This window comes from Enterococcus sp. AZ140 (genome assembly GCF_051714405.1).
Lineage (GTDB): Bacteria > Bacillota > Bacilli > Lactobacillales > Enterococcaceae > Enterococcus_B > Enterococcus_B pernyi.
Map to the genome: position 1 here is coordinate 461,374 of NZ_JBIORU010000001.1, position 230,686 is coordinate 692,059.

208 protein-coding genes, 1 tRNA gene, 3 rRNA genes, 1 pseudogene and 1 other annotated feature (2 of these 214 running past the window's edge) are annotated in these 230,686 nt (G+C 38.8%); of the genes and pseudogenes, 170 read left to right on the plus strand and 43 right to left on the minus strand.

What is annotated here, in order from left to right; genetic code table 11:
• Positions 1-1,324: the 5' portion of an ABC transporter ATP-binding protein/permease gene (locus tag IGJ39_RS02220; protein WP_019723919.1), read on the minus strand. The gene continues 1,013 nt to the left of window position 1, outside the view; 1,324 of the gene's 2,337 nt are visible here — the first part of the coding sequence; its start codon is at positions 1,322-1,324; its stop codon lies beyond the left edge, outside the window.
• 145 nt (positions 1,325-1,469) lie between these two features.
• On the opposite strand from IGJ39_RS02220, the gene IGJ39_RS02225 reads away from it, so the two are divergent.
• From IGJ39_RS02225 to IGJ39_RS02280, 12 genes are all read left to right on the plus strand, one after another.
• On the plus strand, positions 1,470-2,138 hold the full coding sequence (locus tag IGJ39_RS02225; RefSeq protein ID WP_029594002.1) for a response regulator transcription factor: 669 nt from the start codon (positions 1,470-1,472) through the stop codon (positions 2,136-2,138).
• On the plus strand, positions 2,138-3,202 hold the full coding sequence (locus tag IGJ39_RS02230) for a HAMP domain-containing sensor histidine kinase (protein WP_019722998.1): 1,065 nt from the start codon (positions 2,138-2,140) through the stop codon (positions 3,200-3,202). Before IGJ39_RS02225 ends, IGJ39_RS02230 begins: the two co-directional genes overlap by 1 nt.
• Positions 3,203-3,402: 200 nt before the next feature.
• A complete protein-coding gene (locus IGJ39_RS02235) occupies positions 3,403-3,729 on the plus strand; it encodes a hypothetical protein (protein WP_019722997.1) in 327 nt (108 codons plus the stop codon).
• A gap of 360 nt (positions 3,730-4,089) precedes the next feature.
• Positions 4,090-4,407 carry a PadR family transcriptional regulator gene (locus IGJ39_RS02240; RefSeq protein ID WP_010736371.1) on the plus strand — a complete coding sequence of 106 codons (318 nt, stop codon included), beginning with the start codon at positions 4,090-4,092 and terminating at the stop codon, positions 4,405-4,407.
• A complete protein-coding gene (locus IGJ39_RS02245) occupies positions 4,400-5,014 on the plus strand; it encodes a DUF1700 domain-containing protein (RefSeq protein ID WP_019722995.1) in 615 nt (204 codons plus the stop codon). The genes IGJ39_RS02240 and IGJ39_RS02245 overlap by 8 nt, the downstream gene beginning before the upstream one ends.
• A 3-nt stretch (positions 5,015-5,017) precedes the next feature.
• Entirely contained in the window at positions 5,018-5,881 is an 864-nt protein-coding gene (locus IGJ39_RS02250) for a DUF4097 family beta strand repeat-containing protein (RefSeq protein ID WP_019722994.1), read from the plus strand.
• Positions 5,882-6,076: 195 nt separating this feature from the next.
• Complete coding sequence (locus IGJ39_RS02255) at positions 6,077-6,568, plus strand: DUF5348 domain-containing protein (RefSeq protein WP_010736368.1); 492 nt, start codon at positions 6,077-6,079, stop codon at positions 6,566-6,568.
• Between the two features lie 25 nt (positions 6,569-6,593).
• On the plus strand, positions 6,594-7,463 hold the full coding sequence (locus IGJ39_RS02260) for an SPFH domain-containing protein (RefSeq protein ID WP_019722993.1): 870 nt from the start codon (positions 6,594-6,596) through the stop codon (positions 7,461-7,463).
• A 212-nt stretch (positions 7,464-7,675) separates the two neighbouring features.
• Positions 7,676-8,053: a YxeA family protein gene (locus IGJ39_RS02265; protein ID WP_019722992.1), complete on the plus strand. Its 378-nt coding sequence runs from the start codon at positions 7,676-7,678 to the stop codon at positions 8,051-8,053.
• Entirely contained in the window at positions 8,046-8,798 is a 753-nt protein-coding gene (locus tag IGJ39_RS02270; protein WP_019722991.1) for an ABC transporter ATP-binding protein, read from the plus strand. Before IGJ39_RS02265 ends, IGJ39_RS02270 begins: the two co-directional genes overlap by 8 nt.
• 14 nt (positions 8,799-8,812) lie before the next feature.
• Entirely contained in the window at positions 8,813-10,627 is a 1,815-nt protein-coding gene (locus IGJ39_RS02275) for an FtsX-like permease family protein (RefSeq protein WP_019722990.1), read from the plus strand.
• Positions 10,628-10,769: 142 nt separating this feature from the next.
• On the plus strand, positions 10,770-11,039 hold the full coding sequence (locus IGJ39_RS02280; RefSeq protein WP_019722989.1) for a DUF2087 domain-containing protein: 270 nt from the start codon (positions 10,770-10,772) through the stop codon (positions 11,037-11,039).
• A gap of 48 nt (positions 11,040-11,087) precedes the next feature.
• Here the strand turns inward: IGJ39_RS02280 and IGJ39_RS02285 are convergent, their stop codons facing one another.
• The 3 genes and pseudogenes from IGJ39_RS02285 to IGJ39_RS02295 all read right to left on the minus strand — a co-directional run bounded on the left by IGJ39_RS02285 (position 11,088) and on the right by IGJ39_RS02295 (position 12,205).
• Positions 11,088-11,594, minus strand: coding sequence for a MurR/RpiR family transcriptional regulator (locus IGJ39_RS02285; RefSeq protein ID WP_023519074.1), 507 nt, complete (start codon positions 11,592-11,594; stop codon positions 11,088-11,090).
• Between the two features lie 48 nt (positions 11,595-11,642).
• Positions 11,643-11,855, minus strand: a pseudogene (locus IGJ39_RS02290) (MurR/RpiR family transcriptional regulator); the annotation flags it as partial.
• Positions 11,856-12,007: 152 nt separating this feature from the next.
• On the minus strand, positions 12,008-12,205 hold the full coding sequence (locus tag IGJ39_RS02295; RefSeq protein ID WP_141566831.1) for a hypothetical protein: 198 nt from the start codon (positions 12,203-12,205) through the stop codon (positions 12,008-12,010).
• Positions 12,206-12,511: 306 nt separating this feature from the next.
• Here IGJ39_RS02295 and IGJ39_RS02300 point away from each other — a divergent pair, with 306 nt between their 5' ends.
• The 5 genes from IGJ39_RS02300 (at position 12,512) to IGJ39_RS02320 (ending at position 17,401) form a co-directional block, all read left to right on the plus strand.
• Positions 12,512-14,101: an alpha-glucoside-specific PTS transporter subunit IIBC gene (locus IGJ39_RS02300; protein ID WP_019722987.1), complete on the plus strand. Its 1,590-nt coding sequence runs from the start codon at positions 12,512-12,514 to the stop codon at positions 14,099-14,101.
• 13 nt (positions 14,102-14,114) lie between these two features.
• On the plus strand, positions 14,115-15,446 hold the full coding sequence (locus IGJ39_RS02305) for a 6-phospho-alpha-glucosidase (protein ID WP_019722986.1): 1,332 nt from the start codon (positions 14,115-14,117) through the stop codon (positions 15,444-15,446).
• A gap of 68 nt (positions 15,447-15,514) precedes the next feature.
• On the plus strand, positions 15,515-16,681 hold the full coding sequence (locus IGJ39_RS02310) for an MFS transporter (RefSeq protein ID WP_029594001.1): 1,167 nt from the start codon (positions 15,515-15,517) through the stop codon (positions 16,679-16,681).
• A 100-nt stretch (positions 16,682-16,781) separates the two neighbouring features.
• On the plus strand, positions 16,782-17,057 hold the full coding sequence (locus IGJ39_RS02315) for an AbrB/MazE/SpoVT family DNA-binding domain-containing protein (protein WP_019722984.1): 276 nt from the start codon (positions 16,782-16,784) through the stop codon (positions 17,055-17,057).
• Positions 17,051-17,401, plus strand: a complete 351-nt coding sequence (locus IGJ39_RS02320) for a type II toxin-antitoxin system PemK/MazF family toxin (protein WP_019722983.1) — start codon at positions 17,051-17,053, stop codon at positions 17,399-17,401. The genes IGJ39_RS02315 and IGJ39_RS02320 overlap by 7 nt, the downstream gene beginning before the upstream one ends.
• A gap of 118 nt (positions 17,402-17,519) precedes the next feature.
• On the opposite strand, the gene IGJ39_RS02325 is transcribed toward IGJ39_RS02320, so the two are convergent.
• Positions 17,520-19,655 (minus strand): glucosaminidase domain-containing protein, encoded by a 2,136-nt coding sequence (locus tag IGJ39_RS02325; protein WP_195339573.1) that lies wholly within the window; start codon positions 19,653-19,655, stop codon positions 17,520-17,522.
• 401 nt (positions 19,656-20,056) lie between these two features.
• Positions 20,057-21,085, minus strand: coding sequence for a ribose utilization transcriptional repressor RbsR (gene rbsR, locus IGJ39_RS02330; protein WP_019724320.1), 1,029 nt, complete (start codon positions 21,083-21,085; stop codon positions 20,057-20,059).
• A 318-nt stretch (positions 21,086-21,403) separates the two neighbouring features.
• On the opposite strand from rbsR, the gene IGJ39_RS02335 reads away from it, so the two are divergent.
• From IGJ39_RS02335 to IGJ39_RS02345, 3 genes are read left to right on the plus strand one after another with little or no spacing between them, the layout of a single operon-like run.
• Positions 21,404-22,105, plus strand: a complete 702-nt coding sequence (locus IGJ39_RS02335; RefSeq protein ID WP_010736355.1) for an ABC transporter ATP-binding protein — start codon at positions 21,404-21,406, stop codon at positions 22,103-22,105.
• A gap of 11 nt (positions 22,106-22,116) precedes the next feature.
• Entirely contained in the window at positions 22,117-24,828 is a 2,712-nt protein-coding gene (locus tag IGJ39_RS02340; protein ID WP_066026458.1) for an ABC transporter permease, read from the plus strand.
• 17 nt (positions 24,829-24,845) lie between these two features.
• A complete protein-coding gene (locus IGJ39_RS02345) occupies positions 24,846-25,145 on the plus strand; it encodes an antibiotic biosynthesis monooxygenase family protein (protein ID WP_019723356.1) in 300 nt (99 codons plus the stop codon).
• A gap of 157 nt (positions 25,146-25,302) precedes the next feature.
• On the opposite strand, the gene IGJ39_RS02350 is transcribed toward IGJ39_RS02345, so the two are convergent.
• The gene (locus IGJ39_RS02350) at positions 25,303-26,397 is read right to left on the minus strand and encodes an AI-2E family transporter (protein ID WP_019723357.1); all 1,095 of its coding nucleotides are present in this window, start codon (positions 26,395-26,397) and stop codon (positions 25,303-25,305) included.
• A gap of 355 nt (positions 26,398-26,752) precedes the next feature.
• Between IGJ39_RS02350 and treC the strand changes: the two genes are divergently transcribed.
• Positions 26,753-28,384: an alpha,alpha-phosphotrehalase gene (gene treC, locus IGJ39_RS02355; protein WP_019723358.1), complete on the plus strand. Its 1,632-nt coding sequence runs from the start codon at positions 26,753-26,755 to the stop codon at positions 28,382-28,384.
• A 291-nt stretch (positions 28,385-28,675) separates the two neighbouring features.
• Here the strand turns inward: treC and IGJ39_RS02360 are convergent, their stop codons facing one another.
• Complete coding sequence (locus IGJ39_RS02360; RefSeq protein ID WP_019723359.1) at positions 28,676-29,857, minus strand: AI-2E family transporter; 1,182 nt, start codon at positions 29,855-29,857, stop codon at positions 28,676-28,678.
• Positions 29,858-30,374: 517 nt separating this feature from the next.
• Between IGJ39_RS02360 and IGJ39_RS02365 the strand changes: the two genes are divergently transcribed.
• Positions 30,375-31,979, plus strand: a complete 1,605-nt coding sequence (locus IGJ39_RS02365; protein ID WP_019723360.1) for a zinc ABC transporter substrate-binding protein AdcA — start codon at positions 30,375-30,377, stop codon at positions 31,977-31,979.
• A gap of 102 nt (positions 31,980-32,081) precedes the next feature.
• Here IGJ39_RS02365 and IGJ39_RS02370 read toward each other — a convergent pair whose 3' ends face one another.
• The 3 genes from IGJ39_RS02370 to IGJ39_RS02380 form a co-directional block, all read right to left on the minus strand.
• Positions 32,082-32,810, minus strand: coding sequence for a LytR/AlgR family response regulator transcription factor (locus tag IGJ39_RS02370; RefSeq protein WP_010736348.1), 729 nt, complete (start codon positions 32,808-32,810; stop codon positions 32,082-32,084).
• A 4-nt stretch (positions 32,811-32,814) separates the two neighbouring features.
• The gene (locus IGJ39_RS02375) at positions 32,815-34,098 is read right to left on the minus strand and encodes a sensor histidine kinase (RefSeq protein ID WP_195476163.1); all 1,284 of its coding nucleotides are present in this window, start codon (positions 34,096-34,098) and stop codon (positions 32,815-32,817) included.
• 140 nt (positions 34,099-34,238) lie between these two features.
• Entirely contained in the window at positions 34,239-34,841 is a 603-nt protein-coding gene (locus tag IGJ39_RS02380; protein ID WP_010736345.1) for an accessory gene regulator B family protein, read from the minus strand.
• Positions 34,842-35,415: 574 nt separating this feature from the next.
• Here IGJ39_RS02380 and IGJ39_RS02385 point away from each other — a divergent pair.
• The 8 genes from IGJ39_RS02385 to rrf all read left to right on the plus strand — a co-directional run bounded on the left by IGJ39_RS02385 (position 35,416) and on the right by rrf (position 45,089).
• Positions 35,416-35,631 (plus strand): hypothetical protein, encoded by a 216-nt coding sequence (locus tag IGJ39_RS02385; RefSeq protein ID WP_010736344.1) that lies wholly within the window; start codon positions 35,416-35,418, stop codon positions 35,629-35,631.
• Positions 35,632-35,934: 303 nt separating this feature from the next.
• Positions 35,935-38,139, plus strand: a complete 2,205-nt coding sequence (locus IGJ39_RS02390; protein ID WP_195476161.1) for an ATP-dependent helicase — start codon at positions 35,935-35,937, stop codon at positions 38,137-38,139.
• 248 nt (positions 38,140-38,387) lie between these two features.
• The gene (gene spx / locus IGJ39_RS02395; protein WP_019724106.1) at positions 38,388-38,795 is read left to right on the plus strand and encodes a transcriptional regulator Spx; all 408 of its coding nucleotides are present in this window, start codon (positions 38,388-38,390) and stop codon (positions 38,793-38,795) included.
• 17 nt (positions 38,796-38,812) lie between these two features.
• Positions 38,813-39,169, plus strand: coding sequence for an ArsC/Spx/MgsR family protein (locus IGJ39_RS02400; protein WP_019724105.1), 357 nt, complete (start codon positions 38,813-38,815; stop codon positions 39,167-39,169).
• Between the two features lie 793 nt (positions 39,170-39,962).
• Positions 39,963-41,523, plus strand: a 16S ribosomal RNA gene (locus IGJ39_RS02405).
• Between the two features lie 77 nt (positions 41,524-41,600).
• Positions 41,601-41,673: transfer RNA gene (locus IGJ39_RS02410), tRNA-Ala, on the plus strand.
• Between the two features lie 295 nt (positions 41,674-41,968).
• A 23S ribosomal RNA gene (locus IGJ39_RS02415) occupies positions 41,969-44,883 on the plus strand.
• A 90-nt stretch (positions 44,884-44,973) separates the two neighbouring features.
• Positions 44,974-45,089, plus strand: a 5S ribosomal RNA gene (gene rrf / locus IGJ39_RS02420).
• The 16S, 23S and 5S rRNA genes sit together here with 1 tRNA gene alongside, the layout of an rRNA operon.
• A 224-nt stretch (positions 45,090-45,313) precedes the next feature.
• Here the strand turns inward: rrf and IGJ39_RS02425 are convergent.
• From IGJ39_RS02425 to IGJ39_RS02440, 4 genes are all read right to left on the minus strand, one after another.
• Positions 45,314-45,784 (minus strand): glutathione peroxidase, encoded by a 471-nt coding sequence (locus tag IGJ39_RS02425; RefSeq protein WP_195475882.1) that lies wholly within the window; start codon positions 45,782-45,784, stop codon positions 45,314-45,316.
• Between the two features lie 297 nt (positions 45,785-46,081).
• Positions 46,082-46,540, minus strand: coding sequence for an S-ribosylhomocysteine lyase (locus IGJ39_RS02430; protein ID WP_010736339.1), 459 nt, complete (start codon positions 46,538-46,540; stop codon positions 46,082-46,084).
• A gap of 152 nt (positions 46,541-46,692) precedes the next feature.
• On the minus strand, positions 46,693-47,841 hold the full coding sequence (locus tag IGJ39_RS02435) for a cystathionine gamma-synthase (RefSeq protein WP_023519092.1): 1,149 nt from the start codon (positions 47,839-47,841) through the stop codon (positions 46,693-46,695).
• A 48-nt stretch (positions 47,842-47,889) separates the two neighbouring features.
• A complete protein-coding gene (locus IGJ39_RS02440; RefSeq protein WP_195475880.1) occupies positions 47,890-48,807 on the minus strand; it encodes a PLP-dependent cysteine synthase family protein in 918 nt (305 codons plus the stop codon).
• A 376-nt stretch (positions 48,808-49,183) separates the two neighbouring features.
• Here IGJ39_RS02440 and efp point away from each other — a divergent pair, with 376 nt between their 5' ends.
• The gene (efp, locus tag IGJ39_RS02445; protein ID WP_010736336.1) at positions 49,184-49,744 is read left to right on the plus strand and encodes an elongation factor P; all 561 of its coding nucleotides are present in this window, start codon (positions 49,184-49,186) and stop codon (positions 49,742-49,744) included.
• 56 nt (positions 49,745-49,800) lie between these two features.
• Here efp and IGJ39_RS02450 read toward each other — a convergent pair whose 3' ends face one another.
• Complete coding sequence (locus tag IGJ39_RS02450; protein WP_195475878.1) at positions 49,801-51,294, minus strand: helix-turn-helix domain-containing protein; 1,494 nt, start codon at positions 51,292-51,294, stop codon at positions 49,801-49,803.
• A 354-nt stretch (positions 51,295-51,648) separates the two neighbouring features.
• Here IGJ39_RS02450 and IGJ39_RS02455 point away from each other — a divergent pair, with 354 nt between their 5' ends.
• The 16 genes from IGJ39_RS02455 to IGJ39_RS02530 all read left to right on the plus strand — a co-directional run bounded on the left by IGJ39_RS02455 (position 51,649) and on the right by IGJ39_RS02530 (position 71,887).
• Positions 51,649-55,095, plus strand: a complete 3,447-nt coding sequence (locus IGJ39_RS02455) for a vWA domain-containing protein (protein WP_065096266.1) — start codon at positions 51,649-51,651, stop codon at positions 55,093-55,095.
• The gene (locus tag IGJ39_RS02460; protein ID WP_023519095.1) at positions 55,092-56,444 is read left to right on the plus strand and encodes an isopeptide-forming domain-containing fimbrial protein; all 1,353 of its coding nucleotides are present in this window, start codon (positions 55,092-55,094) and stop codon (positions 56,442-56,444) included. Before IGJ39_RS02455 ends, IGJ39_RS02460 begins: the two co-directional genes overlap by 4 nt.
• Positions 56,441-58,309: a SpaH/EbpB family LPXTG-anchored major pilin gene (locus IGJ39_RS02465; protein ID WP_108145929.1), complete on the plus strand. Its 1,869-nt coding sequence runs from the start codon at positions 56,441-56,443 to the stop codon at positions 58,307-58,309. The genes IGJ39_RS02460 and IGJ39_RS02465 overlap by 4 nt, the downstream gene beginning before the upstream one ends.
• 39 nt (positions 58,310-58,348) lie before the next feature.
• Positions 58,349-59,194, plus strand: coding sequence for a class C sortase (locus tag IGJ39_RS02470; RefSeq protein ID WP_065096265.1), 846 nt, complete (start codon positions 58,349-58,351; stop codon positions 59,192-59,194).
• Positions 59,195-59,285: 91 nt separating this feature from the next.
• Positions 59,286-59,927 (plus strand): PAQR family membrane homeostasis protein TrhA, encoded by a 642-nt coding sequence (gene trhA, locus IGJ39_RS02475; protein WP_010736330.1) that lies wholly within the window; start codon positions 59,286-59,288, stop codon positions 59,925-59,927.
• A 274-nt stretch (positions 59,928-60,201) separates the two neighbouring features.
• Positions 60,202-61,458 (plus strand): diaminopimelate decarboxylase, encoded by a 1,257-nt coding sequence (gene lysA / locus IGJ39_RS02480; RefSeq protein WP_019723557.1) that lies wholly within the window; start codon positions 60,202-60,204, stop codon positions 61,456-61,458.
• A complete protein-coding gene (gene dapF, locus IGJ39_RS02485; RefSeq protein WP_019723556.1) occupies positions 61,445-62,251 on the plus strand; it encodes a diaminopimelate epimerase in 807 nt (268 codons plus the stop codon). Before lysA ends, dapF begins: the two co-directional genes overlap by 14 nt.
• On the plus strand, positions 62,248-63,129 hold the full coding sequence (dapA, locus tag IGJ39_RS02490) for a 4-hydroxy-tetrahydrodipicolinate synthase (RefSeq protein WP_019723555.1): 882 nt from the start codon (positions 62,248-62,250) through the stop codon (positions 63,127-63,129). Before dapF ends, dapA begins: the two co-directional genes overlap by 4 nt.
• The gene (dapB, locus tag IGJ39_RS02495) at positions 63,126-63,845 is read left to right on the plus strand and encodes a 4-hydroxy-tetrahydrodipicolinate reductase (protein WP_019723554.1); all 720 of its coding nucleotides are present in this window, start codon (positions 63,126-63,128) and stop codon (positions 63,843-63,845) included. Before dapA ends, dapB begins: the two co-directional genes overlap by 4 nt.
• A 1-nt stretch (position 63,846) precedes the next feature.
• Positions 63,847-64,542 carry a 2,3,4,5-tetrahydropyridine-2,6-dicarboxylate N-acetyltransferase gene (dapD, locus tag IGJ39_RS02500; RefSeq protein WP_019723553.1) on the plus strand — a complete coding sequence of 232 codons (696 nt, stop codon included), beginning with the start codon at positions 63,847-63,849 and terminating at the stop codon, positions 64,540-64,542.
• 20 nt (positions 64,543-64,562) lie between these two features.
• Positions 64,563-65,558, plus strand: coding sequence for an aspartate-semialdehyde dehydrogenase (locus tag IGJ39_RS02505; RefSeq protein ID WP_023519099.1), 996 nt, complete (start codon positions 64,563-64,565; stop codon positions 65,556-65,558).
• Positions 65,555-66,904 carry an aspartate kinase gene (locus IGJ39_RS02510; protein WP_195339084.1) on the plus strand — a complete coding sequence of 450 codons (1,350 nt, stop codon included), beginning with the start codon at positions 65,555-65,557 and terminating at the stop codon, positions 66,902-66,904. The genes IGJ39_RS02505 and IGJ39_RS02510 overlap by 4 nt, the downstream gene beginning before the upstream one ends.
• Positions 66,864-67,958, plus strand: a complete 1,095-nt coding sequence (locus IGJ39_RS02515) for an amidohydrolase (RefSeq protein ID WP_195339083.1) — start codon at positions 66,864-66,866, stop codon at positions 67,956-67,958. The genes IGJ39_RS02510 and IGJ39_RS02515 overlap by 41 nt, the downstream gene beginning before the upstream one ends.
• A 35-nt stretch (positions 67,959-67,993) precedes the next feature.
• Positions 67,994-69,166 (plus strand): pyridoxal phosphate-dependent aminotransferase, encoded by a 1,173-nt coding sequence (locus tag IGJ39_RS02520; RefSeq protein ID WP_195339082.1) that lies wholly within the window; start codon positions 67,994-67,996, stop codon positions 69,164-69,166.
• Between the two features lie 120 nt (positions 69,167-69,286).
• A complete protein-coding gene (locus IGJ39_RS02525; protein WP_104775556.1) occupies positions 69,287-70,666 on the plus strand; it encodes an FAD-dependent oxidoreductase in 1,380 nt (459 codons plus the stop codon).
• A 954-nt stretch (positions 70,667-71,620) separates the two neighbouring features.
• A complete protein-coding gene (locus tag IGJ39_RS02530; protein WP_019723856.1) occupies positions 71,621-71,887 on the plus strand; it encodes a hypothetical protein in 267 nt (88 codons plus the stop codon).
• Between the two features lie 129 nt (positions 71,888-72,016).
• Here IGJ39_RS02530 and IGJ39_RS02535 read toward each other — a convergent pair whose 3' ends face one another.
• Positions 72,017-72,769, minus strand: coding sequence for a MurR/RpiR family transcriptional regulator (locus tag IGJ39_RS02535; RefSeq protein ID WP_104775557.1), 753 nt, complete (start codon positions 72,767-72,769; stop codon positions 72,017-72,019).
• A gap of 155 nt (positions 72,770-72,924) precedes the next feature.
• Between IGJ39_RS02535 and pfkB the strand changes: the two genes are divergently transcribed.
• The 17 genes from pfkB to IGJ39_RS02620 all read left to right on the plus strand — a co-directional run bounded on the left by pfkB (position 72,925) and on the right by IGJ39_RS02620 (position 88,038).
• The gene (gene pfkB, locus IGJ39_RS02540; protein WP_019723854.1) at positions 72,925-73,857 is read left to right on the plus strand and encodes a 1-phosphofructokinase; all 933 of its coding nucleotides are present in this window, start codon (positions 72,925-72,927) and stop codon (positions 73,855-73,857) included.
• A complete protein-coding gene (locus IGJ39_RS02545; protein ID WP_019723853.1) occupies positions 73,857-75,248 on the plus strand; it encodes a PTS fructose transporter subunit IIC in 1,392 nt (463 codons plus the stop codon). Before pfkB ends, IGJ39_RS02545 begins: the two co-directional genes overlap by 1 nt.
• Positions 75,249-75,267: 19 nt before the next feature.
• Positions 75,268-75,723, plus strand: coding sequence for a fructose PTS transporter subunit IIA (locus IGJ39_RS02550; RefSeq protein ID WP_019723852.1), 456 nt, complete (start codon positions 75,268-75,270; stop codon positions 75,721-75,723).
• A complete protein-coding gene (lacD, locus tag IGJ39_RS02555) occupies positions 75,720-76,703 on the plus strand; it encodes a tagatose-bisphosphate aldolase (RefSeq protein WP_438764154.1) in 984 nt (327 codons plus the stop codon). Before IGJ39_RS02550 ends, lacD (IGJ39_RS02555) begins: the two co-directional genes overlap by 4 nt.
• A 375-nt stretch (positions 76,704-77,078) precedes the next feature.
• On the plus strand, positions 77,079-77,822 hold the full coding sequence (locus IGJ39_RS02560) for a GntR family transcriptional regulator (protein WP_023519107.1): 744 nt from the start codon (positions 77,079-77,081) through the stop codon (positions 77,820-77,822).
• Between the two features lies 1 nt (position 77,823).
• The gene (locus tag IGJ39_RS02565) at positions 77,824-79,002 is read left to right on the plus strand and encodes an SIS domain-containing protein (RefSeq protein WP_066025205.1); all 1,179 of its coding nucleotides are present in this window, start codon (positions 77,824-77,826) and stop codon (positions 79,000-79,002) included.
• Between the two features lie 20 nt (positions 79,003-79,022).
• Positions 79,023-80,000, plus strand: a complete 978-nt coding sequence (gene lacD / locus IGJ39_RS02570; RefSeq protein WP_438765007.1) for a tagatose-bisphosphate aldolase — start codon at positions 79,023-79,025, stop codon at positions 79,998-80,000.
• 57 nt (positions 80,001-80,057) lie between these two features.
• Entirely contained in the window at positions 80,058-80,537 is a 480-nt protein-coding gene (locus tag IGJ39_RS02575; RefSeq protein ID WP_019724290.1) for a PTS system mannose/fructose/N-acetylgalactosamine-transporter subunit IIB, read from the plus strand.
• Between the two features lie 13 nt (positions 80,538-80,550).
• Complete coding sequence (locus IGJ39_RS02580; RefSeq protein WP_195339081.1) at positions 80,551-81,441, plus strand: PTS mannose/fructose/sorbose/N-acetylgalactosamine transporter subunit IIC; 891 nt, start codon at positions 80,551-80,553, stop codon at positions 81,439-81,441.
• Entirely contained in the window at positions 81,428-82,237 is an 810-nt protein-coding gene (locus IGJ39_RS02585) for a PTS system mannose/fructose/sorbose family transporter subunit IID (RefSeq protein WP_010736307.1), read from the plus strand. The genes IGJ39_RS02580 and IGJ39_RS02585 overlap by 14 nt, the downstream gene beginning before the upstream one ends.
• 13 nt (positions 82,238-82,250) lie before the next feature.
• Entirely contained in the window at positions 82,251-82,652 is a 402-nt protein-coding gene (locus IGJ39_RS02590; RefSeq protein WP_195339080.1) for a PTS sugar transporter subunit IIA, read from the plus strand.
• A gap of 175 nt (positions 82,653-82,827) precedes the next feature.
• Positions 82,828-84,258 (plus strand): glycoside hydrolase family 1 protein, encoded by a 1,431-nt coding sequence (locus IGJ39_RS02595; protein WP_195339079.1) that lies wholly within the window; start codon positions 82,828-82,830, stop codon positions 84,256-84,258.
• 281 nt (positions 84,259-84,539) lie between these two features.
• Positions 84,540-84,824 carry a hypothetical protein gene (locus tag IGJ39_RS02600; protein WP_019723651.1) on the plus strand — a complete coding sequence of 95 codons (285 nt, stop codon included), beginning with the start codon at positions 84,540-84,542 and terminating at the stop codon, positions 84,822-84,824.
• 32 nt (positions 84,825-84,856) lie between these two features.
• Positions 84,857-85,825, plus strand: coding sequence for a dimethylarginine dimethylaminohydrolase family protein (locus tag IGJ39_RS02605; protein WP_195339078.1), 969 nt, complete (start codon positions 84,857-84,859; stop codon positions 85,823-85,825).
• A gap of 45 nt (positions 85,826-85,870) precedes the next feature.
• Positions 85,871-86,632 (plus strand): tyrosine-protein phosphatase, encoded by a 762-nt coding sequence (locus tag IGJ39_RS02610; RefSeq protein WP_229048798.1) that lies wholly within the window; start codon positions 85,871-85,873, stop codon positions 86,630-86,632.
• A gap of 634 nt (positions 86,633-87,266) precedes the next feature.
• Positions 87,267-87,857, plus strand: coding sequence for a hypothetical protein (locus IGJ39_RS02615; protein WP_195339076.1), 591 nt, complete (start codon positions 87,267-87,269; stop codon positions 87,855-87,857).
• Between the two features lie 4 nt (positions 87,858-87,861).
• Complete coding sequence (locus tag IGJ39_RS02620) at positions 87,862-88,038, plus strand: BspA family leucine-rich repeat surface protein (RefSeq protein ID WP_438764155.1); 177 nt, start codon at positions 87,862-87,864, stop codon at positions 88,036-88,038.
• 145 nt (positions 88,039-88,183) lie between these two features.
• Here the strand turns inward: IGJ39_RS02620 and IGJ39_RS02625 are convergent, their stop codons facing one another.
• Both IGJ39_RS02625 and IGJ39_RS02630 read right to left on the minus strand, forming a co-directional pair.
• Entirely contained in the window at positions 88,184-89,386 is a 1,203-nt protein-coding gene (locus IGJ39_RS02625; RefSeq protein WP_066025197.1) for an NADH:flavin oxidoreductase/NADH oxidase family protein, read from the minus strand.
• 12 nt (positions 89,387-89,398) lie between these two features.
• A complete protein-coding gene (locus IGJ39_RS02630) occupies positions 89,399-90,769 on the minus strand; it encodes an aldehyde dehydrogenase (RefSeq protein ID WP_195339074.1) in 1,371 nt (456 codons plus the stop codon).
• A 215-nt stretch (positions 90,770-90,984) separates the two neighbouring features.
• Between IGJ39_RS02630 and IGJ39_RS02635 the strand changes: the two genes are divergently transcribed.
• The 16 genes from IGJ39_RS02635 to IGJ39_RS02710 all read left to right on the plus strand — a co-directional run bounded on the left by IGJ39_RS02635 (position 90,985) and on the right by IGJ39_RS02710 (position 111,416).
• Entirely contained in the window at positions 90,985-92,472 is a 1,488-nt protein-coding gene (locus tag IGJ39_RS02635) for a helix-turn-helix domain-containing protein (RefSeq protein ID WP_019723488.1), read from the plus strand.
• Positions 92,473-92,742: 270 nt separating this feature from the next.
• Positions 92,743-93,060 carry a hypothetical protein gene (locus IGJ39_RS02640; RefSeq protein ID WP_019723489.1) on the plus strand — a complete coding sequence of 106 codons (318 nt, stop codon included), beginning with the start codon at positions 92,743-92,745 and terminating at the stop codon, positions 93,058-93,060.
• Positions 93,061-93,091: 31 nt separating this feature from the next.
• Entirely contained in the window at positions 93,092-93,943 is an 852-nt protein-coding gene (locus IGJ39_RS02645; protein WP_108173565.1) for a WxL domain-containing protein, read from the plus strand.
• 86 nt (positions 93,944-94,029) lie between these two features.
• A complete protein-coding gene (locus tag IGJ39_RS02650) occupies positions 94,030-95,085 on the plus strand; it encodes a DUF916 and DUF3324 domain-containing protein (RefSeq protein WP_195339073.1) in 1,056 nt (351 codons plus the stop codon).
• Between the two features lie 23 nt (positions 95,086-95,108).
• Positions 95,109-97,439 (plus strand): WxL domain-containing protein, encoded by a 2,331-nt coding sequence (locus IGJ39_RS02655; protein ID WP_104775567.1) that lies wholly within the window; start codon positions 95,109-95,111, stop codon positions 97,437-97,439.
• Positions 97,440-98,001: 562 nt separating this feature from the next.
• Positions 98,002-99,480 carry a helix-turn-helix domain-containing protein gene (locus IGJ39_RS02660; protein ID WP_029594079.1) on the plus strand — a complete coding sequence of 493 codons (1,479 nt, stop codon included), beginning with the start codon at positions 98,002-98,004 and terminating at the stop codon, positions 99,478-99,480.
• A gap of 249 nt (positions 99,481-99,729) precedes the next feature.
• Entirely contained in the window at positions 99,730-100,083 is a 354-nt protein-coding gene (locus IGJ39_RS02665) for an LPXTG cell wall anchor domain-containing protein (RefSeq protein WP_019723494.1), read from the plus strand.
• A gap of 18 nt (positions 100,084-100,101) precedes the next feature.
• Positions 100,102-100,917 (plus strand): WxL domain-containing protein, encoded by an 816-nt coding sequence (locus IGJ39_RS02670; RefSeq protein WP_019723495.1) that lies wholly within the window; start codon positions 100,102-100,104, stop codon positions 100,915-100,917.
• Between the two features lie 129 nt (positions 100,918-101,046).
• The gene (locus IGJ39_RS02675; RefSeq protein ID WP_065096241.1) at positions 101,047-102,114 is read left to right on the plus strand and encodes a DUF916 and DUF3324 domain-containing protein; all 1,068 of its coding nucleotides are present in this window, start codon (positions 101,047-101,049) and stop codon (positions 102,112-102,114) included.
• Between the two features lie 5 nt (positions 102,115-102,119).
• Positions 102,120-105,566, plus strand: a complete 3,447-nt coding sequence (locus tag IGJ39_RS02680) for a WxL domain-containing protein (RefSeq protein WP_019723667.1) — start codon at positions 102,120-102,122, stop codon at positions 105,564-105,566.
• 337 nt (positions 105,567-105,903) lie between these two features.
• Complete coding sequence (gene cls, locus IGJ39_RS02685; protein WP_438764156.1) at positions 105,904-107,445, plus strand: cardiolipin synthase; 1,542 nt, start codon at positions 105,904-105,906, stop codon at positions 107,443-107,445.
• 258 nt (positions 107,446-107,703) lie between these two features.
• Positions 107,704-109,200 (plus strand): phytoene desaturase family protein, encoded by a 1,497-nt coding sequence (locus IGJ39_RS02690; RefSeq protein WP_065096238.1) that lies wholly within the window; start codon positions 107,704-107,706, stop codon positions 109,198-109,200.
• 15 nt (positions 109,201-109,215) lie between these two features.
• Positions 109,216-110,295: a glycosyltransferase gene (locus tag IGJ39_RS02695; protein WP_081277432.1), complete on the plus strand. Its 1,080-nt coding sequence runs from the start codon at positions 109,216-109,218 to the stop codon at positions 110,293-110,295.
• A gap of 9 nt (positions 110,296-110,304) precedes the next feature.
• The gene (locus IGJ39_RS02700; RefSeq protein WP_065096237.1) at positions 110,305-110,796 is read left to right on the plus strand and encodes a glycosyl-4,4'-diaponeurosporenoate acyltransferase; all 492 of its coding nucleotides are present in this window, start codon (positions 110,305-110,307) and stop codon (positions 110,794-110,796) included.
• 88 nt (positions 110,797-110,884) lie between these two features.
• Positions 110,885-111,151: a type II toxin-antitoxin system RelB/DinJ family antitoxin gene (locus tag IGJ39_RS02705; RefSeq protein WP_019722403.1), complete on the plus strand. Its 267-nt coding sequence runs from the start codon at positions 110,885-110,887 to the stop codon at positions 111,149-111,151.
• The gene (locus IGJ39_RS02710; RefSeq protein ID WP_019722402.1) at positions 111,144-111,416 is read left to right on the plus strand and encodes a type II toxin-antitoxin system YafQ family toxin; all 273 of its coding nucleotides are present in this window, start codon (positions 111,144-111,146) and stop codon (positions 111,414-111,416) included. Before IGJ39_RS02705 ends, IGJ39_RS02710 begins: the two co-directional genes overlap by 8 nt.
• Positions 111,417-111,599: 183 nt before the next feature.
• Here the strand turns inward: IGJ39_RS02710 and IGJ39_RS02715 are convergent, their stop codons facing one another.
• Genes IGJ39_RS02715 through IGJ39_RS02725 form a run of 3 tightly spaced genes read right to left on the minus strand, consistent with a single transcriptional unit; the run spans position 111,600 to position 113,723 of the window.
• The gene (locus tag IGJ39_RS02715; protein WP_019722401.1) at positions 111,600-111,839 is read right to left on the minus strand and encodes a hypothetical protein; all 240 of its coding nucleotides are present in this window, start codon (positions 111,837-111,839) and stop codon (positions 111,600-111,602) included.
• 29 nt (positions 111,840-111,868) lie between these two features.
• Complete coding sequence (locus IGJ39_RS02720) at positions 111,869-112,369, minus strand: hypothetical protein (protein ID WP_065096236.1); 501 nt, start codon at positions 112,367-112,369, stop codon at positions 111,869-111,871.
• Positions 112,332-113,723 carry a Y-family DNA polymerase gene (locus tag IGJ39_RS02725; protein WP_062805667.1) on the minus strand — a complete coding sequence of 464 codons (1,392 nt, stop codon included), beginning with the start codon at positions 113,721-113,723 and terminating at the stop codon, positions 112,332-112,334. Before IGJ39_RS02725 ends, IGJ39_RS02720 begins: the two co-directional genes overlap by 38 nt.
• A gap of 552 nt (positions 113,724-114,275) precedes the next feature.
• On the opposite strand from IGJ39_RS02725, the gene aroF reads away from it, so the two are divergent.
• The 12 genes from aroF to IGJ39_RS02785 all read left to right on the plus strand — a co-directional run bounded on the left by aroF (position 114,276) and on the right by IGJ39_RS02785 (position 123,574).
• A complete protein-coding gene (gene aroF / locus IGJ39_RS02730; protein WP_019722398.1) occupies positions 114,276-115,295 on the plus strand; it encodes a 3-deoxy-7-phosphoheptulonate synthase in 1,020 nt (339 codons plus the stop codon).
• Between the two features lie 14 nt (positions 115,296-115,309).
• The gene (aroB, locus tag IGJ39_RS02735; protein WP_065096235.1) at positions 115,310-116,374 is read left to right on the plus strand and encodes a 3-dehydroquinate synthase; all 1,065 of its coding nucleotides are present in this window, start codon (positions 115,310-115,312) and stop codon (positions 116,372-116,374) included.
• Positions 116,375-117,541, plus strand: a complete 1,167-nt coding sequence (aroC, locus tag IGJ39_RS02740; protein ID WP_195339070.1) for a chorismate synthase — start codon at positions 116,375-116,377, stop codon at positions 117,539-117,541.
• A 13-nt stretch (positions 117,542-117,554) separates the two neighbouring features.
• Positions 117,555-118,634 (plus strand): prephenate dehydrogenase, encoded by a 1,080-nt coding sequence (locus IGJ39_RS02745; RefSeq protein WP_104775574.1) that lies wholly within the window; start codon positions 117,555-117,557, stop codon positions 118,632-118,634.
• A gap of 4 nt (positions 118,635-118,638) precedes the next feature.
• Positions 118,639-119,922 carry a 3-phosphoshikimate 1-carboxyvinyltransferase gene (gene aroA, locus IGJ39_RS02750; protein ID WP_065096232.1) on the plus strand — a complete coding sequence of 428 codons (1,284 nt, stop codon included), beginning with the start codon at positions 118,639-118,641 and terminating at the stop codon, positions 119,920-119,922.
• Positions 119,922-120,428, plus strand: a complete 507-nt coding sequence (locus IGJ39_RS02755) for a shikimate kinase (RefSeq protein ID WP_195339069.1) — start codon at positions 119,922-119,924, stop codon at positions 120,426-120,428. The genes aroA and IGJ39_RS02755 overlap by 1 nt, the downstream gene beginning before the upstream one ends.
• Positions 120,425-121,291 carry a prephenate dehydratase gene (gene pheA / locus IGJ39_RS02760; protein WP_104775576.1) on the plus strand — a complete coding sequence of 289 codons (867 nt, stop codon included), beginning with the start codon at positions 120,425-120,427 and terminating at the stop codon, positions 121,289-121,291. The genes IGJ39_RS02755 and pheA overlap by 4 nt, the downstream gene beginning before the upstream one ends.
• A 146-nt stretch (positions 121,292-121,437) precedes the next feature.
• Entirely contained in the window at positions 121,438-121,620 is a 183-nt protein-coding gene (locus IGJ39_RS02765; RefSeq protein WP_104775577.1) for a type II toxin-antitoxin system HicA family toxin, read from the plus strand.
• 34 nt (positions 121,621-121,654) lie between these two features.
• Positions 121,655-122,110 (plus strand): type II toxin-antitoxin system HicB family antitoxin, encoded by a 456-nt coding sequence (locus IGJ39_RS02770; protein ID WP_195339068.1) that lies wholly within the window; start codon positions 121,655-121,657, stop codon positions 122,108-122,110.
• A gap of 124 nt (positions 122,111-122,234) precedes the next feature.
• Positions 122,235-122,744 carry a type 1 glutamine amidotransferase domain-containing protein gene (locus IGJ39_RS02775; RefSeq protein ID WP_010736264.1) on the plus strand — a complete coding sequence of 170 codons (510 nt, stop codon included), beginning with the start codon at positions 122,235-122,237 and terminating at the stop codon, positions 122,742-122,744.
• Between the two features lie 226 nt (positions 122,745-122,970).
• Complete coding sequence (locus IGJ39_RS02780; RefSeq protein WP_019722390.1) at positions 122,971-123,246, plus strand: type II toxin-antitoxin system RelB/DinJ family antitoxin; 276 nt, start codon at positions 122,971-122,973, stop codon at positions 123,244-123,246.
• On the plus strand, positions 123,239-123,574 hold the full coding sequence (locus IGJ39_RS02785) for a type II toxin-antitoxin system PemK/MazF family toxin (RefSeq protein ID WP_229078383.1): 336 nt from the start codon (positions 123,239-123,241) through the stop codon (positions 123,572-123,574). Before IGJ39_RS02780 ends, IGJ39_RS02785 begins: the two co-directional genes overlap by 8 nt.
• Before the next feature lie 175 nt (positions 123,575-123,749).
• On the opposite strand, the gene IGJ39_RS02790 is transcribed toward IGJ39_RS02785, so the two are convergent.
• Together IGJ39_RS02790 and IGJ39_RS02795 are read right to left on the minus strand one after the other, a co-directional pair.
• On the minus strand, positions 123,750-124,937 hold the full coding sequence (locus IGJ39_RS02790) for a galactokinase (protein ID WP_066025178.1): 1,188 nt from the start codon (positions 124,935-124,937) through the stop codon (positions 123,750-123,752).
• On the minus strand, positions 124,934-125,974 hold the full coding sequence (locus tag IGJ39_RS02795; RefSeq protein WP_195339067.1) for an aldose epimerase family protein: 1,041 nt from the start codon (positions 125,972-125,974) through the stop codon (positions 124,934-124,936). Before IGJ39_RS02795 ends, IGJ39_RS02790 begins: the two co-directional genes overlap by 4 nt.
• A gap of 227 nt (positions 125,975-126,201) precedes the next feature.
• Between IGJ39_RS02795 and IGJ39_RS02800 the strand changes: the two genes are divergently transcribed.
• The 7 genes from IGJ39_RS02800 (at position 126,202) to IGJ39_RS02830 (ending at position 131,187) form a co-directional block, all read left to right on the plus strand.
• Positions 126,202-127,107, plus strand: a complete 906-nt coding sequence (locus tag IGJ39_RS02800; protein WP_010736261.1) for an AraC family transcriptional regulator — start codon at positions 126,202-126,204, stop codon at positions 127,105-127,107.
• Between the two features lie 68 nt (positions 127,108-127,175).
• A complete protein-coding gene (locus IGJ39_RS02805) occupies positions 127,176-127,853 on the plus strand; it encodes an NAD(P)H-dependent oxidoreductase (RefSeq protein WP_195339066.1) in 678 nt (225 codons plus the stop codon).
• On the plus strand, positions 127,853-128,020 hold the full coding sequence (locus tag IGJ39_RS02810; protein ID WP_010736259.1) for a hypothetical protein: 168 nt from the start codon (positions 127,853-127,855) through the stop codon (positions 128,018-128,020). The genes IGJ39_RS02805 and IGJ39_RS02810 overlap by 1 nt, the downstream gene beginning before the upstream one ends.
• Before the next feature lie 118 nt (positions 128,021-128,138).
• Positions 128,139-129,038 carry a LysM peptidoglycan-binding domain-containing protein gene (locus IGJ39_RS02815; RefSeq protein ID WP_195339065.1) on the plus strand — a complete coding sequence of 300 codons (900 nt, stop codon included), beginning with the start codon at positions 128,139-128,141 and terminating at the stop codon, positions 129,036-129,038.
• A 189-nt stretch (positions 129,039-129,227) separates the two neighbouring features.
• Positions 129,228-129,935, plus strand: a complete 708-nt coding sequence (locus IGJ39_RS02820; RefSeq protein WP_195339064.1) for a GntR family transcriptional regulator — start codon at positions 129,228-129,230, stop codon at positions 129,933-129,935.
• Positions 129,936-130,628: 693 nt separating this feature from the next.
• Positions 130,629-130,871, plus strand: coding sequence for a type II toxin-antitoxin system PemI/MazE family antitoxin (gene mazE, locus IGJ39_RS02825; RefSeq protein WP_229048796.1), 243 nt, complete (start codon positions 130,629-130,631; stop codon positions 130,869-130,871).
• Between the two features lies 1 nt (position 130,872).
• Positions 130,873-131,187 (plus strand): type II toxin-antitoxin system PemK/MazF family toxin, encoded by a 315-nt coding sequence (locus IGJ39_RS02830; protein ID WP_108145375.1) that lies wholly within the window; start codon positions 130,873-130,875, stop codon positions 131,185-131,187.
• 125 nt (positions 131,188-131,312) lie between these two features.
• Here the strand turns inward: IGJ39_RS02830 and IGJ39_RS02835 are convergent, their stop codons facing one another.
• Complete coding sequence (locus tag IGJ39_RS02835; RefSeq protein ID WP_019722380.1) at positions 131,313-132,512, minus strand: enolase C-terminal domain-like protein; 1,200 nt, start codon at positions 132,510-132,512, stop codon at positions 131,313-131,315.
• A 273-nt stretch (positions 132,513-132,785) separates the two neighbouring features.
• On the opposite strand from IGJ39_RS02835, the gene IGJ39_RS02840 reads away from it, so the two are divergent.
• A complete protein-coding gene (locus IGJ39_RS02840) occupies positions 132,786-134,615 on the plus strand; it encodes a glucose PTS transporter subunit IIA (protein ID WP_104870676.1) in 1,830 nt (609 codons plus the stop codon).
• A gap of 415 nt (positions 134,616-135,030) precedes the next feature.
• On the plus strand, positions 135,031-135,312 hold the full coding sequence (locus IGJ39_RS02845) for a hypothetical protein (RefSeq protein ID WP_065096225.1): 282 nt from the start codon (positions 135,031-135,033) through the stop codon (positions 135,310-135,312).
• 148 nt (positions 135,313-135,460) lie between these two features.
• On the opposite strand, the gene IGJ39_RS02850 is transcribed toward IGJ39_RS02845, so the two are convergent.
• Positions 135,461-135,817 carry a winged helix-turn-helix transcriptional regulator gene (locus IGJ39_RS02850; RefSeq protein WP_019722377.1) on the minus strand — a complete coding sequence of 119 codons (357 nt, stop codon included), beginning with the start codon at positions 135,815-135,817 and terminating at the stop codon, positions 135,461-135,463.
• Positions 135,818-136,021: 204 nt separating this feature from the next.
• On the opposite strand from IGJ39_RS02850, the gene IGJ39_RS02855 reads away from it, so the two are divergent.
• From IGJ39_RS02855 to IGJ39_RS02900, 10 genes are all read left to right on the plus strand, one after another.
• Positions 136,022-137,161 carry an S-(hydroxymethyl)glutathione dehydrogenase/class III alcohol dehydrogenase gene (locus IGJ39_RS02855; RefSeq protein ID WP_066025172.1) on the plus strand — a complete coding sequence of 380 codons (1,140 nt, stop codon included), beginning with the start codon at positions 136,022-136,024 and terminating at the stop codon, positions 137,159-137,161.
• Complete coding sequence (gene fghA / locus IGJ39_RS02860) at positions 137,142-137,984, plus strand: S-formylglutathione hydrolase (protein WP_438764157.1); 843 nt, start codon at positions 137,142-137,144, stop codon at positions 137,982-137,984. The genes IGJ39_RS02855 and fghA overlap by 20 nt, the downstream gene beginning before the upstream one ends.
• Before the next feature lie 383 nt (positions 137,985-138,367).
• Entirely contained in the window at positions 138,368-138,970 is a 603-nt protein-coding gene (locus tag IGJ39_RS02865) for a YitT family protein (protein WP_019722374.1), read from the plus strand.
• A gap of 429 nt (positions 138,971-139,399) precedes the next feature.
• On the plus strand, positions 139,400-140,875 hold the full coding sequence (locus IGJ39_RS02870) for a helix-turn-helix domain-containing protein (protein ID WP_019722373.1): 1,476 nt from the start codon (positions 139,400-139,402) through the stop codon (positions 140,873-140,875).
• Positions 140,876-141,142: 267 nt separating this feature from the next.
• Positions 141,143-143,614, plus strand: a complete 2,472-nt coding sequence (locus IGJ39_RS02875) for a BspA family leucine-rich repeat surface protein (protein ID WP_019722372.1) — start codon at positions 141,143-141,145, stop codon at positions 143,612-143,614.
• Positions 143,615-143,645: 31 nt separating this feature from the next.
• Complete coding sequence (locus tag IGJ39_RS02880; RefSeq protein ID WP_019722371.1) at positions 143,646-144,164, plus strand: hypothetical protein; 519 nt, start codon at positions 143,646-143,648, stop codon at positions 144,162-144,164.
• A 25-nt stretch (positions 144,165-144,189) separates the two neighbouring features.
• Complete coding sequence (locus IGJ39_RS02885; protein ID WP_019722370.1) at positions 144,190-144,747, plus strand: hypothetical protein; 558 nt, start codon at positions 144,190-144,192, stop codon at positions 144,745-144,747.
• Between the two features lie 40 nt (positions 144,748-144,787).
• Positions 144,788-145,153, plus strand: coding sequence for a hypothetical protein (locus IGJ39_RS02890; protein ID WP_019722369.1), 366 nt, complete (start codon positions 144,788-144,790; stop codon positions 145,151-145,153).
• 210 nt (positions 145,154-145,363) lie between these two features.
• Positions 145,364-146,509: a pectate lyase-like adhesive domain-containing protein gene (locus IGJ39_RS02895; RefSeq protein WP_108145370.1), complete on the plus strand. Its 1,146-nt coding sequence runs from the start codon at positions 145,364-145,366 to the stop codon at positions 146,507-146,509.
• 144 nt (positions 146,510-146,653) lie between these two features.
• Positions 146,654-147,817, plus strand: coding sequence for a hypothetical protein (locus IGJ39_RS02900; protein ID WP_065096218.1), 1,164 nt, complete (start codon positions 146,654-146,656; stop codon positions 147,815-147,817).
• A gap of 216 nt (positions 147,818-148,033) precedes the next feature.
• Here IGJ39_RS02900 and IGJ39_RS02905 read toward each other — a convergent pair whose 3' ends face one another.
• On the minus strand, positions 148,034-149,551 hold the full coding sequence (locus IGJ39_RS02905) for a helix-turn-helix domain-containing protein (protein ID WP_066025156.1): 1,518 nt from the start codon (positions 149,549-149,551) through the stop codon (positions 148,034-148,036).
• A 265-nt stretch (positions 149,552-149,816) separates the two neighbouring features.
• On the opposite strand from IGJ39_RS02905, the gene IGJ39_RS02910 reads away from it, so the two are divergent.
• From IGJ39_RS02910 to IGJ39_RS02925, 4 genes are all read left to right on the plus strand, one after another.
• The gene (locus IGJ39_RS02910) at positions 149,817-150,164 is read left to right on the plus strand and encodes a hypothetical protein (RefSeq protein ID WP_019722366.1); all 348 of its coding nucleotides are present in this window, start codon (positions 149,817-149,819) and stop codon (positions 150,162-150,164) included.
• Positions 150,165-150,206: 42 nt separating this feature from the next.
• Complete coding sequence (locus IGJ39_RS02915; protein ID WP_019722365.1) at positions 150,207-151,010, plus strand: WxL domain-containing protein; 804 nt, start codon at positions 150,207-150,209, stop codon at positions 151,008-151,010.
• Positions 151,011-151,085: 75 nt separating this feature from the next.
• Positions 151,086-152,171 carry a DUF916 and DUF3324 domain-containing protein gene (locus tag IGJ39_RS02920; protein WP_019722364.1) on the plus strand — a complete coding sequence of 362 codons (1,086 nt, stop codon included), beginning with the start codon at positions 151,086-151,088 and terminating at the stop codon, positions 152,169-152,171.
• 13 nt (positions 152,172-152,184) lie between these two features.
• A complete protein-coding gene (locus IGJ39_RS02925; RefSeq protein WP_438764159.1) occupies positions 152,185-157,062 on the plus strand; it encodes a WxL domain-containing protein in 4,878 nt (1,625 codons plus the stop codon).
• Between the two features lie 241 nt (positions 157,063-157,303).
• Here IGJ39_RS02925 and IGJ39_RS02930 read toward each other — a convergent pair whose 3' ends face one another.
• Complete coding sequence (locus tag IGJ39_RS02930) at positions 157,304-158,791, minus strand: helix-turn-helix domain-containing protein (protein ID WP_104776562.1); 1,488 nt, start codon at positions 158,789-158,791, stop codon at positions 157,304-157,306.
• A gap of 1,035 nt (positions 158,792-159,826) precedes the next feature.
• Between IGJ39_RS02930 and IGJ39_RS02935 the strand changes: the two genes are divergently transcribed.
• Positions 159,827-160,210: a DUF7006 family protein gene (locus IGJ39_RS02935; protein ID WP_019724361.1), complete on the plus strand. Its 384-nt coding sequence runs from the start codon at positions 159,827-159,829 to the stop codon at positions 160,208-160,210.
• A 125-nt stretch (positions 160,211-160,335) separates the two neighbouring features.
• Here IGJ39_RS02935 and IGJ39_RS02940 read toward each other — a convergent pair whose 3' ends face one another.
• A complete protein-coding gene (locus IGJ39_RS02940) occupies positions 160,336-160,512 on the minus strand; it encodes a hypothetical protein (protein ID WP_019724362.1) in 177 nt (58 codons plus the stop codon).
• Between the two features lie 231 nt (positions 160,513-160,743).
• On the opposite strand from IGJ39_RS02940, the gene IGJ39_RS02945 reads away from it, so the two are divergent.
• The 8 genes from IGJ39_RS02945 (at position 160,744) to IGJ39_RS02980 (ending at position 167,561) form a co-directional block, all read left to right on the plus strand.
• The gene (locus IGJ39_RS02945; RefSeq protein WP_065096215.1) at positions 160,744-161,370 is read left to right on the plus strand and encodes a pentapeptide repeat-containing protein; all 627 of its coding nucleotides are present in this window, start codon (positions 160,744-160,746) and stop codon (positions 161,368-161,370) included.
• A gap of 130 nt (positions 161,371-161,500) precedes the next feature.
• Positions 161,501-161,863: an MmcQ/YjbR family DNA-binding protein gene (locus tag IGJ39_RS02950; protein WP_019723148.1), complete on the plus strand. Its 363-nt coding sequence runs from the start codon at positions 161,501-161,503 to the stop codon at positions 161,861-161,863.
• A 157-nt stretch (positions 161,864-162,020) separates the two neighbouring features.
• Positions 162,021-162,314 (plus strand): hypothetical protein, encoded by a 294-nt coding sequence (locus tag IGJ39_RS02955; RefSeq protein ID WP_438764160.1) that lies wholly within the window; start codon positions 162,021-162,023, stop codon positions 162,312-162,314.
• Positions 162,315-162,374: 60 nt separating this feature from the next.
• Entirely contained in the window at positions 162,375-163,628 is a 1,254-nt protein-coding gene (locus IGJ39_RS02960; protein ID WP_019723146.1) for an efflux RND transporter periplasmic adaptor subunit, read from the plus strand.
• Positions 163,615-164,298: an ABC transporter ATP-binding protein gene (locus IGJ39_RS02965; RefSeq protein ID WP_019723145.1), complete on the plus strand. Its 684-nt coding sequence runs from the start codon at positions 163,615-163,617 to the stop codon at positions 164,296-164,298. Before IGJ39_RS02960 ends, IGJ39_RS02965 begins: the two co-directional genes overlap by 14 nt.
• A 6-nt stretch (positions 164,299-164,304) precedes the next feature.
• The gene (locus IGJ39_RS02970) at positions 164,305-165,537 is read left to right on the plus strand and encodes an ABC transporter permease (RefSeq protein ID WP_019723144.1); all 1,233 of its coding nucleotides are present in this window, start codon (positions 164,305-164,307) and stop codon (positions 165,535-165,537) included.
• Between the two features lie 12 nt (positions 165,538-165,549).
• Positions 165,550-166,206 carry a response regulator transcription factor gene (locus IGJ39_RS02975; RefSeq protein WP_019723143.1) on the plus strand — a complete coding sequence of 219 codons (657 nt, stop codon included), beginning with the start codon at positions 165,550-165,552 and terminating at the stop codon, positions 166,204-166,206.
• Positions 166,203-167,561: a HAMP domain-containing sensor histidine kinase gene (locus IGJ39_RS02980; protein ID WP_077151558.1), complete on the plus strand. Its 1,359-nt coding sequence runs from the start codon at positions 166,203-166,205 to the stop codon at positions 167,559-167,561. Before IGJ39_RS02975 ends, IGJ39_RS02980 begins: the two co-directional genes overlap by 4 nt.
• Before the next feature lie 337 nt (positions 167,562-167,898).
• Here IGJ39_RS02980 and IGJ39_RS02985 read toward each other — a convergent pair whose 3' ends face one another.
• A complete protein-coding gene (locus IGJ39_RS02985) occupies positions 167,899-169,269 on the minus strand; it encodes an amino acid permease (protein ID WP_065095714.1) in 1,371 nt (456 codons plus the stop codon).
• Positions 169,270-169,510: 241 nt separating this feature from the next.
• Between IGJ39_RS02985 and IGJ39_RS02990 the strand changes: the two genes are divergently transcribed.
• The 6 genes from IGJ39_RS02990 to IGJ39_RS03015 all read left to right on the plus strand — a co-directional run bounded on the left by IGJ39_RS02990 (position 169,511) and on the right by IGJ39_RS03015 (position 175,266).
• The gene (locus IGJ39_RS02990; protein WP_019723141.1) at positions 169,511-170,257 is read left to right on the plus strand and encodes a metal ABC transporter ATP-binding protein; all 747 of its coding nucleotides are present in this window, start codon (positions 169,511-169,513) and stop codon (positions 170,255-170,257) included.
• Positions 170,254-171,111, plus strand: a complete 858-nt coding sequence (locus tag IGJ39_RS02995) for a metal ABC transporter permease (RefSeq protein WP_019723140.1) — start codon at positions 170,254-170,256, stop codon at positions 171,109-171,111. Before IGJ39_RS02990 ends, IGJ39_RS02995 begins: the two co-directional genes overlap by 4 nt.
• A 31-nt stretch (positions 171,112-171,142) precedes the next feature.
• Complete coding sequence (locus IGJ39_RS03000) at positions 171,143-172,078, plus strand: metal ABC transporter substrate-binding protein (protein ID WP_019723139.1); 936 nt, start codon at positions 171,143-171,145, stop codon at positions 172,076-172,078.
• 273 nt (positions 172,079-172,351) lie between these two features.
• Entirely contained in the window at positions 172,352-173,098 is a 747-nt protein-coding gene (locus tag IGJ39_RS03005; protein ID WP_019723138.1) for a hypothetical protein, read from the plus strand.
• Between the two features lie 15 nt (positions 173,099-173,113).
• On the plus strand, positions 173,114-174,280 hold the full coding sequence (gene queG, locus IGJ39_RS03010) for a tRNA epoxyqueuosine(34) reductase QueG (protein ID WP_019723137.1): 1,167 nt from the start codon (positions 173,114-173,116) through the stop codon (positions 174,278-174,280).
• A 377-nt stretch (positions 174,281-174,657) separates the two neighbouring features.
• Positions 174,658-175,266 (plus strand): LysM peptidoglycan-binding domain-containing protein, encoded by a 609-nt coding sequence (locus IGJ39_RS03015; RefSeq protein ID WP_023519180.1) that lies wholly within the window; start codon positions 174,658-174,660, stop codon positions 175,264-175,266.
• 65 nt (positions 175,267-175,331) lie between these two features.
• Here the strand turns inward: IGJ39_RS03015 and IGJ39_RS03020 are convergent, their stop codons facing one another.
• Both IGJ39_RS03020 and IGJ39_RS03025 read right to left on the minus strand, forming a co-directional pair.
• The gene (locus IGJ39_RS03020; RefSeq protein WP_019724396.1) at positions 175,332-176,438 is read right to left on the minus strand and encodes an NAD(P)/FAD-dependent oxidoreductase; all 1,107 of its coding nucleotides are present in this window, start codon (positions 176,436-176,438) and stop codon (positions 175,332-175,334) included.
• A 177-nt stretch (positions 176,439-176,615) separates the two neighbouring features.
• Complete coding sequence (locus IGJ39_RS03025; protein ID WP_438764162.1) at positions 176,616-177,998, minus strand: MFS transporter; 1,383 nt, start codon at positions 177,996-177,998, stop codon at positions 176,616-176,618.
• A 209-nt stretch (positions 177,999-178,207) separates the two neighbouring features.
• Between IGJ39_RS03025 and IGJ39_RS03030 the strand changes: the two genes are divergently transcribed.
• From IGJ39_RS03030 to IGJ39_RS03040, 3 genes are all read left to right on the plus strand, one after another.
• Positions 178,208-178,858, plus strand: coding sequence for a GyrI-like domain-containing protein (locus tag IGJ39_RS03030; RefSeq protein ID WP_019724161.1), 651 nt, complete (start codon positions 178,208-178,210; stop codon positions 178,856-178,858).
• A gap of 57 nt (positions 178,859-178,915) precedes the next feature.
• Complete coding sequence (locus tag IGJ39_RS03035) at positions 178,916-179,371, plus strand: arginine repressor (protein WP_010736209.1); 456 nt, start codon at positions 178,916-178,918, stop codon at positions 179,369-179,371.
• A 191-nt stretch (positions 179,372-179,562) separates the two neighbouring features.
• On the plus strand, positions 179,563-179,769 hold the full coding sequence (locus IGJ39_RS03040; protein WP_195339088.1) for a hypothetical protein: 207 nt from the start codon (positions 179,563-179,565) through the stop codon (positions 179,767-179,769).
• 50 nt (positions 179,770-179,819) lie between these two features.
• On the opposite strand, the gene IGJ39_RS03045 is transcribed toward IGJ39_RS03040, so the two are convergent.
• Positions 179,820-180,650: a manganese catalase family protein gene (locus IGJ39_RS03045; RefSeq protein WP_438764165.1), complete on the minus strand. Its 831-nt coding sequence runs from the start codon at positions 180,648-180,650 to the stop codon at positions 179,820-179,822.
• 751 nt (positions 180,651-181,401) lie between these two features.
• On the opposite strand from IGJ39_RS03045, the gene sapR reads away from it, so the two are divergent.
• From sapR to IGJ39_RS03065, 4 genes are all read left to right on the plus strand, one after another.
• The gene (gene sapR, locus IGJ39_RS03050; RefSeq protein ID WP_010736206.1) at positions 181,402-182,076 is read left to right on the plus strand and encodes a two-component system response regulator SapR; all 675 of its coding nucleotides are present in this window, start codon (positions 181,402-181,404) and stop codon (positions 182,074-182,076) included.
• A 17-nt stretch (positions 182,077-182,093) separates the two neighbouring features.
• Positions 182,094-183,119: a two-component system sensor histidine kinase SapS gene (sapS, locus tag IGJ39_RS03055; RefSeq protein ID WP_195339059.1), complete on the plus strand. Its 1,026-nt coding sequence runs from the start codon at positions 182,094-182,096 to the stop codon at positions 183,117-183,119.
• A 332-nt stretch (positions 183,120-183,451) separates the two neighbouring features.
• Positions 183,452-184,318 (plus strand): GRP family sugar transporter, encoded by an 867-nt coding sequence (locus IGJ39_RS03060; protein ID WP_019724165.1) that lies wholly within the window; start codon positions 183,452-183,454, stop codon positions 184,316-184,318.
• 43 nt (positions 184,319-184,361) lie between these two features.
• Entirely contained in the window at positions 184,362-185,741 is a 1,380-nt protein-coding gene (locus IGJ39_RS03065) for an APC family permease (protein WP_019724164.1), read from the plus strand.
• Positions 185,742-185,805: 64 nt separating this feature from the next.
• On the opposite strand, the gene IGJ39_RS03070 is transcribed toward IGJ39_RS03065, so the two are convergent.
• Both IGJ39_RS03070 and IGJ39_RS03075 read right to left on the minus strand, forming a co-directional pair.
• Positions 185,806-187,005 carry a toxic anion resistance protein gene (locus tag IGJ39_RS03070; protein WP_010736201.1) on the minus strand — a complete coding sequence of 400 codons (1,200 nt, stop codon included), beginning with the start codon at positions 187,003-187,005 and terminating at the stop codon, positions 185,806-185,808.
• Positions 187,006-187,094: 89 nt separating this feature from the next.
• Positions 187,095-187,751 carry a 5-bromo-4-chloroindolyl phosphate hydrolysis family protein gene (locus IGJ39_RS03075; protein ID WP_023519185.1) on the minus strand — a complete coding sequence of 219 codons (657 nt, stop codon included), beginning with the start codon at positions 187,749-187,751 and terminating at the stop codon, positions 187,095-187,097.
• Positions 187,752-187,968: 217 nt separating this feature from the next.
• Between IGJ39_RS03075 and IGJ39_RS03080 the strand changes: the two genes are divergently transcribed.
• The 5 genes from IGJ39_RS03080 (at position 187,969) to IGJ39_RS03100 (ending at position 190,595) form a co-directional block, all read left to right on the plus strand.
• Complete coding sequence (locus tag IGJ39_RS03080) at positions 187,969-188,532, plus strand: NUDIX hydrolase (protein ID WP_019723542.1); 564 nt, start codon at positions 187,969-187,971, stop codon at positions 188,530-188,532.
• Between the two features lie 12 nt (positions 188,533-188,544).
• Complete coding sequence (gene macP / locus IGJ39_RS03085) at positions 188,545-188,829, plus strand: cell wall synthase accessory phosphoprotein MacP (RefSeq protein ID WP_010736198.1); 285 nt, start codon at positions 188,545-188,547, stop codon at positions 188,827-188,829.
• 19 nt (positions 188,830-188,848) lie between these two features.
• On the plus strand, positions 188,849-189,541 hold the full coding sequence (locus IGJ39_RS03090; protein WP_019723541.1) for a 5'-methylthioadenosine/adenosylhomocysteine nucleosidase: 693 nt from the start codon (positions 188,849-188,851) through the stop codon (positions 189,539-189,541).
• A gap of 12 nt (positions 189,542-189,553) precedes the next feature.
• Positions 189,554-190,105 (plus strand): cysteine hydrolase family protein, encoded by a 552-nt coding sequence (locus IGJ39_RS03095; protein WP_019723540.1) that lies wholly within the window; start codon positions 189,554-189,556, stop codon positions 190,103-190,105.
• A 151-nt stretch (positions 190,106-190,256) separates the two neighbouring features.
• On the plus strand, positions 190,257-190,595 hold the full coding sequence (locus IGJ39_RS03100) for a DUF3796 domain-containing protein (protein WP_019723539.1): 339 nt from the start codon (positions 190,257-190,259) through the stop codon (positions 190,593-190,595).
• Between the two features lie 151 nt (positions 190,596-190,746).
• Here the strand turns inward: IGJ39_RS03100 and IGJ39_RS03105 are convergent, their stop codons facing one another.
• Complete coding sequence (locus tag IGJ39_RS03105) at positions 190,747-192,654, minus strand: M13 family metallopeptidase (protein ID WP_019723538.1); 1,908 nt, start codon at positions 192,652-192,654, stop codon at positions 190,747-190,749.
• A 236-nt stretch (positions 192,655-192,890) separates the two neighbouring features.
• Between IGJ39_RS03105 and IGJ39_RS03110 the strand changes: the two genes are divergently transcribed.
• From IGJ39_RS03110 to IGJ39_RS03125, 4 genes are all read left to right on the plus strand, one after another.
• The gene (locus IGJ39_RS03110) at positions 192,891-193,745 is read left to right on the plus strand and encodes a hypothetical protein (RefSeq protein WP_019723537.1); all 855 of its coding nucleotides are present in this window, start codon (positions 192,891-192,893) and stop codon (positions 193,743-193,745) included.
• A 77-nt stretch (positions 193,746-193,822) separates the two neighbouring features.
• Complete coding sequence (locus tag IGJ39_RS03115; protein ID WP_019723536.1) at positions 193,823-194,803, plus strand: ribose-phosphate diphosphokinase; 981 nt, start codon at positions 193,823-193,825, stop codon at positions 194,801-194,803.
• A gap of 166 nt (positions 194,804-194,969) precedes the next feature.
• Positions 194,970-196,100: a cysteine desulfurase family protein gene (locus IGJ39_RS03120; RefSeq protein ID WP_019723535.1), complete on the plus strand. Its 1,131-nt coding sequence runs from the start codon at positions 194,970-194,972 to the stop codon at positions 196,098-196,100.
• Between the two features lie 75 nt (positions 196,101-196,175).
• Positions 196,176-196,523, plus strand: coding sequence for a DUF1831 domain-containing protein (locus tag IGJ39_RS03125; RefSeq protein WP_019723534.1), 348 nt, complete (start codon positions 196,176-196,178; stop codon positions 196,521-196,523).
• 142 nt (positions 196,524-196,665) lie between these two features.
• Here IGJ39_RS03125 and IGJ39_RS03130 read toward each other — a convergent pair whose 3' ends face one another.
• On the minus strand, positions 196,666-197,445 hold the full coding sequence (locus IGJ39_RS03130) for a hypothetical protein (RefSeq protein ID WP_019723533.1): 780 nt from the start codon (positions 197,443-197,445) through the stop codon (positions 196,666-196,668).
• A 91-nt stretch (positions 197,446-197,536) separates the two neighbouring features.
• Between IGJ39_RS03130 and IGJ39_RS03135 the strand changes: the two genes are divergently transcribed.
• Both IGJ39_RS03135 and IGJ39_RS03140 read left to right on the plus strand, forming a co-directional pair.
• Positions 197,537-198,808: an MFS transporter gene (locus tag IGJ39_RS03135; protein WP_081277425.1), complete on the plus strand. Its 1,272-nt coding sequence runs from the start codon at positions 197,537-197,539 to the stop codon at positions 198,806-198,808.
• A gap of 92 nt (positions 198,809-198,900) precedes the next feature.
• On the plus strand, positions 198,901-199,497 hold the full coding sequence (locus IGJ39_RS03140; protein ID WP_019724421.1) for a metallophosphoesterase: 597 nt from the start codon (positions 198,901-198,903) through the stop codon (positions 199,495-199,497).
• A gap of 150 nt (positions 199,498-199,647) precedes the next feature.
• On the opposite strand, the gene IGJ39_RS03145 is transcribed toward IGJ39_RS03140, so the two are convergent.
• Entirely contained in the window at positions 199,648-201,570 is a 1,923-nt protein-coding gene (locus tag IGJ39_RS03145; protein WP_410300667.1) for a hypothetical protein, read from the minus strand.
• 650 nt (positions 201,571-202,220) lie between these two features.
• Here IGJ39_RS03145 and IGJ39_RS03150 point away from each other — a divergent pair.
• From IGJ39_RS03150 to mnmA, 4 genes are all read left to right on the plus strand, one after another.
• Positions 202,221-202,487, plus strand: coding sequence for a hypothetical protein (locus IGJ39_RS03150; protein WP_019724199.1), 267 nt, complete (start codon positions 202,221-202,223; stop codon positions 202,485-202,487).
• A 337-nt stretch (positions 202,488-202,824) separates the two neighbouring features.
• Positions 202,825-203,091, plus strand: coding sequence for a hypothetical protein (locus IGJ39_RS03155; protein ID WP_019724198.1), 267 nt, complete (start codon positions 202,825-202,827; stop codon positions 203,089-203,091).
• Between the two features lie 946 nt (positions 203,092-204,037).
• Positions 204,038-204,661 carry a hypothetical protein gene (locus IGJ39_RS03160; protein WP_019724196.1) on the plus strand — a complete coding sequence of 208 codons (624 nt, stop codon included), beginning with the start codon at positions 204,038-204,040 and terminating at the stop codon, positions 204,659-204,661.
• Positions 204,662-204,860: 199 nt separating this feature from the next.
• Positions 204,861-205,982, plus strand: coding sequence for a tRNA 2-thiouridine(34) synthase MnmA (mnmA, locus tag IGJ39_RS03165; RefSeq protein WP_019724195.1), 1,122 nt, complete (start codon positions 204,861-204,863; stop codon positions 205,980-205,982).
• Between the two features lie 51 nt (positions 205,983-206,033).
• On the opposite strand, the gene IGJ39_RS03170 is transcribed toward mnmA, so the two are convergent.
• The gene (locus tag IGJ39_RS03170; RefSeq protein WP_019724370.1) at positions 206,034-207,296 is read right to left on the minus strand and encodes a multidrug efflux MFS transporter; all 1,263 of its coding nucleotides are present in this window, start codon (positions 207,294-207,296) and stop codon (positions 206,034-206,036) included.
• 147 nt (positions 207,297-207,443) lie between these two features.
• Here IGJ39_RS03170 and IGJ39_RS03175 point away from each other — a divergent pair, with 147 nt between their 5' ends.
• From IGJ39_RS03175 to IGJ39_RS03185, 3 genes are all read left to right on the plus strand, one after another.
• Positions 207,444-208,010, plus strand: coding sequence for a TetR/AcrR family transcriptional regulator (locus IGJ39_RS03175; RefSeq protein ID WP_010736170.1), 567 nt, complete (start codon positions 207,444-207,446; stop codon positions 208,008-208,010).
• Between the two features lie 124 nt (positions 208,011-208,134).
• Positions 208,135-208,512, plus strand: coding sequence for a DUF1033 family protein (locus IGJ39_RS03180; protein WP_066025124.1), 378 nt, complete (start codon positions 208,135-208,137; stop codon positions 208,510-208,512).
• Positions 208,445-210,520, plus strand: coding sequence for a DNA topoisomerase III (locus tag IGJ39_RS03185; protein ID WP_438764172.1), 2,076 nt, complete (start codon positions 208,445-208,447; stop codon positions 210,518-210,520). Before IGJ39_RS03180 ends, IGJ39_RS03185 begins: the two co-directional genes overlap by 68 nt.
• Position 210,521: 1 nt before the next feature.
• On the opposite strand, the gene IGJ39_RS03190 is transcribed toward IGJ39_RS03185, so the two are convergent.
• Entirely contained in the window at positions 210,522-211,007 is a 486-nt protein-coding gene (locus IGJ39_RS03190; RefSeq protein ID WP_195339057.1) for a YbaK/EbsC family protein, read from the minus strand.
• A gap of 92 nt (positions 211,008-211,099) precedes the next feature.
• Positions 211,100-211,330 (plus strand) — a binding site (T-box leader).
• A 91-nt stretch (positions 211,331-211,421) separates the two neighbouring features.
• On the opposite strand from IGJ39_RS03190, the gene IGJ39_RS03195 reads away from it, so the two are divergent.
• From IGJ39_RS03195 to IGJ39_RS03210, 4 genes are all read left to right on the plus strand, one after another.
• Positions 211,422-212,063: an amino acid ABC transporter permease gene (locus tag IGJ39_RS03195; protein WP_010736166.1), complete on the plus strand. Its 642-nt coding sequence runs from the start codon at positions 211,422-211,424 to the stop codon at positions 212,061-212,063.
• A gap of 20 nt (positions 212,064-212,083) precedes the next feature.
• Positions 212,084-212,719, plus strand: coding sequence for an amino acid ABC transporter ATP-binding protein (locus IGJ39_RS03200; RefSeq protein ID WP_010736165.1), 636 nt, complete (start codon positions 212,084-212,086; stop codon positions 212,717-212,719).
• Between the two features lie 18 nt (positions 212,720-212,737).
• Entirely contained in the window at positions 212,738-213,550 is an 813-nt protein-coding gene (locus IGJ39_RS03205) for an amino acid ABC transporter substrate-binding protein (protein ID WP_195339056.1), read from the plus strand.
• Positions 213,551-213,755: 205 nt separating this feature from the next.
• Positions 213,756-215,201: a glycoside hydrolase family 1 protein gene (locus tag IGJ39_RS03210; protein ID WP_066025120.1), complete on the plus strand. Its 1,446-nt coding sequence runs from the start codon at positions 213,756-213,758 to the stop codon at positions 215,199-215,201.
• Positions 215,202-215,335: 134 nt separating this feature from the next.
• On the opposite strand, the gene IGJ39_RS03215 is transcribed toward IGJ39_RS03210, so the two are convergent.
• Positions 215,336-216,877, minus strand: a complete 1,542-nt coding sequence (locus IGJ39_RS03215) for a metallophosphoesterase (RefSeq protein ID WP_029593944.1) — start codon at positions 216,875-216,877, stop codon at positions 215,336-215,338.
• 425 nt (positions 216,878-217,302) lie between these two features.
• Between IGJ39_RS03215 and IGJ39_RS03220 the strand changes: the two genes are divergently transcribed.
• From IGJ39_RS03220 to IGJ39_RS03245, 6 genes are all read left to right on the plus strand, one after another.
• Positions 217,303-219,741, plus strand: coding sequence for a DNA translocase FtsK (locus IGJ39_RS03220; RefSeq protein WP_019722506.1), 2,439 nt, complete (start codon positions 217,303-217,305; stop codon positions 219,739-219,741).
• A gap of 474 nt (positions 219,742-220,215) precedes the next feature.
• On the plus strand, positions 220,216-220,626 hold the full coding sequence (locus IGJ39_RS03225; RefSeq protein WP_195274208.1) for a ribonuclease G: 411 nt from the start codon (positions 220,216-220,218) through the stop codon (positions 220,624-220,626).
• A 15-nt stretch (positions 220,627-220,641) separates the two neighbouring features.
• The gene (locus IGJ39_RS03230) at positions 220,642-221,055 is read left to right on the plus strand and encodes a hypothetical protein (RefSeq protein ID WP_066025116.1); all 414 of its coding nucleotides are present in this window, start codon (positions 220,642-220,644) and stop codon (positions 221,053-221,055) included.
• Positions 221,056-221,175: 120 nt separating this feature from the next.
• The gene (rlmN, locus tag IGJ39_RS03235) at positions 221,176-222,249 is read left to right on the plus strand and encodes a 23S rRNA (adenine(2503)-C(2))-methyltransferase RlmN (RefSeq protein ID WP_010736158.1); all 1,074 of its coding nucleotides are present in this window, start codon (positions 221,176-221,178) and stop codon (positions 222,247-222,249) included.
• 85 nt (positions 222,250-222,334) lie between these two features.
• On the plus strand, positions 222,335-222,877 hold the full coding sequence (gene aac(6'), locus IGJ39_RS03240) for an aminoglycoside N-acetyltransferase AAC(6')-Ii (protein ID WP_195339055.1): 543 nt from the start codon (positions 222,335-222,337) through the stop codon (positions 222,875-222,877).
• A gap of 332 nt (positions 222,878-223,209) precedes the next feature.
• Positions 223,210-224,877 (plus strand): peptide ABC transporter substrate-binding protein, encoded by a 1,668-nt coding sequence (locus IGJ39_RS03245; protein ID WP_010736156.1) that lies wholly within the window; start codon positions 223,210-223,212, stop codon positions 224,875-224,877.
• Between the two features lie 92 nt (positions 224,878-224,969).
• Here IGJ39_RS03245 and IGJ39_RS03250 read toward each other — a convergent pair whose 3' ends face one another.
• Positions 224,970-225,314: a DUF3899 domain-containing protein gene (locus IGJ39_RS03250; RefSeq protein ID WP_019722501.1), complete on the minus strand. Its 345-nt coding sequence runs from the start codon at positions 225,312-225,314 to the stop codon at positions 224,970-224,972.
• A gap of 80 nt (positions 225,315-225,394) precedes the next feature.
• On the opposite strand from IGJ39_RS03250, the gene opp3b reads away from it, so the two are divergent.
• From opp3b to IGJ39_RS03275, 5 genes are read left to right on the plus strand one after another with little or no spacing between them, the layout of a single operon-like run.
• Positions 225,395-226,336, plus strand: coding sequence for an oligopeptide ABC transporter permease (gene opp3b, locus IGJ39_RS03255; RefSeq protein WP_019722500.1), 942 nt, complete (start codon positions 225,395-225,397; stop codon positions 226,334-226,336).
• A complete protein-coding gene (locus IGJ39_RS03260; protein ID WP_019722499.1) occupies positions 226,337-227,380 on the plus strand; it encodes an ABC transporter permease in 1,044 nt (347 codons plus the stop codon). It begins immediately after the preceding gene.
• Between the two features lie 5 nt (positions 227,381-227,385).
• Positions 227,386-228,468, plus strand: a complete 1,083-nt coding sequence (locus IGJ39_RS03265; protein WP_019722498.1) for an ABC transporter ATP-binding protein — start codon at positions 227,386-227,388, stop codon at positions 228,466-228,468.
• Positions 228,443-229,396 carry an ABC transporter ATP-binding protein gene (locus IGJ39_RS03270; RefSeq protein ID WP_010736151.1) on the plus strand — a complete coding sequence of 318 codons (954 nt, stop codon included), beginning with the start codon at positions 228,443-228,445 and terminating at the stop codon, positions 229,394-229,396. The genes IGJ39_RS03265 and IGJ39_RS03270 overlap by 26 nt, the downstream gene beginning before the upstream one ends.
• Positions 229,397-229,408: 12 nt before the next feature.
• The gene (locus IGJ39_RS03275; protein WP_062805593.1) at positions 229,409-230,416 is read left to right on the plus strand and encodes an RNA-guided endonuclease TnpB family protein; all 1,008 of its coding nucleotides are present in this window, start codon (positions 229,409-229,411) and stop codon (positions 230,414-230,416) included.
• Positions 230,417-230,559: 143 nt separating this feature from the next.
• Here the strand turns inward: IGJ39_RS03275 and IGJ39_RS03280 are convergent, their stop codons facing one another.
• On the minus strand, positions 230,560-230,686 hold the 3' portion of the coding sequence (locus IGJ39_RS03280; RefSeq protein WP_010736144.1) for an NUDIX domain-containing protein. 695 nt of this gene lie beyond the right edge of the window; the window shows 127 of its 822 coding nt (coding positions 696-822); its start codon lies beyond the right edge, outside the window; the stop codon is at positions 230,560-230,562.

Sequence of the window (230,686 nt, forward strand, 5' to 3'; positions counted from 1 at the left end):
AGGTCGGATAACTACCAGAAAGTAATGAGTAATTTGATTCTAAGAAATTGTCTTTTTGGTCGTCTAGTTGTGTTGGGAAACTAGAAACACCTACGCCAGTCATGGAAGACATCGCACTTGAGAAGGACAGTGATTCAGAATCTGGGTTTTGATTCGAAAAGCTAACAGGCTGTACTTCGCCGTCAACATCTCTTAATAAATTGATACCAGTCGTGCGGGTAAAACCAATATTATTACTTAAATCAGGGTCGATACTCGTTACATAATCAACATATTCTTGGTCGATATTATTTGTATGTTGTGCCCGGTCTTCATCGCTGATTTTTGCGGTAACAGTTTTTGTATCTGGATATTCGGCTGTGTTGGAACTCAAGCCATCCGATTCAGAAGGAGGACTAGTGGTGACTCTGGAAATCGTAATTGGAAAACGAGCCATCGTTTCTGACTGTGTTTGATCAATTTGTTTTTGGAATCCTGTAGATAGGGCTAATACGATCGCAATCCCAATAATCCCGATACTTGAAGCAAAGGAAGTCAAAAATGTCCGGCCTTTTTTTGTGCGAATATTATTGAAAGATAATTTTAATGCGGTCCAAAAGCTCATCTTTGTCCGACGTAGATTAAATTGATCATCTTTTGGACGTTCGATATGTGGATTAGAATCAGAAACGATTTTTCCATCTGAGAACTCAATGATCCGATCGGCATATTCATGTGCCAACTCAGGGTTATGTGTGACCATGATCACTAGTTTCTCATTGGATAGTTCTTCAATCAACTTCATGATTTGGACACTTGTTTCTGTGTCTAAAGCACCGGTTGGCTCATCACATAAAAGGATGTCAGGGTCATTGGCTAAAGCACGTGCAATTGCGACACGTTGCATTTGTCCACCAGATAATTGATTGGGTTTTTTGTGCATGTGGTCGGTCAATCCAACACGATGCAATGATTCCTCCGCTTTTTTCCGTTTTTCATCTTTAGAGACACCACTTAACGTCATCCCAAGCTCGACATTTTCAATGATCCCTAGATGACCAATCAAGTTATAGCTTTGGAAAACAAAACCGATGGAATTATTACGATAAGCATCCCAATCGCTGTCTTTAAAATCTTTTGTGGACTTCCCGTTGATGACCATATCGCCAGAGTCATAATTATCCAAGCCGCCGATCACGTTCAACATGGTTGTTTTACCAGATCCACTTGGGCCTAAAATGGCTACAAATTCTTTTTTTCTAAAAGCGACGGATACGCCGTCTAATGCTTTTGTCGTTGTTTCACCAACTTTATAATATTTCTTTATCTCTTTTAATTGTAACATTGTCACCCTTCTTTCCGTTTGAAATATTCGTTATACTAATAAGTATAACAGAACAACGAACGTAGTATAATGAATGAATGTTAACTGAATATGAACAATCAGAAAAAAAACTGAAATTTTTCAAATAATTAAATGAGGAGAAATGATGAATCGAATATTACTAGTAGAAGATGATGAGCGTTTGCAACAACTTTATCAATCCGTTTTAGAACGCGCTGGTTTTTTGGTTTTCGCAGTCGCAAATGGGACCGAAGCTTTGAAGCAATTAGAGAGTACTCAAGTGGAGGTGATCATCACAGATATTATGATGCCTGTGATGGATGGGTATGAACTGTTGGAAACTTTACGAAGCAGTCGCGTAGAAACACCTGTGTTGATCATCACAGCGAAAGCAGATTTTGAAGATAAAAAGAAGGGATTTCAACTGGGAACGGATGACTATATGACGAAACCAGTAGATGTCAATGAAATGGTGTTGCGGGTAGAGGCCTTGTTACGGCGAGCGAAAATCAATCATAGCCATCAATTGAACATTGGACAAACTAGCTTGAACCAAGAAACGTATGAAGTGATTGAACAAGATCGAGCAACCTTACTTCCGCAAAAAGAATTTCAATTGTTATACAAATTGCTTTCTTACCCGAATAAAATTTTTACCCGCCAACAGTTGATGGATGATATTTGGGGCTTGGATACGAATACGGAAGAACGGACGATCGATGTGCATATCAAACGATTACGCACGCGTTTTATTGAAAATGATGATTTTCAGATCATAACAGTTCGTGGCTTAGGCTATAAGGCGGTGATTTAATGCGTAAAAAAATCTTTTCACAATTATGGATTTATTTCGCCTGCATTGTGTTTATTTCCATTTTAGTTACTTTGTTGTGTTTCTTAGGTTTTATTTTCTTGCTGTCACACAAAACAGTCCCTGCTTCAGAGCAACAAGCGACATGGTTTCCTTTAGTCGTTTTTGCAGGATTTAGTATGATGGTGGGCACAGGGATCTCGATCTTTGTCGGTCGGCGGATCTTACTGCCAATCAGTGATTTACGAACCAATATGAGCAAAGTAGCAACGGGTGATTTTTCGATTCGGATGGATGAGCAACAAAAAGTCGAAGAGGTACAGCAACTATATAAAGATTTCAACGTGATGGTCCAAGAATTGAGTAGTATCGAAACGTTACGAAATGACTTTGTTTCCAATGTTTCTCATGAATTTAAGACGCCTCTTGCCACGATCCAAGGATACGTCCAGTTATTGCAGGCGCCTAACATTTCAGAAGAAGAAAAGCAAGTTTTCTTGCAACGAATCATTGAGAGCATCACTCAGCTTTCGCAATTGACAGAGAACACACTGAAATTGAATAAATTAGAAAATCAGCGAATTAAATTAGAAAAGCGCCCGTTTCGTTTAGATGAACAGATTCGTGAAGTGATTGTTTTTTTACAACCTAAATGGGAGCAAGAACACCTTCAACTGGAGATCGATCTGGAAAGTGTCAACTTTGTCGGTAATGAAGAATTTCTATATCAAGTCTGGCTGAATCTCATGGACAATGCCATCAAGTACAATCAACCACAAGGGAAAATCAAGATTCGCCTAACACAAAATGCCACTCAAGTAATCGTTGAAGTGACAGATTCTGGCGTGGGAATGGATCAAGAAACACAAGCACGACTCTTTGAGAAATTTTATCAAGGGGAATCCAGTCGTCAATTTTCTGGGAACGGGCTGGGCTTATCACTAGTCAAAAAAATCGTTGAATTGCATCATGGAAAAATCAGTTATAACAGTATCCCAAAAGTAGGTACGACTGTCATCATTCAATTAGACAAAGAAAACACGCAACCAAATTCTCCGATGGAATAAGATCCAGAGAAGTGAACAGTTAATGATCTATAGGAGCAATAAACCAACAAAAACAAAGAAAAAAACGCCACTTCTGATTTAATCGTTCTAAGGTGTATTTTTCAAGTAATATATACTTGGAAAAGTGTACGAAGACAAGTCGTACATAAGTGAGCATTCGTATATTTTTCTAATAACCGTTATTGGAGGAATGATAGGAATTGAAAAAAAAAGTCGGTTTATTGCTCGGACTTTTGACGTTAAGTATTGGACTGAGCGGAGCCAATCCCATAGTCATTGCAGAGGAAACAACTCATTCTCATGATACTCCCGTGGCATTATTGAAACAGGATTCGGTCTTAAGCACACTTGAGGCAAATGCAAGTGCAGAGGATGAAAAACAAACCGATCGTGGCATCGGTTATTATTGGAAATGCCATACCTGTGGCTATCATAGTAAGTGGCATCTATTCCCTGGAACAGCAGTTTCTGCTGCCAATAAACATGCACAGCAATACAATCATGTCACCTCTGTTTATCCAAATTAGCAACTGACTATTTTAGAATGGAGTGTAGCAAAAGATGAATGAAACGTGGTTGAGTAGGAATAAAAAAGAATTGATCCGTTTCTCTCTTGCCGTTTTTCTAGGTTTTACGCTAAGTTTTATCGTGTTTGCTTTGTTGTAGGTAAGAGGATAATAAGAAAGTATTCAAAAGGAACAAAGACCAGAAATCATTACGGTCTTTGTTCCTTTTTTGTAAGCTGAATTTTAATGATAATTAGCGTGGTTTTCGCGAATATTGAAGTAATTAGTGGGTATGATTGTTAATTTTACTTGCAAACAATATTATACGTGATATAATATTATCAAATATAAAATATTGCAAACTATAAAGAAGGTGAAGTAATGCATATCCAAGTCCCAACAGTTTTACTCGATGGTACGGTTTTAGCAGCTTTAAGCAGAGAAGACATGTACGGTTACGCATTAACGAAGATCGTCCAAGAAAGTTTATCTGTCAGTGAATCAACGATGTATCCTGTTTTACGCAGATTAAAAAAAGAAGAATACTTAGAAACATACGACGAACCATTCGAAGGTAGAAATCGCCGATATTACCGCTTAACTCCGAAAGGACGTCAACATTTAGAAGAAATCATTGATAAATGGATCGTGTTTCGAGATTCCTTAAACCGATTACTGGAGGAGAATACGAATGAATGAATATTTAGATGATGTGTTGGACGAACTTCAAGAAATACCTGAAGATGATCGCTTTGATATTATTCAGTATTATGAAGAATACTTCTTGGATTCTGGCAAAACAGTAGAAGAAGTCGTGGATGAATATGGCTCACCAAAGCAATTTGCCCTGAAACTGAAAATCAATTATTACTCGGAACAAGACGACGATGAATCAGAATACAGCCAAAGTCCTAAACGGAAAATCCGTTTGATTTGGATGATCGTCATAGGGTTGTGTGCATCACCTTTATTGATTCCTTTAGCATTAGCGTTTATTCTAGCGATTTTTGGTATTCTGATTGGCTTAATTGGCGTGATCATTGGAATCTATGTCGTATGTATCAGTATTTTAGGAGTAGGTTTATTTTCGATCATTTCAGGTGTTGCTGTCTTGCAACAATCGATTGCTAGTGGGCTGTTCTTTGTAGGACTAGGGTTACTTGCCACAGGAGGTGCTGTCTTCTTTGCACCATTACTGTTAAAAGGAACTAAATGGTTATTCCAAATGATGATGAACTTTGTCAAATGGGTAGGACGCCGGTTTATTACGAAACGAGCGATCCATACGACGAATAGTGGGGTGTAAAAAATGAAATTAAAGTATATCTTAGGCGCAGGGTTAGGACTAATGGTCGTTGGTGGCTTGATGGCAGGATTAAGTTATGTTTCTGGCGCTCAAACGAGTTTGACTTGGGAAGGCGGACCAAGAATCATAGAAATGTCTCGTGAAACAAAAGATTTTTCTTCCGAAAACATCGAAAAAATCGTTGTCCGAGCAGATCATCAAAATATCGTGATCCAACGAGGCGTGAACTTTGGGGTTGAAGCGTCTTATGATAAAACGCAAAAACCAAAGATCAATCTGGAAGATAAAACATTGGATATCTCAGCTGACGGTCAAACGCCAGCAGCGATGATAAACGTGACAGACACACGTTCGATGTTGAAAATCACGATTCCTAGAGGTGTAACCTTAAAAGAACTAGTGGTTGAAGGTAGAAACAATGAATTATTGTTAGACGAATTCAGTAGTAAGAAAATCAATTTGAATACAGCAAACACTTGGACATCGATCAATGAAGTAACAGGAGAAGCTCTTACTGCAGAGAGTCAGATGGGTTCGATCAATTTGAATGAACTGTCCATGAAACAAGTAAAACTAGAAGTAAGTGATGGTAGCATCTATTTTAATGATAATGAATCAGCAATAAAAGGTGAAGTTATCCTTCAAAATAGTAGTATTGATTTCTATGATAATGAAGATCAAGGATTGGCTGTCATACTAGATGGTGATTCTTACATTACCAAAAATTATGAACCACTAACAACGAAGACTTACAACCGAGGAAATAAAGAGCTCAAAGTGACTGGCCATAATAGTCAAGTGAACTTGACGAATGAAGATTATGAAGAGCCTCCGATGGATGATGAAGATTACGGCGAGTATGATTAATCGTTGAACAGTCAAGACTGTCTTTTTCTAAATAACGAATAAATAGTTGAAGAAGCGTATAATTCTTTATGGAATAAGGAATTATACGCTTTTTTATTTATTTTACATGAAATATCATCGCCTATCATTCAATAATATAGTAGAATAAGGAAAGGGAAAAACGTACATATATGGGGAAAATAGGGTGAATATTGAATGAAAACAGAGGAAATCAAGCGGGAAGAATTGAAAAGTGAATTAGGGAAATTGCATCATTTTTTAACAGAACTGAGTACCAAGTATTATGATACAGATAAAGAAAGGGTAACGATCCAATATCCAAATAATTCCGAAGGTCGACAACTTGAACAAGTGTACAACGAAATGTTCAAACATCTATTGAAAGTGAAAAAAGAATTAGATTATTATTCACTGCCAATCATCGATACGGGTATTTTAAAATACGATCAAACAAGTGAGCGATTTGTCTTCAAGTCGGTTCGTGAGAATCTTGAATTATCCGCCGGTATGGACCTAGAGATCTTAGTGGAAGACTATTTTACTGAAACAAAACAGTGGGTCCGTACACGATTAGAATATTTGCCAGAAGCATCAGGTGGCGTACACGAAAACGGTTGGTATATCACGGAAGACAAAGAATTGGAACTAGAAGGAGCCATGGCAAGGATTCGTAAAAAAACAGAATAGAACCAAAAAAATTAGGAGTGAGTAAATGAAAGAAAAAAAGGCTTTCACTATCAATGGCTATATAGGGCTATTTATTATTCTTCTAATGTTTGTCGTAGGAATCTTACTATTTTTCATAGGGGTTGCTCGATTTTTAGTTGGATTTTCAGTTGTTGGGATTTTCTTGTGGTTGCTCGTTTTCTTAGCAATCAGCGGACTGACAGTAGTCAGCCCCAACCAAGCAAAGGCCATCGTCTTTTTTGGGCAATACATCGGAACGATTCGTGAGAGCGGTTTTTTCTTAACGATTCCTTTTGCACAAAAAATCAACTTGTCGTTAAAAGTTCGAAACTTCAATAGTTCACTGTTGAAGGTCAATGACTTAGATGGAAATCCAATCGAGATTTCCGCTGTCGTCGTTTTTAAAGTAGTAGATACAGCTAAGGCGCTTTTTGATGTAGCAAACTATCATCAATTTGTTGAAATCCAAAGTGAAACCGCCATTCGTCATATCGCCAGTCAATATCCATATGATACATTCAACGAGGATGATCTTACTTTACGTGGAAATACCACTGCGATTTCAGATGAATTGGCAAAGGAATTACAAGAACGTTTATCGGTGGCGGGGGTCGAAGTTTTAGAGACGAGATTGAATCACTTGGCTTATGCAACAGAAATTGCCAGCGCGATGTTACAACGGCAACAAGCCAAAGCCATTTTATCTGCCCGTCAAACCATTGTTGAAGGCGCAGTGACGATGACACAAATGGCTCTGGAACAAATCGAAGCAGGTCAGGATATCACCTTTACCGATGATCGAAAGATCCAGTTGATCAACAATCTACTTGTATCGATCATTACTGATAAAGGCACACAACCAGTGATCAATACAGGTAATAACAAAGAAAAATAGCTGAATGAGGAAAGCATTCGTCAGTGGAATGCTTTCTCCAACGAATATCGGTTTGAATCAATAAAAAGGAATTTGGAGTGGCTTACACCTCCAGATTCTTTTTTTTATGGGACATATGACAATAATGAAAGAGTTTTGATAGTAAAAAGAAAGGAATTTTCACGGATACTTGACTATACTTAATTTATCAGAACAGGAAAGAAGGAGTCACAATGAAAAAATTATTGATTGGGTTGGGAGCATTTATCATCATCGCTTTTGGTGGCTACCGTTTAGCAGATCATTTGATCATGGGTGGCGAAAGCTACTATGTTCAAATCACAACGGATGGTGAGAAACAGGTGGATCACGCTGACGGTGGACAAGAAATCATCAGTTATCGTTATGAACTACCTGGGTTTAATAAAGAAGGTAAAGAAAAAACAATGGACTTCAATGGTTTTCAAGAGCGACCATTAAGAAAAGATGCATTTTTGAAAGTGACTTGGAATAAAAATAAAGGCGTGACGTCTTATGAGGAAGTACAGGCAAAAGACATTCCATCAGCAGCACAAGAAAAATTAAGTAAAGGAACGGTCAATAATGGATAAAATCGTAGAAATCAAGAACGTAACAAAAGTTTACGGAAAAAGTAATGAGAAACAGACACAAGCATTGAACGGTATCAGTTTTAGTGTGGAAAAAGGCGAATTCATTGGTATCATGGGGGCTTCTGGATCAGGTAAATCAACCTTATTGAATATCTTATCAACATTAGATAAACCAACAAGTGGCACGATCCATATCAACCAAGCAGATGTCACGAAGTTGAAAGGAAATCAGTTAGCCGATTTTCGAGCAAAAGAAATCGGCTTTATCTTCCAAGATTTCAATCTTTTAGAGAACTTGACTGCACAAGAAAACATTGCAGTTCCGCTTTCTTTACAAGGCGTGAAACCAAAAGAAATCAAGAAAAAAGTCAATGCGGTGGCTGAACGCTTATCAATCAGTCACATATTAGACAGCTACCCCGCAAAAATCTCTGGTGGACAAAAACAACGGGTAGCAGCTGCGCGTGCATTGGTGACTCAACCAACGATTCTTCTAGGTGATGAACCAACAGGCGCATTGGATTCAAAAAGTGCGAAAGATCTTTTAGACACGATGGAGGAGCTAAATACGAAAGATAATGTCTCCATTTTATTGGTGACACATGATGCTTTTTCAGCAAGTTACTGTCAACGAATCTTATTTATTAAAGATGGCGTGATCCATCAGGAAGTTAAACGCGGAGAACAAAGCCGTTCAGACTTTTATCGTCAAATATTAACGATTCTAGGTAATCTAGAACAGTAAGGGGGAAACTGAACATGCTTTGGAAATTATCACTTACTGGGATCAAGAGTCGGTTAAGAGACTATATTGTTCTATTTTCCGGTTTAGTCATGGCTTCAGCCATCTTTTATATGTTCGAGTCAATGGCCAGCAACACCGATTTTTTGAACAATAATTCCACTTTAGCGATGACAGTCTTTATCTTTCGCTTTGGGTCGGTATTATTGGGGATCATCACATTTGTTTACATTCTTTATGCCAACTCATTTTTGATGACGATGCGACAAAAAGATTATGCGATGTTTATGATGCTAGGAGCAAAAGGCCGGAAAATTGCTCAAATGATTTTCTCTGAGACCTTGATAGTAGGAACAGTCGCTACTTTGGTTGGTTCAGCGCTAGGTATTGGTTTAACAAGCGTTGTCCATCGACTATTAGTTGCCCAGTTAAATATTAAAATCACTCATTTTACACCGTTCAATATGAATGGATTATTGATTACTTTGCTGTTTTTCATCGTACTATTCTTATTAGCAGCGTTTGTCAATGCATTCTCGATTGTCAAAAAACCAATTTTGACTTTACTACGTGCGGATCAAACACCTGCGCAGATGAAACAACACAAATTCTTGTTTTTCCTTGAAGTAGTTTTAGGAATCATTTTTATCGGTGTCGGTTATTATATGATGGCAAATATCGGAACCTATCAGTTGATGGGAATCGCCGTCGCGTTAGTTACAATCGTTTTAGGAACGTACTTTATTTTCCATTCGGTCATCATTTTCTTCCTTAAACTATTGAAGAAAACAGAAAATCTTTCGATGAAAAAACTGAACAACTTTACGTTATCACAGTTAAGCTTCCGTATTCGTGAATACACACAAATGCTTTCAATGGTTGCGATGTTACTCGCATTAGCTTTAGGTGCATTAACAGTCGGTCTAGGCTTTAAAAACCAGATCACTCAGTTGACGAATGAAGTATCGAACTATGATCTAGTATTGAATCAATCAGAATTGATCGATCAATCTAAAGTGGCGAAACTTTCACCAACGATCAACGCGGTCTATCAACAAAAAGAAGACGAAAAAACAGTGTACTATAACTATAGTGAGTTTGAACAAAATCCATTTTTGATCATGGAAAATCAAACACCTAACACTGGTGAAAGAAACGTCAAAACGAAAAAAGTAACCGCAGAAGAATTAGCGACAAACTTAAACTATCAAGATGAGTTGCGCTATTACGAATTGCCAGAACAACGAGAAAAAGAAATCAAATTACTGCCAGCAGAAGAATTTGCTCAATTAAATCTTCCACAAACCAGTATGCAACTGATCCAAGCAAAAGATTTCCATGAGAGTATTGAACAAATTGGTGATCTGGTAGCAGAAAACAATAAAAATAATGAATCATTAAAAGATGGAATGTTTAGTTTCACGCAAAAATATGATGCGTACCAAATGATCAACGGTATGTTCTCAGGCTTTGAATTCATGGGCTTCTTCTTAGGGATCGCCTTCTTGACAATGTTAGCAAGTTGCTTGATGTTCAAGATCCTCTCAGGTAGCAAGAGTGATGTCGTTCGTTACGAGATGCTCGGTAAGATCGGTGCTCGTCAAGCATTGTTAAAACAATCGATTCGTCGAGAAATCGGTATTCTCTTCTTAGCACCAGGGATTCTAGGAGCCATCCATGTATTATTTGGACTTCAAATGTTTACTGTTTTGATGGATGATCCATATCACAACTTATGGATACCATTTACAATATTCTTTGTTCTCTACTTCATCTACTATGTTGTAACTACTTGGTTGTATACAGGCATTGTTTTGAACAAAAAAGAATAAGAATGAATTTAGATTGAAAAAAAGCGAGAAGATGGTTTGTAGAAGAACCTCCTTCTCGTTTTTTCTGTTGTCTTCGGTAAAATTTAGAGAAACATGATAAAATAGTAGAAAGAACATTGAATTCGATGGGAGGCTATTGATTATGAGTGAACTGGCTAGATTTTTCAAAGATGGGCAACTGCAACAAATCCCTAGAAAAGAAAAAAATAAACGTTTGATCTTTGATCATCTTTATTCAAAGTTTGAATTTGATAAAGATTACTTAGAGAAGGAGGTCAACGCAATTCTAAAAAGTATTTATCCGGATCATGCGATATTACGTCGCTACCTAGTGGATTATCATTATCTAGATCGAGAAAAGGACGGTTCGATCTATAAAAAGGCAGTGAGAGAGACAGAACCCAATACATAAAAAGCGCATCTCTTTAAAAACCAAATTGGCACGAAAGAGATGCGTTTTTTAGGAACTTTTATTTGTTTGTTTTTGCCAAGCATCATATTTCAACAAAAAATATTCGATCACGAAAAAAAGCGTTGAAGTTGTTTCAAAAGGTGTAAGGATATCTTCTTGATCTTGTAGTTCTGGATTCAAGAAGAAAATCGTTTCATCACAAAGTTTTGAGACAGTTGAGTTCCTAAGTTTTGTGATACCAATTGTCTGGATATTTCGTTGCTTCAGTTGCTTCGCTAATTTGACGACTTCAGGAGACTCACCATTTAGCGTGATCAACAGGACTAAGTCTTCTGGCTGAATGATTTGGTAAAACTGCTTGTTGATGGAAACTGCACCGAAGTCATAGAGTATCAATCCGTTGTGTACGAAAAGCAATTTCATATAACTTGAAACTAGTGTTTGTATATCACCTGATCCATAGATGAAAATCCGATTCGCATTAGCCATCATTGTACATAGATCAGTGAAATCTTTTTTCTTGAGGTTCTCAATTGTTTGGATATGATTTTCCAAGATTTCCTCCTCAAACTCGGATAGACGCACATTTTCCTGTGTAAGTTCATTTTTTAGATGATATTTGAATTCTGAGAAACCATCAAACCCTAATTTTTGGCAAAACCGCATGATTGTTGTGCGAGAAACGTTGCATTGTTTCGCCAGTTCGTTAATAGACATTGTTAAAGAATTTTTTTTGTGATTTGTGATATAGGACCAGATAAGAAAATCATTTTCAGTCAACCTTGACTGAAACGTCGTAATTCGGTCTTGTAACATCTTTTTTCATCATTGCCAAAAATCTATAAATCGTTAGAACTCACCATTAAAGTTTTCAGAACCATGTTTCTACTACGCTTGTTTGGTCATCTGTGAATATGGATCTGACGAATAGTGGTTATTTTTTTGATGGATCGATTGAATGTTCGATTCTAATTTATAGATATTACAGGTTTTGACAAATCAGTTTCCCCCTTTTTCATTTGATATTTTTGAGAGAGTTCACGCTGTAATCGACGGAAACGTTTCTCAATCTTGTTAGTTTTATTGCTATTTTCATAGGCCTTGCAAGGTGATACAACTGCTAAATCTTTGTTACCTAACTCAATAACCAATTCTTTATCAGTCAATTTTTGGTTGATCGACTGCCTTCACTCACCCTTTGCTTACTTGGAGGATTTTCCAATTGCGTGTGTCCTTCTTGTTCTCACCTCACTATTAAGATACGCCTTCATGTACCGTTTATTTGATTAACTACTACCTGACCTCCTGTTTTATTCTCGAAGATAGGATGTGACGATTCACAAATTTTGTGACAAAAACCTTTTTCCTGTGAGGAGTTTTTAAATCATCTTAAAGTGTTTCAGGAATCCATTTTAATAGTAAACTAAGAATCAGTAAAGCGCTTACTAAAAAATATGAAGGACTAAAAAACTATGATGAAAAAAATTCAAAGATTTGGTGGAGCAATGTTAGCACCTGTCATGCTATTTTCTTTTTTTGGTATCGTTATTGGTTTTTCTTTACTTCTTTCCAATCAAACGATCATGGGAGATATTGCTGCGCCTGATACACTCTGGTATAAGTTCTGGAATGTTGTAGCAGCCGGTGGCTGGACACCATTTTTTCAATTACCACTTTTATTTGTGGTCGGATTACCAATCAGTTTAGCTAAAAAATATGCAGCTCGAGCAACGATGGAAGCATTAGTGACCTATATTGCTTTCAATTATTTCGTCAATGCAATTTTAACGTTATGGCCAAATTCTTTCGCTGTGGATCTATCTCAAGGAACAGCCGTTGGTTCTGGGTTAACATCGATTGCTGGAATCATTACTTTAGATACGGGCATGATCGGAGCATTGTTGATCTCAGGTATCGTGGTTTATTTGCATAATCGCTTTTATGAAAAAGAATTACCAGAGATGTTGACGATTTTTAGTGGTTCTGTTTTCGTTACGATGATCGCTTTTTTTGTCATGATTCCTCTAGCACTTTTGATGTGTGTCGTATGGCCAATCATCCAAGAAGGAATGAGAAGCATGCAAGGTTTTTTTATCAATTCAGGAAATTTTGGTGTATTCATCTATCAATTTTTGCAGAAAATCCTTATTCCAACTGGCTTACATCATTTTGTGTACGCCCCATTTGCTTATGATAGTGCGGTAGTTGAAGGAGGGATGGCTGCTTATTGGGCATCAAATATCGGCGAATTCCAAACAAGTGCACTTTCGCTTAAAGAACTTTATCCTTTTGGGGGTTTTTCTTTATCAGGCATGTCAAAAGTATTTGGAACAGCCGGCTTAAGCTTAGCCATTATTCAAGCCGCTCGTCCAGAGAAAAAGAAGAAAGTCATTGCATTGATCGCCCCAGCTGCCTTAACTGCGATTTTGACAGGAATCACTGAACCTATTGAGTTTACGTTCTTATTTGTTGCTCCAGCTTTATGGGGTGTCCATGCGCTATTAGATGCGTCCATTGCTACAGTTTCTTACGCTTTTGGCGTCGTTGGTGATTTTGGTGGTGGATTGATCAATTGGTTAGGATTAAATTGGTTGCCTCTTTGGAATTTTCATGGTTCGACCTACCTCACCCAAATCATGATCGGACTTACATTTACTGCGATCTGGTTCTTAGTATTTACCTTCATGATCAAAAAATTCAATTTAAAAACTCCAGGACGTGAAGAGGATGTATCAGAGATACAACTTTATTCAAAAGCTGATTACGAAAACAAAAAGAAGACACAGCAAGGTGAACAAGAGAAAAACCTACCTAAACATGCTAGACAAGCACAAGCCTATCTAGTGTTAGTAGGTGGAAAAGAGAATGTACTGGATGTGACGAATTGTGCCACACGGTTACGACTTACCGTGAAAGATACAAGTAAAGTAGCCAGTCCTATTGATTTTCAGGAAGCTGGGGCCGCAGGACTTGTCAATCCAGGCAATGGTGGTATCCAAATCATTGTTGGGTTAACTGTTCCAAGAGTGAGAGAATCATTTGAAGAATTGATCGTAAAATAAGAGGAGGATAATTATGAATAAGAAAAAAAGTTCAATCTTGATCGCCGGTGGAGGGAGTACATATACACCTTCATTAGTGATGATGTTAATAGAAGACCGAGAACGATTTCCAGTCAGAAAAATCAAATTTTATGATAATGATGAACAAAGGCAAGCAGTTATAGCAAAAGCATGCGCGATCATCCTCGCAGAACGAGCGCCAGAAATCGAATTTGATTATTCAACAGATCCCAAAGAGGCATTCACAGATGTTGATATCGTCATGGCACAACTAAGAGTTGGAAAATATGCCATGAGGGAACAAGATGAAAAAATTCCATTTAAGCATAATGTTGTAGGTCAAGAAACATGCGGACCAGGGGGACTTGCATATGGGTTGCGCTCGATCGGGCCAGTCTTAGAACTAGTCGACTATATGGAAAAGTATTCACCGGATGCTTGGTTATTGAATTATTCTAATCCAGCAGCAGTGGTCGCAGAAGCAACAAGAAGGTTTCGCCCCAATTCAAAAATCATCAATATTTGTGACATGCCCGTTTGTTTAGAAGATATCATGGCTCGAGTGATTGGGCTACGGGATCGAAAAGATTTTGAAACGTCTTATTTTGGCTTGAATCACTTTGGGTGGTGGACAAGCATCAAAGACCATGACGGCAATGACTTGCTGCCGAAAATAAGCGCCCATGTAAAAAAATATGGCTATACAGAACAAACACAACAAGGCCAACACAAAGAAAAAAGCTGGTTGGAAACCATGCTAGCAGCCAAAGAGTTACATGAAATTGAGCCGACCTTTTTATCCAATACGTATTTAAAATATTATTTGATGGCTGATGAAACAGTTGCTCATGCTGATAAACAGTATACAAGAGCGAATGAAATCATTGATGGACGGGAGAAAATCGTTTTTGAAGAATGCCAGCGGATTATTAATAACCAAACAGCCAAAGACACGCTTTTTGTCTCTAATGAGCATGCCTCATTTATTACAGATCTAGCTTGCGCGTTGACATTCAATACGAAAGAGCGCATGATCCTGATCGTTGAGAATAATGGTGCCATCTCTAATTTCAATCACGATGCGATGGTCGAATTGCCTTGTATCGTAGGGAAAGACGGTTATGAAGTACTATCGATTGGTGAGATCCCTACTTTCCAAAAAGGTTTAATGGAACAGCAAATTGCATCTGAGAAGTTAGCAGTCGATGCTTGGGAACAAAAATCATATCAAAAATTATGGCAAGCCTTCATCATGAACAAAACGGTACCTAGTGCAAAAGTAGCGAAGGAGATCCTTGATGAAATGCTTGAAGTCAATGCTCCTTATTGGCCGGAGCTTCACTAGGTATTACTTATAAAAATGAAAGGGGTCGGCTGGAGGAGATCCTTCAGCCGATCATTTTGAAAGTAGATATGGCAGTAAAGAATAAATTTCAACTCGTCTATTTTTTTCAGTATGCGTTGATGGCTACTTTGATGACACAGATCGTGCCGTTTTTGACCGAACAAGGCTATGATGCGGTCCAGAGAGGCTGGTTTTTGGCTTCTTACAGTGTGACCACGATGATCTTCCAGATCTTTATTGGCTATTATTCTGACCGAAGCAAGCAGATAAAAAAAGTTGCCATGGTAGTTTCTGTACTATTCGTATGCTTTGCGATCAGTTTTTATTTGATAGGAAAAGACATCTGGCTGGTACATCTGATCTTACTGGCTATTGCGGGAGGGCTATCCAATACAGGAGCAACCGTCCTAGATAATTGGGTGTTATCAGAGTCAGAGATGCGAAACAACCTTGCGTCGATCAAAGCAATAGGTTCTTTAGGTTGGAGTGTGATGAGTGTATGTATTCCGGTATTCATTTTTAATAATAATTATCAGTGGCTGCTCGTTCCTTTTCTCTTTTTTCTAATCAGTTATTTGTACATCGCAAAAACAGTGCCTCAAACACCTCACGATACAAAGGAACCTAAAGAACAAAAAAATGAGGGATTTAATCTTTCGGATATGTATCAGCTGTGCAAGAATGGGGAGTTTTTATGTTATACGTTCCTATTTTTTCTTTTATATTTAACGATCGTCGCCAATAATACGATCGTGATTGACAAGTTACTCTTAATGGATAGTGGAAATACGTTCGTAGGATTAAAGTGGGCGATTCAAGGTTTCTGTGAAATTCCAGCGTATCTTTTATTGAATCATTCGGTAACAAAATGGAAAAATGAGCGATTGCTTTTTATTTCTGGTTTCTTTTTGGTCCTGCAATTTTTGATTTATGCAACTTCACGAACGCCGCTAGTATTGCTTGCTGCCAGTTTCTTGCAGTTTTTCACTGTACCAGCTTTTACTATCGGTAGTCGAATGATCATCAGTGAGATTACCCCTAAAAATGTTTTTTCCTCCGGACAACTTCTGTCTATAAGTGTTTATATGGGGCTTTCTTCCTTTGTTTCTCCATTACTAGGCGGTGTCTTGGCCCAACAGTTATCATTGAACCAAGCACTTTACTTTTTTAGTCTGCTACCGATCTTTGCTTTTCTTTTTTATTACTGCTACAGGAAGTATCAGAGAAATAGTTGACATGCTTAAACTACTACGTTCAGTGGCTTATCTAAAAATTGGGGAATTCCTTACTTTTCCTTACTTTTTTGGTATAATCGAATAAAGGAGAGGAATACTTATGGATAAAAAAGTGCAAGTCTCAGCTAAAATGACATCTAAAAATCAAATCACTGTCCCTAAGAGTGTGCGTCAAAAATTAGGCTTGAAAGAGAATCAGAGAGTTATTTTTGAATTCACACCTGAAGGTGAAATTAAAGTGACTAGTGAAAAAAACAATCTGGATTTTGAAGGATTTTGGAAGCATGAATTGGCTGTGGCGGAAGAATACGCGAGTTATGATACAGAAATTGTTGATTTTGGAGAGGATGTAGGTGAGGAGAAAATCGAATGGTAAAACAAGGGGATATTATTTTTATAGATTTGGGTCCAACAAAAGGGAACGAACTAGCAAAAAAACGCCCGTGTGTCATCATTAGCAATAATAACTATAATAAGATTTTCAATACCGTTTTAGTCATGCCCATCAGTAGTTCAACAAAATATTTACAGGAAAAACATCAACGCTCCGGTGCATTTCAAACAATTTCTGATACAGTGATGAATACAATCAAAGGAACGATATTATGTCAACATATCCGAAGCATCGATTTATCTCAACGCAGTAATCTTCAAGTGGTTGATCAAATTGATCCTCAAACGAAAGAAAGGTTATCAGAAATTGCCAAATATTTTTTCTAACCAATAATGCACCTTTCCAACGCCTATTTAGGTGGAGTAAGATACATAAAAAGAACCAGAACTCAGAAGTATTCCATCCACTTCTGAGTTTTGGTTCTTTGATGTGTGTCCATTTTTGCTATCTCAAAAATTGTTTCATCCGAAAGACACGATCAAGGTTCAAGCGACTAGCAAGTGGCTGATCGGTTTCTCTGACCGTTACAGAAAGTTTCTGTGGGATCTCTCTCACTGAAAAATGATGCCATAGGTCCCAGAAAGAAGCAAATCTTAATTCTGATAGATATAGAAGTGAAGGGTTTCTTTGATTGAACAACGAAATGGTCATTCTAGATGAGGTAGACGAAGAATTTCGCCAACGAGTAGGAACGACAAAGGAATCCATTCGCTCATTTGTTTCAGAATCCTGTTTTTCTTGTTCTTTTGGTTCGTCGTATTGCGTCAAGTCATAGGCTTCAATGATAGCATTCAATTTCCTAGAATATTGTCGATCTGTCGCATAGCGCCCTTCTAAATACTTCGTTGCTTCTCGGTAATCTTTAGTCTCAGATTTCCAGGTTGGTTTGTAAAAATCAGCATTATGAGATAAGCCGTTTTTGATCAAATCTGCGTAGTCTTCTAAGCTTTCTTTATAAGATGGGTATTTACGAAATGCTGCACGGATTTGATAGTTTTGCCCAGCTGCTGTTTGTTCTAAGGTGTTGAAGGAAATACTACTCCCTTTATAAGCGCCCTTGATCCCAAAAAGATTATAGTTCGGTGAACGAGAAAGCAAGCTGTTGCCAGAACCACTTTCTAGAATAGCTTGTGCCATCATAACAGAAGCATAAATATTTTCTTCTTGCCCAATTTCTCGAGCATCTTCAGCAATTTTTTCGACAAACTGATCTGTTGTTTGATTTTGTGCGAAATGGAATGAATCGTTGATCCCATCTAAAATCGGTGAATTAGCTAACGAATTTGTCGCTCGTGGTAAACCAGCTATATTGACACGTAAGGCAAAGTCGGGTCTGTAATCCTTGATGGAAGTGATCCGCACATGGTCACCCGGTTGAGGGGCATGGATGTAATTCCCATTACCAATATAAATACCTACATGATGGGTAGTACCCGAAGCAGGTCCCCAAAAAACTAGATCGCCCGGTTGAGCATTCTCGACAGGGATTTGTGTACCCGCGTATTGTTGTTCCCCTGTCCAACCTCCAATCGAATGGCCAGTTACTTTTTTATAAATGTAATAAGTCAAACCAGAACAATCGAAAGTCGTAGGACCTTTGGCACCCCAAACATATGGTTTTCCCAGCTGGCGATATGCTTCTTTTACAAGTGCTTGTTGGGTGCTTGTTGTGTTGGCCGGTAAAATTGCTTCGATCGGTGTTTTTACAACAAAATCAGATGATTCTGAAGCTGGGTTTTCAATTCGATCGGGCGTCTGAGGCCGATTAGTGTTTGTTGTCTGGTTTGAAGATGAGCCATTATTGTTTGTTGATCCAGTAGAACCACTTGTATTCCCATTATTATTTGAAGAACTTGGTGGTCGTGAAGGATTTGTCGTATTTCCTGTAGTTGAATTTCCGTTGTTGTTGCCATTATTTCCCGAATTGCCAGTATTGCCATTATTACCACTATCCGGAATATCTGGAGTAACTGGCGTTGGCTCAGAAGAATCCGTCGTTTCTTCTTCTGGAGAGGTTGGTTCAGAAGGGGAAGTCGACGACTCAAATTTTGCGGAGATCGTTAAATCAGTCACGCCGACTGTAAAAATTTGTTTGGTATAGTCGATTTCTTGCGCACCTTCGATTTTGACAGAAACTAATTGTTCATTCGTTTCAGGTGTGATCATATATGTAACTTTGGTTCCTTCTTTTAAGTCTTTGACTTTGCCAGACTTAGAAATCTCTAGAAAATCTTCTTCTGTGTACTCTCTTGTTTTGATCTCAGATTTTTCTTTCTCTTCATCAACGATCTTCAATTTGATTTTTCCACGTAAATTCCGAGCAATCGATAGCGTCCGAGTGGCTGTTTCGGTCGATTCTTCCGTTGATTCCTCTGGATTATCGGAAGAATCTGTTGAAGAACTTGATAGCGTGGAATCATTAGTACTTGAATCGGTCGTAGCTGAAGGTGACTCCGCAACGATCGTGCTTTCGGATGTCTGTGTTCGCCTGATTGTAGCAAATGCAGGCTGTGTAGATAACAAAGTTGGAGCAATCAGCCAAGATGCTGCAAGTAGGCGTATTGCTGTTTTTTTCTTCATAACGAAATACTCCTTTTCTTTTTCCACAGTTGCACTAATAAAGTTGCATCTGTTCTGTCAGTTGCTTGATTTCGTGAATATATTCAATCATGATTCACGAATAAAAAACAAATAAACATTGGACAAAAGTATTAAGTAGCTATTCATTTCGTTTGAACATTCATTGTTTGATGTACCCTATTTCATTTGTGGGGGCACAAATTTTGGGGGAAATGAGTACACTTACTATAAGTTTACCAAAGATTTATCAATTCTTCAAAACATTTCGTTAAATAACGAACGTAAAAAAAAGCCCTGGTTGCTGGCTTTTTATGGAAGAAATAAAAATATAAAATAACGCATTATTTTAAAAACCAATGATAACAGGTTCAGTCATCATTGATTCGCAACAAATATTCGTGTTATTGTGGGGCGGAGAGATCGATCGATTGAGTTGAGGAACGTTGGATCAACTCTACGGGCAATAAAAGTTCTTCCCATGATTTATCAGGGTGTTGGATGCGTTCTAAGAGTAAACGAGCAGTCGCTTTACCTAACTCTAAAATGGGTTGAGCAATGGTCGTTAATTTAGGCTTCATGTATTCACACATATCAATATTATCATAGCCAATGATGCTATAATCTTCGGGAATGAGTTTATCTTGCTCCGCTAATCCGCGATATACACCAAAAGCTAGTTCGTCATTCAATGCGAAGATCGCTGTAGTAGCAGAGGAAAGTAAATCAGGAACGATTTCATAGCCCCCTTTTTTTGAAAAGTGAGTAGGGAACCAATGAATCTGTTTCTCAGAATGATCCACATGTTTACACGCTGCTAAGAAACCATCTATCCGATTTTGGACATTTTGCGGTGTCTGTTGTGGATAGACTAAAGCAATTTCCTGATGACCTAAGCCTAGTAGATGCTCACCGGCTAAGTACCCACCTTGATAATCATCTGTTAAGACCGCATCACTAGAACCTTCTGCTTTTTTCTGATCTAATACGATAAATGGTTTCCCTTGTTTCTTCAAAGAAACTTGAAGGGCTATCGTTGAGACAGCCGAAGAGGCAATAATAAACCCGTCGACACCACGTTGCGTCAACTCAAGTAAATAATCCGTTTCTTTTTGATGATCAAAATCTGCATTGCATAGAATCGTGACAAAATTTTGTTGATAAAGATAGTCTTCGATCCCTTGCATCAACGTATTGAAAAAAGGATTGGTGATATCAGGGACAAGAACACCGATGGTTTTTGTTTTCTTTGTGATCATTTGACGTGCAATGTAATCGGGTTGGTAACCTAATTCGTCTCTTGCTTTTACTACTTTTTTGACCGTATCTGGATGGAATTTTGCTTCATTGCCATTCAAGATCAGTGAGACAGTTGCGATGGATACGCCTGAATGTTTCGCAACGTCTTTGATCGTCACTTTTTTCTTTGCCATTGCTATACTCCTATCTCTTTCTTAGTGTCATTTTCCCATGAATACGTAAAGAAGTAAATGATGATTCTGTGATATTCGTCATCTTGCACACTCTAGAACCGGATAAAAGGTATTCCAGAAGTAAAACTTCAATAATAAGCCAAAAAAATCAAAAAATGAAAGAACCATTTTCTATTTTTCTTTCTTATGCCTCTGTGCTAAACGTGCCTTTCACGACCTCTTTTGAAAAGGTTTTTTTCACAACCTTTCATTTCAGTGTTAAAATATAAGAGATTTACCAAATAGATAAATAAAAGGGAGAATGAAGGTGGAAGTTTTATGAAATATGTAGAAGTAAAAAATGAATTTAAGCGTTACCAGATGGGCGAAACAACGATTACAGCGAATGACGATATTTCATTCTCCATTGAAAAAGGAGAATTAGTGATTATTCTTGGGCCTAGTGGAGCAGGGAAATCAACGGTATTGAATATTTTAGGTGGGATGGATACACCGGATGAGGGACAGATCATTATTGATGAAACAGATATTGCTCAATTCAATGACAAACAATTAACGGCTTATCGCCGGACAGATGTTGGCTTTGTTTTTCAATTTTATAATCTTGTTCCTAACTTAACTGCAAAAGAAAATGTTGAATTGGCAACAGAAGTTTCGCCAAATGCGTTAGATCCTGTAGAAGTTTTGACACAAGTTGGGCTTGCGCACCGGTTGAATAATTTCCCATCACAATTATCAGGGGGCGAACAACAACGTGTGTCGATTGCACGAGCGCTTGCGAAAAACCCAAAATTATTACTTTGTGATGAACCAACTGGCGCATTGGATTTTGAAACAGGAAAACAAGTATTGAAATTGTTGCAAAATGCTAGTCGTGAACATGGCAATACCGTTTTGATCATTACACATAACTCGGCTTTAGCACCAATCGCTGACCGAGTAATCCATATCAACGATGCAAAAGTCCGTGCAGTCGAATTGAATGAACAGCCTTCATCTATCGATGAACTTGTTTGGTAAGGAGGTTTGCCATGAAAAATAGAACTTACCTCAAAGCAGGATTTCGTGAAATACGCCAATCAAAAGGACGCTTTATCGCGATTATATTGATCATTTTACTCGGCACGCTCTTATATGTAGGCGTCAAGACAGCTGGTCCTGTGATGCAAAAAACGATGGATGAATATGTCAGGGCAGGTAAACTCTCTGATCTACAGATCATTTCGACAGCAGGATTGACGAAAGAAGATGTTGCAGAAGCAGAGAAACTCTCAGATGTAACCGTTGAAACGGGCAAACAACTATATTACGCGAATGCCAATAAAAATGAAGTTGTCCAAGTATTCTCTTACGCTCCAGATATGAAACAAAATGAGTTGACGGTGATCAATGGTCGCTTGCCACAATCGGATGATGAACTTGTACTAGATGAGAAGGCAAAAAATCAAGGATACAGCATCGGTGACACCTACACGATTGAATCAGATGACTTGAAAGAGACGGCATACAAGATTACAGGTTTTGTCCGCTCGCCGTTATTCATCAATAATTTAGAACGAGGTTTTGCAAATGTAGGGAATGGGAGTATTGATTACTTTGCCTATGTCCCCCAAGATAATTTTAAAACAGATATCCAATCCGTATTATATCTTGACTTTGCAAATGTCGACGATTTAAATACGTACAGTGAAGAATACCAAGAAGAGATGGAAAAAAACATCGAAAAGCTGGAAGGGTTGTTTGAAGAGCGACCGCAACAACGTTTAGAACAGCTGAAGCAAGAGGGCAAGGATGCTTTAGGCCCTGCAAAACAAGAAATCGCAGCCGGAAAATCACAAGTGGCTGATGCGAAAAGTCAATTAGAAGCAGCGAGAACGCAGATTGATCAACAACGTCAAGTCTTGGAGCAGTTACCTGAACCGCAGCGAACACCGGCATTGAGTGCTTTAGCGGAACAAGAAAGTCAATTATCAGAGCAAGAAGCACAATTGACAACAAAAGAAGCGGAGCTAACAGAGGCCGAAGCATCTATTGCGGAGAATGAAGAAAAAATCAATGAATTAGCCAAGCCAACTTATCTTTTCCAAGAGCGATCGGAAAATGTCGGCTTTCAGGAATTTGGCGATCTAGCTGAACGCATCGCAGCCATCGCAAATGTCTTTCCAGTCTTTTTCTTCTTTATTGCAGCATTGATCACTTTTACCACGATGACACGGATGGTAGAAGAAAATAGACGAGAAATCGGTACATTGAAAGCCTTAGGATACAGTAAATTGGAGATTGCCAAAAAATATGCCATTTATGCTTGTCTCGCTTCAGGTATCGGAATCATTTTAGGAACGATATTAGGAACCAATCTTTTGCCACGGATCATTTTTGAGCTTTCAAACGAACGTTATGATATTGGCAGTGCGGTGATTTTCTATGATTGGCCACCAATCATCCAAGCAGCTATTGCGTTCTTCATTGCTGCTTTTGGTGCAGCGATGTTAGTTCTATTCAAAGATCTACGCGAACGACCAGCTGCTTTGTTACAGCCTAAAGCACCGAAACCGGGGAAAAGAATTCTTTTAGAATACATTACTCCTCTTTGGTCACGTTTAAGCTTCAATCAAAAAATCAGTTATCGTAATCTTTTCCGTTATAAATCACGGATGTTCATGGCAATCATCGGAATTGCCGGTTGTGCAGGATTGATGGTCGCAGGAGTTGGGCTAAAGGATTCGCTTAGCTCGGTTTCTGCCAAACAGTTTGGACCAATCATTGATTATCAAGCGATCGTAACGACCAATCAAACTGATGAAACGAGTCAAAAAGAAATCAATGACGCAATGGATGATCAAGCGAAGATCACTGATCGTTTAGCGATTGATTCGCAAACGATTGAACTACGTAAAAAAGGCCAAGCATCACAAAGTTTGACTTTGATGGTACCAGAAAATGAACAAGCATTAGAAACGTTCATCCATTTGAAAACAACGGACGATCAATCGGTAGAACTACCAGATCATGGGCTTGCGATTACACGTAAAGCGGCTGAATTATTCGATTTATCTGTCGGTGATACGGTGGAAATGTATGATGACGATCAACAAAAATTACATGGAACGGTGGCAGTCATTTTGCAAAATTATTTGGGTAATTTTGTCTATATGAGTCCAACGTACTATGAAGAGATTTCTGGACAGCCAATGACAACCAATGCGTATTTACTCAAAACAGAAAAGATGTCGAAAGAAGAAGAGGATACACTCTCAGAAGAATTATTGAAAACGGGGGCGGTTACTAATACCTCTTTTATTTCGACACAGATCAAGAACCAAGAAGAATCTCTTTCAAATTTAGATGCAGTGGTCATCATTTTCGTCGTTCTATCTGGTTTATTGGCGTTTATCGTTTTATACAATTTAACGAATATCAATATCTCTGAACGAGTACGTGAACTTTCTACGATCAAAGTATTAGGCTTTTTTGATAAAGAAGTCACGATGTACATCGTTCGAGAAAATATCATCTTTACTTTATTAGGGATCATTGGAGGATTTGGGATCGGTTATGTGCTGACCGACTTTATTTTACGCCAAGCTTCAATGGAATCAGTGATTTTCCCGTTAGTTATTACCTGGGTTGCTTATACACTATCCGCTGCTTTGACGATTCTATTCACGGTGATCGTGATGATCGTCACTCATTTCAAATTGAAGCATATTGATATGATCGATGCATTGAAATCAAATGAATAACGAGTGGGGGGACTAAGATGAGTATTACTGTGAATATCCTATATAGCGGTAAAGAAGGCAATGCAAAGGCATTTGCCCAAGAAATGACAGAGCGAGGAATCGTCGAACGCATTCGTGCGCAAGAAGGAAATGAACGTTATGAGTATTTTATTCCTTTAGAAGATGCTGAATCGATCTTATTGGTAGATCGCTGGACAGATCAAGAAGCAATCGATCGTCACCACAAATCAGAGATGATGGTGGAGATTGCTGAATTACGAAAAAAATATCAGTTGAAGATGAAGGTCCAACGTTTCATCGATGAACCAACAGAATAGATCAATCGATAGTTCTGATCCGTTTATTGCTTATTCTTGAAAAAGAAGATCGCAATAAACGGTTTTTTTGTTGAAAGATAGAGGAGAATAGATAAAGAGAGCTTCGAGGTAAAGCCAAAAAAGGATAAACGGTAAAGTTCCCCGTTTATCCCTAGGATTATTCAGTTGGATGAGTTGAATTAGCTGTATCAGTAGTGTTCTTAAAGCGAATAAAGCTACGGATCATCTCCCGAATGATCGTATACGTCGGCAATACGAGGATCATTCCTAATAAGCCAAACAAGTTCCCAGCGACAAGTAAAAGAAAAACAGTCGCAATTGGATGGATATGAATCATCTTATTCATCACTAGAGGAGACACCAAGTAAGATTCCCCAAATTGAATCAAGGTGATGAAAGCTACTAAGAGTAAGGCTGTTTTCACGTCTTGACTTAATGCGTACAGTAAAGCCGGTGCAGCACCAATAAACGGACCAAAATAAGGAATGATATCCATCAATCCACAAATCAAGGCAAGTAATAACGCATTTGGCAAGCCTAATACTTTAAAAACAAGATAACTCCCCACACCTACATACGTACAGACTAAAAGCTTGCCACTAATATAGGTCGAAGCTGCTAAATGGAAATCATGGCACCAATCTCTGACTAACTGATGGAATTTCTTAGGCGTGTAGCGTGTCAATATAGCTGGAATCCTGTCGCCATCTTTGAACATATAAATCAGTAAGAGTGGAATCGTAAAGAGAATGATCGCAGAGCGCGAAACGATTTCGAATACATTGACTAAACTTGAAGTGGCACCTGAAACAAATTGTAAAACAAAACGTGTCAATTGGTTCAATTCCAGTGTATCAATAAATGGGAGCAAGCGTTCTTCTAATAAGGAACCATCTAGATTCTCTGCCAAAACATAAAGAATTTGAGGAACCTGACCGATAAATTTACTGATTTCCAAAATGATGATCGGTAAAATCACTTGTACGGTCAAATACACAGTTAACAAAATCAGTAGCATCATCAGTGTGACCGCAAGCGTTCTTGATTTTATATATTTGAGGAGTTGATTGTATATTGGAAGAAAAATATAAAATACGAAAACTGAAATCAAGATTGGCAAGAAGATACTTGCCATGATCGCTTCGAGTGGCCTGAAAATAAAAGTGATCTTAGAAAAAATAAAAATAGTGATTCCTGTCAAGCTAAGTAAAACAAGTGTTGCAAATAATTTGGAACGTTTTAAAAAAGTCATAGTAGAGATCCTCCGCTTTTTGGCTTTTTATCGTTTAGGGTATGTATGAAAAAAGCATGTTACTTGAAGACTGTTCAATCGATTTTAGATGCTACAAGCTGATTTATATCACGACCCTATACTTAAATATAACATAACTAAAAGAATTTATTTTCTTGAAAAAGGAATTTGTAAAAAAATAAATAGTTAAATGAATTGAGCGCGGCGTGAATGATCGATTTAACGTAAAATATTTGCTGGAAAAATGATGGCACACATTTCCTAGCGTCATTGATTTACAAACGCTTACGTTTCATATATAATTGGATTATCAACTTGTATATATAAGTTAAAAAACAGCTGGAGGTACAGGCTTATGGCGTTTACAGAAAAAGTGATTTATCAGATTTATCCCAAGTCATATCGTGACACGAATGGTGATGGGATTGGTGATTTACCAGGAGTCAAAGAAAAATTGCCTTATTTAAATGAATTGGGCATTGATATGATTTGGTTGAATCCCTTTTACCCAAGCCCGCAAAAAGACAATGGGTATGATATCTCTGATTATCAAGCAATCGATCCATTATTCGGTACGATGGCTGATTTTGAAGAGCTAGTCGCTGAAGCAAAAAAATATCAGATCGACATCATGCTAGATATGGTATTGAACCATGTCTCTATTGAACATGAATGGTTCCAAAAAGCATTAGCTGGAGACAAGTATTATCAAGATTTCTTTATTTTAAGAGATGAACCAACAGATTGGGTATCAAAATTCGGTGGGAACGCTTGGGCGCCCTTCGGCGAAACAGGGAAGTACTATTTACATTTGTATGATAAAACGCAAGCTGATTTGAATTGGCGTAATGAAGCAGTCCAACAAGAATTATTCAAAGTTGTTCGTTTTTGGATGGATAAAGGTGTCAAAGGGTTCCGTTTTGATGTAATCAACGTGATCGGAAAAGACGAGGAACTGAAAAACAACGCGGAAAATGAAGGGAAAGCCGAGTACACAGATAAACCAATTACTCATACGTATTTACAACGCTTAAATAAAGAAACGTTTGGCCAAGACCCTGAAATCCTAACGGTAGGAGAAATGAGTTCAACGACTATCGAAAACTGTCTTTTATATACGTCACCAGAACGAAATGAATTGTCAATGGTATTTAATTTCCACCATTTGAAAGTCGATTATGAAAATGGCAATAAATGGACAACTCCGCCATTTGATTTTGAAGAGTTAAAGCGTTTGTTCCATACTTGGGGAGAAGAAATGAGCGCAGGAAATGGCTGGAATGCACTATTTTTGAATAACCATGACCAACCACGTGCCTTAAATCGTTTTGTCGATGTCGAACAGTACCGTAAACAAGGGGCAGAAATGTTGGCCACGATGATCCATTTAAATCGAGGTACTCCGTATATCTATATGGGAGAAGAAATCGGGATGATCGATCCTGACTTCGATTCGATTTCTGACTATCGGGACATTGAAAGCTTAAACGCATATAACCTGTTACAAGAACAAGGATTCACGCCAGAAGAAGCCTTTCGACGAATTAAAGCAAAGTCACGAGATAACTCACGCACACCGATGCAGTGGACAGATGAACCACAAGCTGGCTTCACGTCAGGGACACCTTGGTTACCTTTAGCATCGAAGCATGAAACAATTAATGTAGCAAACGAGCAAAAGCAAGAACAGTCGATTTTTGCCTATTACCAAAGACTGATCCAACTAAGAAAAACATATCCAGTGATTGCTAATGGTGATTACAAAGCCTATGCACCTGAGCATCCACAAGTCTATGGCTATCTTAGACAAACCGATCATCAAAAATTATTAGTTCTGACCAATTTTTACGCGAAAGAAACGTCGGTGGAATTACCGGAAGAATTTGTAGGTGCGGAAGTATTGATCAGTAACTACCCAACGACAGTTGAAAAAGAAATGAAGTTACAACCTTATCAAGCAGTCGCACTATTAGTGCAAGAAAAGTAGAGGCTGTGACAAACGAATAGTTTGAAAAATGAGGCCGGGACAGAAGTGTTTAGCCTCGAGAAATAAGGCGCCATCCACGAAAATTGTTCTTCAAATTTTTGTGGATGGCGCCTTATTTCCGAAGAGGTTACTTCTGCTCCCGCCGTTTATTCGGTTTTAGGTGGTGGAAGAGTGCTAATGTCCCACTTCCTATTTATGGGATTTGCTCATCTCTGAAAGGTTGCTCGATGAATACCGTATAGTTTTTTAGAAGATAGGAGTGGACTCATGTCTCACGCCTATCCTTTTTTGTTACTTAAAGTAATCCTTCTCTGAAAAATCAGCTTTTTGATAAACGCCTTGATCCCCATAAAACTTATTGTAACGCTGTTTGAATTTTCTAAAGAGAAAAACAACGAGTAGTTTGATCAATGTATAGATCGGAATACCAAAAATGACGCCCATGATTCCTAGAAGATCTCCCATGACTAATAAGACAATCAAAATCGTGATGGGGTGGATCTGTAACCGATCACCCATCACACGAGGGACCACAAGATCTCCGTGAAGCAACTGGACAACGAACCAGACGATCACAAATTTTACAGCCATGAACGTCGAATCTTGAAAAGCAATGAATAGTCCCGGAAAGAAAGCGATGAATGGACCGATATAAGGAATAATACATAATAAACCAGCAGCGATAGCCAGAATACTTGCAAATTCTAAGCCAATCAATAAAAAAGTTACCCAGTAAACGGCGCCTAGAATGAAAGAAGCGATGATTTGTCCTTTTAAGAAAGCACCTAATTGTTGGTTCGCAATTTTAGTCAAAGTCCGAAAATCTGTGCGAAATTTTGGTGGAACGATACCTAAGACCGATTGATAAAAATTGTGCGGATCTTTTAAAAGGAAAAAGGCAATGATCGGACCAGTAAATAAAGTGATAAAGGTCGTTGTGACCGCTGAGAATAGATTTCCTAGACTTTCTGCACCGCTCTGCCAATAGTTACCGATGAATGAAGTAAAGTTATCGGTGAAATCATCGATCGATGCAAAGAATTGATTGAATGAATCAGAAAATGGTGTCTGTGCTAAAAAGTCCTTCAACGTTTGTTGGAAATCTTGGAATAGGTCAGGTAGTTGTTGAATCAATGTGGTTGCTTGCTGTTCTAAAAACGGAAACAGCCAGACACCTCCTAAGCCAATCAGCAATAAAATAATAACAAAAACTAAAATGACTGACAGATTACGTGAGAGTTTCTTGCTGAGACGTTTGATCAAAGGTTCTAATAAATAATATATGACCAAAGCAAAAAGGACTGGTGGTAAAGTCGTGATAAAAATGACAACCAGTGGTTTGAATATAAAAGCAATCTTTTGGAAAAAGTAAATGACCAACGCGATCATCACAAGTAATCCTAGAACGTAATACGAAGTTTTCCCTCCTAAAAAACGAATCAGTCGGGAAGATTCTTTCGGTTTTTTTTCCACGATAGTTCTCCTTTCTCTTGAAATAAGTAGTTGGTTTTTGGGTTGGGCTATTCTCACGAAGCAACTATTGAGATCGAATGAAGCCTTTTTAATAGACAGCCAAACGATGAAAAATATGAGAAGCTATTTTCTGATTTTCCATCTTACTGCTCAGGTCAAAACGCTTCTTTCACAACCTAGATAAACGGTGTTCAAGAAGCAACACTTCAATAATAAGCCAAGAAAATCCAAAATGAAAAAACCATTTTTGATTTTCCTGTCTTATTACTCAGTGCTGACCGCTTCTTTCACAACCTTGTCCTACTCCAAGTTATTATAATCTGAAACGGGTATAAAAAGAAAATGATACAGTTGAAAAATCAATCGAATTTCGATAATAAAATAAATTTAGTAATAATGCTTGACGGTTGGTTTGATTCTATGCTAAATTAATTCCTGTTGCTAAAACGTAACTATTACGATTTGTGTTTATTAATCGTAATCAAATAGAGAAAGAAGATGAGAAGGAGCGAATAAAATGAAACGTTGGATCAAGGTGGTAGGAGGATTACTGTTGACAGGGATCCTTGCAAGTTGTGGCACAGGAGATACTGCAACAAATACAAATGCACAAAATGATGAAAACTTGAATGTAATGACGACATTTTATCCAATGTACGAATTTACGAAGCAAGTAGTTGGTGAGGAGGGAAATGTTGAATTATTGATTCCAGCTGGAACAGATTCACATGACTACGAACCTTCTGCAAGAGATATGGCAAAAATCCAAAATGCTGATGTTTTTGTTTATAATGATGAAAATATGGAAACTTGGGTTCCAGCAATTGAACATACTTTAAAAGAGGGCGATGTACTTCCAATCAAAGCAACAGAAGGAATGTTGTTATTGCCTGGGGATGGTCATTGCCATCACCACGATCATGACGATGAAGACCACGATCATGAAGACCATGATCACGATGATCATGCGGATGACCACGACCATGATCACGATCACGGAGACCACGGTCATTCACATGAATTAGATCCACATGTTTGGTTAGCTCCTAATCTAGCGATGAAGCAAGTAGAAACGATTCGTGACCAATTGATTGAGGCATATCCTGAAAAAGAAGAAGCATTCACTGAAAATGCTGCCTCTTATTTAGAAGAATTAGAAACGCTACACAACACTTTTAAAGAAACATTAGGTCAAGCAAAACAAAAATCATTTGTGACCCAACACGCTGCGTTCAATTATTTAGCTCTAGAATATGGTCTTAATCAAGTACCAATTGCCGGTCTTTCTTCAAGTGAAGAACCATCTGCTGCAAGAATTGCCGAGTTAAAAGAATTTGTTGAAGACCATGGGATTGAATATATCTATTTTGAAGAGAATGCCAAAGACAGTATCGCTCGTACTTTAGCTACTGAAGCAGGCGTATCGTTAGCAGTATTGAATCCTTTAGAAGGATTGACAAAAGAGCAAATGGATAACGGTGAAACGTACATTTCAATCATGGAAGCAAACTTAAAAGCGCTCCAAAAAACGACGGATACTGAAAATCCATTAGAAGATACATTGAAACCTGAAAAAGAAAAAACAGTTTATAATGGTTATTTTGAAGATTCAGAGGTCCAAGACCGTCCATTGTCGGATTGGAATGGTATCTGGCAAACTGTCGATACGTATATGGCAGATGGAACGTTTGATCAAGTATTTGAATATAAAGCCAAAACAAATCCAGATATGACAGCTGAAGAGTATCGTGAATATTATGAAATAGGCTACAAAACAGATGTCGAAAAAATTGAGATCAAAGATGATACGATGATTTTTACTTTCAAGGATGGCGAAGTTAAAGAATCGAAATACCGTTATGCTGGTAAAGAAATCTTGAACTATTCAGCAGGTAATCGCGGTGTCCGTTTCTTGTTTGAAGCGGAAGATCCTGATTCTGGTGCGTTCAAGTATGTACAATTCAGTGACCACTCGATTGCGCCTACCAAATCAGACCATTTCCATATCTATTTAGGAAATGAAAGCCAAGAAGCGTTACTAGAAGAAATGGACAATTGGCCAACTTTCTATCCTGAAGAAATGACTGGAAAAGAAATCGCGCAAGAAATGATCGCGCATTAAACGATACTAAAAAACGAAGAATGAATGGAAAAGAGGATTTTACGACTTTTTCATTCATTCTTCGTTTCTTTATTAAAAAGAAATTATTTATTTTATTGTCTTTCAAGAAATCAACTTCTTTAGCCCACGAATCGAAACAGGGATCACTTCCCCGTTGGATAGAGTCACTTCTCGTGTTTTCTTATTGATTGTTTGGACATTTTGGGTATTGATGACATAAGATTTGTGACAGCGGATAAAGTGTTGACTTTTCTTTTCGATATCTTTTATCTTCTCGTAAAACTGCATTTGGGCATGTGTCAAATGGACCTCCAGTTTATGAGGAGTACCTTGAGCAGTAGAAAAGTATTGGATATCTCGAATAGGTAAAAATTTGATTTCATCATTGAATTCAATTCTAAAAATATCCTTTTGTAATGGCGCAGTTTGGAAATCTTCGAATATCTTACTTAAGATACGTTCAACATTTTCTTTAAGATCAAAAATATCTTCTTTGATGATATAATCAGTCGGCTCAATGTTGCTTTTCAAAATCGTCATGGAAAGATCGGTGTGTGAAGTAACATAAATGATTTTTCCAAGCGAGTCCAAGTCACGTACTCGTTTTCCAATGGCAATGCCATCTAATTCACTGTCTTTCAGTTCGATATCCAAAAAATAAATACCAAAAGAAGACGTACGTATCCTTGCTGCATTGAGGAGTTCAATAGGATCAGAAGTTGCAATATGGACATAACTATCCAAATTTTCAATCATGATCCGATTCTTGATTACTGTAGAGATGACTTCCAGTTGTTTCGGATCGTCTTCACAAATGTAAATGGGAATCATAAAATTACTCCTTTAATTGTATATGGATTGTTTGTGAAAATCGCTGATTCTCAATCGATGTTTCAAGAAAAAGATAAGGATTCGTTTTTGTTAACTCATCAAGAATAAATAAACCTAATCCTTCATTTTTGGGATTTGTTTTCGTCGAGAAGCCTTTTTGTTTTAACTTACTCAATGGAAACGTATTCGTAGTAGTGTTGATGACGCGTATCATCAACGACTGTTTTTTCTTGATGATCAGCACTTCGATTTTTTTCTTTTTGGTTATTGTTGCACCTTCGATTGCATTATCAAGAATAATACCAAGCATTCTTACCAAATTGATCGTATATTTTTTACCAATGACGATTTCATCTGGAACGGTCAATTGGACAGAGATACCTTTTTCTTGTGCCATCATTAATTTTAAAGAGAATAGACTTCTTATTTCAGGTACCTTCATTTTGTCTAGTAAGCTAAGGTTTGCTGGGAAGAGATTCATCATTTCACGTGTAGGTAAAATCGTTTGGTTGTAATATTTTTGTAAGCCCTCAAGATCGCCTTCAGAAATATAACTATTCAAAGAAAACAACAGATTTTGATAATCGTGTTTAAATTCTCTAAGCTCTTGATAATTTTTTTCTAGATCTCTAATGTAATCTTGCTGCAATTGGATGCGTTGTTCCAATAATTGATCTGCCATCTTTTTATTTGATATTTTCCAATAGTAAATCAAGATAATTAGGCCGACACACAGATAAAGGATAAAAAAGCTCGTATTTAATGCTAGTACTTTTGGCGTTTCACCAGAAAATCGTGTATAAAAAATAATGATATAGTAGGTAAGTAAAACCAATGAACCGATTGTACCAATCATTCGACGGTCAACACTAGCGGACCAATTATCTAAAAACTTTTTGAATCCATACGCAAATAATAAAGATAAAATCGCTGATACAGTTATATGGAAATATTGTAATGCATCTCCAGGTTCAATGACAGCAGATTCCAATACTAAAAAATCCGCAACGCTCGTCAAATGATCGCCTAAAATGGAAGCTAATAATCCCAAAGGTAATGCGTAGATCATATGTTGGCGCGAGGATGAAAAGAAAAAGAAAAGTAGACTCAACATGGCAATTGCGACAAGTGCAGAAAAAATACCTAAAATCGGGTAAAGTATTCCCAACAGGGCTGCTGCCAAGAGACTAAACGTAGAAAATAGGTATTTATTTTTAATTTGGGAATTGATGATTAAGATAGAACTTGTGTAAATCAGATATTGCAAGGCTATGGACCACAAAAACATAAAGCACAGCTCCCATTGCGTTTTCCCAAATTATAGCATATTTATAATATTATTTTTTTAATTTTTCAGGTATTTTAAATTCTGAGCTCATACCGAAGCAACAGCCAGATACAAAGAAATCAGAAAGGTTAGTTAATTGTTTAACGATTGTTTTTTTCATAAAAAATTCCTCCAATATTCATCATGTAATTTGTAACTGGAAGCAACGTAGCTATTTCTAAAATAATCCCAAGTAGTAAATAGGTAGAAAAGTAAGAAGCAGAGAAAAATAATGTGAGTACTGCAAATAAAAGATACATGAAAATTGCTTTTTTTAGTAGGGGTGGGCGTTTCTCTGGTGCAATTGGGTTAAGGGCTGTGCCTCTTGATCCATAGCGAAGCAAAAGGAAAAAACAAACAATTAACAAAAGGACCATCATAGGGAAAGAGAAAGTCAATTGATAATGTTTCATTACTAAGGGAACCCCCCACAAATAAAGCAAAGTCCAAAGTAAGCAAACAAATTCAGAATCGGAATGGAGACCGTAAGCATATCTGCGAATACAGATATATGAAAGGAAAGTCATTCCTGTTTCTGCCCACGTGCCTGTCAATAAAGAAAATACAAAAACGACAGCAAGTTTTCCAAGATTGTTCAGCAAAACTTCCAGAGCAAACTTCACTTGGATGTAAGTCATATCTTCTTCATCTTGTTTTCCGTTGAATAATATTGCCAATATTCGATTTACCACTTTATTTTTCATCTCTATACGTACCTCCGAATACTATAATAAGCGAAAAGACATAAAAAAAGTTTTTCGATTCATAAAAGGACGTTTTGACATCAAAATCGTTAACTAAGTGAATTTTGTAACATATTTGTTATATAAGAATGAAAAGCTTTTTCTTATGTAAAAAATAAAAGACATGTTTATCTCTAAATAATTAAAAAATTTCCTGTAAAACTATCAAATCATCTTTAAATTTTCAACTAAACGTACGATTACACCAAAAAAGAGTGAGATTATTTAACAGTTTTGATGCCAAAAGAACTTTTTATGATATTTCTGTGTTATGTTTAAAAATTTATGTTAAAAATTAGTAGAGGTTGCGAAGATAAATGTAAGTGGCACGTTCTTATATTTTTGTTTTACCAACTTCTTAATAGAAGGCAGCAACTCCCCTTCCCCTTATGTTGTTGCCTTCTGATATCAACAACAAGGTAGTCTATGTTAAAATGCAAGCCTTTAAGAAGGTGGGTTTGTCAATAAAGGTAACAGATTCGAAATTTTATCAAAAGAAGTTGTGCCGTATGCACAACATAATGGAGGAAATAGCATGGAAAATGAAAATCTATTTGAAGTCGGTAAAACGTACGCATTTGTATCAGATTTATTTTGTTCTCCAATTGAAGCAGAAATTGAAAAAATCTATGAGAATAGTTTGATGGTTCGTGTTCTCAATTGCGCAGATGAAGACAATGAAACTGCACACAATTTACACTGGCAATTAGTCGTTCGTAAGTCAAGTGCAGTGAAAGAGTACAGCTACTAATAGTAACTGTTCATGAATGAAAAATAGTATTCTGATAAATAGCCAGTCAAATCTTGAATGATGGAAAATCATTTTTGGATTTGACTGGTTATTTTTACTTTGAAAGGTAAAGGAAAAGTGGGTTTTGCTTTTTTGGGGTTCTCATGTAGTTTTAGGAACTCATCAAATACATCAGTTGATAGTAGAGTTTCTTTTGTTTCTTCCTAAGACCACGATCGTAAAAGGGTGAAGCCCCATTTTATTTTTTGTAAAGGTCTGGTAGTATAAAGAAAATAAATGGAGTAGAAAATAAATAAAAGAAAGATGGGGAAGATGATCAATCAAGAAAATGAGAAAGAAATTCTTCGATTGCAAAGAGAAATCAGCCATTGGGAAAGAAAATATAAAAAGCTCCAACAAATTTTTCGAATGCAAGAAGAAATAATTGCTAGTTATGAAGCTGCATATGGGGAAGCACCAGGGTTGGTAGAAGAACAACATGAGGAAGAACAGCCAAATGAATCATTTTTTGAACATATTGAGAAGCGTTCTTATAATCGATTCAATAATGAACAAAAAGCAGCAATCACTTATGATATGAGCAAACACTTACGAATCATTGCAGGTGCAGGAAGTGGAAAAACACAAACGATATGTGCAAAAGCTGTATATCTGATGAATGAAGAACAAGTAGAAGAGCAAAGGATCTTAATGATTACCTTTACTCGAAATGCTGCCAATGAATTGAAAAAACGGGTGGATAATTTTAGTCAAAGAAAAACGAATGTAACGATCGGAACTTTTCATAGTATTTTTTATCGTCTGTACAGTGATATCAAACGGCAGTTTCCGGATCTTTCTGCCGAAGGGATTCAAGGTGAGTTTTCTAAAGACACACCATATAAAGTAAATCTTTTACTGCAGAAACTAATAAAAAAATATCAACTATATTCTTTCGATCAGTATGGTGAGAAAACGATTGCTAACAGATTGGATTATTGGCAAAACATGAATCTCTCCCAACAGGAGATCATCCAATTGATCAAAAAGAGATTTGATTCCATTGAAAAAGACCCACGTCAACCTATCTCTGAGCGTATGGATCAATTAATGACTGAACTATATGAAGAAAAACAAAAGCAACGACTTTTTGAATTCAATGATGTTCTACAAAATTTGAAAAATGCCCTCTCTCATGTAAATGTCAGAAGATATGTAGGTCAAAAATACGATTACTTGTTTATCGACGAGTTTCAAGACACGAATCCTTTGCAATGGGCAATCGTTCAGTTGATTACGAAAGACTCGCCAATCAAGTTGATCATCGTTGGAGATGATGATCAAAGTATCTATGGCTTTAGAGGATCAGAACCTGATTATATCAAACAGTTTGAAAAAGAATATCCAACAAAAACACTCTTTCTATTGACCAATTATCGTTCGCGAGCGTCGATCGTTCAAGGAGCTAATCGATTGATCACGTACAATAAAAAGGATCGCATACCTAAAGCGATGGTACCAGCACAAAAGGAACCAGGCGTATTACAGGCATTATCATTTAAAACGGTACAAGAGGAAAGTGACTGGTTGATTCAGCAAGTATATGCTTTTATAGAAGACAAAGGAAAATACAAAGAATCTATTATTTTATATCGCTCATTATCACAAACACAAGCATTGGTGCAACGTTTGATCCAAACAGATATTCCATTTGTACTAGAAGCAGATACCCAATATGCGGGAATCTATGGAATTAAGCTTTTTTATCAATTTTATCAAAAGTTTATCGGTTGGTATGATGCGGCAACACCGATAAAAGTGCAAGCACACCAACAGTTGTTACGACAGTTGATGATTAATTGTTATCTGAAAACAAATGAATGTGACCAATTTTTCTCTAATAAAAACAGTGACCAAGATATTGTCGCTTATATTTTAAAACGGCGGCCTAATTTAGAAGCTAGAGAAAAAGAACTAAAGACATTTGTAAGCGCGCTGGAAACATTTGATCAACCAACGAAGCGGTCATGTGTTTCACTGATTGAGGCCTATTGTCGCTTGCCAAGACCGAATAAAGAAATCGAGCAAGGTGACAAAGAATGGTTGCTGGAGACTGTCAGACAATATCCAACGATCCCACAATTGAAAAAATTGTATCTTGAGATCCAAGGAATTGCAGCAGAACTAAAAACAAGGTTGATTGCTTATCGTAAGGGGAAACTAGATGCCTTATGTATCCAGAGTATTCATAAAAGCAAAGGTTTAAGTTATCGTAACGTCTTTTTAATCGGTTGTAATGAAGGGATGATTCCTTACAATGGCGCGGTAGCAAAAGACAAAAGACTGAAAAGTGAGTTGAAAATCGAACCATTAACGACGATTGAGGAAGAGAGGCGTCTTTTTTATGTTGCAATGACTAGGGCAAGGAATCGTCTTTATTTATGTGTACCTGAGTTTAAAGGGAAAAGAAAATTAAAACCTTCACGTTTTATTAAAGAAACAGGTTGTAAAGTTAAAAAAATCAAATAAATGACGAAAAGCAAAGCGAGTAAAAATACACTTGCTTTGCTTTTTTATTCAAAAAAATAAATAACTGTAATTATTTATGTAAATTTTAAATAACCGTTGTTTATAAAAAGAATATAACCTTTATGTGATTGTTTAAATAACAATTTTCTGAACAAAAACAAATTTTATTTATTTTGGGGATAGCGTATGACTGGCATTATTTTGATATTACGTTTAGAATGGGATTACAATTAAAAAGGAGTGAGAAAATGATAAAACTATACACTTCGCCTAGCTGTACATCTTGCAGAAAGGCCAAAGCATGGTTACAAACGAATCATCTTGATTTTGAAGAAAAGAATATCTTTGCAGAACCTCTATCAGAAAATGAGATACGACAAATATTGGCCGCAACAGAAGGTGGAGTCGAAGATATTATTTCTACTCGTTCAAAAGTTTATGAGAAATTAGGGATCGATTTTAATGATTTATCCTTAAAAGAAATGATCCGCTTGTTCAAAGAATACCCATCTTTACTTAGACGTCCGATTCTACTTGATGAAAAAAGAGTATTGATTGGATTCAATGAAGATGAAATACGAGCATTTATTCCTAGAGAAATACGAGGTGTCGCAAGAAACTTGATTTATATGAAACATAGTGTCTTGTATTCGTAAGAATAGGAGGAGACGTTGTGAATATCAAAATCTATAGTTCAACGAATTGCACCATAACGGTTAAAGCCATCCAATGGTTAGAGAAAAAGAACTTATCTTATCAATTTGTTGATCTAGAAAGTAGAGCTTTAAGTAATAAAGAAGTCAAAGAGTTATGTAGTTTTGAAAATGCAGATATTGAACAATTATTTACTACATGGTCATTTGAATTCAAAAAAATTAAAGCTGGACTTCCAAAAAAACAGGAAGATCAACTTCTATTTTTGTGCAAAACGCAACGTCATCTTTTAAGACGTCCTTTGATCATCATCGATGATGCGCTGTTTGTTGGCTACGATCAACGATTGATGGAGCAATTGATTTTACATGAATAGACTGTATCCAATTGTGTTACATACTGAAAAAGACAATTGGGATCATCGGTTTTTCCTTAGTAACAAGCCAAAGAATCAAAATCTCACTTGCCTGTTCTCTGGTTTTTTGGCTTATTACCAAAGGCGCGTTGCATATTTTTCGTAAAGAAACTAGTGATAACTAGCAAAAAGTGTAAGAGGCAAATCGTATATTCCAAAATAAAACATTTCGACTTTTTCGTATTTCTACTATAAAGAGGATCAGAATTGAAAGTATACCAGATAGATTTATCAGAAATAGTGATTGACAACTAAATAGAATAAATGGTATATTTTTTTTTGTTGTTTTTTGTTTATTACTGATTTTAATAGTGTAAATAAAACTTTAAATAATGCTTGACGAATAGAAAAACACATGTTAATATAACTAGTGTTGTTTGAGAAATTCATCAAGGAATGTTGTCTCTCCAAAAGAAGAGATGAAAAAAGTTGTTGACAAATAACAAACAACAAGTTATTATAAGTGAGTTGCTAAAACGACCTCGTGAAAAACGAGTTCAAAAAACTTTTGAAAAATAGTTGACAATCATCCGAGAGTTTGCTAAGATATAAAAGTTGCTACGGCAACCACAAACGATAAGTTGAGGCAGTTGTGTTTCAATTATCACGTAGACCTTTGAAAACTGAACAAAGTAAGACAAACCAAATGTGTAGGGCGTCTTGATTCAATTCAAGACAACAAACATTTTTAACAAGCAAGCAATATGCTAGCAAACAAATTGAGCTTAACAATCGCAAGATTGTTCTAACTTTTATTTATGAGAGTTTGATCCTGGCTCAGGACGAACGCTGGCGGCGTGCCTAATACATGCAAGTCGAACGCTTCTTTTTCCACCGGAGCTTGCTCCACCGGAAAAAGAGGAGTGGCGAACGGGTGAGTAACACGTGGGTAACCTGCCCATCAGAAGGGGATAACACTTGGAAACAGGTGCTAATACCGTATAACAATCGAAACCGCATGGTTTCGTTTTGAAAGGCGCTTTACGGTGCCGCTGATGGATGGACCCGCGGTGCATTAGCTAGTTGGTGAGGTAACGGCTCACCAAGGCCACGATGCATAGCCGACCTGAGAGGGTGATCGGCCACATTGGGACTGAGACACGGCCCAAACTCCTACGGGAGGCAGCAGTAGGGAATCTTCGGCAATGGACGAAAGTCTGACCGAGCAACGCCGCGTGAGTGAAGAAGGTTTTCGGATCGTAAAACTCTGTTGTTAGAGAAGAACAAGGGTGAGAGTAACTGTTCACCCCTTGACGGTATCTAACCAGAAAGCCACGGCTAACTACGTGCCAGCAGCCGCGGTAATACGTAGGTGGCAAGCGTTGTCCGGATTTATTGGGCGTAAAGCGAGCGCAGGCGGTTTCTTAAGTCTGATGTGAAAGCCCCCGGCTCAACCGGGGAGGGTCATTGGAAACTGGGAGACTTGAGTGCAGAAGAGGAGAGTGGAATTCCATGTGTAGCGGTGAAATGCGTAGATATATGGAGGAACACCAGTGGCGAAGGCGGCTCTCTGGTCTGTAACTGACGCTGAGGCTCGAAAGCGTGGGGAGCAAACAGGATTAGATACCCTGGTAGTCCACGCCGTAAACGATGAGTGCTAAGTGTTGGAGGGTTTCCGCCCTTCAGTGCTGCAGCTAACGCATTAAGCACTCCGCCTGGGGAGTACGACCGCAAGGTTGAAACTCAAAGGAATTGACGGGGGCCCGCACAAGCGGTGGAGCATGTGGTTTAATTCGAAGCAACGCGAAGAACCTTACCAGGTCTTGACATCCTTTGACCACTCTAGAGATAGAGCTTCCCCTTCGGGGGCAAAGTGACAGGTGGTGCATGGTTGTCGTCAGCTCGTGTCGTGAGATGTTGGGTTAAGTCCCGCAACGAGCGCAACCCTTATTGTTAGTTGCCATCATTTAGTTGGGCACTCTAGCAAGACTGCCGGTGACAAACCGGAGGAAGGTGGGGATGACGTCAAATCATCATGCCCCTTATGACCTGGGCTACACACGTGCTACAATGGGAAGTACAACGAGTCGCGAAGTCGCGAGGCTAAGCTAATCTCTTAAAACTTCTCTCAGTTCGGATTGTAGGCTGCAACTCGCCTACATGAAGCCGGAATCGCTAGTAATCGCGGATCAGCACGCCGCGGTGAATACGTTCCCGGGCCTTGTACACACCGCCCGTCACACCACGAGAGTTTGTAACACCCGAAGTCGGTGAGGTAACCTTTTTGGAGCCAGCCGCCTAAGGTGGGATAGATGATTGGGGTGAAGTCGTAACAAGGTAGCCGTATCGGAAGGTGCGGCTGGATCACCTCCTTTCTAAGGAATATTACGGAGACTACACACGTTTGTCGATACTTTGTTCAGTTTTGAGAGGTCTACTCAAAATTTAACCCGGGGCCTTAGCTCAGCTGGGAGAGCGCCTGCTTTGCACGCAGGAGGTCAGCGGTTCGATCCCGCTAGGCTCCATTAACAACGTATGTTGTTATATACTTGTTCATTGAAAACTGGATATTGAAGTAAAAATGTAAGTAATACAAACCGAGAACACCGCGTTGAATTTGAAAGCTAAACAAATCGTTTAGCCTTAAGCAAAATAGGCGGCCAGAAGTGAAAGCTTGCTTTCACGGATTGGACGATCTTTTTGTCGAAAAGGCTGATTTGTGTGCTGGATAGAGTTTTTTAATAAGTTCAATTGCTTATTTTTCTTGATTGGACTTCTATCGCTAGAAGAAAGATCAAAACCCAACCGCAAGGTTGATAAGGTTAAGTGAATAAGGGCGCACGGTGGATGCCTTGGCACTAGGAGCCGATGAAGGACGGGACTAACACCGATATGCTTTGGGGAGCTGTACGTAAGCTATGATCCAGAGATTTCCGAATGGGGGAACCCAGCATCTTTTATAGGATGTTACGTATACGTGAATACATAGCGTATACGAGGTAGACGCAGAGAACTGAAACATCTAAGTACCTGCAGGAAGAGAAAGAAAATTCGATTCCCTGAGTAGCGGCGAGCGAAACGGGAAAAGCCCAAACCAATGAGCTTGCTCATTGGGGTTGTAGGACTCCGATATGGTAGTTCTTTCAGATAGTCGAATGACTTGGAAAAGTCAGTCAGAGAGGGTGAAAACCCCGTAGATGAAATTTGGAAGGCACCTAGGAGGATCCTGAGTACGGCGGAACACGAGGAATTCCGTCGGAATCCGGGAGGACCATCTCCCAAGGCTAAATACTCCCTAGTGACCGATAGTGAACCAGTACCGTGAGGGAAAGGTGAAAAGCACCCCGGAAGGGGAGTGAAATAGAACCTGAAACCGTGTGCCTACAACAAGTCAAAGCCCGTTAATGGGTGATGGCGTGCCTTTTGTAGAATGAACCGGCGAGTTACGATTGCATGCGAGGTTAAGTTGAAGAGACGGAGCCGCAGCGAAAGCGAGTCTGAATAGGGCGTTTGAGTATGTAGTCGTAGACCCGAAACCATGTGATCTACCCATGTCCAGGTTGAAGGTGCGGTAAAACGCACTGGAGGACCGAACCCACGTACGTTGAAAAGTGCGGGGATGAGGTGTGGGTAGCGGAGAAATTCCAAACGAACTTGGAGATAGCTGGTTCTCTCCGAAATAGCTTTAGGGCTAGCCTCGGAATTGAGAATGATGGAGGTAGAGCACTGTTTGGACTAGGGGCCCATCTCGGGTTACCGAATTCAGATAAACTCCGAATGCCATTCATTCATATCCGGGAGTCAGACTGTGAGTGATAAGATCCATAGTCGAAAGGGAAACAGCCCAGACCACCAGCTAAGGTCCCAAAATATATGTTAAGTGGAAAAGGATGTGGGGTTGCACAGACAACTAGGATGTTGGCTTAGAAGCAGCCACCATTTAAAGAGTGCGTAATAGCTCACTAGTCGAGTGACCCTGCGCCGAAAATGTACCGGGGCTAAACATATTACCGAAGCTGTGGAGTACACCTTTAGGTGTATTGGTAGGAGAGCGTTCTAAGGGCGTTGAAGGTAGATCGTGAGGACTGCTGGAGCGCTTAGAAGTGAGAATGCCGGTATGAGTAGCGAAAGACAGGTGAGAATCCTGTCCACCGAATGACTAAGGTTTCCTGGGGAAGGCTCGTCCGCCCAGGGTTAGTCGGGACCTAAGCCGAGGCCGACAGGCGTAGGCGATGGACAACAGGTTGATATTCCTGTACTCGTTGTTTTTGTTTGAGCAATGGAGGGACGCAGGAGGCTAAGGAATGCAGACGATCGGAAATGTCTGTCCAAGCAGTAAGTCTTGATAGGAGTCAAATGCTTCTAACTTTAAGGACAAGCTGTGATGGGGAGGGAAATAATAGTACCGAAGTTCCTGACGTCACACTGCCGAGAAAAGCTTCTAGTGAGAAAACAACGACCCGTACCGCAAACCGACACAGGTAGTCGAGGAGAGAATCCTAAGGTGAGCGAGAGAACTCTCGTTAAGGAACTCGGCAAAATGACCCCGTAACTTCGGGAGAAGGGGTGCTGATCGTCAGATCAGCCGCAGTGAATAGGCCCAAGCGACTGTTTATCAAAAACACAGGTCTCTGCAAAATCGTAAGATGAAGTATAGGGGCTGACGCCTGCCCGGTGCTGGAAGGTTAAGAGGAGTGCTTAGCGTAAGCGAAGGTACGAATTGAAGCCCCAGTAAACGGCGGCCGTAACTATAACGGTCCTAAGGTAGCGAAATTCCTTGTCGGGTAAGTTCCGACCCGCACGAAAGGCGTAACGATTTGGGCACTGTCTCAACGAGAGACTCGGTGAAATTTTAGTACCTGTGAAGATGCAGGTTACCCGCGACAGGACGGAAAGACCCCATGGAGCTTTACTGTAGTTTGATATTGAGTGTCTGTACCGCATGTACAGGATAGGTAGGAGCCGTAGAAATCGGAACGCTAGTTTCGATGGAGGCGCTGGTGGGATACTACCCCTGCGTTATGGCCACTCTAACCCGCACCACTTATCGTGGTGGGAGACAGTGTCAGATGGGCAGTTTGACTGGGGCGGTCGCCTCCTAAAGAGTAACGGAGGCGCCCAAAGGTTCCCTCAGAATGGTTGGAAATCATTCGAAGAGTGTAAAGGCAGAAGGGAGCTTGACTGCGAGACCTACAAGTCGAGCAGGGACGAAAGTCGGGCTTAGTGATCCGGTGGTTCCGCATGGAAGGGCCATCGCTCAACGGATAAAAGCTACCCTGGGGATAACAGGCTTATCTCCCCCAAGAGTCCACATCGACGGGGAGGTTTGGCACCTCGATGTCGGCTCGTCGCATCCTGGGGCTGTAGTCGGTCCCAAGGGTTGGGCTGTTCGCCCATTAAAGCGGCACGCGAGCTGGGTTCAGAACGTCGTGAGACAGTTCGGTCCCTATCCGTCGCGGGCGTTGGAAATTTGAGAGGAGCTGTCCTTAGTACGAGAGGACCGGGATGGACTTACCGCTGGTGTACCAGTTGTTCTGCCAAGGGCATTGCTGGGTAGCTATGTAGGGAAGGGATAAACGCTGAAAGCATCTAAGTGTGAAGCCCACCTCAAGATGAGATTTCCCATTTCTTTAAGAAAGTAAGATCCCTGAGAGATGATCAGGTAGATAGGTCAGGAGTGGAAGTACAGTGATGTATGGAGCGGACTGATACTAATCGATCGAGGACTTAACCAAAATAAAATGAAAAAACTCGGAGAGTTTCTTACTGATACTTCAAATCCAGTTTTGAGTGAACAAGATTTACTCAATATAGATAACACCAAGTGTGGTGGCGATGGCGAGAAGGATACACCTGTAACCATGCCGAACACAGAAGTTAAGCTTCTTAGCGCCGATTGTAGTGAGGGGTTGCCCCTTGTGAGAGTAGGACGCCGCCACGCAAACGAAAACAGTTGAACGAAAGTTCAGCTGTTTTTTTGTTTACTTTTTGGAAATAGCAAAAAGTATTGTCAATATTCTAGCCAAAAAAATACATGGTCTTGAAAAAAATTTTTTTCAAGGTCATGTACTTTATTTAAGTCGATCTAAGCTTTTTCTCTAAATAGAAATGAGTTTCATTTGACCAATAATCTAAAATGTTGATTGTCCAATTATTGCATCTTGACTAAAGAATGGCTTCGATTGCTTCTTTCATTTTTAATGGTGAAGTTTTTGGCGCAAAACGTTCAATTACTTGACCGTCTTTATCAATAAGGAATTTTGTAAAATTCCATTTGATTGCAGGTGTCAAAGTACCTGGTGCTTGTTCTTTTAAATAATCAAATAGAGGATCAGCATCCCCGCCATTGATCACCGTTAGTTGATGCATGGGAAATGTAACACCATACGTTGTTCGGCAGGCTTCCGCAGCATCATTTGCAGAAGCTACTTCTTGCTTGAATTGATTCGATGGGAAACCTAATACTACTAACCCTTTTTCCTGATACATCTGGTAAAGCTCTTCCAACTGTTCAAATTGTGGCGCCAAACCACATTTTGTTGCAGTATTAACGATGATCATAGGGTGGCCCTTGTATTTGTCCAATGAGTAAGTTGTCCCATTTTCTAATGTGACGTTAAAATCATAGATATCCATTCGTTTTTTCCTCCTATTTGTTGATGTATAATAAAGGGTTTGCTGACGTAGTCTCCTAAACTGAAAACATAATGAGCGAAAGTCAATGCCTTCGATCATTAGCCAACATGGAAGACTAAGAGATATTATTTGAGTTTTCTCTTAAAGTTCACGCCAAATTGTCTTTCTCATAACTTACCAAAACAAGCCGTAAAAGACAAAGATTTGGTATGTTCTTTTGTCTTTTACGGCTTATGACTATGAGATGGAGGTCACTTTCCTCAATCTCTATTATGATTAAATAAATGTATGGTCTGTTTATACTCCGACGTCTGACCATTCATCTCGTTTTGCTAAAAATTCACGCGCTAAAGCTTGTGCGCCTTCTAACGTATGGTTTGCAGCCCAGCCACATTGGATTTCGTTACTTGCTGGAACTTCTGTTGCTTGTAGCACATCTTCCATCGTTTTTTCTAAAACATCTAAAATATCGTCATAATTTTCATGATTGATGACAGTAAGATAGAAGCCTGTTTGGCATCCCATTGGTGACCAGTCTACAATATAATCTGCATGATTACGGATGTTTTCGGCAGTTAAATGTTCTAAAGAATGCAAACCTGCCATATCCATGTGTTCTTTGTTTGGCTGTTTGAAACGGACATCATATTTGATGATCAAATCGCCATGCTCGCCTTTTTTGCGATCAGCTACACGAACATAAGGGGCTTTTACTTTACGGTGATCTAAATTAAAACTTTCGACATTCATTTTCATATTGAATTACTCCTAACTATCTGATGATTCTTTTTAGGGAAATGAAAATCCTCTAAAAAGATTGGGTCGATTTATCTAAATTCTAACACTTATTGCAGGTCAGGTGTAGAAAACTGATTGATTTTTTTTCAATTCTTTAAAGATAAAATGGATCAGTGATTTTTCAATTGAGTAAAGGCTTGGTTCAAATCATCTAAAAGATCTTGGGCGTACTCGATTCCTACGGATAAACGAATCAATCCGTCTTTGATTCCAGCTTTTTCGCGTTTTTCTTTAGGTACAGAGGCATGAGTCATCACAGAAGGAATTTCCACTAAACTTTCGACACCACCTAAGCTTTCAGCGAGGATAAATAGTTGCAAAGCTTCTACAAAAGGAATGGCATCTGCGTCGTTTTTCAAGGTAAAGGAAACCATTCCGCTATAGCCGGACATCTGTTGTTTCGCAATTTCATGATTATTATGAGTTGTTAGACCAGGGTAATAGACTGCTTCAACTTCAGGATGGTTCGCTAATAATTCTGCTACAGCATAGGCATTTTTTTGATGTTCTTCCATACGCACACTAAGAGTTTTGATCCCGCGTTGCATCAACCAACTATCTTGTGGACCTAATACGCTACCGATGGCATTTTGATAGTAACCAATTTGTTCCGCCAACTCTTGGTTGTTTGTCGTAACTAATCCAGCAACGACATCACTATGCCCGCCTAGATATTTTGTGCCACTGTGTAAAACAATATCAGCGCCTAATTCTAAAGGTTTTTGAAAGTATGGTGTAGCAAATGTGTTATCCACGATTGTTAACAGGTCATGATTTTTTGCAATAGCAGCCCCTGCTTTCAAATCGGTGATTTTAAGTAGAGGATTACTTGGTGTTTCTAGGTACAAAGCTTTTGTATTGTCTTGAATTGCTTCTTCAATCTGTGCAAGATTACTTGTATCAACGATTGTATACTCTAACCCATTTTTTGTAAGAACATTATCAAATAAACGGAAAGTTCCACCATAGACATCATCGCCTAAGAGAATGTGATCTCCAGATTGAAATAAGGAAAAGACTGCATGGATTCCTGCTAGACCTGAGGCAAAGGCAAAGCCACGAACGCCACCTTCTAAGTCTGCGATCAATTCTTCTAAAGCAAAACGTGTTGGATTACCTGAACGTGAATATTCGTATTCTTTCGGTTGTCCAACTGCATTTTGGCGGTAAGTCGATGTTTGATAGATCGGTACGCTAACTGCACCGGTTGTCGGATCTTCACTAATACCACCATGGATCAATTTTGTTTGAATATGCATAATTATTTCCTCCAATTTCTTCATTGAGTTTATTGTGTCGTTTGTTTCTTACAGATAAATATTTTTTGATAAGTAACGATCGGACGTGTCTGGAAATATGGTCAGGATAGATTGTCCGTTCGGTAGACGTTGTGCTTCTTTTATGGCTGCGGCAAAAGCGGCTCCGCTCGAGCTGCCTACTAATAATCCGTGTTCTTTTGCTAGTTGACGTGTGTAAGCAAATCCTTCAGCATCAGAAATCGTTTCAAATTGATCAATTGTCAACTCACTAAGAAAAGGGGGGACAAATTCAACGCCGATGCCTTCAATTTCGTGCCCATGTGAAGGACCACCATTCAAAATCGATCCTTCTGGCTCAACACCAATCAAGCGAAGTTCAGGTAAACGATCTTTTAGAAATTTTGCGGTTCCAGCAAACGTACCACCACTTCCAATACCGGCAACAAAACTATTGATTGACCCTTCCAATTCTTGAAATAATTCAGGCCCCAATGTTTGGTAATAAGTGGCTGGATTGTCTGGGTTTTCAAACTGCAAGGGAACATAACTATTTGGGATTTCAGAAGCTAATTGTTTACTTTTTTCGATCGCACCAACGATTCCTTCTTCTGTAGGAGTGTGTACGATTTTTGCGCCTAGTGCCTGCATGATTTTTTGTTTTTCTATACTAAATTTTTCTGGTACGACAAAAATTGTTTTTAAATTGAATTTCAAAGCTGCCAGACCTAAACCAATCCCTGTGTTACCAGCAGTTGGCTCAATGATCGTTGTTTCTTGATCGATTTTTCCGCTCTCAAGACCGGAAGTCAATAAATACAAACCTAAACGGTCTTTGATACTACCTCCTGGATTCAAGTATTCCAGTTTTGCATAGATCACGGAATCTTTTGGCATAGGAAAATCTTGCGCAGTAAATTTATAGACGGGTGTATGCCCGATTGCTTCAGTAATTGATGAAATGATCACGAATCCAAACCTCCAAAAAAGTAAAATAAAAAGGAGCTGACTATTTAATCAGCTCCTCGTAAGATCATAAATTGAAAAGACTAAGAAAGAAAACACTTTCACTACAGAAAGAGATCTTTCATTCAACTATGAAGGGCAATTAATAGACATGGCAAACAGTATGCTGTTTTTATACACCATACAACAACAACACTTCAATTGTTTTAAGTAATTGATTGCCATGTTTATCCCTCCAATAATGATTTAATTAAAAATAGCATGAAAAAATAAGAAAGTCAAAGACTATCATTTGAAAAGCAATAATTTCCTAGTTTTATAGACGTTTGTCTGATACAATAAGGGTGATTATGATTAAGAAAAAAAGGAGCAAAAAATAATGATCTCAGCAAGCGATTTAAAAGCCGGAATGACATTTGTCCAAGACGGAAAATTGATCAAAGTAATTGATGCAAGCCATCACAAACCTGGTAAAGGAAATACTGTGATGCGTATGAAGCTAAAAGATGTTCGTACTGGTGCTACTTATGATACGACACTAAGACCAGACGAAAAATTTGAAAAAGCACACATCGATACAAAACCAGTTCAATACTTATACACAATGGATGATACAGCATTCTTTATGGATCTAGAAACATACGAACAATATGAGATCCCTGTAGAAACTGTAGCTGAAGAAATGAAATTTATCTTAGAAAACATGGAAGTTAAAATCCAATTCTTCGGTAGCGAAGTGATTGGTGTCCAATTACCAACAACAGTTGTCTTACGTGTCGTTGAAACACAACCATCGATCAAAGGTGCGACAGTGACTGGTTCTGGTAAACCTGCAACAATGGAAACAGGCTTAGTAGTCAACGTACCTGATTTCATTGAAGCAGATGAATTACTAGAAATCAATACAGCAGAAGGTTCATACGTAAAACGTGCAAAATAACCGAGTGTAGTAAAAAAGCTTTTAAGCAAGATGCTTAAAAGCTTTTTTTTATATTATTAAGCAAACAATGTTTGTAGTTTTAAATGATGGACTTCTAACAGTCGTTGATACAGATTTGTCTCAAAGTCTCTATAATGACAAAAATCAAGGACTGTATACTTAGAAGAATCAAGACCATTAGGAATCAGCAGGGGGGAACCAAAGATGAAAAAGTCATATTCTTCAGTGATGGGAAGCGTGAGTCGCTCGATATCTACAAAGGGGATCTTCTTGCCTAAATTCAAGATTTCTGCGGAGATCAGATGCTCAGAGACGTTGACAAACCCAACTTTCAATTTATAGTTTTCATCGATTTCTGAATAATACGGATAAAGTAAACAGGCTTGTAGAAAGGCTAATTCACTTACGCATGATTTCAGCCATGTGTAGTTTTTTCGTTGTGCGACCTTTTTCCAAAATCCTTCGATTTTGATTGTCAAGATACGTAAAAGTGGATATTTATCTTGAATATAAGAAGAGATAAATAGTGTGGTCAAAGGGATTTTTTGTTTGAACATGCTAAAGTTACCGATGGATAGATAGAGATTCAAAAGTAAAGCGGGCTCTTTTTTAAAATGGAATGTACCGATAAATGTCTGACAATGCTCCTGAAATTCCTCTAAAATAGTTTTGATCTCATTGCTCGGTTGTTGATAGGAATGGTGAACGATCGGCACACGGATATCTTGATCAGAAGTAAGGAACGGCCAATAATAGAACAAATAAAACAAAGAGTTTACTTCTAAGATATCTAAACGAAGATCCGCAATTTTGAAGAAGTCGTAAAAAAAGTCAATGTTTGTTTCACTGGGAATAAAGGAATCTCTCGATAATCGATAGATATCCGTAAAATGATTATTTTCGATCCTCAGCAAACAAATCAGACAATGGAGACTAGCTTGTTTTTTTCCTAAGTCGAACTTATTTTTGAGCTGTGGACCTTCGTGCTTATAAATCAATGCGCGAACTTCTTGGCTGTAAGGAATGCTATCGAGACTTTCCCCTAATGAAACAAACCAAAAGAAATTGAAAAAGATGATACGAATCAGCGTTTCAGAACCAGATAAGATAAGATTCGACAAATTCAAGTTGATATTGTATTCCTTCAGATATTCAGCCAATTTTTTTGTTTGTCGAAAACATGTTGAGCGGCTGATAAAATGGCGATTGCAAAAAGCTGCAAGATCTTCATCTTGTTCAGTCAGAAGACTGATCAATAATTTATAAGGAACACTTTCTGTTGATAGGAAATGTTGGTATTGGGTATATTGAACAAGTTGTTCAGGAATGGATAACTTGTTTTTAGTATGTAACAGTTTAATATCAGTAAATTGTTCTAAATCATCTTGTATAGCACATAGGATTTTTTTGAAACGGGTCGGACTGAAATAGAAATCTAAGTTTTCTCGTACATGATCTAAACTATATTCCCCCGGCCATAAGGTCATTATCTTTCCATACACATTTAATTTCATTCTTGCATGGTCATCTAATAAAATTTTTTCAATCAATTCTTCACCTTCTTTTTATATTTTTATTATTAATACCGTATTTATTTTTCCTTGTAAATACTTGTCTCAATTTTCTAAAAAAACTCTACCGGATTTAGAAATATTTTTTTAAAATTTGTCTCAAAATTATTGCTCAATGAGTATATTTTGTGAGAGAAAAGAATAATAAATCGGTTTTAAATAACTAATCATTCAATGTATTCGTTTTACTATATCAAATTTAAAGCTCCTTAAAATAACTGTAATTTAATAGTTAGAGACAAAAGAGAAGAGAACTAGAAAGATTAGTGAATTTTTTCTTTTTTTTATATTATCTAATTGAATTTTAAAGTTTTTCTAAGGAGGTATCCATAAATGAAGAAGCGAAATTATTTCATCGTTTTCTGTCTATTTTCTCTATTTTTCGTCACCTATTTCTATTTCCAAAAAGGAAAGACTGTGGCAGCTAATGAAGAGGCAACCATTGAAGTCTTAAATAATGAATATGGCAAAGTAAGTATTAGGAAAATAGATCGTCAGCTAACGGTCGTGTATCGATTAAATGAGCAAACACAAGAAAACAGATTTTTATTCCAGTTACATCCAAAAGATGCACCTGAAACGAATCTGCTTTCCTCTTATGTTTCTCAGGAATATCAAGAATACACAGATGAGCAACAACGAAAATGGCTAGCAGGTGATTTTTCTCAAGCCATTGAAGAAAAAGAATTGACCATTGAATTGCCGAGTACGAGCAAAGAATTTCAACTCAATATTCAGATAGAAGAAAAAACGGGTCAGTTACTTTTATCTGACCCAGCTTCCTTTTCATTTTCTATAGATAACGAGAATCAGGAAACTGCACAAACGAGTGAACCAACGTCTGAAACCACGACTTCTTCTGAAAACAGTGAGGTGTCGGATGATTCATCGATAGCTAAAAACGAATATCGTCCGTTTGAACAACCAAAATTATTCAATGAACAGTTGAAACCGAAAGGGTTAGCGACGATTGAACCGGAATATACCACAGATGAGCAAGGAACCTATCCGCAAGCGATGTGGCAACCGGAAAATGACGAGAATGTACGAAATCATCAAGGGAATCGTCATGGTCAATCACAATGGGATGGATTGACGAATTGGGATGGTGACCCAACCAATCAAAACAATTCTTATATTGAATATGGTGGGGAAAAAGAAGAAGCCGATTACGCAATCCGTAAATTTGCCAAAGAGACAGCGACTCCTGGATTGTTTGACTTGTATCTGAATGTTCGAGGAAATACCCAAAAAAATATCCCTCCTTTAGATGTCGTTCTGGTTGTTGACTGGTCTGGCAGTATGAATGAGGACAATCGTATTATTGAAGTGAAGAATGGGATTGATCGATTTGTCGATACCTTATCAGAAAGTGGTGTAACGGAAAAAATCAATTTAGGTTATGTTGGTTTTTCTAGTGAAGGCTACGACAATCGAACGATACCGATTGCAGGATTTGATTCTGTAAAGGAAGAAATCCAAGCAGCCACACCTGATTCAACAAGTGGTGGTACGTTTACTCAAAATGGTTTACGTCAGGCAGGCGAGATGTTGTCTGAACAAAATGGTCACAAAAAGGTGATCGTTCTTTTGACTGATGGTGTTCCGACATGCTCCTATCACGTATCAAGTGTGGTGACTGAAGAGGACGTTAGTTATTATGGCGCGACTTTTAGCAATCAAGTCGATCATCCCGAATATACTTCAAAAATTTCCCCGCCTTATCTTGTACCTGTTAGAGACCAATATTCACAATGGCGTTGGATCAATTCAACGTTTACAGCAACGATTGGTGAAGCAATGGCATTGAAACAACGAGGAATCGAGATCCATGGCTTGGGTATACAGTTGCAAGGAGATGAAACTGAAGGCATCACGAAAGAGGAAGTAGAACGTCGAATGCGTAAGATGGTTTCCACTGGCGAAGACGGCACGGCATATTATGAATCTGCCAATGAGTCTACAGATATTGCTGATTATCTAGCCAAAAAAGCTGTGCAGCTTTCTGGAACAGTCGTTGATGGAAAAATCACTGATCCAATCATTGATCCATTTGTTTATCAACCAGACAGCGCTTCTGTTACAAGTGTAGGGACAACCCCTCTATCGATTGAGCCACTTCTCTCTATTGATGGGCAAACGATCAACGTCGATAAAATCTATTTAGAAAAAGGGCAAGAAATCCAACTACATTATCAAGTGAGACTCCAAACAGAAAGCAAAATGTTCGAGACTGATACTTGGTATCAAATGAATGGGCAAACAATCTTCCAACCAACGAGCAACCCAGATGTTCTTGCTAAATTCGGTGTGCCGTCAGCCAAAGCACCAGGTGTATCTCTTGATTTTTTCAAAGAATGGGAAGAATTTGATCAAGATACGACGACTCGACCAGAGAAAGTGATTTACGAAATCAAGCGAACAGGAATCACCGAAACATCTAGTTGGGAAAGTGGCTATGTACAATTAAGTAAACCGGAAGAGGAGAACACCAATGTTTGGGAGCGAACCAATATCACCAAACTTCTAGCGTCCAGTGAAGCGTCTCGTGAAACCCTCAGCTTGCCAAAACACAACAATCAAGGGCAAGAATTTCACTATGAAGCGGTGAATGAGTTAGATGTACCAGGATATCAATCAGAAAAAGTCAACGCAACGACTTGGAAAAATAAAAAACAATTTGTTCCTTTAGATTTAAAAATAACCAAGAAAACTTCGTCAGCTGACCATCTCCTAAAAGGAGCAGTGTTTCAACTAACGATTGAAGGTCAGGAGATTCAGCTGATCGACCATGAGGATGGTACCTATTCATTGCCAGAAGGCACACGCCTTGAAAAAGGAAAATCTTATACATTGACAGAAATCAGTGCACCTGCTGGACATGAAAAATCGGAAAAGCAGGCGTGGGAAATTGCTATTTCTGACAATGGGGAAGTAACAGTGGACAAACAACAAGCTACAGTCACTGATCAAGTGATCCAATTGACGATTGAGAATCCATTTGCAGACCTTCCGATAGCCATAAGAAAATATACCGAAAAGGACAAACAAAAAATCAATCTGGCAGGAGCAACTTTTGCTTTACAAATAAAAGGAGAAACAGGAACCTATCATACACTGAAAGAGGAAGTTACCGCGTCATCAGGATTGGCAGAATTCGTGATACAAAAAGCGGGTGAATATCGCTTAGTAGAAACAGCAGGACCGCTTGGTTACGATACGATTCCAGGAAACTATGAATTTAAAGTTGACCCTTACGGTACGATTCTCTATGACGGAGAAAATGTAGAGGAAGATACCGTTTGGACATTGACGCATATGAATCAAATCAAACCTTTTGATTTAACAGTCCTAAAGCAAACGGATACAGGACAGGTGTTAAAAGGGGCAGTCTTCCGACTATCCGGTTCAGATGGACAGGTTGAATTACCAAACGACGATAAAGCAACTGATACATTTGTTTTTGAGAACCTAAAACCGGGTGAGTACACGTTGGAGGAAATCAAAACACCAGAAGGTTATCTGGGGTTAGAGCAACCCGTACAGATCGTTATCCAAACGGATGGAAAAGTAACTGTAGATGGTGAACCATCAGAAATCCAGTTACAAACTGATCATACGAACAACCAAATCCATTTGGTCATCACCAATCAGGCATTGATCCCACTGCCTGAAACCGGAGGATCTGGCCGACTTGGCTTCCTATTATTAGGTATCCTTGCGATTGTTTCATTTGTCGTTTATTTAAGGGGGATGAGACGAGGAGGCATTTCAAGTTGACCAAGTATTATTGGTTCTTGCTGTTGTTGCCTTTTCTGTTAGTTGGTGGTGCCAAAACGTGTATCGCCCAAACACAAGAGATGGTCCAGTTGATTGTCCATACTACGCAACCCTCATCAGATAAACAAACGGAATCTCATAAAGCGAGTTTTGCGGTTTACGATGTGACAAAATCATTTTATCAATTACGTAAAAAAGGATTTACTGTCGAAGAAACACAACAAATCATTGCGCGACAAGGTACTTCAGCAGGTTCTTTTCTAATGGAAAAACTGGTGAAGTCGAACAATGATGGAGAAGATGTAGCAATCTTTGATCTACGTGAGTCAACGAATCAAATAGGTAACGTTTATTTAGTGAACGAAACCACTCACATAGCAGATGCGTTTGTAGGATCACAAAATGTAGTCGTGGTTTTGCCTCTTTATGATTCATATGATCACCCACAAAAGGCAATCCATCTCTATCCTAAAATGAACCAAGAGCCATCTGCGATCGTCTTTGAAAAAAAGCTTGTAGAGGAAAAAAACACTTATTCGATTGGTGAAAAGATCTACTATCAATTGGATATCCAGTTTCCAAATGGAATAGCAACTGAAGAAACATGTGTAGTCACTGACAGTGCGACGAAAGAGTTGGAGTTGCTAACTGAATCGCTCAAAGTCCATAGTGAAGAAAAACGCTTGGAAAATCTGACGTTTCATAGCCATAGTCAAGGATTCAGTATTGCGTTTAACGGTCAAGACTTGCAAGATCTGGCAGGTAAAACAGTGAGGATCAACTATCAGATGCGTTTACGACAAGATGCAATCGCTGATCAATCGATCATCAATCAAGCGACATTAGATATCGGAACAGCATCATTGTCACGAAGTACACGTATTCGAACAGGAGGGAAGTGGTTTCAAAAAGTTACAAAAGATAAGGAACAACAGGTGCTAGAAGATGCAATGTTTATGATCAAAAACCAACAGGAAGAATACCTGCATTTGAAAGATGGAAAATATTGCTGGAAAAAACGAGCAAGAGATGCAATAACGCTGACTTCTGATCGAAATGGCTTATTTTCCATCAATGGCTTAGCAGACGGAGAATATTTACTTGAAGAAATCAAAGCACCAAAAGGGTATAAAAGAAATCCTTATGCTGTCTCGTTTGTCGTAAAAAGTATGTCATATGCCATCAATGGACAACCTAGTGAACCTTTGAAAATCACTAATCAGAAACAAGAAACGAGTTTTCTTTTTCCAAAAACAACTGACGAAAAAATAAGTGTTGGTATGATTGGTGGCATATCGATCATAGGTAGTTTCATTATTTATCAAAAGAACAGGAGTAAAGAAGAATGAAGAATAGAAAAAATTTCAAAAAAGTATTACTATGTCTTATTTCATCACTACTTACACTGGTGGCATTACTTCCTAATCCACAAGTGTTTGCTGAAGGAATGGATGCACAATTGGTGATCCACAAAAAGAAAATGTTAGATTTCCCACAACAAGAGATCCAAAATACAGGGAAAGAAATGACTGAATTCAACAACTATCAAGGGTTGGCAGATGTGACGTTCCATGTGTATGATGTCACCGAATCATTTGCTGAAGCAAGAAAAAATGGCGCGACGATTGAAGAAGCAAAAGCGATCGTCCAATCACAGACTTCTGGCACAGCTCTTCTTTCTGGTACCACAGACGCTCAGGGGGATCTTTCTTTAGCATTGCCAAAAAAACAAGCTGGAAAAGATGCAGTTTATGTGATTGAAGAAGAAGCAAAATCAGGAGTAACAGCTGCTGCAAATATGGTTGTGGCATTTCCAGTATATGAACTGATCAAACAATCCGACGGTTCATATCAATATGGGACAGAAGAACTAGACGTAGTTCATTTATATCCTAAAAATGTCGTGGAAAATGAAGGAACGCTGAAGGTCAAAAAAGTAGGTTCAGCAGAAGGTGAAGCACTAAACGGTGCGGAATTTGTCATTGTGAAAGAAGATGCAGGTGTTGCCAAATATTTGCAAGGTGTAGCACAAGGAATGTATACATGGACAACTGATAAATCTAAAGCAAAACACTTTGTGACTGGCAAAAGCTATGAAATCGGTGAAGAGGACGTTGCTGAAAATGAAGCAGAGAAAGGTCAAATGCTCATTACTGGATTAGAAGTTGGCGAATATGTGTTAGAAGAAGTAAAAGCACCTGAAAATGCAGCGATGATCACTGAGCAAACGAAGACACCATTCACAATTGTTGTTGGTAGCCAAACGCCAGTTGAACTTATAGTGAAAAATGATACGACGAAAGTAGAAAAAGAAACGCCGCAATTAGATGGGCAAGACGTAGCAATCGGAGAACCGATCAATTATGAGATCAGCGTCAATATTCCTCTTGGGATCGCGGATAAAGAAGGATCAAACAATAAATATACCACCTTCAAATTGATTGATACACATGATCCAGCTTTAACATTCATGAACCAATCAACGGGAGAAACAGGTTATGCACTTTACGATGGTGAAACGATCATTGATTCAACAAATTACCACGTAACTGAACAAACAAACGGCTTCACAGTAACGATTGAACCAACTTATATTCCTTCATTGACTCCAGGTGGTACGTTGCGTTTTGTTTATTACATGCATTTGAATCAGTTAGCAGAACCAACCCAAGGCTATAACAACGAAGCAAATGTTGATACTGGACATATGACAGATCAAACACCACCAACTGTGGAAGTACTGACAGGTGGGAAACGATTCATTAAAGTAGATGGAGCAGTAGCTGATATCAAACCATTAGCAGACGCTTCGTTTGTGGTACGTGATCAAGATGAAGCAACAGCGAAATATTTGATCATTGATCCAGTAACAAAAGCAGTAGCGTGGACGACTTCACAGGAAGAAGCAACGATTTTCACGACAACAAGTGATGGATTAGTGGATATCACAGGCTTGTCTTATGGTACGTATTATTTAGAAGAAACAAAAGCACCAAACAATTATGTGAAACTAACTGAACGAATTGCGTTTAAGGTCGATCAGCAATCTTATGCTGTTGCAGGTGAATTGGTTGCACCAGAGAAAGTACCAAACAAACACAAAGGGACATTACCAGCAACTGGTGGCAAAGGCATTTCATTGTACATTTTCTTAGGTGTGGTTTTACTGACAATCGTGGGTGCATACTGGCTAAAACGACCAAAAGTTAAATAGTATCAAATGAAGAACAAGTGACTCGCTGAGGAGAATAAAATGAAACAAAAAAAATGGCGTCTGTTAGATCTAATCATGTTCTCGGTATTTTTTATCGGTGTCCTCAGCTTGGCGTATCCTTTTGTCAGTGATACGTTGAATAATTATCTCGACCAGCAGATCATCAAAAATTATCAAAAAAAGGCAAAGTCTGAACATGCGACAGAACTTGCTGAATTACAAAAGCGGATGATCAAAAAAAATGAACAACTGGCATCAAACGTAGCGATGCCAGAAGCAGACCCATTTTCCAAGAAAAAAAAAAATGATCAAAAATCTCAGAAATCGTATATCGAATCACATACCGTTGGTGTTTTGACGATCCCCAAAATCAATGTCAGCTTACCGATTTTTGATCAAACAACGACGAAACTATTGGAAAAAGGCGCTTGTCTGCTCGAGGGCACCTCATACCCGATCGGAGGCAAATCGACACATGCGGTACTTTCCAGCCACCGAGGCTTGCCGCAAGCAAAATTGTTTACAGATTTACCTCAATTAAAAATAGAAGATCACTTTTATATTGAAATCAATGGACAGTATCTTGCGTATCAAGTCGATCAGATTAAAACCGTAGCACCGACAGAAACAGAAGCGCTACAAATCCAAGAAAATCAAGATTTAGTCACACTGGTTACTTGTACTCCGTATATGGTCAACAGTCACCGTTTATTAGTACGCGGACACAGGGTCGCTGTTGAACCAGAAGAAATAAAAGAATCGTTAGAAAAAGTGAAACGGGCGAAGCGTACTGCATTTTTACTCGTAAATGGCTTGATCAGTGTGTTTTTGTTGCTATTTCTTATCATGATGATAAAATATTTTACAAAAGTTATTAAAAAATAATATAGTTTCGGAAACTAGATGATAAAGTTTTTGTAAACAGAACATCTTTCATGTATAATGAAATTGAACAAACGAAATGGAGTGGATCAAGATGGAGATAGAATTTAGCCGAAAGTACCAAATCGTCAATGAAGTATTAAATGCGGTGACCCATGGGATTGCAGCTTTGTTAAGTCTGCTTTGCTTCAATTTGCTGATGGATCGCGCCCATACAACCTTAGATTATGTCGCTTTTGCGATTTATGGTAGTTCTCTTTTTCTGCTATTCTTTTCTTCTACGTTATTTCATAGTTTGATTTTTACGAAAGCAAAAAAAGTATTTCAGGTATTTGATCATTGTTCGATCTACCTTTTGATTGCTGGAACCTACACGCCATTTTGTCTGCTAGTCGTGCAAGGAACGACAGGACTAGTTTTGCTAAGTGTTATTTGGGCGACAGCAGTGATTGGCATCATCTATAAATGTTTGACTTTAACAAAGACAAACAAGGTATCAAAAGTTTCAACGATCATTTACAATGTGATGGGGTGGGCAATCATCGTTGTGCTACCTAAGCTCTATCAGAATATCGATTTGACTGGCTTGCTACTGCTAGTTGGCGGAGGAATCGCCTATTCTGTGGGATCACTATTTTATAGCATGAAAAGCAGACGATTCACCCATGTGATTTGGCATCTATTTGTCATGTTAGGTGCAGCGTTGATGTTTTTAGCAATCTATGTAAGTAATTGATTTAAGGAAAATATGATTCAAAAAACTGACCAATTTATTGGTCAGTTTTTTTGTCTATTTCTAAGAGAATTATGTGAAAATAAATAGTGGTTTTTTATTTTTTGTTTTCTGTATACAATAAAATTGAAAAATTAAACATTTTTGCTGAAAATAGCGATTTAAACTAGACAATTCAAACAATTTTGTTTAATATTATTCAAATAAAATTCAAATTATAATCTAAGGATATTTCAATTTGATGAGAAAATAATTTTTTGAAAAGAGGGAAAAGAGAATGACAGAATTAACGATCGGCGAAATTCCAGTGAGTCAATTAGCAAATGAATATCAAACACCCCTATATGTGTATGATGAAAAAAAGATGGAAGAAACGATAAAGTCGTTTAAGCTGAACTTTGATTCTGATTCTTTTCAAACAAAGATCTTGTATGCGTCTAAAGCCTTTCAAACGGTAGAATTACTCCATCTAATTGCTGAACAAGGGTTAGGTCTAGATGTCGTAAGTGGTGGGGAGATTTATACCGCGTTACAAGCTGGATTTCCTTTAGAAGATATTTATTTCCATGGCAACAACAAAACGATTGATGAATTAAGATATGCCATTGAAAATGATATACGCCATTTTGTTGCAGATAATGGGATGGAAGTCGAAGTCTTGGAAGAGTTAAGCCGAGAATATCAGAAAAAGCTACAGATCATGTTGCGATTGAACGTAGGGATCGAAGCACATACCCATGAATACATCGTCACCGCACATATCGATTCAAAATTCGGCATGCTTTACGATAGCGATGTTTGCCAACAAGCGATTGCACGTATCCAACAAAGTGAATTTCTTAGATTGGAAGGCTTTCATGCCCACATCGGCTCACAAATCTTTGATATGACTGCTTGGCTGGCTGAGATCGACCAGCTGGTTACCTACCTTGAAGATTTTCAACAACCGCTTTCTTTAAATCTGGGAGGGGGCTTTGGTATCCGTTATACCGAAGCGGACACACCTTTACCAATTGCAGAATCAGTCAAACATCTGGTTACACACACAGAGCAGACGCTAGCTGACAGAAACTTAACGATCGATCGCTTATTGATTGAACCTGGGAGAAGTATCGTTGGTGAAGCCGGAACAACACTTTATACAGTCGGCTATATCAAAGAAACACCTCACAAGAAATATTATTTTGTGGATGGTGGGATGACAGATAATATTCGACCGGCACTTTATCAAGCTGAATATACCTGTGATTTGGCAAATAAACTAGACATTGAAAAAACAGAAAAAGTGACAGTTGCCGGAAAAATGTGTGAATCAGGAGACGTGGTGATCCAAGAAACACAGTTGCCTCCTGCAGAGCCAGGTGATCTTCTGGCAGTGTATGCCACAGGCGCCTACGGATATTCGATGAGTAGCAATTACAATCGTGCACTGCGACCAGCAGTTGTTTTTGTCAAAGATGGCGTGTCGAGAGAAGTCGTGCGTCGGCAAACTTATGCGGATCTATTGAGAGGAGAAGTCTATGCAGATTTATAAATATAATGGTTGTGGCAATGATTTTATTCTCTTAGATTACGATGAAACGATCGACTATAGTCATTTGGCTCAAAGCTTATGTGCACCCACGGCTTACGATACGGATGGATTGATTGCTGTTAAAACCGAACCTTTAGAAATGATCTACTACAATAAAGACGGTAGCCGTGCGCCGATGTGTGGCAATGGTATCCGTTGTTTTGCCAATTATGTCAGCGATCAACAATTACTTGAAGCGCCACAATTTGCGGTCAAAACGCTTGCTGGGATGATCCATGTGACAATCCATTCACGAAAGCCTTTTTATTGCACAGTCGACATGGGTTCGCCGGACTACCGACCAGAGAAAGTAGGCGTAGCGCAATCAACACCTATCATCAAACAAACGCTGACGATTGATGAGCGAAAGGTAGAGCTGACTAGTTTATTCATGGGGACGATCCATACAGTTGTTTTTGTTGAAGATGCGTTGGCTGAATTAACCAAAGAGACTGGAGAAAAACTCTGCCATCATCCCTTATTCAAAGAAAAAACAAACGTCAATTTTGTCCAATCTGTCAATGAAGAAGAATTGATCGTCCGCACGTATGAACGTGGGGTCGGTTGGACACTAGCTTGTGGTACAGGTTGTTGTGCAGCGTATGTCGTCGCAAGAGATCAAGGCTACCTTTCCGGCTTACAAGCGACGATTCATTTAGAGCAAGGCGATTTACTGATTTCTGGCGATAAAACGATCACGATGGCGGGACCAGCCACATATGAATGGCATAAAAATTTGGAGGTAGAGGCATGATCAAAGGTTCGATTGTCGCGTTAGTGACACCAATGACGGAAACAGGTGCAGTGGATTATCTAGGCTTGGAGCAGCTGATTGCGTTTCATCTGAAAGAACAAACAGACGGCTTACTGGTCCTTGGAACAACTGGGGAATCACCCACACTATCTGAGGAGGAAGAGGAAGAGATCGTACGATTCACCGTTGAAAAAGTCAATGGACGTATCCCAGTGATTGCTGGTGCAGGATCAAATGCAACGGCGAAAACGGTCAAGAAAGTCCAACGCTTTGCTGAACTTGGGGCAGACCAATTATTAGTGATCACCCCTTACTATAATAAAACGAGTGATGTAGGGTTACTGGCTCATTTTAAAGCGATCGCAGACGCTTCCTCGCTACCAATCATCTTATATAACGTACCGTCACGAACAGGGATGACGATTTCGTTACCTGTATTAACAGAACTAGCGAAGCATCCACGAATCATCGGCATCAAGGAAGCCTCTGGTGATATGTCCTATACAATGGAAGTGGCGCAACTGATTGATGAATCATTTGCACTATACAGTGGCAATGATGATTTGATTTTACCTATTCTAAGTATTGGTGGTATCGGTGTGATCAGTGTTTGGGCAAATATCCAGCCAAAAGTAGTCCATGAAGTAGTTCATGATTACTTAAACGGAAACAGTCCTTCAGCAAAAGAAAAACAATTGACTCATTTAGCGTTGATCAATGCCTTATTCAGTGAAACCAATCCAATTCCAGTGAAAGCAGCAATGAATCATTTAGGCTTACCTGCTGGACCATTAAGACTACCACTGATTGAATTAGGCGAGGAGAAAAAGCAACAACTTATCGCACTGTTAACAGAAAACGGAGGGGCAAGCACATGAATATAGGGATCATCGGAAGTGGAAAAATGGGTAAGCGAATTGCAGAAGTTACCGAAGAATATCAACATCAGCCATTGAGTTTGACCGAATCCTTACAAGCAACGGAGGAATTATCGTTTGATCAGACACCAGCAGTCATGATCGATTTTTCTCATCCAGCTGGTTTGGATAAAATCTTGCGATACAGCAAAGCTCACCAAGTCCCACTGGTGATTGGCACAACAGGCTATACCGAAGAGCAATTTGCTGAAATCGCCCAAGCAGCTCAAACGATCCCTGTACTCTACAGTGCTAATTTTTCATTAGGGATCATGGTGATGAATCGCTTGATCAAACAAGCAGCTAAAGACTTAGCCAGCTGGCAGATCGAATTAATCGAAAAACACCACAGCCAAAAAAAAGACGCACCTTCTGGCACAGCCAAGCGCTTAGTAGAAACACTACAATCTGTTCGAGAGCTGACGCCTGTCTATCAATGGGCGGACAAATCACGAGAAGACCAACAAATCGGTGTCCATAGCCTACGTGCAGGCTCTTTTCCAGGAGAACATGAAGTCCTTTTTGCAACCAAAGATGAAGTTCTTTCAGTGAAGCACGAAGCCTTTTCAAATCGAATTTTTGCAGAAGGGGCAGTTCAAGCAAGTATCTGGTTGGCCGAGCAGTCAGCCGGTTCATATCAATTAGAAGATTTATTTGAACCTAGAGGAGGAGCCTAAGTTGAATGCACAAGAAATCATTCGTTTTATTCAAACAGCAGAAAAAAAGACCCCAGTCAAAGTTTATTTAAATGTATCAGAACCTGTCGAGTTTCCGAATGCGAAAGTATTTGGTGAAGTGCATAGTCCAATCGTTTTTGGAGATTACAAAGACATCGCGCCGGTACTAGAAAAAGAAGCGGAAAAAATCTTAGCGATCGAACTAGAACAAACTGCTAGAAACAGTGCAGTTCCTTTACTGGATGTCAAAGACATCAACGCTCGCATCGAACCAGGCGCTGTCATTCGTGATCAAGTGACCATCGGCGATCAAGCAGTGATCATGATGGGCGCTGTGATCAACATCGGTGCTGAGATCGGGGATCATAGCATGATCGATATGGGAGCAATCCTAGGCGGACGTGCGACTGTCGGTAAGAATTGTCATATCGGTGCTGGAGCTGTGTTAGCTGGAGTCATCGAGCCAGCTTCCGCTCAACCAGTAGTGATCGAAGATGGTGTATTAGTTGGTGCGAATGCAGTGATCGTCGAAGGCGTTCGTGTTGGAAAGAATGCAGTCGTCGCAGCAGGTGCAGTCGTTTTAGAAGACGTTGCCCCTGAGACGGTCGTTGGTGGTACACCGGCACGTGTATTAAAAATAAAAGATGATCAAACCAAAGAAAATACCGCATTGATTGCAGCACTAAGAGAATTGTAGACAAAGAAAGGATGAAAAACATGCGCGAAATAGATACCTGTATTGTCGGAGCGACGGGATTAGTCGGTCAAACTATGTTAAGAGTATTAGAGGAGTACGATTTTCCAGTAGGAAAACTCAAGCTTTTAGCATCCAAACGCTCTGCGGGGAGTCTGTCTGTGTTTAAGGGAAAAGAGTATGTTGTCGAAGAACTGACTGAGACTTCTTTTTCTGGGTATGATTTGGCGCTTTTTTCAGCTGGAGCATCCGTGTCTCAAACATTTGGCCCAATTGCACGTCAAGCCGGCTTAGTAGTCATCGATAATTCTTCAGCGTGGCGAGAAGATCCTACGATCCCGTTGATCGTCCCTGAAGTAAATCTAGAGGATCATACGTTAGATCCATTGATTGCCAACCCAAATTGTTCGACGATCCAGTCCGTGTTACCACTGAAAGCACTACAGAATACCTTTGGTGTGACACGTGTCAATTACACGACGTATCAAGCTGTTTCAGGTTCAGGGCAACAGGGAATCGCTGATCTACAGGCGACAAAAAATGGTGAACCAGCAACTTTTTATCCCCATGACATCAGTCAAACGGTCATTCCAGAAATCGATCGCCCAATGGAAAATGGGTATACCAAAGAAGAACAAAAAATGATCAATGAAACGAAAAAAATCTTGCATCAACCAGATTTGCCTGTATCTGCGACTTGTGTGCGTGTTCCCATCGAAAATGGCCATGGTGTCTCGATTGCTGTTGAGTTAGAAAAGGAATTTTCATTGGAACAAATCCGTGCTTGTTTCAGTCAGTTTCCAGGGATTTTGGTTGTCGATAACTTAGCAGAACACCAATATCCCACAAGTACATTAGCAAGAGGCACAGATCAAGTATACGTGGGGCGTATTCGTCGCGACCTCTCTGTTGAAAATGGCTTACTCTTTTATACCGTAGCTGACAATATTCGCAAAGGCGCTGCGGCTAACGCGGTGCAAATTGCTTTGGCGCTTCTACAAGAGGAGGTCCTTTCATGAAAGTCGCAAAATTTGGTGGAAGCTCGATGTCTCATGAAGAACAGTTCCGTAAAGTCCGTGAGATCGTGTTAGCTGATCCTAATCGAGAAGTCGTTGTCGTTTCCGCTTTAGGAAAAAGAACCGATGAAGACGATAAAGTGACCGATTTACTCTATTTGATCCATGCGTATCTTCAACATAAGGTTGATTGGACGCCACTATGGGAACGGATCACACAACGTTTTATTCAAGTAAGGGATCTTCTGTCACTCGACTTTCCGATTGAAAAAGAATTAACCGCGATCGAAACACATCTAAAACAGGAAAAAGTGACGATCGATTATTTAGTCAGTCGTGGGGAGTATCTGACTGCGCAATTGATGGCGGAATATTTAGGGTATACCTTTGCAGACGCAAGTGAGCTGATCTACTTTGATTATGAAGGGGGCATTGACTTTCCGCGTACAGAGCAAGCAGTACGCGAGATGTACCAGAAACACCAAAAGTTGATCGTCCCAGGATTTTATGGTGCCAACCCAGCAGGAAAAGAAAAATTACTTGGTCGTGGGGGCAGTGATATTACCGGCTCCGTTTTAGCAAGTGCCTTACAGGCAGATCTTTATGAAAATTGGACGGATGTTTCAGGCATCATGATGGCAGACCCAAGAATCATTGACTCACCGAAAGTCATTGAAGAGATCTCTTTCCGTGAATTACGAGAAATGGCTTATATGGGTGCCAATGTCTTGCACGAATCCGCGGTCTTTCCTGTACAAGAAGCTGATATCCCGATCCAAATCAAAAATACGAATCGACCGAATGATCATGGAACAAAAATCTCAAATCATGAAGTCGAAAAAGAAAATGGGTTGACGGGGATAGCAGGAAAAAAAGACTTTCTTTCGATCACCTTGTTCAAACGACATATGTCAGACGAGATCGGTTTTATTTGGAAAGCCATGAGTATTTTTGCAAAACATGGCATCTCGATCGAGCATATCCCCTCTGGCATCGATAATATCGGTGTCGTCGTTTCGGCGGAATTGATCATGGATAAATTGTTTTTGATCACGAAAGAATTACGTGAGGAATTAGGCGTAGAGGAAATCGAGATCATCGAAGACTTGGCTTTGATTTCTGTTGTAGGCGGCCCACATAAGGAACCAATTGGACTTTCTGGAAAAGTATTATCGATTTTGAATGAGTTAGAAATCAGGACCTCGATTTTATCGCAAGGTGCGCAAGAGTTGAATTTAATCATCGGTGTACCCAATACACAATATGAAACCGTGGTAAAAGGAATCTATGAAGGGATGGTGAGGCGACATGTTGGCAACACACCGAATGGCGTTACATCAAATTCCTGAACTTGGCTTTCATGAATTTAAAACGAAAGAATACCTTTACGAACAAATCAAAAACTGTGGTGGCGTGATCCATGAAATCGATGAGACAGGCTTATTGGTTTATTTTGATCAGCAACAAGACACAACGATTGCTTTTCGGACAGATATCGACGCGTTGCCCATCACTGAAGCCACAGGGTTACCTTTTGCGTCTACACACCCAGGATTCATGCACGCCTGCGGACATGATGGTCATATGGCAATGCTCTTAGGATTGACCGATTATATTGCCACGCACCGTCAAGAGATGCAGCACAATATCGTCTTGATTTTTCAACCCTCAGAAGAAATCGCTGGCGGGGCAGAAAGTGTGATCCGTTCTGGGTGGTTGGAACATTACAAGGTACAGGCAATCTTTGGTTTTCATTTATGGCCAGGCTTGCCAGAAGGAAAAGTATTTTCACGACCAGGTGCGTTGATGGCGCAAAGTAGTGAAACAGATATCATCGTCCAAGGCAGATCTGCGCATATCGCCTCAAGTAGTCAAGGCATCGATAGTTTAGAAGCAGCTGTGCGTTTTATGAAACAAGTCTATGACTTTGATGAATCTCTGCCAGAAAACCTTGAACATCTCTTGAAATTTGGTCAGATCACAGGTGGGACGATCCGTAATGTCTTAGCGAATGAAGTCGTGATCTCAGGCAGCATTCGTTCATACAGTCGTAAGACCCAAACGGACTTAAAGATGCAACTAGCACGACTAGCAGAAGAATTCCAACAAACTTCCCAAGCAAAGATCTCCTTTCGCTATAACGATGGATATCCTGCTGTTCGTAACGATGAACAGTTGTATGCAGCACTTGCCCACTCAGAGTTATTACATGAGTTGGCTGAGCCTGTCTTACAAGCGGAAGATTTCGGCGTCTATACAGAACACTATCCTTGTGTCTTTTTCTTCTTAGGTGTAGGTGATACGCCTGCCCTTCATGATGCAACATTTGATTTTGACATGGCTGTTTTAGAAAAAGGCTTGGAATGGTACCAAACAATCCTTTACACCAAGGAACTTTTCTGAAAAAATAAGGATAGTAACCAAAAGGGGAGAAGTCTATGAATCTACACCATCGTTTTAATCCAAGGCTGGCTAAAATTGAAGTCTCGCAGATCCGTATGTTCGATCAGCAAATCTCAAGCATTCCAGGCATCATCAAATTGACATTAGGTGAGCCAGACTTTTCAACACCTGAAGCAGTCAAAGAAGCAGGGATCACAGCCATCAAAGAAAACTATTCTCATTATACCGGGATGAGAGGTTTACCAGAATTATGTGAAGCAGCTTGTTTCTTCCAAAAAGAACGTTACGGTCTTTCTTATGATCCGCAAACGGAAGTACTGACAACGATCGGAGCCACAGAAGCTATCGCGACAGCTTTATTAGCGGTCTTAGAAGAAGGAGATAAAGTATTGATCCCAGCACCTGCATATCCCGGCTATCAACCAATCGTTGATCTAGCAGGTGCCGAGTTGATCACGATCGATACATCAGACACTGGCTTTATTTGTCAGCCAGAACAACTAGAAGAGGCGTTTGCCAAATACGGAGACGAAATCAAAGCAGTGATTTTGAATTACCCAAGTAATCCAACCGGAACATTGTTATCTGCGGAGCAAATGAGCAAACTTGCAGAAGTCTTGAATCAACACCCAGTCTTTGTCATCAGTGACGAAGTTTACGCGGAGTTGAACTACGTGGGAAATCATGTCTCGATGGCTACGTACTTGCCTGAACAAACGATCGTCGTGAATGGACTCTCTAAATCCCATGCCATGACTGGTTGGCGCATTGGGTTTCTCTTTGCTCAAAAACCAGTGATCGATGAATTGATCAAGGTCCACCAATATTTAGTTACTTCTGCCACAACGATTTCTCAAAAAGCTGCGGTCGAAGCCTTGACAACGAGTATGGACGAAGGGGAAAAAATGAAGGCCCGCTACGTCGAACGCCGAGATTATCTATTGCCGCAACTTACGGAATTAGGCTTTCAAATCTCTCAACCTGATGGTGCGTTTTATTTGTTCTGTCGCTTACCAGAAACCATCCAGATGAATTCGTGGGACTTTTGTTTAGCACTCGCAGAACAAGGTAAGGTTGCCTGTATCCCTGGCTCAGCTTTTGGACCGGAAGGCGAAGGCTTTATCCGAATCTCTTATGCAAGTGGGATGGATGACCTACAAGAAGCGTGTAAACGTATCGGCACATTTTTAGCACAATTAAAACAATAATATTAAAATAACGAATAAAATTTTTAGGCAAGCCTTTTCATTTGCATTATCATTCTTAGAATGATATCGTGAAATTGTTTAGAATGATTCTAAACAATTGTTATGAGGAGGGTTTTGTCAATGGAAAAAACGAAAGTAATTATTGTCGGTGCATCACATGGAGGGCATCAATCCATTTTAGAATTACTATCTAGATACGGAGAAAATGTAGATATCACTTTGTTTGAAGCAGGCGACTATGTTTCATTTATGTCATGCGGCATGGAGTTATATTTAGAGGATCAAGTCACTAGTGTGAATGATGTCCGTAATTTCAGACCGGAAAACTTTCCACAACCAAATGTGGGGATTTTAAATAACCACGAAGTTAAGACAATCAATGCAGATAAAAAAACAGTGACAGTTACACGTAAAGAAGATGGACATACGGAAGAGTATGCTTACGATAAATTGATCTTGAGTTCAGGTGTAAAACCAAACTCACTACCTGTTCCAGGAACAGACTTAGAAAATGTATATTTGATGCGTGGCTACAATTGGGCAACGAAAATCAAAGAACGCATGACAGACCCAGCAGTGAAAAAAGTAGCTGTGATCGGTTCAGGTTACATCGGGATCGAAGCAGCAGAAGTTTTCTTGAATGCAGGGAAAGAAGTAACGTTATTAGATATGATCGATCGTCCTTTAGGTACTTACTTAGATAAGGAAATGACAGATATCTTAGAAGCGCACTTAAAAGAAAAAGGCATGAACATCAAAACTGGCGTGAATATCAAAGCCTTCACAGGTGACGGTAAAGTCGCAGCCATCGAAACAGACAGTGGCACGATCGAAACAGATTTGATCATCCAAGCTGCCGGTGTCAAACCGAATACCGAATGGTTGAAAGGCATCGTTGACTTAGATGAACGTGGCTGGATCATCACAGATGAATACCTACAAACAAACTTACCTGATGTTTATGCAGTAGGAGATGCAACACTTGCTTACTCGATCCCAGCAGGCAAAAAAGTGCCGATCGCATTGGCAACAGTTGCACGTCGAGAAGCACGCTATGTCGTTCAACACTTATTCGAACAAACACCAAGCAAACCATTTGGTGGCTTAGTCGGCTCATCTGCGTTACGTGTGTTTGACTATCATTTTGCTGCAAGCGGCTTGAACAGCTTCACAGCTGATCGCGCAGGCGTAGCAATCAAAACAGCCTTCTATGAAGATACGATCCGTCCAAAATTCGTACCAGAAGAATTTGGGAACGGAAAAGCAGCTGTACAATTAGCCTATGATCCATTTACGCATCAATTGTTAGGTGGCGCTGTTTTATCAACGAAGGACATCACTGCACAAGGCAATGTCTTAGCATTAGCAATCCAACAAAAATTAACGATCGAAGACTTGGCAGAAGCAGATTTCTTCTTCCAACCAGGACACGACCGTCAATGGAGCTTACTAAACTTAGCCGCACAACAAGCACTAGGTGAAGAGCCATTTGTGGAGTAAAAACTACATTTATGTAATAGTAAATACGGAATAACAGGTGGATGGAAACATTCAGCCTGTTGTTCCGTTTTTTTATTTATTTGTAAGAGTTGTTTAGGCTGAAGGGAAATATTGACGATTATGCTTTTAAAACAGCTTTTTAGGAATGCAATAAATTTTTTTGGTATTTTTTGATATGATTAAGGTAGAAGTTATTTTAATTTGTTAAAGTAATATTTTAGTGCTTTACGTATATATATTTGTAGAGAGGGATCGGTTACTATTTATACATAGAATGGAGAGATGAAAGCTGACCTACGTTCGAATATTCAAAATAATCCAACTGGTTTTATTGGCGCTAAGCATCTATTTTGCAGCAATGAAAAATACGATCTATACCATACTGATTATGCTATCCCTATTTATTGAATATACCCAATCCGAGCAACCTAAAAATCCTTACAAATCGGGAAAAAATTCAATCTATCTACCGAATCAAACATCTAGAACGGAAGTGGTGTTTGCGCTGATTCCCACGATTTTAGTTCTTATGATTTGCTCCATTTTGGAATTAGAATTGTATCATTTTTAGTAACAGGAATAATTTGAACCACATCTATTTAGTTAGTAATAAAAATGAATACATAAAAGTATCGATCGTATGAGAATTTTAGAGAAGGTGAACCGAGTGAGTCAAATAATTGTTCTCACCTCCTATCTAGTGATTGGGAACAAAAATAAAATTCATTTTTGTTTCTAACCTTAAACTTAATAAACGGTGTTCCAGAAGTAACTCCTTCAGAAATAAGCCGAGAAATCCAAAAATTTGAAGAACAATTTTCGTTTTTCTCGGCTTATTTCTCGGAGCTAGACACTTCTGTCACAACCTCATGGAGGTATAAAAATAATAGAAAATAGTTAGAAAACAGGACAGAAAATCTACAAATAAAAGAAGAATAGAATGGAGAGATAACAATGACCTACGCTAGAATACTCAAAGGGACTAGTTTAATTTTATTAGCTTCAAGTATTTATTTTGCGGCCCAGCAAAATACTATTTACTTCACACTGATTTTATTATCAATACTTATTGAGTCTGCTCAACCCAACCGCCCTAAAATTCCTTATCAATCGGAACGAAAAGCCATCTATCTACCGAATCAAACATATGGAACGGAAGTGAAGGTTGAATTTGTTTTGACAGTTGTAGTTTCGATTATTTGTTTTGTTTTGGCATTATGACAAGACATGAATGTAGATGAACGTCATGAATCAAACGTAAATAAAATTGAATGAACTCTTTCGTAAAGAAGCACCAATCACCGAAAAAACTTCACATTTTCGGTGATTGATGCTTCTTATACTTGTTCCTCAATCCCCCTTCTTCACCCGTATCGCATACGAATCCAGCAAGATCCGCGCAATCACAGAAAGTGGCAGGCGAGAGCGGACTTCATATTCAGGGAAAAAAGAGATTTCGGATTTGAAGCCGATCAAAGATAATTCTGCTAATCGGTTCAAGCGACTTTCCCGTGATGCGGTGATCAGGATCGAACTGATTTCCTCGCGGTAGCAATTCTCCGCTGCTGCTACGAGTTCTTCTGTTTCACCGTTTAAGGAAATAAAAAGAACGACATCTTTTTTGTGCAATTTGCGACTAACGGTTTTGATGATATTTGGATCGGTATGAAGGACACAATACTTATCGAGTAGTTGGAATTTTGTTTGTATTTCTTCTCCAATCATTTCTGAAAATCCTCTGGCAAAGATAATGATTCTTTGTGAACTCCAGATTTTTTGAATCGCATCTTCGATTACCCCTGTATCCAATAGATTGATGGTACGCACGACTTCCTGTTCGTTTTTTAGAATGGAGGTTTTTATTTCTTCATCTACTTTATCGACCGTAGCAAAATTGATGGTGGTATTCTTTTTTTCCTTTAAATGGTGCTTAAAAGAAGTATAACCTTCGTACCCTTTTTTCTTCATGGTACGAACAATAGTCGTAGTGGATACGTTGGCTCGTTCGCTTAGTTTGATAATCGAGAGATTTGGGATTTCTTGGATGTGATTCATCATGTATTCCCATAAAAAATATTCTGCCTCGCTTAATTTAGGTTCCATTTAGTCCTCCCCCTTTTCTTTTTATTCTACCACTGATGTAAACCCTTACTCGGATGAGTTTTATTTTGTAAACATTTACCTAAAATTCCGCTTATTTAGAAAACATGTACATCCAAAAACAGGTCATACTGTAGATAACGTGAGGAGGGATACAGGTGGCTAACGTATATACATGTACGATGAATCTGGCGATTGATCTGTTTATTGAAGTGGAACGACTCAAACCGAATGTTGTGAACCGCTCAATCGATGATGATATCCAAGCAAATGGGAAAGGTGTCAATGTTTCATTGATTTTAAAAAAACTCGGGATACCAAATACTGCGTTGGGCTTTAGCGGAGGATTTACTGGGGCTTATATTGAGGAATGCTTGACGAAGGAAGGGATCGACGCTCATTTTGTTTCTATACCCGGAATGACTCGCATCAACGTATTTACACAAGTGAATGAGGAATCAAGTGAATACAAGTTGGTCAATCGTGGACCAGAAATCGACCAGTTAGCGATGGAAGAATTGCTTGAGACAATCAGTCATTTGTCAGCTGGAGATTATCTTTGTGTTTCTGGGAGTCTGCCAAGAGGGGTACCAGAAGAAATCTTAGTAATGATCAGTAAAATCTGTCATGAGAATCAAGTGCGCTTGATCTTAGATACGAGTGCTAAAATCGTTAAACGATGTCTAAAGTATCAACCATTTTTACTGAAACCGAATGAGCAGGAATTGGCAGAATGGTTTGATGAAGAAATAGCAGAAACGGAATATGTAAACTATTGCAAGAAACTATTAGCCGCAGGTGCACAAAATGTATTGCTGTCATTAGGTGGAGCGGGTGGGATCTATGTGAACGAAAATTATTGTTTGACAGGAAACGCCCCGCAAGGAAAAGTCGTTAATACCGCTTGTGCCGGGGATACACTCCTAGCCACTTTTCTGGCAGGATTGATCAAAGAAGAAAATAGTGCGGATTGTTTCAAGGACAGTTTAGCTGCGGGTAGCTCGACTGCGTTTCAAAAAGGATTGACTGATTTTACAGATGTCGCAGAGTTGAAAAAAGAAATCACCATTCATAAGGAGGAATTCAAATAATGGCTAAGTATCGATTAATTGCTGCAACTGGTTGTCCCACAGGTATTGCCCACACGTATATGGCACAAGAAGCACTGGAACAGGCAGCAAAGAAAAAAGGCATTTCGATCAAGGTGGAGACCCATGGGCAAGTAGGGATAGAAAATCGTTTGACAGATCAAGAAATCATTGAAGCGGAAGCAGTGATTATTGCGGCGGATAAAGATGTTCAGCCTGAAAGATTTGCCGGGAAAAGGATCATTGATGTTTCTGTTTCGAAAGGGATCAAAGAAGCCGATCAATTGATTGCTGCGGCTTTGAACGGTGAAGGAGTGATTTCTGAAAAAATCGAAATGGCAGAAGGAGATAAGGAAAAACAACATGCACAACAGAGTGTTGGTCACAGCATCTATAAGAACTTGATGAATGGTGTTTCCCACATGTTGCCTTTTGTGGTCAGTGGGGGAGTCTTGATCGCCATTTCTTTTTTATGGGGAATTTATTCTGCCGATCCTGCCAATGCGCAATACAATGAATTTGCTGCGAGTTTGAATCGAATCGGTGGTTTTGCGATGAGTATGATGGTGCCGGTCCTTTCCGCGTTTATTGCTGAAGGAATTGCAAAACGTCCTGGATTGGTTGTTGGGTTTGTCGGCGGATTGATTGCCTCAGATGGTGGTACAGGTTTTTTAGGTGGGATTATCTCAGGTTTCTTGGCAGGATATGTGGTGTTGGGATTAATAAAAGCGTTACAACCTTTGCCTAAAACACTAGATGGTTTAAAAGCAATTTTCTTATATCCCGTACTAGGGGTGTTGATTACTGGATTGATCATGACAGTCATTTCAGGACCGATGGCTAGTATCAATGAAGGAATGATGGATTTTCTAGCAGGGTTTGAAAACTCAAGTCCTTTAGTATTAGGGGTGATCGTCGGTTGTATGTGCGCATTCGATATGGGTGGGCCGATCAATAAAGCAGCCTACGTTACTGGAACTGCCCTGTTAGCACAAGGAAATACTAGCTTTATGGCGGGAGTTTCTGCAGCCTGTATTGCTCCGCCGTTGATTACTGGCTTTGCGGTCTTGCTTTTTGGGAAATACTTCGAGCCAAACGAAAAGAATGCTGGTCTAGTGAATTTCATTCTAGGCTCAACACATATTACGGAAGGTGCTATTCCTTTTGCGGCAAAAGATCCGCTTCGTGTTTTGCCAATCATGATGCTTGGTTCGTCGATCGCCGCTGTATTGACCTATTTCTTTCGCGTGCAAGTACCAGCACCCCATGGCGGATTTCTCGTTTTACCAGTAGTGACGCATGGCTTACTGTGGGTTCTTGCGATTCTTGCTGGTTCTATTGTAGGGGGAGTACTACTAGGCTTGGTACAAAAAAGAAAGTCACTGAGTGTGTGAAAGGGAGAGGATTCATTTGATGGAAAATTTATTTGTTTATACCAATGTGGCGGCGAATACTCGTGACGCGGTGTTTGCGTTTCTTTCAACAAAAATCGTTGAGGTAGGAAAAGCGACCAATGAACAGGCGGTCGAAATCGGCTTGAAACAACGCGAAGCAGAAGGAACGACTGGTATGATGGATGGCTTTGCGATCCCTCATGCGAAAAGTGAAAGTATAGAAGAACCAACGATCATTATTTTGAAATTAACGAATGCAGTCAACTGGGATAGTTTAGACGGTCAACCGATCAAGTATGTGATTGCGTTGTTTATTCCAGCTGCAGAAGCAGGAACCAGTCATTTGGCGCTTCTTTCACAAATGGCACGAATGTTGATGGATGAAGGCTTTAAACAAGCATTTATCACTGCTTCCACTCAAGAAGAAATTGTTGGCTTGATTGATTCTAAGTTAGAAGGGATGTTGAAAAAATGAGGAAAGTATCAGAGGGGAAATACCAAGCATTAGTAAACATGAGTAATCCAGACGGGATCATCGGGGCTTTAGCGATTGACCAAAGAGGCGCATTGAAAAAAATGATGGCGAGACATCAAGAGGAGGTCAAAGTGGATGATTTGATCCATTTCAAAGAACTCGTGTCCGAAGAATTGACACCTTTTGCTTCTTCGATTCTTTTAGATCCAGAATATGGGTTGCCCGCTGCCGAAAAACGCGCCAAGACAGCTGGACTATTGTTGGCTTATGAGAAAACAGGATATGATACAACGATGCCTGGACGTTTGCCAGATACCTTAGCTTTTTGGTCAGCCAAAAGACTAAAGGAAGCTGGAGCAGATGGCTGCAAATTCTTGCTTTACTATGATGTAGACGAAAGCGAAGAAATCAATGAACGGAAACAGGCATATGTAGAAAGAATCGGTTCAGAATGTCTGGCGGAAGATCTTCCTTTCTTTTTAGAATTGCTATCTTATGATGCAACGATCCCAGATACGACCTCCAAAGAATATGCCATGATCAAACCGAAAAAAGTCATTGAAATGATGAAGATTTTCTCAGAGCCGAGGTTCAACGTAGATGTCTTGAAGGTAGAAGTACCTGTCAATATGACTTATGTTGAAGGTTTTGGAAAAGAAATCATTTATTCCAAGCAAGAAGCATCCGCTTTGTTTATCGAGCAAAGCCAAGCCACTGACTTACCGTTTATTTTTCTGAGTGCAGGTGTCAGTGCCGAAGGATTCCAAGAAACGTTGCATTTTGCCAAAAGCGCTGGCTCTTCGTTCAATGGCGTTTTATGTGGGCGAGCTACATGGGCAGATGGTGTGGCACCTTTTGTGGATCAAGGAAGACAGGCGGCAATAAAATGGCTAGCTGAACAAGGGAGAAACAAAATTGAGGAATTAAATGGAGTATTGAGGAAGACAGCTTCTTCTTGGCAAAATAAGATTAGTCGCTAGTTGGTTAGTCATCTTGAAATAGCAAAAGAGAAACACTTTGAGCGCCTAGACGTGGGTAATGAAGTGTTTCTTTTTTTTGTTATTTTTCATTGGAATTTAGCGGAATGCAAGAAAAAGAACCGTTGGATTTGTTCATTATTTTATAAATTTTCTAGGATAAACAAGCTTTTTAAGGCTAAGCCTTATGCTGCTTTTTATGAGGTTTATGCTGTTTTTTTATTTTAAGTGGTATTTTCGAGGTATTTAAAATGTTTTTATATATAGTTAATGAAAACGTTGTTATATAGCGGTTTTTAAGTAATTTTTATGTTGACAGGTAGTTATTATTACTTTACGATTGTCTTGTGGTTATAACCAGTTGGAAGGGGTAAAGAAATGGAAAATTCTCGTAAAGGGAAACCGTTATATTATCAACTAGTTGATGTACTAAAGAAACGAATTGAGGCAGAAATGATCCCTCACGATAAATTGCTGTCTGAGAGGGAGTTATGTCTGTACTATGGTGTGAGTCGGACGACGGTTCGATTGGCATTGCAGGAATTAGAAACACTTGGCTATATTTATAAAAAACATGGAAAAGGAACGTTTGTCAGTGACTTATCGCATCAAGCAGCGAGTTTAGCAGGTGCTTACAGCTTCACAGAAGAAATGTTGGCATTGGGGCGTACACCGAAAACGATTATTTTAGCTTTTGAAAAACAAGCAGCGACAAAGCAGTTGGCTGAACGATTGAATCTCAATCTAGGAGAAGCAATCTTCAAAATCAAGCGACTACGTTTAGCGGATGATGTCCCTTTGATGGTTGAACGGTCTTATTTACCAGCAAAACTGTTTCTTGGCCTTGATTTGCCGATTTTGGAAAGCAAGCCTTTGTATGATGTTTTTCTGGAAGATTTTGATCAACATGTCCAAGTGGCAGAAGAAGAATTCTATGCCAGCATTGTTTACGCAAATGATGCCGAATTACTGCATATATGCGATGGGGCACCAATTTTACATTTGAAACGGACGACCTTCAATAGCAAAAACGAGATCATCGAATACACAGATAGTGTCGCAAGAGCAGACCAATTCCATTATAAGATCCGTCATGTTCGGAGTAATCTAGGAGGAAAATAATATGTTTGAACTGTCGAAGGATGAATTAGAAAAAATAGGTGCAAGGATCACTACAGAAGAAATCAAACAACAACCAGATCTGTGGGAAGAGGTTGTGGAAATCTTAGAAGAGAAGAAAAATGAATTAGCCCTTTTCTTTGATGCACTTGAAAAACAGGCAAACAAGCAACAAATCCAAGTCATCTTTACCGGTGCAGGCTCTTCTCAATATGTAGGCGATACGCTTGTTCCTTATTTGAATGAGCATGGAGACACCAAACGATTTGCTTTTCATAGTTTTGGTACGACCGATATTGTTGCTGCTCCAAGAGAGTATTTGTTTCCTGATCAACCCACGTTATTGATTTCGTTTGCTAGAAGTGGCAATAGTCCGGAAAGTCTGGCAGCGGTCAAAATCGCCGATCAAGTCGTGGATACGTTGTTCCATTTAGCGATTACGTGTGCAGAAGAAGGACAATTAGCACAAGTCGCACGTGAACAATCGCAACATTTCTTGTTGTTGATGCCAAAAAAAGCAAATGATGCTGGTTTTGCCATGACAGGTAGTTTTACTTGTATGTTATTGAGTGCCCTTTGGCTGTTTGATCAAGCGAGCCAAGAAACAAAACAAAAGTATGTCACTTCCTTGAGTCATATCGGCAAAGATGTTCTGAAAAGAGAGCAAGAACTGATCCAAGTGTTAGCAGTACCATTCAATCGGGTCGCATATCTTGGCTCAGGTAGCTTGGCTGGTGCCACAAGGGAAGCACAGTTGAAAATCTTAGAGTTGACTGCTGGAAAAATCGCGACGATCTTTGATTCTTCGATGGGCTTTCGTCATGGACCAAAATCCTTTGTCAATGAGCAAACTTTAGTGATCGGGTTTGTGACGAACCAAGCGTACACACGCAACTATGATTTAGATATTTTGGAAGAAATCAATGGCAATGCGATTGCTGCAAAGGTGTTAGCCATTGCTCAATCGACGCAAAGAGACTTTTCTGGAGCAAACTTTTTCCTAGAACCAGTCGCGCTAGAATTACCTGATGCCTATCTATCCGTAGTGATGATTTTGACCGCACAAATCATTGCTCTTCAGATGTCGATCAAAGTTGGTAATACGCCTGACACACCTTCACCGACAGGAACGGTGAATCGAGTAGTCAAAGGTGTGACGATCCATGAGTACCAACATGAATAACAAGGAGGTCAATAAAAATGATGACACCAAATAAGAAAAAAGCGATGGAACAATTAGCAACAAAAGACGGCATCATCAGTGCATTAGCAATCGATCAGCGGGGAGCATTGAAGAAAATGCTGTCGGCTTTAGGAGAAACACCCACAGATGAACAATTGATTGAGTTCAAAGCGTTGGTTTCTAGTGAGTTGACGCCCTATGCTTCAGCTATTTTATTAGATCCTGAATATGGTTTACCCGCTGCCAAAGTACGTGATCAATCCGCTGGTTTGCTCTTGGCGTATGAAAAAACGGGATATGACGTATCGACTCCTGGACGGTTACCGGATCTATTAGGAGACTGGTCTTCCTTGAGATTAAAAGAAGAACAAGCAGATGCAGTGAAATTTTTACTTTATTATGACGTTGATGAAGATCCAAAAATCAATCATTTGAAACACGTCTTTATTGAACGTCTAGGAAGTGAATGTGCAGGAGAGGATCGACCGTTTTATTTAGAACTGTTTTCTTATGATGCAGGAATAAATGATAGCGCTTCATCTGAGTATGCAAAGGTCAAACCGCATAAAGTGGTTGAAATGATGAGAGAATTTTCAAAGCCTCGTTACCAAGTAGATGTTTTGAAAGTCGAAGTACCAGTCAATATGAACTTTGTCGAAGGTTTTGGTGACAAGGAAATCGTCTATAGTCGAAAAGAAGCAGCTGACTTTTTCAAGGCGCAAAGCGAGGCGACGCATTTACCATTTATTTTCTTGAGTGCTGGTGTATCTTCTGAACTATTCCAACAAACGTTAGTCTTTGCTCATGAGTCAGGTTCCACTTTCAATGGTGTCTTGTGCGGAAGAGCGACTTGGAAAGATGGCGTCAAAGCTTATGTAGATGCTGGGAAAGAAGGAGCCGTCAAATGGTTACGGACACAAGGTAGACAGAATATTGAGAACTTGAATCAAGTAATCAATCAGACAGCGACACCTTGGTATCAAAAAACAGGCGAATAATGTAAGCGTTACCTTTAGTTTGAGAATGAACAATTTATTTGTAAAGGAGAATGAACAATGGCAATTATTGGTGTAAGAATCGATGGACGTTTGATCCATGGACAAGTCGCGAATCTTTGGGTAACGAAGTTGTCGATTACTCGGATATTAGTTGTAGATGATGAGGTCGCAATGAATACAGTAGAAAAAAGTGGCTTGAAATTAGCCACACCAGCAGGAGTAAAGTTAAGTGTCTTACCGATTGAAAAAGCCGCAGAGAATATTCTCGCTGGGAAATATGACTCCCAACGCTTACTGATCGTCGCAAAAAAACCTGATCGATTATTGAAACTTGTTGAACGAGGCGTGCCGATCAAGGAAGTCAATGTAGGGAATATGTCTCAGACAAATGAAACCAGATCAATCACCAAATCGATCAATGTGGTGGAAAAGGATATTGAGGATTTCAAACAGTTACATGCGCGTGGGGTCCATTTGACCGCACAAATGGTACCAAGTGATAAGTCAGAAGATTTTATGAGTCTTTTGAATAAATAAGGGGGTTAAGTAGATGTCCATTCAATGGTGGCAAATCTTATTATTATCTTTATATGCAGGTTATCAGATTTTAGATGAACTACAAATTTATTCCTCAATGAGTGCCCCCGTTTTTGCCGGTTTGTTCACCGGATTAGTCATGGGGGATTTACAAGCTGGATTGATCATCGGTGGTAGTATGCAATTGACCGTTCTAGGTGTGGGGACATTTGGCGGTGCTTCAAGGATCGATGCAAACTCCGGAACGATACTAGCAACTGCTTTTTCTATCTCATTAGGGATGAATCCAGAACAGGCAATTGCGGCTATTGCAGTTCCTGTCGCTAGTTTAATGATCCAATTGGATATTTTAGCTCGATTTGCGAATACGTACTTCGCTCATCGTATCGACCAACATGTCGAAACAATGAATTATAAAGCAATTGAACGCAATTATTTATTAGGTGCTCTTCCTTGGTCCTTGTCACGTTTGATCCCCGTCTTTTTAGCCTTAGCATTTGGTGGCGGACTCGTTGAAAACGTCGTTGCTGTGCTAAACGGCGATTTGAAATGGTTAGGGGATGGCTTATCTGTCGCAGGAGCCGTTTTACCAGCAGTCGGTTTTGCTATTTTACTACGTTATTTACCAGTCAAGAAACATTTTCCTTATCTGATTTTAGGTTTTACGATCACTGCCTTGTTAGCTACATTGTTCTCAAATGTCCAGTTACTTGGAACGAGTGTCGCAAGTGTTGTCAAAGATTTGCCAGCAGCCTTCAACTCATTACCGATGTTGGCAGTGGCAATGATTGGCTTCTCGTTGGCAGCGATCAGTTATAAAAATAATCAACGAACAGAGAATCAGCAAGTAGCAACTCCACATTCAACCTCTGAGGAAGGAGAAATCGAAGATGACGAAATCTAATTACAAGTTAACGAAAGAAGATTTTACACAAATCAATCGCCGAAGTCTATTGACCTTCCAATTAGGCTGGAATTATGAACGGATGCAAGGTTCAGGGTATCTTTACACGATTTTGCCGCAACTGCGAAAAATCTATGGAGATGATACACCCGAATTAAAAGAAATCATGAAGACACATACACAGTTTTTCAATACTTCAAACTTTTTCAATACGATCATTACAGGAATCGATTTAGCGATCGAAGAAAAAGAGGGCATTGCTGCAAAAGAAACCGTCTCTGGGATGAAAGCTGGATTGATGGGACCTTTCGCCGCAATTGGCGATTCCATTTTCGCCGCATTGATCCCGACCATTTTTGGGGCACTAGCCGCCAATATGGCGATCAATGGGAACCCCGCGGGTATTTTTATTTGGATCGTCGCACAAATCGCAGTCATGGTCTTTCGATGGAAACAATTGCAATTTGCTTACAAAGAAGGGATTTCTTTAGTGACCACGATGCAATCACGATTAACAGCCCTCACAGATGCCGCAACCTTGTTAGGGGTGTTTATGGTCGGTGCATTAGTTGCTACAATGGTGAATGTGAAAGTTTCCTGGGCGCCGAGCATTGGTGATGTGACGATGAACATGCAAAATAATATTGACATGATCCTACCTAAATTATTACCAGCAGCCATCGTTGGTGGGGTGTATTGGTTATTAGGTAAAAAGAATATGACCTCCACAAGAGCAATTTTTATCGTCTTGATCATCTGTGTCGTTTTATCCGCTTTAGGTGTGATCTCAAAATAGGAGGGTGTTGAAAATGAGCAAACAGTTAGTTCTTGTCAGTCACGGACAACTTTGTGAAGGACTAAAGGCAAGTACCGAAATGATCATGGGGCCGCAAGCTCATATTCATACAGTGCCTTTATTGCCGGAAGAAGGAGCAGAGGATTTCAAAGAAAAATTTCTTGCGGTGGTTTCTTCGTTGGAAGACTATGTTGTCTTTTGTGATTTGATGGGCGGGACGCCAGCCAATAGTATTGTCCAATTGATCATGGAAGGCGAAGCGATCGAATTATATGCGGGCATGAATATGCCAATGGTCATCGAGTTTATCAATAGTCAAATGGTTGGATCGGAGCCGGAATATGTTCGCTCTGGTGCAGAGAATATTTTGAATGTGAACCAAGTGATTGTTGCATTGGCTGAAGATGACGAATAAATCAATGTTTGACAACGTTTACAAAAAATAGTATCTTTTTAGATAGGATAGTGATTATTCAGTTAAGCTAGACCTGATCAACGGCCTTTTTAGGTGGTTGATTAGGTCTTTTTTTATACTCAATAATAAAATAACAGTAAGGCTATCATATCAAACTGAAAAGGGGCAATGACTGATGAGTTTTCCGAAGAATTTTTTATGGGGTGGCGCAACAGCGGCAAATCAATGTGAAGGAGCATGGGCTGTCAATGGTAAAGGAGATTCGATCAGCGATCACAATCGTGCAGGCAATCGTGAGATGGGGAAACGACGTACCTTTGATTTGGTGATCGATGAAACCAAGTATTACTATCCGAGCCATACAGCGATTGATTTTTATCATCGCTACAAAGAAGATATCGCATTATTTGCGGAAATGGGCTTTAAAGCCTATCGTTTATCGATTGCGTGGACACGGATTTTTCCTAATGGTGACGAAGAGCAGCCAAATGAAGAAGGGTTGAAATTTTATGATGCAGTGTTTGATGAGCTACATAAATATGGGATCGAACCGATCGTGACGATCTCACATTTTGAGTTACCGTTTCATTTGGGAAAAACGTATGACGGATTTTTAGACAAACGAACGATCGAGTATTACGAACGTTACGCAACGACACTTTTTGAACGCTACAAAAGCAAAGTGAAATACTGGTTGACCTTCAATGAAATCAATTTTGGTGTCTTAGAACATGGCAAACAAATCAATGGATTATTTAATCGAACTTATACGGAAACAGAAAAATATCAAGCCTTACACAATGTCTTCCTTGCTTCTGCTCGAGCGGTGATTGCTGGACATAAAATCAATCCTGATTTTCAGATCGGCTGTATGTTGGCGTATATCACGATGTATCCTAAAACCTGTCATCCATTAGATGTATTGAAGACGCAACAAATGAATGACCGGTTAAATTATTTCTGTGGCGATGTCCAAGTCAAAGGAGCCTATCCTTATTACATGAAACGCTACTTTGAAAAAGAAAAAATCGAAGTGGACATCACAGAAGAGGATTTGGCACTCTTGAAGGAAGGCGTTGTCGATTATTATACGTTCAGTTATTACATGAGTACGTGTATTGCAGATGATTTAAATACTCGGTCAGATAAAAGTGGCGGCAATTTATTTGGCGGGGTGGCTAATGAGTATCTTGAAACAAGCGAATGGGGCTGGCAAGTTGATGCGGTCGGGCTGCGATATACCTTGAATCAAATCTATTCTCGCTATGAAATCCCAGTGATGGTCGTAGAAAATGGACTCGGGGCTGTCGATAAAATTGAACCAGATGGCTCGATCCACGATGACTACCGGATCGATTATCTCGCTCAACATATCCAAGAAATGGGGAAAGCAATCGATGATGGCGTGGACTTGATTGGTTATACTTCTTGGGGCTGTATTGATTTGATCAGTGCAGGAACTGGTGAAATGAGTAAACGATACGGCTTTATCTATGTCGATCGAGATGACGAGGGCAACGGAACGCTGACCCGCTCGCCTAAAAAATCATTTTACTGGTATCAAAAAGTGATTGCGACAAATGGTGAAAGCGTAGAAATGAAATAATTCGGTAGAAAATAGCCCACCTCCAATCGACTGGATGTGGGCTATTTAGTGAGAGATTTTGTAGGTTATGAGTCCAAAACCAACGATTATGATCGGTTTGATCTAGACGAAGTCAACTCATGTTATAGTAAAAAAAGTTGCTTCTGGCAGATAGTGGAGGTTGGGGAGCAGAGGTAACAGAATAGGACGCTCTTTTAACCAAATAATTAAAAAATATCCTAAGAAAAAGAGAAAGGGTGTTATTGTTAGATGATAACCGCTAGGATAGAAGGAGAGAAATAGTGAGAAAAATCAAAAATATCCAAATCATTCGATTGATCAAAATCATCCAGTTCGGTCTTTATTTTATGTCATTGTTTTTGTTTGCAAAATCCAGATATAAAGTGGCACTCTTTCCTTTATCAGGTGGGATGATATTAGAAGTACAACTCCCTAGAGAGTTTGGTTGGGGATTTGTAAAAAATAAGAAAAATGTCTTTCTTTCTTCGAAAAAAACATGGGTCGAACCAATGATTGCTTTGATTGTTTTAATATTTTTGGTTGGTTTCGCATGTTATTTCCTGTAAAGCTTCGAACAAATCGAGGAGGAGCAGAAACGATGGATCATATTTTTGTGAAAAGCGAGTTTGCACCGCTAAAACGAGTCGTTTTAGCACAGTCTGAATTTGGCTTTCCTACGAAAGAATTAACCGGTGTCGATTTCTTGACAGAAGAAAACCATGAATTATTTAGTGGGCCTGAAGTGATAGGCAAAGACTTTAGTGAAGCTTTCCCAGAACAACAAAAAGCTTGGGAAGTCGAACGGAAGAATTTACAAAAAGTACTAGAAAAACATGAGGTAGAAGTCCTTTTACCAAGAAAGTTGACTTCTTTTGAAAAAGAACTAGGACTAGAGTATGGCTACAGTAACTTTTTCACCCGAGATCCCTTTTTTACGATCGGGGAGCTATTGATTGAAGGTTCATTGAAACTTCCACATCGTAGAAATGAGATCCTACCAATTCGTGAGCTACTCATGAATGAATCAAATGAGAATGACTGCTTGTATTTTTCTATTCCTAAACCGGATATTTCGCAAGGCATCGATTCAGAACAAGGGCCTTTCTTAGAAGGTGGCGATGTTTTAGTATTAGGAAAAACGATTTTTGCAGGTAACTCAGGGTTAGCATCCAATACTCGTGGTATTGAATGGTTAAGAAATCTAGTCAAACGATTTGGCTACAAAGTGATCGAAGTGCCACTTCATCCGACGATCTTGCATTTAGACTGCGCATTAAGCCTTGTCAAAAATGGATTGATGATCGTGTGTGAAGAAGCGTTCCTAAATGGTATCCCAGAACAGTTAAGCCATTGGGATCGGGTAGAGGTGTCTTTAGCACAAGCCTCTCGATTGGCGACGAACGGACTACCGATCAACGAGACAACGTATATCACAGATCCAGAATTTACTTTTATTGGTGAAGAATTAGAGAAACGAGGAATCACAGTCGAGTATATTGACTATAAATTGACAAGGATCTTTGGTGGTTCTTTCAGATGCAGTACGCAACCGCTTCTGAGGAACTAAGTGGAAACGATCCTAAAATATGGGAAAAGGAAGGTCATTGCAGAAATGGTAAAAATCACAAATTTTCGCGATATCGGTGGCATCAAAAATAGAAATGGCAAAGAAGTTTTAACAAATGTTTTCTTGCGTTCAGGTGAACTATCTAGTTTGACAGAAGAAGATGCTAGACATTTAGAAACCACCTATCGTTTAAGTAAAATCGTTGATTTACGCGGCGAAGATGAAATTCAGGCTCGACCAGATAAAACGGTTCCACAGACGAAATATATCCATATCGACATCATGAAAGATGTGGCAGACGAAGGCGCTGGGCTGGAAGATTTTGTGAAAATCGGCTCACCTGAAAAAGCCACGAACTATATGACAAAAATATATGAAGATATCGCATTGAATCCGACTTCGCAGAAAGGGTATGCTCGTTTCTTCCAAGAAGTACTTACTTTGGATCAAGAGGAAAGTCTTTTATTCCATTGTTTTGCTGGGAAAGATCGAACGGGAATCGCAGCCTTGCTAATATTAGAGTCATTAGACGTTCCTCGCAAGGCAATCTATGTCGATTATTTACGTACGAATGAACTACGTAAAAAAGAAAATGCGTTGATTTTGGCGCAAGCAAAAAAAGTCCACTTGAATGAGGGAAATCTAGCTGCTTTAGATGTTGCGTTGAATGTGGACAGCAGTTACTTGGACCGTTTTTATCAAGTGGTAGAACAGGAATATGGGTCTATCCAAACCTATTTGAAACAAGCCTTGGCTATCGACCAATTAAGTTTACAGGCATTGAATAATCAATTTCTTAAAGGTTGAGTTGCTATTTTTCATTACTTCAAAAATTTAAACATCGATTTTTCAAAAAATTGTAAGAAACCAACCATTTATAATCAACTGTATCGATAGACTTGCTGATCTAAGAAATTAGGTCAGTTTTTTTTGTCTTCCAATAATCCAAGGAACAGTTGAAAAGGGATTCGGTTTATTTTGAGGAATAAATATCTTTTTTTAGGGGAATGGAAGTGGATCTCAGGTTGTGCATCACATTGTCTTAATGGTTATAAAGATGTGTTTTTCTAGGGTAATGTAATTTTTGCTTTTAGTTTATTCTAAGTAAGGGTTTGAGATGTTTTTATCTTTTCTTTCAAACGTTATTTTATTTTTGGTTAATCATTCTTTTATATCAGGGAGATAGGCGTGAGTACAGTAATTTTTCTGCATTAGAAAAAAATAATAGATGGATTAAAATTAAATGAGGTGATATATTATTGAAAAAGAGAGAGCTTTTTTATTAATAGCTAAGAGATTAGATACATGATTAAGATATATTGTTTTTTTGAGAGGCTATAAGCTATTAATGAGAAATTCTTTCACGTATATAGAGTTAGGGTGGGTGGCTACATGAGAAAGAAAGGTTTGTGGAAAAAACAACTTTTTTTTCAATGTTGTGATGATGATGATGCTTTTGCCAGTTGGGCAAGTAATTGCGATTCATGTAGAATCGGAGGAATCACCAGAAGCACATAGCAATGACGAATTGGTTTTAAAAGACGATGTGTTCCCTTTTAATAATATTCCGCAAGAAAACGGGACAGAAGAGATTTCTCAATTTGAAGAAATGGAAAATGATAGGCTCTATGAGAGAGCGGAGATAAGTACTGAACTTATAGAAGCGCCTGAGTGGACTATTGGACAAAGCGATGTAGAAGCGTTTGTTAATGAGACGGAAGGGTTTGATCCTGCAGTCGTTGAATCTGTTCAACTAGGAACGATTCCATGGACAGTCGATGCTTCTGGGACACTGACTCTAGGTTCTGGCATCTTCGATGAGGAAAATAATGTTGGTGGTCGATATGGAGCGACGGATTATTTTAATCATACGTCCGCGAATCAAGAAATGATCAACAGCATCGTTATCACGGGCAGGATCGAATTACGGGGAAGTTTGATTGGAACAAGAAATAGTGTCTTATCGAATGCTGAGCAGGGGGAACATAACCAAGGATTTTTTGAAAAATTTACGAAATGTCCAAACAATTGAAGGAATGGAGTATTTAGATACGAGTCAAGTAACAAATATGGAACGTATGTTTACCCAGATGCGCAATTTAAGAGGAATAGATGTGAGTCATTTTGATACAAGAAATGTAACGAATATGAACAGTCTGTTTTATCGAATCTCATCGGTTTGCTCTTTCATGTTATCTGGTCAAAAAGAATAGCTGAAAAATATCATCTTCTTATTGATCAGATATTCCGTTTATGAGGTAACTAACAAGTTCTTCTGTGTTGCATCAAAAAAAGATCCGTTCGACTAAGAAACAGAAAGTCGAACGGATTTTCTTTTTATTGATTGACTAGCAACCATCATCTGCGTCTTGGTTTTAGACTGTTTAGACCATGTCTAAACATTGCATCAAGAAGCGGTGACCAAGCGTTGGTTGTAAATTTAGCTTCTTTACCAGTCGCTAAGCGATTCATTTGTTGTTCATAATAAGAAAGACTAATAATGCTCCCGGCTTTTTTGTCGAGATTTTTCAGATGTGTCGTTAGACGTGGTAACTGAATGGCTTGAGCATGTCCTTCTGCTAGTTGATTTGGCAACTCTGGATTCATTGCTAGTGCTCGTGCTAGTCCAACCATCGCAATTTTTTCTTTAGTGATTACTTCTTCCATTGTTTCTGGTTGTGTCAGTCCACCAGTTAGAATGATTGGGGTTGTCACTTGCTGTTGGATATCTTTAGCAAAATCAAGGAAAAATGCCCCTTTCCCAACCTCCATGAATTTTGTTTTTTCGTAATTACCACCAGAAATCTCAACAAAATCGATCCCTAGTTCCGCCATTCTTAAAATAACTTGACGCGAGTCTTCTTCACTAAACCCTTGAGCAGTAAAATCTGTGGAATTAAGTTTTAAACCAACAATAAATTCCGGTGTAGTGGCTTCTCTTAGCCCTTGGTAGATCTCAAGAAGGAAACGCATCCGATTTTCCAAAGAACCACCGTATTGGTCGGTTCGCTGATTATCTGCTGGAGAAAGAAATTGGTTGATGAGATAGCCGTGTGCCCCATGGATTTGTACCCCAGAAAAACCAGATTCTTCCGCTATTTTACCAACTGTGACAAATTGTTCCACCAGTGTTTTGATCTCTTTAGTAGTTAGTTCTCTTGGAGGATTAAAAAATCCTTGAAGTTCTTCACCTATCGGTTGAGCAGTAGGGGCAACCGGTTGTGAGTTCATTGTTTTGGGTGACTGTTTGCCGGGATGATTGATTTGTAAAATAAATTTTGTATGGTTTTCTGTTCCAGCTTTGGCCCAGGCTTTTAAAATTGATTTATCTGTATTTTCATCTATAACAACATTTCCAGGTTCACCTAAATGATCACGATCGACCATGACATTTCCTGAAATTAAAAGTCCACTACCGCCTTGAGCCCAACGGTGATAAAGATGAATATGTTTTTCAGTTGGGTTATTTTCTTTGTCGGCAAGTGTTTCACTCATTGCAGATTTGACGATTCGATTTTTTAAGATTGTTTGATTTGGTAAAGTGATTTCTGATAATAGCATTGAATTCTCCTTTTATTTCAGTATTTTTTTTAAAAGTTTCAACGATCGATTTGAATAAGGTGGGAATAATCCAGGAACGTTGAAGGTTGAACGATTTTCATAGACTCCTTTTTGATGAGAAAAGGTAAGAAAACTATATTTTCCGTGATAGCCACCGATACCAGATTCTCCTACACCACCGAAAGGTAAATGAGGATTGGCTACATGTTTCAGAACATCATTGACCGTCACATTTCCTGATGAAATAGCGGTCATGAGCTGTTCTTTTTTCCGATTCGATGTTGTAAATAGATATAGTGCTAAAGGTTTTTCATACTGTTTAACTTGAGAAATCGCATCATCGATGGTATCAAAAGTCAAGATTGGTAAGATCGGCCCAAAGATTTCTTCTTGCATCGTTGCGGCATCATGACTAGGTAAATCCAAAATTGTGGGTTCAATATATAAATCTTCCCGATCTGTTTCACCGCCAAATACGACAAAGGAGTGGTCAGCTTCTAACATCTGTTGCAATCGGATAAAATGCCGATCATTGATGATCCGACCATAATCGGTGTTATTTCTGATATCAGAACCATAAAATTCTTTGATAGCAATAATCATTTCTTTGATCAATGCTTCTTTTCGCTTGCGGGATACTAAAACATAATCTGGTGCAATACAAGTTTGTCCGTTGTTCTGCAATTTTCCCCAAACGATGCGCTTTGCTGCTACTTTTAGATTTGCGGTATCATCCACGACTGCGGGACTTTTTCCGCCTAATTCTAAAGTGACAGGAGTCAAGTGTTTGGCAGCAGCTTGCATTACGATTTTTCCTACTGGGACACTACCAGTAAAGAAGATATAATCGAATCTTTGTGCGAGTAATTCAGTCGTTACGTCCACACCACCTTCGACCGAGGCAATGTATGTTTTGTCAAAAGTTGAATGAATCAATTTTGTCAGAACTTTAGCCACATTTGGTGCTAATTCGCTTGGCTTCAAAATCACCGTATTCCCTGCGGCAATTGCTCCAATCAGTGGTTCAATCGCTAAATGAAATGGGTAATTGAAAGGAGCAATGATCAACACTTGTCCATAAGGTTCATATTCAAGATAACTTTTCCCCCACATATAAATCGGTGTATGAACGTTTTTTCGCTTAGCGTATTTCTTTAATTTTTTGATCATCTCAGAAATACTTTGATAGACAACACCAATTTCAGTGACATATGCTTCGTGTGCTGGTTTTCGTAAATCTTTGTACAATGCTTGCGTTAATTCAATCTCGATTTCTTTCATTCCTTGTTTCAGTTTCGCTAATTGCGCCAAGCGAAAGTCGATCGATTTTGTTTGCCCAGTTGCGAAAAAGTGTTGTTGCTCTTTTAACAGTTGATTGATCACTTGTATTCTCCTTTATGGTTGATTTGGCAGTCGTTGCTATAGCTCAATCATACGGGTATAAATTTGTACTTGTCAAATTGTTTTGTTTTTGGTTCGACATTCTCGATTTGCTTGTCGTATGTTGTTTGACTAGTATTTTTCGCTGAACTCTGCTATAAAAATAATAACAGTGAACATTTTTTCGCCATCCATATCAATGAAGAGGAGTCCATATTATGAGAGAATTCCAGATAGGCTTCATTACGAATCCAGTGACCGTGCGTTGGGTACGAATACTTAATCTGATTGAACGTGAACATGCGTTTACCCTTATTCATCTTTCAGAACAGTTAAATATTACACAAAGAACGCTGATCAAAGATATCCAAGCGTTAAAAGATCACTTTGGAAAAAGTGCATCGTTTCATTCTGGAAGAAATGGCCACCGTTTCGAAGAAGTGGATCGCTTGCTTTATAAAGAAAGAAAAGAGCAATTGTTAGAAAATGAAGTGCTATTTGAGATCATTGGAAATATCTTTTATGGGGAATTGAGAAATGTGGGTGACTTAGCCTATGACTATAACTATGCAGAAAGTACCTTACGTCGTTTTTTGGCTCAACTTCAATCTTCGTTGAATGATTATGGACTGACGCTAAACTTAAATCCTGTGACGATCGTTGGGGATGAAGGCAGTATTAGAAAATTCTTTTTTGATTTTTATTATGGCGGAGAACACAATCCCCATACTATCCGGCCACCCGAAGGCTTACATCAGATGATTCTTCAAGAACTGAAAAGTCACTTCGAAGAGATTGAATTAGGAAGTGGGATGACGGTCACTGCCTTTTATTATGTCTTGTATATCACGATGGTCAGAGTACAGCAAAACCACTTTATTTCTTTACCGAATTGGATCAAAGAGATCAATCAAAAAGAAAATGATTTTCAATTGCTTTACTCTTTGGTACCACTGATAGAGAAAGAATATGGTGTTTGTTTACCTAAAGAGGAAGTTTCGTGGATCCATCTTTATATTTTGTGTAATCGACCAATCGATGAGATACAACATGAAAAGCTTTTTTATGAGCGTTTCAATCAATGGCCTGAAATCAGCAATGTCGCAAAGAATTATTTTTCTTCCGATAAATATGATAGTTGGAATCGTGAACTTTTAGAAGCTTTTTTGAGTGCTTATCTTGTCGCTCGGCGAATCAATGAAGCGATTTGTCCGGAACTAAATAAAGAGTTGTTTGAAGAACGTGAAATGGTTAAAAAGAATTATAGTGAAACTTATCTAGAAAATGACAGGTTTTTAAGAAAGAATCAGAAAAGATTAGGATTAGCTGATTCCTATTTTGAGGATATCGTCAACAGTTTTACGCTTTATATTGATTTACTGATTCACTATTATCAGCCAGTAAGAACTATTTTATTTTTGATTGAAGGGGATTATTTAGTTGTCCAGTCGATTCGTCTAAAAGCAACACGAATGTTAGGAAATCAGCATCAGGTGATATTTATGCCACTCAAAGGATTGACAAAAGAGCGACTAGAGTCTGAACATGTTGATCTTGTAGTTACCAATTATCGACCCTATCTATTTGACTATGTATTGAAAAAAGAGCCGATTTTGATGAATCCGATCCCTGACAGCAAAGATTGGGAACGAGTACTTGATCAAATAAACCCCTTTATAGATAGAATGACGAGTGAAATATACTAGTTGTTTTTTAGCAAGAGTCTATGAGTGCATAAATCAAAAAAATTAATAGTATTTATTCAAGTTTAGGACATAGCGAAAAGCTAATGTCCTTTTTTTTATTTTAGTAAGTGTTTTTTCCAAATTTCACGTTTTTATGAAAATTGCGATTTTTATTTAATTTTTAGTCAAGGTAATCTATAACATGTAAGAAAGAGATAGCAACTTATCTTCTTACAACTTGTCGATTCATGGAATCAATCGTTTTTGATAGTAAATTTAAGGGGGAGGGATATGAAAAAAATCAAGCCACACTTGCTTATTATAAGTATGTTCGTGGTACTTATCCATGCACCACATACTATGTATGGTTCAGAAGTCAAAGAATCAACAACGGAAGGTTCAGTCAGTTTTAGTGGCATTTATCAGCCAATCGGGGCACCTGATCCTTCACCTGATTACATTGCAAGACCTATCGATATTGAAAATGATCAGAATGTAGATAACCATACGAATTTGCCAAAAACCAACACAGTGATAAAGGATGTTTATCGGTGGCTTGGTCTAGGTATAGTAGGCTTTCTCTTATACTGGCGGACGTCAAAAAAATAAAAAATAGAAAATGAAAGTAGGAAATTATCACATGAAATTTATCCATTTAGCAACTGTTGCAGCATTAACAACGTCGATTTTAGCTGGAGGCGTAACAATTTTTGCGGAAGAGACAGAAGAAGAAAAAGTTGAAAGCAAAGAAGTACGAAATGCAATCACAGATGCAGAGATTGGCTTTACTGCAGTTGACGAAGACGGCGAAGGAGATGATACGGAAGTTTCTCCACCGGAAGATAATCCAGGGGTAGAAATCCCACCGGCTCCAGGACCAGATGGAGACAACAAAGGACCATTGACGATTGCTTATGTACCAACAATGAACTTCGGTTCACAAGTGATTTCAAACCAAGATCGTGAATATAGCATGTTAGCAGAAATGCAACAGCTTGAAGGAACAGAAGGCGACGAGAACAAAGTACCTTATGTCAGTTTTGCACAAGTCCAAGACACTCGTGGAACGAATGCTGGCTGGGATTTGAGTGTTAGTTTAAGTGACTTCACATCAGGAACTCAAAACGGAACATTGACAGGAGCCCAAATTTCATTGAACGATCCAAGAATCGACTATCGTGGAAACAACCAATCAAATGCACCAGTTGCCCATGCGAATGGCTTAACTTTACTTCCAGGAGTAGGTGCTGTGCCAGTGATGCAAGCGGCTGAAACAAAAGGAGCTGGAACTTCTTCTGTGGTTTGGGGGAATCAAGAAGATTTGATGGCGCAACATGAGGCTGAAGGTGATGCAGCAGTTAGAAATGAGTCAATTGTCTTATCTGTTCCGGGTTCAACAGCGAAAGATGTGGCGACGTACCGTTCAACATTAACTTGGGAGTTATCTGCATTACCAGATAATGAACCAGATGAAGAGACTGAAACAGTTTAAGGAACAACAATATTTATTGTGCAAGGTGAGAGGTAGCGTTACATCGTTTTGTAGCGCTACTTTTATGAAAGAAAGGAAGCAAATGAATGCCAAATACGATTCGTATACTAGCTAAAACAAAAAAGAAATGGTCGATTACTCTGTTGTTGCTTTTATCTTTGCTTTGGTTTTCGCCCTCCGTAGGTGCCGAAGAAGGAGAATTGAATTTCTATGTGACACCGGAGTTTCCAGAAAGCCAAGTTGAAGGAAAACTGAACTATTTTGACATACAAGGGCAACCTGGAAGTACGCACACCCTTCGCTTGAAATTACAAAATATTCGAGAAGAAGAAGCCATTATTCAGATCACACCGCATACGGCATTTACAAATGTCTTGGGGGTCGTCGAATATGGGAAAAATGCCGATGAAGCGGATTCTTCTTTAAAGTATGGAATGGATACGCTGATCGAGACACCTGAGCCGATCATACTTGCAGGAAAAGAAACAAAAACAATCACTTTAGAACTACATATGCCAGCAGAATCGGTTGAAGGTTTTTTAGCTGGCGGATTAAGAATCGAGGAAGTGACACCGGAAGAGGAACAAACACCAATCGAACAAGAAGGTGTAGCTATCCAAAATGAATTTGTCTATGTAGTAGCCGTTTTAGCTAGTAACGATCGTTCCTCGGTGCAGCCAGATTTGGCATTGCTCGATGTCTTTGCAGATCAATTGAACTACCGGAACGTCATTAGTGCGAATCTGCAAAATTTCATGCCGACATTTGTCAATCAGTTAGCAGTGGAAGCAACGGTTCATAAAGTAGGCGAAGAGGAGCCTCTTTATGAAGCACAACAAGAACAAATGCAAATGGCGCCAAATTCGAATTTTAATTTTCCAATTTCACTAGAAGGGGATCGATTTCAAAGTGGCGAATATCTTTTAAAGCTAAGGGCAACTGCAGGAAAAGAAGAATGGTCATGGGAAGAAACATTTATTATCGAAGCGGATGAAGCCCAAGCATTGAATCGTGCAGATGTCACGATCGATACGAGTATCAACTGGTGGATGATTGGGGGGATCATAGTGATTCTTTTATTACTAGTGCTAACTGTTTGGCTATGTTTAAAACAAAAAAGAACGAATCACAAGACTGTATGATTCGTGAGAAGGAGCAAGGGTGAATGGGATTAAATTTAAGAAAACAACTCGCTCTTTTGAGTACATCTATCATGTTAATTCAAGTACTTCTGTCATCTACTGGGACAGTCTATGCGGTACAAAAAAGCATTGTCCAGCAAGCATCTGAAGAATTATCCCACGAGAGATTATTGGAAAAAGACTATTTGGGTAATCTCAGTCAATTGAACGAAAGTCTACCAGAAATACCAGAAATTCAACAATTTTCTTTTGAAGCACAGACGTTTTCCTCCACTGTGGATCAAGCATTTCTTCTGACCTTTACGAGTAAATTACCTGCCGATCATGTCTTACTACGTCTTCCACCAGAAGGGGAAATTTTAGAAGACCAACTGGCAGAAGGCATAAGATTGGTACATTCTCACGGTGACTATTGGCATGTGCATACAGCGCAGGAACAAACAACTTTCACGTTGCAAGTTGCTTTTGTAACTGCCGGTGCGTACTTTATCACCTTAGATTATGATGCGGATCATTTTTATGTTGTCGTTGAAGAATCACACATAGAAATTGCTGAATCAACTGTAGATGTAGTAAATGAAGAAGATACTGTACCTGAGAACGAATCGGAAACGCAAGAATCAACGATCGAAAAAATAGCACATAAAGAAGAAAACATTATCCAACCAATCAGCGTTCAAGAAGCATACCATACGATTCCTGAATCACTTATAAGTGAGGAAGAGCAACGAATACTGGAAGAAACAAGAGATCCACAAAATCGCTCAACTAGTAATGTAAGAAATTGGAGTCAGTTTAGGAGTGCATGGAATAATTTTAGGACGACAGAGATCTATCAATCGGGAAATATCATTTTTTCTAGCTCGATTTTAGGAGATTCTTTGAATACAAGAAATTCATCCATTCATCTTAGTAAAGCACCTGCAACTGGCGGACATCTAGGATTTCAGGATTCTTCCACAAATATGGAGATGAGTGGAAATGCGACGTTGACTGTAACCGGCTTATATGTCCAACGTTTAGCGAGTAGTCGTAGCAATCCAATTATTAGCCACACCGGAGATGGATTAGTGATCATTCAAATGTGTATTGTTGATGCTTTTAGTGGAACACAGCCTATGATTTCTGGAAAAAATGTTAGGTTGGTCGGTTCTACTAGTGTAACGAATACTAGATTCGCAAATGTGCCTGCCATTTCCATTCGCGCAGGTGGCGTATTGGATATTGGTTACAGTAACGCTATTCAGGGAGAGATTGTTTCAAGGAATATCAAACCGGTACAATTAGCTGCTACTAGCCGAATCTTGATAAAAGCGAATCGTTTTTCCATGACTAACTATAGAACGAATGCGATTAATTCGTGGCATCAAGTTGATGTAGAGCTTGGCGGTGTTGATGGTGAACAGGTCATCCGTGGTCAAGCAGATCCCGATGATTTCACGGAACGATATTTACAAACATTTCATAATTCCGAATATACAGGGTTAGTTTTTAACGGATCTGGTTCAGGCTGGGTTCCACCTCCTGTCATAGAAGGAACAGTAACAGTCAGACATGTAGATGTGTACCACAACGAATTAGCCGAAACAGAAACGCTCACTGGTCCGATTGGTGAAAGTTATGTGACACAACCAAAGGAAATAGCAGGATGGGTATTGAATGAAGTACCACACAATACTTCTGGTGTGTTTATGAAAACAGAACAAACAGTTACTTATGTTTACGAAGAAGAAATTGATTCCTATGATCCTGTTCATCCAGTTGATCCGATCAATCCAGATCAGGAAGTTCATCCAGAGAACCCGCCAGAATTGCCAGAAGAACAAGGTGCTTTGAGTATTGATTTTGTTTCCAGCTTTGATTTTGGTCAACAATTTATATCAACGCAAGATCGTTTGTACTATGCGAAACCTCAGCGTCTCTTAAACGACCAAGGGGTGGAAGCAACGGAAGAAGAGCGCCCAAACTATGTTCAAATAAGCGACCGTCGCCCAGAACATTTACGAAATGGTTGGCAACTAGCCGTTACTCAGAGTGGGCAATTTGTCAATCCAACCGGTAATGAATTGATAGGAGCTACGATCAATTTGGACAATCAAGCACTTGCGACAGCACAAGGAGGTATCGCTCCAACAATCCAGCAAAATGAGCGTCAGGAACTCATTCCGAATACAAGGAGTGTGCTACTGAAAGCAGCAGGCGGAACCGGTACTGGAACATGGATCTATCGCTTTGGTGATTTGGAGACTATGGGAGAAAGCGTAGGTTTACATGTGCCGGCAGGTGTGAATCCAGAAACGACAAGTTATTCGACAAAACTTGTCTGGGAATTGAGCAGTGTACCTGACCAATAGGGAATATACTCTTTTTGCCTTCACAAAATAAAATCAATAAAATCAGTTTGATTTTTAAGAAAATTAATTAAATGATCAACAAATAATTTTTCTGTTATTTTAAACAGAGTTTAAATTATTTGTTGATCGTTTTTTATTGTATAAAGGATCTTGAAGGCATAAAATAGGTGGAAACTCCCCCAATATTCATAGTGTTTGAAGTGATTGGAATTTTTTGTGTGTGGGATTGTAAGAGTTAGAGAATCATCTATAAGAAAAGAAAGCACACTAAAAATTAATGAATAAAGCGTGTTCTTAAAAAATAAAAAGTTGATAACCACTGAGCGAAAGGTCATAAATCCAGTCTGTTGGTCTAAGTTTTTTGTTATGGATATGCAGTAGTTTATTAAAAAATAGGAATAAGAGTACGAAAGTTATAAATAGCTTTTGCTTTTAAATTTAATCCAGTTATTTTTTCAATTTTTCACTTATTTATTATTAGTATTTCTCCATCATTTTTGTTATACATGTTTACAATCTATTTTTTTTAAGAATAGATATAAAAAACAAATGGGGTGCTAAAATGCGAGAATTACAGCTAAAGTTTATCACGAACACGATTACGGAGAGGTGGATGCGTATCTTAAATGTAATCGAGCAACAAAATATATTTACAATCGTTGGCCTGTCGCAGCAACTAGGTGTTTCTAAACGCACGATTCTAAAAGATGTCAGTGAACTGAAAACCTATTTTGAGAAGAGTGCGATTTTTGAGTCAAACACGACGGGCTATTTTTTTAAAGAAAAAAATCGACGACTGTATCATGAAGACAAAGAAGCATTGTTACAATCGGAGATTTGGTTTGAAATTATCAGTGACATTTTTTATGGAGAGCTAGTATCTGTCGGAGAATTAGCTGATCGCTATAATTATTCAGAAAGTACGATGCTACGATCAGTCGCTCAAATCAAAGAGCTTTTAAAAGAATATCAGCTTTCACTTAGCTTAAAACCAGTGGATCTTGTGGGAAAAGAAGAGAATATCCGCAAGTTTTTTTTTGATTTTTTTTATGAAGGAGAACCAACACCGTATACGGTCTATCCTCCAGAAAGTATCCACCAGATGTTTTTAAATAAGCTAGGTGAGCGTCTTGGTAAGTATGAGATAGGAACAGGGATCATGGTCACAGGATTTTATTACTGTTTGTATATCACGATGATCAGAAATAAGAATGGGCATATCATCTCTTTACCTCGTAAGATAAAAGAGATTGATTTTAGCAATGAGACAGATTTTTTATTGATGTCTGAATTGATTCCACTGATCAAAAAGGAGTATGGTATTTCGATCCACCAAGATGAAATCATTTGGCTTTTTCTGATTATAATCAGCAAACGAACGATTGATAATATCGAGCACGAGACTGTCTTTTTGGAAAAGTATAATCAGTGGTCTGAAATAGATCTAGTGATTGAATCTTACTTCCAATTATTCAACATCGACCGGAAGACTAATCCTATATTATCCACCTTTCTTTCTGCCTTTTTTCTGGGGAGGAAAATCAATAATGAAATGGCACCAATACTGAATAAATTATTAAGTGAAGAAATTATTATCATCAAAGATCTCTATGGTTTAGCCTATGAGAAAAATCGGAAATTTATTCATGAAAACCAATCATTGCTGTCTTTCTCAGAGAAATATTTAGAAGATATCATAGCAAGTTTAACGATGTATACAGAAATCTTGTTCTCTTATTATTCACCCAAGAAAACAGTGTTGTTTCTTTTGGAAGGTAATCATTTACTCGTTCAGTTGATCAAAGTCCAAGCCAATCAACTGTTGTCGAAGCAGCATCATGTGCTGTTTGTTCCGTTACATGAATTGACAGAAGAACGTTTGAACGTTGAGCATGTTGATTTGATCGTAACGAATTATCGTCCTTATTTATTGGATTACCAGTTGAACAAGGACTATTTGTTGATTAATCGAGTCCCTAATAGAAATGATTGGGTCAACATTTTTACTCAGTTGAATCCTTTACTCAATAGTATGCTGTAAGAAGTAAAAAACGACATTAATCGATGAAGTAACTAAAGAGATTAACTGATCTCCGCGGTTCTTCATCGATTTTTTGTTGTGCAAATAAAAGAGCGAATCTATCAAAGTCACATAGTGAAAGTGGGAACAAGCCACTTCACTAGTTAGTGAAAAATATGAATTTCTTTTCTTTTTGGGCTACGTTAATCTTATTTATGCAGAAAGTAATGATAATTACTATTATGTAAGAAAGGTTATAGGAGGAGGGAAATGAATCGTAAAAAAAAATACATACTAAGCCTGAGTATGTTACTTATTCAATGTTATGCACCTTTGGTTGTATACGGGACAGAGGTTCGATCAGTTGAAACAGAGGGGGCAGTCGGTTTTACAGGCGTGTATGAAATGCCTGGAGATCCAGTACCAGCTCCAGAAGTTGAAATCAAACCAGACTTCCCGAAAGAAATCGCTCAACAACCGTCAGAGGAGAGAGATGCCAGTCACAGAAGATTGCCAAAAACGAATGCACAACAAATGAGTAGTTGGATAATTTTAGGGGTTTTTCTTGTGATAATGACACTTAGTTTTTGGTTTTGGAAACACAAAAAGAAAAAACAATCATAGAAAGTAGGACGTGTATAAATGAAATTAGTTAGATTAGCAACAATTGCAGCCTTATCATCAACAGTTTTTGCCGGAGGTATGACTGTATTTGCAGAAGATGGTTCCACAGACACATCAAAAGAAGTACGTAATGTAACAACTAATGGAACGATTGAATTTACACCAAATGAAGATGAAGAGCTAGTCGTTGTTCCACCAGTAAAAGAACCAGATGTCGAGATTGAGCCTGAAGTGCCAGGAACAACTGGGCCTTTATCAATCATGAAAGCTGTCACAATGGATTTCGGTTCACAAGTCATTTCAAATCAAGATCGAACATACAATATGGTTGCAGAAAAACAACAAAAAAAGGGGACAACTGGTGAAGAAAACAAAGTTCCGTATGTCAGTTTTGCGCAAGTACAAGATGTCCGTGGAACGAATGCTGGTTGGAATCTGCAAGTACGCATGACCGACTTTAAAGCAACGAATACAACAGTGAATGATACATTGCTCGGTGCAGAAATTTCATTGTTGGATCCAAGAATCCAGTATGAAGGAAGTACGCCTGGTAATGCGCCAGTAGCTCATCCAGCTGGAATGAAATTAATACCAAATGCTTCTGCGGTATCCGTGATGACAGCAGAAAAAGATAAAGGTGCAGGGGTATCTTCAGTTGTTTGGGGGAACCAAGCAGACCTAGATGCACAAGAGGCGAACGATGAAGTTGAAGTAGTAACAAATAATGCGATCCAATTGTTTGTTCCTGGTTCTACAGCAAAAGATGCGACACAATATAAATCAACATTGACTTGGGAATTATCCAATACACCTGATGTTAGTGGTGTAAATTAACAAGAAAAAAAATATGAGTAACATAACGAATCATAATCATTAAAAAGCAACCGATTTTTGTTTATAGAAGTGAATGTGGTAGCGTTACAATTTTGTAGCGCTACCTCCTTTAAAGAAAGGGGTAAGTTTATGAAAAAGACAAGTACATATCGAAAAAATAAAATCCAACAAGTGGGGATCGTATTACTCGTCATGATTGTCAGCCTGATGGCTCCCATGTTGGTTGGAGCGGAAGAAGGAACGTTGAATTTTTATGTAACGCCTGAGTTCTCAGAAAATCAAAAATCAGGAAATGATCGTTATTTTCAATTGAATCTTGCACCAGAAACGACAGAAAAGCTAACGTTGAAACTACAAAACGCAAACGCAGAAGCCAAAAAAATCAAAATCACCCCACATACTGCTTATACCAACGTGATGGGGGTCGTAGAATACGGACAAGATGCGGAAGAAGCAGATCCAACGCTCAAACATTCGTTGGCTGAGTTGATTGAACAACCAGAAATCATTGAGCTTGCTGGAAATGAAACAAAGACCGTTACGCTTGATTTGAACATGCCTAAAGAAGAATTTGAAGGATTGTTAGCTGGCGGATTACGAGTGTCAGAAGTCAAAGAAGAAGCAACAGAAGAAACGAGTAATGAAGAAGGTGTCGCCATCCAAAATGATTTTGCGTATATCATCGGTGTGGTTGTGAGCAACAAACAAGATGCTGTACAACCGGACTTAGAGTTGTTAGATGTTTTTGCTGACCAACTCAACTATCGCAATGTGATCAGTGCGAATCTACAAAACTTCACCCCGACATTCGTGAATCGCTTAGAAGTCGAAGCTACGGTTCAAAAAGTGGGCGAAGAAGAGATTTTATACCAAGCCAGTCAAGAACAGATGCAAATGGCACCCAATTCCAATTTTAATTTCCCGATTTCTTTAGAAGGTGATCGTTTTCGCAGTGGTGACTACGTATTGAAAATGACGGCACGTTCTGGGGAAGACGAATGGCAATGGGAAAGAACCTTTACGATCGAAGCAGATGAAGCACGAGCATTGAATCGAGCGGATGTTATGGTCGATACGAGTATTAATTGGTGGATGATTGGTTCAATCATGTTACTTGTTTTATTGCTTGGAATAATTCTTTACCTAATCCATAAAAGAAAAAAAGAGCAACCGAATAAGAGTAATGAGAAGGAGTGAATACAATGCCCTCAAGATTAAGAAGAACGATGCTTTTTTTAGGGACGACAATTTTAGTGATACAAACAGTAACTATACCGATAGGCATGGTCTACGCAGAAACCACGATGGACAATGTGGAACATGAGCCAATGGAACGTCCTGCTATCCAAAACTCCTTAAAAGAACTATCCAGTAATCCTAACTTTTTCTTTTCTCAATCTCAATTGCAAGGAACGATAAAAGTTCCGCTACAAGTGACGTTCTTTTCTGATCAAGAAGTGTCAGAGGCACGAGTGATCTTACCAGAAGAAGCAACGCTTATCCAAGACCAATTGTCGGCAGGGATTTCAATCGAACAAGGAGAGCAGCCTCATGAATGGATCGTTCAGTCAAAACATGCGCAAAATACGTTTGTTCTTCCTTTGGTATTTGACAAGACAGGAAACTATGAACTGTCTGTGGAAGAAACGACGACTCAGCTAAAAATCAGTGAGCCAGAAGCAATCAGTGATGAACTTCCAGCTGAAGAAAGTGACTCCCCTGATGAGGAGCTAGGCGGACAAAAGGAATCAAAAGAGGGAGAACATATAATAGAAGAAAATCAAGAGGATGATCAGACATCCGAAGAAGTAGATGAGCCTAAGGAAGAAGCTCCGCAGAATCAACAAACAAAGGAGAAAGAGCCTTTCGTAAGTGTTTCAACATGGGAAGAATTTCAAAAAGCCATAAGTAACGATGATGTACAAAAAATTATTTTGGAAAACGACATAGTCAGAAACGCTGGAGCGGCAGGTACGATCAACAGAAATATAGAAATTGACGGACAAGGATGGTCGATAGATTTTGCCAATAATACTGCTGGATTCACACTTGGAGCAGTGAGCGTAGAGACGACAATTACTTTAAGAAATATAACAATAACAAAACCGGGAACTACAGCAATTTTTACAGGTACAGCAGCCAACAGTCAAAGATGGACATTAAATTTTGAAAATGTTCATACAGGAAATGGGAATGTATCTGGTTTAGTTAATGCACCGAATGCAAAGGCAGGATATATAGGTGGCGAAAATACTTATAGGTCGACTATGAATGCGCGTGATGATGCTGTCTTCCGAGTCAATAATTTTTTTGCTCGAAATGGAAGTAAAGTAAGTATGGACCTGCAAGCAAAGTTAGCACAAATTTCAGGCGTATTACCGGTAGTTCAAATTACGGATGAAGACACTACAGTTTCTATTAATACAACTTCAACAAGCTCTGGTAGATACGGAGGGGTTATCAGACTAGATTCAAATGAATCGCTTATTGAGGTTAACAATGGAGCATCTTTGAAAATAGAAGCCCCTCAAACTAGTGCGCTTCTTTATGATACTGCTACGAATTCAAGAATTTTGGTAGACAATGGCTCTAAAATGGAACTTTACTCTTCTCTTCTTGATGGAAATGATGCAACAGTTAGATTTTATGGGGCTGCAAGCCGAGGTTCTCGATTTGATATAGATAATAATAGTACTGTTATTATTGAGGCTGAAGAAGGAGCTGCTCCGGCCGTAAGATTTCGTGCGGATGGTCAATTCTTTGTAAAAGGAAATAGTAAATTACAAATGTACAATGGTGGAAACGGATCACCTAATAATTCGGCGAATCAAGGGATAGAATTTGCTAATGATGGTGGAGTTTTTGATTTGAGTGGCGTGGGAACAGAAGTAAATATTGTCTCTGATTTTGGACCTGCTATTGGTGGTAACAGTTCGATGGAAATCAATGTTAGGGAAGGAACTAGTTTTACAGCAATTGGAAGATCGAGCACTGCATCAGGTGCAATATTTAATGGTTCAACTAGTAATATAACTATTGATAATCCACTTTTTTTTGATTTTAAAAATACACGTCCAAATGGAGGCAACATATATAATGTATCGTCATCCTCTATATTTGATTTGAAAAATTCTAATTTTGCAGCATGGGCTAATGGTTCTAATTTTGATCTTGAAGCAGAAAAGTATTGGAATATGGTTGATTTTGAATTAACGGGAAGCAATTTTAATACTATTAGAAAGACTAGCGATCCGGAATCATTTAATACAAGTACTTTTGGACCGGCTGGAATGACTGCATATAGTAGAATTAGTGCAAATAACGCACGTGCTGTTGTTGATGAATTAAGAGTTCCTACTAATGCAGATAAGTCTATTTTTGGTCATGTAAGTATTCCGGAAGGGAGTGACTATAGATCAGCGTTTGGAGGCGAGGTGGAACTAGAGATAGAAATTGAACGACTTACTGGAGAAAAAGAAACACATAGAGCAATTACTAAAGTAGATAGTATCTATGGTGAAGAAGATAGAGAGGGGATATTTGAAGTAAAATTACCGAATCTTTTAAATGAGGGAGATCGGATTAGCGTTCTATCTGCTTTTCGTGGTGTTGGTGAAGTTGGAGTTCCAAGTTTACCGGAGGATATCAAAATAGATAGTGTTGTCGTCTTTCCGATTATCCCACCAAAACCAGCGGAGTTTCCTTTGAATACCATCGGAAAAACAGCTACACATGTTCAGGGATATGTTGAAAACAAAGAGGTTGAAATAACCGCAACTCATAATGGACAAATCTTTGACACTTCTGATGTAACGATAGACAACGAGGGTAACTTTATCCTAGATTTATCTGACTTAACTTTAAAAGAAGACGATGAGATTCAGGTCTTTCTAAGAGATGCAGAAGGCTCGGCAGAAGCCGCAGGTGTGATCAATCCACCAGAAACCAATAACGTGCGTGGAAATATCAACCCAGCCGCTGAATTAACATTTCACGATGTAACTTTTGAACCGGCTACGACATTAATCGTTGAGGATGTAGGACCTTTCTCACCGGTAGATCCTTTAGATCCAGAATTAGAAGTGGAACCTGAAAATAAACCAGAATTGCCAGAAAATCAAGGGCAACTAAGTATTGACTTTATTTCGTCCTTCAATTTTGGCTCACAAGCTATTTCTGTTCATGAACAAACATATTATGCCCAACCTCAACGATTGTTGAATGAAGATGGGACAGTGAAAGAGAACGAAGAGCGGCCAAATTATGTTCAAATCAGTGATCGTCGACCGGACAATGAGCGAAGTGGTTGGCAATTATCGGTTACCCAGAATGGACAATTCAGTAATCGAAATGGTCATGAATTGCTTGGTTCGGAAATCCAATTGAGTAATCAACAATTGGCGACAGCACAAGGCGGAAATTCGCCTGAGCTACAGGAAGAATCCATGCAAAGGATTTTACCAAATACGAAACAAATCTTATTACAAGCAGATGAAGAATCTGGAACAGGAACATGGATCTATCGTTTTGGGGATGCAGAGACAGCAGATAAAAGTGTTGGTTTGTATGTCCCTAAAGGAACGAATCCAGAAGCCAAAGAATATTCAACGACACTTACTTGGGAATTAAGTAGTGTTCCGGGAAATTGATAAAGAAATAGAGCTATAACAGTAGTATACAATTCTGAGAAATAAGCCAGAAAACCCGAAAATTATTGGGTTTCTGGCTTATTTTTGGAATACTATTTACTCAGTTTTAGAGACTGTGAGATGACTAATATCATAGCGCTTTTTTTCCCTTCTTAATACGGAGTGAAAAACAATGACTATTATTATAGAAGAAAAGTTTCTATAAAAGATGTAAGGAAGGAGAAAATCCTTTACATTAGAGCGACTATAACGTATATAATCTAAATAAGGTGTGCTGTAACTAACATCGTTGACTGTCTCAGAAAAAAGAATCAACGACAAAATAAAGCATGCAAACATGGAGAAAACGATGATAAAGAATAAATTGCAACAATACAAAATATTATTGATTTTATTGATTCTTGTAGCGGTTTCACTGATTGTTTTTTTGAATCAAATCATTTATGCGTGGTTGATCGTGGAGATTTATGCGTTTCTTCTTTGTGGGTACTTAGTGATTTTTGATCAAAGGGAGGCAACATCTAAGATTGCTTGGATTTTAGCCTTATTATTTCTGCCAATCGTTGGAATCATTTTATACTATTTGATTGGTCGTGAGCCTCGTTTACGGAAGTTGCCGAAACAGCAAGTAGCGAATGAGCGAAACGTACAACAAACTGTTTTAAAGATCCTTCAGGAACATTCAGAGATCATCCATGCCAAGCACGATCTGTCTAACGAGATTTTCCATCTTTCAGAAAAGTATCCAACGAAAGACAATCAGCTAACTTTGTTAAAAGAAGGGGACGAAGCCTTTACAGCATTGTTGCAAGATATCAAGCAGGCAACGCATCATATTCACCTTTTTTACTATATTGTAAAAGGAGATGAAACCGGCGAAGAACTGACGGCTGCCTTGATTGAAAAAGCACGACAGGGAATCGAAGTCCGTTTTATGTATGACAGTGTTGGATCGATTGCTTTTCCGAATCGGTTATTAGATGCGCTGCGAGAAAATGGTGTGGAAGTACGGACTTATGATCTTTTGAATTCACCGTGGTTGAGTAACAAAGCGAATTGGCGAAACCATCGAAAAATCGTTGTGATTGATGGCAAAATCGCACATACTGGCGGTATGAATATCGGAAATGAGTATAGTGGTCGCGGTAATAAGTTCTCTTATTGGCGAGATACGAATGTTCGGATCGAAGGGCCTTCTGTATTAGAGGTACAAGAATGTTTCGTTTATGATTGGTTGTTCCTTGATGAAGGAACGGAAACGATCGGTCATTTTATCAAACATCAAGATACGTATTTTCCATTAAAGACGGATACACCCAAAGGCTCGGAAATCGTACAGGTCATTTATGGCGGTCCTTATGATCAAGAACGAATCATCAAAGATTCTTTTAATGACTTGATTGGTAAAGCAGTTGATTCGATCAAAATCGCTATGCCTTATTTTATTCCAGATGAAGAAACATTGGGCGCACTTAGACGAGCAGCACGTTGTGGGATCAAGGTGCAATTGGTCATACCGGGAAAAGGGGATCGTGGCATTTCATTCCATGGGACGAACTCGTTTATTGATGACTTATTATCGGCGGGGGTCGAAGTGTTTATTTATGATACGACCGCATTTATCCATTGTAAATATATGATCGTCGATGATGTAGTGGCAACAATTGGCTCGACTAATTTTGATATTCGCAGTTTTTATCTCAATCATGAGTTATCGATGTTCATTTATGGACCATCAAGAACAATCGATGAATTGAATGATCATTTTGCGGAAGATTTAGCCCATGCGAAAAGAGTCAAAAAAGAAGAATGGCAACGGCGAAGTGGATGGACGAAAGTCAAAGAGAAAATCAGTGGTTTATTTGTCCCGATTCTTTGATTGTGGAGAATAAACGGATTGTAAAAGCAATAGTTAGCCTGAGACAGAGTAGACAAAACGATTTTTTGGTTTTGTCTACTCTGTTTTTCATTTTATGTTTTCTTATTGTTTTATAACAATACAATGCGCAATGAAATAAGATTTTTTATGGATATGCTACTATAGATATAGATATGAAGTGTTTTTTTACAGTTGATTCATATAAAATGTCCAGCTGTAAAAATTTGCTTTGAGACTTAGAAAGCAAGAGGTACTGTTATGGAAAACAAACAAAAATCAGTCATTATTCTTGGTGGAGGCCTTGGGGGCTTATCTGCAGCAGTGTCTTTGGCACAAGCAGGATTCAAGGTTACTTTATATGAAAAAAATGATCATCTAGGCGGTAAATTAAACCGTTTAGAAGCGAATGGATTTGGGTTCGATCTAGGGCCATCTATTTTGACGATGCCTCAAATCTTTGAAAAATTGTTTATTGCAAGTGGCAAACAGATGGCAGATTACATTCCGATTGAACGGTTGGATTTGCAGTGGCGCTCTTTTTTTCCTGACCATACATCGATTGATTTATACAGCGATCTAACGAAAATGGCGCAAGAAAATCCAATGTTGTCTGCAACCGATATGGCAGAGTATCAAGCATTTTTAGACTACGCAAAAGAAATCTACGATTATACAGAAGTCGGTTATTTTGACAAAGGGCTTGATTCAACGATGGAGATTTTAAAAGAACATGGTGTGATCAAAGCGTTGAAAGGATTTGATTATTTTTCTTCGATGCATGATGGAATCGCAAAACGAGTGAGTCATCCTAAAATGCAAGAGATGCTTGGTTATTTCAGTAAGTACGTTGGTTCGTCTCCTTATGATGCACCAGCGGTTTTGAATATGATGATCTATATGCAACATGCGCAAGGGATTTGGTATGTGCCAGGTGGGATGCACAAGATTGCGGAAGGGATCGTGAAACTTGGGAAAGAGATCGGTGTGACGTTCCATACCGGCGTTTATGTTGAAAAATTAAATATAGAGAATGATCAGATCCGTTCTGCGCGATTGGCAGATGGCACGGTGATCGAAGCAGACTATTTTGTTTCGAATATGGAAGTCATCCCGGCTTATGAACAGTTATTAGATGAAAAACCAGCGTTTACTGAGAAGTTAGAAAAGAAATTTGAACCCGCAAGTTCAGGGTTTGTCTTGCATTTAGGTGTGAATAAAGAATATCCGCAATTAGCACATCATAATTTTTTCTTTTCAAATGCGGAGAAAGAAAATTTTGATCAAAACTTCCATCAGCACCAGTTGCCAGAAGACCCAACGATCTATTTGGTCAATGTGAATAAGACTGATCCTTCCCAAACGATTGAAGGACATGAGAATATCAAGATTTTACCGCACATCCCTTATTTACAAGATCAACCATTTACAGAGGAAGAATACGATGCCTTTCGGGAGCGTATCTTGATCAAATTAGAAACGATGGGATTAACGGATTTGAGAAAACATATTGTCTATGAAAATCGTTGGACCCCAGAAGATATCCAAAAAAATTATTTATCACATCGGGGAGCAATCTACGGTACTGTCTCAGATCGTAAAAAAAATCATGGGTTCAAACATGGGAAACATAGTGAGCGCTATGACAATTTATACTTTGTCGGTGGAACGGTCAATCCTGGAGCTGGTATGCCAATGGTTACTTTGAGTGGGCAACAAGTAAGTGATAAGATCGTGCAAAGAGAAGCGAATAGATAGGAAGGAAGGGGTATTTTGTTACTGATCATGATCGTCCTTTTCGTCGCTTGGCTTGCAGGGTGGTGTATCTTTTATCGATTGCCGTTTCTCGCGAAAACAGCACCAACGACTCGACTTGCAACAAGTGTTTCAATCATTATTCCTGTACGTAATGAGGTTAACACGATTCCAAAATTGCTTCGATCAATCCAGAAGCAGACGATCCAACCACAAGAGATCATCGTAGTAGATGATGCTTCCACTGATGGTACAGCTGAAATCGCCAAGCGCTTAGGTACAGTAGTTTTTTCAAATGATCGTGAACAGCATGGAAAGGCGGCTGCCTGTTGGTTAGGTGCAACGCATGCTAAAAGTGAGACTTTCTTATTTTTAGATGCGGACACATTCTTCCAAACCGAGAATAGCTTGGAAAGATTATTGGCTGAATACGAAAAAAGAGGAAAGCGTGGACTAATGTCGCTACAACCTTTTCATCAGACCTTTCGCTTTTATGAACAGTTTTCTTTTATTTTTAATGTGATCATTCTAGTAGGATTGAATACTTTTTCTGTGTTTGGGGAAAAAGTAAAAGCAGCGGGGGCATTCGGTCCGTGTATCTTGTGTTCAAAAATAGATTATTTTCAGGTGGATGGGCATAATGATATGCCTAGTGGGATCTTAGATGACATGGCTTTAGCTAAGCGCTTCCTAAAGAAAGATCTTCCCATCCATTTATACGGCGGAAAAGAGTTGATTGCTTTTCGCATGTATCCAGAAGGGTTCAAGCAATTGATCCAAGGGTGGACAAAGGATTTTGCAACAGCTTCAAGAGCCACCAATCCCTTTATTTTGTTCGGGACCATATTATGGATAGCTGGTGGAGTTGGCTCTGTATTGGCTTTTCGTACGGATCAATGGCAGTTTGCGCTAGTCATCTACTGTCTGTATGTATGCCAATGCATCATCTTTGCCAAACGTGTTGGGAATTTCACCCTTGCTTTCTTGTTGTTTTTCCCGATCTTTTTTCTCTTTTTCCTTTTCTTGTTTTTATGGTCGTTGATCCAAACGTATCTGTTGAAATCAGTGACTTGGAAAGGAAGAAAAATCAAATTTTAGGAGGGTTTTATGCCGCTGATCCATTTGACCACTGGAGTATTAGTCATGCTCGACATTCTTGTCTGGTTTATATTCCATTTAGGAATATCCTACGGTGTCCGCCAAATCGCTGACTCGTTTTTTGAAAGAAAGCATCGTTGGTTTCGTTCCTTTTCTTTTGAAAAGCGAGGGAGTTTTTGGGAAAAAAATTTCCGAATCAAAAAATGGAAAGATAAGCTACCAGATGGTACGGTGATTGCTAAGAGAGGATTCGATAAATCAAGGCTTGGCAAGACTGATTCTGCTGCACTGAAGAAATTCATCATCGAAACGCAAAGAGCAGAGCTGACACATTGGCTATTGATCCCGCCAGCGTTCCTGTTTTTTTTGTGGAATCCAAGATGGGCGGGGTGGGTCATGGTTTTTTATGCGCTTCTTGTCAATGTTCCGTTTATTATGATTCAACGCTATAATCGACCACGATTAGAACGAGCGTTGATCAGAAAAATAAGGAATAACTAGGTGTTCGATATGTGTTTATGTTGTTGTTATGGTGATTTTATGTTGTCTTTATGTTAAAATAAAATTGAAAAATAATAGGGGTGATAACATGGAAACGACAAAAAAGAAACCAATCCATATATCAATTGATGAGGAGCTGAAAAAGGATGCTGAGCAATTATTTGATGAGTTAGGTATGAATATGACAACCGCAATTACAGTTTTTTTGAAACAGTCTGTCAATAAACAGGCAATTCCTTTTAAAATTGAAAAAGGAAATCCGGCCACTTTGCAAGCGCTAAAAGATGCAAAAGATGGGAATATTCATGGAGGATTCAGCTCTGTTGATGAGTTGCTGGAGGATTTGGATGCTTGATATTTTTTATACCTCACAATTCAAGCGAGACTATAAAAAAGCGAAAAAGCAAGGGAAAGATTTAGCCAAATTAAAAAAGGTGCTATCTCTTTTGCAAAGCCAACATAAATTGCCCAAAGTGTATCGTGATCATCATTTGACCGGCAATTATGCGGGATTTAGAGAATGTCATATCAGCCCAGATTGGCTATTAGTATATAAGATTGATACTGATCAATTACTACTAATACTTGCTAGGCTAGGTTCCCACAGTGAATTATTTTAAATGAAATGTGACGGAAATAGACAACTCCAAAAAATAAACGAGAAAATCTAAAAACTGTTTTTAAGTTTTGGATTTTCTCGTTTATTTTGTTTTAAGCGTTACTAGATAGCTAATGGCAAGTCTTTTTATTATGCGAAATCTAGTTTCGAGTTACCTCTAAAATCAAATAAGACAAAAAAGGACCTATCTGCTTGTTTTTGTCATGACGTGTCGCCAAAAGTGAAAGTATTCTTCTTTTAAATCGATCGTAGCAAGTTCTGTCCAATAAATAAACTGGTCGTTTATATAAAAACCTTCTTCTGTCATCATGGACTGGATTTTTCCTTGGTAATGTTTGCCGCTTTTTGTCAGAAGAGCAATTTCTTGCTTGGCGATATAAGCGGTGATGATCACTGTTTCAAAATGGGTATAGATCGTTTTCATAACGAACGCTTCCTTTTTTATTTAGTCGTTTAGTCATTGTCGGTTGGGAATTCTTGGTAAAATTCATCTTTGATCAACTGAATCTCTTCTTGTTTGTGCGATTGAGGCATACGATTGCTGATTTTTCCCATGGTAGCAAAAGTAGAGAGATGCGACCATTTTTCTTCTTGCTTTAATTCGATATGGCGAATATCTTGCCAAGGGATTTGAGTGTCATCGATCGTCACCTCATCTTCATCACTTTCTCCAAAAAAGACGCCTTCAATATTTTCTAAATACCTGCCAAATTCATCCTTTGTATTTAATTGAATCGTTACTTTTTGCTGATAGAGAAAGGACTGTAACAGGACTTGGTCGATTTCCTCTCGCGTCATTTGCGATTGGGGAGGGAGGTCTTTTAGGGCGTCTTCAGCGTTTTCATCGATCCCTTTAACTAATTCATCCATGGCAAAAGCGGTTCCCCATTTCAAGCCAAAGGGGCGATCGCGGTATTCATTGTAATCGAGAAATTCTTTTTTCGTGCGTCGCATGTCCTTCACCTTCAATACCAGCCATTCCACCAGCATGACCGCCTACAAGCGAACTGCGGGCGATTGCTCGACCACCTTCCAGTAAACTATGTGCATGGACGATTGCTTTGAATCCATATTTTTGTCGAATCTTATCCACGACAAAGTCAATCTTTGCCGCATTGACTTGCTCTTTAGGATCATCGAATAGATTCAATTGCAAGCCAGTCGCATAAACTAAGCGAGAACAATTGACGCCGATACTTCGGATATCTTGCCGTTGATAATGTCGATCAAAAATCATCAATAGTGCTTCTGCTAAGACATGACTGGCGTTGGTCGGCTCGATTTTCATCTGTTGGTGAAACCCGGTTTTTCCTGAAACATCTGTGTAGCCTAAAGAAAAACCGACCCACAGACTAACTACTTGTGCTTTTGCTTCTTCTCGACGTAAGCGTGTGCCTACTTGATCCGCCATTTCCTTGATCACGATTTCAATCTCTTCTCGGCGAGTATAGTCCTTATTGAGGATTTGACTATTTCCGATGCTTTTTGATTTAGGGGTGTAGACTTCGCCAAGAAAGCTTCGATCGATTCCCCAGGCATGGGCATAAAGTTGTGTACCAATTACCCCCATTGCACTTTTTAAACGATAGTAATCCGCATGTGCAAGCTCATAGATGCTATGGATGTTCATTTTATTTAAACGAATCGCTGTTTTTCGACCGATCCCCCAAAAATCTGTAAGCTGAGGAATCCGCCAAAGTTTTTCAGGGACGTCTTCATAACGCCATTCGGCGATCATGTCTCGGGTATCCTTCGCTTCATTATCCAGAGCTAATTTTGCCAATAGTGGATTATCACCGATACCAATCGTGGTATAGATCCCTGTCTGATCATAAACGTCTTGACGAATTTTTTTTGCAAGTGCCCGGGCATCAGGAGCATCGAACAAATTCAAGCTATTTGTGATATCTAAAAAACTTTCGTCGACCGAATAGACATGATGGTTACTCTCGTCTGCATAGGTTTTATAAATTGCATTGATTTCTTTGTTCTTCTCCATATAATAGGCCATTCGTGGTGGGGCAATATATAAATCACTGGGATAAGGAAAGGGCAAATCACGCGCACGACTGATATTCGTGATCCCGTAGGCTTTTTTTGCAGCTGGGCTAGAGGCAAGGATCAACCCGCTACCACGTTCTTCCCATGAATTTCCGGGATACGACATAACAACTAGTTTGGTTGTTAAAGGGTCTAATCCAAGTGAGACACATTCAACAGAAGCATAGAACGACTTACAATCAATACATAAAATATCTCTAGAAGGTTCTTTATGATAGTCAAATACAGGATTTTGATTTTTAAACATAACAGTCACCTCTTCTACATGATTAGAACACATGTTCGCGTTTTTTGTCAACGAAAAAATCAATAGGAACTTTAAAAAAACATCGGTCTTCTAAAGGATCATTGGCATAAAGAGAAAAAGATTTGAAAAAGTAGTTGACTTATTTCAGAAAGAAATCTATACTTAAACCAATCTTAAATCAGTTTGGAGCGATTTCTTATGAAAATCACATTGAATTCACAACTGAATACGTATTACTTTAGCTATTTTAGATAGGTTTGTATTCATGACATTCATGGGTGCAAACACAACGTTTGTATCTATGATGGCTAAGGATGTTTGAGATGACTTGTCCGCCACATAGATGAAAATCTATAGTGGCTTTTTTGTTAGAATTGGTGAAGGCCCACTGTAGATTTGTCTACGGCGGGCTTTTTTTATACCTAACGAAAGGAGAACCACATCAGTTCATTTTCCAACGAGTTATTTTAAGTAAACAACGAACGATTTTCCATTGTCGATCAAGTATTTAAACAGTGATAAAAAAATAAAAATAAAAAAGGATGTTATCTTATGATTTTAATTATTAAACCAGGAATTGAAGTAAACCAACTAGAACCAGTACTTTCACGTATCAAGGAAGAGGGCTTGGACGTCCAGATCAACCATGGCAAAGATCGTCTTGTTTTAGGATTGATCGGTGATCCAAAAATTATCCAAGGTGTACCATTTGAAAGATACGACACGGTGGAGCGTGCAGTAAAAATCTCTAATACGTACAAACTGACTTCTCGAGAATTTCATCCGCAAGATACAGTCGTTGATGTGGATGGTTTGAAAATCGGTGATGGTAGTTTTGTGACGATGGCTGGTCCTTGTTCAGTAGAAGGCGAAGAACAAATCATGGAAACTGCTCGTATGGCAAAAGCTGGTGGCGCAACAGTCCTACGTGGAGGAGCCTACAAACCTAGAACGTCACCCTACGCTTTCCAAGGATTAGGAGAAGAAGGACTGAAAATGATGCGTAAAGCAGCGGATCATTACGGCTTAAAAGTCATTACCGAAGTCATGGATGAAGCCCATATCGATGTCGTTTGTGAATACACAGATATCATTCAGATCGGTGCCAGAAATATGCAAAACTTTCGTCTATTAGAAGCTGTTGGGAAAACAGGAAAACCAATTGGCTTGAAACGCGGGATTTCAGGGACGATCGAAGAATGGTTGAATGCGGCGGAATACATTGCGGTACAAAACAATCCAAACATCATCTTTATCGAACGTGGTATTCGTACTTACGAAACAGCGACACGTAATACCTTCGATCTAAGTGCTGTACCGATCATTAAAAAATTAAGTCATTTCCCGATCATCGTTGATCCAAGTCATGGTACAGGGGTTTGGGATCTCGTATCACCAATGGCAAGAGCCGGTGTTGCTAGTGGCGCAGATGGGATGATCGTAGAGATCCACCCTGATCCAATCCACGCATGGTCAGATGGACAGCAATCATTGAATGAAAAGAACTACCTAAGAATGATGGAAGAAGTCGAGATTTTAGTTGAAGCAATGAATAAAATCAAAGCCTTATAGAAAAGAGGAGCGTCATGTTAGAAGTTGTCTTACCAGAAAAAAGCTATGAGATCATCATTGAACGAAATGCACTCAATCATGTGTCTGAGTGGATCGAAGGAATCTGGAAAAATAAAAAAATCGCGATTATCAGTGATACGAATGTTTTTCCGATATACGGCGAAAAAATTTGTCAACAGTTGCGGGCAAGCTACGAAGTCGTCCATTATGTTGTTCCAGCTGGGGAGAGCAGCAAATCATTCGACATGGCAGCTCACCTCTATGCGTTTTTAGCAGAAGAACAATTTACGCGTAGTGATGCGGTGATTGCGCTTGGAGGGGGAGTGATCGGCGATTTAGCCAGCTTCGTTGCTTCCACCTATATGCGAGGGATTTCATTTGTCCAGATCCCGACTTCCTTACTGGCACAGGTCGATTCAAGCATTGGAGGAAAAACAGCAATCAATGCACCCATGGCGAAAAATATGATTGGGACATTTGCACAACCAGACGGGGTATTGATCGATCCAGAGACGTTAATGACGTTATCAGAGCGTAGAATCCAAGAAGGGATTGCTGAGATCATCAAGTGTGGCGCAATCAGTGATGAAACGCTATGGCAAGATTTGGCAAGCTTAACAGGAGTTGCTGACTTACTGGCTAATAGTGAAAAAATCATTGAAAAGGCGTTGCGTGTGAAGAAACAAGTTGTTGAAGAAGATCAATTCGATAACGGGAATCGTTTGTTACTGAACTTTGGCCATACGATCGGACATGCCATCGAAAATACTGCTGGTTATGGTCAGATCAGTCATGGCGAAGCCGTAGCGATCGGTATGGTGCAAATCACCAAACAAGCCGAAAAGCTGGGACAATCACCAGTGGGTATCACTGCGCAATTGATCCAAATGATCGAAAAGTATCAGTTACCGATCAAGTACCAACCTTGGGAGGAGCAATCCCTTTATGATGCGATCACCCACGATAAAAAGGCACGTGGAAAGACATTGAAAATCATTTTATTAGATAAGATCGGACAAGCAAGGATCCAAGAAATTCCGCTTGAATCCGTGAAAGACTATTTAGAGGAGGGGAATTAAATGCGTTTTTTAACAGCAGGAGAATCTCATGGTCCACAGTTAACTGCCATTATTGAAGGTATCCCGGCAGGATTAGAAGTTTCACTTGAAAAAATCAATGAAGACCTTGCGAGACGACAAGGCGGTTACGGTCGTGGTGGCAGAATGAAGATCGAGAAAGATCGTGTCCAAATCACCTCAGGTATTCGACATGGTAAAACGCTTGGTTCGCCAATCACGATAATCGTGGAAAATAAAGATTGGAAGAATTGGCAGACGGTGATGTCAGTCGAGCCAATCGAAGAAAAACATGTCACACGTCGCCGTGTAGCGAAACCTCGTCCGGGACATGCCGATCTAGTCGGTGGGATGAAATACCAACATCAAGATCTTAGAAATGTGTTAGAGCGGTCTTCCGCTAGGGAAACGACGATGCGTGTGGCAATCGGTTCTTTAGCAAAACAGATCCTAGCAGCACTAGATATTGAAATTGCCAGTCATGTAGCGGTTCTTGGAGGAATCAAAGCAACGATACCTGAAGTGCTACCTGTAGCAGTCATCAAAGAAAAAACAACGATCTCCGAAGTTAATATGGTCGATCTTGAAATCGAAGAACAAGTCAAAACATTGATTGATGAGACGAAAAAAGCAGGTGATACCTTAGGTGGTGTCGTCGAAGTCCGGGTTGAAAATGTACCGGCTGGTTTGGGTAGTTATGTCCAATGGGATAAAAAATTAGATGGAAAATTAGCACAAGCCATGCTGAGTATCAATGCCTTCAAAGGGGTGGAATTTGGTATTGGATTTGAAACAGCCACTTTACCAGGCTCTAAAGTCATGGATGAAATCACCTGGGATCAAGAACAAGGCTACCGCCGGACAACCAATCATTTAGGTGGTTTTGAAGGTGGGATGACGAACGGCGAACAAATCATCGTTCGTGGTGTGATGAAGCCGATCCCGACACTTTACAAGCCATTGATGAGTGTCGATATCGATACGAAGGAAGCATACAAAGCAAGTGTCGAGCGTTCAGACAGTACGGCTGTACCCGCAGCTTCGGTGGTTGCTGAACACGTTATTGCAACAGCACTTGCCGTGGAGATCCTTGAACATTTCCCAGCGGATAACATGAGTGAGCTGAAAAAATCTGTGGCCAGTCATCGGCAGATGATCCAAGACTTTTAGTAAGGAGAGCGATATGAAGAAAAAGGTATTCGTCTTAGGTTTAGGTCTGATTGGTGCTTCGCTTTGCCGAGCCATCAAAGGATCGAATGTGACTCTTTATGGATGGGATCATTCAGCAGAAACTAGAAAAATTGCAGAAGAAGTCCAATTAGTGGATCATCTGGTGTCTGGGATCGAAGAAGCGAGTCAAATGGATGTTATTTTATTAGCGGTTCCTGTACAAGTTAGTTTGGATTATTTGCAACGATTAGCAACACTTCCGTTAAAGGAAACGGTATTGGTCAGCGATACTGGCAGTACAAAAGCAGCAATCATGACAGCGGCTAAGGAATTACCTTTTACTTTTATTGGTGGGCATCCAATGGCAGGCTCGCACAAATCAGGAGTCAAAGCCGGCAATCCCAATTTGTTCGAGGAAGCTTATTATATATTGACCAATGATCATGAGAGTGAGCGCGTGGATGAATTGATGGAACTATTGGAACCGACGCGAGCGAAATTTGTGTTGATGGAAGCCAAAAATCATGACGAGATCGTCGGTGTCTTAAGCCATTTGCCTCATATCGTGGCTGCTGGTTTAGTGCAAACCAGTGATGAACTCAATCAGAAACATCCAAGAGCCTCCCAACTTGCCGCCGGAGGATTTCGGGATATTACTCGAATTGCTTCATCTGATCCTAAAATGTGGACAGATATCTTATTAACGAATCAAGAAATCATGTTGTCCTTGTTAGCAGAATGGCAATCCTCCATGGAAACATTGAAAACACAACTTGCGAGAAATGATGAAGAGGCCATTTATCGATTTTTTGCACAAGCGAAGCAGACAAGGGATCAGTTGCCGAAGAAACGACAAGGAACGATTCCAGCATTCTATGATCTATACGTTGATATTCCGGATATTTCCGGTGCAGTTGCTAAGGTGACAACGGCTTTGAGCCAAGCAGATATTTCAATCATCAATCTAAAAATACAAGAAACTAGAGAAGATATTTTCGGAGTCCTTGAATTGTCCTTCAAAAATCAAACCGATTTAGAAAAAGGACAAGCATTGATTCAAGCGGAAAATTTTCACTGTTGGATCAGGAGTTGAGACAATGCAATTACTTAATGCTACACATGGAATCAAAGGTGAGCTAACGGTTCCAGCAGATAAGTCGATTTCTCATCGCAGCATCATGTTTGGTGCAATCAGTCATGGAAAAACGACGATAACGAACTTTTTAAAAGCAGAAGATTGCTTGAGTACGATGTCCATATTTAGACAATTAGGTGTGAGAATAGAAGAGGAAGAAGAGAAAATCCATGTTTATGGTCATGGCGTAGAGGGATTACAAACACCAACAGAACGTTTAGATGCAGGTAATTCTGGTACAACGATCCGTTTACTTTTAGGGATTTTAGCTGGAAGTAAGATTTCGGCAGAAGTGTCTGGAGATGACTCGTTGAATCGTCGCCCGATGGGGAGAGTGATGAATCCTTTACGTGAAATGGGTGCGGATCTTAAAGGGATCGAACATCCAGATCTACCACCTTTACGAGTGACTGGTGGGCCTTTGAAACCAATCGAATATGAGATGCCGATTGCTAGTGCGCAAGTCAAATCAGCGATTTTATTCGCGGCACTTCAAGCAGATGGTGAGACAACGATCATCGAAAAAGAACGCTCACGGAATCATACAGAAGAAATGATCAAACAATTTGGTGGAGAAATCAGAGTAGAAGATAAAGTGATCACACTTGCTGGCGGGCAACGGTTAGTTGGACAAAACGTGGCGGTACCTGGGGATATTTCGTCAGCAGCCTTTTATCTAGTCGCAGCAAGTATTTTGCCAGATAGTGAAGTCTTATTGAAACAAGTAGGAATCAATCCAACACGAACAGGGATTTTAGATGTATTGATCAAAATGGGGGCTTCGATCCAAGAAATGCAGATCGATCAACAAAATCAAGCGGCTGACTTAATGGTACGTTCTGCCAACTTGCAGGCGTGTACGATCGAAGGAGAAATCATTCCTCGCTTGATCGATGAATTACCGATTTTGGCATTAGCTGCAACACAAGCACAAGGCACGACGATCATTCGGGACGCACAAGAATTAAAAGTGAAAGAAACAAATCGCATCGATGCGACAGCGGAAGAATTGATAAAAATGGGCGCAAACATCGAAACAACAGATGATGGGCTGATCATTCATGGTCCGACACCTTTACATGGGGCAATTGTTGACAGTCATGGGGATCATCGCATTGGCATGATGTTACAGATTGCCGCATTATTGACCGATGAACCAGTTGAATTGAACCATCCAGAAGCGATAAATATTTCTTATCCTGACTTCTTCACTGATCTAGCTGGTCTGATCAAGGAGAAAAACTAATGGCTGCAATTGTGCTGATTGGTTTTATGGGCGCCGGTAAAACAACGATCAGTCGCAAGCTTTCTATGCAGTTAAAGAAACCATTGATCGATATGGATACAAAATTAGTCGAGGAGTTTGGCTGTTCGATCAGTCAGTATTTTGAATTACATGGCGAAGCTGCCTTTCGACAGGAAGAAACGAAGCTGTTGAAAAACTCGTTGCAAGAAGAAGCGATCATTGCGACAGGTGGGGGAGTTATCCTACAAGAAGAAAATCAACGACTGCTGACAGATCATCTGGTGGTTTACTTAAAAGCTGATCCCGATCTTTTGATCAAACGTATCCGCCAAGATCACAAACAAGCCCGTCCGTTGGCACTCGATAAAGATGATACAAAGTTAAAAGAATTATTTTTTTCGCGGAAAAAACACTATGAAACATTAGCAGATCTTACGATAGAAACAACTGGTAAGTCACCAGCAGAAATTGTCTCAGAAATCATAAAGCAGGTGATGAATCGATGAAAATTGGTTATCTAGGCCCAAAAGGTTCCTTCACATATAGTGCAGTAAAGAATTATTTCAACGAAGGCGATTGGTCTCCGTATCAAGCTTTAACAAATTTGATTGATGCCCAGATCAACGATGCGATCGATTATGCGATGGTACCGATCGAAAATTCCATCGAAGGTTCCGTATTGCCCACATTAGACCATGTCTATGAAACCTTACCAACGATCCAAGGAGAAATCGTTTTGCCCATCAAGCAACAATTGATGGTGCATCCTGAGCATCAACAGACGTGGCAAGAGGTAACAAAAATCTGTAGTCATCCGCAAGCGTTGGCACAATCGCAAGTATTTTTGAAGCAACAGTTCCCTGACGTGGAAATCGAGCAAATGGGTTCGACTGCCCAAGGTGCCCAACAAGTTGCCGAGCATCCTGAACAAAAAATCGCGGCAATCGGACCTAAAGAAGCTGCGGAACAGTTTGGTTTGACCATCGTTCAGCAAGATATCCAATCGATCCGCAACAATGAAACCCGTTTTTGGCTACTAGGTTCCTCACCGATGTCATCTAAGTTACCAGTCAGTACTTACAAAGCAACACTATTTGTAGACTTGCCAGAAAATCGCCCAGGTGCGTTATATCAAGTACTTGCGGTATTTGCAGAACAAAAACTTAATTTGACCAAAATCGAGTCTAGACCGCAAAAAACCTCGTTAGGTGAATACTTTTTCGTGATCGAAGTAGAGATTGAACAAGCAGATACAAAATTGAACGAAGCAATCAAACTACTGGAACAGCGAGCATTTCCGGTCCAATTGATTGGAGAATATCCAGTGTACCGTAGCTGTGAGGATAAAAAAGCGACATACAGAAAATAAATCAAAGCAGCTGAACCTAGATAGCTGCCTTGGTTTTTTTTATTGAATAATTTTTCTATATTTGATTTTACACGTATAACACGTGTTTTTTCTTTTCTTCACGTGTTACACGTGTTAGTATAGATATGTCAGGAGGTATTGTAACAATGCCAATGACACAACAGGAAATGGTCAAACTCTTGATTTCCATAGGTGGGTTAAAAGTTAAAGGTGGAAAAGGTTCTCATATAAAAGTGAAACTACCAGGAGTAAATCGACCAATCATTGTTCCTTCCAAGCTACCTAAAGGGACAGAACATGGGATACTAAGGCAGGCAGGGTTAAAATAGCTTTGTTCCTGCTTCTTGAGAGAGGAGGAGAATCATGCTTGTTTCATATCCGGCATTATTCTATTTAGAAACAAGTGAAGTCTATGACTCGGTATTTTCTGTTTTCTTTCCAGATTTTCCGGAGATGGCTGGTACAAGCGGATCTGACATTCCTGAAGCGCTCGAAAATGCCTCTGATTACTTAGGTATTCTTTTGGCGGCTGAGATAGAAGAAGACCGAACATTACCTGAACCATCTCTTATCAATTCATTGTCACTTATAGAAAATAACCCTTTTAAAAGTGACTCTGAGTTCATATTAGAATATGATGCTGAAAAATCATTTATTTCAATGGTCTTTGTCGATCTAACAGAATATTTAGGCTCAGAGGAACCTGTAAAAAAGACGTTAACGATCCCAAAATGGGCAGATAAGTTAGGCAAAGAAATGCATCTAAATTTTTCAAAGACATTGACTGAAGCCATTGTTCGTGAAAAACTAGGTGCTTAACTTTAAAAGAGAAACTATCATTTTTCTTTTAAATAAAATAAGTTATAAATCATAAACAGATGATTTGCACACTTTTCTGAAATCCTTTAGGCTAGAATTAAGCGATAAGAAAGGAAGAGGAAAAATGGCAAAAAAAATTGCAGCAATCGTAACTGATTTAGTCGAAGATATTGAGTTGACTTCACCAAAAGAAGCATTGGAAAATGCGGGGAATGAAGTGACAACGATTGGTTTTGAAGCAAACCAAACGATCAAAGGCAAAAAAGGTGGCGAGTTCACGATCGATCGCAGCATTGATGAAGTTTCTCCTGAAGATTTCGATGCGCTCTTGATCCCTGGAGGATTCTCACCGGATCAATTACGTAAGGATCAACGTTTTGTTGATTTTGTTACTTACTTCTTGAAAAATGACCAACCGTTATTTGCTATCTGTCATGGCCCACAATTGTTTATCCAAACCGGTCTAACAGAAGGCAGAACAATGACTGCTTACGATACTGTTCGTCCAGATGTGGCTTACGCTGGCGCCAATGTCAAAGATGAAGCAGTGGTGATCGATAATCAATTAGTTACTAGCCGTACACCAGATGACTTGCCTGAATTCAACAAAGCAATTGTTGAGATCTTGGGTTAAACGACTGAACACTTTGTAGCGTTGCAAGTCAAAATAGTGATACGAGTAATAAAAAAATTTTAGAATGATTGAGATAGAAAGAATGCATATAGCTTCTTTCTATCTTTTTTTGTGAAAAAGAAGGCTGATTGACTTTACTTGTTTTATACTATCTTTTTTACATATATATTGATAAAATAAAAAAAAAGAGTTTATAGTGAGTATAATATGTTCGGAGGTGTAGAAGATGAAAACAAAAAAAGAAAGAATTCAAGTCGCTGTTGAGAGTGATTTAAAAACGGAAGCTGAAGATATTTTGCAAGATTTAGGCATGAATCCAACAACTGCAATTACTGTTTTTTATAAACAAGTAATCGAGGAGGGTGGATTGCCTTTTGAAGTAAAGTTGTCTGAACGAACAAAGCAAGCAAGAAGAATTGCTAGACTAGCAAAAAAGTCATCTAATATAACTAGAATAGAGGACAATGAGACTTTAGAAGCTTGGTTAAATGATGATGAATAAAATCGTATCAATGTATGTTGCCTATGTTGGAAGTGAAGGTGGAAAACGAAGACCTGTTTTGATTGTGGAAAATAATAAGAATGAAGTATTCTTTTATGCAATAACTAGTAAGTTTAGAAATAAATCCGATTCGATAAAAAAATTCTATTTTCATATTGAAGATTGGATAGACTCTAACTTAAAAAAAGAGTCTTGGATTGATACTGGAAATTTATTTATTCTTTCAAAAAAATCAACTTTTTTTAAGTGTAAAGATATAGGAGAATTATCTAAACATGATATGACTCGACTCGAAGCATTTCTTGAAGCTAACAGTGAGGATAACTAAAGAAATTCAAGTAACTCTAGCTGTTTTATTGGGTCAAGATAGTTTTTTAGATTCATATACTTTTACGATAATAAGGTAGGAATTGAGAAACGATTTTCTCAATTCCTACCTTATTACTTATTGCTATATATGTTATCATGCTATTTTTCTAAACCTGTTTCTTGAAAAAAGAAGATTATGAAATAGAGGTATCTGTTGTGATTTTCGTCGTACCACTTCCAATATGTGCCACATAGAACTCTGGCTCATATCCTACAACCTCTAAATAACGTGCATGGACATTTTCTTTAAAGGCGGGGATTTCCTCTTCTTTGACTAGAGCGATGGCACAGCCACCAAATCCTGCGCCTGTCATTCGTGCGCCTAATACACCAGGTTGCGCTTGTGCAGCATCTACAAGTGTATCTAATTCGATGCCTGTGACTTCGTAATCATGACGGAGTGAGTAATGAGAATCATTCAATAATAGACCGAAAGCTTCTAAGTTTCCTTGCTCCAATTCAGCTTTTGCTTTTAATGTTCGTTGATTTTCAGTGACGGCGTGACGTGCACGACGGATCAGTGTATCATCACCGATCAAGTCCGTATTCGCTTCGAAAGTCGCTTCATCTAATTCGCCTAAAGCTTTGATGTCCAGCTTCGTTTGTAGACGTTTCAAGGCTTCTTCACATTCACTGCGGCGTTCATTATACTTCGATTCTGCTAATTCACGTCGCTTATTCGTGTTCATGATAACCACAGCGTAGTCATCTAATTTAACTGGGACCATTTCATAGTGTAATGTATTCGTATCTAGCAAGATGGCATGGTCGATTTCTCCAAAACCGATCGCAAATTGATCCATGATCCCTGAATTGACACCAATGAATTCATTTTCTACTTTTTTTCCAGTTTGAACGAGTGTCAAACGATCGATCGCTAAATCAAACAAATCTTCCAGAACAACCCCCACTAATAATTCTAACGAAGCACTGCTAGAAAGTCCGGCACCATTAGGGATCGTTCCTTCAATCACCAATTCAAAACCGCTCTCGATGGTATAGCCAGCTTCTTTTAGTTTCAAGATCATTCCTTTGACATAATTTGCCCAGTTGTCTTTTTTATCAAATGTCAGGTCATCAAGCGTGAATTCGATCACGCCGATTTCCTCAAAGTTTGTTGAGTAAACTAATACTTTGTTGTCTTCTCGACGTGCAGCAACGCCGTAAGTGCCATAAGTGATCGATGCAGGAAAAACGTGTCCACCGTTGTAGTCCGTGTGTTCACCGATCAAGTTGATTCGCCCAGGTGAAAAATAGTTTGATGTTGGTTTTTCACCAAATAATTCATTGAATTTCGTTGTTAAATGTGCTGTTTTATTCATCTGTCTTGTTCCTCTCTTGCTTCAAGTTTGAATTCTGTAATCGTCTCAAATGGTGTTTCCGGTACCAAAGATATGTCGCCAAAAGAAGGGTAACGTTCTGCTCCTGGAGCGATTTGTGTTTCAAAAGTGATGCCGCCATGGTTCGCTAAACGTTGCCCGCGCATTTCAGGTGTATCTTCCCCAAAGTTGGCAGTGAAAATGACGATACTCGATGCATCCGTCCTGACACTGACTTTGATTGTTTCATCTGGACTTAAAAGAGAAGCGGCTGTTTTATCTAAGCCTGTGTCCTTTAAGAAGAACGGATGATCGATTCCATCAAATAATTCTTTTTGTGGAAAGTCACTGGTGAAAACAGTCGTTAGTTTTGTTGGTGTTTGAAAATCAAACGGTGTTCCAGTCACTTCTATTTGTTCACCTGTCGGAATGCTGTCCGGTCGTAATTCAGCAAACGCGTGACTGTTGACCCACAAAGTATGGTCATCGATTGGTTGCGTCACATCACCACTCAAGTTGAAATAAACATGATTGGTTGGGTTGAATAGTGTCAATTGATCACTGACTGCTTTCGTTGTGACACGCCAAATATTATCTTCTGTAAGGGTATAGCGAACTTCTACGGATAAATTCCCTGGAAAACCACGCTCTTTATCGGGACTAGTCGTGGTAAAGATCACAGTGGCTTCTTGTTCGCCATCAATGATTTCGTATTGCCAGATTTTTTCTTCAAAACTTGGCGCACTACCATGTAAGGAATGACCAGTTGCGGGATCGACAGGTAGTTGATACGTCTGGCCGTCGAGGATGAATTTGCCTGCATCGATCCGCCCAGCAGTTCGTCCGATCGTTGCTCCGATAAAGGCATCTTTTTCGAGATATTCTTCTGCTGAATCAAAACCTAGGATCAACTCTCTATCCATGAATGTCAAACTGACGATCCGTGCGCCTAAATCGGTAACAGCGAGGGTCGTACCCTGTTGATTGGTTAAAGTAATCAAATGTGCAGATTGTCCAAATGTTTTTTTAGTAATGTCCATTTAAGTAGTCCTTTCTTGGTGCTGGATTAGTAGTTGGTGTAGGCGTAATTTATACCTAGTCAAATTAACTATACCATTAAATGAAGCGTTTACAATCAGGTAGTTACTATTTTTACCATTCAATCATATCAAAGAAGAGCACTTGCTTGAATGTATTTCTGTGAGCAGTATTTAACTTTTTGTTGCATCTATAGTAGAATAAAGAAAATACGAAAGAGGGTACGTCAATGGAAAAAGCGATTTTTTTGAAAAAAGAACATCAATCCATCTCACAAGAACTATACTTTGACTTTTGCGGTTTTTCTAAAACATTGCCCTTTCATTCATTTGGACCAGCTATTCGTCAAGATTATATTTTGCATATCGTGATGGAAGGAAAAGGAGTCTATCGCGTAAAAGATCAGCAATATCAATTAAAAAAAGGTGATCTTTTTTTGATTAGACCGGGTGATTCTACTTTTTATTTGGCGGATGGTGAAGATCCTTGGGTCTACTGTTGGATTTCCTTCGGTGGGGCAGTAGCCGATAAAATCATTCAACATTCTTTATTCAAAGATGATCAATACACGATGGTTTCTTCAGAAATTGCTAGATATGTGGAGATTATCTTGGCATGTATGAATTACTCGACAAAAAATCTAGTCGATGAGCTGCAATTAAATGCGTTGACGTATCAATTGCTCGCGCTCTTATTAGAAGATGGTGGCTATGTTCATTTAGGAGAACAAAAAAGTTATTCAGCCCTCGCTGTTGATGCGGTACAGTATATCGAAGAACATTACAGCGAGCGTTTGACTGTTGAGGAGATCGCAAAAAAATTATCCGTTAACCGAAGTCATCTCTCTCGTGTGTTCAAAAATCACATGGGGATCAGTATCAAAGAATATATGATCGGTGTTCGCATCAATCGGGCAGCGTTTCTCTTATCTCTGACGGAAGAATCCGTTGAAGCAATCGCTTATCAAGTCGGCTTCAATAGTTTGGTCGTATTTAGCCGCATGTTCAAGAAATTCACTGGTGAGACGGCGACAAACTATCGTAGACGAATGAATAACGAAAAGATCAAAGGAGTTTCCGCAGAACAATTAAAAAAGCAATTAGAAGAACAAGCCATCATTTCTTGGGCAACCTAAGACATAAAGGCATTGTTGACTGGGTTTTTCTTGGGATATGCTAGACTAGAAAACGGGAGGAAAAAGCTATGAAAACATTGATTATTGTCAGCCATCCGACAATTGACACATCGTTGAACCAACAGTTTTTTAAAGAAGCATCCAGCCAGCTATCGACTACTTGGCATCATCTAGAAGCTTGTTATCCAGATGGGAAAATTGATCTTCAAGCAGAACTTGCTTTATTGAAAGAGCATGATCGGATCATCTTCCAATTTCCTTTCTATTGGTATAGCGCGCCAGCCCATTTGAAAATGTGGCAAGACCAAGTGTTAGAAGCGGCAACAGCAGTCTTATCAGGTAAAGAATTAGGGATCGTCTTAACAACCGGCGTGAGTGAAAAAGAATACCAAGCAGGTGGGAAAGAAGAGTATACGATCTCGGAGTATTTGCGTCCTTACCAACGAATTGCCCATAAATTCCAGATGACCTTTTTACCTCCGTTTGTTTTAGCACAGTTCATGTACTTGACTCAAGAACAACGATTTGAACGCTTGATCAGTTATCAGCAATATCTCACATTAGTCGAAAAACCTTCATTGATCAATCGGATCGATTGGTTTATCGAACGATTTGCGCAAAATGAACGCATCAAGGAAAAAGCACCGATGAAGCAGCAGATGATCGAAACGATGTTAGAAGAAGCCAAAGAAAATATTGAAGATCTGACATTTATACTACAAGAGATGAAAGGAAAGACCTTATAATGGATCAATGGTTGACAGAACAATTAGCCGAATTGAGTACACAAGCGGATTATGAGGGCAAAGCCTTACTTCATGAAATGTCACGCTTATTTGTCGAAATCAATGAACGGATCGAGCAGTTGCAAGGAGAAATCGATGGAGAATCTTGGAATCATCAAAAATGGTGATTTTTCTTCAGTAATAACATAATAAAAAATGTTCATAACGCTTATTATTTGCTACAATGGAACTACAAGAAAGTTGGTAACGCTATTTTTTTTACAGAAATAACAGGTGGTGAATGAAATGAATGAAGAAAATGAACAGCGTGGCAATGTTCGATCAGCTCGAAGACAACAACAGAAACAAGCATCACGCATGCGTATGATGAAAATCGGTGCCGCTGTTGCAGTAGTCTTACTACTGGTTGGTGCAGGTACTGGATTATATCTCCATAGTAGAAACAATGCCAGTGAAAACTCGGTAGCAAAGACGAGTGAAACGACGCAATCGTCCACAGCTTCAACTACTGCTTCATCTGAAACTGAAGCAACACAAGAAAGCAGCGAAGCAACAGAACCTTCAGGAGCTATTTCTGAACAACTACAAGCAGTCGTTGCAGATTATTCGAAGAAAATCGAAGATAAAACCCCAGTGTTGATCGAAGAATACCAAGCAGAGATCCAAAACAATCAAGACGGTGTCAATGGTCTTTCGGTCATTGCCAACCGAAAAGCAAGAGAACTTCAAGCCTTGTCGGATGAAGGAATCAGTAAATTAAGAGGGATGTACCAAGATGCTTCCAACAAGGAGGATATCGACCTAGATACCATGATCAATCAGCTATCTGCAAGTTACACGGCGCAGGTCGCTCGGATCTCCGACATTTATCTGCGAACAAGTGCGGAACTTCAAGCAGCGACACCTAGTAGCGAATCCTCTTCGGAAGAGACGACACCTTCGACGGAAGCGACACCAGAAACAACAGAAACGTCGGAGTCACAAGCCAGTCAGTACACGGCACAGTCCACAGAAGATATGAGCAATCAAGCCAATCAAGCAGCTACAACCGTTGTACGTGAAGGCGAAGGTCCAAATCAAATTGCGCAACGGACGGGTGTGCCAGTTGAGACGATCTTGTCCTTGAATGGCATGACGATGGATGATTTCTTCTTTAACCCTGGTCAAGAATTACGTTTGAATTAGGAAGATCAAGAAGAAAGATTCAACTTCAATTGATTAGATGAAGTCACAAAAATGGTTCTTTTTGCCAATTTTTGTGGCTTTTTTGTTCTAAATACATTTCGTTCGCCACTGGCTCGTCATGAGTGGGTTGTGATTGGTTGTTTTTTTGTTAAGATAAAGAAGTGAAAGTAACCCGTAAAGGAGAAGATCATGAAAAAACGAGAATTCATCGTCCAAGATTTATTGAGTAAGATCTATCAAGAAGAATTCAAAGATGGAAAATTACCGAATCAACGAAAACTAGCGGAAATCTATCATGTTTCTCGCTTTACGATCCAACAAGCGATCAAAAACCTAGAAGAAATCGGTATTGTCCGTGTCGTTCAAGGATCAGGTATCTTTATCCATGAAAAATGGGTCAAAAATCCCTTGATCTTCAATTCTTTGACACGTACCCCTTATGATCGGATCCATTCAAAAATGATCAGTTTAAACAAAGCACCAGCAACGGCGGATGAGCAAAAAATCTTTCAACTTGATGAAGGCGCCGAAGTTTGGACATTTGAACGTATTCGAGTCGTTGATTATAAAATCGAGCAGTTAGAAATGTCAAAAATGCCGGTAGCAATGTTTCCCGACCTGTCCCAAGAAGTCATCGAGCATTCCATCCAAAAATATGTGGAACAAAAAGGCTATCGAATTTCTCACTATATCACGAGTTATGACCCAATCACGACTTCCAAAGAACAATCAAAAATATTGCTATGTAAACGCGGTACACCAGCCATGCAAATCACGAACCGAGCCATATTAGAAGATGGACAAGTCTATGAATACAGCAGCATCATTGCTATCGACTACTCTGTGACTTACATCCGCCCCTTTGACCGTGAGATCCATCGGTCGAGGATTGATTGAGGATTTGAGTAGTCTCAAAATAGCTTAAGGAAAAAACTTCTGTAAAAATATAGCTTTTTTGAAAGTTAAGGGAGAAAATATTAAAACGAATTAGTTGATAGTGATTGTGAAGAAAGCACTGATGAAGCGTAAAACGCAATCATCAGTGCTTTTATTACAAGTGCTTGATAAGTGAAGTAAGTTATATCTATTATTTATAATAGAAAATATAAAACACAAAAAAATAACTTACAATGAGTATGAACCAAATAAGTCTTTCAACTATTTGAGCAATTGTTGATTGATTGTATGTAAAAATAATACCAAATTTATAGTTCCTGTTACTGCGTATAAAAATACTCTGTAGACCTAGAGAGAGCATGATAAGTAACTTCATGATCAGATTCGATAGCTGGTAGGATTGATCGTTAGTTGTTAGGAAAAAAGTATACAAAGTTAAAAGTTGTAACAACCAAATAACTTGAATAAGTTTACTCCCAGCTTGGGTTTTATTCGACATAGATGTTCATTCTCCTTAAAATTATTATTGTGATTTAAGTTGATTATATGCCTTTTTTAAGTCAATATTCAATAAGTGTTTAATGAGAATGTGGCATTAAATAAAAGATTAAGAAGGTCTGAGAACTCTATTGATTTATTTTTGTATTAGTATCTTTTACGTTGTAAAATTTATTTTATGAGGAGTGATAAATGATGATTAATGTAAAAGCTCGTAAAATAGGGAATTCTATCTCTATTTCAATTCCTAAACAGTATCAGGTTGAAGCTGGATCAAAATATGTCGTATATAAATCTAAGAATGGAGGATTAATATTCACACCCAAAATAGAAAATCCATTTTTATCGGATAAACCATTTCAAAAGGATGAAGATGAGGGATGGCAAACAATAGCAAAAGAGGAGATTGGGAAAAATCTAGGAACCTCAACAAGGTGATTTGATCTGGCTTAATTCTACGCCTTCTTTTGGCAGGGAAATAAGAGGGAAGCACCCGACTTTAGTTGTTTCCTCAAATGCTTACAATAAAAAAACGAACTATATTATTGTCTGTCCGGTAACGACTGGGGGGAATAACTTTTCTGGGTATGTTTCTTTGAATGATTACAAGAAACGTGGAAGAGTGCACGCTAGACAAATTCATAGCTTTGATACTGACCGGATTATTAGTAAAGAATTTATTGATCGTCTAAGAGGAGACGATTTTCTTCAAGTCAAACAGATTTTAGATTATTCTTTAGAAATTGATTTTTGAAAATTATGTTTTACATAAAAAGCTGCTAAGGTTTACACGTGTATTCATTATTGTAATAAGAGGAATACAGCGGAACCAAAAAAGCTATCCTTACATGTTTCGTGTAAGGATAGCTTTTTTGGGAATTAAGGTGTCACGATCGTCCCGTCTGGTGTACGGCTTTGTGTCCATTCATGTGGGCGATAGACAACTGGAAATTCTGCTGCCTGTTCTTCATTGAATGTGACACCGATCCCACTTTGTTCGATCGGATAGAAAAAGCCTTTTTTTGGTGTGGGGATATTTCCGAAAAGTTGTTTCGTATTTTCAGGAACATCGATGTTTTCTTGGATCGCCGCATTGTGCAAATGGATGTTCAAATGCGTATTCACTGCTAAGCCGATCGGTGTGATATCAGATGGCGTATGCCAAGCGATTCGTATCCCCATCGCTTCGCAAAAGTGTGCCAATTTCAAGGCAGGCGTGATCCCGCCGATTTGTGAGACATGGGCACGCATATAGTCGATTTGACGATTGCGAACTAATTCTTTCCATTCCATTGGATTATTGAACAATTCTCCAGTAGCAATCGGGGTCGTTGATTGACTTCGCAATTGAGCCAACCATTCATTTTGGTTTGGCGGTAGAATATCTTCTAAAAAGAAAAGATTGTACTTTTCTGCTTTTTTTGCAAAACGGATCGCTTGGTTAGGATGCAAGCGTTCGTGAACATCGTGTAACATTTGGAAACGATCGCCATATTTGTTTTGGATATGTTCAAACATGGACAGCGTAGTGGACATGTATTCTTCTTGATCGAAATAAGAGCCAGCAAGTGGTTGTTCAGGTGTGGCTAAATTCGTTGGATTTCCCCCATAAAAACCTAATTGACAACGAATATAGCGATACCCTTGTGCGAGAAATGTCTCGATTTCACGATCAAGGTCTTCTAAATTATCTGCGACAGCGTGCGTATACGCAGGAATTGCTGTTCGAGCTTTTCCGCCGAATAACTGATACAATGGCATATCAGCGATTTTCCCTTTGATATCCCAGAGCGCCATATCGACACCTGAAATGGCGTTATTTGTGATTGGCCCATTCCGCCAGTAAGAATTGACATTCATGACTTGCCAAAGGTCTTCGATTTGATTCGCATCGCGTCCAATCAGTAAAGGTTTTAAGTATTCTTCAACTACGGTCTGGACAGCCAAAGGACGAAATTGGAAAGTGCCGCAACCGAAGCCGGTCACGCCTTTATCTGTTTCAACTTTTACGACTAACAAGTTGTGACGATCTGGTTTGATTGCGTAACTTTTTATATTTGTAATGATCGTTGGTGTCATTTTTTTCACTCCAATATACATAAATATGAATCGTGTGCATCCTCATTGAAACATGGGGAAGAACATCCTGTCAATTTGGTCTAATAAAAACATCTAAACCGAATAAAAATCAGTCCAATTTTACGTTAGTATTTTTATAAACGTTGATATTAAAGCTTTTTCATTGGTTATTTACTAAAAAGGACTGGTTTTACAAGTGGCGTTCCACATGCTACTATTTGGGTGAAAGCGGAAACAAGAATCATTGTTTGATGAGAATAAGGGGGAGAACAAGTGAAGCATGAAGAAATAGCAAAACAAATCATACAACATGTGGGTGGAGCAAGTAATATCAACAACGCTTGGCATTGTATGACACGATTACGGTTTGATTTAAAAGATGAGAAAAAAGTGGATTATGCTGCGTTGGAAAAAACACCGAAAGTGGTGGGGACAAAATATCAAAGCGAACAACTGCAAGTCGTGATCGGTACAGAAGTCGCTGACTATTTTGCACCAATTGCGAAAGAATTAGGGTTAGATGAAACAAGTGAACGAAGTGAAGGAGAGAAAAAAGGCGTCGTATCCTTATTTATGGATACTGTTTCCGGTGTATTTGGTCCGATCGTACCAGCAATTGCTGGGGCAGGAATGATTAAGGGTTTGATGGCCGGTTTAGTGGCATTGAATGTCATTTCGAACCAGACAGATACGTATTTGATCATTGATATGATTGCGAGTGGCGTATTTACTTTCTTGCCATTTTTCGTTGCTGCTTCTGCCGCTCGGATCTTCAAAACGAATCCATATTTAGCGATTGCAATCGCTGCAACTTTACAATTTCCCACCATGACGACAGCGGTTGCTGAAGGTTCGATCTCTGCTTTTCAACTGTTTGGCATTATTCCAGTTCCTGTCTTTAATTATGCAGGAACAGTTATCCCAATCATTTTTGCGGTATTGGCACTCAGCTACATTTATCGTTGGGTGGATAAGCTATTACCACAAGTGTTACGAACGGTGTTCACACCAACCATTTCACTATTCGTTGCAGGTTTATTGACACTAACAGTGATTGGTCCAATCAGTATTCATTTAGGTAACCTCTTAGCAGCTGGTGTGGCATGGTTATTCTCAATCTCGCCAGTGTTAGCTGGTATCGTGGTCGGTGCGATTCGTCCAATTGCAATCTTTACTGGGTTGCATCATGCGATGACCCCAATTGCCTTACAAAATTTTGCGAATCAAGGCTATGATATGTTGATGCCGATGATGTTTATGGCAAACATGGCGATTACTGGGGCGACAGCGGCTATTTACTTGAAAGTGAAATCAAAAGAAGAAAAATCATTGGTTCTATCTTCTGCTGTTTCTGGTCTATTAGGAATCACTGAACCTGCACTTTTCGGGATCTTATCAAAATACAAGAAAGCGTTTATGGCAGCTACGATCGGTAGCTCGATCGCTTCAGCGTTTATCAGTTTCTTTGGTGTTCGGATCTACGGCTATATTTTATCAAGTATTTTTAGCTTACCCGCCTATATTGGTCAGTATTTTGTGTTTGCGGTACTTGGGATAGTGATTGCCTTAGTTTCCTCTTTTGCGATTACTTATTTCTTAGTACCAAATGAACAAGCAGAAGATACGGAGTACACGAACGAAGTGAATCTACACGCTGTAGCTAAAGGAGAATATATTCCTTTAGAAGATGTGCCTGATGAAGTTTTTTCAACGAAAATGATGGGGGATGGTTTTGCAATCGAGTCAATCGATGGTGCCATCTTTGCACCGGTCAGCGGAAAAGTCACTACGATTTTCCCTTCCAAACATGCGTTAGGAATTAAAACTAGTAATGGCGTCGAAGTATTAGTCCATATGGGAATTGATACTGTCAACTTGAATGGGGCAGGATTCGATGTCCTTGTAAAGGTCGGTGATCAGGTAACCGTTGACACTAAAATTGCTCAAATGGATTTGCCGTATATCCATAGTCAAGGGAAAAAGAGTATGGTCATCGTTGTGATCACGAACATGGATCGCGTGTCGAAATTCTCCGGGGAACGAAACCTAGAAGGGCAGCACCAAGCTGGAGCGCTCTTGGAACGTGCCTTGTTGAATGGGTAAAATGAAAATAGCATGATCAAGAGAACATACGCCATCTTCAAAGATTGGCGTATGTTTTTTGTTGTTGATAACCTCAAGTTTTTTTGAGTATATCGTTATCTATTTTTTGTTTTAAAGTTATTTAATTGGTTGAGTAAAACATGAATAGATTTTATGCGATTCCATGATTCGCTAGGTGTTAGGGGCTTTGGTAATACTGGTTTATCAGCTGTTTTTTACTGTTTTATGAGTGTTAGTGGTTTTTAATGCAGTGGGGAATGGTATGGTGGATAGGTGAAGGAGGGAAAATACAAAAAAGATTCATTCAGTGTGTGGAATTCTTCGGGTTGTTTTATTTGATGTTTTTTTAAAAATAAATTATCCTTATTTTAAGAAGTGGTAAGCGCTTTTAAAATAAGCTTAGGAGGCGATAGATATGACTGATTTAGATGGAGGAATCACTATTCCAGACGCACCAACGATTACTGATGAACACAAGAAGCTGGTAGAAGAAGCACGCAAAACGTTAGATGACAGTAGTGAAGCTATACCATTTGCGCTATTAGGAACACAAGTAGTTGCTGGGACAAACTATTGGATCTTGTGCAAAGTCAACATGTTTGGCCCCACACAGAGTAAAAAATTAGTGACTTACAAAATCAACAAAAATCCACAAGATGAAGTGACGCTTTTGGAAGCGACAACATTCGAGTTTTGATTGATCCAACTTTTTAAAATACTTCCCCACTTTCCCATACGGTCGATAAGAGAAGATGTTCATTCTACTATCAACTATATGGGATTTTTATTGTCTCAAGAACTGTCTTTACTGTGATAGAAAAACCATCTTTCCATCATTTACAGAATCAATCCGCTATATCCGTTGAAAGATCAGCAACGACTTCATAATAATGATCCCCCCAATCGCAGATATGTTGGACGATCGTTGAGAGTTCGCGCCCGATCTCGGTCAATTGATACTCTACTTTTGGCGGGACTACGGGATAGACTTTACGTGTGAGTAAATGATCGCTTTCTAATTCTCTTAATTGGCGAATCAACATGCGTTGGTTGATGTCTGGTAACATTTTCTCAATCTCACTTAATCGTAAAATCGGTTGTTGTAAAAAACACCAAATCAAGACGATCTTGTATTTTCCACTAAGGACGTGCATGGCTAAATCTTTCGTATTGGTAAACTCTTTTTCATGGTATTGATACATAAAGGACCTCACTTTGATTTATTTATTCGACAGCAATAGTTGCTATTATACAAATCTCACCAATAGAAGTAAAGAAATTGAGGATACTGACAAGTTTGTCAGTTTTGTTTCTCAACACAGCCTATGATACGATGAAGTGGAAAGATTACGGATTCGCTCAATAACAAAGAACCAGACGAGCGGAATAAGAAAGAAGGACGAAAAATGAAAAGTAGAGCTGCCGTAGCATTTGAACCAGGAAAACCGTTAGAAATCGTTGAAATCGATGTTGCTGATCCGAAACCGACGGAAGTCATGGTAAAAATTTTGTACACTTCTGTCTGTCATACAGATGCGTTTACCTTATCAGGGGAAGATCCAGAAGGAGTTTTTCCTGCGGTCTTAGGTCATGAAGGCGCCGGTATCGTTGTCAAAGTTGGTGATGATGTGTCATCTGTTGAAGTGGGTGATCATGTGATCCCGTTGTATACCCCAGAATGTGGGAAGTGTGAGTTTTGCTTGTCAGGAAAAACCAATCTATGCTCTGCTGTCCGTGAAACGCAAGGAAAAGGTCTAATGCCAGATGGTACGACACGTTTTTCTTACAAAGGCGAGCCGATTTATCACTATATGGGTACAAGTACGTTTAGTGAGTATACTGTCGTCAATGAAATCAATTTGGTGAAAATCACAGAGGATGCTCCGTTAGATACCGTCCCACTATTAGGGTGTGGTGTAACAACAGGATTAGGCGCTGTGGAAAACACGGCGAAAGTTGAAGAAGGAGCGGTCACAGCTGTCTTTGGACTAGGAGCGATTGGTTTAGCAGTAATCCAGGGATTGAAAAAAGCCAACGCCAAACGAATCATTGCAATCGATAGGAACCCTGAAAAATGGCCGTTAGCTAAAAAAATGGGTGCAACGGACTTTGTTGATCCTAAAACACATGATCGTCCGATTCAAGAAGTCATCGTAGAAATGACCAATGGAGGCGTAGATTACAGTTTTGAGTGTATTGGTAATGTGGAAGTGATGCGTTCCGCACTTGAAGCCTGTCACAAAGGCTGGGGCGAAAGCATCATTATCGGTGTAGCCGGAGCTGGAAAAGAAATCCACACGCGTCCGTTCCAACTAGTGACTGGTCGTGTCTGGCGCGGTTCGGCTTTTGGCGGTGTCAAAGGGCGAAGCCAATTGCCAGGTATGGTGGAAGATTACTTGAACGGTCGAATTGATTTAGATTCATTCATCACCCATCGTTTAGATTTTACACAAATCAATGAATCACTTGAGCTGTTGCATCGTGGAGAATCCATTCGCACCATGCTCACTTATGGAGGTGACACGGATGGAACTACAGAAAATTGAAACACATCGGTCGTTTGGCGGGCAACAAATCAAATACCGTCACCTGTCAGAAACGCTACATTGTGAGATGACATTCAGCGTGTATCTACCAGAAACCACTGTTGAAAATCAAGAAATCCCACTCATTTGGTGGTTAGCTGGTTTAACAAGTACAGATGATAATTTTAGTATCAAAGGTGGATTCCAACGCTATGCAGCAGAACAGCAAATCGCCTTCGTCATGCCGGACACATCGCCTCGGGGGGATGTTGCTGACAGTGAAGATTGGGATCTCGGTCAAGGGGCTGGCTTTTACTTGAATGCAACACAAGAACCTTGGAAGAAAGACTTCCAAATGTACGACTACCTTACGAAAGAGCTGACTGAGATCATCTACTCCTTGATCCCAAATCTTTCTGGAAAAGAAAGTATCATGGGTCATTCCATGGGTGGGCATGGTTCGTTAGTGATCGGTCTGAAAAATCCAGCACGCTTTGCTTCGATCTCTGCTTTTGCACCAATTTCGAACCCCTCAAACGTACCATGGGGACAAAAAGCATTCACCGCTTATCTAGGTCCTGACCAAGCGACATGGAGTGAATGGGATGCCACTGAACTGATCAAAAAAGAAACAATCAGTCAACCGCCTATCCTGATCACACAAGGAATGGCTGATCCATTCTACGAAGTCCAGCTCAATGAAGAAGCTTTTTTAACAGCAGCAGAATCAGCGAAACACGAAGTTTTCTACCAAAAAGAAGAAGGCTATGATCATAGCTACTTCACCATTGCTACATTTGTAGAACAACATATTGCTTTTCATGCGAGCTATTTGAAACAGTGAAAAGACCATTGTAAGAGATGGAATTTGAGTCAGACAAACGAGCAACTAACTGGAAAATCAGAAGAAGACAGAAAGATGCAACTATAAGCAATAAGCAATGAAACCTGAAATTTTTTTTGAGAGATACCTCTTTAGTTTGACTAGATCGTGCACAGAGCCACTAAAGCCAATTAGTGAAAGGAGTTCTGCCGGATACTAGTTTCAATTGTTTATAGCGGTGTAATTCTGTGAGTCAAAATTAAAAAACAAAATTAACAGGTTTACTTTTTAGAATAGATGTGTTAACTTAATTAAAGTTTCGGAGGATCCAAAGGGATTAGATAAGAATATTCTTATCTAATCCCTTTTTGTGTTCTTGCATTAAAAAATATTAGGAGGCGCATATGAAAAATCTATTCAAATATTTAACGATTACTTTGGGGCTGTGGATACTATCAATTAGTATCAATATGTTTTTTGGCCCACATTATATTGCTGCTGGAGGAACGAGTGGTCTAGGAATATTACTTGAATACCTTGTTCGAGTAGATCGTTCACTCGTCGTGCTTGCATTAAATTCAGTTATGTTGCTATTAGCAATCATTTATTTAGGTAAACAAGTATTTATGAAAGTTTTATATGGTAGTTTAGTTCTACCGTTATTGTTAACTTATGTACCTAAAATAATGTTTACTGAAAATAAAATTTTATCGATCGTTTTGGGAAGTCTAATTTTTTCTGTAGGTATGTCCATTGTTTATTCACAAAATTCTTCTAGTGGAGGAACGTCCATTCCACCGATAATTTTAAAAAAATATTTCAATATAAAACTCTCTACAGGCTTGTTTTTCATAGATGGTATAGTCATACTGCTAAATTGGAGTATTTTTGGTTTTGATCAATTTTTACTTGCTTTGACTTCGAATATTCTAGTTTTGCTAACGATGAATCTATTCTCGAAGCTATCCAACAAAACTGTGAAAAACTGTTGGTTTTCGAGTTGCTAACGGCACCCCTCATTCCGAACGGCAGTCATCATCCAGCTAGAGAGGATGGGCGACTTCTGCCTAATTACGTTAAATAAAAAATCAATCCTTTTACCCTAATAGCTAGATAACAATTATGATTGATTTTTTTCCCGTGAATAGTTGTGATGGCAAACATCAGTCGTTTCTAACTCTTAAATAGAGAATAATTCACCGGACTCATTTACAATGGATGCTTACAGTTGAAATTCTAACAAAAAATTTAAACTATCAGAATAATCGGATGATAAAAAAAATCATGTGCTATAAGAGTAAAAAGAGCAAATCTTGCTACTTTTTCATGTCTAGTTCCATTTAGTAACAAAACAATATAGTTTATCATTCCGCTTGCTTATGTTATTTATATTTAAGTATAAAGAAAAGCGTTCATTTAAAAATGAGGTGGAAAACTTGAAAGATCTACAATTGGCATTTATCAGTAATCGGACGACGAGCCGTTTGTTTCGAATATTGAGTATGATTGAACGAAGACGTTTGTTTACGATTGGAGAAGTGGCCGAAAAAATCCAAGTGACACAACGAACGATTGCCAATGATATCAAGTACATCAAAGACTATTTTGATGATTGTATCAGTTTAGAGTCAGGCAATAGTGGAATCCTTTTTGAAGAAAAAAAACCTTCGATATACCAAGAAAAAAAACAACAATTATTAGAAAATGAATGTTTATTTGAAATTATCGGCAATATTTTTTTAGGGGAATTGTCAAATATCGATGAACTTGCACATTTCTATCATTTTTCAGAGAGTACCTTTCGGCGATTATTGAATCGATCAACCACAGTTTTAGAGAGTTATGGACTAGAGTGGGTATCTAATCCTGTGTCGATTGAAGGAAGAGAAGCTAATTTGCGAAAATTCTTCAAAGATTTTTATTATGAAGGAGTAGAAACGCCCTATACGCTTGTTCCTGATATTGAATTACATGAATTGGTTTTAAAAAAATTAAGCAATAAATTGGGCCAAGATGAGGTTGGATCTGGAACTACGCCGGCAGCCTTTTATTATACTTTTTTTATCGCAATCAAACGTGCAGGACTGGGTTTTTCTATAGAGATTCCTAGAAAATTGGCGAAATTAGCATACAAAGCAAAGAATTTCTCTCTCCTTCATTCTTTGAAAGAGGACATCAAGAAACTTTATAAGGTCGAATTATCAAAAGAAGAATTCGCTTGGATTTATTTAGTCACTATCTGTAAACGTACCCTAGACCATGAAGAATCAGAGAAAAAGTTTTATAAAGATTTTCATGAAGGCACAGAAATTTCTCAACTCACGAATCGATATCTAAAGGAATTTGATTTCCCCCAAAATATTGATCAAAAAATCACAACATTCTTACGCTCGTTTTTTCTCTCTAGAAAAATAAATGATTTGTTATCACCTGTGTTAAATAAAGAGGCGATAGAGATAAAAAAAGCAGTCATACGCTCAGATAATGAGAATTATCAGCGGAATTTAGGTTTTTTAAAAAAAGAAAGGAAAAACTACTCTATTTCTTCAAAATACATGGAAGATATAAGTGTGAGTTTAACGATTTATAGTAATTTGATTTTCGATTTTTATTTACCAAGTAAAACAATTTACTTTCTTCTGGAAGGGGATCATTTTGTTTGTCAACAAATTATAACTCGTGTACGCCAACAATTTGGGAGTAAACATACATTAGTTTTTTTACCGCTTTATTATCTAGCAGAAGAAGTATTGAACGCCGCACATATTGATTTGATTGTGACAAACTACAATCGCTATCTTTTAGATTACATCATTGAGAGCGATTTTCTCTTGTTAAAAGCTGTTCCAGATGATCATGATTGGCAACGACTAGAAAGAAAAATAAATCCTTATCGTAAAACCTATAATTAATGTTTTTCTTACAGTTGCTAATAAAAATAGCGACTGTTTTTTTTCATTTATTTCAGACGTTAATGAAATAGATGATTTTATTTCATTAAAAAATCAATGTAATCTTAGTGAAGTAATAAACATGCAAATTGACTTACAGAATTTTTGGGAAAAGAGTTATCTTCGAGCCCATAAGAAATGACAGTTGATAAAAAGAATGTCTAAACGTTGCTCGCTATAAGTTTCTAATAAGAATAATGCAGTAGGTCAAATACTAGGAGGAGTGGTATGAACATAAATACAATTAGCCGAATCGTTGGAAAGTTATTATTGATTATGGTTTTGCTTTTGCACCATCTCCCGTTTCAACTCACTTATGCGGCTGATCAGTCAAGCTCTTCTGATAATCATGAAGTAACAGCGATTTCGGAATATACAGAAAAGACAGAAGAATCAGAAGAATTAGAAAATAGTAAAGAGGGAAGTAATCGTACGACTGAGTATCGTTTAGAATTAGTTGCAAGTCCACCAGCTGGTGGTAATCCTAGACGAACTGATTCGTCAGGATCGAATGTGGTATGGCTCCGTGTCGGAGAGAGCCTGGGGAATATGAATGCATTTCCCAATCCCGGTTACCGATTTTTACGCTGGGAAGTCGCTTCAGGTCCAATAGTTATATTTCATCCAACTAGCCAGGAACTTGCTGTAAGCCAAAATGGAGCTGGAAACTCTGTGATTCGTGCAGTCTTTGAACCAGTTCAAGGTGGAAATGTTACTGTAAAGCATGAAGATGAGGAAGGGAATCAATTAGCTGATTCTAGCGTGCTGACTGGATTAGTTGATCAAACCTACACAACCGAAGCGTTAAGCATTAGTGGTTGGCAATTGAGTAAGACTCCCGAAAATGCCTCTGGAACTTTTAGAGTAGAAGAACAAACGGTTGTCTATACCTACGAGCCTGAACAGAATCTATGGGGAACGGTTCCTTGGTCGTATGAGGAAGGAACTGAAACAATCAGATTATATAGTGGAGAAGCTGGCGCAGTAGCAGATGCACCTTGGAAAACCCATTCTTCAGTTAAGCAAATCATCGTGGAAGATCAAGTGATATTACCGAAAAATTCACGGGCTCTGTTTATAGACTTGCGAAATCTGGAAATAATCGAGAATATTGATAGAATGGATGTTTCAAATGTCGAAAACATGCAGATGATGTTTTCCGGTACATCAAATCTAAGAGAATTAGATTTACGTAATTGGGATACGTCAAATGTCACAGATATGGGTGGCATGTTCCAATTGGCAAGCTCAATCACAGAACTAGATTTAGGTAATTGGAATACCTCCGCTTTAGTTTCTACTGTGTATATGTTCAGTGGTGCAACGTCTTTAACAAAATTAGATATCAGTAATTGGGATATAGCAAGAAGCATTTTTGTTGTAGCTATGTTTAATAATACACCTTTAAAGACAATCGTTCTGGGAGAAAAAACGGTTTTCCTAACCGCGTCATCAGTTGGTTCGACAAATTTGCCACAGATTGAAATAACTGATCAATATACAGGACGGTGGGTTTTAGAAGAAAGTTTAACGAGCGAAACGGGGGTTATCGCGTTTGAAAACTCAACCGAGTTTATGAATAACTATGATGGCACTTATCCAGGTACTTACATCTGGGAGCCAGTTCCGCCTGAACAACTCATTGCCAAACTGGACCCTGTGAGTGACCAATCTGTAGCGATTCACGGTCATGCCACAGAATTGGTGGATCATTTGACGATTACCTATAAAAACACAGAAGGAAATACGATTGTTCTTGAAAAAGATTCTCCTCGTATTGTCTGGGGAGACTATCAAGATAACCAACAGAAAGTTCGTTCCTTCCAAATCAACTTAGCAGAAAATGAACGGCTCGAAACGGGGTCAAAGGTCGAAATCAAACTGTCAAAGCCTTCTGGGGATACAACTGGGGATGTGACAGAAGAGCAAATAGTCATCAAAGGGATTGATTATCGGAGCAATAACTTTACGTTAGATCGTTCAAAGATCAATGAGTTAGAGACAGTCGAAGGATTACATGCGCTCATTCTCCAAGAAAGTCGTGCGCAAGCAAGAAACATCTTATCCGAAGAAGACATAACCAATGATTTTCGCATCATTGAGACCGATCTTTCGTTAGATAGTGAAGAAGACGGAAGTTACTACGCTATTCTTGAAGTCGGCAATAAAGCATATCAGATGACGATCGGTATCGATCTGACCTCAAAAGTTGAACATTTGCGGGTAACGATCCCTGTCAAAATGATCTTTGAATCATTGTATGACGGAGAAGAATCGAAACGCCAGTTTGAGAGCCAAACCTATGAGATCCACAACCAATCTTCGGTAGCTGTCGATACGTATATCAACCAAGTTGCTATTGATGATCCTGCTGGAATCGTTCTTTTGAAAGAAGGGGAAGATCCACTTGACTATGTAGAAAGTGATGTGGAGGATCCTAGTTATGAGGATATTACGAAGCCATTGTTGCGCTTGAATATTCAAACTCCAGAGGTCAAAAAACAGTTATACGCAACGATGCCAGAGCAACATCTGATTCGTTTATCAGAAGGAGATCGTACACCGCTTTCCTTATCAGGAGATTTTTATGGGGATTATCCACGGTGGGTTGATAATCCTGAGATTGAGCAAGGAGGCTATTACGAGAACACGCTCGTGCCTAATTACCGAATCGTGTTACGATTCGTCCCACGAATTTAAAGAAAAAATAGTTATCAAGGAGGTGAATCCATTGGAGGAAACGAACCAAGCACAAAATAAGAATAAGCGTAAATGGCTCTTGTGGTTTTTGCTATTTTCGTTGATTGCCGGTGGTCTTGCCTATTATTTCAATCAATCAAAAGATCAGGTTCCATTGATCAGTGCGGATCTTTTACCAGCAGTTGGTGATGCCTCTGATCAACGCTTGGCGGAACGTGCGCAAGAAGTAGCCGATGCCAATTATTTTACATTACAAATCAATCCAGAAGCCGTCTTTGAGAACGGACAGAGTGAAGGCTCGATCGAGATTGTCAATCCTGGGACGAATGTTTATCCGATCGCAGTTGATATTTCTTTACTCTCTACTGGAGAGTTGATTTATTCTTCGGGAGCCATCCATCCAAACCAATTCGTAGAGAATGTAAAATTGGAAAAACAATTAACTAAAGGAGAGTATCCTGCTAAAGCCACCGTTAATATTTATGATCCTGAAACGAAAGAAAAACAAGGGGTCACTGAGGCGGAAGTAATGATTATCGTTAAAAACTAAAAAAAAAGAAAATGAGGGAATTTAGATGAAAAAAATAGTAGCAGCACTTCTAAGTACAGCAACAATCGTAGGGATCATGGCAACTGGGACAATCGCTAGAGCGGAGCAAGTGATTGACGGGCGTGAAGGAGAGACGTCAGGAGACGTTCTTGTACGTGGGATCATCGGTGAATTCGATAATACGACACCTGGACCAAATCCTGAGGATTTGGATCAATGGATCAATGTGACGATTCCAACAACCGCCTTATTTTACACAACAAAAGCCTCAAATCATACCACAATTACGTCACCTGAACACACGATTACGAATAATTCTGCTGTTGGCGTGATTGCTTCCGTTTCTGGCGTAGATACACCAACGAATATGGCTGAAGTAGACTCATTGAAAGTGAATACGATTGATTTGTTTGAAGATGGCAAGCCAACAGAAACGGTAGCTGAACTTTTCAGACTCCAAGGAAATCAAGGGACGAATGAAGGAAAATTTACTTTCACTGGTAAAGTCACGCCGGTCAATGCCTCAGCAGAGTTAAACCCAACATTTAAATTAGTTTTGAGTTTCTCTCCTAATGTAGCGTAAAAAAGAATCACTTAAATCCCAAAAAGAAGGGATCAATCGTATGCAAAGAAGAATGAAGTTGTTCTATATCACGGGACTATTCTTTATTATCGCTAATGGATTGCTTACTGAGGTAGTTGGTGCAGATACGACAACGGGACAAATCACTGTCACTGGACGAATTGGAGAAGACACTAGCACAGAAAAAAGTGTAACGATCAATGGATCACATGGAAACGAGGACAAGAAGCACACCCTTGTCGCTGATATTTCCGAACTAAAACAAGGGAAGCTACCAAAAACAAACGCTTTGAGCGGTCAGCGTTTCTTGTGGCTAGGCTATTTACTCGTTACCGCCTGGCTTGTTATTTCGACTAGAAAGAATCATTGCTCAGGTAACAAACGTCCGAAAAAGAATAGTTACTAAAAACAAAATAATAAAGAAGAAACAAACCAATAGGCCTCCGTCATTGAAAGGGGCTTGTTGGTTTGTTCGTTTCATGGTGGATGTATATGCCGAATGAGCACAACTTCTAGTTGTAAAAACAGAAAAATTCTTGCTTTGCAGAAAAAACATTTTTGATATTCCATTTTGCTTTCAGGTATGATCGCTTTATAAAAGGAAGGCGTGTTAGATATGAAAAAAATTATGCAGCTCAATTTGGTATTTTTTTTAGGAGGAATAATAGGCTTACTCTTTGTACGTTCAACAACAAGTGAAGCGACAATGCATGATTTCCAAACAAATCTTGGAATCGGAGTGAAAGAATCGGTCAATGGGATTTTGCTGGAAGATGGTGAATCATTAGCCGATAACGTCCATCATTTTATCAGTGAAGATGGGGCGTACTATGTCGTAAACAAGGAAAATCGTAAAACAGTGGAGGTAAGAACGTGGTACCAATTTCGAAATGCCATCAACGATCAAAATGTCAGCGCTATCAATGTGTCAGCTAGCTTCAATACGACCTTTCATTCGTTGGATACGATTGATCGCCCATTGACGATCAATTTTATCAATGCTGCTCGTATAGATTTGGAAAATAATCATGCACTCAAGCTGGCAAAGCATTCTACTTTAGAAATCAAAGCGAACGCCAAGTCGCCTATATTTGTTAGTCAAAATCAATTAAAGCAACCATTTATCCAAAGTTCTTATGGGAGTACGATTCGTCTAGAAGGTGAGGTGATCATCGGAGATGGTTCAACTGAACTGAGAGAGCAACCCTTTATTCGAACAGAAGGATTGATCGAGGTTCCGTCTGGCTCCAATGTAAGGATACATGAAGCAATCGAAGCGAATGATTTATTTGTGATCAACTATGGTCGTTTAGAATTACGCGCACATGAAATCACCCCCATAAAAATGGGGATCAATGGGACGATTAGAGTCGGTGAATTTTCTTCGTTAAAAGTGACGCATGGGGGGAGTCATTCAGTGATCAAAATGACTGGCGGGGAGATTTTTTTTGATAATCCGTACAGTATACATTTAAAACAGACTGGCTTCGGCGGGCTTGTCGCTCCATTGATCGATTCTTCTGCCGTACTCATGGAAATCAATGCCGTAAGAAATGCCTTTTGGGAAAATTATAATATGAGTTTTTGTCCCACTCATGTTTGGAATAGTCAATTACAGACACGACTTGGTGGCCCCCATGGTTCACAAGTTCTTCGTTCTAATTCAGTTAGTTTTGAAAAACATTTTTTAGGATTTGGTTCTTATCGTGAATACACTGCTGGAATGGAGATGCCATTATTTCCTGATACATTCCCGGAGTAACATGATTGAAATAGAAATCACAACAGCTTTTGAAGAACCTGGAAAGAATCAATTAAAAAATTTCGTATAGTCACGAAAAAACACTTTTGATTCAATATGAGTTCTTCGTTAATCTTAAATTATCAAATGAATGGAGGAAAGAAAATGAAACGAATGACTCTGATGAGTACCTTATTATTAAGTGGTATGCTCCTTGCTGGCCCAATTTCAGTAACGAATGTCGCTGCAAGTGAAATCGTACCAGAAGCACAATCATCGACAGAAGGCGAAACTGCTGGTGGTGTTCTTCTGAAAGATGGAGAAACGTTATCAATGTATGGGGAAACATTTACAAATGATGAGGATGTGGAATTTTTTGTAGATAGTCAAAATCGCAAATCTGCATCCGTAAGAACATGGTCTGGATTTAGAAGTGCTATCAATGATTCAAATGTATCAGTGATCAATGTCACCTCAAGTTTCAATAGCGCTTTAACTAGTCTAAACACAGTGAATCGAGCGGTGACGATCAATTTCCTCAATAATTCGACTATCAATATGAATAATAATCATTCTCTACATGTAGGGTTTGGTGGACATGTTCATTTTCACTCTAACTCGAATCGACCAATTGTTACAAACGGAAACCAAGTCAGACAACCATTTGTACAAGGTGTTTCTGGTTCAACAGTAAGTTTTTCTGGGAATACGTTGGTTGTTGGGAATGAACAAACAAGACAGAGACAGCAACCATTTATCCGAACAGATGGTCTAGTGCAAATCGACTCTGGCTCCCAAGTGATCATGAATGAAGCCATCGTGGCGAATCAATTGAATGTGATCAACAACGGTAGTTTGACTGTCAATTCGAATATTTTATCACCTGTACAAATTTCAACAAATGGTCGGATGTATGTGGGGGAATTCTCAACATTTAAAGCAGATCATACTGGTGGCGAGCCAGTAGTAAAAGTCCTTGGATCTGGACATTTAACAATTGATAATCCTTACCAAATCCATTTAAGACAAACGGGTTCTGCCGCTTATTCTAGTCCATTGATCCATACGTTAGGAACAAATATCCAGATCAATGCCGTTCGAAATGCTTTCTGGGCGAATAATAATTTTGGACCAACACCGACTCATGCTTGGACAGCTCATCTACAAACACAGTTAAGTGGTGCAAATGGGAGTCAAGTGGTTTCTTCGAACATCAATAGCTTTACACAGAATTTCTTAGGGTTCAATGGTTATCGAGAGTATACTGCTGGAAGTGCTAGTCAGCTGTACCCAGATACATTTCCCTCAACTGAATCAATGAACGACTAACGTTATCACGTTTTTACTCCCTCAAAGATTATTTCAATTTGAGGGAGTTTTTTTGTCTTAAAAATCGATACATATTTGCAAATCTAAACAACAAGCATTTCATGATACAGGTGCTGATAAAATAATCGTAAGCCAGGGTTAGGAGTAATCGTAGACATAGTTAAAATCTGCTTAGCAAAGACCCATTCGAAAGGCCATTGGAGTATGGTGGATTTATCATTCGTATATGGATGAGGGAAAGCTCGTTTTATCAGCTAAAAAATATTGATTGATGATTTTCGGATTGATTTTTTCGAGTAAGCGATTCCAATCAGAAGCAGAAGGAATAGACCGAAAAAGAATACATTCTGTTACTTCTTGGAATTCTTCTACATGTTCAGGATGATTAGTGATCAAAAAATCAATCTTGTTTTTAAGAAGATAGTTCTTGTTTACTTCACTAGCGTTTGGATAGAACACATATTGATATTCCATAAAATATTTATTCGATATGGCTTCAATGAACTGTATGACATGATTATTGCCTTCAAAAAGAAAGGCAATATTTTTTTTGTTTTTCCAGTAGCGTTCTCGAATGGTTTCAACGTAGATCACTAGGCTAGAAGCGAAATCTACTAAAAAGTCATGAGAGTATAGCGAATGATAAGCCGAGCTGTTTTCTAGAAAATATTGGTACTTACGACACTCATTCGGGAAGATTTTTTGAATAAATCGATTGATATCTTGCGTATTTCGATTAGCAGAAATGCACAAATATTCTTTCAGTTTCGCGGTTGTAAAAAAAGATTCTAAAAAGATCAGATTGACGAGCTTATTTTCATCGCTACAGTCTAATATCTCTAGAAACTCTTTTGCAAGTCGTTTGCTTTCTGGCCACTGATTGTATGTTGAACAAAATTGTTTTTCAACAATGATATCACTCATTTTTCTCTGTGTAATAATGCTACAGAATAAGAAAATCAGTTCATCTTCAGGCAAACGGATGCCGTAATATTTTTCAATTACGTCATTTATTTTTTCGGCATGTACTTGTTGCATCCGATCAGTCAGGACACAGCGTAAGTGGTTATTTACGTTCACAGTATTTCCCTGCATGAATCGCTCAACCGAGATATAAAGTAAGTAAGTGTATAAGAAAAATGAGGTGTTTCGATAGAAGTCATTCTTATACAGACAACTGATTTCATTCACCGCTTGCTGAGCGGAAACAGAAGGGAAGATGGTGTGCGGAGTGATTTCAGATTCATAAAAGAACGTGCAAAAAAAATGTCGTATATCTGCTTCTTGACCAATGATATTTACGGGATCATGCGTGATATCCAAATCAAAATGAACTAACTGTGCTTGGATTTTTTTGAGGTATTTCAAGAGGGTCGTTTTAGAGAGATGTAACTGATCGGACCAATCGTCAAGGGTATATAATTCAGCAAAAAAAATTTTCTCAAGAATTAAAAAAAGTGGCTCGTTCTCAAGTAAAGCAGTTTTTTTCTCTTCGTAAGTAACTAATTTTAGTTGTTTGAATACATACCCCTGATGGGTAGATTCAATTGTGATCGAATCTTCAAAATAATCTCGGATCTGACAGATATCTTTACCGATTGTTCTAGAAGTGCTCTCAGTAAGTATTGCTAAGTCATTCGCGTTGCAACAAGCATTCTTTTCAAATTCATTGAGGATTTGAAGCCATCGTATCAGGGGTTTATTGGTAATGAAATTCAGTTGGAATGTTTTCAATGTACCCACCTCTCGTAGATCAGTTTAGTTTAGGGTAGTTGATTCTTTGTTTTAGGTGTAGCTAATTTTAAGTAAATTATATCTATTAAGTATAATTAGTAAATAGTAATAATTTCAGAGTATGGTGAAAAACGCTAATTGCGAAAGAATACGTGTGTTGTTTAAAGTATATAATGTACTCTTCTAAAAAACAAACTTGAGTCATAAAAATGTTATTTAGAAGAAAATAAATGTAGTTACATAGAATAGGAGGAATGAAATAAATGTGAAAAAGAAGCCTTGGTATTTGTTATGGACCATTTTATTGTTTCTTGGGATGCTTCATCAACCAGTTCAATTCTTTGCGGCAGAAGGCTCCTCTGTAGAAACGAATAAGAATGTAGGGTTTTACGGAGAAATCGATTATGAAGGGGACCCTAAACCACAACCACCTTCTGAAGAGCAGACGCAACCTTCGGATAAAGATGAGCAGTTAAAGGTAAAAGGACAATTACCAAAATTAAATCAAATGTTACAACAATTTGGATTATTGGGTTTATTGATCCTATTATTGGTCATTCGAACCTGGCTAAAACGAAGAGATAAGAAAATAAACAGGCAAGTTGCACTATAAAGTAGATGTAAAAAAAATAAAACAAATAGGGAGAACGAATAAATGAAAGCATTAAAACTAGTATCAATGTCAGTGTTATTAGCAAGTCTAGCAACAGGAAGTATGGTTGTTCATGCAGACGATACAGCTCAGGATGGAACACTAAAAACGAATGGACAGATTCAATATCGTGAAGCGGATGAGGACAACGGTGAAACAATTGATCCAAACCCAGGACCAGAAGAAGTCATCGTACCTCCTACTCAAGATGGTGCTTTCGCAATTGCATACGTTGGCGATTATGATTTTGGTTCACGTCAAAATTCAGCATTAGATCAATCTTATCCAGCTGCCGCTTGGTGGTTTGACATCGATGAAGAATCAACTGATTTTCCTAATCCTGATATGAATAGCCCATGGGTCAATGAAGCGACAAAACAAGCTGCACGTGCACAATTTGCTCAAGTACGTGACTTACGTGAAGACCTAACAGGTTGGAACCTGGCATTGAAACAAGAAGCACAATTTACGAATGGGGAAAGAAGCTTAAATGGTGCTCAAGTCAAGTTTGCGAATGGGACAGCTCAAAATACAAGTGACGAATTACCAACGATAAATTCAGGTTTCACGTTGATTCCGGAAAATAGCCGCGTGATCATGACTGCCGGAAGCAACATAGGCTATGGACTAAGTACTGCCATGTGGGGAGATAAAGCCAACTTAGTGCAAGACAGTGAAGTAGATGGAGGATTGGCTAATCCTTCTGTACAATTAAGTGTACCTGGCACAACACGTACAGATGCTAATTCCAAATATACGACTAATTTATTATGGACATTGTCTGCAACACCGGCAAATATCAATTAACTAGCTAGAGATTTGAAAGGTTGATAAAAAACAACGATGCAGTCAGCATCGTTGTTTTTTAGAAAGGAGATAACTATGCCTTTATTGAACAAGTTTACAGCATCTTTTCTGGTTATGCTTTATGTAATGATCGGGTTTGTTGGTTTTTCTCAAGAGGTATTTGCCAATGGTGAACTAAATTTTAGTGTTCGCACAATGACGCCTGAAAGTCAATTTGGGGATGATAAAGGCTACTTTGATGTGGAATTGCAACCAGGAGAAACAGAAGAACTCACGTTAGTGGTGAAAAATGTTAGAAATATCCCGATCGATCTCTCGATCACAGCTCATACTGCCTACACAAATATCAATGGTGTGGTTGAATATGGCGGAGAAACTGACCAACCCGATCCTACATTAAAAGTGGAAATGAAGGACTTACTGGATGTCGAAGATGAACCCATTCGTTTAGAAGCAGGAGAGGAAAAACGGATCGTTACAACCCTCACTATGCCTCAGGATGAGGTAGAAGGATTATTAGCCGGTGGCTTACAACTAAGCGAAGTGGCACAAGAAGAAGAGGAAGAGGATTCTGAGGATAAAGGAATGCAGATCATCAATTCTTTTTCTTATGTAATTGGTGTCGTAGCGAGTAATGATCGTACACAAACGATTGTTCCAGAATTGGCGCTTTTAGATGTATTTGCGGATCAAATAAATTATAGAAACGCCTTTAGTGCGACGATTCAGAATTTCTTACCTACTTTTGTGAATGAACTAAGTGTGGAAGCCGCGATACGTAGAGAAGGATCTGATACGATTTTATATCGAGCATCAGAGGAGATGATGCAAATGGCACCTAACTCCAATTTTAATTTTCCAATCTCACTCAATGGCGAACGTTTTAGAAGCGGGACATATGTGCTGAATATGACGGCTCGCTCTGGCGAACATGAATGGACTTGGGAAGAAACTTTTGATGTGACAGCAGACGAAGCAAGACGCTTGAACCAATCAGATGTTTCCGTTAAAGATACCAACTGGTGGTTGATTTCAGCAATCGTTCTAATCGTGATCATTATTAGTGTACTCGCCTATACGACATACAAAAATAAGAAAAAAGCAAAACTAATGCAAGAAAAATACATGGATACACTTTCAGAAAATAAAACAGATGACTAGAGGAGGAGGACCAATGCGTCAAAAAGTATGTAAAATGATGACTAAAATAAGTATTTCAATCTTTGCACTATATACTTTGGGTATACCTTTCCTCGCTGTTGCGGAGACAATCGATCAAGGGAGTCAACCTATAAACACGCCGAACAGTAATAGTCAATCAACAGAATTAGCTGAAGTGAAGGATACCCAGTCACTGGCACCCGCTTTTTCTTTTGAGCAAGCGGTAATAAAAGGAACTGAAAAAACAGTAACTAGCCTTTCTTTTATAAGTACAGAAGAAGTGGACAACGTAGCAATCAAACTTCCGTCAACTGCTGAGATCATTGAAGATGAATTGTCATCAGGGATGAGTAGCAGTTATGATGAAACGTTCGACCAGTGGCTCTTATCATCAGAAACTCCGAAAAAGGAATTTACCGTACCTGTGATGTTTGCAGAAGCAGGAACCTATTCAGTAACTGTAGGAGAAACGGCGACTGTTAAAGTAGAAATCACGAAGGCTGAGCCGAATCATTCTTCAGAAGAAGAAAAGTCAGAAAACAACGAACAAAAGGAAGAAAGAAATCGCTCGGAAGAGAAACAGGATGAAGAAAATATCTTTCAAGGAGAAACGGTACCAGTTTCGACTCGTGCAGAATTTTTAAGTGCACTCGCCAATCCAGAGGTTTCTACCATTAATTTAGAACGTTCGATCGATATAGGTTCAGTTATCAGTCCAGAAAACTTAGACATTGCTCGCTCGCTGAAAATCAATGGACAAATGAATACTTTGAATATTGGCACCGGACAAATGCGTTTATTGACGACTACTGAGAGCAAAACTTTAAGAATTGAAAATACTTTTCTTAATAAAACAGATACCAATCCCTTTGTTATCGGGCAATCGACTGGTGAAAATTGGACCCTTCAAATGGAAGATGTTTCAAGAGACCGCTCATCGATCAATTATTTTAGAGTAGCTGATATCTCAAGCGCAGTGGTACGAATAACTGGCGGTGAGTTAACCATAGATAATAGGATCAATCTACCAGGCGCGTTGTTTACGACAAAAGAATTTATCGTAGAAAATCAGGCAGTCGTGAAGCTAGGGAATACTCAAAATTCTGCGTTGGCATTTACGCGTGCGAATGCAAAACTGACCGTCGCAGACGGAGCAGAACTGTTTATTACGAATAGTGGAACAACGGCTTTGCAAAATTCCGTCTATTTTACGGAGAGCAATGCGACAGTTTCTGTAAAAAACAACGGTAACTTACAAATACAAGCGGATGGTGCAGCATCTACTTCGACAGACGCTACAAGTAGGAATGCGCTCTCGATGACAGGGAATCAATCGAGCATTGAGCTGGAAAATGGAAGGTTAAATGCGACAACTACAGGTGGACAGGCAATTATCATGACAGGGGAAAACCCAACAATCGATGTGGCATCAGGTAGTCAATGGCAAAGTCAATCGAATACAGCGCATTCCATCAACCTTACAGGTGCAAATGGCGCATTCAACATAGCTAAATCAACGGCAGTAATCCAATCGACTACAGGAAATAGTCTAGTCATGTCTGGAAACGATGCAACTTTTGAAGTAAGTGACGCAAGTAATGTAACGATCAACTCTAGTACAGGCAATCGGCTGACAATGACTGGTATAACGCCGACAATGACGATCAATGACAGTGATTTGAAGATGACTGCGACAACCGGGGCAGGTATTCGATTGTTGAATCAAGAAGCGACGTTAACTGTTGATAATAGTGCTGTTGCTATTACAAATACAGGGAACCGAACCGAGGATATCAATCAACTCGGCACCACCACATTAGGTAAAAATTCTACGTTACGTATGCAAAATGGTGCAACGCTAGACGTGCAAGGTGCGTTAGTATCTACCGCAGGTGCGAATAGTTTGATTGGACTTTACGGGGAAGAGTCAAAAGCGACTCTTTCAGAAAATGCTCAACTGAATCTGACAGTCAACAGTGGAACAGGCAATGGCATATATTTACAAGGAAAGAAAGCGGGTATTACATTTGCAGATTCTAAGGCTGACATACAGACCGTGACAGGAAGAGCAGTGGAACTATCTGGGGCTGAGCCATCTGTCCATTTAGATAGAAGTGACTTGACAACGAAATCAACAAGTACCGGTGGAGCTATTCTTCTGACGGGTGAAACTAGTTTATTTACCCTAGATAACCAAAGTAATATGAGTGTAGAAAATGAAGGCGGAGCAATTGCTAATGTCTCTCTTCAAGGAAATCAAGCAAAAATGGTTGTTGACAACCAATCACAACTATCTGTCGCAGTTCCAAGTACTAATTCTGCTGACACCGTCATAACGAATAATAGTATCTATTTAAAAGGAAATGCTCCTACTATGGAAATTACTCGAGGAGCTAGCGTGGATGTATTGGTCCGCTCGGGTACGAAGAGAGGGATTCGCTTAGACGGTGCGAATGCTGTTTTATCACTTAATCAAGGCGGAAAGTTAACTGCGGAAACGCAAGCAGCAACAGCGATACAATTGAATGGTGATTATGTCAAACTCCTCGCAGAGAATAAAGAGACAAGTATCAATGCGAAAAGTAACTATATCGCAACAACTGTAAATGGTGTATCCACTGTGAAGTTAGGCGAAGAAGAAACAGAAAAAATTGGGCGTGAGCCAATTTTAGGAGCATCCGATTCAGCAAATATCACACTTTGGGCGAACTCATCCTCTGCATTAGTCTTGCAAGGAATCAATGGACAGTTCAATGTAAATAGCAAGGCGACATTAAAGTTAGATTCAGGTCCTTCTGGACAACTTGAAGCAAATAATGCGAATGCTACTTTAAGATTCTTACGTTCAGGTCCAAATAATACAGGAACGACGCACGGTGGCTATCAATTTAATATCAATGGTGGGGATATGACCGTGACTAAGAGAAAAGGTAACGCAGGGGGTGCGGCGCAAATGGCGCCAGCAATCCGGATGTGGGGCAGTAATAATCAAGTGACTGTTAGTAATGCGGGGCGATTGTTAGTAGTCAATGAGGGGACTGGTATTGCTCATAATGGGAATACAGGTGGTGGAAACCAAGGAATCCATTATACTGCTGGATCAAATAATGGGTTTTCTGTCAATGATCCGGGTTCAGAAGTAAGAATCTATGCGAATGATGGTCCCGCATTGGATATGAGTGATGCGACAGTAGCCGGTGGAAATACAGCCGGTGGAAATGGTGAGATCAGAGTGAGTAATTTAGGTTATTTTGAAGCTTCCGGTCGTACGGCAAGCGCAAATGCAGGTATTTTTCGTGGTCGTTCAACTACTGTGAATTTCGATAATCCGCTATTTATGGACTATCGGAATAATCGTGTAGGTGGCGGGAATATTTTTAGTAATATTGCGAGCTCCACTTTAACTGCTACTGCAAGTGATTTTGCTGTTTGGAAAGATGGTACAGACTTAGATGCCGATCCGTATCTTCACTCGAACAATATGGATTATACTTTCTCTGGCACTAACTTTTCTACGCTCACTTCAATGGAACCAGCAGAACGTTTCGATTTTGAAGCATTTGGCTCAGCGGGCTTGACTTCTTATTCTCGACTCAGCTCAAACAATGCACGTTGGGCAATCGTGAATGAATTGAGAGTACCGACAAATGCGGATAAAAAAATCCACGGGTTGATCCGTATGCCAGTTGGTCTCCATGACAGCCGCCCCGCGTGGCAAGATGAAGTGAAGGTAACTGTGGAAATCAAAAGAGATGGGGCAGTGATTCAGACATACGAAACCTTGACACATGGTCACACAGCGGAAAAACCAGGTATTAGTATCTATGATGAAGAGCCACAAGGCGGCGTTTTTGAAATCGAACTTGACGAATATTTACAAGCAGGCGATCTTGTACGTATAACAGATGTTGAGGTTTTAGCAGGTGAAATGGAAGGCGATTTTGAAAATGTGTATGAAGTGGAAGATGTCACCGTATTTCCTATCACACCACCTTCACCTGCGACTTTCTCCAATCATTTAGTTCCGGCAAATGCGCGGGTTATTTCAGGTCATTCCGACGATCCTGAGGTAGAGGTTACGGCGACTCATAATGGAGAAACAATCGATCCTACACTCATTACCATAGATGATAAAGGGGATATCAGGATTGCTGTTGAGAAGTTAAATTTAGCAGTAGATGATGTCATCCAAGTCTTCTTAAGAGATCACCAAGGTTCTGCTAGTGAAGCTGGTGTCATGAATCCACCAGAGACGAATAATCACGTAGGAAACATCAATCCGAAAACGCCATTAGCATTTCGGGATGCAACGTTTGTTCCTGCTACCACATTGATTGTCGGTGGTATGGTCGATGGAGAGCTAACGATCGATCAAGCAAGTAATTGGGACTTTGGGACCCAACCGCTTACGACTAAAACACAAACGTACCATGCATTACCGAGTCAGATAGGCGGTACGGAGCAGGAAACTTCAAGACCGAATTTTGTTCAGGTGACAGATGAGCGACCGGTATCAGAAATAAGTGGCTGGAGTTTGTTCATCAAACAAGAAGAACAATTTTCTAATCAAAAAACAGGTGAATTGAAAGGTGCCCAACTTAGTTGGAAAAATGGACAAGCCATTTCAAGCACTGGAGAAATCGGCAATGAAGATAATTTAGGTATCATCAGCACGAGTGGGATCTTGATTCCTAATAATAATAGTATTCAATTGATCGATGCCAATCTATTCATAGAGAAGCAGACATGGTTTTATAATTTTGGGGATGATTCGAATAAAGAGAGCAGTATCTTTCTAAATGTGCCGAATACAGCAAATGCAAAAGCAACAAACTATACGACGCACATCAATTACTCGTTTCAAGCCACTCCTAAAAATCGAATAGAATGAACCAGTCAGTGGTGATTAAAATTGACTGGAAATGAAAAAAATAAAAAGGAATTCAATTGATCGGTACATTAAGGTCAATTGAATTCCTTTTTTAGATGTAAGATGTAGCAAGTGATGATTATAAGTATAAATGCACTGAAAGAGTCGTCCGAAGACCATCTACTCCGAATCGGTGTAGTTGTATTTACTTGTTTGGATCACTACATTATGCAGTAGAAAAAATGAATAACTGTAAGTTTAACTAATGTTGCGTTCTAAATTTTTGTAATAATTGAGGATCAATTTTATTTAGTAATTTTTTCCAATCTGAGGCATCAGGTACTGTTTTTAATAAAAGACATTCAAGACCTAACGAAGAAAATGTCAAGTATTCATTGTAATTCGTGACTAAGAGATCGATCTCATGATTTTCAATATAAGAGGCGCATAGCTCATTTGGACGAAGAAAGTAGATATTTTGAAAGCCCCCTAAATATTTTCGAACTAAGGCTTCGAGATGTTGACTGATATACTCATTTCCTTCAAAAATAAATGCGATATTCGTAGGGTTTTTCCAATATTTTTCTTTGATTGACTCAGTGAATATCGTTAAACTAGCACAGATATCATCCAAATGATCATCAGAGAACAAATGATGGAAGGAGGAATTTTTTTCTAAAAAAGCTCGATTTTTTTTATATTCATTGCTAAACAAGGTTTTGGCATACTCATTTGTATCTTGGATATTTTTATTTCCGCTTTTAGACAATAGACTACGTAGCTTGATGGACGTGAAAAAAGATTCTAATAAGATTAACTCGTGTGCTTGTGTGTGCGTATTTCTCTTGATCATTTGATAATAGTCACTTGTAAGCGCTATTATTCGAGGCCATCGATTATACCTTTCACAAAAATATTTTTCCTGTCTCGGATTTTCGATACCTCTACGGCATAAAACAGAAATAAAAATAAAAATGGCTTCTTCTTGTGTTAGGTCAATATTAAAATAATCTTTTACAATCGAATAGGCAGGTGAAAGTCGGTGAAACTCTGGATCATTAAGGACAATATCTTTTAATTCAGGGTCGAGTTCCACCATACAACCACATAATATCCGTTCAATAGAGAGGTATAATAAATAACTAAAATAACCAAATGAAGAAACTTTTTGATTAGGACGCTCCAATAGGTTAACAATTTTAATCACTACTTCTTGCGTCGCAATTGATGGAAAAACCGTGTGGGGTGTAATATCTGATTCGTAATAGAAAGCAAAATAAAAATTTCGAATATCGGCTTCTGATCCGATCAAATTGACGGGATTTAGCTCAAGGGTGATATTGAATTCTTTTACTTGATCTGCAATTTTTTTAACGTACGTGATCATCGTGCTCTCAGAGATATGAAAATAATCTGCCCAATCATAAATAGACTGAAGTTCGTTGAAAAAAATTTGTTCAAGAATAATAAAGAGTGGTTCATCTTCGAGAATCGCTCTTTTTTTTTCTAGGTAGGTTTCTGAAGAATGGATGTTTAAAGAATAACCTTGTTTCGAGGATTGGATATCCGCGACGTTCTCGAAATATTCTCTCAAATAATTGATGTCGTTGACTAATGTCCTGGCTGTACTGTTTGTCATGCCAATCAGTTGGGCTGTCGTACAGATTCCAGTAGACTCTAACTCTTTCAAGATTTGGAACCAACGTAATTTTACTTTATCTGTTATAAAATTTAATTGAAAATTTTTCAATAGAACTTTTACCTCCTATCTAAATCTTTCTAGGGAATAGAAAATAGAGCATAGGCTTGCATCCATTGCGAAAGTTAAAGATATATTTTTGGAATTTTCCAATTTCTTATTTGTTAACAAGTGAGATAGAAATTCAAAAAAAGTTAGAATATTTTCAGATGTATATTTTTAATAAAAGAGTAAAGGAGAATTGCTTTTATCATAGTATTCATTTAGTTAGGAACTCATTAAATCTAAGTTTCTTACATGTTGAATATGAGAGTAATGTTCAAATTGAGTAGTGGACATTCATATAAATTAAAAGTAGCTTATGTTATCTTTTGAGTGAAAGGTTAACGTTTTTTATTTGCTTATTGGAGCGTTCAATTTTACATGGTTATTTTAATCAGTATCAAATGAGTTGGTTTTACTTCTATGATCAGTTTTTGATAGTGGTTCAAAGTGTTCAGTAGATAAACGAGCTACTAATACCATTCATTACGGATATTCGTCCTTTCTATTTTTTTTTAGCAATCCACTTTTGCACTAGCGTAAGGTTAAAAAACAAATCGCTTTCAGATTGATAATTAATATTACCTAATAACTATATTAAAATAACTTAATGACAACAATCGATAAATTTCAGAAAACTATGAAATTATTCAATTGAAGTATTATTTGAATACTGTAAAATTGCATGAAGAAGTTAGAAATTAGGCGTGTTATTAGTTCAATTTGTTTATTAATTATTGCGACGAAAGAGGCTTGTTCTTAAGGTAGTCTCACATAAACAATTTTAAGTAATGGGAAAAACTGATTTGGATCTAGTAAGATGTTCTCTGCATTAAATGTTATTATGGAACACATCAAATATAGAATCTGTTACTTTCATTAATGAGTAAATATAAAAATAATCTGTGAAGAAAGATATATTTTTTTGTAATTATTTTCTTGAGTGAAGTATCAAAATGTAAGCGTAATTAAATTTGGTGAATCTGACAAATAAATCTTAAAAGAAACATTAATGTGGTTTTTAATGTTTTAAGGAGGGAGTGAATGGAAACGAAAAGAATTGAAACGCCTGAAGAATACTTGGCCTATTATGATCAGAGAGTAATCAATCATTCTTTTATCAGTAAACATCCAGAAATGTTTGAATTTTATCTTGATTTACGAACAAAATTCCTAATGACTTATCAGCAAACAGATGCCACTCTTTTTCTGAAATTAGCAATATTATTAGATATTGATGCACAGCTACAGATCCTATTAGAATTGATCAAAAGTACAAACAAAAGTTTATGTGAAGAATTAGGGATGACAGAATCAGAAATCATTTCAATGATCGCCAAAGATAAAAAATGTTTTTACAGAGAACTAACAGGTCTTGACATGAATCACTCAGTACCATGGCAGTTGATTTATCTTAGTGAATCTTGAGGAAGCTTGATTGCTCTCATTAAGATAGAAAAAATTCAACGAACTAGTCGCAGGTAAAAAAACAAAGGTCGGGACAAGAGAAGTTATCTCTATCCCGACCTCATATACATATAAAAATTAATAGATTATTTCCGTGTCTTGATCATATCAAAAACGTCATAAGCAACAAATCCCATTGCAAGCAAATAAAGCGCCCAAGTAAAGATCGAATTTGTGATGAATTGGTAGTATAGATTTAAACTGCAAAGGGTGTATAATGCCAAGCGTAGGAATGTGAATGGTTTGGAATGATAATTAGTCAAAATAAAAGCCTCCTGAAAGATACATATCCTATTTAAACAATAAAATACTCGTTACCTATAGTGTACGGTGAAAGCTATTTCATTGTCAAATTCCTACAGGGATCAAAGCCAATTAGCTCGCAAGAAGATACGAGTAAAAGCAGGTTTATCTATGAAATAAATCACGTTGTTTTTTCTTTATTCTGTTATGATAAGGATAGTAAAACAAACAGATAGAAAGGAGCTGAATGTATGGCAAAGAAAATTGCTTCACCAGAGTTGCCCGAATTAGTTGAGGGAACCTTTTATTTAGAAGATGAAACAACCTTTTCAGGTATTTTTTCTGAAGGGGAAGACCAAAGCTATCTTAGTTCTCGCAATATCGTGTTGAAGAATAGCCATATCAAAAAATTAGCGATGCAAAAATCTCGGTTGGAGCGGTTTGAATGTAGCGATATCATTTTTGAAAAGTGTGATTTCTCAAATTTAGAATGGTTTGGTGCAAGCTTTCATCGTGTGCATTTCAAGCAATGCAAATTGACTGGAACCAATTTTTCTGACAGCTTTTTAAGAGACTGCGTCTTTGAAGAATGTGTGGCAAACCTGTCTTCTTTTAGCTACACGAATATGAAGTTCGTTCGATTTAGCGACAATCAATTGAAAAATACTGATTTTTTCGATAGCAATTGGAAAGATCTAGTAGTAGAAAACAATGACCTTTCAGGCTCAAATTGGGTCAATACGCCACTGAAAGGATTAGATTTTACAACGAATACATTTTCTCAAATCAACCTGTCATTGGAATTACTTCGCGGACTGATCGTCAATCAGGAACAAGCAATCATTATTTCGGCGGGGTTGGGATTGGTGATTGAGTAGATAAAACAGAACGAACAATGTTAAGAAATTAGTCAATTTGATCGAATACATCCTAGAATCAACCTAGAGCATAGTTGAATTATTTCATGACCACTAAATTTAGTTTATTGGCAGAAAGGAGAACTTACCGATGGATTTGACAGAAAAACTTGTCGATTTTGCTGCTACCTTGGAAGCCGTCCAAATGGATCATCCGTTTGGAAAATTTCCAGATTATATCGTGTTCCGCCATCAATCAACAGGTAAATGGTTTGGTTTGATCGTATCTGTTGAAAAAGACAAATTAGGTATAGAAGGCGAAGGTCAAGTTCCCCTCGTCAATGTCAAAGCAGATCCAGAAATCATCTCCATCCTGAAAAAGAGTAAAGGCTATTATCCTGCTTATCATATGAATAAAAACCATTGGATAAGTGTAGCTTTGAATGGCGCAGTCGGAGAAAAGCAACTCTTTTATCTATTGAAAGAGAGTTATGATTTAACGAATGAGTGCTAAAAATAATAGTGGAAGATTTCACTTTCATCAAAACAATCCAACGATCACTTGGATTGTTTTTTTTTGTGAAATTTAAGCGCTATCTTTTTGTTCAAAAAAAATTACCAAAAAAATTACACAAAAAACAGATTAGCTTTAGAAAGAGAATAGGTCTGTTATGTATGATAGTAAATATAACAAGAGAAACATAACTAAAACAAATAGAAGAGGATGGTTTTTTATGATGAAAAAAGGAACAAAGTATAAAGGTTATCTGGTATTAGTATGTTCTATCGGTCTTTTAGCAGCATGCAGTTCAGAGACTAAAGATACGAGTGAGTCAGAGATACCAAAAGTAAAAAGTGAACGAAAAGTAACCATTGATGGAAAGGAAGGGACGGAAAAAGTTTTGGATAATGGAACGATTGTTCAAGAGTTTGATGAACAAGTGTCGGAAAAAGACGAGGATTAAGTAGTGGACAGGATGTCGTAAGCGCTTTTTTATGACTAATCTGAATGAAGGAGTAGGTACATGAAGCCTAAAAAAAGAAAAAAATTCAACCGAAAATGGTATTTGCCAGTAGCAGTCGTCACCGTTTTACTAGTGGTTGGTGCAATCAGTATAGTTGCTTCTAGTGGGAAAACAAAAGAAGAAAATTCAGAAACAAATATTGAAGCCCGGTCTGTCAAATCCCTTATTGATGAGGTGAAAGCGGCGAATTTGATTTTAGCAGGAAAAGTCATGCCAAATAATAGCAACAAAATCAAAATTGATCCAGAACGAGGAACAGTGAAAGATATTCTGGTAAATGAAGGAGATGTCGTAGAAAAAGGGCAACCTTTGTTTACATACCAAACGGATCAACAGAGAAAAGTTGTGGAAGCTGAAATGGACGTAGAAATCAAAGTGAGAGCAGTAGAACAAGCACGAGTGACTGCAAATCAAAAATGGACAGCACATAACCAAAAAGTAGCAGAGCTTGGAAAAGCAAGACAAGATTATGCGAAGGAAAAATCCGAAGAGTTACAAAGTACGATCAAAGCATTAGAAGGAGAAATCACTGGTCTACATGCAGAAGCTATTGCTGGCGACAATGAAGTGAAGAATGCCGAAACAGAATTGCGAAAAGCCCAATTACTTCACGAAAGTGAAAAAGAACGACTGAATGAAGACACAGTGACAGCTGATCACCCAGGAAGAATCAAATCATTGAATCGTGACTTAATCAATCAATCAAAAGAGCGTCAAAAAGAAGAAAACTTTATGGAGATCCTTGATGATTCGAACTTATACGTTGATGGCCAAGTCACCGAGTTTGATCGTGAAAAAGTCGCTGTCGATCAGCGAGTAGAAATCATGGATCGTAAAGATCAAGCGAACACTTGGCAAGGAAACATTGTACAAGTAGCGAACTTAACGAATGATGCAAAACAAGAGGACCAAAAAGAAGAAAACCCTAATTTGTCTAAGTTTCCTTATAAAGTTAAGATCGATCCAAAAGAAGAAATGCCACTGATTGGTTCCAATGTGTATGTCAATGTTTTACCGAAAGATTTTGTGTCAGGAAAAGTGATCATCAACCAAAGATACCTCATGGAAAAAGATGGAAAATATTATGTATGGAAAGTAGAAAATGGTCGGATCAAAGAGCATGAAGTAAAGGTAAATCCGATGGATAATGAACTCGCAGAAATAGTCGAAGGATTGACTGTTGAAGATCAGCTTGCTTTGCCTCAAACAGGAATGGTCGAGGGAATGGAGGTTGGTGCAAGTGTTGACGCTTAACAACATTCAGAAGTCATATTGGCAAGGCGGGAAAGAACTAAAAGTCCTTAAAGATATCTCTTTGCAAATCAATGAAGGAGAACTGGTCGCAATCATGGGGCCATCGGGGTCAGGAAAGTCGACATTGATGAATATCATTGGTTGTCTGGATACAGCTACATCAGGGGATTATATTGTTGAAGGAACGGATGTCAAAACGTTAGCGGACAATTCATTAGCTGATTTCCGTAATGCAAAAATCGGCTTTGTTTTCCAGAATTTCAATCTCATGCCAAAATTAACCGTTTCGCAAAATGTGGAAATGCCATTAACGTATAAAAAAGTCAATAAAAAAGAGCGGCGTAAGCGTGCTTTGGATATGTTGCAATTAGTAGGGTTAGAAGATCGAAGTGACTTCAAACCGATGGAATTATCAGGAGGACAAAAGCAACGTGTCGCAATTGCGAGAGCTTTAGTGACTAACCCTAGTTTTGTTTTAGGGGATGAGCCGACAGGGGCACTTGATACAAAAACCAGTAGCCAAATCATGGACCTCTTTAAGGAATTCCACCAAGCAGGAAAAACAATTATTCTAATTACCCATGAGCCAGAAATCGCAGCGTTATGTCAGCGAACGATCACTTTACGAGATGGTCAAATAATCAGCGACGAACAAAATGAAGTGAGGTGATCGAGAATGGAAGAAATCAGATTTGCCTTACAATCGATTTTTGCTCATAAAATGCGTTCGGTATTGACTATGCTAGGTGTCATCATTGGGATTGCTGCCATTATTTCGATTTTCAGTATCATCGGAGGAAACACCGAAAAAATGAAACGAGAAATGATTGGTAGTAACAATAATACGATGAATATCCAATATGACAGAAAAAGTGCTTTTCAACAGAACACTATGTCAGATGGAATCCTATCTGAAAAGGAAGAGAAAAAACCGTTATATTTTCCATTTTTAGACGAGGATGTCCTAAAAAAAGTCAATGAGATACCAGAGGTCATAGCAAGTGGTTTGTCTTATCAAAAGGATGGGAAAATCTACAGGAAAGCCAAAGGGACCGACGCCAAAGTTTCTGCTGTCACTTCTTCTGTTGAGGACTTGGAGCAGTTAAACTTCATCAAAGGGGAAGGATTTACTGCCCAAGCATTCAAAGAGCAACAACAAGCAATTTTTCTGGAAGATTCCTTGTATGACGAATTATTTCCAAATGAAGAAGGGATCGGACAGTTTGTTGAAGTGAATGGGGTGCCATTTAAAGTTCAAGGTGTATTTCAGTTAGATCCCAATAGTAGTAATCTATTTAGCTTTGAGAAAAGAGCTTATGTTCCTTTACAGCAAGCACATAAACTATCTGATGAGTTGGATATTGTTCCCCTTGTCACGATCCAAACAAATAATACCGACCAATTACAAGGCGCTGCAGAAAAAGCTGCAGAGATCCTCAATCAACAGGTTCCACCATCTGATTATGAGTATGGGGTGATGAATCAGAAAGAATTTGCCAGAGAATTGGAACGAATGAACCAGTCAAGTTTTATTCTTTTGTCTGGTATAGCAAGTATCTCGTTATTAGTGGGGGGAATCGGTGTGATGAATATCATGCTGGTCTCTGTCACGGAAAGAACGAAAGAAATCGGAATAAAGAAAGCACTCGGCGCAAGAAGAAAAGTGATTTTAAAACAATTTTTAGTAGAAGCGGTCGTCCTGACTTTGATTGGTGGGGTACTAGGTGTGCTTGTTGGTTTGTTAAGTGGCTATGCCATTACGCTATCACTGGATTATCCTTATATCGTATCCGTGATTTCCATTGTCGTTAGCTTAGTATTTTGTTCCCTGATGGGTGTGATATTTGGTCTATTACCGGCGATGAAAGCATCGAAATTAAACCCTATCGAGGCATTACGCTTTGAATAAGGAGAGAGCTATATGGAAAGAATTTTAGTTGTTGAAGATGAATATATGATCAATCAGATCGTGACGGAATTTTTAAAAGAGCGTAAATATGAAGTTTATTCAGTAAGGAGTGGCGAACAAGCATTGGAAGTTTTTGCTGAAGAAACATTTGACTTGATCCTATTGGACATTATGTTGCCTGGGATAAGGGGGACGGATGTTTTAAAGAAAATTCGGGAAACGTCGGATGTGCCGATCATCATGCTGACTGCCTTGGATGATGAATATACGCAGTTGCTCAGTTTTTCCCATTTGATCAGTGACTATGTCGTCAAACCTTTTTCCCCACTTATTTTGATCAAACGGATCGAAAATGTGTTTCGGATGAATCAAGGAAATCCCCACATCACTATCGGGGAGTACGCCATTGATCTCGATGGTGGTCTTGTAAAATACCAAGAGGAAGAAATCCATTTAACAAGAAAAGAGTATGATATTTTAGTGATTCTAATAAGAAACAAAGGGAAAATCATCACGCGAGAACAATTAGTGTATCAAGTTTGGTCGTATGAATATCATTTGGAAAATCGAATATTAGATAATCATATAAAAAATATCCGAAAGAAAATGCCACTTTTATCAATAAAAACGATCAAAAATAGAGGCTACCAGCTTGAGGACACCCCATGAGTATCATGCTGAAAAATTTTCTGTTTTCTGGGATCATCATTTTTCTAGTTTCGATTCTTTCATTGATTGTCTTATATTTTACGATGCCAGTCTACTATGAACGAATGAAGCTGAACGAAATAAACAAGGAATTCAATCAAGTGGCAAAGAGTATAGAGCACAAAGATTTAGCTACAATGCAAAACGCTGTTGATCAATACTGGCTTGAAAGAGAACAAAATCTTGATATCATGCTGTTGGATAATAATGGCCTAGTTCTTGGTCCTTTCTTTGACGGGAATCTTGACTATTCAGGCATCAGTCTTTTATCTGATGAAAAGAGAATTTTTCAAGAGATTACTGACAAACAAGGTAACACTTATTATTTATTTGGCATATACTCGATGCAACCAGTCGCAGAAGCAAGTCAAGTGTTACTTCATTTATATCCATTTATCATCATCGTCTCACTAATCATTGGGGGGATCGGCGCTTACTACTATAGTATTTATTCGACAAAAAAAATCAAAGAGATATCCAAAGTAACAGAAAAAATGATCGAATTAGATGCGGATATTCGTTGTGATGTCAAAGGTACGGATGAAATCTCACTTTTAGCGCAAGATATCAACCATCTCTATGTTTCTTTGATCCAAACAATTGAAGTGTTAGAGCTTGAAGTAGCTAAAACGAAAGAATTGGAACAAGCAAAGTCAGAGTTTATGCAAATCGCTTCTCATGAATTGAAAACACCTGTTGCTTCATTGATGGGGCTGATTGATGGCATGATCTATAATGTCGGAAAATTTAAAGACAGAGAGCGATATTTAGAAGTTTGTAAAAATATTTTGCAAGAACAAACAGAAATGATCAATAATATCCTCTTTGCCTCAAGAAACAATTTGCCTTCAGATGATGTGGTCTATGAAGAAGTCTCAATCAAAGAAATGATCGAACATAAATTGACTTCTTTCCGGATACTTGCTGAAGCAGAACAGAAAAAACTAGTCGTCAATCTAAAAGGGGAGAAAATCATCGGTAATAAAAATGATATTGATAAAATTTTAGATAACCTACTAAGTAATGCCTTCAAATATACGAAGCATGAGGGAGAAATCAGTCTGTTTTTTGATGGTAAACAATTAGTGATTGAAAATGAAGTGAATCAGATACTTACGGAGGAGGAATTAAGTAAGATTTTCCAACCTTTTTATCGACCGGATTTTAGCAGAAGTCGAGATACTGGAGGTTCTGGTTTAGGATTGTTTATCGTACAACAACTTTTTGAAAAATATGGCTGGGAGTATTCATTCAAGTCAACTGCTAATTCCAGAATGTGCTTTTCTGTCATTTTTAGTGGAAGAAGCCTAAATTGATCGATGGTATCGCTAAAGGATAAACGGTCTGTCGCCACAAGATTTATTGGATATTTTTGTGATGGTAGCGAAGCTAATAGCCAAATTGCACAACTGCTATTTGCCAGGGACTTTGATTTTTTATTTTTACACACTCAACTGGAATGTACAAAACCACACTATACCATACCACTAAATAGTAAGAACAAAATGATCAAAAAACTCACAACGTACTAGAAACTCTTGTAGAAAATTTAGTCCCTGGTAAGTAGCAGTTGTGCAATCAGGTTGTGATAGATTAAAAGAAGTCAGGACTACGTTCGCGCAGTCCTGACTTCTTTTTGTATAGTTTCTTCTACTATTCCTTGATTTTTCTTTCGCGTACAAAATAGTAACCCGTCATATAGATCAAGAAAATCAAACCAATCATCAATGAGATTCTTGTTTCGGGATTGATGAACATAAAGATTAATACCACTGCCAAAAAGGCCAATGACAAGTAATTGGTATATGGGGATAAGGGCATTTTAAATGGATGTTCAAGCATTTCTATCGGATGTTTTTTTCTGAATTTGATTTGACTGATCAAAATAACGATCCAAGGTACCATCCCTGGTAAGATACTGGAACTATAGACAAAAACAAATAAATCCTGTGATTGGGAGTAGACGAAGGGCAACAAATAATTCAAAATCAACCCAATCAAAATACCAAATGAGATGGCTACTACTGGGTAAAATGGTACTCCATGACGTGTAAGTTTCAAAAACTTTTTAGACATTTTGCCGTTGATGGCTAATGTGTAGACCATGCGACTGGCGCTGAAAATACCGGAATTACAACCAGATAACGCAGCTGTGATGACAACAAAATTGATCAAACCAGCAGCAAACGTGATCCCGATTTTAGAAAAAGTTTGAACAAACGGTGATCCTAGTTCGCTCAATTGATTCCAAGGATAGATGCTGACAATGATGAAGATCGCCCCAATATAAAAAATCAAGATCCGCCCGATCGTTGATTGGACAGCGTCTACAATCGTTTTTTGGGGATCTTTCGCTTCACCAGCAGTCATCCCGATCAACTCGATTCCTTGGTAAGAGGCAACGACGATCGATAGAGCAAAAAAGAATCCTTTCACGCCACCAGTAAAGAAACCACCATTTTTCCATAAGTTTGAAATCCCGATTGCTTCTCCTTGGTTACCGAATCCAAATAAAATGATGCCTAAACCGGCGATGATCATCAAAATAATTGTCACTACTTTAATAGTAGAAAACCAAAATTCTAATTCACCAAATGCTTTGACAGAAACAAGGTTGGCGAACATCAAGAAAAGGATCACAACGATTCCTGGAATGATCTGGGGCAAGTCTGGCCACCAATAGTTCATATATTCCCCTACAGCAATGACTTCACTGATACCGACCACGATAAACTGAAAAATATTGCTCCAAGCCGTCAAATAACCTGCGACGGGATGGATGTATTCACTTGCATAATTAGCGAAAGAACCGGTGGAGGGATCTAGATACAACATCTCGCCCAATGCACGCATGATCAGGTACAAAAAGAAGCCTGCTACAGCATAAGCAACCATTACAGAAGGTCCTGTCCAACGGATGGTGGATGAAGCACCCATGAACAGACCGACACCGATCGTTCCTCCTAGCGCAATCATTTGAATATGACGTGCACTGAGACTACGAGTTAATTTTTCTTCTTCCATACAAAAACTCCTTTTTTAAGTTGAGTGATAAAGTAAAAAATAAGTTTATTCTATAACTAGTAAACAAAATAACAACCATTACTTTATAGCTCTTGTTTGTGATTTTACAGAAAATTTTCAAAAATTGCGAGAAAAATCTAAAAAATCAAAAAAATTAGCTATAACACTTGTAAAAGATTTTGATATTAGTTAAACTAAGTTTGAATAAAAAGTTAGGTACACCGAAAAGGAGTGGTAAGAGGTGTCTAAAAATGAAATATCCGTTAAAGATTTGACGGTTGCTTATCAAGGAAAGACAGTATTAAATCATGTATCAACAGTTATCCAATCACAAAAATTTACAGGGATCATTGGACCGAATGGCGCTGGGAAATCTACTTTTATGAAAGCTTTATTAGAATTAGTTCCTAAAATTTCCGGAGAAATCACTTTCGACGGTCGCTCCATAAAAACGATTCGCAAAAAAATTGCCTATGTCGAACAGCGTAGTGAGCTGGATCTTTCTTTTCCGATCGATGTATTAGGGGTAGTTTTGTTAGGAACCTATCCATCCTTGCGCTTGGGACAACGTCCTGGAAAAAAAGAAAAGGAACGAGCAAAACAAGCCTTAGCGAAAGTGGACATGACAGAATATGAAAATCGACAAATCAGTGAATTATCTGGAGGACAATTACAGCGGATATTTATTGCTAGAGCTTTGGCTCAAGGCGCAGAATGGATTTTTTTAGATGAACCATTTGTTGGGATCGATGCGGTCAGTGAAAGAAAAATCTTTGCTATTTTAGATGAACTGAAAAATGAAGGAAAAACTATTGTGATCGTCCATCATGATCTGCACAAAGTCGAAGCCTATTTTGATGAAGTAATTTTATTGAATAAAGAATTGATTGCAGCTGGATCAGTTGACGAAGTATTTACTTCAGAAAATCTACAGTTGGCTTATGGGGAGATCATTGGACAATTAGTTAAAGGGGTAATGGAAAAATGATTCAATCGTTTATTGAGGGGTTAATGGATTATCAATTTCTACAATACGCATTGATTACATCTATGTTAGTTGGATTGGCTTCAGGGGTGATTGGCTCTTTTATTATTTTGAGAGGGATGTCTTTGATGGGGGATGCGATTTCTCACGCGGTACTGCCTGGAGTCGCGATTTCGTATATGTTTGGTTTTAGTTACATTCTAGGAGCCACTGCATTTGGGATGTTGACAGCTGGCATCATCGGATTTGTCACACAGCGTAGCCGTTTGAAAAATGATACAGCTATTGGGATCGTTTTTAGTTCGTTCTTTGCATTAGGTGTCATCTTGATTTCTTTTGCGCAAAGTGCAACTAATCTGTACCATATCTTATTTGGAAATGTTTTAGCAGTTAGAGAAAGTGATATGTTGATGACTGCCATAGTGAGTGGGATCGTCTTATTGTTTGTATTTATTTTTTATAAAGAACTGAAAATCACTTCTTTTGATCCAATGATGGCAAAAGCTTATGGGTTGAATACGACACTTGTTCACTATTTGTTGATGTTCTTCTTAACACTGGTTGCCGTTGTGAGTTTACAGACAGTAGGAACGATTTTGGTCATCTCGATGTTGATCACACCAGCAGCAACTGCATATCTTTTGACCGATCGATTGGCAAAAATGATTTTTATTTCGGCAACAGTCGGCGTGTTAAGTGCGATCATCGGTGTGTTTTATAGTTATAGTTATAATTGGCCTTCTGGGGCGACCATCGTGTTGACCAGTGCAGTATTCTTTACGTTGGCCTTTTTATTTTCACCGACTAAAGGGATTGTTTTTTCAAGAAACAAAACGAAAAAAAATGCCGAGTCGTAAAAAATCTAACGAATAGAAATGGAGTATGTACATGAAAAATAAACTGAATATCTTATGGTTAATGGGAGCTGTCTTATTTATTTTTGCAGGTTGTGGCAGTTCCGCAGCAGAAGAGAAAGAAGAAAACCTGACCGTCGTAGCAACAAATTCGATCATCGCCGACATGGCGAAAGAAGTTGGAAAAGAACATGTTGATGTGCATAGTATCGTCCCTGTTGGAACTGACCCACATGAATACGAGGTATTACCAGAAGATATCAAAAAAGCAAGTGATGCTGATGTTATCTTATACAATGGGTTAAACTTGGAAACAGGGGATGCTTGGTTTGAAAACTTGATGGATACGGCAAATAAAAAAGAAGATGAAGACTATTTTGCAGTAAGTAAAGAAATTGAACCACTTTATTTGACCGGTGGAGAATCAGAGACAGAAGCAGATCCACATGCGTGGTTGGATCTTTCAAACGGAATCAAATATGTACAAGAAATCGCACGCATCTTTGCTGAAAAAGACCCAGACCATGCTAAGCAATATGAAGAAAATGCAGATGCATATATCGAAAAATTGAAAGAATTAGATAAACAAGCGAAAGAGAGTTTTGGATCGATCCCAGACAATAAAAAACTATTAGTAACAAGTGAAGGAGCTTTTAGATACTTCTCACAAGCATACGATCTACCAGCAGGGTATATTTGGGAAATCAACACAGAAAGCCAAGGTACACCTGAACAAATGCAATCGATCATCAGCCAAGTTCGTGCTTCGGATGTTCCAGTCTTATTTGTGGAAACAAGTGTTGATCCGAGAAGTATGGAACGTGTCGCAAGTGAAACAGGCCTTGAAATCTATGATGAGCTATTCACTGATTCCATTGCAAAAGAAGGAGAAACTGGTGATTCTTATTATGGAATGATGAAATGGAACATCGAAACGATCCACGATGGTCTATCTCAAGAAAAGAAATAATCACTAATCGATCTAATAATTTAAAAAGAGGCAAAAGTGTGTAGCCTCGATAAATAAGGCGTCATCCACGGAAATTGTTCTTTAAATTTTTGTGGATGGCGCTTTGTTTTTGAAGAGAGTCCTTCTATTCCTTCCGTTTGCTCAGTTTTGGAGACGTGAGGGCTAATGCTTCCGCAATTTATACAAATAAAAATTCGTTCGTTTATTGTTTTAAAGATACCAATTTTAGTGAAATTCCGTTATAGTTAAAAGAGAGGAAAGGAAGGTGAAGCTATGAATTTTACTAGCAAAGACAAACAATTGATTGCAAAAGAAATAACAAAAAAAATCAACCAACTAGAAAATAAGGAGAAAGATCAAGATCTCCTATTTCTTGAAGCAGAAATGGCGAAAGCGTTCATAGCAAGCCCAGAAGAATTGGAAACAGAGGAATACCCTGGGAAATGGTTATTTGATGATTTTCAGCCATTAGATGAAGAAACAGGTATTGGCTACTTTGTCTTTCTTTCATCCGTCGGTTTTACGCCTGGCGTATTAGTCAAACAAAAGAATGAACTAAAGGTTCAAGCATGGCCCGCATTGTTTTCTTTGATAGGAACAGAGGGTGTGATTCCAAAAATCCAATCTGCATTTTTCAAGAGTGCATTTATTGCAAATAGCAAACTAATGAATACGTATTATAATCGTTTAGTAGAAATTGCTCGCCCAGGAGAGATTCCACAAACGTTCACTTATGGGCAACAAAAAAATCTATACGAAGATGTTGTTTATTCACGGGATCTATCTGTGTTCTCAGCAAGAGAACAACTCCGTTTACATGAACTACTCCACACAAAACCTGTTTCGTTGAACTTTTTCAATGCATTAGACCAACGTCGAAAATGGGTATCTGTGAATTTCTGGGAAGTATTTGCTGCTAGAAATCGTTGGATGGAAGAAAGAAAAATCCCAGATCAACAGATCCAATTCGTTCAATTGAAAAAAGAACGATTATATTACGGATTATATAGTCGTGTCTGATCGAGGGTGGTAATGATGGCACTAACATTAAAGGAAGAAATCATTCAAGAAAGTAAGCGAATCGGGATTGATAAAATCGGGTTTACTACAGCAGAGCCATTTGATCATTTGAAAGAATCGTTGGTAGAACAAAAAGCTGCTGGACATACTTCTGGATTTGAACACCCTAATATCGATGAACGTTTATATCCGGAAATGACGTTTGATCGGCCGAAATCAATTATTGCAATTGCTTTAGCGTATCCGACAAAGATCCATGAAAAGATGCCTAGAGATGAAAAGCGTGGACAGTTTGCTCGTGCTTCTTGGGGCATCGATTATCATGATGTCTTACGGGATCGTCTGCAACAATTGATTTCATTTATTGAGTCACGAGCGACACATTGGCAAAAGGAAGAAGAATGGCGCTTGGCGCCGCAAGTAGATACAGGTGAGTTGATCGACGTAGCTGTGGCGCAACGTGCTGGATTAGGGTTTATCGGTCGAAACGGATTATTGATCACAGAGGAATTTGGCTCGTTTGTCTATTTAGGTGAGATCGTGACCAATATCGACCTAGAACCAGATGCTCCTGGTGTCTTTGGGTGTGGCGAATGTACGCGTTGTGTGTCGGCTTGCCCAACGGATGCACTTTTAGGTGATGGGCGAATGAATGCTAAACGCTGTTTGTCTTATCAAACGCAGACAAAAGGCATGATGCCAGAGGAGTATCGAAAGAAGATGAGCAACGTCATTTATGGTTGTGATATCTGTCAGTTGGTTTGTCCTTATAATAGAGGGAAAGATTTTCACTTTCATCCAGAAATGGAACCAAAAGTAGACGAAGTCTATCCGAAACTAACGCCCATGTTAACGATCTCTAATAAAGAATTTAAACAGCAATACGGTCATTTGGCTGGCTCATGGCGTGGAAGGAAACCTCTTCAACGAAATGCGCTGATTGCCTTAGCCAATTTAGGAGAACGTGCCGCTTTGCCTCATATTGAAGAGTGTCTAAGTGATGTCCGTCCAGTGATTCGCGGGACAGCAGCGTGGGCAATCGGTAAGTTAGGAATCAAAGATCCTGAAAAATGGCAAGAAGTATTAAGTTGCGCACTGGAAAAAGAAACAGACGAAGAAGCAATCCATGAAATGAACCAAGCAATCCAATTGTTACAAAAGAAAAAAAGCCCTAAAAAATGACTTTTTTACTCAAATACGTCATTTTTTCCAGTAATTGTTGTAACAATTACTGGTTTTTTTGTGTTTATTGCATCAATTTTTGGAAAAATGAGAAGAATTTCGCAGAAAAATACAATAAATTGAAAAAAATTTATTCTGAATATTACAGAATGTAAGTTTTTTTAAAGTTTCTGTGAAAGGATTGAAAAACGATTCCAACGTTGATTTATAAAGCTTCTGCGACTTTAGTCCTAGTTTTTCGGAAAATCAAATATTACAAATATTAAAAATATGACGATTTTGTCATTAAATGTCATAATTCTTTCACCTATGAAATATTTCTAGATGATAAAGTTAGTGACGTTGAAACAAATCAAAGAGAAAAAAAGGAGCTTACTATGAATTCAATTAAAAAGATCGTTTTGGGGACAACTGTTGCCGCTGGAGCAACTGCAATGTTTGTAGGGACTACTGCTCATGCAGATGAAGTCTATACAGTAAAAGCTGGAGATTCATTATCTAAAATCTCACAAAAATTTGCAGGTGACAATTCACTGATCAAGGCTATTGCAGAGCAAAATTCGATTGACGATATCAACCGCATTTTCGTTGGTGAAGAATTAACAATTCCAACTGACGCTTCATCAGTAAAAACAACAGAAGTAGCACCAACAACTGAAAAAGTAGAAACTCCTGTAGTAACAGAAACACCAGCGCAAGAATATACATACGTTGCGCCTGTTGAAACAGTTGAAGTAGCACCAGCTACAACTACTGTAACAACAAACAGCAACTCTGCGAAAGAATGGATTGCACAAAAAGAATCAGGTGGTTCTTACACTGCAACAAACGGCCGTTACATCGGACGTTACCAATTAGATTCAGCATATTTGAACGGTGACTACTCACCAGCGAACCAAGAACGTGTTGTAGAAGAATACGTTGCTGGACGCTATGGTTCATGGGATGCTGCAAAAGCATTCTGGTTAGCAAACGGTTGGTACTAAGATAACCATCAATCATGAATCCAAAAAAGAGGGCTACGCAAGTAGGCCTCTTTTTTTTACTTCTTTTATAATCTTGAAAGGTACGTATCGATTGATTTTTGATAATGGTCGCCTCGCCAAATCCCTGTGTTGAGATACTCTGCAATCAAATAGCCGATATAAGGGCCAGTAGTCAAACCAGAGGAGCCTAAGCCACTTGCGGCGATCAAGCTTGGTTCATCTGGAACAGGTGCAAAGAACGGCGCAAAATCGGAGGTGTACGCCCGTGTGCCTACTCGCATGGTGTGTTTCCATGTAGCAAGTTGATCGGGTTCAGCTAAAAATGGTACTGTACTTTTTATCAATTGCTGATAAGCAGATTCGGTAGGAACCAAATCCCAACCCGCATCATTTTCATGGGTGGCGCCAACTAGTATAGTCCCATCGTTGAATGGGATAAAATCGGCTTCTCCTTCTAACATGGCAACAGGCCATTCTTGGCTGTTCGCATAAGGTGTTTGAAAAACGATCAGCTGTCCTTTTTGTGGTCGAATATCAGCATGAAAGCCAATCTGCTCCAGTAACGGCTTCAATGAAGGGCCAGGCGCTAGAATGACTCGGTCAAAGTCAAGTTGTCCAAAAGTACCAGAGATGACCCAGTGTGCGGTTTCTTTGCGTAACTGGACACGTTCAGAGATTACTTTGACCATTTGTTTCTCCAAGCGTGTGGCAAGGTGAGATAGATAGGCATGACCGTCTAAACGCCCCCCTCCAGTCACAAATAAAGCAGGTGATGGTTTTAGCAATGGGAGAACTTTGGCTGTTTCTTCAGCTTGTAACAGCGAAATATCGCCGATCTCTGGTGCGTCTTTCTTTCGTTGTTCGGCAAGTGCAGCAAGATCTTCCAAAGCTTCTTTTTGGCGAAAAATCAGTGTGCCGGATTGTTTATAGATGGAATCATCAAGTGATAGATCCTGGATTAGTTTTGGGAAAAAAGCCGCACCATCTTTTGCTAACTGATACCACTGTTTATTTCGTCTTTTTGAAAGCCAAGGCGAGATGATGCCTGCACTAGCGCGAGTGGCTTGTCCTTCTTTTGCATCAAATAAGGTCACCTCAAATTTAGAGGTGTCTAAATAGTTGGCTAATGTCATACCGATGATGCCACCACCGATAATAGCAATTTTTTCCATAGAAAAACCTCCTTTACTTATCTACCATCTCATAGAATCATTAGAGATACAATATTTTATCCAAGGATTTTTTTCTATTTCATCCGAACGATTGTATGGTGAAAACTGATTATTGATAAAGTTAGAGACAAAAAAACAAGGAGGAGTGAGCTTCATTCTCTCACACCTCCTTATCTATTAATTTTGTATTTGCTTAGGTTTTTGCACCATATAGCGGATAAATAGGATCAAACTAATGATCAACAAGCCAAGTAGGACACTTAAAGCAATTTTTGATCCTAACGTTGTTGCTGCTTCATAACTATCTGAACGATGATCTTGGAAAAAGTTGATGATCACAGCCACCAACGTAGTAGCGACAGCGCCAGAAAATTGTTGCAACGTATTGAATACGGCGTTGCCATCACCTTGTAATTCCATCGATAAAGCATTCATTCCAGTAGTCATCATATTGCTATAAGACAAACCAATACCGATCATATAGAAGAAATGACAGGCAATCAAAAAACCTAATGATGCATGACCTAAGATCAGGACAAGGGTAGTCCAGCCAACAAGTGAAAACAAGAGACCGATGAAAATTGGTTTTTTAGGTCCATGTTGGTCGAGTAGCTTTCCTGAAAAAGGAGATAACAGGGCACCAATCGTTGCACCTGGAAGCATCGCTAAACCTGCGACAAAGGCATTGTTCCCTTGGACGATTTGGACAAAGTTCGGTAGGACAAAAGAAACACTAAGTAATAAAAATTGATAAACTAAAAAGCTAAATAAGAATAAGCGGAACGTATGGTTTTTAAAAATTTCAAGTCGGATCAAAGGATGATCGGCTTTTTTTGTTCGTTGATAGAAAAGGATGAATCCTAAAATGGCGATGACTAAGGATGCCCAGCCAATCCAGTCTCTGAACATGCTTAGAAAAGTCAAGCTTCCACTGAACATCAGACTAATACCAAGGACGCTGAGTAAATCTAAGCGGCCAGATTTTTCCACCTTAAATTTAGGAATCGCGTATAAGCCAATCCCAAGTGAAAGGAGTAACACTGGTAATAGAAAGAGAAAAATATGACTCCATGAGAAATTAGCAGTTAAGATCCCACCATACGTAGGACCAATCGCTGGTGCAATGGCGGTTGTTAAAGTACCAAGACCCATCATCGTTCCTCTTTTTCCCATAGGAGCAAAAGTCAAGATGATGTGAAACATCAATGGCAAGGCTATCCCTGTCGCAGCACCTTGGAGTACCCGCCCTAAAAGCAGTAACAAGAAGGTAGGGGAAAAGTAATCGACCAATAAACCAGCAATAAATAGTAAATTGGAACTCAAGAAAAGAGTTCGCAGGCTAAAGTTTTTTGTCAGATAAGTTGAAAGTGGCACAATGATCGCAATCATTAATAAGTAAATGGTTGTTACCCATTGTACTTGGGAGGTACTGATTTGAAATTCCTGAATCAGCGTTGGGAAGGTCACGTTCATTGCGGTTTCGATCAAAACACCTGCAAATGACATGATCCCTGTGGCAAGTACAGCAGGAATTAATTGTAGTTGTTTTTGTTTTTGCATGTTTTTCACCTCTAAATTATTTCGTAAAAAAAGAGAGAGATTTCTATTCGAAAATAGAAACCGCCTCTCTCTCGACACGCTAGGCGTGTTATCTGTACGATTTATCGTTCGGCTTATTCTAGCACAAGTCTAAAAATAGTGTCAACCAGATTAGCCAATCCAATGTAAAAGAGTTATGATAGTAGTGAAGAAGAAAACAAGGAGGGCCTATGGAAAAAATCGAATGGAGAAAAACCGACCCTAGTTATCGTATGTCAAAGAAACCGCAATTGATCACACTCCCTGCTCAAAATTTTTTTTGTATCAACGGAATAGGTGATCCAAATGGAGAAGAATTTAAGCGTCGTGTAGGTAGTTTGTATGCTGTTAGCTATACGATCCGAATGGCACCTAAAAATGATTGGCTGATCCCTGATTACTCCCCCTATACTGTGTATCCTTTAGAAGGTCAGTGGGGACTGCAAGAAAAATTTTTGAACGAACCAGTGATGTTAAAAGAGCATTTTTCTTATCAGTTGATGATCAAGCAACCGGATTTTGTGACTCCTCAAGTTGCTGCAGAGGCGTTAGTACGAGCCAAAACCAAAATTCCAGAAGACCTAGCGAGTCAGCTCGTTTTTAAGACGATTGAAGAAGGCCTTGTGGCACAGATCTTACACATTGGATCCTACGACGATGAACCAGAAACATTTGAAAAGTTGGCTTTATTTCTCAAGGAAAAAGGCTATCGCCGAACTTCAAAAGAGCATAAAGAAATCTATATGAGTGATCCCAGAAGGACGGCACCAGAAAAATTAAAGACGATTTTGCGAGTAACCGTTGAACAAGACAAATCAGTCGAAGTGTCAGACATCAACTAAAAGAGAGAAAGATTCCCTGTTTTTTTGCTATAATAGATACGAAGAGGTGTTTTTTGTATGAAAAAAAATCAACGACAATCATTGATTCGCCAATTGATTACTGAGCATGCCATCGGTACGCAAGAGGAATTATTGAATCATTTGCAGATGAATGGGGTCAATGCAACGCAAGCAACGATCTCACGAGATATACGTGAGTTGAAACTTGTGAAAATCCAAGATGAGAATAAACAAATACGCTATGCGTTATTCAATCAACAAGCAGATTCTTTGATGGAAGATCGCTTGCGAAGTGCGGTCAAACGAGAAGTATTACGAATTCAACGGATTCAATTCATGATCGTTGTCTTAACCGAAAAAGATGGTGCGGATGTGGTAACAAACTGGTTAGATGAAGTGGATTATCCAGAAGTGGCTGCGACGATTGCCGGCGTTGATACGTTCATTATTATTTGTCGCACAGAAGAAGAAGCCCAGGCTTTCGCTGAAAAATTAGAGCAAATGAGAGAATAGCTCACGTTTAGTCTAATGATCAATGGAAGCGCTAAACATATTGACGTTGTGTAAATCGTACTAAATTCCATGGATACTGGACTTGCAAGAATGGTACGTAATGATTGGAAGGGTGTCTTTACAATCTGGATCATTCTAAAGCGCCAATCAATTTGAACAAGTATACAGGTGAAAGAGGGGCGAGCAGTCCAGTGATGACAAACATGATCATTTTTCTGACGATTTTAGTTTACGGCGTCAATTTTTTGGCATTTATGTATATTAAAATAAAAGAGATCAAAAATTACCTAGAAAAAATTGCGATTTATTTTGGTGTGAACATGACCTTGTTGTTCACCAGTAGTATTTTCCTATTTTTTGGTAAGATCGTCGAAGACGGAATATTGTTTATAGAATAATAGAAAAAACTGATGCCCATTAATATAAGGCATCAGTTTTTAAGTCTCATTTATTTTTTTTTGGAAGGGGTACCGTACATTTTAGGTGTTACCGGTTTTAATTTAGGTGCTTTGCCTTCGATCTTAGGTTCTTCCAACCATTGATATTCCCCTTCACCATCTAAAGCTTTACCTTTTGCCCAAGAACCTTCGCTACTTTCGTCACCTTCTGAAAAGTTATAGAAATCATAAGCAATATCTTTACGTTCTTCTTCTCTTGGGAAAGTCGTAGGAACAAGAATACCGCCTTCTGTTTCTTCTAATTCTTTGACAGCTGCTGCCCAAAGGTTTTGATGATAACTGTCTCTAGCCAATAAAACTGATAGTAGGTCTTTTACGCCACGATCATCGATCATTTCGTAAATACGTGCCACTTGTAGTCTTCCTTGAGATTCTGCGTTTAAGTTTGCACGAAAATCAGCAAGTAAATTTCCACTAGCAACAACATAACCACCACTCCAAGGATTACCAACGCTATCCGCAGGACGAGGTCCTAAGCCAGCTACAATAGCGTGTTGAGGATTCATGCCGGAAATGATCGCACCAATCGTTGGGTCTTTTTTCATTGCTTCTTCTTGATCTTCAACAGGTGCATCTTCAAGTAAGCGAGCAACCATTGTCGCTAACATTTCAACGTGTCCAAGTTCTTCTGTTGCAATGTCCATCAGCATATCTTTATATTTTTCTTCTCCACGACAGCTCCAACCTTGGAAAAGATATTGCATCGCTACACTCATTTCACCATACTGTCCGCCAATCAATTCTTGTAAATATTTTGCGATTAATGGATTCGGACGATCTGGTTTTGCCTCAAACTGTAATTCTTTTTGGTGTCTAAACATCAAATCTCCTCCTAATCATTTTTTAATACATTACTATTGTTATATGTAATGGAAAAAAATTCAAAGAAAACGCTCTAGATATTAAAGCTATTTTATAAACGTTGATTTATCAATGTTTTATTCTGTGAGAATGACTTCGTTAAAAGAAAATATTAGGAATAGCTCAATGAAATATTTTTGTTTATAAATGATAACTATTGATAATTTCCAATTATATTCTCATTTTTTTAACAGAAAGTAAGTAACGAGAAAGAAGAGATGGTCACATCAAAGAACGATTGTTTTTAAGTCCATCTTACTGCTCAGGTCAAAACGCTTTTGTCACGACCTTGATAAACGGTGTTCCAAAAGCTGACCTTCAACATTAAGATGGAAAATCAAAAAATATGAAAAGCTATTTTCTGATTTTCCATCTTACTGCTCAGGTCAAAACGCTTTTGTCACAACCTGATCCACGGTGTTCGAAAGCCAACTCCTACGATATTAAGTCAAAAATTGAAAAAATATGAGAAGCTATTTTCTCAATTTCCGTCTTAATACTTGGAGCTGAACGGCTTTCTCACGACCTGATAAACGGTGTTCAAGAAGCAACACTTCGGTCATAAGCAAAAAAAATCAAAAATGAAAGAGCCATTTTCGCTTTTTTTTGCTTATGCCTTAGTGCTGATCGCTTCTTTCACGACCTATTGTTACTTGTAGAATGTTTGCTTCTTTGATATGGTTAATACAAGAAAAACATCGGAGGTATATCATGGCTAAAATTATGGTAGTGGAAGATGAAGAGATCATTCGTCAGCTGATTATGGAAGAGTTGGAGAAATGGCAATTTGAAACCTATGGAACGTCAGATTTCAATCAGGTTTTTGCTGATTTTGAGAAAGAAGAACCGCAACTTGTTCTTTTAGATATCAATTTACCAGTGTTTGATGGTTATTATTGGTGCCAGAAAATACGAGAAATTTCCAAAGTCCCAATCATTTTTATTTCAAGTCGTAATACGAATATGGACATGATCATGGCGATGAACATGGGGGCAGACGATTTTGTGACGAAGCCGTTTCAAATCGATGTCTTGATTGCTAAAATCAATGCTTTGTTGCGTCGTTCATATAATTATGGTGAGTTGTCGAGTGAAATGATGACCCATAATGGAATCACGTTGAATGTCGATAATGGCAGTATGGAGATTAATGGTGAAATGATCGATTTGAGTAAGAATGAGTATCGCTTGTTGTTTATTTTAATGAAGCAACACGGGAAAATTTTGACTCGTGAAAAATTGTTGCGTGCGTTGTGGGATGATGAACGGTTTGTCGATGACAATACACTGACGGTCAACATCAATCGCTTACGTCGTAAAATCGAACAGGCAGGGATCACCGATTATATCGAAACAAAAGTCGGCCAGGGGTATATTGTTCCCTGAAAGGATGAATTACAACTATGAACTTTTTTAAGTATTTGAAAGATCAATGGTCGCTGATCGTCGGCTGGATATTTTTTATTTTATTGACAATATTTGTGATGTGGTTAGCCCCTAATATAACGGTCGATTGGGCCACGATTGCTTACTTAACATTGATCGAAGGTGTTTTCTTAATCTTTTTTTTACTTGTCTGTTACTTGAGTAAACGTCGGTGGTGGGCAAAATTGGCAAATCTACAAAAAAATTCTCCCTTGCAAAATTATTTAGATGGTGGACATACAGAGGAAGAGAAGTTGATAGAAGATTATATCAATCAACTGATACGTGAACATCAGGAAGTGATGCAAGAAGCCATCACGAACCAGCAAGATCAAAAAGATTATATCGACTCATGGGTCCACGAAATCAAAGTTCCCGTAGCAGCTTCAGAATTACTGTTACGCTCGATTGAGTTTGATATTGACGATCAAAAGTATACGCTGTTAGAAAACGAGTTGTCTAAAATCGATGAGTATGTCGAACAAGTATTGTATTATGCTCGCTTGGATAGTTTTTCAAGGGACTATTTGATCCAAGAATACAGTATCAAGAGCATCATCCAACCGGTCATTCGTAGCCAAGCAAATTATTTTATCCAAAAGAAAATACGTTATGAAGTGATAGGTGAAGATCAAACGATTTTGACTGATTCCAAATGGGTGGCTTTTATTTTCAAACAGATTCTTAGTAATGCCATTAAGTATACGCCGGATGAAGGCGAGATCAAACTATTGATCGAGAAGACGACAAAAGGCGTAAAATTTTCTGTCAAAGATTCAGGCATCGGTATACCGAAAGAAGATGTTGGACGGATTTTTGACAAAGGTTTCACAGGGGCGAATGGCCGTCTGAGCAAAACCCACTCTACTGGTCTAGGATTATACCTCGCTAAAAATCTTGCGGAAAAATTAGGGATTTCTCTCACTGTTGACTCGATCGAAGGAGAAGGGACGACTATGTCTTTGTTTTTCCCTATCTTGAGTTTTTACCAAGAAGAACGCTAAAAAAATGGGATTGCGACATGTTCACGCGTATTTCTGAAGGAACTACCGGTTGAACATGGTCTAATTTGGTTGTGATAGAAGTGTGTTGACCTTAGATGATGATTGGAAAAGTTTTAATATAGTTATACATCAGCTGTTGCCCCGAAAGTAGAAGAATTTTCGAGGTAACGGTTGATTTTGTTTATGGATTTATTAGTGACTGATTGAACTTCATAGAATCGTCAAGGAAGTTAAGTTAGAAAAAAGTGAGAAATAAAAAATAACTCTTGTGTTGTTAACGTTTTCGTTGATATGTTCTATAACATGTGACATTGAAAAGAAGGAGAATGGTTATGGAATTATTAATAGCATTAGTCCCAATGGTAGCGTGGGGGAGTATTGGTTTAGTCAGTGGAAAGATCGGTGGCGATGCCAATCAACAAACATTAGGAATGACGATCGGTGCATTTCTTTTTTCACTCGTTGCTTTTTTCATCGTTAATCCAACGATCACGCCATGGATCACATTGATTGGATTTTTATCTGGTCTAGCGTGGAGTGTCGGACAAAATGGGCAGTTTCATGGGATGAAATTCATGGGAGTATCTGTAGGATTGCCGTTATCCACTGGTTTTCAATTAATTTTGAATACGATTGCGGGCGCTGTCTTTTTCCATGAATGGACACAAACGAAAGATTACGTTTATGGTATTTTAGCGCTGATTCTTCTTGTAAGCGGTGCGTATTTGACTGCTCGACAAGATGATGAAGGAAAAGTCGATACAGATAATAAAATGCTTGATTTTGGTAAAGGATTCAGAGCATTGATCTATTCTACTTTAGGTTATGGTGTCTATACGATCATCGTCAACTGGGCGAATTTAGATGCGATGTCGATTATTTTACCGCAAAGTATCGGTATGATCTTAGGGGCAAGTTTCTTTGCTTTTCGAAAAGTAAAAGTGGATCAATATGTTTGGAAAAATATGGCGAGTGGATTGCTATGGGGAATCGGTAACGTATGTATGCTATTGACCGTTAAGTCATTAGGACTAGCAGTCGGTTTCTCTCTTTCTCAAATGGGGATCATCATTTCAACTCTAGGTGGTATTTTTATCTTAGGGGAGAAAAAGACAAAAAAAGAGCTTATATTTGTAATTGTAGGTTGCCTTTTAGTTATTTTTGGTGGTATCCTTTTAGGGTATATGAAAACAGCGTAAAGCTGTTTTTTTATATACTCAAAAATCAGGGGGAGGGAATTTAATGGATTTGTTTCGTAAGAAAGAAATCAGTCTCAATCATACGAGTGAGATGAAGAAAGAACTAAAAACATCCGATTTGATCATGCTTGGCATTGGCGCGATCATCGGTACAGGTATATTCGTCGTAACAGGAGTGGCAGCAAACCAAAATGCAGGTCCGGCACTATCATTATCGTTTGTTTTAGCAGCGATCGTTGTGATTTTATCTGGTCTAAGCTTTGCAGAATTTGCTTCGCGGGTACCAGTGATTGGCGGACCATATGCGTATCTATACGTCGTATTCGGTGAATTTGCCGCTTGGTTGACTGGATGGTTATTGATCGGTGAGTTCTTGTTGGCCGTTTCATCCGTTGCGTCAGGTTGGTCCGGTTATGTACAAGGGTTTATTGAAAGTCTTGGTTTTGGCTTACCAACGGCGCTAACAGGTGGATATAATCCAGCCAATGGTACATACATCGACTTAATTGCGGTGCTTGTTGTGATTTTCGTCACATACATTGTTTCTTTGGAAGCGAAGAAAGCGTTACGATTGAATAACATGATGGTTTATGTGAAATTTGGAATCATTGCATTATTTATTATTGTAGGAATCTTTTTTGTTAAACCAGAGAATTGGCAACCATTCACACCATTCGGCTTTGAAGGTGTCCTAGATGGCGCAGCACTAGTTTTCTTCGCATTCTTAGGATTCGATGCAGTAGCGATGGCTGCGGAGGAAGTAAAAAATCCTCAAAAAGATGTACCACGTGGAATCATTGGCTCGATCTTGATCGCAACCGTGTTGTACATCATCGTGACATTGATTTTAACAGGGATCGTGCCTTATACAGAATTAGGTGTAAATGATCCTGTGGCATTCGCGATGCGTTATGTAGGACATGGTACAGTAGGAGCGATCATCGCCGTTGGCGCGATCTTGACCTTATTGACTGTGACGATCTCCATGATGTATTCATTGGCTCGCTTATTGTTTGCAGTAAGTAAAGATGGCTTGTTACCACAGTTCATGACAGAAATCGACAAGAAACATCGCACACCGAAGAAAGCGACGTATGCAGCAGGTATCGCCGCATTATTCTTCGCAGGATTCTTCCCGTTGAATATCTTGGCAGAGTTGACGAACATCATGGCATTGGCTTATCTAATGTTAGTTAGTCTAGGCTTACTGAAATTACGCAAAATGTTTGGTAAACCAAAAGCAGGCGAGTTCAAAGTGCCATTGGTACCGATTTTACCAATCATTTCGATCTTATCTTGTCTAGTCTTGATGTCACGTTTACAAGCGGTGACTTGGTTAGTCTTTGGGATTACGATGGTGATCGGCCTAGTGATTTACTTTGGCTATGGTTACAAACACAGTAAGATGAATACCGAAAAATAAACAAATGAACAAAAAACCTTGTATTAAGCAACGTTGCTGATACAAGGTTTTTTCATTCTATTTGTTATTGCGTTAAATCGAGTAATTTTTGTTTCAAGTCTTCTTCCATATGGCCAAGTTCGACTTCTGCATGACGACGTTTTTCTTTTCCTTCTTGTTGGATACGAAGTGTTTCTTGGATCGTTTCGATCAAATCATTTTGTGTGGTTTGTAATGTTTCGATATCCACGATGCCACGTTCATTTTCTTTAGCAGTTTCGATGGCAGAGATTTTCAACATTTCTGAGTTTTTCTTCAATAAATCATTGGTTGTTTCAGAAACTTGTCGTTGTGCTGTAACTGCATCTTTTTGTCGAAGCAAGGTCAACGCAATCACCACTTGGTTTTTCCATAATGGGATGGCTGTAGCAATCGATGCTTGGATCTTTTCTGCCAATGCTTGGTTTGTATTTTGGATCAAACGGATCTGTGGCGCTTGTTGGATCGTGATCTGTCTGGCTAAGCGTAGATCATGAGTGCGCTTGTCTAGGCGATCAAGAAACTGTGTATAATCATTGGCGATCTGTACATCCATTTGATCCCCTGTTTCTTCTGCTTTTCGCATGGCTTCTGGAATGATCTTTGTCTGTAATTCTTCCATTTTTAATTCGCCAGCAGCGATATAAATGTTCAACGCATCAAAATAATCTTTATTTTTTTGATAAAGTTGTTCTAACATCAGATTGTCTTTTAATAGGCCATCTTTTTCTTTGTCTAATTTGACTGAGATCTTGTCGATTTGCGCACCGATTTTTTGGTATTTGGCAGTGACTTCATAAATCGATTGTTTGACTTTACCGAATACGCGTTGGAAAATATTTCCTTCTCCTGCACGTAATTCATCTGGATTTGCTTCTTGAAGGCGGTACATCAGTTCAGTCAATGAATCACCGACTGGGCCGATATCTTGTGCTTGTACGTGATTCAACATCGACTGTGAGAACTCACCTAATTTTGTTTGAGCAGCTGAACCGTAGCTGATGACCGATTGAGAATCAGTGACATCGATTTTTTCAGCCAATTGTTTGGCTTGTTCTTGTCTTTCAGCAGGTAATTTATCAATCAGCCGAGCAGCAGTTTGCTGTTCTTGAAGTGCATTGATTTCATTTTGTTGTGTTTGAGTCAATTTATCGACGGGTGTCGAAAAAGGATTATTCAATAAATCTTCTAAAGTATCATTTACAGGGGTTACTTCGTGTTTTGGTTCATGTGGATTATTTTCCATTAAAATTCCTCCTTATCGATTAAGCTAGAAAAAGTACCCGAAACAATCAGACGATGTCTAAGTGTTCCGAGTCCAAGAAATAAACGTGCTTATTCTTCTGGTACATCTTTATTATCACGCTTTAAGCTTTGTTTCGCAACAGATATCTCTACATCAATATCTTCCAAATCTTCCGAAACGAAATCTTGATAGTCTTTCGCGACTAATGAAGCAAGTTGATCAATGATCTGGGTACTTTCTTCCAGTTTTTGATAGGTCTGTTTGTTTTTGATCTCGTGTTCATTGATCTCAATATATTTGTTTGTCAAATCCACTAGGTTTGGCAAGTGGGTGTAAAGGAACTGACTCGCATCGTGCAATCGAGTGGGTTCTTTTACGAGTTCTTTGAACAAACCTTTTGCTGCTTTTACAGGTTCGTGACGAAGATCGATCGCTTTAAGCTTTGCCGTTTCGTACATATTTTTTTCTAGTTGTTCGATTTCATTTTTTGTTTGATTCATCGTTTCTCTAAAAAAAGAGATTTCACTCGGTGTCATGCCGTTTTCGCTATAATGGGTCGCTAATTTGTCAGATAGATTTGGTAAAGCTGTTTTATCCTTAGGTTTTTTACGAAAACCAAAAAGTCCCCAAATCAGCAAAACTGCGCCAATTAACAAGATCATTGATATGATCGATACATCATTATAACTGAAGAACAGTATCACTAAGAGTAAACCTACGATCCATTTCCAATTCTTTTTAATCATCCTAAAAACCTCCGTGTATATTCATTGTCCACTCTGCTCATCTACTTCTTTATTTTAGCACAACCTTCTTAATAAATAGTATCGGACTAAAGGTGGATTTTATGAGTTTATAGAATTTCTAAGGTTTGGATATGGTAAACTAAGTAAGAAATCAAAAAGAAAATTGAAAAAAACAAAAAAAGTAGTTATTATAGGACAAAAGAAAGCAGGGGAAAAGATGCTTGAATATGAACAGTTTGAAGAGAAAACGATTCAACGAAAAGAAATTTATCATGGAGCGATCATTGATGTCGCTGTGGATGATGTTCGCTTACCAGATGGAAATATCGGGAAGCGTGAATTAGTCTTTCACCCCGGTGGTGTAGGAATCATTGCTTTTGATGAAAAGGATCGTCTACTATTAGTCAAACAATTCCGCAAACCTTTAGAAAAAGTGATCCTCGAAATACCAGCTGGTAAAATTGATCCAGGAGAAAAACAAGCGCCTGTGATCACTGCTGCTAGAGAATTAGAAGAAGAAACTGGATACCGCGCAGAGCGTTTGGAGCATTTGACTTCTATGTATTTATCACCAGGATTTGCGAATGAACTCCTGCATATCTATCATGCAGTAAATATCGAAAAAGTGGAGCAGCCTCTCGCACAAGATGAGGACGAAGTATTGGAACTTTATGCGTTGACTTTAGCAGAAGCAAAACAAGCGATGTCAGATCAAGTCATTTGCGATGCAAAAACGATTTATGCGATTCAATACTGGGAATCAATGAACAAAGGAAAGTAGAGGGATCAATTGATGGTCAAAGGACCGCTAGTCACACGTAGCGAAATCCGTAAACGACAGCAAGAACAGGCGCAAGAATCATTAAAAAAACAAAGAAAAGCGGAAGCTACGTACAAACAAGAAGAAAAAAAAATCGCGAGTTTTTATCGTAAAGAACAAAAGAAAAATAAGCCGATCACGAAAACAAGAGCGGGCGAACGAGAAAAAACACGCAAATGGAATGCTGTTTTGATGAAAGGCTTGGTTATCGTCATTTTATTGTTAGCCATCGTTTTTCTGGCAGTTGCATTTATATAGAAAGAAGGAGAACTACTAAATGAAAATTGGAATAATTGGAGCAATGGAAGAAGAAGTAAAAATTTTAAGAGAGCAACTAGGACAACCCTTATCATGGGAAAGAGCAGGCGCTCTGTTTATCTCAGGCTCATTAGGCAATCATGAAGTCATCATTGTACGTTCAGGTATCGGGAAAGTCTTAGCATCGATCACAACAAGCCTATTGATCCAACAATATGGTGTCAACATGGTCATCAATACAGGATCAGCTGGCGGCATTGGTGAAGGTCTACGTGTAGGGGATGTAGTGATCTCTGACAAAGTTGCCTATTTTGATGCAGATGTTACAGGATTCGGTTACAAGCCAGGACAGTTACCAGGCATGCCTCTTTATTATGAAGCAAGCACGTATTTACGTTCAGAAATGAAAAGAGCCGCAGAGGCAACCAACTTGAATGCAAAAGAAGGCTTGATTGTCACAGGAGATACATTTGTTGATTCGCCAGTCAAAGTCCAAGAGATCCTAGCCAATTTCCCTGAAGCACTCGCTTGCGAGATGGAAGGGGCTGCAGTCGGTCAAACGGCGCAACAATTCAATATTCCTTTCTTGATCGTGCGAGCAATGAGTGATACTGCGGACCATTCAGCAACACAAAGCTTTGACGAATTCATCGAAGAAGCAGGGAAACGTTCAGCTGAAATGGTCATTGAATTTGTCAAACATCTTGTATAAGGAGTGAACCGAATGAAAGCATTGATTTCGATTGATTACACCTATGATTTTGTGGCAGACGATGGGAAATTGACGACTGGAAAGAGCGGTCAGGCAATTGAACCAGCTTTAACGAAGTATACAAAAGAGTTTATTGATGAGAAAGAATTTGTCGTATTTGCGATCGATGCACATGATCCCGAAGATGCTTTTCATCCGGAAAACCAATTGTTTCCACCACATAATGTAGTCGGAACCAGTGGCCGCGATCTGTATGGTTCGTTGCAAGAGATTTATGCGGAACATCAAACACAAGCCAATGTTTATTGGATCGATAAACGCCACTATTCTGCCTTCAGTGGAACAGACCTTGACATTCGTTTACGGGAACGTGGGATTACAGAGATTTATTTGACAGGTGTTTGTACAGATATTTGTGTCTTGCATACAGCAGTCGATGCTTATAACCTAGGCTATCAATTATTTATTTACGAAGACGCAGTTGCCAGCTTTGATCCAATCGGACATGACTGGGCATTGAAACATTTTCAAACAGCCCTTGGTGCGGAGATCATTAAGGGATAAAAAAGAGTGAATAAAGTGGATAAAGGCGTTTATATCGTACTTTATCCACTATTTCTATTAGTCATTAACTGAAACAAAGAGAAATAGATACATACAAATTGATCAATGGGGTGTGCATAAAGTCGTTTCTACGTGAAGGGAAGGAATCGGTATGAGAAAAGGGAAAGCAAATTTAGGTTTTTTAGGTTCACTGGGAATTTTAGGGTTTTTAGGATATTTACCAAATCTCTCAGGGTTATTTTCGCTCTTTGCATTATTTTCTTTGTTTGGCTTTTTTTGGATAACAAAAAATGGGGAAGGTTTGAAAGATTTTTTTACGAAAGAAAGAGTTTTAACCAGAAGTATTTTACTGAAAATTATAATTTTTTCACTGTTATTAGCATATATTCTAACTATAAAACTGGGAGAGTTACAAGCGTTCGTCACTATATTTATTAGTATGTTTTTTTCTCTGTTAATTGTTTTAAATTCATATCTGAGCAGAGACTAGTAGGAGTAGTGTCAGCTGATCGGTGAAGAAAGTGTAAAATCATACATATGTTCAACTATCAAAAAAGAGTATGGAATAAGTAGAAAAAACCTTATTCCATACTCCTTTTTTATTTAATTAGCGAATGCTAGTTTGATCTCTTAGTAAAAAACTACCAAATATGCACACGTTTTTCAGGTGCTAGATACATCGGATCTTCTTCAGTGATCGCAAATGTTTCATAAAACTCTGCTAAGTTTTGTGGCTGGATATTCGCCCGAAGTTTCGCAGGTGCATGAACATCGATTTGTAAAAGTAATTGTTGGTATTCTTTTTTCGCTTTTGTACGCCAGATTGTCGCCCAATTCATGAAGAAATCGGCTGCTGAATAATCGTCTTCTGTCATTGCAGCTTCTAGTGCACAACTTAATCCGCCAGCATCTGCAATATTTTCAGAAACGGTTAGTTTTCCATTGACTGTGCCATCAGCAAAAGGTACACCGTCAAACTGTTCGATCATGGCTTGCGCTTTTTCTTGGAAATGAGCGAAGTCTTCTTCTGTCCACCAGTTATTCAAGTTACCGAATTCATCAAATTTCGCGCCGTTGTTGTCAAACGCATGGGAAATCTCATGGGCAATGACTGCACCGATTCCGCCGAAGTTTGCCGAGCTAGATTGTTCCAAACTATAAAATGGTGCTTGTAAAATCGCAGCTGGGAAAACGATCACGTTTCGGAATGGATGATAGTACGCATTGACTGTATCAGCACTCATTTCCCATTCATCACGGTCGACAGGCTTGTTCCATTTACTGAAACGATCTTTTAGGGTTAGATGACTAAAATTCAACGCATTTGAAAGAAGGGTACCACCTTCATTTGCGGGAACTGTTTGGAACGCATCGAACAAGGCAGGGATTTTATCAGGGTAACCGACTTGGATGCCTAATTTGTTCAATTTCACAATTGCTTTTTCTCGTGTCGCATCACTTAACCATTCATTCGTTTCGAGTCGTTTTTGGTAAACATTGATCATCTTCTTGACCATTTCTTCGACATCTTTTTTCGCTGCTTCGCCAAAATACTTGTTCCCGTAGTAATCGCCCAACACATGATCAAACTGTCCAGAAGCAAGGTAGTAAGCTGCTTTCTTTTGTGGCATTGCTTCATCGGTTCCTGATAAAGTCCGAGAGAAGATCCCACTGACTTGACGGAAATCTTCAGATAGATAGCTGCTTAGTGAACGCACCGTTTTTACGATCATCCAGCTTTTAAGTAGTCGGAAATGTGGTGTCGTCAAAAGTTCAGCTAAATGTTCAAAGTAGACAGGGTCAGTAACGATCACTTGGTCTGGACGTGTGCCGATCAAGCCAGTGGTCAAGGTAGTTAAGTCAAGAGCATCGGTATATGCCGTAAATTCATTAAAGGCACGTGGGTTGTACATTTGGCTATAATCTGCATTTTCTTCCGCGCTTTTAACATGGGGCGCAATCAATTTATCGAATTGGATCGCTTGTTCGACGATTGCTTCTGCCTGACTTCTTTCTCTGCCTGTCATTTCTAAAAGTTGGACCATCATATCAAAAAAGACGGACAATAATTGAGCACCATTTGGATGTTCTGCTTCATAATAAGTTTTATCTGGTAAAAATAAAGAGGGTGGTGAAGCGAAAAAGGCATTGACCTGCGCATTTTTCATATCTGCATCCACATCTAAGACAACAGGCAACGGTAAACTGTCCAATGTCCATTCGGGAAATTGCTGATTTAATTCGTCAAAGGAAGTGAGTTGCTCGATCCTTTCGAGGATTGGTTGTAAAGGTGTCGCACCTAATTGATCTCTATATTCATAATCATTTGCTAGTTGATAATAAGCAAGGAAGTGACGCATTTTATCAGATGTAACTTTTGTTGGATCAGCTAACATCTCATCTGTATCTCGCATCATTAGTTGATCAATGCCATCAACTAAATCCTGAAACCCACCAGTTGCTGGCTTATCGGCAGGAATTGTTGCTGTTTTTAACCATTCTTCATTTACTGCTTCAAAAAAATCTTGTTTCAAACGTTCTTGGTTCATTGAATCATCGCTCCTTTTTAGTTCCGTGTGCCCATTATCTAACAAAAAAGCAGAATAAACAAATGGAATGTAAAATCTATTTCAAAGCGACAAATTTTGTAATCGGTTTCTTTTGCAAACAAGATCTAAAATCATTTTACATACGGATCAGGAAAAATGTTCAAAACGCGCAATCATCCATTAGTCACTCTGATTTATTTTTTTAGGACTATCCCTTATAATGTAGGTGGAGGTGATTGATTCTGAGTAAAGTAAGTGGGAAATGGCAAGAAATCACGCTCGATGGCAAAACAGAGCGAATCAGTGAGTTTCGTCTGCTAAAGAGAAGACGGGAGAACGAATACTATTTAGCAGTGATTTTTGAAAATGAGAGTTATTTGATCGTTGATCCTCATGGAAAACCAGTCGAATTTATGACAGCGGTAAATGCCTATTCAACAAGCATTGCAACATCCACTATGTGGCAAGAAGCCAGTATAAATGCAGAAGGAATTGACGATGAGCTGATCGATAAACTTCTGGCAAAGTGGGCGCAACAAGCGCCAACGACTTATTTAGTTGATTGTTGGGTAGGCTTGCCAGAGCAACGTTTCTTGACTTATAAAAAGTGGCGAACAACGTCTGGTTATCTTTGTGGCACTTATGCGGCAGCAGTGTTACTTGCCTACTATCAAGATTATCGTATGCCGAATCTGATTCCTTCAGCTATTCGTCAAAAAGATTCCCGCGATGCGAAAGAATTGATCCAAAAACTGCGTAAAACGATCCAACCTTTAGGCTTGCCTACCGTACCTATCCAAGTAAGTACAGGGATCTCAGCCTTTTTTAGAACACAACAACAACCGATTTATGCCAGAAGTACAGTAGTCGGTTCTTGGCAACGAGCAACAAAGCGGATTCGCGAAGGAAAACCTGTGATGATCGGTATTTTAAGATTGCTAGGCAGTACCTACGGCAATCATTGGGTCACTGCTTATGCTTACTATGAATCGGCTTCTGGTGAGCGTTATTATAAAGTCCATGATAATTGGGGAAACACAAATAAAGTGATTCCTGCAAGTTGGGGAAATGGAACAGTCTCACTTCCTTGATTATTTTCAGAAAATACCAGAAATACGGAACGAAATATGTTAAACTAGCGAAGAATAGAGAAGTTTGGGAGGATGTCATGAGTAAAAAGTATCAGGACGACACGTTGAAAATCTTTAGTTTGAATGGGAATCGACCGTTAGCAGAAAAAATCGCCAAAGTATTTGGAACAGAGTTAGGGAAAAGTGTAGTCAAACAATTTAGTGATGGAGAAATTTCAATCAACATTGAAGAAAGTATCCGTGGCGACCATGTCTACATCGTTCAATCGACGAATGCACCAGTCAATGATTACTACATGGAATTATTGATCATGATCGATGCGATGAAACGTGCAAGTGCCAAAACGATCAATGTGGTGTTGCCTTATTATGGTTATGCGAGACAAGACCGGACAGCGAAGCCCCATGAACCAATTACAGCAAAATTGATTGCGAACATGCTTGAAGAAGCAGGAGCGACTCGTGTATTGACCTTAGATCTGCATACGGTGCAAGTACAAGGATTCTTTGATATTCCAGTAGATAACTTATTTACAATGCCATTATTTGCGCATTATTACCGTGAACTTGGTCTGGTCGGCGATGACATTGTCGTTGTTTCACCAAAGAACAGTGGTGTCCAACGCGCGCGTAGCTTATCAGAGTATTTGAATAGTACGTTAGCGATCGTTGATCATGCGGACGAAGAAGTCGAAGGGACAGCAGCAAGTTACGTGATCGGGAATGTTCAAGGAAAAACGTGTATCCTGGTTGATGATATTTTAAATACTGGATTGACATTCGCTCGAGCAGCCAAAGTCTTGAAAGAAAATGGCGCCAAAGATATCTATGTTTGTGCTTCCCATGGGTTGTTGTCAGAGCCTGCAAAAGAGATCTTGGACGAAGCACCAATCAAAGATATCTGTATCACTGATTCTGTCTATACACCAGAAGACCGTCACCCTGAAAACTTGACGATCGTCACTTGTTCAAACTTGATGGGTGAAGCCGTCAAACGTATCCATGAAAACACGCCAATGAGCCCACTGTTCCGTTTGGAAGAGAAGAGCTTTAGATAAAAATGAAACACCATAAAATGACGGAATTTAGGTCATTTTATGGTGTTTTTTGCTAGGAACTTGGACATATCTACTAAAAAATCCTCTTTTTGCCTAAGTTTATTTTTGGTAACTGGCTATTTCTATGCTAGAATGTGCCTAGTTCTATTTGAAAGGGATGAATACATTGGGCAATATTTATTTAGATCATGCAGCGACGACGCCGATGCATCCGTTGGTAATCAAAGAAATGATGGATATCATGGAAGGGACATTTGGCAATCCTTCGAGCATTCATGGATTTGGTCGGATGGCTCATGAAAAATTAGAAAATGCTAGACAAATCGTGGCAGATAGTTTGCACGCCCGCCCGCATGAGATTATTTTTAACAGTGGCGGAACGGAAGGTGATAATACTGCGATTCTTGAAACAGCATTCTCACGTCAAAATGAAGGGAAACATCTAATCACTACAGTAATTGAACATCCAGCAGTCTTAAATACGATGAAGTATCTTGAAAAAAAGGGTTTTGAGGTTACATATCTACCAGTTGACCAAAAAGGAAATATCTCGATCGCTGATTTCCGTTCGGCTTTAAGAGAAGACACGATTCTAGTATCGATCATGTACGGAAATAATGAAATCGGTAATTTATTACCAATCAAAGAAATCGGTGAAATTTTACGAGAACATCCAGCCTATTTCCATACGGATGCTGTTCAAGCTTATGGCAATCAAACCATTCATCCTCAAGAATTAGGGGTCGATCTTTTGAGCATATCTGGTCATAAGATCAATGGACCGAAAGGAATCGGTTTTTTATATAAAAGAGATGGCGTAAATATCCCACCTTTGCTTTTAGGGGGAGAACAAGAAGAAAAACGCCGTGCCGGTACAGAAAACTTAGCGGGGATCTGTGGATTAGCGAAAGCGGTAGAAATATTAACGCTGGAAGAAAGAGAAGCACGTAATAAAAAATACTTGGGCTTCCAACAACTGATTCTAGATAAATTGACAGAAAATGAGATTGAATATGCAATCAATGGGGATTTGACGAATAAATTACCTCATGTACTGAATTTACGTATTCCAGGGATCGTCAACGATCTATTGTTGATGAAATTGGATCTACAAGGCTTTGCGATCTCGATCGGTTCGGCATGTACTGCTGGAAATATCGAACCTTCTCATGTACTAGAAGCCATGTATGGAAAAGGAACACCATTCTTGAAAGAATCCATCCGCATCAGTTTTGGCTATGGGAATACAGAAGAAGAAGTCCAACGATTTGCTGATGGTTTAGTCAAAGCAATCTAAGCGCTAAAAAACCTAGTAAAACGAGTTAGAAACTTTTATAATAAAGAGGAAACTAAACTTACTGAGGTGAAAAAGATGGCATTTGAACAAACAGCGTCCGTACTCGGTTCTCCAGTTAGCTACCGTTTACATCCAGATGCAAAAAGATACACATTACGCGACAATGGCTTTACAGAAACAAATGGCGGGAACTATCAATTGATTCGTCCGCTTGATGCAACACCACAAAGCAAAGAAGGTTTTAAATTAAAAATCACGGTTGCAAAAGACATCAAGACAATGAAGATGTCGATCACGACAGCCAATGGCTTGCGTGCAGTCGATATTTTTAAAGATCCAAAGCAAAAAATGAGTCAAGATAAGTTTTATTTCTTGATGGATAGCATGATCAGTCGTGGACTATTTGAAAAAGTAGAAAGCTAAGTACTCATGTGACACAATAAAGAAAAACAAAAAAGTACCCAAACACTAGGAAAATAAGTGCATGTATCGTCTTCATGTGACGGTGAGCATGCGTGACTGTCCTTCCTAGCGCTTGGGTACTTTTTTATTTATCGGTCAATGATCATTCAACTTTTGACCATTCATCTAATGTTTTTCCTTGGGCATCTTTTAGTTCTAGCCAACTATTTGTTCCGCCATAATACAGTAATAGGCTAGCTTCATTCACACTTTTGACGATGATATCCTCCACAACTTTCCCATCTTTGATCTGCTCTTGGTAGTCAGCCCGCATCTTATCTCCATATTTCGCGGCATAACTAACCGAACCATCTTTATTCAAAGGGGCATCAAGTAATAACGTAGCGCCAGCTTTGATCAACATCTCATTGCGACTGATCCAGTAAAGTGTTGCCTTGCTACCACGAAATTCCACAGTAAAAGGAATCTCGCTGATTTGTTTCGTCCACCGATGACGCGCTTTGGCAGGTTTCTTTTTCGTCTCAGGAAGCGGAGCGAAGCCATAGCCGAAAGTCGTCAACACAGTCGTTACCTTTTCGATCGTTGGGGCTAATTTTTTGGTTGCTTCAACTGGGATTTTTTCTTTGAAATCTTTGTCTTTTTCTAATGTTAGACCAGCTTCGGCGGCTTGATTATTCATTAGATACATAAAATAATCTGCTTCAAGATCCCATGGTAAATGGATAGTGATGACTTGGTCAAAGGATTTTGGGCGGATCTTTGTACCAAATGCCAGACACTTTTTGTCTAAGTAATAAAGATAAAAAGAATTTTCTATTTCTTTTACTGGCTTTGAACAAATAGAGAGTTGGATTTGTTCTTCCTCTAATTGGATCTGTGTTTCAGAAGCAGTGATCGTTGTGTGAAAGCTAACCTTGGTCATAGGTGTATCCTCCCGTTTTTTTCTACAGTGTACCATGTTTTTCAAGCAATAATAAAATAATCATAATTATAAAAAAATATAAGACAAATGAATGGTAAAATACAGAAAGAATACAAAATTAGGAGGCGTTATGCAGAAATACTGGAAAAAGAATATTAATTTATTTTTGATGGGACAATTTTTATCAGGAATCACAAGTATGGTCGTTCAATATGCTATTATTTGGTATTTGACGCAAGAAACAGGTTCTGCGACTATTTTAAGTTTTGCCACATTATTAGGAATGCTGCCGATGGTTCTATTAAGTCCATTTGTTGGGCCACTGATCGATCGCTGGGATAAGAAAAAATTATTGATTTATACGGATATCATTGTTGCGATCTTTGCACTTATTTTATCCATTGTAGGAACAGTGATGTCGACCTTTCCGCTCTGGTTAGTGTTTGTCTCTTTATTTATTCGTTCGGTCGCACAGACATTCCAAATGCCGACGATCCAATCAATTTTACCAACAATGGTTCCAGAAGAAGAATTAACAAGGATCAATGGGCGGTTGGGTATGGTGCAATCAGCGAATTATATCGTTGCTCCTGGATTAGGTGCTTTTTTATTTGCTGCGGTACCGATGAATGCTTTGATTCTTTTGGATGTATTAGGTGCCATTCTTGGTGTAGGATTGTTGATTCTTGTGGTAATTCCCAAGATGGACATCCAAGGAGAAGCGGTTCATTTGTTAGCTGATACTAAATTTGGAGTAAAGAAACTATATGAGAAGCGAGGGTTGTGGCATATCATGCTCAATGGGGCAGTTTTCATGCTGTTGTTCATGCCTGCCGCAAGCTTATATCCACTGATGACCATGGGTTATTTTAATGGCACAGTTGGGCAAGCGGGATTGATCGAAGTCATTTACGCCGTTGGGATGTTAGTCGGAGGCGCAGTCATTGGTTTTTCTGGTCATTTTAAGAATCGAATGCAGCTAGTGATCATCTCCTATATCGTTTTAGGGGTATCCGTCACAGCGAGTGGTTTATTGCCAGCAACCTCACAAGGATTTATTTATTTTGTTCTGTTGAATGCCCTTGCCGGTTTGGCTACGCCTTACTACAATACATTAGTCATGGCGATGATCCAACAAAGTTTTGAGCCAAGCATTTTAGGAAGAGTGTTGGGTGTGTTCAATTCACTGATGTCTCTGCCTGGTCCAATCGGTTTGATCTTTGCTGGACCACTAGCAGATGCTCTTGGCGTGGAGAAATTGTTTGTGATTGCTGGTGTCGGTACATTACTTTGCGCAATTGCACTTTACCTGGTTCCTTCAGCCAGAAACTACGATTTAGAATTACAAAGTAAACATAGCTAAGACAAAGCAATAAATTTCTTTTTTAAAGATAGGCATTGATTGCCTATTTTTTTGTTTTCACATACGATATTTATAAAGGAGAGTGAGCTTAGATGAATTATTTTATCAGCGATATGCATTTTTTCCATGAACGGTTGCTCGGTAATAGTGATTTTTCGCCGAGACCATTTAAAAATATTGCCCATATGCACCATCAATTAATCACTAGTTGGAATGCAGTCGTAAAGGAATCCGACCATGTTTATCATCTAGGAGACCTCGCGATGCACCCTAAGTATGAAAAAGGTAGCGCAGAAATTCTTTCCTTAGTCAAAGAACTGAATGGCACAATCCACTTTATCAAAGGGAATCATGACAGTCGGGCCTTTTTCAACTATTTGGAACAACATGATCCGTGGAAAAATGAAGGAAAGCAAAAGTTTCACTTTTATAATGTAGGTGTCATCATAAAATTCAATCATCAGCAATACTATCTGACCCATTATCCATTGTTGCTCGGAGGCAATGATAAAATACGCAATCTTCATGGGCATATCCATCACTACAGCGTACCCATCGGCAACGACGTCAATGTAGGAGTAGACGCACCAGAGCGAGAACTGATGGCAAAATCATTACCTTTTGGCACTCCTTTATCTGAAAATAATATTGAAGAAATCTATCAGAAAAAACAAGAAGAACTGGAATAGTTGAAGAAAATGTAACCGCAAGTACGAGATCGTAGTAAAAGCGGTCAGTCGATAGATAGTTGAAAAAGCATTCAAATACTACTCGTAAGGGGAGTACTTGAATGCTTTTTATTGTCGGTAGATGAGTTAGCTAAAGAAAAGTTACTTTTTCTATATAATACAGTTCACCCATTTTCCTTGATCATTCAGCCCTTTACCCACGGAAGCAGTCCCATCATTCAAACGTTTAAGATCATTCGTGATATTTGTTGAGTAGACGATAAGAACCTCTTCTTTTGTATATTGATTCAACCAGTCGATCGCGTAATCCACAGATTGGTTGACGCCGATATGATAGTAATAATTTTGGTAAATCGTTTTGGCTTCATCAATCATGGTAAAGTCATGGTTCAGTCCATACCCGTTTCTCTGAGAAGCAGGTGTAGTGAAAGAGCCATGGAATCGTAGATAAGTAGCGGAGCGATAGGTGCCATTTTCTAGCTTGATCAATGCATGGAAATTATTAAAGAAATAATACCAAGTCGGACGGTTCTTCGTGTAGGATACATCATAATTCAATGGATTCGGATAGGCTAGATCATAATTTTCATAGACACTTAAATTCTCCGTGTAATCAAATTTTCTTTGAGTAAATGCTGGAGGAGTATGTACTACTTGACTAACTAAATAGCCATATGAAGGATGTGCTTTTTGATCGATTTTTGAATAAGTCGGATTATAGCGTAGGTGATTACTATCCGTCGTGATATCTTTTGAGTAAACAATATCAAAGCTACACTGAGTATAGCGATTGATCCAATTCATCACGTAATTTGGGATATCCGCAAGTTCAATACCATTAGGTACAACAGGGATATTTTTATCTGCATATTTTTGCTTCGCTTCATCAGTCAAAGCAAAATTGGTGAACAAATCTAATTGTGCTACGACATTTCCACTGGCGTTTCTACCGAGTGTAAGAGATTTGTTGGTGTAGGGGCGTTGGTTGTTTTGGTCGATTGCTAAGAAATGATAGTCGTTTTCAAGGTAATAGAGGTTAGAGTTTCTACTGAAAATAAAGTCTTCACCTTCCATGGGGGAACCTCCCCCCGCCCAAGTGATATTCTTTGTATAATCATTGTATTCAGGAAACGAAGGACTAATTTTTTCCAGTTTATCGGAGCGCCAGATATCGTTAGGTGTAATCGATGGCGCCTCGATCGGATCATCTTTAGACTCAAGATCAATCCCTTGGAAATTTGGGTCATCTCCAGGCGTCAGGTCATCAATGTTGCCATCAGGTGTAGCGTTCATGTAAGCAGCCCATACGAGCATGGAACAGTACCAACTTTGTCTGCTAAAAGTACGATCCCGATGTCCGAGCGACAATGATAAAGAATAACTTTTTCCTAATTGACTTTTCATAAATAAAATAGCAGCTTGTTTTTGTAACACTGTTGCCTCAGGAACTCTTAGGATGGAGGCATTGGTATAATCAAAACGCTCGTCATCTAATACACCGTAGACAACGCCATCACTTTTGGCACCAAAGTTTCCTTTTGTTGCTTCAATTGTTCGAATATAGGTAAAGGTTTCTTCTTTTCCATTGATTATATGAGTTTCTTCAACAATATCATCGACAATCATTATATGATGAAGCACAATCACTCCGAGATCTAAAATATCCGCTCGATTTACCTCAAAAATGAGATCTCCAGGCTGGACCGTATTCAATAAGTCATAAGTACCATATTCCGGCTTCTTTTCAAAAGTAATATTATCTAGAGAATTTCCAATATTGAAGGACCATAGTGGCGGGATTTTCGCTAACCGTTCTGCTTCCTCGGTTAAATACGTGTCATTGACGGAATGTGCATATTCTTTTAAGTGATCCTCATCTAAATAAGGTGTCTGGTTGTAGTAACCAGCTGAAAATTCCTCAAATGTCTGCTCGAAGGAAGCGTATTCATTTTTGAAAAATTCATAATAATCCTCTAAAGACTGATAAGAGTCCGCTTCGGCATGTACCTGCATATTTGAGAATTGAAGTGAAACGATTAATAAAAAAGTTGTGAAAAAAAGTTTGAGCTTCATGATATTTCCTCCTTAATTTTATGATAAAATAATAACATACAAACATTTATAAAAACACCTATTTTTTTAATTTTATATGTTTTTTTATATGGATTTGTGGAAAAACTTTTATCTAATTATGTTTATCATTAAAAGTTTGTGTGAAGGATTTTTTTATTATTTATCTGCAAGTTAATCGATTTATTTTAAAGTTATTTTAACTTTTATTTTAAATAACTATTTATTGGTTTTTGATTGTTAGGTGTATAATTTTTTATTAATCCAAAAATAGCTTCGATTATTTTAAATGAAGCGAAGAAAGGAGTAGCTTATGAATGGGTACAAAATCGGCTTGTGTATGTCAATGTCCTTATCTATTCTGTGTATTATTGGTTCGCTGATTGATGGACGTGGACTAATGGGATTGTTGTTAGTTTTTTAACAATTATTCCAGGATTTTTTGGGATCTATTTTACAACTAAAATCACTATGGATAGGTATCTGAAATCTTTTTGTTTATCGTAAATTATTTATTCGCAACGCATCTTCATATCAGATATTTAATACAGTTTTTAACGAAGGTTCTATAGGTTACAAGAGATTAACGAATAAAAATCAGTTGAATCAATGAATGGTACTATCTAAAAGGTGTGAAAAGAAAGGAAGATTAGATGAACGGTTATAAAATCAGGTTAATTGTTTCTATGATTTTATCGATTTTATGTTTATTGGGAGCAATCATAGATTACGGAGGATATATCGGCTTCATCTTGGTGTTTGTGATCATTATCCCAGGACTTGCGGGAATCCATTTTACCACAAAAATCACTATGAGAAGGTACTTGAAATGGTCTCTGTTAGTCGTGAATTATTTATTTGCGACTACGCTCACCATATGGGATTTGGTCTATGTTTTCTTACAATTTTTTTATAAATAAAAAGGAACAGGCGTATCAAGAAAGATATTGAAAGAAGGAGAAAAAAATGATTCAAAATAAAAAATATTGGATTTTGTCGTTTGTATTATTGATACTTTCATGTCTACTTGCTAGACATTATTTTTTATCCTATAGACTATATCCACTTGTATATCAAAGGATTATTGTCTACGGTTGTTGGATACTAAGCGGATTTAGTTTATTTTTTTGTCGGGCGATCAGTAATAAATTTCTGAAGCGTATTGTCATTAGCATCAACATTTTCTGTATTTATGGTTGGTGGTTTATATATGATTTTTGAAACTACAGATATTCATAAATTTAAAAGGAGAATAAGATGACGAATAACCAATTCAGATTATCTATAGCGATGTTTTTTTCGATTTGTTGTTTTGTTGGAGGAATCGTTTATGGAGATAGTCCTCAGAGTGTCTTATTATTTTTCATTATGACATTTCCTGGATTAGCTGGGTTTTATTATTCGATGAAAGCCAATCTTGGACGATACAAATGGATGATTGTTTCTCTGAATTATTTTTTTGCTACATTTATTATTATTGGACAATTCATTCAATTAATTGTTTTAACTTTGAACAAAAAATAGAGTTAAATATTACTTGAAAGGGAGATTGAAATGAAAAGTACATACAAAAGATATTGTTCATTGATTATTTTACTCTTATCGATCAGTGTGATTACGTTCAGTATGGTTCAAGGAGGTCGCTATAGTATTGAATGGCGAGTAATATTGACATCGATTTGTTGGCTACTTAGCAGTATAAGTTTATTTTTTTCAAGGTTCATTGAAAGTAAAGCCTTAAAAAACTTAGTCATTTTTTTGAACTTTAGTTGTATCTATGGTTGGCTGTTTTCCTTTAGTTAAGACTCTATTTACTGGTGAAATGAACAGTAACTGTACATAGAAAAAAGCACCATAACGCCACAATAAATAAAAGATGAATAGGAGATCACCATGAAATTCCATAAAATAGGATTAGGTCTGTCGATGCTGTTGTCTATCTTATTTATGATAGGGAGCTTTCTATATCGAGAAGATCCACTTTCAAGTTTTGCATTTATCCTGTACATGGTAATTCCTGGACTTATGGGGATTTATTTTACGAACTGTCTTACGATGAGTAAATATCAGAAAGGATTTCTCTTAGTCGTAAATTATGGATTTGCGACCGCTATGAGTTTGATGCGTCTGATTGAGTTTATTTCTAGTAAGCTATGATCGTTAATTGTTGAAAAAAGGAGTGAGATGGATGATTTCGATTGAACCTAAAAGATTTAAGTTTTTTTGCCTACTATTTATGTGCTTGTCAGTATTTTTGCGAGTTTTTATTTTTTACCTTATTCACCATATCCTGGCGAGATTAAATTGATGATTTCCACGATTTGCTGGTTCTTGAGTGGGATTAGTTTATTTTTTTCGACAGGAATAACATTCGGTTGGGTAAAAGTATTGATCATTTTGGTTAACTGGTTCTGTATCTTTGGCTGGTGGTTTTCTACTAGATAAGTATTTTTTAAAAGGAGTGAGTGGAATGTTTGTAAAAAAAAGTATGCCGAATAAATATATTTCGTTCTATCTATTGGCGCTTTGTTTTCTATTAGGAAGTTTAGTTTTTATTTTCAAATTTTATTGGTTATTTGCAACAGTCCAATATTCTTGGTGGATCATCAGTGGAATCAGTTTGTTTTACTCAACTAGAATCCCCTCAGCATTCTTAAAAAGAGTGCTCATTGGGATTCATCTTGTTTTGATGTATGGTATTGTACTAGGGACTTTATTAGGTTTTGCCAGTTTTGGTAAGGTGGAGTATTTATTGTTTCCTATTGCGTACGTATTGATTGTAGGGGCACTTCACGAGTTAGAGAAGAAGAAAGCATTCTTTATCATGGGCTTGATCATCCCGATGTCTATTTCTACACTCGCATTTATTTATGCGCATTATTTGATTATTTTTCAAAGTCATTCCTTCGAAAGTTATTATTTGATTCCTTTACTGTTGTTGATGGTGATCTCTGGCTTGATTGGATTATACGCCGCAACAAAGCTTGAAACTAGCCGGCGAAAATTTTACTTATTGTTTATCAACTATTTGTTTTCTACATATTTCAATGTTGTGCTACTACTTTTGTTTTTGGTGAATGTAGTAAGAAACTGAATCACGAATAAAACGCCTCTCATAGCAAAGTTTTGGTATCTGAAAAGTACATAATAGGCCAACTAAAAAACGTCGCTTTTTTAAATTGATTATTTAGGGGTGAAATTTTCAGAAAGATGACGTATAATGTAAAATACTGAAAAGTTGCGACCTTCAACTCGTAGATGTTTCAGAATCTAATTGAAATGATGGTGATACCATGACAGACAACAGCAAAACACGCGTTGTCGTTGGGATGAGTGGCGGTGTTGACTCATCTGTAACAGCACTTTTGTTAAAGGAACAAGGCTATGACGTAATCGGGATCTTTATGAAAAACTGGGATGATACCGATGAAAATGGCGTCTGTACGGCGACAGAAGATTATAAGGATGTAGCGAAAGTCGCTGCCCAAATCGGGATTCCTTATTACTCGGTCAATTTTGAAAAGGAATATTGGGACCGTGTGTTTGAATATTTCTTAGCAGAATATCGTGCGGGACGTACCCCAAACCCAGATGTAATGTGTAATAAGGAAATCAAATTTAAAGCATTCTTAGACTATGCACTGGACTTAGGAGCGGAATATGTCGCTACTGGCCATTATGCGCAAGTCACACGTGATGAAAATGGCGTGTCACACATGTTGCGTGGGGTCGATAACAACAAAGACCAAACGTATTTCCTTAGCCAATTGTCACAAGAACAATTAGCAAAAACGATGTTTCCGTTAGGTGGCATGGAAAAATCAGAAGTACGTGCGATCGCAGAACGTGCCGGCCTAGCAACGGCGAAGAAAAAAGACTCAACTGGTATCTGTTTTATCGGCGAAAAGAACTTCAAACAATTTTTAAGTAACTATTTACCAGCTAAAAAAGGCAATATGGTGACCCTTGATGGTGAAGTCAAAGGCGAACATGCTGGTTTGATGTACTACACGATTGGACAACGCCAAGGCTTAGGCATTGGCGGCGGTGGTGATTCACAAGAACCTTGGTTCGTGGTGGGTAAAGATCTTGCGACGAATACGTTATATGTTGGACAAGGCTTCCATCATCCTGCATTGTATGCAACAAGTTTGGATGCAAGCGAAATCCATTTTACAACGAATGAACCTATGCCAAAAGAATTCAAATGTACAGCGAAATTCCGTTACCGCCAACAAGATGTGCCGGTAACCGTGCGCTTATTAGAAAATAATCGGGCAGAAGTGATCTTCGACGAACCCGTGCGCGCAATCACACCAGGACAAGCCGTTGTTTTTTATGACGGAATGGAATGTCTAGGTGGCGGATTGATCGATCATGCGTATCAAGAAACGAAAGTTTTGCAATACGTCTAAGATAATCTAAAAAAGCCACAGGATTTTTTTACGAATCCTGTGGCTTTTTTGCTATTTATTGACGAAAGCATGACCATTACTTGTTTCTTCCTGCTTATGGATCTCCTTCGTATTATGGCGAACCAGCACAAAGTTTGCAAGTACAAGTAAGGAGGTGGATAAAAAGACACCACGATAACCAAAGATACTTGAAACGCTTGAGCCGATCAATGGGCCAACGACATTTCCAGTGGCTTGGAAGGATTGGTTGTAACTAAAGATTCTTCCGGCAGCTTGTGCAGGTGAGTATTTAGTGATCAATGCTTGGACCGCAGGAAGGAGGCAAGCGTCTGAGATCCCGATCAAAAATCGTAGTCCTGCAAGTTGCCATACATTCGTTACAAAAGCCATTGGGATGTAGACGATCAAGGCAAAGCCTAATCCGATGGCTAAGATTCGTTCACTCCCGATCCTATCACCTAAGCGGCCGAAACGAGGAGCGGCTATCAGGGTGGCAATCCCAGGAATAGAAGCAATGATCCCGCTGACCAACGTGACGTTGCCATGTCCATGTAATAATTGCCGGATATATAAACTAATGATCGGACTGATCGAATTATTTGATGCTTGAATGATCATTGTGGTAATAAACATGCCGATGACGACATGTGGGTATTTCAGGTCACGGAAAATTTGTTTAGCAGAAACCAACTCGCTTTTTTCTACTGGCACAAATTGTTCATGGACAAAAAATAAGCTAAGTAAGAAAACGAAGAACAAAATCGTCCCAGTAATAAAGAAGGTAGGGCGATACCCAAAAGCAGAAGCAGAAAGTCCGCCGAGTAAAGGACCAAGTAATGTTCCGGTCACAGAGCCGGTCGCCAAAGTGCCAAGTACTTGTCCACTTTTTTCTCTTGGGGTACCAGTGGCGACTAAAGCTGTAGCGTTACTGATATAGCCGGAAAAAATTCCCTGTAACAGACGTAATGCGACTAATTGATACACGCTGGTTACTAGACCCATCAAGGAAATCACTACCGCCATCCCTAGAGAAGCGCGCAACAACATCAACTTTCGGCCTTTTTGATCGGCAAGTCGTCCCCACCATGGAGAAATCAAGGTAGTAACAAGGAATGTAGAGGAGAAGGTCAAGCCACTCCAAAAGTTCAATTGTGACGTACTGTAACTTCCTAACGTATCTATGTAAAGCGACATAAAAGGCATCACTAGACTAAACCCAATCCCTGCCATAAATGTACCAAACCACAAAACAACTAGGTTTTTCTCCCATGTTTCTCTTTTTCTGAATACTGCCTCTTTTACTCTTGACACCACAATTAAAGCCTTCTTTCTGAAAATTTTCATCTACAATTATTTATTATAAACTACAATGTGTAGTTTATCAACAACAAGTCTTTTTTCTCTTCGTCTTTCATGGTAAACTTAAAGGGATTGAGTTTATTCCATAAGAGGGGAAATCAAATGAAAAAACGAACGCTGTCACAAGAGAAAATCATTGACTGCTTTCGAGAATTGGCAGAAGAGATGGCTGTACAGCAAATCACTTTCCAACATTTAGCTAAGGCATTGAATATCAAATCACCGTCGCTTTATAACCACTTTAAGAATATTCGAGAAGTGAAAACGGCGTTGACTGCGAAACTTTTAACGGAGTTGAATGATCAATTACGTCGAGTGTTAGTGGGGAAAAGTAAGGGAGAAGCGATCCAAGCGTACGCGCAAACCTATCAGTCATTTGCGTTTCAAAATCAGGCAGTCTATGAACTGCTGATCAGTGTACCGCATACAAATGAAGAAATTCTATTAGAGGGAATACACGAAACGAACCAAATCATTTTACAAATATTTGACGCTTTTTCTTTGTCGAAAGAAGAAAAGGTCCATCGAAGTCGAGAACTGCGAAGTATGATCCATGGGTATCTTTCGTTACGTTTTTTAGGGTACTTTACCAATGAACCGAATGTTTCTCCAGAAGAAAGTTATGTCTGGATGATCGACGACTTTATTGCAACTTTACCAATAAAATAAAAGGCATCATTTAAATTAATTTTCTGAACATTCATAAAAAGCCCCTTTTAAGCAAAATTTCTTGCAACTTTCTTGGAAAGTGACTAATATGTTTTTAAGATGACCTGAGAAAAGGAGCGCATGTATGTATCAAGTAATTACAATGTTCGGTGATAATGAGCCTTGGTGGTTCTTTGAAGATTGGCAAGAAGATATTCAAATGGAGGAAACTTTCACCTCTTTTGAAGAAGCACAACAAAACTATGAAGAAAAATGGCTGGCCATTAAAGACAACTATGAGTATATCCATGCCAAAAATAATTTTCTTAGCGCTTTTTGGAATGATGGCGATGAGCGCTGGTGTGAAGAATGCGATGATGATTTGCAGCAATACAAAGGACTTGCTTTGCTGAAAGATTATCAACCGATTACTTTGGAAAGCAGAAAGGATTTTTATGAAACAACTAATTCTAGCGGAAAAGCCAAGCGTTGCGAAAGACCTAAGCAAGGTGCTTGGTGCTAATCAAAAACACAAAAACTATTACGAAGGACCCAAGGTGATCGTGACTTGGGCCCTTGGTCATTTATTAGGTCTAAAGATGCCAGAAGACCTAAATAAGGAATGGCAAAGCTGGCAGATGGAAACCTTGCCGATGATCCCTAAAAAACTAGGGATCAAACCCTTACCAAAAACTGGTCATCAATTGAAAGCCATCAAGCAATTGGCTAGTCGTAAAGATGTCTCAGAAGCAGTGATCGCCACAGATGCCGGACGTGAAGGAGAACTCGTTGCACGTTGGATCTTGGAATACGTTCACTTCAATAAGCCGGTGAAACGTTTGTGGATCTCCTCTCAAACGGACAAAGCAATCAAGACAGGTTTCAGCCAATTGAAACCAGCTAAAAGCTATGATGCGCTGTATGAGTCTGCTTTGGCTAGGGCAAAAGCAGATTGGTTGGTCGGATTGAATGTGACACGTGCACTGACAGTAAAATATCAAGACAATTTATCAGCGGGTCGGGTACAAACCCCAACCTTAGCTTTAGTGCGTAATCAGGAAAAGAAAATCGAATCGTTCCGACCACAAACGTATTTTACGATTTCATTGACAGTCGGCAATGAACAAGCAAAAATGGTCCAAAAAAATCAGTTTGCTTTGAAATCCCATGAAGAAGCCCAAGCGTTTGTTAAAACCCTTAGTCAGAGTAAGGGAACAGTAGTCAACATCGAAGAAAAAACAAAGACAGAAAAAGCTCCTCTGCCTTATGATCTCACGGAGATCCAACGAGAAGCCAACCAACGTTATGGCTATTCTGCAAAGAAAACGTTAGGACTTGTTCAAAGTTTATACGAAACGCACAAGATCGTCACCTATCCACGAACAGATAGTAAATATTTGACGAATGATATGAAAAGTACCATGAAAGAAAGACTTCAAGCCATCAGCGATTTTGTACCAGAAGTGAAAACTTATTTGAAGAATGGGGCAGTGGTTCGTCAAACGAGTGTCTTCCAAGATAGTAAAGTAACAGATCACCATGCTTTGTTACCGACGGAAAATCGTCCACGCTATGAAAAATTAAGTAACGAAGAACAAAAAATCTACCAAATGATCGTGACACGATTCTTAGGCTTATTTGCAGAACCACATAAAATCAGTCAAACGAAAATCACTGTCGTATTTGGGAACGAACAATTTGTTTTCCGCCAAAACCGGGTGTTGGAAGCTGGTTGGAAAACCTCTGCTGAAAGTCATGTGGATTCGTTTGACTGGAAAAAAGACATGCGTATCCAACCTGATTTTACGATCAAAAAAGAATTGTCAGCACCGCCGAAACCTTTGACGGAAGCAAGTCTGTTAGGCTTAATGGAAAAACACAGTTTAGGCACGCCCGCGACTCGTGCGGAGATCATTGAAAAGTTGATCAAATCCGAATTGATGGAACGCACACCGCAAGGCTTACAAGTCTCACCGAAGGGCAAGCAGTTGTTAGAACTGGTCAATCCATCACTTGTGACACCAGATTTGACTGAAAGTTGGGAAAGAGATCTAGAAGCGATCGCGCTTGGAAAAAAACAAGCCAACGTCTTTTTACAATCCATCGAAAAAGAAACGAAGCGACTTGTCCAAGAAATCAAAACAAGTAAGCAAGAATACCAAGATTTTTCGATTACCCAAAAGAAATGTCCGGATTGTGGCTCGAATCTTCGTGAGAAGAACACAAAAGATGGCAAAATCTACGTGTGTACGAATCAAGATTGTAGCTATCGTCGTCGGAAAGATCCGAAAGTCTCTAACCATCGTTGCCCACAATGTCACCGTAAAATGGAGATCATTGAAGGCAAAAATGGCGCTTACTTCCGTTGTAAATTTGACGGGACGACAGAGAAGATGCTAGGGAAAAAAGAGCAGAAGAAAAAAATGACAAAACATGAAGAACGTCGCTTGATGAAGAAATATTCTCAAGCAGAAGAACCGGAAGAAAGCCCATTAGCAGCAGCCTTAAAAGCTGCGATGAAGGATAGTTAAGTTACAAGACTTCATACCTTGGCAGATGATCCACATGAGCGAGTAGTCGTTCAAAATCTGCAAAGGGAAAAATGATGGTACTGGTGTTGCTGTTTGGATGAAAGCCCACGGTATCTTTGCGATCGATCGAGGAGTCAATGACGACTTGGATCTCGTTTTCTAAATCGTTGACTAAGGCAAATGGATTGACGGTACCTGGCGGAACATGTAACAACTGTTTGACTTGGTCTTCTGACACAAACGATAATCGTTTTTCATTCAACTGTTCTGCCAATAACTTCAAGTCGGCTTGTTTTTCATCAGGTAAGACGACAAAATAAATTTGTTTGCCTTTCTTTGATTTGACCAAAAGATTTTTAACTTGTGGACCGGGTAAAGTAAAAGTTAGATTTTTGACAGAAGTAATGGCTGGATGATTCACTTCTTGGTAATTGATTGCCAATAGATCAAGCATTTCATAGGCCTCATGTTTCGTGGCATGACACATAAAAAACAATCCTCCATTCATATTTTATTTATTTTAGCACAAAAAAGATTGACAAATAAAAATGAATCAGGTAAATTACTCATTAAGTTAAATAAAAGACATCGAAAAGAAGAGTAGCAATTAAGTGTTTGAAGAGAGTCTCTGGTTGGTGAGAAGAGGCAATAACTGATTGTGAAACACATCTTGGAGTCGATTTTCTGAACAGCCAGTAAGAAAATCCGGGAAGCCCGTTATAGCTGCGGTCGTTGTTAGACGACCAGATAAGGTTAGTTTTGCGAGAAACTAATAAAAAAAGGTGGAACCACGTATTTTGCGTCCTTTGATCTTCGGATCAAAGGACTTTTTTTGTTTTTCATGTGGTTGGAAGGGACAGCTAACAATGTACCCCTTTAAAGAAAAGAGGAGGAAAAGAAAATGAATGATTTATTAGAAGTGATGCCACAGTTGTTAGTAGGGGCGCTGACAACCTTGAAATTATTTGCCTTTACCTTGATTGGTTCTTTGCCATTAGGAATTATTTTAGCCTTAGGGTTGTCGTTGCATTTTAAACCGATCCGTTATTTCCTACAAACGTATGTCTGGATCATGCGAGGAACACCGCTATTATTACAATTGATCTTCGTGTTTTACGGTTTGCCAACGATCGGGATCGTGTTTGATCGTTTCGAAGCTGCTTTGATCGCATTCGTTTTAAATTATGCTGCCTATTTTGCTGAGATTTTCCGTGGTGGTATCCAGTCGATCCCTAAAGGGCAGTATGAAGCAGCTCAAGTCTTACAGTTGAGTCCTTTCCAAACAGTGACAAGAATCATTATTCCGCAAGTAACAAAAATCGTGTTACCTTCTGTCGGCAATGAAGTCATCAATCTAGTAAAAGATTCTTCGTTGATCTACATCTTAGGTTTAGGTGATGTGATGCGAGCGGGTAAGATCGCGATGGAGAGAGATGCAAGTTTACTTCCATTGCTTGGCGTGGCACTGATCTATCTCGCACTAACAGGAGTGCTGACGATCGTGTTGAAGCAAATTGAAGAAAAATTAAATTATTACCGCTAAGAAACGAGGAGGGAACAGCGATGATTGAATTAAAAAAGATTAGTAAATCATTTGGTGACAAACAAGTGATCAAAGATTTTGATTTAGTAATACCGGAAGGACAAACATTAGCGATCGGCGGACCGTCAGGAGGCGGTAAAACAACGATGTTACGGATTTTAGCCGGTTTAGAAAAAGCTGACAGTGGTGAGTTTTACCTGGATGGCACGAAATTTGACCCTTTTGAATTGAAAACAGAAGAACAAGTGGTAGGCGTCGTGTTTCAAGATTTCCAGCTTTTTCCACACTTGAGTATTTTTGACAATATTACTTTGGCACCTAAAATGGTGTTGAAACAAAGTAAAGAAGAATACACGAAAAAGGCGGAGGAATTAGCGGACTCATTAGGGATTCGTGATTTATTAGGAAATTATCCTTATCAATTATCTGGAGGACAAAAACAACGTGTGGCCATTGCTCGTGCGTTAGCGATGAACCCGCGAGTATTAGCGTATGATGAACCGACGAGTGCATTAGATCCAGAGTTACGCCAACAAGTAGAGAAGTTGATTCTTTCATTAAAAGAAGAAGGCGTGACACAAATCATCGTGACCCACGATTTAGTCTTTGCTGAAAACGTTGGGGATCAATTGATCAAAGTTATGCCAAGTAAGTAGGAAAGCGGTGGGGAGAAAATGAAAAAATTCAGCTTTTTGATTTTAGCTTTGATTGGTTTTTTCTTTTTAACTGGCTGCACGAATGAGCGGACAGCGACAGAAAGCTGGTCAAGAATCAATGAAGAAAAAAAGATTATCGTAGGACTAGACGACAGCTTTGTACCAATGGGTTTTCGTGATAAAGATGGTAAACTGACAGGATTTGATATTGAGTTAGCGAAAGCTGTCTTTGATGAATATGGCATTACTGTTGAGTTCCAACCAATTGACTGGTCAATGAAGGAGTTCGAATTAAACAACGGAACAATTGATTTGATCTGGAACGGGTATTCAAAAACGCCAGAACGTGAAGAAAAAGTCTTGTTTACAAAACCATATATGAAAAATGATCAAGTGTTGATCACACCAAAAACTTCTGGTATTACAAGCTTTGAACAAATGCAAGACAAAATCTTAGGGGCACAAAACGGTTCTTCTGGTTATGATATGTTTGTCAGACATCCAGAAATACTCAAAGACTATGTGAAAAATCAAGAGGCAGTTTTGTACGCAAGCTTCAATGAAGCATTGATCGATTTGAAAAGTGGCCGTACAGATGGTGTGTTGATCGACAAAGTCTATGCCGAGTATTTTTTGAACATACGAGACGAATTAGACAATTTCAATGTGATCAAAGGGGACTTTGATGGAGAAGATTTTGCTGTCGGTGCGCGAAAAAATGACGAAATACTTGTGGGAAAAGTCAATGATGGCATAGCCGAATTGGTTGAAAACGGAAAATTTAAAAAGATCTCAGAGAAGTGGTTTGGTGAAGATGTCACACCAGAATAGGTAACAGGATGACATGAAGGATCGAATCATAGGGGAAGTCAAAATAGTGGAACAGCATCTGCTGCTCCGCTTTTTTTGTTTGTTTTGGACTTATTTTTTAAATGACTAGACTTTTATTTAGAAATGTCAAAAATCTACTTGGTAATGAAAAGGGTTTCGTGTTATTCTAAAGAGGTAAAGATTGAACTAGGAAAGGAAGATGTTCATGGAACACCAAAAATTAACGGCATTTCCTGATGATTTTCTTTGGGGATCTGCTTCAGCTGCCTATCAAGTAGAAGGCGCATGGCAAGAAGGCGGAAAAGGTGAGTCCGTTTGGGATCGCTTTGTTCGTATTCCAGGTAAGACATTTAAAGGAACAAATGGCGACTTAGCTGTTGATCATTACCATCGTTATAAAGAAGACATTGCCTTGATGAAAGAACAAGGTTTGAAAACGTATCGCTTCTCTGTAGCTTGGACACGTATTTTTCCAAATGGCCGCGGCGAGATCAATCAAGAAGGCTTAGCTTTCTATATGGATTTGATTGATGAATTGATCAAACACGACATTGAACCAATGTTGACTTTGTATCATTGGGATCTGCCACAAGCATTGCAAGATGAATACCAAGGATGGGAATCTCGTCAGATCATCGAAGATTTTACGAACTATGCAAAAACATTATTCGAAGCATTTCGTGGCAAAGTCCACTATTGGGTTAGTTTGAACGAACAAAATATTTTTACTTCACTCGGTTATTTATTAGCGGTACATCCTCCAGGAGTGACTGATCCAAAACGAATGTACCAAGTGAACCACATTGCCAACTTAGCTAATGCAGCAGTGATCAATGCGTTCCATGAAATGGATATGCCTGGGAAAATCGGACCAAGTTTTGCGTATACGCCAAACTATCCGATCGACAGTGATCCAAAGAATATTTTGGCTGCTGAAAATGCGGAAGATTTGATGGCACATTATTGGATGGATGTTTATATGTGGGGCAAGTATCCAATCGCTGCGATGAAATTCTTGGAAGAACAAGGGTGGGCGCCAACGATTGAAGAAGGCGATGAGGAGCTATTAGCATCTGCGAAACCTGACTTTTTAGGCATCAACTACTACCAAACAGCAACGAATGCCTTTAATCCATTAGATGGTGTCGGCGCTGGTAAGATGAATACTACAGGTAAAAAAGGCTCATCAGAAGAAACAGGCGTGCCTGGCATGTACAAAAAAGTAGAAAATCCATTTGTCGAACGTACAAATTGGGATTGGGAAATCGATCCAGAAGGTTTACGTATTGCTTTGCGACGAATCACGAGTCGCTACCGTATCCCTGTGTTGATCACGGAAAACGGTTTAGGTGAATATGACAAATTGACAGAAGATAAAAAAATCCATGATGACTACCGTATCAACTACTTGGAAAGTCATGTCAAAGCCATCAAAGAAGCTATTTCAGATGGTGCAGAAGTCTTGGGCTATTGCACATGGTCGTACACAGACTTGCTGAGCTGGTTAAATGGCTACCAAAAACGCTATGGCTTCGTTTATGTAGATCAGGATGAAACACAAGAAGGATCACTTGATCGCTACAAAAAAGATAGCTATTACTGGTACCAACAAGTAATTCGTGAGAATGGCGCGAATATTGGGAACCAATAAATATTGCACGAATAATACGTACTAAAGTGGATGGCACAGTAAAAAAAGGAACAAAAGAGGAGGTTCTGCTCATCTTTTGTTCCTTTTTTTGTTTGTCTTTTAGCTTTTACATCACCTAGAATTTCTGTTGATCACTAGTCTAACATAAATTGTTGAAGCACCGTTACACCAAAATCAGGTGCAGTCAATAATGCTGCGCCGATTGCGGCATCCGTCAATTTCCCACTATACGAATTTAGTGTAAGTAGTTTTCCACTTCGAACGTTTCTGAACTTGTACAAAGGAATGGTTCCATAGGCATTTCCTGCGCTTACTACTCGCCATTGTGCCCGTTTATCTGAAGCATTTAAAACCCCAGTGCGTACAATAGAGAAGCCATTCCATTTACTATCTGATTCATACATTGAAAAATTATTTGCTCGATTATGGATGACAAAGGAATTGTTAGCTTCATAGAATACAAATCTCCATTGTTGGTTCGTATTCCTATGTTCATTAAAATAGATGACATCATCACTACTTGCTGAATCATCTAGCGCTCTACTATTATTAAGAGAATTAATGATGTGATAAGAATTACCTACCCTATTAGCCAATTCTTTTTGCTGTTGGTAGTCTCTGTCATCATTCACAGCAGTGAGTCCTTTCGAATTTATAGCAATTGTATCAATGAGTTGTTTCTTTTCCCAAACATTGCCAATCACTCGATAGATTTTCATCTCATTTTTTGAATGATCGACTTCTGCAGTTAAGTAAGTTTTTTGAGAAGCACTGCCAGAAGAATAAACTGGGACTTTGCCAAAATACTGTGGGTAAGAAACCTTACCGATTGTTTTGTGATAATGCCCTGCAAAAACGGCTCGCAACGTTCCATTATCATAATATTTTTCTACCATTGCCTTGAATCTTCCTTGGGGATCACTTCCCAATTTCCAATCATTTGGTTTATGTATATAAAGAATAGCCGGTTGGTTTGCACTTCTTGCTTCTTCTAACTGTCTCTCGATATAGTCCATTCCAGGTGTTAACCAATAGGTAGGACCAGTCCCATCAGAGCAAGAAAGATGCATCGTGGGATAATTGTTGGCTGTGATCATTCTAAAATCCCCGATTTTTTGTGAATAGTTTAGGCTACCAACATGCTTAGATTCGAAAAAGTAATCTTCTTTCCAAGTATCTTTTGAAATCCAATTATGAGGTCTATAGGTATGCATCCTGTTAAAGGTTATCCGCCAAGCTTGGTTGAGGAAAGTATCCTCGAAATTATTTTCAATATCATGGTTTCCTAGGCCATAAGAATAAGGCATTTTTAGTCTACTGAATAATTGATCCATGCGACTCCACTGAGAGCCTTGACCGTAAGCAGTGACATCCCCATTGACATAGGTATGTATTACTTTATTGCCGATGCTTGTTGAATAATCATTGATACTGTCATACTGATTTAAAATTAACGCAGCGGACTCCGCTCTGAGATCGCTATCTGATTGATAAATACCATCGTCTGTTTTTGCTGTCCATGGAAATTGAGGATCAGAGGTAACTACAAACGCATAGTCGATGTCTGCGAATGCCGTAGTGCCAACCATAATTGTACCTACTAGAATACTCGCACTCAAAGTAATGCTTTTGATCATTTTATTTATTAATATTTTAGTACGCTTTTCAAATTTCATTTCTACTCCATTCTCTTAAATTAATTTATTTTTTAAAGTTTGTTTCACTTTTATTTTGAAATTCTACACTCGAAGGCTTTTTTGATTCTTGTGAGTGCTATGACAAAACAAAAAGTGGTGTGATTTCCTATATTGTCGTAACCTCCTTTAAAGTTGATTGTTTATAAAAAAGTATATCTTCCTATAATAGGTACTGTTCATAGTGTGTGGTGTTGCAACAAATAATTCTTCTTACAAAGACATAAAAGAATTTCTATCCTCACCTCAACGAAAGAGCGAAGACCATGGAGGCAAAAGGGGTGGCGAGGATCGTAGGAAGAGTTTTGAAGAATCAGATAAAAAGAAAATCAGCAATCGGGCAAACAAAACTTTTGTTCGCTTGCTTTTTTTTGTATAATGGAACTTGATGAAAAGAGGGATATATCATGGCAAAGAAAAAACGTCCTGCTAAGAAGAAGAGAAAAACTAAAAAACAAAAACAGCAGCAGGAGCAAATGATTGCGATCGGTGTTGGCTTTGCTTTTATACTATTTGCCGTCTTTGGCTTTTTGAAATTAGGCTTTTTAGGCATTTTAGTGGCGAATGGCTTTCGCATAGTCGCTGGAAATACGTATCAGATCCTCTGTGTATTATTAGCAGTTTTAGGATTTTGGATCATGGTCAAAAATAGAGAATTCACGATGGGTAAGAGTCGTCGTTGGCTGGGAGTCGGTCTGTTTTATTTAGGTATCTTACTCTTTTTACATGCCAATCTTTTTGGAAAATTGAACAGCGGAGAACCCAATATCATTGGAACGACTTGGGATCTACTATCGGCAGATATTCGTCAAAGCCAAATCACCACGAATGTCGGTGGCGGTATGTTAGGTGCATTTATTTATAATCTGACATTCTTTTTGATTGCTCAACCGGGAAGTTATTTCGTAGCTGTTTTATTGATTCTTGGCGGAGCAGTATTATTCAGCAATGTTGAGGGTCACCAATTATTGAATGCCTTACAAGTCATGGGAGATAGATTCCAAGAACTGTTAGAAGGCGATCCAGAAAAACAGGCACGTAAACAAGCTGCGAAAGAAGAGCGGCAAAAGCAACGAGCAGAAGCGAAGGAAGCAAAACGTCTTGCTGCGAAAGAAGCAGCCGAAGCTGAAGCTGCGGAAATGGAACAAAAGCGAGCCACTCGTCAAAAGAATCAGGTCCAAAAGGAAACTTCTCCTATTTATGAAGAAAGTGAACCTGAACAATTAAGTTTTGTGCCGATTGACAGTTTCCAAGGAAATGTCCAACCTCCTGTTATGGAACGTCCTAAACAGGATGAGATGAGCCATGTACATGAGTCTTCCGAAGATGAGTTATTTGAAGATGATGGCACTGCATTAGAATTTGAGATCGAAGCAGAAGAAGAAAATCAAGCATACGAGCTACCTTCAATCGATTTATTAGACTCAGCGCAAACCGTGGATCAAAGTGATGAGTACAAGAAAATTGAAAAGAACATTGGCGTGTTAGAACAAACTTTCCAAAGTTTTGGTGTCGATGCGAAAGTCGTCAAAGCAAGTTTAGGCCCATCTGTGACGAAGTTTGAGATCCAACCAGCTGTCGGAGTAAAAGTAAGTAAAATCGTTAGTTTGACTGATGATATTGCCTTAGCTTTAGCCGCAAAAGATGTTCGTATGGAAGCACCGATCCCTGGGAAATCACTGATTGGGATCGAAGTGCCGAATAGCAAGATCAGTATGGTTTCGTTTAGAGAGATCATCGAAGCTCAACCGGATCATCCAGACAAGCTATTGGAAGTACCTCTAGGACGAGATGTTTCGGGGCGTGTCCAAACGGCCGATTTATCGAAAATGCCTCACTTGCTCGTTGCCGGATCGACTGGTAGTGGGAAGTCAGTAGCAATCAACGGCATCATCACAAGTATCTTGATGCGAGCAAAACCTCATGAAGTCAAACTGATGATGATCGACCCGAAAATGGTTGAGTTGAATATGTATAATGGTATCCCGCATTTGTTGACGCCAGTTGTGACCAATCCTAGAAAAGCAGCACAAGCATTGCAAAAAGTCGTTCAGGAAATGGAAGAACGTTATGAGAAGTTTGCTGCAACTGGTGTGAGAAATATCTCTGGGTACAATGAATTTGTCCAACAAAAAAATCTAGAAAATGGAACCAAACATCCGACCTTACCATTTATCGTTGTCATTGTTGATGAATTAGCGGATCTGATGATGGTTGCAAGCAACGAAGTCGAAGATGCGATCATCCGTTTAGCGCAAATGGCTCGTGCCGCAGGTATCCATATGATCTTAGCGACACAACGCCCAAGTGTGGATGTTATCACCGGGATCATCAAAGCCAATGTGCCTTCACGAATGGCGTTTGCTGTTTCCAGCGGAACAGACTCACGAACGATCATTGATTCTAATGGGGCGGAAAAGCTCTTAGGACGAGGGGACATGCTCTTCTTACCAATGGGTGAGAACAAACCGATCCGTGTTCAAGGCGCCTTCATTTCAGACCATGAAGTGGAACGTGTGGTTAACTTTGTCACCGATCAACAAGAAGCCAATTACGAAGAAAAAATGATGCCAACGGATGAAGTTGAATCAGCTGGTTCAGCTGAACAACCTCAAGATGAACTATTTGAAGAGGCAAAAGCATTAGTTATCGAAATGCAAACCGCTAGTATTTCTCTGTTGCAACGTCGTTTTAGAATCGGCTACAATCGGGCAGCTCGTTTAGTCGATGAATTAGAGGCTCACGGCGTCGTAGGCCCTTCAGAAGGCAGTAAGCCTCGAAAAGTTTTTATTGAACAAATGGAAGAGTCAATGGAGCAACCATTATCTGAAAATCAGGATATATAAAATGAAAGCAAGAAATCTTTTCTTATCGAATTGATTTTTTGCTTTTATTTTGCGTTTAGTCCATAAAAATATTTTTTGTGAAAAAAAACAGGTAGTAACAAAACGACTATTATAAAATCATTCATGTTAAAAAAATGATAAGCTTAAAGTCACAATAGTTTTTTTAGATGAAAGGAGATTCACTGAATGAACGATGAGACAACGAAAAAGATTGATCAAGTAACGAATGAAGTTTCCGAAAAAATCACGAATGAACAATTAACAGAAACAAGGGATGAAGCGACTGGAAAACCAGTCAACGAACAACCTAAAGTACGAGCCAAAGAACCAATCGAAGAACCAGTCAAAGAACTGGATGCCGATGCCGATGCCGATGTAGATGCAACCGAAGAACCAATCGAAAAACCGATCGAAGAACCGATACAACCAACGAGTCACCCAAAAAAAGCAACGCGTGATGAACCCCAAGTCGGCTTGGCAAATTCTGAGTTTCAAAGAGGCAATCAGGAAGTACCGGAAGAAATCAAAAAATGGAATTGGGGCGCCTTCTCTCTTAACATCATCTGGGGAATTGGGAACAAAACGTATCTTCCATTACTGTGTCTGATTCCACTATTCAATCTTGTTTGGGTGTTTATTTGCGGATTCAAAGGCAATGAATGGGCATGGAGAGATGGAAACTATACGGATATTGAAACATTCAAACAAGTCCAAAAAACTTGGAGTCGAGCTGGCATAGCGATGTTTATTATTCAAATTGCGATCATCCTTTTATATCTTGTTTTCGTCGTATTCATTCTTTCTAGCTTATGGTATATTCGTGATTCTTTTATCCGGGATTCGTATAACTATGATCCTTACATTTATGATGGTTATTACTACTAGAAAGGAGAAAATAAGATGCATCAAAAAATGATCAAAACTATTTTTATATTGAATATCGTTCAAACAGTGATTTATCTTTTTGGTTTCTTTAACCGAGTAGCAGAGCAGTCAGGTCTGGTTCCTCTCGTCTATGTGACACGTCTATGGGGGAATTTTTATGGAATTATTTTTTGGTCGATCCTAAGTATGATTTGCGTGATCGGCTTCACTTTAACCTTATATTTATTGCTTTCAAAAGCAGTAGATTCTAAAAAAACAGTCGGGTTGATCATTTCTGCTATTGGTTATGGTTCCCCACTGCTATTCAGTTTTTTCTTGATCATTCCAGCAACCTTGTTGATTTTAGGGCTTATCTTTATTAAATGGATGATTTTAGATCCAGAAAAATCAGTAGAAGAATACGATGAGTGGCATGATACCCATGCATGACCTAAATAAGATTTAGTACAAGTTTTTAACGATTATTTAGTTTCTTTTGTGAACTATTGCATTAATAAAGGGAATCAGTTATAGTATGTAGCGATACTTTGAAAAAAAGAGGGAATAATCGTGGAAAAACAATCCATTTATGGCTTAACAAATAAAGAATTGACTGCTTGGTTTTTAGAACATGGTGAAAAGAAATTCCGTGCCTCACAAGTATGGGAATGGCTCTATCAAAAGCGTGTCACAAGCTTTGAAGAAATGACGAATCTTTCAAAAAGTTTGATTGAAAAACTATCAGAAAATTTTGAGATCAATCCATTGAAACAAGTGATCGTGCAAGAGGCAAGTGATGGGACAGTCAAATACTTGTTTGAGTTGCCAGATAAAAATATGATCGAAACGGTGTTGATGAGACAAGAATATGGCTTATCTGTGTGTGTAACTACACAAGTCGGATGTAATATTGGCTGTACTTTTTGTGCCAGTGGTTTATTAACGAAAAACCGAGACTTAACTGCGGGTGAGATCGTGGCTCAGATCATGATGGTCCAACATTACTTTGATGAACGTCAACTGGGGGAACGGGTATCCCATGTCGTAGTGATGGGGATCGGTGAACCATTCGATAATTACGACAATGTGATGGATTTCTTGCATATCATCAATGATGCGAAAGGTTTAGCGATCGGCGCTCGTCACATCACGGTGTCAACTAGCGGGTTGGCAAACAAAATCAAAGAGTTTGCTGAAAATGGATTACAAGTCAACTTAGCGATTTCATTACATGCACCAAATAATGAAGTCCGTACGTCCATGATGCGTATCAATCGCCGTTTCCCAATTGAAAAATTGATGGAAGCAGTGGATGAGTATTTAGAGAAAACAAACCGTCGGATCACATTTGAATACATCATGCTGAATCAAGTAAATGATCGGCCAGAACATGCGCAACAACTTGCTGATCTGTTGAAAGACAAGAAAAAATTAACTTATGTCAATTTGATTCCTTACAACCCAGTAAGTGAACATGATCAATATTCAAGAAGTCCAAAAGCGGATGTATTGAAATTTTATGATGTGTTGAAAAAGAACGGCATCAATTGTGTGATTCGCAAAGAGCATGGGACAGATATTGATGCAGCTTGTGGGCAATTGCGTAGCAAACAAATGAAAAAAGAAAAAACTGTAGCAAAATAAATATTCTTAAAGTTAAGTTTTCTTTCCTTCTCTTTTTCCCGTTTGGCTGATAGAATAGGCTGAAATTGGAATGGAGGGGAATAGGATGATCATCAGTGAATTTGATCGTAGAAATATCGGTTTGAAGGATCAGCTAGCTGACCTTTTGCGATTGACTTGGCCGAAGGATTACGGTGAACAACCAATGAAAGAAGTCGAGCAACTGCTGGCGACGGATCGAATCGCTGTCTCAGCGGTGGAACAAGATCGTTTGGTTGGTTTTATCGGTGCGATTCCGCAGTATGGAATGACTGGTTGGGAAATTCACCCTCTAGTAGTAGAAACTTCTTATCGAAAGCAGTATATCGGTAGCCGCTTAGTTGCTTATGTGGAGAAAGAAATCGCCTCTAAAGGTGGTGTGATGGTTTATTTAGGAACAGATGATAAGGATGGGGACACGAGTCTTAGTCATACGGATCTTTTTGATCATCCGTTGGATAAACTGAAATCAATCGAAACTTTCAACAAGCATCCTTATACATTTTATGAAAAAATGGGCTATCAAGTCGTTGGAGCGCTTCCTGATGCAAATGGAATCAATCAACCAGATATCATTCTGGCAAAACGACTTGGAGAAATAAATCAATGAATGAAGCACCAAAATGATTTTTTAAAATCGAATAAAACATGCGAGCCTCCCCTAGTGTGGAGGCTCTTTTTTTTGGCAAAAACCGAACATTCATATCAAATGTTCTTATAACGACCATTTTTTTATGATTATTTTATTCGAAAGAGGATTAGATAAAAATCCTTGATTTATCTCATTTTTTCAGAAAAAAATAATAAAACGTTCATGGAAAAGTCATTATTTTTTAGAAAAAGCGAAAAAAACTGTTGCAATTTTAATAATTATTCATTAAACTCATAAACAACTCAGAAAATACTAATTATTCTGAAAATTTCGATAAAGGGGTACGGAAGATGAAAAAGAATTTAACTTTTGGTGTTGTGGCCTTATGTGGGCTTGTACTTGCTGGTTGTTATGGTGGCAGCAGTGCAGATACAAGTGGTAGTGGTTCTTCAAGCAGTGGATCAGCAGATGGAGGAGGCGTCTTCAACTTAGTAGTACCTCAAGAAATGCCGTCAGCCGACCTATCGGTTGCAACAGATACAATCAGTTTTACTGCACTAAATAATGTGTATGAAGGAATCTATCGTTTAGATGAAGATAGTAAACCTCAACCAGCCGGTGCAAGTGAATTGGCTGAAGTTAGTGAAGATGGATTGACTTATAAAGTCAAATTGCGTGAAGACGCAAAATGGTCAAATGGGGAGCCTGTCACAGCAGCTGATTATGTTTACGGTTGGCAACGTACGGTAGATCCAGCGACGGCATCAGAATATGCGTATCTTTTTGCACCAGTTGAAAATGCTGAAGCAATCACAGCAGGCGACAAAGACAAATCAGAATTAGGCATCAAAGCAGTTGGCGATTATGAATTGGAAATCAAATTAGCCAAACAAACACCATACTTCCAATACTTACTTGCTTTCCCTTCATTCTTCCCACAAAGTCAAGCAGTGGTTGAAGAACATGGAGATGCGTACGCATCATCAAGTGACAACGCAGTATACAACGGACCATTTACTTTAGCTGATTTTGATGGACCAGGTACTGATACAGAATGGACATACAAGAAAAACGAAGAGTACTGGGATAAAGATGCAGTTAAATTATCAGAAATCAAAGTCAGTGTCGTAAAAGAATCTTCTACTGCATTGAATCTATTCAAAGATGGACAAGCAGATGATGTCATCTTATCAGGTGAATTAGCACAACAAAATGCGAATGATCCAGCTTATACGTCAGTTAAAGAAGCACGTACAAGTTATATCGAGTTCAATCAAAGAGAAGATGATTCACCATTCAAAAATGTGAACTTAAGAAAAGCCATTTCTTATTCAATCAACCGTGAAGCATTAGTGAAACAAGTCATGGGTGATGGTTCAGTTGTTTCAACAGGCTTGATTCCTGCAGACATGACTAAGAATCCTGAAACAAATGAAGATTTCGCAGCAGAAGCCGGCGAATTAGTATCATATGATCAAGACAAAGCAAAAGAATATTGGGAAAAAGCGAAGAGTGAATTAGGGATCGACTCATTAGAATTTGAATTGATGGCATCAGATGATGACTCAACGAAAAAAGTAATCGAATATATCCAAAACTCTATCCAAGAAAACCTTGACGGTGTGAAAGTAAAACCTACACCAGTACCATTCTCTGTTCGTTTGGATCGTTCATCATCTGGTGATTTCGATACAGTATTAGGTGGCTGGGGCGCAGACTATGCTGACCCAAGTAGCTTTACTGACTTATTTGTAACAGGCAATTCTTACAATCGTGGTCAATGGTCAAATGCAGACTATGACAAAGCCGTTGAAGCATCTGCTTCTAAAGATGCTGGTGACGAACAAGCGCGTTGGGCTGACTTACAAGAAGCGAATAAAATCATCGCTGAAGATATGGGTGTCGCACCAGTTTATCAAAAAGCTGAAGGTCATTTAGTTAATCCAAAAGTCAAAGGTATCGTTCATCATGCTGCTGGCGCATCATGGGATTACAAATGGACATATATTGAAGAATAATCTGTCCTAAAAAGAAAAAAGAGTGTCTGGGATGTATTACAAATCCCAGACCTCTCAATTTTCTGATCCTAGTTATTCTTTTGGCCGTTCATTTAGACAAGTGAGATGAGCGCAAAGACAATCGAAAACACAAGCAAAATTCCAGCGATGATCAGCCAAAAGGTATACATACCGTAGCTGACCGAAGATAGGGAAGTAAATTCTGGTTTTTCCTTCCGGTTTCTCGTTCGTGCTAAGTGAAACGAACGTTGAAAGTGATCAAAGAAACCTGAGGAGAACACCCATAAAAATCCGCCGATAATCAAAAACGGCAACGCACATAAAAATAAATCATTGGATAATTGAAGAAGGGTCAACTGATCAGTCAAAATATTTTTAAGTAACACGAGGACGATCACTAAACCGGCAAACAAATAAGGACGATATTTTTTTTTCATTATTTTGCTCCTTTATCATTGGTTCATTAAATAATGTAGCGAAACATTGATCAGAAGTCAAAAGCTAGGGGGAAACATTCGTGAATAGTTATATAAAATATGTATTAAAACGTGTCTTCTTTATGGTCATCACACTTTGGTTGATTGCAACCATCACATTCTTTTTGATGCAATTATTGCCTGGTACACCTTACACAAACCAGGAACGTTTAAGTCCTGAAACAATTGAGATGTTGAACAAACAAGTTGGTTTGGATAAACCAGTCATCGTTCAATATGGGATCTATCTTTCTAATTTGATCCAAGGAGATTTTGGTATCTCTTTCCAATTCAAAAACCAACCAGTTGCTAACTTATTAGCAGGACGAGTAGGACCTTCATTACAGCTTGGTCTACAAGCAATCATTTTCGGAACTTTCTTTGGAACGATCCTAGGAACAATCTCAGCAATGAAACAAAATACATGGGTCGATACGTCTTCTACATTAGTCGCGATCTTAGGACGTTCTATCCCTAACTTTGTTTTTGCTGTATTGTTACAATACATTTTTGCCATCCAATTTCGTGTATTGCCGATCGCAAAATGGGATGGGTTCATGTATACGATCTTACCAACGATTGCACTAGCCATGTCGCCATTAGCCGACTCTGCCAGATTCATCCGAACAGAAATGGTCGAAGTCTTGCATAGTGATTATGTCGAATTGGCTCGAGCAAAAGGCTTGAGTCGTTGGGAAATTGCCTTCAAACATGGTCTACGTAATAGTTTGATCCCGTTGATGACCTTGTTAGGCCCATTAGCAGTCGCTTTGATGACTGGTTCATTAGTTGTTGAAAATATCTTTGCTATTCCGGGGATCGGTGAGCAATTCGTTAAGTCGATCACAACAAATGACTATCCAACGATCATGGCTGTTACGATCTTGTATTCATTTATGTTGATCTTAGTTATTTTAGTCGTGGATCTATTGTACGGACTAGTTGATCCGAGAATCCGAGTTTCTGAAGGGAGTCGAAGCTAGATGGAACTGATACCAAAACGCTACGAAACAATTGCAGAAATTCCTGCAGATGAATTTTTACCATTACAAAAAAACACAGAAGAAGAACGTGAAAAAATCGAAGCTCCTTCACTGAATTTTATCCAGGATTCTTGGCGTCGATTGAAGAAAAACAAAGCGGCAGTTATTTCCATGGGATTACTGATTGTGATCATCTTTATCTCGATCATCACGATTTTCGTTTCACCCCATGATCCAACCGCTCAAAATGTCGATTACATCAACTTACCACCACGTATTCCTGGTATCAATATCGACGGACTAAACGGAAAAGCAATGGTGGCTGGGGAGTTAGTGGATAAATATGCACAAGCAAACGTTCCAGCAGATGTGAACTACTTTTTAGGAACAGATGGTCTAGGTCGTGATGTGTTAAGTCGTTTGTTCATGGGAACACGTATCTCTCTACTGATTGCCTTCATTGCTGCGTTACTAGATGTAACGATCGGTGTTGCCTATGGTTTGATCTCTGGTTTGTTAGGTGGTCGTGTGGACAATGCGATGCAACGTTTCTTAGAGGTCTTATCTGGTATTCCTAACTTAGTCGTGATGATTTTGATGTTGGTCGTCTTTGAACCAGGGATCTTCTCGATCGTGGCAGCGATGGCGATCACGAACTGGATTCCGATGGCTCGGATCGTCAGGGCGCAAACCTTGAAATTAAAAGACCAAGAGTATGTGTTAGCAGGAATGACATTAGGTGAATCCAAATGGAAGATCGCCTTTAAGCATATCTTGCCAAACATTTCGAGTGTGATCATCATCCAAATGATGTTCAGTATCCCATCAGCGATTTTCTTCGAAGCTTTCTTAAGTTTCATCGGCTTAGGCTTGACACCACCTTCTGCTTCATTGGGAACGATGTTGAGTGATGGATACAAAACATTCTTATACTTGCCGTACCTATTATGGATACCGGCAGCAACTTTATCGGTGATCATGATTGGTTTCAACTTATTAGCAGATGGCTTACGTGATGCCTTTGATCCTAAAATGAAAGAGTGAGTACGATGACGAAAATTCTTGAAGTAAAGAACTTACAAATCTCCTTTGATACCTATGCTGGAAAAGTCCAAGCAATCCGAGGCGTCGATTTTCATTTGAACAAAGGTGAAACATTGGCAATCGTTGGCGAATCCGGTAGTGGGAAATCTGTAACGACTAGAAGTATCATGCGTTTACTGTCAAGTAACGCATCGATCGATTCTGGTGAGATTTTATTCAAAGGACAAAACATTGTTGATAAAACAGAAAAAGAAATGCAAAAGATTCGTGGGAAAGAAATTGCGATGATCTTCCAAGATCCGATGACTTCATTAGATCCAACGATGACGATTGGTAAACAAGTAGCAGAATCTTTACGTAAGCATAATAAAGTATCGAAAAAAGAGGGGCAAAAAGCCGCTTTAGAATTATTGAATCTTGTAGGAATCCCGGAGGCTGAGAAACGCATCCATAGCTATCCTCATCAATTTTCAGGGGGACAACGGCAACGGATCGTGATCGCGATCGCGTTGATTTGTTACCCAGAAATCTTGATTGCAGATGAACCAACGACAGCCTTAGATGTGACGATCCAAGCACAGATTTTAGAGTTGTTGAAAAAAATCCAATCAAAAATCGACACGTCGATCATTTTTATCACCCATGATCTTGGTGTCGTAGCGAATGTCGCTGATCGAGTAGCAGTGATGTACGGTGGAAAAATCATTGAAGTGGGGACATCTGAAGAGATTTTTTACAATCCACAGCATCCGTATACATGGGGCTTACTTGGCTCTATGCCTACATTGGAAAGTGGCAATGACCGCTTATATGCAATCCCAGGTTCTCCACCGGATTTATTGAATCCGCCAAAAGGAGATGCCTTCTATCCACGAAATGAATTTGCATTGAAAATCGATGCGGAACAAGCACCACCGTTTTTCGAACTATCACCAACACACCAAGCAGCGACTTGGCTATTAGCCCCACAAGCTCCAAAAGTGACACCGCCAGAAGAGATTCAACGGCGCTGGGCGATTTTTCAAGAAAAGCAAAAAGCACATGGCCAAGGGGGATTGAACAATGAACAAAAAACTGCTCGAGGTTAAAGGCTTAAAACAGTATTTCAATGTAGGAAAGAAAAATGAAGTCCATGCGGTAAATGACATCAGTTTCCACATTTATGAAGGAGAAACGTTTGGTTTAGTTGGCGAATCCGGTAGTGGAAAGTCAACGACTGGGCGAACGATCATCCGTTTGAATGAACCGACGGGTGGCGAAATCTTATTTGATGGTCAAGATGTGACGAAGTTAAAAGGCAAACAAGCCATGACGAAATTCCGCCATGAAGTCCAAATGATTTTCCAAGATCCATATGCTTCATTGAATCCACGAATGAAAGTACGCGATATCATTGCAGAAGGAATCGATGTCAACGGACTAGCTAAATCACCCGAAGAACGTGCAGAAAAAGTCAACGAGTTACTAAAAACAGTTGGCTTAAATCCCAGCCATGGCACACGCTATCCTCATGAATTTTCAGGGGGACAACGTCAACGGATCGGGATTGCACGAGCATTAGCAGTCAATCCGAAGTTTATCATTTGTGATGAACCAATCTCTGCTTTAGACGTATCGATCCAAGCCCAAGTGGTCAATCTTTTACAAGATTTACAAAAAGAGCAAGGATTGACTTACTTGTTTATCGCGCACGATCTATCCATGGTGAAACATATCAGTGACCGTATTGGTGTGATGCACAATGGCTTGTTGCTTGAGATGGGAACCAGTGAAGAAATCTATAATCATGGAGTGCATCCATATACGGAAAGCTTACTATCAGCGATCCCATTGCCTGACCCTGATCATGAACGCCAACGTCGCCGGATCAAGTATCAACCTGAACCAGATGATGGACAAATCCGCACGTTAAGAGAAATTGCTCCTGAACATTTTGTATATGCAACAGAACAAGAAGTTGCTTATTATGCGAAAAAATTAAAACGGCAGAAAGAAGCCTTGCTAGTCGCAAACTAGGGGGAGAAGCCGATGCTAAAAGCCTTTAAATTTCGAATCTATCCCACTGATTCACAAAAACAGTGGTTGATCCAAACATTTGGTTGTGTGCGTTTCACTTACAATCATTTATTAAAAGCCAGACAGGCGTATTATTTAGAAACACAAGAGATCGATTATACGCTGACACCAGCTTCTTTAAAAAAGCAATATCCGTTTTTAAAGGAAGTCGATAGTTTAGCCTTAGCGAATGCCCAATTAAACTTGGATCGTGCATTTCGTAATTATTTTAAAGGACGCGCAAGCTTCCCCAAACTAAAAAATAAAAAAAGTATTTGGCAGTCGTATACGACGAATAATCAAAAAGGAACCATCTATTTAGAAGAAACATACCTCAAATTGCCAAAGCTAAAAGAGAAAATTCGCATCCATGCACATCGTCCGATTGAAGGAACGATTCGTTCAGCAACGATCTCATCTCGATACAACGAGATCTTTTATGTCTCCTTGCTCTGTGAAGTTCCCCAAAAGACGATGAAAGCGTCAAATAAATGGATCGGGATAGCCTATGATCCAGATCGTCTAGTGGAGATGTCCACACCACTTGACATCACGATTCCTAAATTCAAACAAGTTGATCAACAACTTCTGCGGGCAAAGAGAAAGCTTGTGATCAAAGGACGATCAGCACAGCATCGACGCACACACGTTGAAAGAGTAAAAAATTATCAAAAGCAAAAAAGGAAAATCAAAGACCTTTATTTAAAACAAAAATTTCAACGAGAAGACTATTTAGAACAAATTTCAGGAACAGTGATCCGTCATTATGATTATTTGTTTGTCGAATCGATTTCAGCAGATTGTCCGGAAGGTGATTTTTCTATCCAAGACTGGCATAAGCTATTAGCAAAGCTCCAATATAAATCGCAATGGTATAGCAAAAAGTTAGTATTGATCGATATGAAAGAACAAACAGATCCTTCCACAAATAAAAAGAGTCTGGAATTAGTTGAAATCGGGAAACAAGTCCTTTTTGAATAAAAAAACTGGTAGGGGCGCCAGGGTTCGCCTTGCTAATAAAAAACATCTATTGTTTTTGTTTCTAGGAATTTCTTTAAGAGAAGCTCACTAATTATGACAAACCAAAAAAGAGGAGAAGAGCATTCAATGCCCTTCACCTCTTTTTATTCTGTATGTCCAGGTTTTAATTGATAGATCTTTGAGGGACGTCCGATACCGACAGGACGTTCACCGATTTCATCGAAGTATTGTAACATAGCTTTTTTGAAATTGGAATGATCGATCATTTTA

What these genes read in the sequence shown, in the direction of transcription:
- IGJ39_RS02790 (WP_066025178.1), bottom strand. Translation starts at nt 124,937, where the DNA reads ATGAATAAAACAGCACATTTAACAACGAAATTCAATGAATTATTTGGT.
- IGJ39_RS02820 (WP_195339064.1), top strand. Translation starts at nt 129,228, where the DNA reads ATGAAAAAACGAGAATTCATCGTCCAAGATTTATTGAGTAAGATCTAT.
- IGJ39_RS02240 (WP_010736371.1), top strand. Translation starts at nt 4,090, where the DNA reads ATGCATATCCAAGTCCCAACAGTTTTACTCGATGGTACGGTTTTAGCA.
- mnmA (WP_019724195.1), top strand. Translation starts at nt 204,861, where the DNA reads ATGACAGACAACAGCAAAACACGCGTTGTCGTTGGGATGAGTGGCGGT.
- IGJ39_RS02800 (WP_010736261.1), top strand. Translation starts at nt 126,202, where the DNA reads ATGGAAAAAGCGATTTTTTTGAAAAAAGAACATCAATCCATCTCACAA.
- IGJ39_RS02610 (WP_229048798.1), top strand. Translation starts at nt 85,871, where the DNA reads ATGGTAAAAATCACAAATTTTCGCGATATCGGTGGCATCAAAAATAGA.
- IGJ39_RS02385 (WP_010736344.1), top strand. Translation starts at nt 35,416, where the DNA reads ATGGAAAATGAAAATCTATTTGAAGTCGGTAAAACGTACGCATTTGTA.
- IGJ39_RS02885 (WP_019722370.1), top strand. Translation starts at nt 144,190, where the DNA reads ATGAAAAAAATAGTAGCAGCACTTCTAAGTACAGCAACAATCGTAGGG.
- IGJ39_RS03220 (WP_019722506.1), top strand. Translation starts at nt 217,303, where the DNA reads ATGGCAAAGAAAAAACGTCCTGCTAAGAAGAAGAGAAAAACTAAAAAA.
- IGJ39_RS02520 (WP_195339082.1), top strand. Translation starts at nt 67,994, where the DNA reads ATGAATCTACACCATCGTTTTAATCCAAGGCTGGCTAAAATTGAAGTC.
- IGJ39_RS02335 (WP_010736355.1), top strand. Translation starts at nt 21,404, where the DNA reads ATGAAATATGTAGAAGTAAAAAATGAATTTAAGCGTTACCAGATGGGC.
- queG (WP_019723137.1), top strand. Translation starts at nt 173,114, where the DNA reads ATGGCACTAACATTAAAGGAAGAAATCATTCAAGAAAGTAAGCGAATC.
- IGJ39_RS03190 (WP_195339057.1), bottom strand. Translation starts at nt 211,007, where the DNA reads ATGTGTCATGCCACGAAACATGAGGCCTATGAAATGCTTGATCTATTG.
- IGJ39_RS03205 (WP_195339056.1), top strand. Translation starts at nt 212,738, where the DNA reads ATGAAAAAATTCAGCTTTTTGATTTTAGCTTTGATTGGTTTTTTCTTT.
- IGJ39_RS02625 (WP_066025197.1), bottom strand. Translation starts at nt 89,386, where the DNA reads ATGCTATTATCAGAAATCACTTTACCAAATCAAACAATCTTAAAAAAT.
- IGJ39_RS02855 (WP_066025172.1), top strand. Translation starts at nt 136,022, where the DNA reads ATGAAAAGTAGAGCTGCCGTAGCATTTGAACCAGGAAAACCGTTAGAA.
- IGJ39_RS02680 (WP_019723667.1), top strand. Translation starts at nt 102,120, where the DNA reads ATGCCCTCAAGATTAAGAAGAACGATGCTTTTTTTAGGGACGACAATT.
- IGJ39_RS02970 (WP_019723144.1), top strand. Translation starts at nt 164,305, where the DNA reads ATGGAAGAAATCAGATTTGCCTTACAATCGATTTTTGCTCATAAAATG.
- sapS (WP_195339059.1), top strand. Translation starts at nt 182,094, where the DNA reads ATGAACTTTTTTAAGTATTTGAAAGATCAATGGTCGCTGATCGTCGGC.
- IGJ39_RS02425 (WP_195475882.1), bottom strand. Translation starts at nt 45,784, where the DNA reads ATGGATATCTATGATTTTAACGTCACATTAGAAAATGGGACAACTTAC.
- IGJ39_RS02935 (WP_019724361.1), top strand. Translation starts at nt 159,827, where the DNA reads ATGGAAACGAAAAGAATTGAAACGCCTGAAGAATACTTGGCCTATTAT.
- IGJ39_RS02640 (WP_019723489.1), top strand. Translation starts at nt 92,743, where the DNA reads ATGAAAAAAATCAAGCCACACTTGCTTATTATAAGTATGTTCGTGGTA.
- IGJ39_RS03185 (WP_438764172.1), top strand. Translation starts at nt 208,445, where the DNA reads ATGAAACAACTAATTCTAGCGGAAAAGCCAAGCGTTGCGAAAGACCTA.
- IGJ39_RS02375 (WP_195476163.1), bottom strand. Translation starts at nt 34,098, where the DNA reads ATGTTTTTGTGGTCCATAGCCTTGCAATATCTGATTTACACAAGTTCT.
- IGJ39_RS02300 (WP_019722987.1), top strand. Translation starts at nt 12,512, where the DNA reads ATGATGAAAAAAATTCAAAGATTTGGTGGAGCAATGTTAGCACCTGTC.
- IGJ39_RS02390 (WP_195476161.1), top strand. Translation starts at nt 35,935, where the DNA reads ATGGGGAAGATGATCAATCAAGAAAATGAGAAAGAAATTCTTCGATTG.
- IGJ39_RS03150 (WP_019724199.1), top strand. Translation starts at nt 202,221, where the DNA reads ATGAACGGTTATAAAATCAGGTTAATTGTTTCTATGATTTTATCGATT.
- pheA (WP_104775576.1), top strand. Translation starts at nt 120,425, where the DNA reads ATGAAAATTGGTTATCTAGGCCCAAAAGGTTCCTTCACATATAGTGCA.
- fghA (WP_438764157.1), top strand. Translation starts at nt 137,142, where the DNA reads ATGGAACTACAGAAAATTGAAACACATCGGTCGTTTGGCGGGCAACAA.
- dapA (WP_019723555.1), top strand. Translation starts at nt 62,248, where the DNA reads ATGATCAAAGGTTCGATTGTCGCGTTAGTGACACCAATGACGGAAACA.
- IGJ39_RS02510 (WP_195339084.1), top strand. Translation starts at nt 65,555, where the DNA reads ATGAAAGTCGCAAAATTTGGTGGAAGCTCGATGTCTCATGAAGAACAG.
- IGJ39_RS02805 (WP_195339066.1), top strand. Translation starts at nt 127,176, where the DNA reads ATGAAAACATTGATTATTGTCAGCCATCCGACAATTGACACATCGTTG.
- IGJ39_RS03145 (WP_410300667.1), bottom strand. Translation starts at nt 201,570, where the DNA reads ATGAAGCTCAAACTTTTTTTCACAACTTTTTTATTAATCGTTTCACTT.
- IGJ39_RS02530 (WP_019723856.1), top strand. Translation starts at nt 71,621, where the DNA reads ATGACCTACGCTAGAATACTCAAAGGGACTAGTTTAATTTTATTAGCT.
- IGJ39_RS03090 (WP_019723541.1), top strand. Translation starts at nt 188,849, where the DNA reads ATGAAAATTGGAATAATTGGAGCAATGGAAGAAGAAGTAAAAATTTTA.
- IGJ39_RS02985 (WP_065095714.1), bottom strand. Translation starts at nt 169,269, where the DNA reads ATGGAAGAAGAAAAATTAACTCGTAGTCTCAGTGCACGTCATATTCAA.
- IGJ39_RS02595 (WP_195339079.1), top strand. Translation starts at nt 82,828, where the DNA reads ATGAGTTTTCCGAAGAATTTTTTATGGGGTGGCGCAACAGCGGCAAAT.
- dapB (WP_019723554.1), top strand. Translation starts at nt 63,126, where the DNA reads ATGAATATAGGGATCATCGGAAGTGGAAAAATGGGTAAGCGAATTGCA.
- IGJ39_RS02690 (WP_065096238.1), top strand. Translation starts at nt 107,704, where the DNA reads ATGGAAAACAAACAAAAATCAGTCATTATTCTTGGTGGAGGCCTTGGG.
- aroF (WP_019722398.1), top strand. Translation starts at nt 114,276, where the DNA reads ATGATTTTAATTATTAAACCAGGAATTGAAGTAAACCAACTAGAACCA.
- IGJ39_RS02980 (WP_077151558.1), top strand. Translation starts at nt 166,203, where the DNA reads ATGAGTATCATGCTGAAAAATTTTCTGTTTTCTGGGATCATCATTTTT.
- IGJ39_RS02675 (WP_065096241.1), top strand. Translation starts at nt 101,047, where the DNA reads ATGAAAAAGACAAGTACATATCGAAAAAATAAAATCCAACAAGTGGGG.
- IGJ39_RS02230 (WP_019722998.1), top strand. Translation starts at nt 2,138, where the DNA reads ATGCGTAAAAAAATCTTTTCACAATTATGGATTTATTTCGCCTGCATT.
- IGJ39_RS02780 (WP_019722390.1), top strand. Translation starts at nt 122,971, where the DNA reads ATGAAAACAAAAAAAGAAAGAATTCAAGTCGCTGTTGAGAGTGATTTA.
- IGJ39_RS02635 (WP_019723488.1), top strand. Translation starts at nt 90,985, where the DNA reads ATGAGAGAATTCCAGATAGGCTTCATTACGAATCCAGTGACCGTGCGT.
- IGJ39_RS02320 (WP_019722983.1), top strand. Translation starts at nt 17,051, where the DNA reads ATGGTAAAACAAGGGGATATTATTTTTATAGATTTGGGTCCAACAAAA.
- IGJ39_RS03030 (WP_019724161.1), top strand. Translation starts at nt 178,208, where the DNA reads ATGGAAAAAATCGAATGGAGAAAAACCGACCCTAGTTATCGTATGTCA.
- IGJ39_RS02590 (WP_195339080.1), top strand. Translation starts at nt 82,251, where the DNA reads ATGAGCAAACAGTTAGTTCTTGTCAGTCACGGACAACTTTGTGAAGGA.
- lacD (WP_438765007.1), top strand. Translation starts at nt 79,023, where the DNA reads ATGACACCAAATAAGAAAAAAGCGATGGAACAATTAGCAACAAAAGAC.
- lysA (WP_019723557.1), top strand. Translation starts at nt 60,202, where the DNA reads ATGACAGAATTAACGATCGGCGAAATTCCAGTGAGTCAATTAGCAAAT.
- cls (WP_438764156.1), top strand. Translation starts at nt 105,904, where the DNA reads ATGGAGAAAACGATGATAAAGAATAAATTGCAACAATACAAAATATTA.
- IGJ39_RS02660 (WP_029594079.1), top strand. Translation starts at nt 98,002, where the DNA reads ATGCGAGAATTACAGCTAAAGTTTATCACGAACACGATTACGGAGAGG.
- IGJ39_RS02915 (WP_019722365.1), top strand. Translation starts at nt 150,207, where the DNA reads ATGAAAGCATTAAAACTAGTATCAATGTCAGTGTTATTAGCAAGTCTA.
- IGJ39_RS02535 (WP_104775557.1), bottom strand. Translation starts at nt 72,769, where the DNA reads ATGGAACCTAAATTAAGCGAGGCAGAATATTTTTTATGGGAATACATG.
- IGJ39_RS02280 (WP_019722989.1), top strand. Translation starts at nt 10,770, where the DNA reads ATGAGTGAACTGGCTAGATTTTTCAAAGATGGGCAACTGCAACAAATC.
- IGJ39_RS02975 (WP_019723143.1), top strand. Translation starts at nt 165,550, where the DNA reads ATGGAAAGAATTTTAGTTGTTGAAGATGAATATATGATCAATCAGATC.
- IGJ39_RS02515 (WP_195339083.1), top strand. Translation starts at nt 66,864, where the DNA reads ATGTTGGCAACACACCGAATGGCGTTACATCAAATTCCTGAACTTGGC.
- IGJ39_RS03135 (WP_081277425.1), top strand. Translation starts at nt 197,537, where the DNA reads ATGGTAAAATACAGAAAGAATACAAAATTAGGAGGCGTTATGCAGAAA.
- IGJ39_RS02260 (WP_019722993.1), top strand. Translation starts at nt 6,594, where the DNA reads ATGAAAGAAAAAAAGGCTTTCACTATCAATGGCTATATAGGGCTATTT.
- lacD (WP_438764154.1), top strand. Translation starts at nt 75,720, where the DNA reads ATGAGGAAAGTATCAGAGGGGAAATACCAAGCATTAGTAAACATGAGT.
- IGJ39_RS02380 (WP_010736345.1), bottom strand. Translation starts at nt 34,841, where the DNA reads ATGAAAAATAAAGTGGTAAATCGAATATTGGCAATATTATTCAACGGA.
- IGJ39_RS03130 (WP_019723533.1), bottom strand. Translation starts at nt 197,445, where the DNA reads ATGACCAAGGTTAGCTTTCACACAACGATCACTGCTTCTGAAACACAG.
- IGJ39_RS02455 (WP_065096266.1), top strand. Translation starts at nt 51,649, where the DNA reads ATGAAGAAGCGAAATTATTTCATCGTTTTCTGTCTATTTTCTCTATTT.
- IGJ39_RS02785 (WP_229078383.1), top strand. Translation starts at nt 123,239, where the DNA reads ATGAATAAAATCGTATCAATGTATGTTGCCTATGTTGGAAGTGAAGGT.
- IGJ39_RS02845 (WP_065096225.1), top strand. Translation starts at nt 135,031, where the DNA reads ATGACTGATTTAGATGGAGGAATCACTATTCCAGACGCACCAACGATT.
- treC (WP_019723358.1), top strand. Translation starts at nt 26,753, where the DNA reads ATGGCGTTTACAGAAAAAGTGATTTATCAGATTTATCCCAAGTCATAT.
- IGJ39_RS03105 (WP_019723538.1), bottom strand. Translation starts at nt 192,654, where the DNA reads ATGAACCAAGAACGTTTGAAACAAGATTTTTTTGAAGCAGTAAATGAA.
- IGJ39_RS03260 (WP_019722499.1), top strand. Translation starts at nt 226,337, where the DNA reads ATGGAACTGATACCAAAACGCTACGAAACAATTGCAGAAATTCCTGCA.
- IGJ39_RS02655 (WP_104775567.1), top strand. Translation starts at nt 95,109, where the DNA reads ATGGGATTAAATTTAAGAAAACAACTCGCTCTTTTGAGTACATCTATC.
- IGJ39_RS02580 (WP_195339081.1), top strand. Translation starts at nt 80,551, where the DNA reads ATGTCCATTCAATGGTGGCAAATCTTATTATTATCTTTATATGCAGGT.
- IGJ39_RS02620 (WP_438764155.1), top strand. Translation starts at nt 87,862, where the DNA reads ATGGAGTATTTAGATACGAGTCAAGTAACAAATATGGAACGTATGTTT.
- IGJ39_RS02615 (WP_195339076.1), top strand. Translation starts at nt 87,267, where the DNA reads ATGATGATGATGCTTTTGCCAGTTGGGCAAGTAATTGCGATTCATGTA.
- IGJ39_RS02795 (WP_195339067.1), bottom strand. Translation starts at nt 125,974, where the DNA reads ATGGACATTACTAAAAAAACATTTGGACAATCTGCACATTTGATTACT.
- IGJ39_RS02770 (WP_195339068.1), top strand. Translation starts at nt 121,655, where the DNA reads ATGCTTGTTTCATATCCGGCATTATTCTATTTAGAAACAAGTGAAGTC.
- IGJ39_RS02775 (WP_010736264.1), top strand. Translation starts at nt 122,235, where the DNA reads ATGGCAAAAAAAATTGCAGCAATCGTAACTGATTTAGTCGAAGATATT.
- IGJ39_RS02875 (WP_019722372.1), top strand. Translation starts at nt 141,143, where the DNA reads ATGAACATAAATACAATTAGCCGAATCGTTGGAAAGTTATTATTGATT.
- macP (WP_010736198.1), top strand. Translation starts at nt 188,545, where the DNA reads ATGGTCAAAGGACCGCTAGTCACACGTAGCGAAATCCGTAAACGACAG.
- IGJ39_RS02545 (WP_019723853.1), top strand. Translation starts at nt 73,857, where the DNA reads ATGGCTAAGTATCGATTAATTGCTGCAACTGGTTGTCCCACAGGTATT.
- IGJ39_RS03060 (WP_019724165.1), top strand. Translation starts at nt 183,452, where the DNA reads ATGGAATTATTAATAGCATTAGTCCCAATGGTAGCGTGGGGGAGTATT.
- IGJ39_RS02705 (WP_019722403.1), top strand. Translation starts at nt 110,885, where the DNA reads ATGGAAACGACAAAAAAGAAACCAATCCATATATCAATTGATGAGGAG.
- IGJ39_RS03125 (WP_019723534.1), top strand. Translation starts at nt 196,176, where the DNA reads ATGGCATTTGAACAAACAGCGTCCGTACTCGGTTCTCCAGTTAGCTAC.
- IGJ39_RS03080 (WP_019723542.1), top strand. Translation starts at nt 187,969, where the DNA reads ATGCTTGAATATGAACAGTTTGAAGAGAAAACGATTCAACGAAAAGAA.
- IGJ39_RS02725 (WP_062805667.1), bottom strand. Translation starts at nt 113,723, where the DNA reads ATGTTTAAAAATCAAAATCCTGTATTTGACTATCATAAAGAACCTTCT.
- IGJ39_RS02575 (WP_019724290.1), top strand. Translation starts at nt 80,058, where the DNA reads ATGGCAATTATTGGTGTAAGAATCGATGGACGTTTGATCCATGGACAA.
- IGJ39_RS02430 (WP_010736339.1), bottom strand. Translation starts at nt 46,540, where the DNA reads ATGAAAATGAATGTCGAAAGTTTTAATTTAGATCACCGTAAAGTAAAA.
- IGJ39_RS03045 (WP_438764165.1), bottom strand. Translation starts at nt 180,650, where the DNA reads ATGTTTAGACACCAAAAAGAATTACAGTTTGAGGCAAAACCAGATCGT.
- IGJ39_RS02755 (WP_195339069.1), top strand. Translation starts at nt 119,922, where the DNA reads ATGGCTGCAATTGTGCTGATTGGTTTTATGGGCGCCGGTAAAACAACG.
- IGJ39_RS02960 (WP_019723146.1), top strand. Translation starts at nt 162,375, where the DNA reads ATGAAGCCTAAAAAAAGAAAAAAATTCAACCGAAAATGGTATTTGCCA.
- IGJ39_RS02565 (WP_066025205.1), top strand. Translation starts at nt 77,824, where the DNA reads ATGTTTGAACTGTCGAAGGATGAATTAGAAAAAATAGGTGCAAGGATC.
- mazE (WP_229048796.1), top strand. Translation starts at nt 130,629, where the DNA reads ATGATTAATGTAAAAGCTCGTAAAATAGGGAATTCTATCTCTATTTCA.
- IGJ39_RS02605 (WP_195339078.1), top strand. Translation starts at nt 84,857, where the DNA reads ATGGATCATATTTTTGTGAAAAGCGAGTTTGCACCGCTAAAACGAGTC.
- IGJ39_RS02305 (WP_019722986.1), top strand. Translation starts at nt 14,115, where the DNA reads ATGAATAAGAAAAAAAGTTCAATCTTGATCGCCGGTGGAGGGAGTACA.
- IGJ39_RS02810 (WP_010736259.1), top strand. Translation starts at nt 127,853, where the DNA reads ATGGATCAATGGTTGACAGAACAATTAGCCGAATTGAGTACACAAGCG.
- IGJ39_RS03265 (WP_019722498.1), top strand. Translation starts at nt 227,386, where the DNA reads ATGACGAAAATTCTTGAAGTAAAGAACTTACAAATCTCCTTTGATACC.
- IGJ39_RS02340 (WP_066026458.1), top strand. Translation starts at nt 22,117, where the DNA reads ATGAAAAATAGAACTTACCTCAAAGCAGGATTTCGTGAAATACGCCAA.
- IGJ39_RS03200 (WP_010736165.1), top strand. Translation starts at nt 212,084, where the DNA reads ATGATTGAATTAAAAAAGATTAGTAAATCATTTGGTGACAAACAAGTG.
- IGJ39_RS02325 (WP_195339573.1), bottom strand. Translation starts at nt 19,655, where the DNA reads ATGAAGAAAAAAACAGCAATACGCCTACTTGCAGCATCTTGGCTGATT.
- IGJ39_RS02995 (WP_019723140.1), top strand. Translation starts at nt 170,254, where the DNA reads ATGATTCAATCGTTTATTGAGGGGTTAATGGATTATCAATTTCTACAA.
- IGJ39_RS02250 (WP_019722994.1), top strand. Translation starts at nt 5,018, where the DNA reads ATGAAATTAAAGTATATCTTAGGCGCAGGGTTAGGACTAATGGTCGTT.
- IGJ39_RS03175 (WP_010736170.1), top strand. Translation starts at nt 207,444, where the DNA reads ATGAAAAAACGAACGCTGTCACAAGAGAAAATCATTGACTGCTTTCGA.
- IGJ39_RS02950 (WP_019723148.1), top strand. Translation starts at nt 161,501, where the DNA reads ATGGATTTGACAGAAAAACTTGTCGATTTTGCTGCTACCTTGGAAGCC.
- IGJ39_RS02245 (WP_019722995.1), top strand. Translation starts at nt 4,400, where the DNA reads ATGAATGAATATTTAGATGATGTGTTGGACGAACTTCAAGAAATACCT.
- IGJ39_RS02865 (WP_019722374.1), top strand. Translation starts at nt 138,368, where the DNA reads ATGAAAAATCTATTCAAATATTTAACGATTACTTTGGGGCTGTGGATA.
- IGJ39_RS03000 (WP_019723139.1), top strand. Translation starts at nt 171,143, where the DNA reads ATGAAAAATAAACTGAATATCTTATGGTTAATGGGAGCTGTCTTATTT.
- IGJ39_RS03025 (WP_438764162.1), bottom strand. Translation starts at nt 177,998, where the DNA reads ATGCAAAAACAAAAACAACTACAATTAATTCCTGCTGTACTTGCCACA.
- IGJ39_RS02890 (WP_019722369.1), top strand. Translation starts at nt 144,788, where the DNA reads ATGCAAAGAAGAATGAAGTTGTTCTATATCACGGGACTATTCTTTATT.
- aroA (WP_065096232.1), top strand. Translation starts at nt 118,639, where the DNA reads ATGCAATTACTTAATGCTACACATGGAATCAAAGGTGAGCTAACGGTT.
- IGJ39_RS03160 (WP_019724196.1), top strand. Translation starts at nt 204,038, where the DNA reads ATGTTTGTAAAAAAAAGTATGCCGAATAAATATATTTCGTTCTATCTA.
- IGJ39_RS02710 (WP_019722402.1), top strand. Translation starts at nt 111,144, where the DNA reads ATGCTTGATATTTTTTATACCTCACAATTCAAGCGAGACTATAAAAAA.
- dapF (WP_019723556.1), top strand. Translation starts at nt 61,445, where the DNA reads ATGCAGATTTATAAATATAATGGTTGTGGCAATGATTTTATTCTCTTA.
- IGJ39_RS02435 (WP_023519092.1), bottom strand. Translation starts at nt 47,841, where the DNA reads ATGCATATTCAAACAAAATTGATCCATGGTGGTATTAGTGAAGATCCG.
- IGJ39_RS02505 (WP_023519099.1), top strand. Translation starts at nt 64,563, where the DNA reads ATGCGCGAAATAGATACCTGTATTGTCGGAGCGACGGGATTAGTCGGT.
- IGJ39_RS02310 (WP_029594001.1), top strand. Translation starts at nt 15,515, where the DNA reads ATGGCAGTAAAGAATAAATTTCAACTCGTCTATTTTTTTCAGTATGCG.
- IGJ39_RS02700 (WP_065096237.1), top strand. Translation starts at nt 110,305, where the DNA reads ATGCCGCTGATCCATTTGACCACTGGAGTATTAGTCATGCTCGACATT.
- trhA (WP_010736330.1), top strand. Translation starts at nt 59,286, where the DNA reads ATGGAGATAGAATTTAGCCGAAAGTACCAAATCGTCAATGAAGTATTA.
- IGJ39_RS02835 (WP_019722380.1), bottom strand. Translation starts at nt 132,512, where the DNA reads ATGACACCAACGATCATTACAAATATAAAAAGTTACGCAATCAAACCA.
- IGJ39_RS02665 (WP_019723494.1), top strand. Translation starts at nt 99,730, where the DNA reads ATGAATCGTAAAAAAAAATACATACTAAGCCTGAGTATGTTACTTATT.
- spx (WP_019724106.1), top strand. Translation starts at nt 38,388, where the DNA reads ATGATAAAACTATACACTTCGCCTAGCTGTACATCTTGCAGAAAGGCC.
- IGJ39_RS03155 (WP_019724198.1), top strand. Translation starts at nt 202,825, where the DNA reads ATGACGAATAACCAATTCAGATTATCTATAGCGATGTTTTTTTCGATT.
- IGJ39_RS02550 (WP_019723852.1), top strand. Translation starts at nt 75,268, where the DNA reads ATGGAAAATTTATTTGTTTATACCAATGTGGCGGCGAATACTCGTGAC.
- IGJ39_RS03250 (WP_019722501.1), bottom strand. Translation starts at nt 225,314, where the DNA reads ATGAAAAAAAAATATCGTCCTTATTTGTTTGCCGGTTTAGTGATCGTC.
- IGJ39_RS02465 (WP_108145929.1), top strand. Translation starts at nt 56,441, where the DNA reads ATGAAGAATAGAAAAAATTTCAAAAAAGTATTACTATGTCTTATTTCA.
- IGJ39_RS03215 (WP_029593944.1), bottom strand. Translation starts at nt 216,877, where the DNA reads ATGAAATTTGAAAAGCGTACTAAAATATTAATAAATAAAATGATCAAA.
- IGJ39_RS02815 (WP_195339065.1), top strand. Translation starts at nt 128,139, where the DNA reads ATGAATGAAGAAAATGAACAGCGTGGCAATGTTCGATCAGCTCGAAGA.
- IGJ39_RS03095 (WP_019723540.1), top strand. Translation starts at nt 189,554, where the DNA reads ATGAAAGCATTGATTTCGATTGATTACACCTATGATTTTGTGGCAGAC.
- IGJ39_RS02955 (WP_438764160.1), top strand. Translation starts at nt 162,021, where the DNA reads ATGTATGATAGTAAATATAACAAGAGAAACATAACTAAAACAAATAGA.
- IGJ39_RS02350 (WP_019723357.1), bottom strand. Translation starts at nt 26,397, where the DNA reads ATGACTTTTTTAAAACGTTCCAAATTATTTGCAACACTTGTTTTACTT.
- IGJ39_RS03275 (WP_062805593.1), top strand. Translation starts at nt 229,409, where the DNA reads ATGCTAAAAGCCTTTAAATTTCGAATCTATCCCACTGATTCACAAAAA.
- IGJ39_RS02650 (WP_195339073.1), top strand. Translation starts at nt 94,030, where the DNA reads ATGCCAAATACGATTCGTATACTAGCTAAAACAAAAAAGAAATGGTCG.
- aroC (WP_195339070.1), top strand. Translation starts at nt 116,375, where the DNA reads ATGCGTTTTTTAACAGCAGGAGAATCTCATGGTCCACAGTTAACTGCC.
- IGJ39_RS03035 (WP_010736209.1), top strand. Translation starts at nt 178,916, where the DNA reads ATGAAAAAAAATCAACGACAATCATTGATTCGCCAATTGATTACTGAG.
- IGJ39_RS02560 (WP_023519107.1), top strand. Translation starts at nt 77,079, where the DNA reads ATGGAAAATTCTCGTAAAGGGAAACCGTTATATTATCAACTAGTTGAT.
- IGJ39_RS03015 (WP_023519180.1), top strand. Translation starts at nt 174,658, where the DNA reads ATGAATTCAATTAAAAAGATCGTTTTGGGGACAACTGTTGCCGCTGGA.
- IGJ39_RS02920 (WP_019722364.1), top strand. Translation starts at nt 151,086, where the DNA reads ATGCCTTTATTGAACAAGTTTACAGCATCTTTTCTGGTTATGCTTTAT.
- IGJ39_RS03180 (WP_066025124.1), top strand. Translation starts at nt 208,135, where the DNA reads ATGTATCAAGTAATTACAATGTTCGGTGATAATGAGCCTTGGTGGTTC.
- IGJ39_RS02720 (WP_065096236.1), bottom strand. Translation starts at nt 112,369, where the DNA reads ATGCGACGCACGAAAAAAGAATTTCTCGATTACAATGAATACCGCGAT.
- IGJ39_RS02670 (WP_019723495.1), top strand. Translation starts at nt 100,102, where the DNA reads ATGAAATTAGTTAGATTAGCAACAATTGCAGCCTTATCATCAACAGTT.
- IGJ39_RS02370 (WP_010736348.1), bottom strand. Translation starts at nt 32,810, where the DNA reads ATGATTCCCATTTACATTTGTGAAGACGATCCGAAACAACTGGAAGTC.
- IGJ39_RS03270 (WP_010736151.1), top strand. Translation starts at nt 228,443, where the DNA reads ATGAACAAAAAACTGCTCGAGGTTAAAGGCTTAAAACAGTATTTCAAT.
- efp (WP_010736336.1), top strand. Translation starts at nt 49,184, where the DNA reads ATGATCTCAGCAAGCGATTTAAAAGCCGGAATGACATTTGTCCAAGAC.
- rbsR (WP_019724320.1), bottom strand. Translation starts at nt 21,085, where the DNA reads ATGGCAAAGAAAAAAGTGACGATCAAAGACGTTGCGAAACATTCAGGC.
- IGJ39_RS03115 (WP_019723536.1), top strand. Translation starts at nt 193,823, where the DNA reads ATGAGTAAAAAGTATCAGGACGACACGTTGAAAATCTTTAGTTTGAAT.
- IGJ39_RS03230 (WP_066025116.1), top strand. Translation starts at nt 220,642, where the DNA reads ATGCATCAAAAAATGATCAAAACTATTTTTATATTGAATATCGTTCAA.
- IGJ39_RS02525 (WP_104775556.1), top strand. Translation starts at nt 69,287, where the DNA reads ATGGAAAAAACGAAAGTAATTATTGTCGGTGCATCACATGGAGGGCAT.
- IGJ39_RS02645 (WP_108173565.1), top strand. Translation starts at nt 93,092, where the DNA reads ATGAAATTTATCCATTTAGCAACTGTTGCAGCATTAACAACGTCGATT.
- IGJ39_RS02255 (WP_010736368.1), top strand. Translation starts at nt 6,077, where the DNA reads ATGAAAACAGAGGAAATCAAGCGGGAAGAATTGAAAAGTGAATTAGGG.
- IGJ39_RS02270 (WP_019722991.1), top strand. Translation starts at nt 8,046, where the DNA reads ATGGATAAAATCGTAGAAATCAAGAACGTAACAAAAGTTTACGGAAAA.
- IGJ39_RS02900 (WP_065096218.1), top strand. Translation starts at nt 146,654, where the DNA reads ATGAAACGAATGACTCTGATGAGTACCTTATTATTAAGTGGTATGCTC.
- IGJ39_RS02225 (WP_029594002.1), top strand. Translation starts at nt 1,470, where the DNA reads ATGAATCGAATATTACTAGTAGAAGATGATGAGCGTTTGCAACAACTT.
- IGJ39_RS02275 (WP_019722990.1), top strand. Translation starts at nt 8,813, where the DNA reads ATGCTTTGGAAATTATCACTTACTGGGATCAAGAGTCGGTTAAGAGAC.
- IGJ39_RS03140 (WP_019724421.1), top strand. Translation starts at nt 198,901, where the DNA reads ATGAATTATTTTATCAGCGATATGCATTTTTTCCATGAACGGTTGCTC.
- IGJ39_RS03020 (WP_019724396.1), bottom strand. Translation starts at nt 176,438, where the DNA reads ATGGAAAAAATTGCTATTATCGGTGGTGGCATCATCGGTATGACATTA.
- IGJ39_RS02345 (WP_019723356.1), top strand. Translation starts at nt 24,846, where the DNA reads ATGAGTATTACTGTGAATATCCTATATAGCGGTAAAGAAGGCAATGCA.
- IGJ39_RS03245 (WP_010736156.1), top strand. Translation starts at nt 223,210, where the DNA reads ATGAAAAAGAATTTAACTTTTGGTGTTGTGGCCTTATGTGGGCTTGTA.
- IGJ39_RS03100 (WP_019723539.1), top strand. Translation starts at nt 190,257, where the DNA reads ATGAGAAAAGGGAAAGCAAATTTAGGTTTTTTAGGTTCACTGGGAATT.
- IGJ39_RS02365 (WP_019723360.1), top strand. Translation starts at nt 30,375, where the DNA reads ATGAAACGTTGGATCAAGGTGGTAGGAGGATTACTGTTGACAGGGATC.
- IGJ39_RS02850 (WP_019722377.1), bottom strand. Translation starts at nt 135,817, where the DNA reads ATGTATCAATACCATGAAAAAGAGTTTACCAATACGAAAGATTTAGCC.
- aroB (WP_065096235.1), top strand. Translation starts at nt 115,310, where the DNA reads ATGTTAGAAGTTGTCTTACCAGAAAAAAGCTATGAGATCATCATTGAA.
- sapR (WP_010736206.1), top strand. Translation starts at nt 181,402, where the DNA reads ATGGCTAAAATTATGGTAGTGGAAGATGAAGAGATCATTCGTCAGCTG.
- IGJ39_RS02765 (WP_104775577.1), top strand. Translation starts at nt 121,438, where the DNA reads ATGCCAATGACACAACAGGAAATGGTCAAACTCTTGATTTCCATAGGT.
- IGJ39_RS02945 (WP_065096215.1), top strand. Translation starts at nt 160,744, where the DNA reads ATGGCAAAGAAAATTGCTTCACCAGAGTTGCCCGAATTAGTTGAGGGA.
- IGJ39_RS02745 (WP_104775574.1), top strand. Translation starts at nt 117,555, where the DNA reads ATGAAGAAAAAGGTATTCGTCTTAGGTTTAGGTCTGATTGGTGCTTCG.
- IGJ39_RS02470 (WP_065096265.1), top strand. Translation starts at nt 58,349, where the DNA reads ATGAAACAAAAAAAATGGCGTCTGTTAGATCTAATCATGTTCTCGGTA.
- IGJ39_RS03075 (WP_023519185.1), bottom strand. Translation starts at nt 187,751, where the DNA reads ATGATTAAAAAGAATTGGAAATGGATCGTAGGTTTACTCTTAGTGATA.
- IGJ39_RS03005 (WP_019723138.1), top strand. Translation starts at nt 172,352, where the DNA reads ATGAATTTTACTAGCAAAGACAAACAATTGATTGCAAAAGAAATAACA.
- IGJ39_RS02585 (WP_010736307.1), top strand. Translation starts at nt 81,428, where the DNA reads ATGACGAAATCTAATTACAAGTTAACGAAAGAAGATTTTACACAAATC.
- IGJ39_RS03070 (WP_010736201.1), bottom strand. Translation starts at nt 187,005, where the DNA reads ATGGAAAATAATCCACATGAACCAAAACACGAAGTAACCCCTGTAAAT.
- IGJ39_RS02895 (WP_108145370.1), top strand. Translation starts at nt 145,364, where the DNA reads ATGAAAAAAATTATGCAGCTCAATTTGGTATTTTTTTTAGGAGGAATA.
- IGJ39_RS03065 (WP_019724164.1), top strand. Translation starts at nt 184,362, where the DNA reads ATGGATTTGTTTCGTAAGAAAGAAATCAGTCTCAATCATACGAGTGAG.
- IGJ39_RS02315 (WP_019722984.1), top strand. Translation starts at nt 16,782, where the DNA reads ATGGATAAAAAAGTGCAAGTCTCAGCTAAAATGACATCTAAAAATCAA.
- IGJ39_RS03195 (WP_010736166.1), top strand. Translation starts at nt 211,422, where the DNA reads ATGAATGATTTATTAGAAGTGATGCCACAGTTGTTAGTAGGGGCGCTG.
- IGJ39_RS03210 (WP_066025120.1), top strand. Translation starts at nt 213,756, where the DNA reads ATGGAACACCAAAAATTAACGGCATTTCCTGATGATTTTCTTTGGGGA.
- IGJ39_RS02925 (WP_438764159.1), top strand. Translation starts at nt 152,185, where the DNA reads ATGCGTCAAAAAGTATGTAAAATGATGACTAAAATAAGTATTTCAATC.
- IGJ39_RS02715 (WP_019722401.1), bottom strand. Translation starts at nt 111,839, where the DNA reads ATGAAAACGATCTATACCCATTTTGAAACAGTGATCATCACCGCTTAT.
- IGJ39_RS02265 (WP_019722992.1), top strand. Translation starts at nt 7,676, where the DNA reads ATGAAAAAATTATTGATTGGGTTGGGAGCATTTATCATCATCGCTTTT.